General features: G+C 62.6%; 194 protein-coding genes, 3 tRNA genes and 2 pseudogenes (2 of these 199 running past the window's edge). 93 read left to right on the forward strand and 106 right to left on the reverse strand.

What is annotated here, in order from left to right; all coding sequences use genetic code 11:
• A protein-coding gene (locus tag ABIE52_RS21415; protein WP_037130941.1) for a saccharopine dehydrogenase family protein crosses the window boundary here: on the reverse strand, nt 1-585 show its 5' portion. 387 nt of this gene lie to the left of the window's left edge; 585 of the gene's 972 nt are visible here — the first part of the coding sequence; its start codon is at nt 583-585; its stop codon lies off the left edge, out of view.
• 51 nt (nt 586-636) lie between these two features.
• On the opposite strand from ABIE52_RS21415, the gene ABIE52_RS21420 reads away from it, so the two are divergent.
• Nucleotides 637-1,263: a TetR/AcrR family transcriptional regulator gene (locus ABIE52_RS21420; RefSeq protein WP_003943606.1), complete on the forward strand. Its 627-nt coding sequence runs from the start codon at nt 637-639 to the stop codon at nt 1,261-1,263.
• Nucleotides 1,264-1,269: 6 nt separating this feature from the next.
• On the opposite strand, the gene ABIE52_RS21425 is transcribed toward ABIE52_RS21420, so the two are convergent.
• The 3 genes from ABIE52_RS21425 to ABIE52_RS21435 form a co-directional block, all read right to left on the reverse strand.
• Entirely contained in the window at nt 1,270-1,710 is a 441-nt protein-coding gene (locus tag ABIE52_RS21425; RefSeq protein WP_003943598.1) for a PAS domain S-box protein, read from the reverse strand.
• A 111-nt stretch (nt 1,711-1,821) separates the two neighbouring features.
• Nucleotides 1,822-2,562 (reverse strand): ABC transporter ATP-binding protein, encoded by a 741-nt coding sequence (locus ABIE52_RS21430; RefSeq protein WP_007735886.1) that lies wholly within the window; start codon nt 2,560-2,562, stop codon nt 1,822-1,824.
• Nucleotides 2,559-3,605: an ABC transporter permease gene (locus ABIE52_RS21435; protein WP_192712828.1), complete on the reverse strand. Its 1,047-nt coding sequence runs from the start codon at nt 3,603-3,605 to the stop codon at nt 2,559-2,561. Before ABIE52_RS21435 ends, ABIE52_RS21430 begins: the two co-directional genes overlap by 4 nt.
• 114 nt (nt 3,606-3,719) lie before the next feature.
• On the opposite strand from ABIE52_RS21435, the gene ABIE52_RS21440 reads away from it, so the two are divergent.
• The 4 genes from ABIE52_RS21440 (at nt 3,720) to ABIE52_RS21455 (ending at nt 7,827) form a co-directional block, all read left to right on the forward strand.
• On the forward strand, nt 3,720-4,922 hold the full coding sequence (locus ABIE52_RS21440; protein WP_125050154.1) for a sensor histidine kinase: 1,203 nt from the start codon (nt 3,720-3,722) through the stop codon (nt 4,920-4,922).
• Nucleotides 4,919-5,536, forward strand: a complete 618-nt coding sequence (locus ABIE52_RS21445; protein ID WP_003943536.1) for a response regulator — start codon at nt 4,919-4,921, stop codon at nt 5,534-5,536. Before ABIE52_RS21440 ends, ABIE52_RS21445 begins: the two co-directional genes overlap by 4 nt.
• Nucleotides 5,537-5,628: 92 nt before the next feature.
• Nucleotides 5,629-6,867, forward strand: coding sequence for an HNH endonuclease signature motif containing protein (locus tag ABIE52_RS21450; RefSeq protein WP_192712827.1), 1,239 nt, complete (start codon nt 5,629-5,631; stop codon nt 6,865-6,867).
• Nucleotides 6,868-7,011: 144 nt separating this feature from the next.
• Nucleotides 7,012-7,827: a siderophore-interacting protein gene (locus ABIE52_RS21455; RefSeq protein WP_192712826.1), complete on the forward strand. Its 816-nt coding sequence runs from the start codon at nt 7,012-7,014 to the stop codon at nt 7,825-7,827.
• A 9-nt stretch (nt 7,828-7,836) separates the two neighbouring features.
• Here the strand turns inward: ABIE52_RS21455 and ABIE52_RS21460 are convergent, their stop codons facing one another.
• Nucleotides 7,837-8,241 carry a hypothetical protein gene (locus ABIE52_RS21460; protein ID WP_231782786.1) on the reverse strand — a complete coding sequence of 135 codons (405 nt, stop codon included), beginning with the start codon at nt 8,239-8,241 and terminating at the stop codon, nt 7,837-7,839.
• Between the two features lie 115 nt (nt 8,242-8,356).
• Here ABIE52_RS21460 and ABIE52_RS21465 point away from each other — a divergent pair, with 115 nt between their 5' ends.
• Entirely contained in the window at nt 8,357-9,313 is a 957-nt protein-coding gene (locus ABIE52_RS21465; RefSeq protein ID WP_192712825.1) for a proline dehydrogenase family protein, read from the forward strand.
• Nucleotides 9,314-9,374: 61 nt separating this feature from the next.
• Here the strand turns inward: ABIE52_RS21465 and ABIE52_RS21470 are convergent, their stop codons facing one another.
• The 3 genes from ABIE52_RS21470 to ABIE52_RS21480 all read right to left on the reverse strand — a co-directional run bounded on the left by ABIE52_RS21470 (nt 9,375) and on the right by ABIE52_RS21480 (nt 12,770).
• Nucleotides 9,375-9,818: an SRPBCC family protein gene (locus tag ABIE52_RS21470; RefSeq protein ID WP_003943564.1), complete on the reverse strand. Its 444-nt coding sequence runs from the start codon at nt 9,816-9,818 to the stop codon at nt 9,375-9,377.
• A 3-nt stretch (nt 9,819-9,821) separates the two neighbouring features.
• A complete protein-coding gene (locus ABIE52_RS21475; protein ID WP_003943578.1) occupies nt 9,822-11,375 on the reverse strand; it encodes a succinic semialdehyde dehydrogenase in 1,554 nt (517 codons plus the stop codon).
• A gap of 78 nt (nt 11,376-11,453) precedes the next feature.
• Nucleotides 11,454-12,770: an MFS transporter gene (locus tag ABIE52_RS21480; RefSeq protein ID WP_047272696.1), complete on the reverse strand. Its 1,317-nt coding sequence runs from the start codon at nt 12,768-12,770 to the stop codon at nt 11,454-11,456.
• A gap of 71 nt (nt 12,771-12,841) precedes the next feature.
• On the opposite strand from ABIE52_RS21480, the gene ABIE52_RS21485 reads away from it, so the two are divergent.
• Both ABIE52_RS21485 and ABIE52_RS21490 read left to right on the forward strand, forming a co-directional pair.
• Nucleotides 12,842-13,813 carry a GlxA family transcriptional regulator gene (locus tag ABIE52_RS21485; RefSeq protein WP_158170493.1) on the forward strand — a complete coding sequence of 324 codons (972 nt, stop codon included), beginning with the start codon at nt 12,842-12,844 and terminating at the stop codon, nt 13,811-13,813.
• Nucleotides 13,814-13,843: 30 nt separating this feature from the next.
• Nucleotides 13,844-14,221: a DUF5313 family protein gene (locus ABIE52_RS21490; protein ID WP_003943558.1), complete on the forward strand. Its 378-nt coding sequence runs from the start codon at nt 13,844-13,846 to the stop codon at nt 14,219-14,221.
• 7 nt (nt 14,222-14,228) lie between these two features.
• Here the strand turns inward: ABIE52_RS21490 and ABIE52_RS21495 are convergent, their stop codons facing one another.
• Nucleotides 14,229-15,980 (reverse strand): oleate hydratase, encoded by a 1,752-nt coding sequence (locus tag ABIE52_RS21495; protein ID WP_308112959.1) that lies wholly within the window; start codon nt 15,978-15,980, stop codon nt 14,229-14,231.
• A 22-nt stretch (nt 15,981-16,002) separates the two neighbouring features.
• A complete protein-coding gene (locus ABIE52_RS21500) occupies nt 16,003-16,881 on the reverse strand; it encodes a TetR-type transcription factor C-terminal domain-containing protein (protein ID WP_371735033.1) in 879 nt (292 codons plus the stop codon).
• Nucleotides 16,882-17,044: 163 nt separating this feature from the next.
• Here ABIE52_RS21500 and ABIE52_RS21505 point away from each other — a divergent pair, with 163 nt between their 5' ends.
• The 3 genes from ABIE52_RS21505 to ABIE52_RS21515 all read left to right on the forward strand — a co-directional run bounded on the left by ABIE52_RS21505 (nt 17,045) and on the right by ABIE52_RS21515 (nt 21,471).
• On the forward strand, nt 17,045-17,998 hold the full coding sequence (locus tag ABIE52_RS21505; protein ID WP_007735859.1) for a cyclase family protein: 954 nt from the start codon (nt 17,045-17,047) through the stop codon (nt 17,996-17,998).
• Nucleotides 17,995-19,644, forward strand: coding sequence for a class I adenylate-forming enzyme family protein (locus ABIE52_RS21510; protein WP_192712823.1), 1,650 nt, complete (start codon nt 17,995-17,997; stop codon nt 19,642-19,644). Before ABIE52_RS21505 ends, ABIE52_RS21510 begins: the two co-directional genes overlap by 4 nt.
• 378 nt (nt 19,645-20,022) lie before the next feature.
• Entirely contained in the window at nt 20,023-21,471 is a 1,449-nt protein-coding gene (locus ABIE52_RS21515; protein WP_192712822.1) for a histidine-type phosphatase, read from the forward strand.
• Here ABIE52_RS21515 and ABIE52_RS21520 read toward each other — a convergent pair.
• Both ABIE52_RS21520 and ABIE52_RS21525 read right to left on the reverse strand, forming a co-directional pair.
• Nucleotides 21,417-21,800 carry a helix-turn-helix domain-containing protein gene (locus tag ABIE52_RS21520; protein WP_192712821.1) on the reverse strand — a complete coding sequence of 128 codons (384 nt, stop codon included), beginning with the start codon at nt 21,798-21,800 and terminating at the stop codon, nt 21,417-21,419. The two genes, ABIE52_RS21515 and ABIE52_RS21520, sit on opposite strands and share 55 nt — an antisense overlap.
• Nucleotides 21,801-21,952: 152 nt before the next feature.
• Nucleotides 21,953-22,411 carry a hypothetical protein gene (locus ABIE52_RS21525; protein WP_003943607.1) on the reverse strand — a complete coding sequence of 153 codons (459 nt, stop codon included), beginning with the start codon at nt 22,409-22,411 and terminating at the stop codon, nt 21,953-21,955.
• Nucleotides 22,412-22,582: 171 nt separating this feature from the next.
• On the opposite strand from ABIE52_RS21525, the gene ABIE52_RS21530 reads away from it, so the two are divergent.
• Nucleotides 22,583-23,479: an oxygenase MpaB family protein gene (locus ABIE52_RS21530; RefSeq protein WP_054780980.1), complete on the forward strand. Its 897-nt coding sequence runs from the start codon at nt 22,583-22,585 to the stop codon at nt 23,477-23,479.
• A 62-nt stretch (nt 23,480-23,541) separates the two neighbouring features.
• Here the strand turns inward: ABIE52_RS21530 and ABIE52_RS21535 are convergent, their stop codons facing one another.
• A complete protein-coding gene (locus tag ABIE52_RS21535) occupies nt 23,542-24,000 on the reverse strand; it encodes a GNAT family N-acetyltransferase (RefSeq protein WP_042920782.1) in 459 nt (152 codons plus the stop codon).
• A 148-nt stretch (nt 24,001-24,148) separates the two neighbouring features.
• Here ABIE52_RS21535 and ABIE52_RS21540 point away from each other — a divergent pair, with 148 nt between their 5' ends.
• The gene (locus tag ABIE52_RS21540) at nt 24,149-24,724 is read left to right on the forward strand and encodes a hypothetical protein (protein ID WP_064113858.1); all 576 of its coding nucleotides are present in this window, start codon (nt 24,149-24,151) and stop codon (nt 24,722-24,724) included.
• Between the two features lie 10 nt (nt 24,725-24,734).
• Here ABIE52_RS21540 and ABIE52_RS21545 read toward each other — a convergent pair whose 3' ends face one another.
• From ABIE52_RS21545 to ABIE52_RS21555, 3 genes are read right to left on the reverse strand one after another with little or no spacing between them, the layout of a single operon-like run.
• Nucleotides 24,735-25,679: a tyrosine-protein phosphatase gene (locus ABIE52_RS21545; protein WP_192712820.1), complete on the reverse strand. Its 945-nt coding sequence runs from the start codon at nt 25,677-25,679 to the stop codon at nt 24,735-24,737.
• Nucleotides 25,680-25,730: 51 nt separating this feature from the next.
• On the reverse strand, nt 25,731-26,894 hold the full coding sequence (locus ABIE52_RS21550; protein WP_064688032.1) for an Rv3169 family protein: 1,164 nt from the start codon (nt 26,892-26,894) through the stop codon (nt 25,731-25,733).
• A complete protein-coding gene (locus ABIE52_RS21555; RefSeq protein WP_192712819.1) occupies nt 26,891-28,096 on the reverse strand; it encodes a phosphotransferase family protein in 1,206 nt (401 codons plus the stop codon). The genes ABIE52_RS21550 and ABIE52_RS21555 overlap by 4 nt, the downstream gene beginning before the upstream one ends.
• A 124-nt stretch (nt 28,097-28,220) precedes the next feature.
• On the opposite strand from ABIE52_RS21555, the gene ABIE52_RS21560 reads away from it, so the two are divergent.
• Complete coding sequence (locus ABIE52_RS21560) at nt 28,221-28,844, forward strand: TetR/AcrR family transcriptional regulator (protein ID WP_007735827.1); 624 nt, start codon at nt 28,221-28,223, stop codon at nt 28,842-28,844.
• A gap of 76 nt (nt 28,845-28,920) precedes the next feature.
• Here the strand turns inward: ABIE52_RS21560 and ABIE52_RS21565 are convergent, their stop codons facing one another.
• The 4 genes from ABIE52_RS21565 to ABIE52_RS21580 all read right to left on the reverse strand — a co-directional run bounded on the left by ABIE52_RS21565 (nt 28,921) and on the right by ABIE52_RS21580 (nt 32,817).
• Nucleotides 28,921-29,301, reverse strand: a complete 381-nt coding sequence (locus ABIE52_RS21565; RefSeq protein ID WP_007735825.1) for a MerR family transcriptional regulator — start codon at nt 29,299-29,301, stop codon at nt 28,921-28,923.
• Nucleotides 29,298-30,512: an LLM class flavin-dependent oxidoreductase gene (locus tag ABIE52_RS21570; protein ID WP_192712818.1), complete on the reverse strand. Its 1,215-nt coding sequence runs from the start codon at nt 30,510-30,512 to the stop codon at nt 29,298-29,300. Before ABIE52_RS21570 ends, ABIE52_RS21565 begins: the two co-directional genes overlap by 4 nt.
• On the reverse strand, nt 30,509-31,765 hold the full coding sequence (locus tag ABIE52_RS21575; protein ID WP_354541529.1) for an MFS transporter: 1,257 nt from the start codon (nt 31,763-31,765) through the stop codon (nt 30,509-30,511). Before ABIE52_RS21575 ends, ABIE52_RS21570 begins: the two co-directional genes overlap by 4 nt.
• Nucleotides 31,766-31,833: 68 nt before the next feature.
• Nucleotides 31,834-32,817, reverse strand: coding sequence for a DUF2332 domain-containing protein (locus ABIE52_RS21580; protein ID WP_007735820.1), 984 nt, complete (start codon nt 32,815-32,817; stop codon nt 31,834-31,836).
• A gap of 150 nt (nt 32,818-32,967) precedes the next feature.
• Between ABIE52_RS21580 and rraA the strand changes: the two genes are divergently transcribed.
• Entirely contained in the window at nt 32,968-33,444 is a 477-nt protein-coding gene (gene rraA, locus ABIE52_RS21585) for a ribonuclease E activity regulator RraA (protein ID WP_003943552.1), read from the forward strand.
• Nucleotides 33,445-33,459: 15 nt separating this feature from the next.
• Here rraA and ABIE52_RS21590 read toward each other — a convergent pair whose 3' ends face one another.
• Nucleotides 33,460-33,687, reverse strand: coding sequence for an RNA-binding S4 domain-containing protein (locus ABIE52_RS21590; RefSeq protein WP_003943569.1), 228 nt, complete (start codon nt 33,685-33,687; stop codon nt 33,460-33,462).
• Nucleotides 33,688-33,775: 88 nt separating this feature from the next.
• Between ABIE52_RS21590 and lysX the strand changes: the two are divergent.
• The 4 genes and pseudogenes from lysX (at nt 33,776) to ABIE52_RS21610 (ending at nt 40,130) form a co-directional block, all read left to right on the forward strand.
• Nucleotides 33,776-37,133: pseudogene (lysX, locus tag ABIE52_RS21595) on the forward strand (bifunctional lysylphosphatidylglycerol synthetase/lysine--tRNA ligase LysX).
• A gap of 13 nt (nt 37,134-37,146) precedes the next feature.
• Nucleotides 37,147-38,037 (forward strand): alpha/beta fold hydrolase, encoded by an 891-nt coding sequence (locus ABIE52_RS21600; RefSeq protein WP_082239123.1) that lies wholly within the window; start codon nt 37,147-37,149, stop codon nt 38,035-38,037.
• 78 nt (nt 38,038-38,115) lie between these two features.
• Entirely contained in the window at nt 38,116-39,525 is a 1,410-nt protein-coding gene (locus ABIE52_RS21605; RefSeq protein WP_003943555.1) for a GGDEF domain-containing protein, read from the forward strand.
• A 5-nt stretch (nt 39,526-39,530) separates the two neighbouring features.
• Nucleotides 39,531-40,130 carry a histidine phosphatase family protein gene (locus ABIE52_RS21610; RefSeq protein WP_003943544.1) on the forward strand — a complete coding sequence of 200 codons (600 nt, stop codon included), beginning with the start codon at nt 39,531-39,533 and terminating at the stop codon, nt 40,128-40,130.
• Here the strand turns inward: ABIE52_RS21610 and ABIE52_RS21615 are convergent, their stop codons facing one another.
• The 6 genes from ABIE52_RS21615 to ABIE52_RS21640 all read right to left on the reverse strand — a co-directional run bounded on the left by ABIE52_RS21615 (nt 40,131) and on the right by ABIE52_RS21640 (nt 47,782).
• Nucleotides 40,131-41,120: an ABC transporter ATP-binding protein gene (locus ABIE52_RS21615; RefSeq protein ID WP_007735815.1), complete on the reverse strand. Its 990-nt coding sequence runs from the start codon at nt 41,118-41,120 to the stop codon at nt 40,131-40,133. It abuts the gene before it with no gap.
• Nucleotides 41,120-42,217, reverse strand: coding sequence for an ABC transporter ATP-binding protein (locus ABIE52_RS21620; protein ID WP_021342346.1), 1,098 nt, complete (start codon nt 42,215-42,217; stop codon nt 41,120-41,122). Before ABIE52_RS21620 ends, ABIE52_RS21615 begins: the two co-directional genes overlap by 1 nt.
• Nucleotides 42,214-43,308 (reverse strand): ABC transporter permease, encoded by a 1,095-nt coding sequence (locus ABIE52_RS21625; RefSeq protein ID WP_007735813.1) that lies wholly within the window; start codon nt 43,306-43,308, stop codon nt 42,214-42,216. The genes ABIE52_RS21620 and ABIE52_RS21625 overlap by 4 nt, the downstream gene beginning before the upstream one ends.
• Complete coding sequence (locus ABIE52_RS21630) at nt 43,301-44,257, reverse strand: ABC transporter permease (RefSeq protein ID WP_003943571.1); 957 nt, start codon at nt 44,255-44,257, stop codon at nt 43,301-43,303. The genes ABIE52_RS21625 and ABIE52_RS21630 overlap by 8 nt, the downstream gene beginning before the upstream one ends.
• A gap of 127 nt (nt 44,258-44,384) precedes the next feature.
• Entirely contained in the window at nt 44,385-46,004 is a 1,620-nt protein-coding gene (locus tag ABIE52_RS21635) for an ABC transporter substrate-binding protein (RefSeq protein WP_003943605.1), read from the reverse strand.
• Nucleotides 46,005-46,186: 182 nt separating this feature from the next.
• The gene (locus ABIE52_RS21640; protein ID WP_030536674.1) at nt 46,187-47,782 is read right to left on the reverse strand and encodes a Na+/H+ antiporter; all 1,596 of its coding nucleotides are present in this window, start codon (nt 47,780-47,782) and stop codon (nt 46,187-46,189) included.
• A 26-nt stretch (nt 47,783-47,808) separates the two neighbouring features.
• On the opposite strand from ABIE52_RS21640, the gene ABIE52_RS21645 reads away from it, so the two are divergent.
• Together ABIE52_RS21645 and ABIE52_RS21650 are read left to right on the forward strand one after the other, a co-directional pair.
• Nucleotides 47,809-48,129 carry a UBP-type zinc finger domain-containing protein gene (locus ABIE52_RS21645; protein WP_003943615.1) on the forward strand — a complete coding sequence of 107 codons (321 nt, stop codon included), beginning with the start codon at nt 47,809-47,811 and terminating at the stop codon, nt 48,127-48,129.
• A 292-nt stretch (nt 48,130-48,421) separates the two neighbouring features.
• On the forward strand, nt 48,422-50,734 hold the full coding sequence (locus ABIE52_RS21650) for a thiamine pyrophosphate-binding protein (protein ID WP_192712816.1): 2,313 nt from the start codon (nt 48,422-48,424) through the stop codon (nt 50,732-50,734).
• Nucleotides 50,735-50,825: 91 nt separating this feature from the next.
• Here the strand turns inward: ABIE52_RS21650 and ABIE52_RS21655 are convergent, their stop codons facing one another.
• Together ABIE52_RS21655 and ABIE52_RS21660 are read right to left on the reverse strand one after the other, a co-directional pair.
• Nucleotides 50,826-52,445 carry an ABC transporter substrate-binding protein gene (locus tag ABIE52_RS21655; RefSeq protein WP_192712815.1) on the reverse strand — a complete coding sequence of 540 codons (1,620 nt, stop codon included), beginning with the start codon at nt 52,443-52,445 and terminating at the stop codon, nt 50,826-50,828.
• Nucleotides 52,446-52,619: 174 nt separating this feature from the next.
• Nucleotides 52,620-52,910, reverse strand: a complete 291-nt coding sequence (locus tag ABIE52_RS21660) for a putative quinol monooxygenase (protein ID WP_003943546.1) — start codon at nt 52,908-52,910, stop codon at nt 52,620-52,622.
• A 71-nt stretch (nt 52,911-52,981) separates the two neighbouring features.
• Here ABIE52_RS21660 and ABIE52_RS21665 point away from each other — a divergent pair, with 71 nt between their 5' ends.
• Complete coding sequence (locus tag ABIE52_RS21665; protein ID WP_003943614.1) at nt 52,982-53,884, forward strand: SDR family NAD(P)-dependent oxidoreductase; 903 nt, start codon at nt 52,982-52,984, stop codon at nt 53,882-53,884.
• A gap of 1 nt (nt 53,885) precedes the next feature.
• On the opposite strand, the gene ABIE52_RS21670 is transcribed toward ABIE52_RS21665, so the two are convergent.
• Nucleotides 53,886-54,611, reverse strand: a complete 726-nt coding sequence (locus ABIE52_RS21670) for a single stranded DNA-binding domain-containing protein (protein ID WP_042453658.1) — start codon at nt 54,609-54,611, stop codon at nt 53,886-53,888.
• 149 nt (nt 54,612-54,760) lie between these two features.
• Nucleotides 54,761-55,633, reverse strand: coding sequence for a hypothetical protein (locus tag ABIE52_RS21675; RefSeq protein WP_192712814.1), 873 nt, complete (start codon nt 55,631-55,633; stop codon nt 54,761-54,763).
• A 213-nt stretch (nt 55,634-55,846) separates the two neighbouring features.
• Between ABIE52_RS21675 and ABIE52_RS21680 the strand changes: the two genes are divergently transcribed.
• Nucleotides 55,847-56,395 carry a DUF732 domain-containing protein gene (locus ABIE52_RS21680; RefSeq protein WP_192712813.1) on the forward strand — a complete coding sequence of 183 codons (549 nt, stop codon included), beginning with the start codon at nt 55,847-55,849 and terminating at the stop codon, nt 56,393-56,395.
• Here ABIE52_RS21680 and ABIE52_RS21685 read toward each other — a convergent pair whose 3' ends face one another.
• The 3 genes from ABIE52_RS21685 to gltB all read right to left on the reverse strand — a co-directional run bounded on the left by ABIE52_RS21685 (nt 56,396) and on the right by gltB (nt 63,519).
• A complete protein-coding gene (locus ABIE52_RS21685) occupies nt 56,396-57,292 on the reverse strand; it encodes a cutinase family protein (protein WP_007735797.1) in 897 nt (298 codons plus the stop codon).
• Nucleotides 57,293-57,476: 184 nt separating this feature from the next.
• Entirely contained in the window at nt 57,477-58,928 is a 1,452-nt protein-coding gene (locus tag ABIE52_RS21690) for a glutamate synthase subunit beta (RefSeq protein ID WP_003943594.1), read from the reverse strand.
• A complete protein-coding gene (gltB, locus tag ABIE52_RS21695; protein WP_151097437.1) occupies nt 58,921-63,519 on the reverse strand; it encodes a glutamate synthase large subunit in 4,599 nt (1,532 codons plus the stop codon). The genes ABIE52_RS21690 and gltB overlap by 8 nt, the downstream gene beginning before the upstream one ends.
• A 556-nt stretch (nt 63,520-64,075) precedes the next feature.
• On the opposite strand from gltB, the gene ABIE52_RS21700 reads away from it, so the two are divergent.
• The 5 genes from ABIE52_RS21700 (at nt 64,076) to ABIE52_RS21720 (ending at nt 73,408) form a co-directional block, all read left to right on the forward strand.
• Complete coding sequence (locus tag ABIE52_RS21700) at nt 64,076-65,515, forward strand: phytoene desaturase family protein (protein ID WP_192712812.1); 1,440 nt, start codon at nt 64,076-64,078, stop codon at nt 65,513-65,515.
• A gap of 811 nt (nt 65,516-66,326) precedes the next feature.
• Nucleotides 66,327-68,072 (forward strand): type I restriction-modification system subunit M, encoded by a 1,746-nt coding sequence (locus ABIE52_RS21705; protein WP_192712811.1) that lies wholly within the window; start codon nt 66,327-66,329, stop codon nt 68,070-68,072.
• Between the two features lie 86 nt (nt 68,073-68,158).
• Nucleotides 68,159-69,289, forward strand: coding sequence for a restriction endonuclease subunit S (locus tag ABIE52_RS21710; protein WP_192712810.1), 1,131 nt, complete (start codon nt 68,159-68,161; stop codon nt 69,287-69,289).
• Nucleotides 69,289-72,423 (forward strand): type I restriction endonuclease subunit R, encoded by a 3,135-nt coding sequence (locus ABIE52_RS21715; RefSeq protein ID WP_192712809.1) that lies wholly within the window; start codon nt 69,289-69,291, stop codon nt 72,421-72,423. The genes ABIE52_RS21710 and ABIE52_RS21715 overlap by 1 nt, the downstream gene beginning before the upstream one ends.
• 643 nt (nt 72,424-73,066) lie before the next feature.
• Nucleotides 73,067-73,408, forward strand: a complete 342-nt coding sequence (locus ABIE52_RS21720; protein WP_064688157.1) for a hypothetical protein — start codon at nt 73,067-73,069, stop codon at nt 73,406-73,408.
• Nucleotides 73,409-73,460: 52 nt separating this feature from the next.
• On the opposite strand, the gene ABIE52_RS21725 is transcribed toward ABIE52_RS21720, so the two are convergent.
• Nucleotides 73,461-73,546 (reverse strand) — tRNA-Leu (locus ABIE52_RS21725).
• A 254-nt stretch (nt 73,547-73,800) separates the two neighbouring features.
• Between ABIE52_RS21725 and ABIE52_RS21730 the strand changes: the two genes are divergently transcribed.
• The 7 genes from ABIE52_RS21730 (at nt 73,801) to pknB (ending at nt 83,490) form a co-directional block, all read left to right on the forward strand.
• Complete coding sequence (locus ABIE52_RS21730) at nt 73,801-75,219, forward strand: FHA domain-containing protein (protein ID WP_042920727.1); 1,419 nt, start codon at nt 73,801-73,803, stop codon at nt 75,217-75,219.
• Between the two features lie 186 nt (nt 75,220-75,405).
• A complete protein-coding gene (locus tag ABIE52_RS21735; protein WP_003943418.1) occupies nt 75,406-75,870 on the forward strand; it encodes an FHA domain-containing protein FhaB/FipA in 465 nt (154 codons plus the stop codon).
• The gene (locus tag ABIE52_RS21740) at nt 75,867-77,291 is read left to right on the forward strand and encodes a PP2C family protein-serine/threonine phosphatase (RefSeq protein ID WP_162114235.1); all 1,425 of its coding nucleotides are present in this window, start codon (nt 75,867-75,869) and stop codon (nt 77,289-77,291) included. Before ABIE52_RS21735 ends, ABIE52_RS21740 begins: the two co-directional genes overlap by 4 nt.
• Nucleotides 77,291-78,742, forward strand: coding sequence for an FtsW/RodA/SpoVE family cell cycle protein (locus ABIE52_RS21745; RefSeq protein WP_007735775.1), 1,452 nt, complete (start codon nt 77,291-77,293; stop codon nt 78,740-78,742). The genes ABIE52_RS21740 and ABIE52_RS21745 overlap by 1 nt, the downstream gene beginning before the upstream one ends.
• Nucleotides 78,739-80,205: a peptidoglycan D,D-transpeptidase FtsI family protein gene (locus ABIE52_RS21750; protein ID WP_007735774.1), complete on the forward strand. Its 1,467-nt coding sequence runs from the start codon at nt 78,739-78,741 to the stop codon at nt 80,203-80,205. Before ABIE52_RS21745 ends, ABIE52_RS21750 begins: the two co-directional genes overlap by 4 nt.
• Nucleotides 80,206-80,208: 3 nt before the next feature.
• Nucleotides 80,209-81,543 (forward strand): protein kinase domain-containing protein, encoded by a 1,335-nt coding sequence (locus tag ABIE52_RS21755; RefSeq protein ID WP_354541530.1) that lies wholly within the window; start codon nt 80,209-80,211, stop codon nt 81,541-81,543.
• A gap of 21 nt (nt 81,544-81,564) precedes the next feature.
• A complete protein-coding gene (pknB, locus tag ABIE52_RS21760) occupies nt 81,565-83,490 on the forward strand; it encodes a Stk1 family PASTA domain-containing Ser/Thr kinase (RefSeq protein ID WP_007729221.1) in 1,926 nt (641 codons plus the stop codon).
• A 57-nt stretch (nt 83,491-83,547) separates the two neighbouring features.
• Here pknB and ABIE52_RS21765 read toward each other — a convergent pair whose 3' ends face one another.
• Nucleotides 83,548-84,213 (reverse strand): aminodeoxychorismate/anthranilate synthase component II, encoded by a 666-nt coding sequence (locus tag ABIE52_RS21765; RefSeq protein ID WP_003942537.1) that lies wholly within the window; start codon nt 84,211-84,213, stop codon nt 83,548-83,550.
• Between the two features lie 22 nt (nt 84,214-84,235).
• Nucleotides 84,236-84,949 (reverse strand): DUF881 domain-containing protein, encoded by a 714-nt coding sequence (locus ABIE52_RS21770; RefSeq protein ID WP_003942461.1) that lies wholly within the window; start codon nt 84,947-84,949, stop codon nt 84,236-84,238.
• 102 nt (nt 84,950-85,051) lie between these two features.
• Here ABIE52_RS21770 and crgA point away from each other — a divergent pair, with 102 nt between their 5' ends.
• Together crgA and ABIE52_RS21780 are read left to right on the forward strand one after the other, a co-directional pair.
• Nucleotides 85,052-85,315 carry a cell division protein CrgA gene (gene crgA, locus ABIE52_RS21775; protein WP_003942576.1) on the forward strand — a complete coding sequence of 88 codons (264 nt, stop codon included), beginning with the start codon at nt 85,052-85,054 and terminating at the stop codon, nt 85,313-85,315.
• 107 nt (nt 85,316-85,422) lie between these two features.
• A complete protein-coding gene (locus ABIE52_RS21780) occupies nt 85,423-85,914 on the forward strand; it encodes a PH domain-containing protein (RefSeq protein ID WP_064113880.1) in 492 nt (163 codons plus the stop codon).
• Nucleotides 85,915-85,921: 7 nt separating this feature from the next.
• Here the strand turns inward: ABIE52_RS21780 and ABIE52_RS21785 are convergent, their stop codons facing one another.
• Together ABIE52_RS21785 and ABIE52_RS21790 are read right to left on the reverse strand one after the other, a co-directional pair.
• Nucleotides 85,922-86,770 carry a TauD/TfdA family dioxygenase gene (locus tag ABIE52_RS21785; RefSeq protein WP_042453359.1) on the reverse strand — a complete coding sequence of 283 codons (849 nt, stop codon included), beginning with the start codon at nt 86,768-86,770 and terminating at the stop codon, nt 85,922-85,924.
• Between the two features lie 106 nt (nt 86,771-86,876).
• Nucleotides 86,877-88,244, reverse strand: coding sequence for an FAD-binding oxidoreductase (locus ABIE52_RS21790; protein ID WP_231915910.1), 1,368 nt, complete (start codon nt 88,242-88,244; stop codon nt 86,877-86,879).
• A gap of 113 nt (nt 88,245-88,357) precedes the next feature.
• Between ABIE52_RS21790 and ABIE52_RS21795 the strand changes: the two genes are divergently transcribed.
• Complete coding sequence (locus tag ABIE52_RS21795; RefSeq protein ID WP_064113883.1) at nt 88,358-90,223, forward strand: helix-turn-helix domain-containing protein; 1,866 nt, start codon at nt 88,358-88,360, stop codon at nt 90,221-90,223.
• On the opposite strand, the gene ABIE52_RS21800 is transcribed toward ABIE52_RS21795, so the two are convergent.
• Nucleotides 90,214-91,557, reverse strand: a complete 1,344-nt coding sequence (locus tag ABIE52_RS21800) for an MFS transporter (RefSeq protein WP_064113884.1) — start codon at nt 91,555-91,557, stop codon at nt 90,214-90,216. The genes ABIE52_RS21795 and ABIE52_RS21800 overlap by 10 nt on opposite strands.
• Nucleotides 91,558-91,861: 304 nt before the next feature.
• On the opposite strand from ABIE52_RS21800, the gene ABIE52_RS21805 reads away from it, so the two are divergent.
• A complete protein-coding gene (locus ABIE52_RS21805; RefSeq protein ID WP_064113885.1) occupies nt 91,862-92,389 on the forward strand; it encodes a lipoprotein LpqH in 528 nt (175 codons plus the stop codon).
• 31 nt (nt 92,390-92,420) lie between these two features.
• Here ABIE52_RS21805 and ABIE52_RS21810 read toward each other — a convergent pair whose 3' ends face one another.
• Both ABIE52_RS21810 and ABIE52_RS21815 read right to left on the reverse strand, forming a co-directional pair.
• Entirely contained in the window at nt 92,421-93,365 is a 945-nt protein-coding gene (locus tag ABIE52_RS21810; protein ID WP_030536709.1) for a rhomboid family intramembrane serine protease, read from the reverse strand.
• A gap of 17 nt (nt 93,366-93,382) precedes the next feature.
• Nucleotides 93,383-93,910: a peptidylprolyl isomerase gene (locus tag ABIE52_RS21815; protein ID WP_007729190.1), complete on the reverse strand. Its 528-nt coding sequence runs from the start codon at nt 93,908-93,910 to the stop codon at nt 93,383-93,385.
• Between the two features lie 90 nt (nt 93,911-94,000).
• Between ABIE52_RS21815 and ABIE52_RS21820 the strand changes: the two genes are divergently transcribed.
• Nucleotides 94,001-94,453, forward strand: coding sequence for a hypothetical protein (locus tag ABIE52_RS21820; protein WP_042453366.1), 453 nt, complete (start codon nt 94,001-94,003; stop codon nt 94,451-94,453).
• A gap of 57 nt (nt 94,454-94,510) precedes the next feature.
• Here ABIE52_RS21820 and ABIE52_RS21825 read toward each other — a convergent pair whose 3' ends face one another.
• The 16 genes from ABIE52_RS21825 to dnaA all read right to left on the reverse strand — a co-directional run bounded on the left by ABIE52_RS21825 (nt 94,511) and on the right by dnaA (nt 114,873).
• Entirely contained in the window at nt 94,511-95,788 is a 1,278-nt protein-coding gene (locus tag ABIE52_RS21825) for a lipase family protein (RefSeq protein ID WP_003942541.1), read from the reverse strand.
• 127 nt (nt 95,789-95,915) lie between these two features.
• Nucleotides 95,916-97,580 (reverse strand): alpha/beta hydrolase, encoded by a 1,665-nt coding sequence (locus ABIE52_RS21830; protein ID WP_007729186.1) that lies wholly within the window; start codon nt 97,578-97,580, stop codon nt 95,916-95,918.
• A 62-nt stretch (nt 97,581-97,642) separates the two neighbouring features.
• Nucleotides 97,643-98,752, reverse strand: a complete 1,110-nt coding sequence (locus tag ABIE52_RS21835; protein ID WP_030536714.1) for a baeRF11 domain-containing protein — start codon at nt 98,750-98,752, stop codon at nt 97,643-97,645.
• 285 nt (nt 98,753-99,037) lie between these two features.
• Nucleotides 99,038-99,110, reverse strand: a tRNA-Ala gene (locus ABIE52_RS21840).
• A 176-nt stretch (nt 99,111-99,286) separates the two neighbouring features.
• Nucleotides 99,287-99,360: transfer RNA gene (locus ABIE52_RS21845), tRNA-Ile, on the reverse strand.
• Between the two features lie 75 nt (nt 99,361-99,435).
• Complete coding sequence (locus ABIE52_RS21850; protein WP_192712808.1) at nt 99,436-100,860, reverse strand: DUF3566 domain-containing protein; 1,425 nt, start codon at nt 100,858-100,860, stop codon at nt 99,436-99,438.
• Nucleotides 100,860-103,391 carry a DNA gyrase subunit A gene (gyrA, locus tag ABIE52_RS21855; RefSeq protein ID WP_047272672.1) on the reverse strand — a complete coding sequence of 844 codons (2,532 nt, stop codon included), beginning with the start codon at nt 103,389-103,391 and terminating at the stop codon, nt 100,860-100,862. The genes ABIE52_RS21850 and gyrA overlap by 1 nt, the downstream gene beginning before the upstream one ends.
• Before the next feature lie 86 nt (nt 103,392-103,477).
• Nucleotides 103,478-105,514, reverse strand: coding sequence for a DNA topoisomerase (ATP-hydrolyzing) subunit B (gene gyrB, locus ABIE52_RS21860; RefSeq protein WP_003942515.1), 2,037 nt, complete (start codon nt 105,512-105,514; stop codon nt 103,478-103,480).
• A gap of 197 nt (nt 105,515-105,711) precedes the next feature.
• The gene (locus ABIE52_RS21865) at nt 105,712-106,635 is read right to left on the reverse strand and encodes an alpha/beta fold hydrolase (RefSeq protein WP_007729179.1); all 924 of its coding nucleotides are present in this window, start codon (nt 106,633-106,635) and stop codon (nt 105,712-105,714) included.
• Nucleotides 106,636-106,663: 28 nt separating this feature from the next.
• Complete coding sequence (locus tag ABIE52_RS21870) at nt 106,664-107,785, reverse strand: PDR/VanB family oxidoreductase (protein ID WP_039973074.1); 1,122 nt, start codon at nt 107,783-107,785, stop codon at nt 106,664-106,666.
• The gene (locus ABIE52_RS21875; RefSeq protein ID WP_007729174.1) at nt 107,785-108,696 is read right to left on the reverse strand and encodes a metal-dependent hydrolase; all 912 of its coding nucleotides are present in this window, start codon (nt 108,694-108,696) and stop codon (nt 107,785-107,787) included. Before ABIE52_RS21875 ends, ABIE52_RS21870 begins: the two co-directional genes overlap by 1 nt.
• Before the next feature lie 124 nt (nt 108,697-108,820).
• A complete protein-coding gene (locus ABIE52_RS21880; protein WP_003942471.1) occupies nt 108,821-109,366 on the reverse strand; it encodes a DUF721 family protein in 546 nt (181 codons plus the stop codon).
• A complete protein-coding gene (recF, locus tag ABIE52_RS21885) occupies nt 109,359-110,588 on the reverse strand; it encodes a DNA replication/repair protein RecF (protein WP_054828073.1) in 1,230 nt (409 codons plus the stop codon). Before recF ends, ABIE52_RS21880 begins: the two co-directional genes overlap by 8 nt.
• Nucleotides 110,589-111,497: a phosphogluconate dehydrogenase (NAD(+)-dependent, decarboxylating) gene (gnd, locus tag ABIE52_RS21890; protein WP_047272670.1), complete on the reverse strand. Its 909-nt coding sequence runs from the start codon at nt 111,495-111,497 to the stop codon at nt 110,589-110,591.
• A 44-nt stretch (nt 111,498-111,541) separates the two neighbouring features.
• Nucleotides 111,542-112,726 carry a DNA polymerase III subunit beta gene (dnaN, locus tag ABIE52_RS21895; protein ID WP_007729165.1) on the reverse strand — a complete coding sequence of 395 codons (1,185 nt, stop codon included), beginning with the start codon at nt 112,724-112,726 and terminating at the stop codon, nt 111,542-111,544.
• A 584-nt stretch (nt 112,727-113,310) separates the two neighbouring features.
• Entirely contained in the window at nt 113,311-114,873 is a 1,563-nt protein-coding gene (dnaA, locus tag ABIE52_RS21900; RefSeq protein WP_003942491.1) for a chromosomal replication initiator protein DnaA, read from the reverse strand.
• Between the two features lie 780 nt (nt 114,874-115,653).
• On the opposite strand from dnaA, the gene rpmH reads away from it, so the two are divergent.
• The 6 genes from rpmH to ABIE52_RS21930 all read left to right on the forward strand — a co-directional run bounded on the left by rpmH (nt 115,654) and on the right by ABIE52_RS21930 (nt 119,386).
• Nucleotides 115,654-115,797, forward strand: coding sequence for a 50S ribosomal protein L34 (gene rpmH, locus ABIE52_RS21905; protein WP_003942540.1), 144 nt, complete (start codon nt 115,654-115,656; stop codon nt 115,795-115,797).
• A gap of 26 nt (nt 115,798-115,823) precedes the next feature.
• The gene (gene rnpA / locus ABIE52_RS21910; RefSeq protein WP_003942450.1) at nt 115,824-116,204 is read left to right on the forward strand and encodes a ribonuclease P protein component; all 381 of its coding nucleotides are present in this window, start codon (nt 115,824-115,826) and stop codon (nt 116,202-116,204) included.
• Nucleotides 116,201-116,581, forward strand: a complete 381-nt coding sequence (yidD, locus tag ABIE52_RS21915; protein ID WP_007729147.1) for a membrane protein insertion efficiency factor YidD — start codon at nt 116,201-116,203, stop codon at nt 116,579-116,581. The genes rnpA and yidD overlap by 4 nt, the downstream gene beginning before the upstream one ends.
• A gap of 4 nt (nt 116,582-116,585) precedes the next feature.
• Nucleotides 116,586-117,692, forward strand: coding sequence for a membrane protein insertase YidC (gene yidC / locus ABIE52_RS21920; protein WP_003942570.1), 1,107 nt, complete (start codon nt 116,586-116,588; stop codon nt 117,690-117,692).
• A 20-nt stretch (nt 117,693-117,712) separates the two neighbouring features.
• Entirely contained in the window at nt 117,713-118,276 is a 564-nt protein-coding gene (locus tag ABIE52_RS21925) for a Jag family protein (RefSeq protein WP_003942504.1), read from the forward strand.
• Between the two features lie 234 nt (nt 118,277-118,510).
• Nucleotides 118,511-119,386, forward strand: a complete 876-nt coding sequence (locus ABIE52_RS21930) for a GNAT family N-acetyltransferase (protein ID WP_191908651.1) — start codon at nt 118,511-118,513, stop codon at nt 119,384-119,386.
• A 714-nt stretch (nt 119,387-120,100) separates the two neighbouring features.
• Here the strand turns inward: ABIE52_RS21930 and ABIE52_RS21935 are convergent.
• Nucleotides 120,101-120,238 (reverse strand): hypothetical protein, encoded by a 138-nt coding sequence (locus tag ABIE52_RS21935; protein WP_157838935.1) that lies wholly within the window; start codon nt 120,236-120,238, stop codon nt 120,101-120,103.
• A 715-nt stretch (nt 120,239-120,953) separates the two neighbouring features.
• Here ABIE52_RS21935 and rsmG point away from each other — a divergent pair.
• The 4 genes from rsmG (at nt 120,954) to ABIE52_RS21955 (ending at nt 124,698) form a co-directional block, all read left to right on the forward strand.
• Nucleotides 120,954-121,634 (forward strand): 16S rRNA (guanine(527)-N(7))-methyltransferase RsmG, encoded by a 681-nt coding sequence (gene rsmG / locus ABIE52_RS21940; RefSeq protein WP_019746204.1) that lies wholly within the window; start codon nt 120,954-120,956, stop codon nt 121,632-121,634.
• Nucleotides 121,635-121,715: 81 nt separating this feature from the next.
• Nucleotides 121,716-122,717 (forward strand): ParA family protein, encoded by a 1,002-nt coding sequence (locus tag ABIE52_RS21945; RefSeq protein ID WP_003942510.1) that lies wholly within the window; start codon nt 121,716-121,718, stop codon nt 122,715-122,717.
• Between the two features lies 1 nt (nt 122,718).
• Nucleotides 122,719-123,759: a ParB/RepB/Spo0J family partition protein gene (locus tag ABIE52_RS21950; protein WP_054188731.1), complete on the forward strand. Its 1,041-nt coding sequence runs from the start codon at nt 122,719-122,721 to the stop codon at nt 123,757-123,759.
• Nucleotides 123,760-124,014: 255 nt separating this feature from the next.
• Nucleotides 124,015-124,698: a hypothetical protein gene (locus ABIE52_RS21955; protein WP_007729135.1), complete on the forward strand. Its 684-nt coding sequence runs from the start codon at nt 124,015-124,017 to the stop codon at nt 124,696-124,698.
• A gap of 20 nt (nt 124,699-124,718) precedes the next feature.
• On the opposite strand, the gene ABIE52_RS21960 is transcribed toward ABIE52_RS21955, so the two are convergent.
• The 4 genes from ABIE52_RS21960 to nox all read right to left on the reverse strand — a co-directional run bounded on the left by ABIE52_RS21960 (nt 124,719) and on the right by nox (nt 128,751).
• Nucleotides 124,719-125,909: an N-acetylmuramoyl-L-alanine amidase gene (locus ABIE52_RS21960; RefSeq protein WP_003942558.1), complete on the reverse strand. Its 1,191-nt coding sequence runs from the start codon at nt 125,907-125,909 to the stop codon at nt 124,719-124,721.
• Nucleotides 125,910-126,037: 128 nt separating this feature from the next.
• Complete coding sequence (gene trxA / locus ABIE52_RS21965) at nt 126,038-126,361, reverse strand: thioredoxin (protein WP_003942530.1); 324 nt, start codon at nt 126,359-126,361, stop codon at nt 126,038-126,040.
• A gap of 38 nt (nt 126,362-126,399) precedes the next feature.
• Entirely contained in the window at nt 126,400-127,407 is a 1,008-nt protein-coding gene (gene trxB, locus ABIE52_RS21970; protein ID WP_162114244.1) for a thioredoxin-disulfide reductase, read from the reverse strand.
• Between the two features lie 132 nt (nt 127,408-127,539).
• Nucleotides 127,540-128,751: a 4,4'-dithiodibutanoate disulfide reductase gene (gene nox / locus ABIE52_RS21975; protein WP_007729131.1), complete on the reverse strand. Its 1,212-nt coding sequence runs from the start codon at nt 128,749-128,751 to the stop codon at nt 127,540-127,542.
• A 98-nt stretch (nt 128,752-128,849) separates the two neighbouring features.
• Between nox and ABIE52_RS21980 the strand changes: the two genes are divergently transcribed.
• Complete coding sequence (locus ABIE52_RS21980) at nt 128,850-129,416, forward strand: helix-turn-helix domain-containing protein (RefSeq protein WP_003942539.1); 567 nt, start codon at nt 128,850-128,852, stop codon at nt 129,414-129,416.
• A 9-nt stretch (nt 129,417-129,425) separates the two neighbouring features.
• Here the strand turns inward: ABIE52_RS21980 and ABIE52_RS21985 are convergent, their stop codons facing one another.
• Genes ABIE52_RS21985 through ABIE52_RS22005 form a run of 5 tightly spaced genes read right to left on the reverse strand, consistent with a single transcriptional unit; the run spans nt 129,426 to nt 137,812 of the window.
• On the reverse strand, nt 129,426-130,142 hold the full coding sequence (locus ABIE52_RS21985; protein WP_042451788.1) for an RsmA family anti-sigma factor: 717 nt from the start codon (nt 130,140-130,142) through the stop codon (nt 129,426-129,428).
• Nucleotides 130,143-130,195: 53 nt separating this feature from the next.
• The gene (gene sigM, locus ABIE52_RS21990; protein WP_007729129.1) at nt 130,196-130,822 is read right to left on the reverse strand and encodes an RNA polymerase sigma factor SigM; all 627 of its coding nucleotides are present in this window, start codon (nt 130,820-130,822) and stop codon (nt 130,196-130,198) included.
• 47 nt (nt 130,823-130,869) lie between these two features.
• Nucleotides 130,870-134,892, reverse strand: coding sequence for a lipid II flippase MurJ (locus ABIE52_RS21995; RefSeq protein ID WP_192712807.1), 4,023 nt, complete (start codon nt 134,890-134,892; stop codon nt 130,870-130,872).
• Nucleotides 134,889-137,243, reverse strand: a complete 2,355-nt coding sequence (locus ABIE52_RS22000) for a DUF6049 family protein (protein ID WP_058037556.1) — start codon at nt 137,241-137,243, stop codon at nt 134,889-134,891. The genes ABIE52_RS21995 and ABIE52_RS22000 overlap by 4 nt, the downstream gene beginning before the upstream one ends.
• A complete protein-coding gene (locus tag ABIE52_RS22005) occupies nt 137,240-137,812 on the reverse strand; it encodes an NUDIX hydrolase (protein WP_030537486.1) in 573 nt (190 codons plus the stop codon). The genes ABIE52_RS22000 and ABIE52_RS22005 overlap by 4 nt, the downstream gene beginning before the upstream one ends.
• A 111-nt stretch (nt 137,813-137,923) precedes the next feature.
• On the opposite strand from ABIE52_RS22005, the gene ABIE52_RS22010 reads away from it, so the two are divergent.
• The gene (locus ABIE52_RS22010; protein WP_003942535.1) at nt 137,924-139,375 is read left to right on the forward strand and encodes a CCA tRNA nucleotidyltransferase; all 1,452 of its coding nucleotides are present in this window, start codon (nt 137,924-137,926) and stop codon (nt 139,373-139,375) included.
• Here ABIE52_RS22010 and ABIE52_RS22015 read toward each other — a convergent pair.
• From ABIE52_RS22015 to ABIE52_RS22030, 4 genes are all read right to left on the reverse strand, one after another.
• Nucleotides 139,359-140,666, reverse strand: coding sequence for an MFS transporter (locus ABIE52_RS22015; protein WP_007729119.1), 1,308 nt, complete (start codon nt 140,664-140,666; stop codon nt 139,359-139,361). The two genes, ABIE52_RS22010 and ABIE52_RS22015, sit on opposite strands and share 17 nt — an antisense overlap.
• Before the next feature lie 23 nt (nt 140,667-140,689).
• Nucleotides 140,690-142,327: an acyl-CoA dehydrogenase family protein gene (locus ABIE52_RS22020; protein WP_192712806.1), complete on the reverse strand. Its 1,638-nt coding sequence runs from the start codon at nt 142,325-142,327 to the stop codon at nt 140,690-140,692.
• Entirely contained in the window at nt 142,311-142,934 is a 624-nt protein-coding gene (locus ABIE52_RS22025) for a TetR/AcrR family transcriptional regulator (protein ID WP_042924289.1), read from the reverse strand. Before ABIE52_RS22025 ends, ABIE52_RS22020 begins: the two co-directional genes overlap by 17 nt.
• Nucleotides 142,935-143,032: 98 nt before the next feature.
• Entirely contained in the window at nt 143,033-143,599 is a 567-nt protein-coding gene (locus ABIE52_RS22030) for a TetR/AcrR family transcriptional regulator (RefSeq protein WP_030537483.1), read from the reverse strand.
• 161 nt (nt 143,600-143,760) lie between these two features.
• On the opposite strand from ABIE52_RS22030, the gene ABIE52_RS22035 reads away from it, so the two are divergent.
• The gene (locus ABIE52_RS22035; RefSeq protein WP_354541531.1) at nt 143,761-145,107 is read left to right on the forward strand and encodes an MFS transporter; all 1,347 of its coding nucleotides are present in this window, start codon (nt 143,761-143,763) and stop codon (nt 145,105-145,107) included.
• A 24-nt stretch (nt 145,108-145,131) separates the two neighbouring features.
• On the opposite strand, the gene ABIE52_RS22040 is transcribed toward ABIE52_RS22035, so the two are convergent.
• A complete protein-coding gene (locus tag ABIE52_RS22040; protein WP_058227430.1) occupies nt 145,132-146,073 on the reverse strand; it encodes an NAD-dependent epimerase/dehydratase family protein in 942 nt (313 codons plus the stop codon).
• A 134-nt stretch (nt 146,074-146,207) separates the two neighbouring features.
• Here ABIE52_RS22040 and ABIE52_RS22045 point away from each other — a divergent pair, with 134 nt between their 5' ends.
• Genes ABIE52_RS22045 through ABIE52_RS22055 form a run of 3 tightly spaced genes read left to right on the forward strand, consistent with a single transcriptional unit; the run spans nt 146,208 to nt 147,836 of the window.
• A complete protein-coding gene (locus ABIE52_RS22045; RefSeq protein ID WP_020971476.1) occupies nt 146,208-146,903 on the forward strand; it encodes a TetR/AcrR family transcriptional regulator in 696 nt (231 codons plus the stop codon).
• A gap of 53 nt (nt 146,904-146,956) precedes the next feature.
• Nucleotides 146,957-147,562 (forward strand): YqgE/AlgH family protein, encoded by a 606-nt coding sequence (locus tag ABIE52_RS22050; RefSeq protein WP_003942572.1) that lies wholly within the window; start codon nt 146,957-146,959, stop codon nt 147,560-147,562.
• Nucleotides 147,563-147,617: 55 nt separating this feature from the next.
• Entirely contained in the window at nt 147,618-147,836 is a 219-nt protein-coding gene (locus tag ABIE52_RS22055) for a hypothetical protein (RefSeq protein ID WP_007729106.1), read from the forward strand.
• Here the strand turns inward: ABIE52_RS22055 and ABIE52_RS22060 are convergent.
• Together ABIE52_RS22060 and ABIE52_RS22065 are read right to left on the reverse strand one after the other, a co-directional pair.
• Nucleotides 147,829-148,809, reverse strand: coding sequence for a bile acid:sodium symporter family protein (locus ABIE52_RS22060; protein ID WP_003942582.1), 981 nt, complete (start codon nt 148,807-148,809; stop codon nt 147,829-147,831). The two genes, ABIE52_RS22055 and ABIE52_RS22060, sit on opposite strands and share 8 nt — an antisense overlap.
• Nucleotides 148,810-148,813: 4 nt before the next feature.
• Nucleotides 148,814-149,983, reverse strand: coding sequence for an MFS transporter (locus ABIE52_RS22065; RefSeq protein ID WP_192712804.1), 1,170 nt, complete (start codon nt 149,981-149,983; stop codon nt 148,814-148,816).
• A 162-nt stretch (nt 149,984-150,145) separates the two neighbouring features.
• Between ABIE52_RS22065 and ABIE52_RS22070 the strand changes: the two genes are divergently transcribed.
• On the forward strand, nt 150,146-150,841 hold the full coding sequence (locus ABIE52_RS22070; protein ID WP_030537479.1) for a FadR/GntR family transcriptional regulator: 696 nt from the start codon (nt 150,146-150,148) through the stop codon (nt 150,839-150,841).
• On the opposite strand, the gene ABIE52_RS22075 is transcribed toward ABIE52_RS22070, so the two are convergent.
• Together ABIE52_RS22075 and ABIE52_RS22080 are read right to left on the reverse strand one after the other, a co-directional pair.
• Nucleotides 150,810-151,769, reverse strand: a complete 960-nt coding sequence (locus ABIE52_RS22075) for a DUF1648 domain-containing protein (RefSeq protein WP_354541532.1) — start codon at nt 151,767-151,769, stop codon at nt 150,810-150,812. The genes ABIE52_RS22070 and ABIE52_RS22075 overlap by 32 nt on opposite strands.
• Nucleotides 151,770-151,774: 5 nt before the next feature.
• The gene (locus tag ABIE52_RS22080) at nt 151,775-152,269 is read right to left on the reverse strand and encodes an SdpI family protein (RefSeq protein WP_003942484.1); all 495 of its coding nucleotides are present in this window, start codon (nt 152,267-152,269) and stop codon (nt 151,775-151,777) included.
• Nucleotides 152,270-152,370: 101 nt separating this feature from the next.
• On the opposite strand from ABIE52_RS22080, the gene leuS reads away from it, so the two are divergent.
• On the forward strand, nt 152,371-155,217 hold the full coding sequence (gene leuS, locus ABIE52_RS22085; RefSeq protein WP_021332602.1) for a leucine--tRNA ligase: 2,847 nt from the start codon (nt 152,371-152,373) through the stop codon (nt 155,215-155,217).
• Between the two features lie 427 nt (nt 155,218-155,644).
• Nucleotides 155,645-157,150 carry an MFS transporter gene (locus ABIE52_RS22090; RefSeq protein WP_042451764.1) on the forward strand — a complete coding sequence of 502 codons (1,506 nt, stop codon included), beginning with the start codon at nt 155,645-155,647 and terminating at the stop codon, nt 157,148-157,150.
• Nucleotides 157,151-157,216: 66 nt separating this feature from the next.
• Here the strand turns inward: ABIE52_RS22090 and ABIE52_RS22095 are convergent, their stop codons facing one another.
• Genes ABIE52_RS22095 through ABIE52_RS22115 form a run of 5 tightly spaced genes read right to left on the reverse strand, consistent with a single transcriptional unit; the run spans nt 157,217 to nt 162,185 of the window.
• The gene (locus ABIE52_RS22095; RefSeq protein ID WP_007729094.1) at nt 157,217-157,735 is read right to left on the reverse strand and encodes a hypothetical protein; all 519 of its coding nucleotides are present in this window, start codon (nt 157,733-157,735) and stop codon (nt 157,217-157,219) included.
• An 18-nt stretch (nt 157,736-157,753) separates the two neighbouring features.
• Entirely contained in the window at nt 157,754-159,217 is a 1,464-nt protein-coding gene (locus ABIE52_RS22100) for an aldehyde dehydrogenase family protein (RefSeq protein ID WP_192712803.1), read from the reverse strand.
• A gap of 31 nt (nt 159,218-159,248) precedes the next feature.
• On the reverse strand, nt 159,249-160,625 hold the full coding sequence (locus ABIE52_RS22105) for a glutamine synthetase family protein (RefSeq protein ID WP_099696898.1): 1,377 nt from the start codon (nt 160,623-160,625) through the stop codon (nt 159,249-159,251).
• Entirely contained in the window at nt 160,622-161,395 is a 774-nt protein-coding gene (locus tag ABIE52_RS22110) for an SDR family NAD(P)-dependent oxidoreductase (protein ID WP_021332597.1), read from the reverse strand. Before ABIE52_RS22110 ends, ABIE52_RS22105 begins: the two co-directional genes overlap by 4 nt.
• Nucleotides 161,379-162,185, reverse strand: coding sequence for a gamma-glutamyl-gamma-aminobutyrate hydrolase family protein (locus ABIE52_RS22115; RefSeq protein WP_225320216.1), 807 nt, complete (start codon nt 162,183-162,185; stop codon nt 161,379-161,381). Before ABIE52_RS22115 ends, ABIE52_RS22110 begins: the two co-directional genes overlap by 17 nt.
• Nucleotides 162,186-162,386: 201 nt before the next feature.
• Between ABIE52_RS22115 and ABIE52_RS22120 the strand changes: the two genes are divergently transcribed.
• The 8 genes from ABIE52_RS22120 to ABIE52_RS22155 all read left to right on the forward strand — a co-directional run bounded on the left by ABIE52_RS22120 (nt 162,387) and on the right by ABIE52_RS22155 (nt 169,679).
• Nucleotides 162,387-163,109: a FadR/GntR family transcriptional regulator gene (locus ABIE52_RS22120; protein ID WP_021332595.1), complete on the forward strand. Its 723-nt coding sequence runs from the start codon at nt 162,387-162,389 to the stop codon at nt 163,107-163,109.
• 98 nt (nt 163,110-163,207) lie between these two features.
• Entirely contained in the window at nt 163,208-164,638 is a 1,431-nt protein-coding gene (locus ABIE52_RS22125; protein WP_050655905.1) for an APC family permease, read from the forward strand.
• A 54-nt stretch (nt 164,639-164,692) separates the two neighbouring features.
• Nucleotides 164,693-165,373, forward strand: coding sequence for a hypothetical protein (locus ABIE52_RS22130; protein WP_192712802.1), 681 nt, complete (start codon nt 164,693-164,695; stop codon nt 165,371-165,373).
• Between the two features lie 65 nt (nt 165,374-165,438).
• Nucleotides 165,439-165,813 (forward strand): nuclear transport factor 2 family protein, encoded by a 375-nt coding sequence (locus tag ABIE52_RS22135; RefSeq protein WP_003942502.1) that lies wholly within the window; start codon nt 165,439-165,441, stop codon nt 165,811-165,813.
• Between the two features lies 1 nt (nt 165,814).
• The gene (locus ABIE52_RS22140; RefSeq protein WP_058227436.1) at nt 165,815-166,771 is read left to right on the forward strand and encodes an alpha/beta fold hydrolase; all 957 of its coding nucleotides are present in this window, start codon (nt 165,815-165,817) and stop codon (nt 166,769-166,771) included.
• 33 nt (nt 166,772-166,804) lie between these two features.
• Complete coding sequence (locus tag ABIE52_RS22145) at nt 166,805-167,761, forward strand: SMP-30/gluconolactonase/LRE family protein (protein ID WP_054827735.1); 957 nt, start codon at nt 166,805-166,807, stop codon at nt 167,759-167,761.
• A gap of 68 nt (nt 167,762-167,829) precedes the next feature.
• Complete coding sequence (locus ABIE52_RS22150; protein ID WP_042447536.1) at nt 167,830-168,888, forward strand: Dyp-type peroxidase; 1,059 nt, start codon at nt 167,830-167,832, stop codon at nt 168,886-168,888.
• Entirely contained in the window at nt 168,885-169,679 is a 795-nt protein-coding gene (locus ABIE52_RS22155; protein WP_003942478.1) for a family 1 encapsulin nanocompartment shell protein, read from the forward strand. Before ABIE52_RS22150 ends, ABIE52_RS22155 begins: the two co-directional genes overlap by 4 nt.
• Here ABIE52_RS22155 and ABIE52_RS22160 read toward each other — a convergent pair.
• The 3 genes from ABIE52_RS22160 to ABIE52_RS22170 are packed head-to-tail and all read right to left on the reverse strand — an operon-like array spanning nt 169,668 to nt 171,332.
• A complete protein-coding gene (locus tag ABIE52_RS22160) occupies nt 169,668-169,994 on the reverse strand; it encodes an SCO6045 C-terminal-like domain-containing protein (RefSeq protein ID WP_007729071.1) in 327 nt (108 codons plus the stop codon). The two genes, ABIE52_RS22155 and ABIE52_RS22160, sit on opposite strands and share 12 nt — an antisense overlap.
• Nucleotides 169,991-170,815 carry an MbnB/TglH/ChrH family RiPP precursor modification enzyme gene (locus tag ABIE52_RS22165; RefSeq protein ID WP_007729070.1) on the reverse strand — a complete coding sequence of 275 codons (825 nt, stop codon included), beginning with the start codon at nt 170,813-170,815 and terminating at the stop codon, nt 169,991-169,993. Before ABIE52_RS22165 ends, ABIE52_RS22160 begins: the two co-directional genes overlap by 4 nt.
• 46 nt (nt 170,816-170,861) lie before the next feature.
• Nucleotides 170,862-171,332, reverse strand: coding sequence for an Lrp/AsnC family transcriptional regulator (locus tag ABIE52_RS22170; RefSeq protein WP_064113143.1), 471 nt, complete (start codon nt 171,330-171,332; stop codon nt 170,862-170,864).
• A gap of 154 nt (nt 171,333-171,486) precedes the next feature.
• Between ABIE52_RS22170 and pdhA the strand changes: the two genes are divergently transcribed.
• The 5 genes from pdhA to ABIE52_RS22195 are packed head-to-tail and all read left to right on the forward strand — an operon-like array spanning nt 171,487 to nt 177,348.
• The gene (gene pdhA / locus ABIE52_RS22175) at nt 171,487-172,614 is read left to right on the forward strand and encodes a pyruvate dehydrogenase (acetyl-transferring) E1 component subunit alpha (protein ID WP_192712801.1); all 1,128 of its coding nucleotides are present in this window, start codon (nt 171,487-171,489) and stop codon (nt 172,612-172,614) included.
• Between the two features lie 2 nt (nt 172,615-172,616).
• Complete coding sequence (locus ABIE52_RS22180) at nt 172,617-173,621, forward strand: alpha-ketoacid dehydrogenase subunit beta (RefSeq protein ID WP_151098518.1); 1,005 nt, start codon at nt 172,617-172,619, stop codon at nt 173,619-173,621.
• Complete coding sequence (locus ABIE52_RS22185; protein ID WP_151098517.1) at nt 173,618-174,841, forward strand: dihydrolipoamide acetyltransferase family protein; 1,224 nt, start codon at nt 173,618-173,620, stop codon at nt 174,839-174,841. The genes ABIE52_RS22180 and ABIE52_RS22185 overlap by 4 nt, the downstream gene beginning before the upstream one ends.
• The gene (lpdA, locus tag ABIE52_RS22190; protein WP_192712800.1) at nt 174,841-176,220 is read left to right on the forward strand and encodes a dihydrolipoyl dehydrogenase; all 1,380 of its coding nucleotides are present in this window, start codon (nt 174,841-174,843) and stop codon (nt 176,218-176,220) included. Before ABIE52_RS22185 ends, lpdA begins: the two co-directional genes overlap by 1 nt.
• 24 nt (nt 176,221-176,244) lie before the next feature.
• Nucleotides 176,245-177,348 (forward strand): Glu/Leu/Phe/Val dehydrogenase family protein, encoded by a 1,104-nt coding sequence (locus tag ABIE52_RS22195; RefSeq protein ID WP_192712799.1) that lies wholly within the window; start codon nt 176,245-176,247, stop codon nt 177,346-177,348.
• On the opposite strand, the gene ABIE52_RS22200 is transcribed toward ABIE52_RS22195, so the two are convergent.
• The 3 genes from ABIE52_RS22200 to ABIE52_RS22210 all read right to left on the reverse strand — a co-directional run bounded on the left by ABIE52_RS22200 (nt 177,280) and on the right by ABIE52_RS22210 (nt 179,906).
• Nucleotides 177,280-178,185, reverse strand: coding sequence for a TIGR04222 domain-containing membrane protein (locus tag ABIE52_RS22200; RefSeq protein WP_192712798.1), 906 nt, complete (start codon nt 178,183-178,185; stop codon nt 177,280-177,282). The two genes, ABIE52_RS22195 and ABIE52_RS22200, sit on opposite strands and share 69 nt — an antisense overlap.
• Complete coding sequence (locus ABIE52_RS22205) at nt 178,182-179,090, reverse strand: TIGR04222 domain-containing membrane protein (RefSeq protein ID WP_064113141.1); 909 nt, start codon at nt 179,088-179,090, stop codon at nt 178,182-178,184. The genes ABIE52_RS22200 and ABIE52_RS22205 overlap by 4 nt, the downstream gene beginning before the upstream one ends.
• Nucleotides 179,091-179,228: 138 nt before the next feature.
• The gene (locus ABIE52_RS22210; protein WP_007729052.1) at nt 179,229-179,906 is read right to left on the reverse strand and encodes an SDR family oxidoreductase; all 678 of its coding nucleotides are present in this window, start codon (nt 179,904-179,906) and stop codon (nt 179,229-179,231) included.
• A gap of 77 nt (nt 179,907-179,983) precedes the next feature.
• Between ABIE52_RS22210 and ABIE52_RS22215 the strand changes: the two genes are divergently transcribed.
• The 4 genes from ABIE52_RS22215 to ABIE52_RS22230 all read left to right on the forward strand — a co-directional run bounded on the left by ABIE52_RS22215 (nt 179,984) and on the right by ABIE52_RS22230 (nt 184,224).
• Nucleotides 179,984-180,910 (forward strand): metal ABC transporter substrate-binding protein, encoded by a 927-nt coding sequence (locus ABIE52_RS22215; protein ID WP_030537457.1) that lies wholly within the window; start codon nt 179,984-179,986, stop codon nt 180,908-180,910.
• Entirely contained in the window at nt 180,907-181,638 is a 732-nt protein-coding gene (locus ABIE52_RS22220; RefSeq protein ID WP_003942501.1) for a metal ABC transporter ATP-binding protein, read from the forward strand. The genes ABIE52_RS22215 and ABIE52_RS22220 overlap by 4 nt, the downstream gene beginning before the upstream one ends.
• Nucleotides 181,639-181,641: 3 nt before the next feature.
• On the forward strand, nt 181,642-182,532 hold the full coding sequence (locus tag ABIE52_RS22225) for a metal ABC transporter permease (protein ID WP_030537455.1): 891 nt from the start codon (nt 181,642-181,644) through the stop codon (nt 182,530-182,532).
• Nucleotides 182,533-182,667: 135 nt separating this feature from the next.
• On the forward strand, nt 182,668-184,224 hold the full coding sequence (locus ABIE52_RS22230) for a GGDEF domain-containing protein (protein WP_047272637.1): 1,557 nt from the start codon (nt 182,668-182,670) through the stop codon (nt 184,222-184,224).
• Here the strand turns inward: ABIE52_RS22230 and ABIE52_RS22235 are convergent.
• Both ABIE52_RS22235 and ABIE52_RS22240 read right to left on the reverse strand, forming a co-directional pair.
• On the reverse strand, nt 184,213-184,965 hold the full coding sequence (locus ABIE52_RS22235) for a cyclase family protein (RefSeq protein WP_007729041.1): 753 nt from the start codon (nt 184,963-184,965) through the stop codon (nt 184,213-184,215). The genes ABIE52_RS22230 and ABIE52_RS22235 overlap by 12 nt on opposite strands.
• A gap of 144 nt (nt 184,966-185,109) precedes the next feature.
• Nucleotides 185,110-185,520, reverse strand: a complete 411-nt coding sequence (locus ABIE52_RS22240; protein ID WP_030537452.1) for a TIGR03668 family PPOX class F420-dependent oxidoreductase — start codon at nt 185,518-185,520, stop codon at nt 185,110-185,112.
• A gap of 60 nt (nt 185,521-185,580) precedes the next feature.
• Between ABIE52_RS22240 and ABIE52_RS22245 the strand changes: the two genes are divergently transcribed.
• Nucleotides 185,581-186,582, forward strand: coding sequence for a PHP domain-containing protein (locus ABIE52_RS22245; RefSeq protein WP_003942580.1), 1,002 nt, complete (start codon nt 185,581-185,583; stop codon nt 186,580-186,582).
• A 49-nt stretch (nt 186,583-186,631) separates the two neighbouring features.
• Here ABIE52_RS22245 and ABIE52_RS22250 read toward each other — a convergent pair whose 3' ends face one another.
• The 3 genes from ABIE52_RS22250 to ABIE52_RS22260 all read right to left on the reverse strand — a co-directional run bounded on the left by ABIE52_RS22250 (nt 186,632) and on the right by ABIE52_RS22260 (nt 189,799).
• Nucleotides 186,632-187,996: an HNH endonuclease signature motif containing protein gene (locus ABIE52_RS22250; protein WP_354541533.1), complete on the reverse strand. Its 1,365-nt coding sequence runs from the start codon at nt 187,994-187,996 to the stop codon at nt 186,632-186,634.
• A 120-nt stretch (nt 187,997-188,116) separates the two neighbouring features.
• Nucleotides 188,117-189,028 (reverse strand): cation efflux transmembrane domain-containing protein, encoded by a 912-nt coding sequence (locus ABIE52_RS22255; protein ID WP_192712606.1) that lies wholly within the window; start codon nt 189,026-189,028, stop codon nt 188,117-188,119.
• A gap of 72 nt (nt 189,029-189,100) precedes the next feature.
• Nucleotides 189,101-189,799 (reverse strand): haloacid dehalogenase type II, encoded by a 699-nt coding sequence (locus ABIE52_RS22260; protein ID WP_058228553.1) that lies wholly within the window; start codon nt 189,797-189,799, stop codon nt 189,101-189,103.
• 110 nt (nt 189,800-189,909) lie between these two features.
• Between ABIE52_RS22260 and ggh the strand changes: the two genes are divergently transcribed.
• The 3 genes from ggh to ABIE52_RS22275 all read left to right on the forward strand — a co-directional run bounded on the left by ggh (nt 189,910) and on the right by ABIE52_RS22275 (nt 201,552).
• On the forward strand, nt 189,910-191,247 hold the full coding sequence (ggh, locus tag ABIE52_RS22265; RefSeq protein WP_042449890.1) for a glucosylglycerate hydrolase: 1,338 nt from the start codon (nt 189,910-189,912) through the stop codon (nt 191,245-191,247).
• A gap of 107 nt (nt 191,248-191,354) precedes the next feature.
• Nucleotides 191,355-192,050 (forward strand): glycoside hydrolase family 25 protein, encoded by a 696-nt coding sequence (locus ABIE52_RS22270; protein WP_370334015.1) that lies wholly within the window; start codon nt 191,355-191,357, stop codon nt 192,048-192,050.
• A 979-nt stretch (nt 192,051-193,029) separates the two neighbouring features.
• Nucleotides 193,030-201,552: a DUF7927 domain-containing protein gene (locus tag ABIE52_RS22275; RefSeq protein WP_192712607.1), complete on the forward strand. Its 8,523-nt coding sequence runs from the start codon at nt 193,030-193,032 to the stop codon at nt 201,550-201,552.
• A 79-nt stretch (nt 201,553-201,631) separates the two neighbouring features.
• Here the strand turns inward: ABIE52_RS22275 and ABIE52_RS22280 are convergent, their stop codons facing one another.
• On the reverse strand, nt 201,632-203,713 hold the full coding sequence (locus ABIE52_RS22280) for a PhoX family protein (protein ID WP_058039323.1): 2,082 nt from the start codon (nt 203,711-203,713) through the stop codon (nt 201,632-201,634).
• A 234-nt stretch (nt 203,714-203,947) separates the two neighbouring features.
• On the opposite strand from ABIE52_RS22280, the gene ABIE52_RS22285 reads away from it, so the two are divergent.
• The 7 genes from ABIE52_RS22285 (at nt 203,948) to ABIE52_RS22315 (ending at nt 209,435) form a co-directional block, all read left to right on the forward strand.
• Complete coding sequence (locus ABIE52_RS22285; protein ID WP_223304396.1) at nt 203,948-204,184, forward strand: hypothetical protein; 237 nt, start codon at nt 203,948-203,950, stop codon at nt 204,182-204,184.
• Nucleotides 204,181-205,119, forward strand: coding sequence for an ABC transporter ATP-binding protein (locus tag ABIE52_RS22290; RefSeq protein ID WP_003945975.1), 939 nt, complete (start codon nt 204,181-204,183; stop codon nt 205,117-205,119). Before ABIE52_RS22285 ends, ABIE52_RS22290 begins: the two co-directional genes overlap by 4 nt.
• A complete protein-coding gene (locus tag ABIE52_RS22295) occupies nt 205,116-205,907 on the forward strand; it encodes an ABC transporter permease (RefSeq protein WP_003946064.1) in 792 nt (263 codons plus the stop codon). The genes ABIE52_RS22290 and ABIE52_RS22295 overlap by 4 nt, the downstream gene beginning before the upstream one ends.
• 21 nt (nt 205,908-205,928) lie before the next feature.
• Nucleotides 205,929-207,071 (forward strand): sensor histidine kinase, encoded by a 1,143-nt coding sequence (locus ABIE52_RS22300; RefSeq protein ID WP_192712608.1) that lies wholly within the window; start codon nt 205,929-205,931, stop codon nt 207,069-207,071.
• A complete protein-coding gene (locus ABIE52_RS22305) occupies nt 207,068-207,682 on the forward strand; it encodes a response regulator transcription factor (RefSeq protein ID WP_003946002.1) in 615 nt (204 codons plus the stop codon). Before ABIE52_RS22300 ends, ABIE52_RS22305 begins: the two co-directional genes overlap by 4 nt.
• A gap of 152 nt (nt 207,683-207,834) precedes the next feature.
• Nucleotides 207,835-208,242, forward strand: coding sequence for a YciI family protein (locus ABIE52_RS22310; RefSeq protein WP_003945999.1), 408 nt, complete (start codon nt 207,835-207,837; stop codon nt 208,240-208,242).
• Between the two features lie 8 nt (nt 208,243-208,250).
• Nucleotides 208,251-209,435, forward strand: a complete 1,185-nt coding sequence (locus ABIE52_RS22315; RefSeq protein ID WP_192712609.1) for an RNA polymerase sigma factor — start codon at nt 208,251-208,253, stop codon at nt 209,433-209,435.
• Here ABIE52_RS22315 and ABIE52_RS22320 read toward each other — a convergent pair.
• The 11 genes from ABIE52_RS22320 to ABIE52_RS22370 form a co-directional block, all read right to left on the reverse strand.
• Complete coding sequence (locus ABIE52_RS22320) at nt 209,421-210,167, reverse strand: amino acid ABC transporter ATP-binding protein (RefSeq protein WP_003946070.1); 747 nt, start codon at nt 210,165-210,167, stop codon at nt 209,421-209,423. The two genes, ABIE52_RS22315 and ABIE52_RS22320, sit on opposite strands and share 15 nt — an antisense overlap.
• 4 nt (nt 210,168-210,171) lie before the next feature.
• Entirely contained in the window at nt 210,172-211,989 is a 1,818-nt protein-coding gene (locus ABIE52_RS22325; RefSeq protein WP_192712610.1) for an ABC transporter substrate-binding protein/permease, read from the reverse strand.
• A gap of 151 nt (nt 211,990-212,140) precedes the next feature.
• On the reverse strand, nt 212,141-213,055 hold the full coding sequence (locus ABIE52_RS22330; RefSeq protein WP_054828106.1) for an SMP-30/gluconolactonase/LRE family protein: 915 nt from the start codon (nt 213,053-213,055) through the stop codon (nt 212,141-212,143).
• A 31-nt stretch (nt 213,056-213,086) separates the two neighbouring features.
• Nucleotides 213,087-214,286 carry a zinc metallochaperone GTPase ZigA gene (gene zigA, locus ABIE52_RS22335; RefSeq protein WP_192712611.1) on the reverse strand — a complete coding sequence of 400 codons (1,200 nt, stop codon included), beginning with the start codon at nt 214,284-214,286 and terminating at the stop codon, nt 213,087-213,089.
• A gap of 98 nt (nt 214,287-214,384) precedes the next feature.
• Nucleotides 214,385-215,023 carry a nitrile hydratase subunit beta gene (gene nthB, locus ABIE52_RS22340; protein WP_192712612.1) on the reverse strand — a complete coding sequence of 213 codons (639 nt, stop codon included), beginning with the start codon at nt 215,021-215,023 and terminating at the stop codon, nt 214,385-214,387.
• A 26-nt stretch (nt 215,024-215,049) separates the two neighbouring features.
• On the reverse strand, nt 215,050-215,673 hold the full coding sequence (nthA, locus tag ABIE52_RS22345) for a nitrile hydratase subunit alpha (protein ID WP_003946052.1): 624 nt from the start codon (nt 215,671-215,673) through the stop codon (nt 215,050-215,052).
• A 73-nt stretch (nt 215,674-215,746) separates the two neighbouring features.
• On the reverse strand, nt 215,747-217,312 hold the full coding sequence (locus tag ABIE52_RS22350) for an amidase (protein WP_030537651.1): 1,566 nt from the start codon (nt 217,310-217,312) through the stop codon (nt 215,747-215,749).
• Nucleotides 217,313-217,426: 114 nt separating this feature from the next.
• Nucleotides 217,427-218,833, reverse strand: a complete 1,407-nt coding sequence (locus ABIE52_RS22355; RefSeq protein WP_192712613.1) for a substrate-binding protein — start codon at nt 218,831-218,833, stop codon at nt 217,427-217,429.
• 44 nt (nt 218,834-218,877) lie between these two features.
• Nucleotides 218,878-219,246, reverse strand: coding sequence for an ArsR/SmtB family transcription factor (locus tag ABIE52_RS22360; protein WP_007735244.1), 369 nt, complete (start codon nt 219,244-219,246; stop codon nt 218,878-218,880).
• Nucleotides 219,247-219,361: 115 nt separating this feature from the next.
• Nucleotides 219,362-220,423 carry an aliphatic aldoxime dehydratase gene (gene oxdA, locus ABIE52_RS22365; protein WP_007735242.1) on the reverse strand — a complete coding sequence of 354 codons (1,062 nt, stop codon included), beginning with the start codon at nt 220,421-220,423 and terminating at the stop codon, nt 219,362-219,364.
• Between the two features lie 204 nt (nt 220,424-220,627).
• On the reverse strand, nt 220,628-221,608 hold the full coding sequence (locus ABIE52_RS22370; RefSeq protein ID WP_047270147.1) for a helix-turn-helix domain-containing protein: 981 nt from the start codon (nt 221,606-221,608) through the stop codon (nt 220,628-220,630).
• Between the two features lie 176 nt (nt 221,609-221,784).
• Between ABIE52_RS22370 and ABIE52_RS22375 the strand changes: the two genes are divergently transcribed.
• The 3 genes from ABIE52_RS22375 to ABIE52_RS22385 are packed head-to-tail and all read left to right on the forward strand — an operon-like array spanning nt 221,785 to nt 225,664.
• A complete protein-coding gene (locus ABIE52_RS22375) occupies nt 221,785-222,420 on the forward strand; it encodes a TetR/AcrR family transcriptional regulator C-terminal domain-containing protein (protein ID WP_030537647.1) in 636 nt (211 codons plus the stop codon).
• A gap of 36 nt (nt 222,421-222,456) precedes the next feature.
• Nucleotides 222,457-223,962: a class I adenylate-forming enzyme family protein gene (locus ABIE52_RS22380; protein WP_064442862.1), complete on the forward strand. Its 1,506-nt coding sequence runs from the start codon at nt 222,457-222,459 to the stop codon at nt 223,960-223,962.
• A 10-nt stretch (nt 223,963-223,972) separates the two neighbouring features.
• Nucleotides 223,973-225,664, forward strand: a complete 1,692-nt coding sequence (locus ABIE52_RS22385) for an acyl-CoA dehydrogenase family protein (protein WP_192712614.1) — start codon at nt 223,973-223,975, stop codon at nt 225,662-225,664.
• On the opposite strand, the pseudogene ABIE52_RS22390 reads toward ABIE52_RS22385, so the two are convergent.
• Nucleotides 225,661-226,540, reverse strand: a pseudogene (locus ABIE52_RS22390) (LysR family transcriptional regulator). The gene ABIE52_RS22385 and the pseudogene ABIE52_RS22390 overlap by 4 nt on opposite strands.
• 146 nt (nt 226,541-226,686) lie before the next feature.
• Between ABIE52_RS22390 and ABIE52_RS22395 the strand changes: the two are divergent.
• The 3 genes in view from ABIE52_RS22395 to ABIE52_RS22405 are tightly spaced (each overlapping or abutting the next) and all read left to right on the forward strand, a layout consistent with a single transcriptional unit that may run on beyond the window.
• Nucleotides 226,687-228,057, forward strand: a complete 1,371-nt coding sequence (locus ABIE52_RS22395; protein WP_192712615.1) for an MFS transporter — start codon at nt 226,687-226,689, stop codon at nt 228,055-228,057.
• Complete coding sequence (locus tag ABIE52_RS22400; protein WP_192712616.1) at nt 228,057-229,772, forward strand: acyl-CoA dehydrogenase family protein; 1,716 nt, start codon at nt 228,057-228,059, stop codon at nt 229,770-229,772. Before ABIE52_RS22395 ends, ABIE52_RS22400 begins: the two co-directional genes overlap by 1 nt.
• Nucleotides 229,769-230,686: the 5' portion of a CaiB/BaiF CoA transferase family protein gene (locus ABIE52_RS22405; protein WP_058228170.1), read on the forward strand. Its footprint extends 312 nt past the window's final position; only the first 918 of its 1,230 coding nucleotides appear in the window; it begins with the start codon at nt 229,769-229,771; the stop codon falls past the right edge of the window. Before ABIE52_RS22400 ends, ABIE52_RS22405 begins: the two co-directional genes overlap by 4 nt.

The raw sequence follows: 230,686 nt of genomic DNA on the forward strand, positions 1-230,686 counted from the left end.
GTCCGAAAAGTCGGCCCGCACAGCAGGACCGGTGCGGTAGCCGGTCGCATCGGCCGGTATTCGAAACGTCTTCATCCCGGTGTAGTTGCGGACCGATCGTCCGTCGGGATCAGGAAACCTCGTGCCCAACATCCCGTACGTCCACGCCGTTGCGGCCGGCCCGTGTAGTTCTCCACCGCCGAGGCCGATCAGGATGTCCACGGGTCCGTCGCCGAGTCGATGCGCCTCGGTTGCAAGGACACTGGTCAATCCCGGCGCCAACCCGACGCCCATGAGAACGGGTCCGTCGACCGCTTCCAATTCTTCGCAGTAGCTCGAGGTCGCCGTGATGTCGACGAATGCCGCCCCACCGCGTACCGCTTCGTCGGCCAGGCGAACATCCTCGAAACCCGACGCATTCACCACGACATCGAAGTCTCGAACCACAGTCGAATACGCGCCTGGTTCTTTAAGATCAACGACGACGTCCGCGCGGGCAGGGTCACGGCCGGCGGAGTACGCGGAGATTTCGGGGACCTTCGCGAGTTGTTTCATCAGGGGAATCCCGACGGCACCGTAGCCACCGAGTACAAGAACCTTCGTCATTACTTCGCCTCCCGAGTCGCTAGAGTTCGACTCTAGAGTTAGACTCTAATCATGACTGAGGTTCTTCGGGAAGACACGTCGGCGCGGCGCAAGATCATCGAGGCAGCGCGTGAGGTTTTTGTCGATCCCGGCTACGCGGCCGCCACGATCAAGCAGCTTGCCGCGGCGGCGGGCGTGTCGGTGCAGAGTGTCTATTTCGTGTTCGGCAACAAGCCGAGCGTGCTGTCAGCACTGCTCGACGTGGCCGTTGCGGGCGACGAGGAAAAGACGGCAACTCTCGACCGTCCGTGGGTGGCGGCAGCACTCGGCGCCCCACATCCACTCGGACAACTCCGGATTCAGGTTCACCACGGACGGCTCATTCTGGAACGCACCGCAGACATCCTGCTGGCACTGCGGGCCGCCGCTTCCGCCGACGAGGACGCCGCCCGTCTGTGGCAAATCAACCGCACTCAGAGACGCACGGTGCAGGAACATCTGATGGTCGGCATCGTCGAAAAAGCGCCAACCGTCGACCTCGAAACAGCTGTGAACGTCGCACTCACGCTGCTCAGTCCCGAGACCTACACAGACCTCGTGGTCGGCGCGGGTTGGACCGGCCAACAGTACGAAGAATGGGTGGTCAACACCCTTGCCGCCACCCTCGGCCTGGACCGAACCGTCAAATCCCGGAAGTAGCTGGGATTACTTGGTGGGCTTGTCGTCGATGTGCCGTGGGTTGTTCCACAGGCGCTCCGTCAGATCGTGGAGGACGGCAAGGGTGATCGTGTCGTCGTCCCGTCGGAGCAGAGACTGGCTGACCGTCGCGCGCACCAACGTGGAGTCGGAGTGCACGAACTCCTTGACCGAGCCCGGCTCGGAACTCAGTTCACGATGGGCCTGCTCTGCACTGACGTCGTCGGCATCCTTGTCGTAGAGGATGTCCTGCAAACGCAACGCCGAGACGGCCTTCTTGGGATATCCCAGCATGTCAGCGAAGGACGGATTGGCAAAAACGATGCTGCCGTCGCGGTGAACGGCCATGACCGGCACCGGAAGCCTGTCGAGGAGAATCAGGGCAGGCATCTGCTCCAGATCCGCAATCGGCGATTGTGGCGGCTGCGCAACGTTGCGGCGGCGTTCCATAACACGTCCTCTCAAGTTGCCCGAGTCGACAACAGTCTAACTGCCCAGCAAATCGCGGGTTGACTTCCCGCCCGGATGCAGTGACGAATGCCCGAATCGTGCCCGCCTGAGTCACGCCGCGAGCGCCTCCTGATCCTCCGCCAAGGAACCGTCAACAACACGATAGACAGTATCCATCCGAGACAGGTGACTTCGGTCGTGTGTCACGAGAAGGGTTGCCGCCTCGCGTTCCCGCACCACCCCGATGATCAGATCCATGACAGCGGCACCGCGCTCCTGATCGAGCGCACTCGTGGGCTCGTCGACCACGAGAAGCTGCGGATCGTTCATCAATGCTCGCGCGAGATTGACGCGCTGTCGCTGCCCGCCCGACAGCTGGGACGGCCGTTTTCCGCTCTGATCCGCGAGCCCGACAGCGTCCAGCAAATCCATCGCTTTTGATTTCACGGCCTTGCGACGGGTCCGTGACGTGAACACGGACTGCCCCAGATGCGCCATCACCTCGAGCTGCTCCAGTGCAGTCAGCGAAGACACGAGGTTCGACTGTTGGAAGACGATGCCGATCGACGAGCGTCGCAGCTCCGACGCCGCCCGCCGACTCAGCGCAGCGATGTCGGTGCTGCCTTCCGGCGTCCGGAGATAGACGTGCCCGGAATCCGGACGGATCAGCGTCGACGCCACCGCCAACAGGCTGGACTTGCCCGAACCCGAGGGCCCGGTGATCGCGGCGATCTCGCCGCGGTGCAGTCGCAGAGACACGTCGTCCAGCGCCGTCACCCGCGATTGCCCATCGGGAAACGTCAGATCGACGTTCTGGATGTCGAGAACTGTGGTGCCGGTTGTCATGGTCATCGTGCGCTCCCCAATGCTGTGAGTGGATCGGTGGTCGAGAGGAATCGAAGTGCAAAGGCCGCGCCGAGCAGACCGAGCCCGATCAATGCCACGGCAGGTACGACGGTGGTGGATGCGTCCAGGACAAACGGCATGGCGTCACCGATCAGCGATCCGGCCACGGCCGTCAGCCCGATTCCGACGGTGACACCGGCAATCAGAACGATGAGCGCCTGACCCAGTGCGTCGCGCACCAGCGAACCGGTAGTCGCACCGAGCGCTTTCAGCGTCGCGATGTCCGGAGTTCGCTGGATCGTCCACACCGTGAAGAACGCACCGATCACCAGGGCTGAGATCGCGAACAACATGAGCGTCATCAACGTCAACGACCCGTTCTCCGACTTGTACGAACCGATCGCGTCGAGCGAACCGCTGACCGTCGTCGACGTCGTCGCAGCCGCCTTGTCCGTTGCGGAAGCGTCAGAGGCTCCGGTGACAGCCAGTACTGTCGCAACTCCGCCGCGTGGATTGGCCGCCTGCCAGTCGTCGAGCGTCATCCAGACGACGGGCGAATGGCTGTACCAGTCGTCACCGCGAACGGCGCTGACGGTGAACTGCTTCGTACCGACGCTCACCTGATCGCCGGCGCCCGCCCCCAGTTCGCGGGCGGCACCTTCGCTCAACACCACCGTGCCTGACGCCGACGGCGTCACGTCACCGAAACCGCCATCAGCGCCGAACAGGGCCACCGACTTCTGATTTCCGTCGGCCAATCCCGCTTTCCCGTGACCGATTCCGATGGGATCGACGTCCTTCGACGTGGAGGTCCAAGCGTTGACCTGGTCCTGCGTGAGCGCCGACTCGTCGAACGACGCCCCGGCTCCGGTGTCGGCGAACACCACCGTGTCGGCATTCATGGCCTCGATGGCCGACACGTTCTGATGGCGAAGTCCTGCAGTCAACCCGCTGAGAAAACTGACCAGAAGTGCAACCAACAGAACCACGACGGAGATCAGCGCGAAACGACCTCGCGCTGCCCGTAAGTCCCTCATTGCGACAAACACTGTGAATTCCTTTCCTGTGCTTGCCTCTACGCTCTCGCGGATGCAGACTCTTTCCATCGCACCTCGGATCGACATTCCAGCGCTCGAAAGAACCATCCCGGTTTACAACTTTTGATGGATGAACCAGGCCCGAACCTCGCTAAGCTGGGCGAGATGCACCGATCGCCGCTCACGCCTGTCTTCGCCGGCCTACAACTGGGCCTGCATGTCCTTGTCATGGCGCTGGCCGGTGTGGTGTTTCTTCGAGCGCTGATCGACGAATCCGACCTGACCGCAACAATCATCGCGTTGGCCGTGATCTTCGTTGCCGTCTATCTTTTCGGGGTCGCCAAAAGGCTGCGCGGCAACGCTGCCCGCTGGTGGCTGGCCGTGCTGACCCTCGTCTGGATCGCGACGATGGCGGTATCCGCCGACGCCGCCTACCTCGCGTTCGGACTCTTCTTCCTCTATCTCCATATTCTGCGACGCCCCTGGAGTCTTCTCGCCGTCACCGCGGCAACGGCTGTCGCCGTGATCGGCACCGGATTGCATCGCGGGTGGACGGTGGCCGGCGCCGTCGGCCCGATCATCGGCGCCGCCGTAGCCGTTGCTATCGGTCTCGGATATCAAGCTCTGTACCGCGAGGCAGCCGAGCGCGGTCGTCTCATCGACGAGTTGATGAATACTCGTGAAGAATTGGCGTCGACGTCTCGCGATGCCGGAAAATTCGCGGAACGTGAAAGACTCGCCGCCGAGATTCACGACACCGTGGCCCAGGGACTTTCGAGCATCCAGATGCTCCTTCACGCTGCCGAACGCGCCGATCCGGACAGCCCGGCCATCCGTCAGATCAGCCTCGCACGGGAAACTGCCGCGGACAGTCTTGCCGAAACCCGCCAACTCATAGCCGAATTGACGCCCGCGGCCTTGGACGGTCAGTCGCTCGCCGACGCGCTTCGTCGAATCTGCGAACGCGCGAGCAGTCCTGAACTGGAAGCGCGCTCCGTGGTCGAAGGCGAGGCAGTGCGGCTGCCGATGCCCCTCGAAGCAACATTGGTACGCATCGCTCAGGGCGCGGTGTCCAATGTTCTCCGCCATGCCGATGCAACCAGAATGGCTGTGACACTGACCTATTCCGATGACACCGTCAGCCTCGACGTGGTCGACAACGGTCGCGGTTTCGACGTGGCAGTTCTCGAACGTGGCCCGGCGGAATCTTTTGGCCTCAATGCAATTCGCCGACGCGTCGAACTGCAGGGCGGGACTTTCTCCATCGAGTCCGAGCCGGGACACACGGCCGTCGCAGTGACGTTTCCTCTCGAAGTCGGCGAACCGTGATCCGCCTGCTGCTCGCCGACGATCACGCGATCGTGCGCGCCGGGTTACGAGCGCTGCTCGAAAGCGAAGCCGACATCGAGGTAGTCGGCGAAGCGGGCACCGCCGAGGAAGCCATAGCCTTCTGCGCCACCACGCCGGTCGACCTCGTGCTCATGGACCTGCGATTCGGCCCCGGGAAGACGGGCGTCGACGCCACCCGCGCGGTGTGCGCGCTGCCGAATCCGCCGCACGTACTCGTCGTGACCAACTACGACACGGATGCAGACATCTTGAGCGCTGTCGAGGCCGGGGCCAGCGGGTACTTACTCAAGGACACACCACCGGTCGAGTTGCTGTCAGCCGTCCGTGCCGCTGCGAGCGGGGACAGCGTTCTCTCCCCCGCCATCGCGTCGAAGCTCATGACTCGGGTACGCAAACCCGAAACCAGCCTCAGCCCAAGGGAAATCGAAGTTCTGAAGTTGGTGGCGGCGGGTCGCTCCAACCGAGAGATCGGCAAAGAACTGTTCCTGAGTGAGACCACGGTCAAGTCGCACCTGGTTCACATCTTCGGGAAGTTGGGAGTGAAGTCGCGGACGTCGGCGGTAGCTCGTGCGCGGGAGCTGGGTTCGATCTGACATTTGCCCGAATTGTCGAAAGTAGCTGGACAGCAGCAATTTTCGCTCACAATTCTCTTGTGTTCGAAACTTTGTTCGATTAGACTTTGAGTATGGACAGTCGGGATGCGTGGCAGCTGGATGGTGAGGGCCTCAAGGGTGAGGTTCTCGATCTGGTGCGTGTCCGGCACGAGTTGCAGTCGCGGATGGTGTTGCTGATCGTGGAGATGTTTTCCCGTGAGGTTCTCGGTGGGAAGGGTTTTCGGGCGATCGCGCAGTGGTTGCATGGTTCGACGAATTTGGAGATCGGTGAGTGCAGTCTGCTGGTCGGGTTGGCGCGGTTGTTGATGCTCGAACCTGTTGTCGCGGATGCGTTTCATCGTGGTGACGTGGATGCGTTGAAAGCCCGTCAGGTGGCGTCGTTTTGTCAGCATCCGCCGAAGAACATGACCCTGGCGGATGTGGACAAGGCCCGCGGGATTCTGTTGGGTTTGGCGTCGAAGAACATCGCCGATTGTGATGCGGTGCGGGCAGCGATCCGCCGAATCGAGAAGCAGTACGGCAAGCGCGAGGACGGCGTTCCGGTCGGCGAGGATTCCGAACGTAACGAGTTCTATGCCTCCAAAGGCTTGTACGGGCGGGTGACCGTGAAGGGCGACCTGGATGCGGTGAACGGGGCCCGTCTGATCACGTTGCTGTCGAGCCTGTCTGCGCCGACGCCGGAGAAAGACGGCGTCAAAGACACCCGCACTCCGGCATTGCGGCGGGCGGACGGGTTCTGCGAACTACTGCGGCGGTACGAGCGGGCGGGGTTGGGTCCGATCGAAGGCGGGGTGAAACCGCACATCACGGTCACCGCCAGCGCAAAAGACATGACGGACCTGCAAGCGTTGAAGGACTTGCTGCCGTCGACCGAGGAGTTGGGGTTCGCGTGGGCGGATTGGGTGGGCCCGATCAGCATCGACACCGCCCGGATGCTCGCCTGCGACTGCACCGTGACGCGGATTTTGTTGGACGAGAATGGTGTTCCGCTCGACTGCGGCAAGGAAGCGAGAACGGCGACAGTTCCGCAGCGGCGGGCGTTGGCGGTTCGCGATGGTGGTTGCGCGTTTCCGGGGTGCGGAACACCATCCGGGTGGTGCGATGCCCACCATATTGTTCACTGGAACGATGGCGGCCCAACAGATCTCGACAATCTGATCTTGTTGTGCGGTCATCACCACCAGACGCTGCACCACACGGAGTGGCGGGTGGAGATCGGCCCCGACCGAAAAACAGTGTTCTACCCACCGATGTCGATCGATCCGTATCAACAGCCGATCGGCGGGAACAGCCCACCGACAGCGGCGTGAACCGACATAACTGAAAAGGCCAGCGTGTGCACCGGGGAAGAATCATGCCCCGGGGCATACGCTGGCCTTTTCGGCTGCGCTCGATGTCCGTCTTGCGACAGCATCTGTCTCCACTTCGACACGCCGGACCCATAGGGTCGAGGCATGTCTTTCTGCGAACCCGCCCGCGTTGTCACCGTCACGTCCCTGACCCCGCACATGCGGCGAATCAGCATCGAGGCAGAAGGCGACTGGCACTGGCCGACCGGCGGGCAGGGCGACGAGCGCATCGACCTCGCGTTCCCGAAACCCGGTGAAACAGAAGCAGAATACGACTACTTCAACAATCCCGACTACGGCAAGGCCGATCTCGGAACCGAGCCACCGTGGCGGCACTACACCGTGCGCAAGGTGCACGACGGCGGCCGACGTCTGGACATCGACTTCGTCGTGCACCCTGGCGGTATTGCAGCGGATTGGGCCCTGCGGGCCGAACCAGGTCACCTACTAGGCGTCTTCTGGTCGGACAGTTCGCGGTCCCACTACCAAGCACCGGCAGGTCCTCGCTGGCAGCTGCTGGTCGCAGACGCCACGGGTCTCCCCGGACTGGGCAGGATTGTCGAAGAACTTCGTGAAGGCGGTGTCGCACAGGCGATCATCGAGGTCGAAACCGAAGAGGATCGACAGGAATTTGTCACTCGCGGCGACGTCACGTACACGTGGCTCGTGGGGAGTGGCCTCGGAAAGGCGCCGAGCGCACTGTTCGAGGCTGTGGAGAAGGTCGAGTTTCCCGAATCCGAATCGGCCGACGTCTACGCGTGGGTGGCGTGCGAAAGCGCAACCAGCCGTCGTATTCGTAAGCATCTGAGGGAAGTTCGAGGAATAGCTCGCGACAAGCACAATGTTGTCGGGTACTGGCGAGAGGGCGCCGACGGCCACGTTTCCGGCATGAACAGCGAGGAAGTCACCGTCGGCGCCTGAGCGCCGTGATCACTCTGCCGGCAGCGTGTCGGTAGATTCTGTGTGAGCCTGCTGCGCGTCAGCCGACTTTTCCGCCAGCATCTCGAACAGTGCTCGGCGTGCCTCGGCGAGAATTGCCTCGGCCTTGGCTACCTGCTCAGCGGTCCCACCTGCGGCTACCGCGACAGCGGCACCTCGGAGTAGGCCCATCGCGGGACGGAGCGCTGCGCCGGCTTCACCGAAACCCGGCCGACCGTGTCCGCGCTGGTCAAGTCGACCGCGCCGGCCTTCGGGGCGTCCTTCTGCTCGGTCTTCGAAGCGACCCTCGGGTCGCTCGCCCTCGAATCCTCGACGGAAACCGTGTCCACGATGCGGGCCTCGGCGGCCATGCTCGCGACGTTCTTGCATTTCTGGGTTGTTGTGTGGGGCGTACATGTTGTCCTCCTGGACTGTCTGTGTTTGTTTGACGTATCGACGATATATCGACAATAGATCGAACGCAAGGGTTCGTAGAATAATTCCCGCACCCTCGTCCGGATACGCTGAAGCCGTGAACACGGATCTACAAGCCCAGGCCGCGGACGTCCTACGCCGCCTCGCACTCGACGAATACCTGAAAGAACGCACCATGGCGGACGCCGCGACGGCAGCACTCGCACGGAAAGTCGCCGCTCGCTACATCGGCGGCGAAACCATCGACGACGCTTTCGACCGACTCCCCCCGATCTTCGCGCGAGGACACAAGGCGAGCATCGAATACACCGGGGAAAGCGTCCGGGATCCCGAACTCGCGAACGCCGAAACCGATGTGTTCGTGGAATTGGCGGAACGGATCGGAACGTCGGGCGTCGACAGCACCGTGTCGTTCGACCTCTCGCACATCGGCTTGGTCATCGATCCGGAGCAGTGCTTTCGTAATGTCGTGCGCCTGGCCGAGACCACGGAACGCGCAGGTGCCGAGCTGATCATCTCTGCCGAAGCGTCCGACCGCACCGACCTGGTCCTCGACATGCACGCGCGACTGGCCGAGCGGTTCACTCACGTGGGGATCACCGTTCAGGCCCGACTGCACCGCACGGCAAAGGATCTCGCCGCTCTGCTGGACCGACCCGGCCGCATCCGTCTCGTGAAGGGCGCCTTCCTCGAAGCCGAGTCCGTCGCCTACCCACGCGGTAGTGCCGAACTGCGCAGCGCGTATCTCGACTACGCAGCCCGAATCGTCGAATCGGGTCACCAGGTCTCCATCGCGACGCATGACCGCGATATCCTCGAAGCACTACGCGCCGAGCATGATTCGAAGCTCAGAGCCGGGCACGTCGAGTTCGAGATGCTGCTCGGCCTCGGTACCGAGCAGCTGGACGCCCTCCGAGCAGAGGGCTTCACCACACGCGAATACGTCATCTTCGGAACACAGTGGTGGCTGTACGTACTCAATCGCATCGCCGAAGAACCAGAGCGTGTCTACACCGCGCTCATCGACGCTGCGCTCATCAGCACTGCAAACTAGATCTCCAACAACACAAGTGGGGCCGCACTCGATTCGAGTGCAGCCCCACTTGTGTAAGTTTCTAGCTCTCCAGAAACGCCTTGATGCGCGCCAGAGTGGTTTCCATTCCGGTCTGCATCAGCTGATCTCGACCCCGACCGAGTAGGCCGCTACCCGACATCATGCGCACGTAAAGCGCTGGCGTCGCATAGATCTCACGAGTCTCGGTAAGCACGGTGCCCGTTCCCGAAGGCTCGAGCACAAAGGTCCACCGCGCTTTCGGCTCGTCCGATTCGAAGGAGAACCTCCGGCAGTCGACCACGTCGACCACCGTGCAGTGCGTGCTCCACCGAATCAGACCATGCTTGTTGGTGCCCTTGAACTTTGCACCCACAGTGCCCGGAGTTCCGGAAGTCCATGTTCCACCGGTGTTTTCAGGGCTGAAGCGACCCATACCTTCGATGTCGCTGACAACCTTCCACACCGATACCGGCGTTGCCTCGATGTACGCGCTGGCGGTTTCCACCCGTTACCGGCCCGGAACCCAGGACATGATCTTGATGGCGTGAGGCATGAGCTTTGCCCACACCTTGGCCGGAAGTCCGCGCGGTCCACCGAGATTCATGACGCGAGTGGTGGCAACGGTCTGCGGTTCGGTGTACTTGATCAGCCCCTCGGCGCCGTGACGACGACCGACGCCCGAGACACCCATACCGCCCATCGGTGCTGCGGTGCTGCCCCAGGTGGGTGCGTAACCCTCGTCGACGTTGACAGTGCCGGCGTGGATGCGCGCTGCGATGGCTTCGCCGGCAGCCTTGCTTCCCGCCCACACACTGGCGTTGAGGCCGTACTCGGTGTCGTTGGCCGCAGCGATGGCCTCTTCGACGTCCTTGACGGGGTAGATCGAGACGAGCGGCCCGAAGGTCTCGTCGCGGTAGCACTCGGCGTCTTCGGGAACCCCGGTGAGCAGGGTGGGCTCGTAGAACAGCGGTCCGATGTCCGGCCGAGCCTTGCCACCGGCAATGACGGTGGCGCCCTTGACCACTGCGTCGTCGACATGAGCGGAGATTGCCTTGACCTGCGCCTCGGAGACGAGGCTGCCCATCTCGATTCCGAATTCGTATCCGGCGGCGAGGTTCATCTTCTTGACGCGGTCACCGAACATGCGGATGAACTCGGGTGCGATGGACTCTTCGACGTAGATGCGCTCGATGGAGATGCACAGCTGACCGGAGTTGGAGAAGCACGCACGCACAGCGGCGTCGGTGACCTCGCGCAGGTCTGCGCCGGCGGCAACGATCATCGGGTTCTTGCCACCGAGTTCGGCGGAGAAGCCGATCAGTCGACGGCCGGCCTGCTCGGCGAGGAGCTGACCGGTCGCGGTGGAACCGGTGAACATGAGGTAATCGGTGTTCTCGACCAGGGCGGTGCCGACGACGGAGCCCGGCCCGGGAACCACGGCGAAGAGGTCGCGAGGCAGACCCGCCTTGTAGAGCAGTTCGACGCAGGCGAGCGCGCAGTACGGTGTCTGGCTGTCCGGCTTGAGGACAACGGCGTTACCGGCGAGCAGCGCGGCGATGGCGTCGGACACGGCCAGCGTCATCGGGTAGTTCCACGGCGAGATGACGCCGACTACACCCTTGGGCTGGTAGCGGACGACGGTCTTCGTCAGACCCGGGAGCATGCCGGAGACGCGACGCGGGCGCAGCAGCTTCGGCGCCACACGTGCGTAGTGACGCGACGTCATCGAGATGTCGAGGACTTCTTCCTGAGCTGCGGTACGCGACTTTCCGGTCTCGGCCTGAGCCATGTCCATGAGGGCGTCGCGGTTCTCGAGGATGAGATCGCGGTAGCGGTGGAAGACGGCAGCGCGGTCGAGGACGGAGCGCTTGGCCCATTCCTTCTGGGCGACGCGGGCACGGGCGATGGCCGCAAGTGCGTCGTCGGCGGTGCCGACGGGGATGGTCGCCAGCTCCTTGCCGGTGAACACCTCGGTGATGGACTTCGTCGGGCGATCGGCAACATTGTCGATGGCGATCAGATCGGCGAGCCGCGAGAAGGTCGCAGCGGACGGAGCAGGCATTTCAGTACCCCTACTGGTGAGTAGTTCTTGGAGTTACACACAACTTACCCCGTCGGTGGTACCGATCACAGTGCCGAATCAGACAGAGTCAACCAATACTGCCTCTTTCGGACGTTTTGCGATCAACAACGACATGACTGCGGCGATCGCGCAGAGCGCGCCGGCCACCAAGAAGGCAGCGTCGTACGAGCCGATCTGATCACGAACGAGACCGGCCAAGAAGGCCACCAGACCCGCACCGATCTGGTGCGATGCCAGCACCCAACCGAACACGATGGGGGCGTCGGCGCCGAAGTGTTGACGGCACAGCGCGACGGTCGGCGGAACCGTCGCCACCCAGTCGAGCCCGTAGAAGATGACAAACGCGATCATCGGCGGATTCACGGTGTTGGCGAGCAGCAGCGGCAGGAAGAGCAGCGAGATTCCGCGGAACAGGTAATAGATGCCGAGAAGTTTTCGCGAGTCCATCCGGTCGGTGAACCAACCCGAAGCAATGGTGCCGACCATGTCGAGGATTCCGATCAACGCCAACAGGGACGCGGCAGTCGTGATCGGCATTCCGTGGTCGTGCGACGCCGGGACGAAGTGCGTGCCGATCAGGCCGTTGGTGCTCGCGCCGCAGATCGCGAAGGTACCGGCGAGAAGCCAGAACACCTTGGTCTTCGACGCCATCACCAGCACCGAGATCGCCCGGCCTCCGGCACCGCCGCGCTGGTAGACAGGCTTGGCTGCTGGGGCGTAATCGGCGGGCGCTCCGTAAGGCGTCGTACCCACGTCTGACGGATAGTTACGCAGGAACAGCAGAACGAACGGCACAACGGCCAGTGCAGCAAACGAAACTGTGAAGGCGACGCTCTTCCAGTCGTACGTTTCCGCGATCTTCGCCAGGACCGGAAGGAACACCAGCTGACCGGCAGCACCACCGGCCGTCAGGATGCCGGTCACGAGACCACGCTTCTCGACGAACCAGCGATCGACGACGGTGGCGACAAACGCCAGCGCCATCGAACCGGTACCGAGACCGACGAAGACACCCCACAGCAGAATGAGCTGCCAACTCGAGGTCATGAAGATGGTGAGACCACTGCCGAGCGAGATGAGCGCCAACGCCGAGGTGACGACCGCCCGGATACCGAACCTCTCCATCAAGGCAGCAGCGAACGGCGAGGTCAACCCGTACAGAATCAGGTTGACCGAGACGGCCGCCGAGATGCTGGCGCGCGACCACCCGAAATCCTCGTGCAGTGGATCGATCAGCACGGATGGGGCAGCGCGGAAGCTCGCCGCTCCGACCAACGCCAGAAATGCCACGATCGCGACGGACCACGCGCGGTGAAAGCGCGGCGGGCTCACCTGCTGTTGGCCTGATTCGGGGAGAGCGGTCTCAGAAGTCACAGAGAGAATTCTGCAGTTCGGATTCGATCGAGAACAGTGGCCAGATTGCCAATATATGAAAGGATCGAGCCATGTCTGGTCCGCATCGCGTCGTCGTACTGGCTCTTAACGGAGTCATACCCTTCGAACTCGGGATCCCCGCGCGCATCTTCGGGCGTGCCCTCGACGTCGAGGATCGGCCGCTGTACGAGATCCTGACGTGCACAATCGACGGCAATCCCGTGCGGACCGACGCTGACTTCAGCATTTCGGTCGACCATGGGAGCGAGTTGCTCGCCACCGCCGACACCGTCGTCATCCCCGCGTCGTACGAGTTGGGTCCGGCCTACGAAGACGGCTACCTCTCCCCCGAGTTGGCCGCAGCTTTCCAACACATCCGGCCGGGCACTCGGCTGGTCTCGATCTGCACCGGGTCGTACATCCTCGCCGCGGCGGGTTTGCTCGACGGACTCCGCGCCACGACGCACTGGCGCAACACCGACCATTTCCAGCGTGTCTATCCCAAGGTGAACGTGGATCCGGACGTGCTGTTCGTCGACGAAGGCCACATCCTGACCTCGGCCGGGGTGGCGTCGGGAGTTGACCTCTGCCTGCATATCGTCAGGCGTGACCACGGCATGGAAGTGGCGAACACCGTCGCGAGGCGTTGCGTCGTACCGCCGTGGCGCGACGGTGGCCAAGCTCAGTACATCCGACGCCCCCTGGCCGACAAGCCTTCGGAATCGACTGCCGACGCTCGGCACTGGGCCCTCGAACATCTCGACGACCCGATCACCCTGGCGGACCTGGCGACGCGCGCCAACATGAGCGTCCGCACGTTCAGCCGTCGATTCCGCGACGAAGTCGGAACCACACCGAACCGCTGGTTGACCAGCAGACGCGTCGATCGGGCGCGGGAACTACTGGAGGAATCCGATCTGTCGATCGATGCGATTGCTGCTCGAACCGGCTTCGGGACTGCGACATCCATGCGTCAACACATGAACGAGGCCCTCGGCGTTTCACCGAGCGCCTACCGACGCACGTTCAAGGCACCGGTGTAAGCGGCAGTACCAGGCACTATCCTGGATGCCATGGCCGAACAGACTCGCCCGAACTTTCCTCAGTACTGCGGATACCTCCTGGGGAAGACGCTCCCCGACCGGTATCAGGACTGGGTACGGAACGATCTCGTCGGCCCGGGCGCCCAGGCCCGCTACATCATCCGCTTCACCGTGCCGGCGACGCTGATCCTTCTGCTGTTCCTCTTGATCCCGGGACCGATCTGGATTCCCTTGGCCATGATGGCCTTGTTGCTCATCCCGCTCGCGTACTTCGTCGTGGCGCTCGGGACCATCTACCGCCGTCACCGCCTGCTGAGCCACGGACTCGATCCCGAACTGCTCGACGAGAAGGCCCAGCGCCGTGCCGATCGCACTCGCGAGGACTACGAGAAGCGGCACGGTCGCTGAGCACCCCTCAGCGGAACATCGTCACTGCGGCCTTGGCGAGGACCTTCGGATCCTTCTCATAGTGATGCATCTTGGTGAGCTTGTCTTCCGGAATCCCCAGGAACTTGTAGACGGCTACCTGAGCACAGCGCACCGAGTACTGCTCGGTGAACACCATGTCGAACGGCAGCTCCGCGAACTGACTGATGAACGCCAGGTTCTTGGAGTGCTTCGGCACCACCAGCGGCCGGTCGCCGACGGCGCGCCGATTGAACAGCGCACTGGCGTAAGGCATATGGCTGGGAATCGAATTCACGACGCTGTCCATAATCTCTTGTCGACGCGCGGCGAGCGCACCGCTCTCGTCGAGCGCCTCGAGGTGTCCGAGCGTCTCTTCCAGCATTTCCCGCCCGGTCATCTCGATGAACGGCTTCTTCACGTAGTCGCCGTCCTTGCGCGGGAACAGACAGTAACCCCAGAAGACTCCTTCGTTCTCCTTCTGCGCGTGGTAGTGCGGCTGATGGTGGACCACGATCGAGAGAAGCACGTTCGAGTCCACGAATGTGTTGAGCGCATTTCCGGGGAGCTGCTTGGTGATTCGGGAAATCTCGTTGATGAGCTCGTGTGACGAAGTGGTGACGGTGAAGCTGGTCCACTCACTCTGCGCCCGGTCCCCGAAGAACTTGTCGGGATTCCCGAGATCGTAGAAATGCTCGGTGGCCTGCTTCCACAGCAGCGCACTCGGTGCGTATCTCATGTCTTCGACGATCGGGGTATCCAGATCGCCGATCGAAGAACTGTCGGTGATGCTGCCGTTGGTGTCGAAGACGAAATCGCCCTCCGCCACGTCGATTCGGCCCTTCTCACCGGTGCGGACGTTTTCGTAATCGAGTCCCGTCACGATGATCTCGTCTCGTAGCGGGGTGTCCTTGAACACGAACTCCGTGATCTTCAGTTCGTTGACGAACTTCACGCCCTTGCCTTCGAGGAAGGCCCGCATCGGCAAGATGATGCTCTCGTACTGGTTGTACGGGGATCTGGTGACACCGGCAAGAGTTTGAATGCGACTGAACTCGAGAATCATTCGGTTCATGTACCGGCGCAGCTCCATCGCCGAACTCACCCGCTTGAAAGCAAATGTGGTCTCCCACATGTACCAGAAGTTGGTGGTGAAGAAGTGCGGAGTGTCCTCGAACCACTGCTCGATACTGATGTCGTCGAGTTTTGCCTCGTCCGACTCCGGCATCGTCATCAGCTTCGTCAACAAGTACCGATCCTTGTTGTCGAATTGCATGTGCTTGTAGTCGTTTTCACCCTTGTTGCGAATGCCGTCGCGATCGATCAATCGTGCGACGTCGTGCGTTGGATGCGCGTGGTCGAAATCGAGAATGTCATCCGTCACCGATTTTCCCGGGTTGTCCAGCGACGGAACCACACTCAGCACGTCCCAGAGGTTCTCATAGGTCTCCTCGTTGAGCATGCGACCGCCACGATTGATGAAGCCCGCGTCGTTGCCCAGCTCGCGATGACCGTACTGGTGCTGGAAGGTAGCGGCAGATTCGCCGTCGTTCGCTCCATGCATGTCCAGCCCCATGATGGTGATGTCCTCACCGCTCCACTCACCGTCTCGAATCAAATAGACGGCAGCCGAGAGGTTTCCGATGCCGGCACCGATCATGTAGGCCTTGTGAGACAGCTTGGAAGACATTGGGTTTCGTTCCTTACTCGAGTCGCGGTACGGATACCTTCCAAGCATGGACCCCTTTGCCCGCTGGCGCATCACCCGAACCGGATGACGTCCGTCACGGTCGCTGAAGGCGCACCAGATCCAGTGCAAAACGCGCGTAGTCGCGTGCAATTTCCTCGGGCGTTTGTGGTCCGCTCGGCCGATACCATTGCGCGACAGAGACACACATCACGACGATTGCACGCGCGGCCTGTCGCGGCCGATCCGTCCCGAACACACCGGCAGCGATTCCGTCGTCGACCTGCTTCGTCATCAACCATTGCTGGTAGTTGCGTGATTCCGTGATGCGCAACCTGTTCTCGGCTGTGAGACTGCGCATTTCGCTGGCGCCGAGGAATCCTTGATCACGCCGATAGATATGGAACAAGGTCACACATTCGACGAGGAAAGCCAGCCTTTCGGAGGGACTTTCGCCCTCGTCGATAGCCGCCAACGATCTCGTGTTCAGTTCAGCCATGGTGAGGTCGAGAATTTCGGCCAACATCTGTTGCTTGCTGGAATAGTGGTGATACAGACCCGGAACACTCATCTGCGCACGTTTGGCGATCTCACGCATCGCAGCGCCGTGATATCCGGTCTTCACCATCTCCGCGAGCGCGGCCGCCAACACCGGATCGAACGAACTCGGGCCGAACCTTCGCCACTCGTTCGGGCGAAAATGTGCGTTCGGGTCGGCGTCGTCGCCTCCCCATCGTGGCTGTTCTGGCGGACGCACTATCGCAGCCGGGAGCAGAGCGTCGAAACGCACTCCGAGAATCCCGCCGATTGCCGCCAACCTGTCGACGCTGACTCTGGTCTTTCCGGTCTCGACGGCGCTGAGGGTAGCTGCGCTGACGCCGAGACGCCTGGCCAATTCGCGCAGCGAGAGCCCACGGTGACGCCGGGCTTGCCGGATCGACGCTCCGATCAGGACGGCATTCTCGAATTCGGTCACAGTGTTCAGTATTCCCGAACATTGGATTTCCAACAATGCGATGACCACGGCAATCGGTGAACCTGTTGACTACTGATTATCGGCCTGAACATGATGTGGATCACAAAGACCCAGGTCCGCCCGAGCGATCGTTCGGTGTCGGTAGCGAGAGGATCGAATCACCATGACCGAGGCGCCATATCTTGGAGAACTCCTGCGCGACGCACCCAGCAACTGGGGCAAGTGGGGAGAGTCCGACGAGGTCGGTTCACTGAACTACCTCGACGCCGGACAGGTGCTTCGTGGCGTCGGAACCATCAAGCAGGGTTCCGTGTTCACACTCCAACGTCTTATCGGCGATCCCAAGGGTGATCCGGTGTGGCCGGGACGCAGCCCTGCCGAGCGCACACAGATCTTCGACGAGAGCAGCTGGGACGGCGACGACGCCCCCAACTTCCCCGGTGGCCTGCATTACGCGGACGACAAGATCGACGCGTTCCTGCAGGGTTCGACGCAGTACGACGCGCTCGGCCACGTCTGGTACGACGGCGCGCTGTGGAACGGATACTCCGCTGACACCACTGTCGGCGGCCTGGAGAAGGCCAGCGTCGAACCGATTGCCGACCGTGGCGTCGTCGGACGCGCAGTACTTCTCGACATGGCAAAGTTCCGCGGCAAGGAAAACCTCGACAAGGCCGAAACCTTCACGCACCATGATCTTTTGGCCTGTGCCGAAGCGCAGGGGGTCACCATCGAGAAGCGTGACATCCTCGTCATCCGCACCAACTTCCTCAAGCTGTTCTTCGACCAGGGCGAAGCCTTCTACGAGGGCTTCTGCGAGCCCGGCCTGATCTACAGCCCCGAACTCGTCCAGTGGTTCCAGGACATGGAGATCCCCAACCTTGTCACTGACACCATTGCCAACGAGGTCACCACCGACCCCGAAAACGGTGTGGCACTGGTTCTCCACAACGCATTGATGCGCAACCTCGGAGTGGTGTTCACCGAGATCTGCGATCTGGAGAAGTTGGCCGCGGACTGCGCGGCCGACGGCCAGTACACGTTCCTGTACGTCGCCGCGCCACTCAAGGTCGCAAAGGCCAGCGGCTCTCCCGTGAATCCGGTTGCCATCAAATGACATACGAAGATCGCCCTTGGTTGGCGTTGTACCGCAACGACGTTCCCCCCGACATCGACGTCGAACACCCCACGATGCTCGAAATGTTGGCAGCGGCGGTCCGCTCTGATCCGGACGCCACGGCTGTGAAGTACTTCGACGGTCAACTCAGTTACGCCGAACTGGATCAGCAGAGTGACGCGCTGGCCCGAGCACTCCGAGCCGGTGGACTGGTGAAGGGTGACCGCGTCGCTCTGTTCCTCCAGAACGTTCCGCAGTTCGTGCTTGCGCTCGCCGGAATCTGGAAAGCCGGCGGCGTCGCAGTCTCGATCAATCCCATGAGCCGTGAACGAGAACTGGGATACCAACTCGAAGATTCCGGAGCAGCGGTTCTGATCGCTCTCGAGGGGCTCTACGAGTCCGTCGGCCGCAATGTCGTCTCCGACTCGCCGGTCAGGCGAGTTATCACCACCTCGGAACTCGAGTATCAAAGTCGCAACGATCCGAGGATTTTCGACGGAATCGTCAAGAAGGATCTCGGTACCGACGATCTTGCGACGCTGATCGACGAACATCGTCTCGGCGATCCGATCACCACTGACGCTGCACCGGAAGACATTGCGGTACTGACGTATACGTCGGGAACCACGGGTCCGCCGAAGGGAGCGATGACCTCTCACGCGAATATGACCTTCAACGCCCAGGTCTACCGGGACTGGCTGGGGCTCACCCCGAAAGACACGGTTCTCGGAGTTGCACCGCTCTTCCACATCACGGGGTTGATCGGTCACATCGCGGTGTCCGTCCTGGCGAGAATGCCGCTGGTGCTGGCCTATCGCTTCCACCCCGAGGTGATGCTCGACGCGATTCGTGAGCACCAACCGACATTCACAGTCGGCGCCATCACTGCGTTCACCGCACTGCTCAACACTCCGGGATGCGCGCCCGAAGACTTCACCTCCATGCGGTTGCTCTACTCCGGCGGCGCACCCATCTCGCCGACTGCCGCCGAGGCCGTCCGCGCCATGACCGGTGCTGCGCTGCACAACATCTACGGGCTGACCGAGACCACGTCGCCGACCCATGCCGTTCCCGTTGGTGCGGATACGCCGGTCGACCCCACATCCGGAGCGCTGTCTGTCGGCGTTCCCGTACCCAACACCGTGGTCCGCATCGAAGACGAGGGCGGTGCGGTCCTGCCGATCGGAGAGATCGGCGAACTGGTCGTCCGAGGTCCACAGGTGGTGCGCGGTTACTGGAACAAGCCGGAGGAGAGTGCGTCGGCCATTCGCGACGGGTGGTTCCACACCGGCGACGTGGGGTTCATGGACGAAGCCGGCTGGTTCTACGTCGTCGACCGTAAGAAGGACATGATCATCGCGTCCGGCTACAAGGTGTGGCCACGCGAGGTCGAGGACGTTCTTGCCGAGCACCCCGCAGTCCGTGAGGCGGCAGTCGTCGGGATCGCCGACGAATACCGCGGTGAGACGGTGAAGGCGTTTGTCAGCCTCGTCGCGGGGGCGTCGGTCACCCCGGAAGATCTGATCGATCACTGCAAGCAGCGGATGGCGGCGTACAAGTACCCACGCTCCGTGGTGCTGGTGGAGGAACTGCCCAAGACCGTCACGGGCAAGATCTTGCGACGGGAGCTGCGCACGACCTCCTGATCACAGGGCAGCGGGCGGACTTCACGGTCCGCCTGCTGTCTGATCGCGCACAGTTTTAGGTCGACCACGCAATCGGGGTAATGGAACAGTAATATGTGCTGAGTACCCACGGACAAACGGGAGACTTCAGTGAGCAAGTTCGGACGTAAGAAGCAGCCCACGCCCAAGAGTTACCAGTGGCTGGCCATGACCCTCATCGCGTTGTCGCTCTCCGTGTCGATCGGGATTGCCGCCAAACCCTCCTGAGCTCCGCGAATCCGAAACTTGTAACCCCGCGTCCATCTGCACATGGGCAAATAGGAGCAATTCGGACGCTCAGCTGTTCTAACTTTCCTTCCGTCGTGTCACCTCGGCACCGACGGAGAGGATCAACTCACCATGCGAAGCTCACGCTTCGGCGTGCTGGCCGCTGCCGGCGCTGTCGGACTAGTGCTTGTCACCAGCAGCGTCCAGTCCATCGCCACGGCGTCACCGTTCGGTTCGCTCGACGCCGGTTCGAGTTCCGGTTCGACAGAGATACCGACCGTCAGCGACGGCGGTTTCACGTCCAAGACGCCCTACACTCCCGGCCAGCGCATCGCCGACTATCAGGCGCCGCCGACGGGATACTCCCCGGTGTACACGGAAAGTGTTGCGCGCCATGGTTCCAGAGCACTGTCGAGCCTGAAGTACGACGACCTGAGCCTGCAGCTGTGGGAAATCGCCGAAGCCGAGAACGCTTTGACTCCCGTCGGCAAGGAATTCGGCCCGGCCCTTCGTGATCTCATGGCCGCCAACAAGAAGCTGGGGTACGGCAACCTCAGCGGACTCGGGATCACCGAACACAGACAGCTCGGCGCGCGGGTCACTGAACGCCTCCCCCAACTGTTCGACGCCATCGCAGCGCAACAGGGCACCATCACCTTGACCTCGTCGGGTGTGGACCGTGCCGTGGACAGCGCCGAGAACTTCGCGCAAGGGCTGACCGGTGCGTTTCCAGCCGTCGCCGGCGATGTTGCGCCGGTGACCACGGATGCCGACCTTCTCTACTTCCACGACTCGGATGCAAACTCCGACTACAAGGACTACGAAGAGTCCGATCCTCGACTGAAAGCCGTCGACGACCAGATCGCCGATCTTCTCCGCACCCGCGAGGTCTCGCGGCACATAATGCTCAGGCTCTACTCGGAGGACTTCGTCAACCGCCTGAGCGCGGGCGAGTTCTCACTCGTCGACCGCGGCAAGGGTTCCAGCACGATCGACAACGAAGTCGACGCCGCGTACATGCTGTACAACACGTACATCATCACTCCGGGCATGGCCGAAGAAGGCAAGTGGAATTTCGAGCGCTTCATCGAACCTGCTGACGCGCAGTGGCTCGCATACACGAACGATGCCGAGGACTTCTACGCCAAGGGCCCGGGCTTCACCGGTGAGGACGTCACCTACCGGATGGCAACCGTCCTGAGCGACGAGTTCCTGCGCGGCCTGCAGAAACACACCGGCGACGACGCCGTCCCGGGAGCGGATTTCCGGTTTGCACACGCAGAAACGATCATCCCCTTCGCGGCACTCTTGAAACTGCCGGGAAGCACCGTCTCGCAGGCGGAGGGCGACCTCTACACCTATGCGAACAACCCCTGGCGCGGATCGCAGGTCAGCCCGATGGCTGCCAACGTGCAGTGGGACGTGTACGCCGGACCGGAGGGTAAGCGTCTGGTCCGAATGCTCTACAACGAGCGCGAGACAGCCTTTGCTGCCCCGTGCGCTCCGGTGAGCGCCGGAAGTTTCTTCTACACGCCGGACGAACTGGCCCGCTGCCTGCCGGAGATTTCACCGGCACCCTGAGATCCGGCAACTCGGGATCCAGCCAGCGGTCGACGAGGGCGCGCCCATACCTGGTGCAATGCCAGCATGCGCGCCTTCTCGTCGTCTTCCATCAACAAGGCGTCGCAGATCCTCACGATGACCGGAGCCGAAACACCAACGGACGTACCCTGTTCCAGCCGCTGATAGTGATTGAAACTGATGTCGGCAATCTGCGCGACATCGCGCCGACTGAGGCCGTGCATTCGGCGAGCACCCTCGCAGCGCATGCCGACCTTTTCGGGCGCAAGACTGTTTCGTTTTTCGACGAGCATCTGGCTCATCAACTGACGCGCGCTCGACCCGTTCACGTCGCCACCTTTTCCATCCCTGAAATATGCTTTCACCTAACATGTTTCAGAATATGGGATGGGACGGACCCGGCGGTATCTCCGAGATGACAGATAATCACGCGATACCGCCAACCCTGTGCCCGTCCAGGCCGCGACGATGAGGCTCAGGATCAGGCTATGAACCTGCCGATCGTCGGATTCGACTGGCAGATGGGACTACTGCCCCAGTTGATCGAACCGAACGCCGTCGCAACGACATTGCCGACGCCGGTGTTCACCGTCGCGGACAGGTACGGATAAGTACCGACCAGGTCGACGATTCCGGACTTGCCCGTGTCGGTGTTGACCCACGCAACAGTCACCTGACCCGCCGCCGGGATGGGTGCAGCGGCCGGGAACGAATCGAAGCGAATGTCACCCTTGGCGATGGGCGGATTGGATTCTGGCCCGGACTGGCCGGTGAGCCCGGTCAACGAGGCCAGCGACCCCTGATTCGGACACCCGATAGTGACGGCGGCGCCGCCGAAAGGGTGGGGCGGATCAGCCGAGGCGACTCCGGCGAACATGACGCTCGCGGCAATCGGTAGTCCGATGGCCGCAAAAACCCCGGCCGTGCGTGTGACGCTCATAGCTGCTCCTCGGGTCGACAACACTTTCCGGATACCCCTGGTACAACGCCCGAAACGAAGGAAAGACGACTATTCACACCCCCTAGACAACGCGTGTTGTCAGAACTACAGTCGGTGGTGCAGCTCACACCTACCTCTGCCGCGCGCAGACCAGTCCCAGGGAGTGTTCAGATGAAGCGCTACGACCTCCGCAGTCGCACGGATCAACTCGATCCCGAAACCGATTACGAAGAGATGTCGCGCATTCTCGCGGCGCAAGAGTTTCCCTGGGACATCAATCAGGCGCTCAGCTTCGCACTGTTTCGTACGTACGCTGTCCCCTCGATCGGCAAGCTCCTCTTCTCCACAGGCGAGTTCACCGACAAGGTTCAGAAGCGCTACGACGACACCAGCCTGATCCTCGACGCCATCCTCGAGCACGGCCTCAGCAGCACCGAAGGCCGCAAGAGCGTGCGTCGAATGAATCAGATGCACGGCTCGTACGACATCTCCAACGACGACATGCTCTATGTCCTGGCCACCTTCGTCGTCACGCCGGTCAGATGGCTCGACGAGTACGGCTGGCGGAAGATGACCGACAACGAGATCGTCGGGTCGACGAATTATTACCGCCACCTGGGTCGGTACATGAACATCAAAGACACTCCTGACACTTACGAGGGCTTCGTCAAACTTCTCGACGACTATGAGCGCGAACACTTTTCATTCGATCCCGGCGCCCGAGCCGTCGCTGATTCCACCCTCGACCTGATGTGCACCTTCCCGCCCAACAACCTGGCACCGAAGGCTCTGGTCAAGGGATTCGCCTTCGCTCTCATGGACGATCACCTACTCGACGCCTTCCACTACAGGCACCCGAGCACTGCGATGCGCGTCGTCTCACGCGGTGCGCTGAAGGTCCGCGCGCGCCTGCTGCGGTTCTTCCCCGTGCGTACGAAGCGGAAATTCGCCCGCGAACTGCCCAACATCCGCAGCTACCCGAGCGGTTACAAGGTCGAAGACCTCGGCACCTTCCCCACGGGATGCCCGGTCAAGCACCTGCAGGCAGACCAGCAGGCCCAAGCGTAAGCAGGTTCCCATCGTGGAGTGGTGGAACTCCTGGCACCCGGGCTGATTCGCGTTTCTCATGCCTAGATGAGGGAGGAGTCGCGACCAGTACGACGAAGGGTGATCAATTCATGGTTCGTCTCGGCGTCGTGTCGACGCCCCTCTTCTTCGAACTCCATCAGCGCATAGAACCTGCGGGCGCGATCGTTGAGGGTGTAGACCTCGAGTGTCACCTCGCCGTGCATGGTTGTGGCGTGTTCGACCAACGCCCGCCCGACGCCCAACCCTTGTGACGCCGGCGCGACGAACAGTCCCCCGATTTCGGAGCCGATCATTCCCAACAGTCCAACGACAGCGGAGTTGTGCTCAGCGACCCAATTGTCGGCCTGAATCAGATAGACCTCTCGCATCTTCTGCTCGCGTTCGCCCGTCCCCTCACCCGCAAGGAACGGGTGGGCTTCACGGGCAGCGCGCGACCACAAGTCGACGACCACATCCTCATCCGAGGATACGTAGCGGCGAATGATCAGATCCTGGTTCACAATCCGACCATACCCTCAGGCGTCAGCGCACTGACCGGGCCGAAAGTGTTCAATTTTCGGATCCACGCAGGACGACCCCGACGTAAATCAGTGGAACAATTCCATTCGTTGCCGCTCCGCAGTTACCGCGTTGTGCAAGGGTTGTCCGATGACTGACGGTGATCCGACAACTGAGCGTGGAGGTCCGGCATCCTGGTGGAAGGTGACAGCGATTGTCACCGCAGTGCTTGTCACTCTCACATGCGGCGTCATCGTGTGGTCCTTCATGCCGCCGGTTGTGTACTTTCCGTTCTTTGCGCTCGCAGCCTCAGTACTGCTCGGTTTGGGCGGAGTGTGGTTGATACTCAGCCTGATTGGCTGGATGAAGTACAAAACTCTGCGTTTGAGCACGATCGCGCCGGTGATCGTGCTCGTCACCGGTGCGCTCGTGACCTTGTCCGTCCCTTCGCATGTTGCGTTTGCATTGTCGAAAGATTCGCTCGAAGCAGTGGCCGCGGATTGCCAGAAGTCGTTGGAAAACCGAACAATTGGCGTCTACCGGGTCCTGCAGGTCTGGCCCGTCGGCAACGGGTGCCGCTTCCACATCGAGGGCGGTCTGATCGATTCGATCGGATTGGCGTACTTACCCGACGGCGCACCATATCTCGGCAAGCCCCGCCGCGACGGCGAGATCGGATACCAGGAGTTCGACGGCGACTGGTACTCGTTCGTTCAAGCGTTTTAGCGGCGCGCAACTAGTCGACGAGCTTGGCCTTCAGAAGCGCGATCGTGTCCGGAGTGAGTCCGAGACCTTCGGTGAGATAACCGTCGACGGTTCCGTAATCGCTGGCTATCTGCGCGAGTCCAGCTTCCAGGTACGAAGCGTCGACACCTAGGGCCGGTTCGAGATTGGTCGCTACCTGCGGGCTCAGGGCCTGAGAGATCTGCGCAAGGATCTTCTCGTTGGTCGCCTGAAGGTAGGTGTTGCTCAACAGATAGTCGTTCATGATCGTCTGGGCGGGGACACCGGCGATGGTCTGCAGCAACATCGCGGTCCAACCCGTGCGGTCCTTGCCTGAGGTGCAATGGAACAACTGCACCCCGTCACTCGCAGCGATGTCCGAGAGGACCTGCTTGAAGCCGGCACGGCGAACGGGATCGGTGACAAAACTGCGGTTGGTGTCGACCAAGAACTGCTTGGCCTCCTCCGGCGACTTGATCGTCGTCGCGAGCTGGGTGAGATCCTTGAACTCGATGGGGATGTTCGTGTACGTCACACCGTCCGGGAGTTTGTCCGCGCCACCGATGAACGGGTTGGAGATCTCGGTTGCGCCGCGCAGGTCATAGGCGTCGGCAAGTCCGAGGCCGGTGAGTGTCGTCTTGTCTGCGTCGGTGGTCGCGGTCAGCGCATTGGACCGGTAGATGACGCCGCGCTTGAGGTGTGAGCCGTCGACGGTGGCGTATCCCCTACCGTCGTTGCCGGCAACGTCGCGAAAGTTGGCCACGGAGGCCAAATTCGGTGTCGGCGCGAGGACAGGATCGAGCGAGCCGAGATCGACCGCTCCAAGCGAGCCTGTGTTGAGAGAGCCCAGGTCGAGCGGGATTGCCGTGGCGGGAGCAGCAAACATCAGACCACCTGTAACAACCAGTGCGGCGGCCTTCGCAGTGCGAGCGAACAACATTCGTGTGCGTGTGGACATGTGGCAGTGCCTTTCTCTGTAGTTTGGGATTTGTGGTGTGGTGATCTGGAGTTACGGAGCGACGTCACCGATGCCGGTAAATCCGTATCGCTGGTGAGGTCCGATGACTGCTACCTCGAACAGGCCTGTCCCGGTGCGGGTTACGCCGTCCTCGACGAGGGTGAACCGAGCCAAGTTGTCGACCGGGCACAGCATCTTCTTCCACGGTTCGATGTCCGAAACCTTCTCTCGCAGGCCCTGAACCACCAGTTCGCCCTGCCACATCCCGTGGCGCCAATCCTGCTCGAGTCCGTAGCCCGTGCCGACACCGATGTAGTTGGGCAGTATCGGTTCGCAGGTGATCTCCAGGATGTGGTCGGATTCGCCTGGTGCACCGGGGCGCCGGAAGTACAGAGTTCCGCTCTTCACCTCGCGAGTACCGGAAATGAACGTGAGCTGGTGGTCCGGTCGACCCAACCACTCCGGCTCGCGCGAGCGGTCCGCCCAGACGCGAGTCGCATCTTCGAGGATTCGGCGTCCCTGCTGATCTTCTTGAACGATCGTGACGATGGTGAAGTCGCCGAATTGCATGATCGAGTAAATCCAGAAGAAGTTCTGACTGCCGGCTATCGCCGGATCTGCCTTGCGTCCAGGCGGTTCCGCTTCGCCGACCGGTCGCACACCCCAGGACCGATCGCGATTACCCCGCCACGTCTCCGGGGTGACCGGGATGACGTCGCCGTCGACGGTCAGGGATCCGGACCATGTTCCGGTCTGCACGAATCGTTGCGTGTCGAAGGTGACTCGTTCGAGCTGGCGATGGAAATGTCTGGCCTCGAGATTGGCGGGGCCGTCGGACTCGAAGGTGAGGTCGAAGCTCAGGTCCGGCGCTTCGGGACTCGGGTCCAACACCACACGTAGGCGGTGCAGACCCTCGATGATTTCGATTCGCAGCGGGCCTACTGACAGGTCCATACGATCGTCACCCAAGGCTCGGGATGCCCGGAAGACAATATGGTCTTCGCCGCGCCGAAGAACCGCAAAGCCGTCGCATACACCAAGATTGGGGTACTGACCGAGACCGATGATGAGAAACAGCGGCTCGGTGTCGCCGTCGACGCCGGCATGGCAGTTGAAGTAGTAGCGGTCGTAGAAGTTTCGATCCGAGGTGCCCACGTGGCGGATGGTCTCGGCGATCTGATGTACCGGGTAGTCGTCGAGCGGGGACAGTGTCATCGTGCATCTCCTGTTGTGAGCGGGGATGTTGCGAGCGACTCCCAATAGGTGCCGTCGAGCATGGCTTCGAGTGTTTTGTGGTGCAGGATCATCTCGTCCGGGTTGTCGGGGAATTCGGCCTGACCGAAAGCCACTGCGCGGCTTTGGACTCGGAACATGATCACCGCGTGCCGCAGCGCGGCGTAAAGGATGTAGAAATCTAGATCCGCAACCTGGTGGCCGGAAAGCGAGCCGTAGGCATCTGCCACGTCCTCGCGACGAAGGAAGTCCGGCATTCCGGGGAGTCCGGCCATGGCAGCGAGATCCTCGAAGAACCTGTGCTGGAAGATCATCCAGCCGAGGTCCAGCTCACGCGGCCCCAGTGTGGCCATCTCCCAATCGAGGACCGCCGCCGGCTCGAAGTCGCGGTAGATGACATTTCCGATCCGCGAGTCACCCCAGCAGAGCACTGCGGAACCGGCATCGACGGGAAGGTTCGCTTCGATCCAGTCGAAACCGCGCTCGATCAACGGAGATCCTGGTCCGTCGGCTGTTGCCCACTCGTAATAGCGCCGCTGGTCCTCGAGGTGCGCGCGAAGTGCTTCTGCCCCAGTCGGTTCGGCACCATCGCGGCACAACTCGGGGAGTGCGAGGTGCGGATCGGCCATAGCGTGTAGCTCGGCGAGCACCCGGACCGATGACTGCTGGAGTCGAGAGCAGTCGTCGGCCGAAGCTTCCGAGAGCCACGAGCCGAACGTGTACGGCATGACGTCTGGCGGGATTTCGCCCTCGCGCCGTTCCATCACGAAGAACTCACCGCCGAGCGCGTCCGGGTTGCTCTCGGACCAGTACACCCGCGGGACCGGCACCGATGTGTGAGCGGCGACGGCGCTCATGACCCGAAACTGCTGGTCCAGGTTGTACGACGGAAAGATCGGTACCGCACTGTCCCGCGGGGCGATACGGGCGACCAGGCGATGCTCGGCTCGAATCCCGTCCTCGATCCACGTCGCGTCGAAAAGCACAGTTTCGTTGGACATGCCGTTCGCGGCCGGTACCTCGACCGAGGTCACGGAAGGTTTCGAGCCTCGCCACAGCACGGTCGCGAGCCAGCCTTCGAGGCTGCGCCGCATCTCTGCCGGGTCGTTGCGGGATTCGCCGGGCCTGGCAAATTCGGCGTAGTCGGGATCGCCGGAAGTTTCTGTTTCGGTTCGAAGGTTCATCACCACTCCTCGTGGTTCGGTGGCGCCGATGCGCACGTGCCGATTGTCGATACAATATGTATCGACTAAAGCCGTGACAGAATGTAACGGCCATCACAGCGATACCGCAAGGGATTTGCCCAAAATGTCCAAAGATTCCGAAACTCAGCACCGCCTGGGCCCGCAGCGAAACCCTGCAATCGACGACGCAGTACTGGACGCGACCAGGCAACTGTTGGAAGAAAAGGGGTACGCGGGCACGTCCATCGACGCCATAGCCACGCGTGCGGGAGTAGGACGTCCAGCCATCTACCGTCGGTGGCCGTCGAAGGCACACATCGTCAACGACGCGATCTATCCCGTACTCGACGTCGAACAGGGCGCGGACATCGACACCGAACTCGGCACCGAGGGCACGATCACGGATCAGATCCGCGCGCTGGTGCACGGCGCGGTTGCTCTGTTCGCAGCTCCCGCCACACGAGCCGCTGCTCCCGGATTGATGAGCGAAGTGCGAACAAACGCGGAATTACGCGACGTTCTCGTGGTGCGGCAACTGGCCGGAGTCCGCGTCGAGCTGAACCGTCGACTCGAGGCGGCGAGAGAGCGCGGCGACATCCGAAGCGGCGTCGACGCCGACGCTCTTCTCGACATCATGGCTGGCGCGGCCATCTTTGCGATGTCGGTTCGCGACGTCTCGGACCCGGGACCGTTTGCCGATTCTCTTGCCGACATAGTGCTGAACGGCATACTCCCCGAGGCTCACTGAACCGCTGGTTTGCGCTGCCATACGCGGCACGATGGGCATAGGCATGCTCTGAACCAACCGGCAGCTCGCTCAGTGTTCATCCATCGAGTGGGACAGTCTGTCGCTGCCTCACTTCTGCGATGTATTCACGGATGGCGTCGCGGTTTTTCACAAGAAAGCTGATCTTCTCGTCAAGTCCCGACGCCTCCGCCTCGAGCATCGACAGCATCTCCGGTGTCACATCGCTCATGTGAATGACGCGTTCTTGGTCCAGGCAAGGAAGGATCTGCCGGATCACCCGCGTCGGGAAACCCATGTCCAACAACCCACGTATCTGAAATACCCTGTCAACCATTCGTTCGTCGTAGTCGCGGTAACTGTTTTCGGATCGTCTCGGAGCAATCAAGCTCTGTTCCTCGTAGTACCGCAAGAGGCGGCGGGACACCCGTGTCGCTTCTGACAGCTCGCCGATCTTCATTTGGCCGCCGATGTTTCGAGCGACGCTGCCTGGAGTCGCTCTCTCAACGTGCTCACCCGGGTGCTCGCCCCGAAGACAGCGGCAAGCTGTTCGAGGACAAGTGGGATGTCCCGGCCGTTGACCGCCGGCCGCAGTCGCACACCGTGTGCGCCAGCGGATACGAGTTCGTCGATCCGGTGGATCAGCTCATCTACCGAACCGACAAAGATGTCGGTGTCAGACGAGTACGGTGCGCCTGACAGCTCGTCGAGGGCACGCTTCTGCTGTACAGCCTCGAAGTGGGTCTTGCCGAGGAAAACCACGAGATCCACCAGGATCGCGAGCGGCTCATCGATCAAATTTCTTCGCACTGCATCACATTCAGCGTTGACGGCGTCGAGTACATCGCCGATGGTGACGCCATTAGCACTCGGAGTGGGTGTCACCAGGATGGCATCAGCCGACGCAACCGCCAACCGATAAGGAACTTGGGCGTGATGTGCGAGCGCGAGAACGACAGGCTTCAAGCCTTCGACGACAGGGATGGCGAGTGGTCCGGCGACCTCGAAAGTCTTTGTCACAATCCACTTTTCAGAGATCTTGTCGATATCGACAAATCGGCCATCGGCGCCTTCTTGGAGTGCGCCTTCCGACCAGGTCGACCACAATCCTCGGAGTATTTCGATCGACTCGGTTGCGCTCGAGAAGACCGGTTCGAGTCTGGTTCCAATCCGTTCAGGGAAGTAGATGTCGGACTCTCTCAGCTCCGGCACCGGTTGCGGGCGAACGAAATGACGTCTGTCGATGCTTCGCGAAGTGACCTGGGCACGGAGGCCGACTCGGCCCCCGCTCAAGAGATTGAGCGATGCGATTTCGGTGGCGATACTGTATGGCTCACTGTGAGTCAGATTTCTCGTGGCAATCACGCCGAGTCTCTGCGTCTCGAAAACAGCCAGTGCCGTCAGCGCTACCGGAGACAACCGACCACGAACCTGGTCTTCCTTGTCATCGATTCTCCTGAAGTCCGACGACTGCAACCCAATCGATTCTTCGAAAGTGACAAAATCGACAACAGATGAGTCAATGTCGCGCAACAACTCCGACCAGTAACGAGCACTGAAGAGTTCGGCGGGGGCAATACCCTGCAATCGCCAGGCCGCTGGATGCCAGCCGGCTGGTTCCAGCGCGATACCGATGATCGGTGACCGATGGATCGACGGCGTTGTGTTCATGCGTGTGCCTGACCTTCCTGATGGATTTGGGCCGGAGATCGAAACCCGTCTCCGCGGGCGGTCCACATGATCACCACGGATAGCAGCGCGAGTGCTACCGTCCACCACGGGAGAGATCGAGCACCGTTGAGAGACAAGAGAACTCCACCCATCACTGCACCTGCTGCCATGGCAGCGTTCCACAGCGTCGTGAGAACCGCCTGAGCCTCGTCTGCGTGTGAGCCCGCAGCAACCGCTGCTGAGGTTTGCAACAGAGTCGGAATTCCGCCCCACCCCAATCCCCATACGGCAGCTGCTATGTAGACGAGCAGCGCATCCTCAGTGGTGACTGCCAGTGCGGTTGCGGCGACTGAAATCAGGACGGCGCCGACAAGAGCAAAAGTCCGTAGTCGCGCGTAGATTTGTTTGCCCACAACAACAATGCTGATTAGACATGCCACTCCGAAGGTCAACAGAACGAGGTCGTTGTCGTCTCCCATTCCTATCGATTCGAGAAACGGAGCGATGTACGCATACAGGATGGTGTGACCCAACACGACGATGAACGTCACGATCAGAACTGCGTCGACACCGGGAATGCGTGCCGCCTCGAGCATGCTTCGCCGTCTACGGCCGCGGGGCCGACCTGGACGATCGGGAACCGACACCGCGATTGCAACGAGAAGCGCAACAGCCAGTATCGACATGAGGTAGAACGGTGCCCGCCACCCGGTAGCGTTGCCCAAGTATGTCCCGAACGGAACGCCGAGCGCGAGAGCGAGCGGAATTCCGGCCATCGCGAACGCGATGGCGCGACCCTCGAGATGTTTCGGGGCAAGACTTCTGGCGTATCCGGCGAGCAATGCCCAGGCGATACCTGCAGCAACTCCCGCAATGAACCGGGCGGTCATCGTCAGAAGGTAGTCGGAAGAAAATGCAGTGACCGTGTTGGCGAATGCAAACCCGAGAATCGAGTTCAGCAGTAACACCTTTCGCGACCACGACGCTGTCACTGCGACGAGGGGAATTGTCGTCAGGGCCGTCCCCAGCGCGTAGATCATGATCGTCTGCCCGGCGGCTGATTCACTGACATCGAGGCCTTCACTCATTGCCGGCAACACTCCCACTGGGAGGGTCTCCGTCAGGCTGGTGATAAAGACGGACGCGAACAACGCCAGGAGGGGAACGAGTGGGAGTGCGTCCCCGCGATCCTGTTCCGCAAGAAACTGTTTCGCTCCTGATGTGTGGTGTTTTGAATCGATGTCGTCTGCCATGAAACGATTGTCAACCTTCACATCAATGTGAAGGTCAAGCCCTCTGCGAAGATCGGACCCCGAATCAATCAATCTGATGCCGTGCAGGTTTGGTCTATCCAGTCGAGGAACTGCCCATGTCCACCGGCCAGCCCGTGAGGTGTGCCGTCAAGAGAAACAACAAACTTCCCACGGCGCACCTCTGGTGATGCCGTCAACTTGGCATCGACTTCGGGCAAAACCCCGAGACCTTCGTTCGCTATCCAGCGACATGGCAAAGCGTGAACAGCTTCTGCGAATTCATCTCTGGCAGTCGGGATCAGATAGTTGAGTACCGCACTGTGAAAGACCACGATCGTTGTTTCCCGTGGCGCACGTTCGACGAGATCGGCAACAGCCGACGTGAGATCTCCGCGAACCAGATGAGGCGGATCCACACGAGCGAGTGCCGCTGCGTCGCGCAATCGCCGCCGGCGATGGTCCTGTTCCGGCCACACAAGACTCTCCAACCATCTCATGTCGTCGGTGTCGCCTACATCGAGTGGGTTCAGGTCGATGCCCGCCCGGTACACCACGTCTGGGACTCTCTCCGGAATCGGCGGACTGCCAGTCGTCGCACACTCCAGCAGAACGGTGGACGGACCATCGACTGGATGCAGATACTTTGTGCCGTCGTAGAGAAAGCTGTAGCGGTCAGGGTAAAGGCACAGGCCCGCCGAAGCACCGACTTCGATGAGGGAGAGCGGGCCCTTCAACAACCCGAGGACGGGAAGCAACACGGCAGAGCGGCCAGCTTCATTCGTCTGTGTAGTCCTGGTCTGCGCGAGTTGTTCCACCTCGGACCAGTTGTCGCTCAGCCACCGGCGAAACAACGCATACGGCGCGACCGGGGCACCGAGGTGACGGCACGCCCCGAATATCAGGTTGGGTTGCCTGCGGGGTTCTGGAAGCCGATCTATCAGAGCGAGGACTGCTGGATCCTCCGATACGCCGGTGCCCCATTCCTCGTAGATCGCGGAGTTCCCTCGAGCCTCCACTTCCGCGAATGATCGGTACCAACGCGAAGTGTCCACCGTCGATGTTTACCGGATGGCGCGTGGTGCTGAAAGGTTTTCGATCAGGCCGTCGCGTAACTCGCAGACGTCCCCCACGTCAGGCGTACTCGCCTGAGAACCCTCCCCGAGGCCCACTAGGCCCGAGCCCCGCCGACTATCCTGTGGGGCATGACCGAGCCTGTAGCGACCGCTGACCTTGCCGACGAGATCGGACCCGACATCCGTAGCTGCGACACGCAGTTCACCCAATTCGGTGGACGTGAAGTCTTTGCCGGCCCCATCACCACCATCAAGTGCTTCCAGGACAACCTGCTCGTGAAGCAGACCCTCAGTGAACCGGGCAACGGCGGAGTCCTCGTCGTCGACGGTGACGCGAGCATCCACACCGCCCTGGTCGGCGACATCATTGCCGGCCGCGGCGTCGACAACGGCTGGGCCGGCGTCATCGTCAACGGAGCCGTCCGCGACTCCGCGATCCTGCGCACCCTCGACATCGGCGTCAAGGCTTTGGGCACCAACCCGCGCAAGAGCACGCAAACCGGTTCGGGCGAGAAGAACGTGCCGATCGAAATCGGCGGAGTCACCTTCAACCCCGGCGAGATCGTTTACAGCGACCAGGACGGCGTCGTCGTTCGCGAAAGCTAGTCAGAAGTCGCGGGATCAGGCGGGGGCTTCCACTTTGGCGGCCATCCCGCCGATCTCGACGACATCGCCGTCACGAAGCTGACGGCCCCGACGATCTTCGACCTCACCGTTGACCGAAACCATGCCGTCGGCGATCACTTCCTTCGCCTCCGCGCCCGATTCGATGAGGTTCGCGAGCTTGAGAAACTGACCGAGCCGAATCATTTCGTCGCGGATGGGTACTGCTGGAATGTTGTCGGTCATGTCAATCATCTTCCTCCTCCCACAAAACTGGACACGACAGACCACACTTAGCGTGAGGATCTGATCGACCGGTAGGAGAGGAAGCTCGATGGCACCATTGACCGAGGTATCGGACACCACTGCAGAGTTGGTGGAATCGCCACCCGAAAATCCGCGCCAGGCGCGTCGATTCCGCAAAGGGCGGTTCAGCCAGGTTCCCCATATCTCGGGACTGATCCTCGGAGTCTTCTCCGTACTGGTGTTCCTGTGGAGCATCTCGCCGGTACTGCGGCACATCCTCCGCGTCCCACGCGAATACATCGACAGCTACTACTTCGACGCACCGGATACGAGCCTGTCGTGGCGCGCTCGTCGTCGCCCTGCTCGCCGCCGCCCTCGCGAGCCGCAAGCGCATCGCCTGGTGGCTGTTGACGATCTACCTGTCACTGATCACCCTCACCAACATCGCCTCCGCGATCGTCGACAAGAACCCGAACAACGCCGTGGCGGTTGTCGTTCTGCTTGTCGTGATCGGAATCCTCATCGCGGCGAGGCCCGAGTTCTACACACGCGTACGGCGCGGCGCCGGCTGGAAAGCACTCGGCGTGCTGATCGGCGGCATGGCTGTAGCGACCGTGATCGGTTGGGGCCTTGTCGAACTCTTCCCAGGTGACCTACCGCAGAACCAGCGATTCCTCTGGGCCCTGAACCGCGTCACCGCTGCAGCTTCGGTCGACAACGAGGTGTTCGACGGCCACCCGCGTGTCTTCGTCAACACGGTCCTCGGTCTCCTCGGTGCCATCGCGCTCCTCGCCGCCGTCATGACGCTCTTCCGCGCGCAACGCTCCAACAACGCGCTCACCGGAAACGACGAGTCCGCGATCCGCGGGTTGATCCAGAACTTCGGTGCCGACGACTCTCTCGCTTACTTCGCCACCCGCCGCGACAAGGCGGTCATCTTCGCGCCGAGCGGCAAGGCCGCGATCACGTACCGCGTCGAGATCGGCGTCTGCCTCGCCAGTGGTGATCCCATCGGTGATCCCGAAGCCTGGCCGCACGCCATCGAAGCGTGGCAGGGGCTCGCATCGCAGTACGGCTGGGCGACGGCCGTCATGGGCGCCAGCGAAACCGGGGCGACGGCATACAAGAAGGCGGGCCTGAGCGTCCTGCAGCTCGGCGACGAAGCGATCCTGCGCACCCGCGAGTTCAATCTCAACGGACGCGACATGCGCCCGGTGCGCCAGGCGGTCACCCGCGTCAGGCGTCACGGCGTCACCGTGCGGATGCGACGCCATCGCGACGTCCCGCCGGAGGACATGGCGGCCGTCATCATCCGCGCCGACGACTGGCGCGACACCGACACCGAGCGCGGCTTCTCCATGGCGCTCGGCCGACTGGGCGATCACCTCGACGGCGACTGCCTCCTCGTCGAAGCCGTCATGGGTGAAGGCACCGAGGACGAAAGCGTCGTCGGCATGCTCTCGCTCGTGCCGTGGGGACCGAACGGTGTTTCGCTCGACCTGATGCGCCGTAAGCCGACGGCGCCCAACGGTGTCGTCGAATTGATGGTCTCGGAGTTGGCCACACGTTCGGACGAGATCGGCGTCGTGCGAGTCTCGCTCAACTTCGCCGTGTTCCGCTCGGTGTTCGAGGAAGGTTCGCGCATCGGTGCGGGCCCGATCCTCCGCATCTGGCGCTCGGTGCTCGTCTTCTTCTCCCGCTGGTGGCAGCTCGAAGCGCTGTACCGCTCGAACGTGAAATACCAGCCGGATTGGGCGCCGCGCTTCCTCTGCTTCGAGGACAACCGCGAACTGCCGCGCGTCGGATTCGCGTCGGCCATCGCCGAAGGCTTTGTGGTGCTGCCCAGTTTCGGGCGCAAGTCCAGCCAGGTCGTCAAGCACACCGGTACGCATGCGGCGGTGCCGGCAGCTCTGGTGACTTCCGAAGGACTGCATGCCGACGGCAGCCCGCCGGACTCGGCGCCGACGTTCACGACCAACGGTCCGCGTCGACCCGAGCAGGTCCGCGTGCGCATGAACAAGCTCGCGCAACTGGCCGACGAAGGGATCGCCGCCTACCCCGTCGCCTATCCACCGACGCACACGATCGCGGCCGCAGCGAAGTCACCGGAGGGCACCCGCGTGCGAATCGCGGGACGCCTGCTGAGGGTCCGCGACTACGGCGGAGTGGTGTTCACGGACGTGCGCGACTGGTCCGGCGACATCCAGGTTCTGGTCGACCAGGACAACGTCGGCCGCGAGAAGTTGGCGGAGTTCGCTGCCGAGTTCGATCTCGGTGACCTGATCGAAGTCAGCGGAACCATCGGGCGCAGCCGCAAGGGCGAGCTGTCGCTCATCGCCGTCGAGTGGCGCATGAACGGCAAGTGCCTGCACCCGCTGCCGGACAAGTGGAAGGGCCTCTCGGATCCCGAGACCCGCGTCCGCCAGCGGTACCTCGACATCGCCCTCAACCCGAAGGCCCGCGAACTGCTCGAGGCCCGAAGCGCCGTCGTGAAGTCGCTGCGCGATTCACTCGGTGGTCGCGGATACCTCGAAGTCGAGACCCCGATTCTGCAGCAGGTGCATGGCGGCGCGAATGCCGCTCCGTTCCTGACACACATCAACGCGTACAACCTCGACCTCTATCTCCGCATCGCACCCGAGCTGTACCTGAAGCGGTTGTGCGTCGCCGGTATGGAGAAGGTGTTCGAGATCGGCCGCGTGTTCCGCAACGAGGGCGTCGACTTCAAACACAATCCCGAGTTCACGATCCTCGAGGCATACGAAGCCCACAGCGACTACGAGGGCATGATGCGGATGTGCCGCGAGCTGATCCAGGCGGCGGCCGTCGCAGCATTCGGTCGCGAGATCATCATGCGTCCCGGCCCGGACGGCGAACTGGTCGAGGTCGACATCTCCGGTGAGTGGCCGGTGAAGACGATGCACGGCGCCGTCGCCGAAAAACTTGGTGTCGACGTCTCCCCCGAGACAAGTCTCGAAGACCTGCAGAAGTTGTGCGACGCCAACGAGATCCCGTACCAGTCCAGCTGGGATACCGGCGCCATCGCGCAGGAAATGTACGAGCACCTGGTCGAGGACTACACGGAGTTCCCGACGTTCTACACCAACTTCCCCACCTCGATGTCGCCGCTCACCCGGCCGCACCGCAGCATCCCCGGCGTCGCCGAGAAGTGGGACCTGGTGGCGTGGGGCGTCGAACTCGGAACCGCATACAGCGAGCTGACCGACCCTGTGGATCAGCGCAACCGGCTCACCGAGCAGTCGATGCTCGCGGCCGGCGGCGACCCGGAAGCGATGGAATTGGACGAAGACTTCCTCCAAGCCCTCGAACACGCGATGCCGCCGACGGGTGGTCTCGGGATGGGCGTCGACCGAATCGTCATGCTGATCACGGGTGGCAGCATCCGCGAGACGCTGGCCTTCCCCCTCGCGAAACCGCGTCAGTAGTCCGGATTCTCGCGTGCCGGAATTGTTCCACGTGAAACCACCGGGCGAGATATTGCAGGTCGGCGAGAGCCGACTGCATGTTCTTGCCGAGGGCGACGGCCCCGTCGTCGTCCTGTGCGGTGGGCTGGCGGGCAATTGGTTCGACTGGGATGACTGCGCGCGTCATCTTCAGTCGGACCACACCGTCGTCCGCTTCGATCGCCCGGGCTTCGGGCTCAGCGAGCCGTCTTCCGAAGTTCCGACCGTCCGCGGCGAAGCTGAGCGGATCCGCGACGTGCTCGACACTCTGGGACTGAGTGGTCCGGCCGTGGTGGTCGGCCACTCCATCGCCGGCTTCTACGTCGAAGGCTTCGCGCGCCTGTTCCCCGACCGGGCGGCGGGGATGCTCCTCCTCGATTCCAGTGCCGAGAAGGAGCCGAAACGTCTGTTCCCCCGCGACCTGCTGCTGATCGCCTCCCGAGCCGCCGCGGCTTCGTTCAGCACCACCGGGCTCCAACGACTCCTCGGTACGACGACGCGCAAGATCCTCAACCAGTCCGTGCCGCCGAGCGGGTCGTCCGAAGCCACTCTCGAATGGGTCCGGAAGATCTACCGCGAGCCTCATTATCTGGAAGCGGCGATGATCGAATACGTCGCGTACACCGATATGGCGCTGGAGCTCACCGCTTTACGACGCTCGAGCAAGCATCCACTGCCCGACATCGACCTCAGCGTCGTCGCTGCACACACTGGCCACACCACTCCCTGGTCCATCGCCTGGATGGCAAAGCAGCAGAAACTCGCCACCTACCTCGGCGGGAGTTTTCACGTCCTGCGCCCGGCGCATCACCACGCGATGATCGATCAGCCCGAGGAGTTGGCGAACTTGATTCGGCGCCTCACGCAGCCGAACCGTCGGGGATGACACTTAAAGTTACAACTCGGACAGTAGCCGGATCATTGCTAGTCTCGGACAGCTTCTGCTTTCTACGACAGGCTGACCATGGACCGTTCGACACGTCGGGTGCGCTCGTGCCTGATTTTCGTGGCGATCCTCGTTGTCGCCCTGGCGGGCATCGCCGCCCGTCCGCCCGGTTTTCTGTCGACCTTCTGGCCCGCCAACGCGATCCTTCTGGGCATTCTCCTCCGTAACCCGCGCTCGTTTGCGCCGATCGGACTCGCTGTCGGCGGCGCCGCGCTGCTGACGGCGGATCTTGCGACCGGAAGCCCCGTGCAGAGGGCCTTCGAACTGAATGCGATCAATCTGGTCGGCGTCACGACAGGATTGATCGCCGCGAACTTGCTCGGCTGCTTTCCACGGCGAATCTCCGAGACGAAGTACACGGCCAGAATCTTCCTCATCTCGGTTCTGGCGTCGTTCACGGCCGGGTCCGCCAGCGCACTACGTACTCAACTCCACGAAGGAAGCGGTGCGGCAACGGAATTGGTGGGGTGGTTCTTCGCCGATCTGTGTACGTATCTGATCGTGCTGCCGATCGTTCTGTCGGCACCGACGCTCGAACACATTCGAAGAACCTGCGGGCCGTCCGTGCGGCAGAGTCTGCGCTTGAGGCGGCTCGCACAGATCCTGGCACCTCTGGCCGCTCTCCTGGCCTGTCTGCCACTCGCCCTGGAGGTCCAGGGAGCCCTTGCGCTGCTGCTGCCGATGCCGGCGCTCCTGTGGTGCGCAATGCGTGTCTCACTGTTCAGCACCTCGCTCCTGGCAGCCGGATGGAGCGCGTGGGCACTGGTCATGGCGGGTAAGGGACGTCTGGCACTGGCAGATCCGGTGCACCTACTCAGTGAGGGGGTGACCACCCGGATCTCCGTCATCTTGATGGCACTCTCCCCCATCGCCGTAGCCGTCGCCACTGGCGCACAGCGGCGCGCTGAGCGAGAACTCCAACGCATCGCCGAATGCGACGCCCTCACCGGAACGCTGAGTCGCCACGCGTTCTGGACCCAATCGCAGGAACTCCTCGACGCCCAGCACGCGGCGCAACGACCAATCGCCGTCATGATGCTCGATCTCGACCACTTCAAATCGATCAACGACAACCTCGGCCACCTCACCGGCGATTCGGTCCTCGAACAGTTCGGAAACACCCTCCTCGCCGCTACCGAAGGGCTGGGACTCTCCGGCCGACTGGGTGGTGAAGAATTTGCCGTCGCCGCCGCCGACTGCACCTTCGAGGAAGCCATCCAGCTCGCGGAGCGCATCAGAGAGGCGCAAGAGGCCCACGCGCGATCCATTCGCGGTTTCGCGGGAACGGTCAGTATCGGCGTCGCCTGGGCCGATCGCGCGATGCCGGGCATGGAGACTCTGCTCGATATCGCCGACAACGCGATGTACCAGGCAAAACGCGACGGCCGAAACCTCGTGGTGGCGTTCGATCTGTACATGGCAAGGTGACGTAGGTGCAACTACTCCTGATCCGACACGCTCTCCCCGAACTGGCCGAGGTCACCGAAGGCCGCGCAGATCCCTCGCTGACCGACGAGGGTCGTGCCCAGGCACTACGGCTGCCCGCAGCACTGGCGCCGTACCGGATCACCGGACTCTTCAGCAGCCCGCAAAAGCGCGCACTCGAGACCGCAGCCCCGGTAGCGCAGATATTGGGCCTTCCGGTCACCCAGCGCGAGGGTCTGGCGGAATACGACTACGAGCAGCCGCACTACATCCCGATGCACGAGGTCCTGGAGCGGGCGCCGGAAACCTATGCGCGAATCAAAGCCGGCTGGCTCCCCGAGTCGGTGGACGGCGACGCCTTTCGTGCGCGAGTCCTCGGTGCGATCGACGAGATAGTCGCGGCAACGGACAACGACGCCACCGTGGCGATCTTCTGCCACGGCGGCGTCGTCAACATCGTTCTGCAGGAACTGCTCGGACTGGAGCGCCCGTTGACCTTCCCGATCGAGTACGTGTCCGTCACGCGCATTCTCGTGTCGCGAAACGGAAGCCGCAGGGTCGGGTCGATCAACGAAACCGGTCACGTACGCAACATGCTTCGCGTGTAGTCACACGTGATGGCACGCCACCTGATGGCCGCCCTCGACGAGACGCAGCTCGGGAACTTCCTCGGCGCAGAGATCAGTAGCCAGCGGGCACCGCGTGCGGAAGCGGCAGCCACTGGGCGGATTGAGCGGCGAGGGCAGTTCGATGACCTTCTGCTCGACGTTCTGCGCCGCGGTGACGGTGGCGTCGGGATCGGGAATCGACGCCAGCAGTAGCTGCGTGTACGGGTGCAGCGCGCGGTTCTGCATGTCTTCTGCGGGAACGATTTCGCAGACGCGGCCCAAGTACATGATCATCACGCGGTCACTGATGTTCTTCACGACGGCCATGTTGTGCGCAATGAACAGCAGCGACAGCCCGTGACGCTTCTTCGCGTCCTCGAGCAGGTTCAGAATCTGCGCCTGCACGGACACGTCGAGGCTCGAGACCGGCTCGTCACAGATCAGGACCTTGGGGTCGAGCATCAATGCGCGGGCGATGCACACGCGCTGGCACTGACCACCCGAGAGTTCGCGTGGGGTTCGATCCCACACCATGTCCGGGTCCAGCCCGACCTCGGCAAGAACCTCGCGCGCCCGAGCTTCGATGGCGGCCTTGTCTTTTCCGCCCCAGATCGACGGACCCTCGGTGATGAGAGCTTTGACCTTGCGTCGGGGGTTCAGGGAGGAGATGGGATCCTGAAAGATCATCTGCAACTGAGTGCGGCTGCGACGCAATTCTTCCGCGCCCAGTGCCGTCATTTCCGTCTCTCCGAGGCGGATCGAGCCCGACGTCGGTGAGGGCAACTGCATGATCGCCCGGCCCGCCGTGGACTTGCCACAGCCGGATTCACCGACCACGCCCAAGGTTTCGCCCGGCGCGACGGTGAAGCTGATTCCGGACACGGCGTGAACCGTCTGCCCCTTGCCGACGTTGAATTCGACGACCAAGTCCTCGACCGTCAGGGCCGCGTCCACCGTCTCAGGCTTTCTGGTATCCACCGATGCAGTCATCAGACCATCTCCTTCACCGCGAGCGTCAGGCCCGCTGCGGTAGTGCCGGCCTTCTCGTTGGCGACCAATGCCGTTGTGCCTTCGGGGGTGTCGACCGGGTAGTGGCACGCGAACGTGTGGCTTTCGGTTGTGTTGTCCCCCGGTCCGCCGGGAGCCAGGGCCGGGTCGCCGGTCAGGCAGTCGTCCTGGGCGTAACGGCAGCGGGCGGCGAAGCGGCAGCCGGTGATCGGCTTCGTCATGTCCGGGAGACCGCCCGGAATTGTCTGCAGCACTGTGTGCGTCGGTGACTCGAGTCGCGGAATCGCGGCCATCAGCGCTTCGGTGTACGGGTGGCGAGGACGAGTGAACAACTCTTCGGTCGCCGACGTTTCCACGACGGAACCGGCGTACATGACCGCAACACGGTCCGATCGACCCGAGACCACACCGAGGTCGTGGCTGATCAGAATGACGGCCATGTTGAGCTTGTCGTTGAGTGAGGCGAGCAGATCGAGAATCTGCTTCTGCACCGTCACGTCGAGAGCGGTGGTCGGCTCGTCCGCGATCAGCAGTTTCGGCTCGCAGGCCAGGGCCATCGCGATGACCACGCGCTGTCGCATACCGCCCGAAAGTTCATGGGGATACTGGTCGAGCCGACGCTTGGGCTCGGGGATACCCACCATCGACAGGAGTTCCGCTGCGCGATCGCGGGCCGCGTCCTTCTTCAGACCCAGGTGGAACTTCAAGGATTCGGTGATGTGGGTACCGATGCGCTTGAACGGATTGAGCGAGGTCATCGGATCCTGGAAGACCATGGCGATCTCGGGTCCCCAGAAGTGCTTCATCTCCGACTTCTTCATCGTCGACATGTCGCGTCCGGCAAACGTCACCGTCCCGCTGATGTCGAGAGCCGGACCCTTCTGGAGCAGTCCCATGATGGTGCGCCCGAGAACCGACTTGCCGGAACCGGATTCACCCACGATGCCGAGAGTTTCGCCGGCGGAGACGTGGATCGAGACACCGTCGACTGCTCGCAACTGGCCACGGGGAGTGGCGAATACGGTTCTGATGTTGTCCGCCTGCAGCAGCGGAACGCCGTGCTGAGCTGAAGTGGTCACAGCTTACTCCGATACTTCTCGCCGATGAGGTTGAAGGAGAACACCGTCAGGAAGAGGAAGACGCCTGGTACCAGGACGATGAACGGATGCTTCTCCACGATCCCGCCCTGACCTTCCGCAATCATGTTGCCCCAGGTCGGATCAGGTTGTGCGATACCGAGTCCGAGGAAGCTCAGTGATGCTTCCGCGACGATCAGGCCGGAGACGGCCACCAGGCCGAGCGCGGCGACGGGAACGAGGACGTTGGGAACCAGCTCGCGCCAGATGACGCGCCATTTGGTGGCGCCCATGGCTCTCGCGGCAAGCACGAACTCCCGTTGGGCGACGACGATGGTGTTTGCCCTGGCGATTCGAACCATGCTGGGAATGCAGAGAATCGACAGTGCGAGGGTGATGTTGCGCAGGTTCGACGTGAGCACCGCGGCCAGTGCGATGAGCAGCACCAGAGAAGGAATGGCCAGCAGCGAGTTGGTCAGGATTCCGACCACGGCGTCGACCTTGCCACGGAAATAGCCGGCCATGACGCCGATGGTGCCACCGATGATCATGCCGATCAGCACGGCGCAGATGGCCACGGTCAATGAAGCGCGAGCACCGAACAGGGCGCGGGCAAGCAGGTCGAGACCGAAGTTGTTGGTACCCAACGGATGATCGGAGAGCAGGCTCGGCGATGCGAAGCCCGGCTCGGCCAAGGTCTTGACCGTGTCCTTGTACTCACCGAGTGGCAGCAGCGGCGCGAAGATCGCGGCCAGGATCAGCGCGACCAGCCAGATGCACGCCAACCAGTACGAGAGATCGAACTGACTGCCCCACTTGGACGTACCGAGTTTGCCGAGACCCTTGAAGAGGAAAACCAGGGCAACGAGCGCGAGCACGATGCGGACGGTCATCATGATCGCTGAACCGAAGAGTGCGGTGCCGAGCAGCGCAACGCCGACCACTGTGAGAATCGATCCGATCAGGACCAGATTCTTGGGCTGTTCCAGCGTCTCGACGGGACCGGGAGCCAGCAGGACTGTCTGCTGCCGGTATGTCATCACCTCGGACGGGGCCGGCGACGGGGCCGCTCCGTCTGGCGTCACTTCAGACATGGACACGACGACTCCTCGGGTCAAGATAGGTGTACAGAACATCGATCGCACTGTTGACGAGGACGTAGATGACCGCGATCACGACCACCGCGCCCAGCAGCATCGGCGAATCACCCTGCTGCGCTGCGCGGACGATGAGCGTGCCCATTCCGGGCAGTGAGAACAGCGTCTCGACGATCACGGTGCTGCCGATCATGCCGCCGAGAGCCAGACCCATCATCGTGATGAGCGAGAACGACGACGGGCGGAGCGCGTCGCTGAAAAGCACTCGCAGCGTGGGCATTCCCTTGGCCTTCGACGCGAGGATGTAATCCTCACGGAGCGTCGTCACCAGGTCGGATCGGAGAACGCGAGTGAACATCGCCATCTCGAGGAGGCTGATGGTGATCGCGGGAAGTATTGCGTGTGAGAGGTTTCCGGAGAGGCTGTCGCCGATGCGCACCCACTGTGATCGCGGGAACCAGCCGAGCCAGTTGACGGTGACCATGATCAGCAACAGACCGGCGAGGAAGCTCGGGACGGAAAGAACACCGAACGTCGCGGCGCTGATGACGCGGTCGATGACGCCGCCTTCGTGGTGCGCCGACCAGAGTGCGAGCGGAACTGCGACGACGAGTGCGATGACCAGACCCATCACTGCCAACTGAACGCTGACGGGGAGAGCGGAACTGATCGCGGTGAGGACGTCCTGCTGCGGGGGAACGAGCGAGTTGCCGAGGTCGCCCTGGAGAGCGCTGGTCAGCCAGTCCCAATAGCGAACCAGGAGTGGATCGTTGAGTCCGAGCTGCTGCCGAACTTCCTCGTACTCGGCAGGCGTTCGGCCTTCACCGAGAACGGAGACAGCGGGATCGCCGGGGATCAGTGATGCCAGCACGAAGGTTCCGAAGCTGACGATCAGGATCACAATGACGAGCTGGCCCAATTTCTTACCTATTGCGCCGATGTTCATCGATTTCGTCTCCTTCGGACAGCGAGCTCGCAATACACAGCAGTTCCTCTGATTTCATTTCTTCGTTCGCAGCCGGCCCCGATCCGCTGCAATACGGGCGCGGGGCCGGCTGTGAACTTCAGGCTCTCTAGGACTTCCAAGCTCCGTCGAAGAGCACGATTCCGTCGAGGCTCTGCTCGAGTCCGTGAACGTTCTGGTTCCACACGTCGAGTGCGGCGACGTTGCCCCACACCTGCCACGGGACGGTCTCGTTGGCGCGTTCCTGGATCTGGGCCAGGACTGCCTTCTTGTCCTCGTCGGTGGTTGCGACGCCCAACTTGTCCAGGAGAGCATCCATTTCGGCGTCGGAGTAGCCGGTCGCGTTGTTACGGCCACCGGACTTGATGCCCGTGTACAGACGCTCGTAGGGATCGGCCTCGGCGAGGCTCAGTGCTGCGGTGCTCATGTCGTAGTCGTGATCGGCGTACATCCGCTTGACCAGATCACCTGCACCGGTGACGTATTCGATCTGAGCGTCGAAGCCGACTGCGTTGAGCATCGCCTGGATGGCCAGAGCCGTCGCCTGTGCGGACGGTTCCTGGATGGAGAGGAAGGTGATCTTTCCGTCGTAGCCGTCGGCCTTGGCCTGATCGAGCAGTTCCTTCGCCTTGGCGGGATCGACGCCGATCGGTGCGACGTCGTTGTGCCAGCGCGAGGTGTCCTGGAAGATCTCCTGGCCGGGCAGTCCCTTGCCGTTGTTGACGCGGGTGTTGAGCGTCTCCGGATCGACGGCCAGCGCCATCGCCTGGCGGACACGGACATCCGAGCCCGGGCGGCCCGGGGCCATGTTCACGTTGGCGATGTAACCGAGCGACGGGATGTCGACGAAGCCGGGGTAACCCGACTCGATCAGATCCAGGATCGGGGTGAGCGTACGCATGTACGCGGCGTCGATGCCGCCCGTCTTGAGTGCTTCGGCGGTGGGCTGAGCGCCGACGATGCTGATCAGCTTGAGCTTGTCGATGTTCGGTGCGCCGTCGTAGTAGTCGGGGCGAGCAGCCAACAGCAGTTCCTCGTTGGGAGCGAACTTCTCGAGGGTGAAGGCGCCGGCGCCGATCGGGGTGAACTGGTCACCCTGCTGGGCGCTCGGGGCGACGATCATGCCGGGTCCGGTGGCGAGCATCGACTGGATGCCTGTCCACGGATCAACGAGGTTGAAGACTACGGTCGTCGCGTCGGGGGTGTCGATCGAGGCAACCTTGGAAGCCCACAGGCTCGACTGAGGTCCCTTGTTGGTGACGTAGCGGTTGATGCTGTCGGCGACGGCCTTCGAGTCGAGAGCTGTGCCATCGCTGAACTTCACACCGTCGCGGAGCTTCAGCGTCCAGGTCTTGCTGTCCGAACTCGCTTCGAGCGACTGAGCGAGCTTGGGCTCGAACTTCTGCCCGATCGGGTCGTAACGCATGAGCACGTCGTAGATGGCGCTGAGCTCGCTGCCACCGGTGGCGCCGGCAACCTGAGCCTTCGCGGGATCGAGAGTCGTGACCGCCGAGTAACCGCTGAACGTCAGCGTGCCGCCCTTGGTGGGAGTGCCGGGATCGGCCTGCTCGTTGACCATGCCGATCTTCAGCGAGGAACCGGAATCAGCGGATTCGCCGCCGCCATTGCTCGAGCCGTTGTCGGCGCACGACGCCAGGAACATACTTGCGGTGATCGCCAGCGCAGCCGCAGCCAATCTGCGACTTCCGCGGCGGGAACTACGACTCATTCGAATGCCTCCAAGGCGGGGTAAGACCGTGACGTGATGTTGAACACGAAACAGTCTGTGATGGGAGGCACAGAAAATTGGATCGAGTCTCGCTCAGTGGAATCGGTTAAGTTGCAGGCCTCAACAGTCAGGTAAACCGACCCTGGCCAGCGGTTACCTTCGTGGACAGCAGACCAGCCGGTCTAGTCCCGGTCGAGCGTCGCTTCCTCGAGATCGAGCTCGCGAAGTACCTTCCGGAGGACCTCGTCGTCGATCCGGCCGGCATCGCGTTCGGCGATGAAGACGCCTCGCTCGGCATCGATCATCTCGAGGCGCAGCGAGCGGAAGGCGTTCGACGGGCTCTCCCCCAGATCCTCGTCGCTGCGTCCCAGTCGCTCCCACGCCGAGTTCGCGCGGTGGGTGTTCCAGCTTCGCAAGATGTCCGCGGCACGATTGCGGACCTGAGGGACGTCGTCGGCGTCGGCTCCGACCAATTCGTCCAGCCGCGCCGCAGCGGCCCGTGCAGCCTTGTCCTGGGCTGCCGCCTCGGCGCGGGCGTCGGACTGCTCTTCGTCCCCCTGCACGCCGAGGACACGGATCACCCACGGCAACGTCAGGCCGTGCAGCAACAGCGTGCCGACCACGACGACAAACGTCAGGAAGAGGATCAGCGACCGCCCCGGGAAGTCCTCCCCACTGTTGACCGTCAGCGGAATGGCGAAGGCAGCTGCCAGCGACACGACCCCTCGCATACCGGCCCACGACACGACGAACACCGCCCGCGCCGAAATCTCCGGCTCCCTCGCTCGAATACGCGGCGACAGCCAGCGCGGTACGTACGTGAACGGGAACACCCAGGCGATCCGCACCACCACGACGGTCACGAGAACCGCAACCGACGCCCAGACGACGATCGAAGTGCTGTACCCCTGCAATCCGTTGACGACACTGGGCAATTGGAGACCGATCAACAGGAAGACGAACGACTCCAGGATCAGGTCGACGGCCCTCCACACTGCCGTGTCCTGCAAACGCGTCGCATAACTCGCGCGGGTGGAGCGCTGGCCGAGGAACAATCCGGCTACGACGACCGCGATGACGCCCGACGCGTGGACCTCTTCCGCAGCGAGGTAGGTGAAGAACGGCACCACCAATCCGATTCCGCTCTCCATCACCGGATCCTGGAGCTTGCCGCGAACCTTCGAGATGACGAACCCCACCGCGAGGCCGATCACCGTTCCACCGACCGCCGCGACGAGGAAAGTCTCGAAGCCGCCGATCAGCGTCGCACCCGTACCGACGGCAGCCGCGAGAGCGACCTTGTACGCCGTCAGAGCGGTGGCGTCGTTGAGCAGGCTCTCCCCGCCCAGCAGGGTCATGATTCGGCGCGGCAGGCCGAGCTTGCGTCCGATTGCGCTCGCGGACACCGCGTCCGGCGGCGCCACGATGGCGCCGAGAACCAGAGCAGCCGCTATCGAGAACTCCGGCACGATCAGGTAGGCGACAAAGCCCACCGCAGCCGTCGTCGCCAGGGGAAGCCCCACCGCGAGAAATCCGATCGGACGCAGATTCGAGCGCAAAGCCAGGTATGAACTGTCCAGTGCTGCCGAGTACAGAAGTGGAGGCAACACGACGAACAGGACGAGGTCTGGATCGAGTTCCAATTCCGGAACACCCGGTATCTGACAGGCGATCAAACCGACCAGGACGAGGATCAGCGGCGAAGACAGCCCGAACCTTCGCGCGACCGCCGCCACCAGCAACGCCGCTACTACAACCCCCAGTAATATGCCGTTCACCCTGGCAGCATGCAGTATGGAAGGCGATGAAGAAAATCCTGAAGCGAGCAGCAGCTCGCACACAGCAGCCCGCACCCGCTCCCACCGGTTGCGAGGAACTAACCAATGCGCCCGAAACAGACCCGGCGGCGCTGACGCCCGGCGTCTGCCAGGAGTGCGCCGAGTTGGGTGAGGATAACTGGTCTCACCTGCGCATGTGCCTGTCCTGCGGCCACGTCGGATGCTGCGATTCCAGCCCTCATCAGCACGCCACCAACCACTACCGCGAAACCGGGCACCCGGTCATGCGCTCACACGAGCCCGGCGAATCCTGGCGCTGGTGCTACGTCCACGACCTGATGGACTGACCGCGCGCGACTGGCGGTGCACTGCGCATAGTGCCCACCTGTCACGGCGCACAGCCCTCGGTGTTGCGCACATTGCTCAATCCACCGGGTAGCTATTGCCCAATCTGTATGCCGATGATGGACTTTGACGCAGAATCTGCACAACAGATCGACAGGTGCGGCTGGACTTTGCCGCACCGAACGGTTCGGCCTCAGGAAGTCCTGCCAAACATCACAACCACATCGTCGGCCCCACGATCTGGGGTACAGGCGGTGCGGTGATCGATGTCCACTACTGAAGGCAGGACCGGCCGTGAACAGCCCCAACATCGACCAGAACGCTCCCGAGTCACTGGCGGAGATCGAGAAGCGCGTTCTGTGGTTGTCGACCGCGATGATCCATCACGCCAACCGTGTCCGTCCGAATCCCAGCGGGCTCAAGGTCGGCGGCCATCAGGCCTCGTGCGCGTCGATGGTCTCGATCATGACGTCGCTGTGGTTCGGCCAACTTCGTTCCGGCGACCGGGTTTCCGTCAAGCCGCATGCGGCGCCGGTGCTCCACGGCATCAATTATCTGCTCGGTGAACTCGACGAGTCCTACCTGACGACTCTGCGCGAATTCGGGGGCCTGCAGAGCTACCCGAGTCGATCGAAAGATCCTGATCCGGTGGATTATTCGACCGGTTCGGTGGGCATCGGCGCGACGGCTCCCATCTGGGGCGCCATCGCTCGCCGATACGTCGACGCCTCCCTCGGCGGCGCCGGAACCGGGCGTCAGTACTCCCTGGTCGGTGACGCCGAACTCGACGAGGGCGCTGTGTGGGAAGCAGTTCTCGATCATTCGGTTGCCGAACTGGGTGAGATCGTGTGGATAGTCGACCTCAACCGCCAATCACTCGACCGGGTGGTGCCGAACATCGCGGCAACCCGCCTGGAGCGCATGTTCTCGGGTGCCGGTTGGCAGGTCATCACCGTGAAGTTCGGTGCGCTGCTGGAATCACTGTTCACCCGGCCGGGCGGCACCGCGTTGCGCGAACGAATCCTGGACATGCCGAATCCGGAGTATCAGCGTCTGCTGCGATGCACGGCCGACGAGGTACGTCTGAGACTGCCCGGCGACGCGGCGGACGCCGACGCGATCACGGCGCTGATCGACGACCTCGACGACGCCACGGTGCTCGAGGCCATCCGCAATCTCGGTGGCCACGACCTCGACGCTCTGCGAGAGGCGTACGCACAGATCGACGACACCCGTCCCACCGTGATCATCGCGTACACGATCAAGGGTCGGGGCCTGCCGACGCAGGGTCATCCGCAGAACCACTCGTCGCTGCTCACCACCGAGCAGTTCGAGCACCTGGCGTCGGAACTCGGCATGGATCCGTCGAAGCCCTGGGAACGGTTCGAGACCGACAGCCCGTCCGGCCGCATCTGCGCCGAAACCGCTGGGCGCCTGACTCGCCCGAAGGTGGAGCATCTGGTGCCCCCGGCAGTTCCGAAAGACATCGGCCGTACGCCCTCCGGCACGTCCACCACTCAGGCAGCTCTGGGCCGGGTACTACTCGACCTGAGCCGCGAAGCGCCGGACGCCGCGAAACGTGTTGTCACACTGAGCCCGGACGTCAGTTCCACCACCAACCTCGCAGGCTGGCTGAACAAGGTCGGCGTGTGGTCCCCCGACGAGCGGCACAACTGGTTTGCCGACGACGCCGAAACGATCATGCACTGGCGTGAGAAGCCCACCGGTCAGCACATGGAACTCGGCATCGCCGAGACCAACCTGGTCGGACTGATGGGCGAACTCGGTGCAACCTGGAGTCGTTGGGGCCAGCCACTCTTCCCCATCGGGGTGATGTACGACCCCTTCATCGAGCGGGCTCTCGAACCGTGGTCGTACGGCATCTACGCCGGAGGGCAGTCGATCATGGTCGGCACTCCGTCGGGCGTCACCATGGCCGCCGAAGGTGGTGCGCACCAGTCGATCAAGACCCCGTCCATCGGACTGGAACAGCCGGGTTGCACCAGTTTCGAACCGGCATTCGCCGTCGACGTGGAGTGGACGCTCCTCGACAGCATCGGACGCCTCGGTCGCCCGGACGGCAGCTCGTCGTATCTGCGCCTGTCGACCCGTCCGGTCGATCAGGCCCTGGCCGCGGTACCGACCGATCCGGCTGCGCGAGAACGCCGTCGACGTCAGGTGGTGGCCGGGGCATACACACTGCGGCACAACCCTGATCCGGCCGTCACCCTGGTCGGCATGGGTGCCACCGTCACCGAAACACTGGTCGCAGCCGAAAGACTGGGCGAGCAAGGTATTTCCGCCGACGTCGTGTGCGTGACCAGCCCCGGCTTGCTCTTCGAAGCGCTCCAATCGCGGCGCGGTCTCGCGGACGGTCCGTCGTGGATCCTGGATCAGGTCTTTCCGAGCAGCCGGTCCGCGCCGATGGTCACCGTTCTCGACGGGCACCCGCACACCCTCGCGTTCCTGACGGGAATCAACAACGTTCCGGGTGCTGCGCTCGGAGTGAGCCGGTTCGGTCAGGTCGGTTCGCTCGAGGACGTCTACCGGTACCACGGCCTCGACTCCGACAGCATCGTCCGCGCCGCCCTCGATCTCACTTCTTGATCGATCACACTCTCTGATGCCGAGAAGCGTCCCCGCAGGGACGCTTCTCGGGTCCAGTCAGTTCTTAAGTTCTTCAGTTCTTCAGAAGCCTTCAGTTCTTCCAGGCCTTGTCGAAGAACATGATTCCGTCCAGGCTCTGCTGAATGCCGTGGACGTTCTGTCCCCACACACCGAGCCACGGGGTGTTGCCGTAAACCTGCCACGGCACAACCTCGTTGGCGCGCTCCTGGATCTTGGCGAGCACCTCGATCTTCGAGTCGGTCGACGTCGCGACACCCAATTGATCGAGCAGCGTATCCATCTCGGGGTCGGAGAAGCTCGTGGCGTTGTTCCGTCCACCCGACTTGAGATTGGAGTACAGACGCTCGAAAGGATCGGCTTCCGCGAGGCTGGCGGAACCTGTTGCCATGTCGAAGTCGCGGTCGGCGTACAAACGCTTGACGACGTCGGCAACCGAGTTGACGTACTCGATCTGGAAATCGAATCCGACGGCGTTGGCCATCGACTGCAGTGCGAGAGCCATCGCCTGCGCCGAATTCTCCTGCAGCGTCAGGTATGTGATCTTGCCGTCGTAACCGTCAGCCTTGGCCTCGTCGAGAAGCTGCTTCGCCTTTGCGGTGTCGACGCCGATCGGAGCGACGTCGTTGTGCCAGCGAGAGGTGTCCTGGAAGATGACCTGCCCGGGCAGACCCTTGCCCTCGTTGAGTCGGTTGTCGAGTGCGACGGGATCGGTTGCGAGCGCCAATGCCTGACGGATGCGCACGTCGGCACCGGGACGACCGGGTGCCGTGTTCACCAGCGACAGGTACGACAGCGACGGAATGTCGACGAAGCCCGGGTAGCCGGAGTCGATCAGATCCAGCACGTTCGGTAGCGACCGCATGTACGCGACGTCCGTGCCGCCGCTCTTGAGCGATTCGGTGGTGGACTGCGAACCGACGATGCTGATCAACCGCAGCTTGTCCACGTTCGGGGCACCGTCGAAGTAGTCCTCCCGAGCGTCGAGGATCAATTCCTCGTTGGGAGCGAACTTCTCGAGGGTGAAGGCACCCGCGCCGATCGGGGTGAACTGATCACCTTGCTGGGCGCTCGGCGCGACGATCATGCCGGGGCCCGTCGAGAGCAGTGACTCGATACCGGTCCACGGGTCGACGAGATTGAAGACGACCGTCGACGGATCCGGAGTGTCTACCGACGCGACCTTCGACGCGTACAGACTCGACTGCGGTCCCTTGTTGGTGACGTAGCGATTGAGGCTCGCCGAGACGGCCGCCGAATCCACCGGCGTCCCGTCGCTGAACTTCACACCGTCACGCAGTTCGAGGGTCCACGTCTTGAAGTCGGAACTCGGCTCCATCAACTCTGCGAGCTTCGGAACGAATTCCTTGGACGCCGGGTCGTACCGCAGGAGCGTGTCGTAGATCGCGCCCAACTCCGAACCGGCGACCGAACCGGCGATCTGAGTCTTCGCCGGATCGAGATTGGTGACGGCGGAGTACCCGCTGAACGTGAGGGTGCCGCCCTTGACCGGATCGCCCTCGCCGGACTGCTCGTTGACCGGGCCGATGGACAATCCCGAACCGGAGTCCGGTGCGTCGCCGCTCCCACCCCCGTTCCCGCTGTCAGCGCACGACGAGACGAACAGGCCGGCGGAGACTGCCAGCGCGACGGCGGCAACCTTGCGGTGACCGCGCCGAGAACTGCGACTCATTCAAAACCTCCAGGTCAGAAACTGTGATGTGAAGCATTGTCGAGACAGTTTGTGACTTAAGGCACAGGTATTAGTCGCAGGTCCCGCTCAGTGGAATGGAGCGCGACGATTGGTCAGTTTTCGAGCGACATTCGCAGGTCAGACCCTTAGCGAAGGTCAGGAATTCATTCTGATTCAGGCGCCTTTCAACGGATGAATCGCCGGAGCGCCGTCGAGAAGTGGTCCGGCGGCGGCCAGCGCGGCCTGCAGATGCGGGGACTGCATGTGAGCGTCCAACTCCTCCTGCCCGCGCCAAGTTTCGATCGTGACGAACGTGCCGGGCGCAGCCGCTGACTCGAACAACTCGTACGACACACAGCCGTCCTCGGACCGACTCGCCTCCGCGAGAGTTGTCAGAGCCGATCGGACGTCGTCCTCGGAACCGGACTTGGCCGGGATGGTTGCAACTACACGAAGCTCGCTCATCGGATACCTTTCGCAGAGGGGAAGTCAGCTAGAGACACACGCCACAAACGTACACACGAAAAGGGCAACCAATGGGGCTACTCAAGGACGTCACCGGCTGGCGACGCGGAACGAAGTTGCAGCGTCGACTGCGCGATCTCACCGGCACGCTGGTGGTGATCACCGGTGCGGGCAGCGGCATCGGGCGTGAAACGGCCCTCGCCTTCGCCGCCCAGGGAGCTATCGTCGTGGTCTCCGACATCAATCTCGAAAGCGCGCAGGACACTGCGGCACTTGTAAACATCCCTTCGCAAGCGGGCGGCGCCGAAGCAGTGTTCGGTGGCGGTGCCCACGCCTATCAGGTGGACGTGTCCGACGAACAGGCCGTGATTCGGTTCGCGGAGACGGTCGCGGCACATCACGGCGTACCGGACATCGTCGTCAACAACGCCGGAATCGGGTTCTCGGGAACGTTCGCCGACACCGAGCAGCGCCAGTTCGAGCGCGTCATGGACATCAACTTCTGGGGAGTTGTCTACGGCTGCCGGGCCTTTACCCCGATGATGATCGACCGGGGAACAGGTGGGCACGTCGTCAACCTGTCCTCGGCCGCCGCGTACACGCCACAGAAGGCGCTCACCGCGTATTCGACAAGCAAAGCAGCGGTATTCATGCTCTCGGATTGCTTACGGGCAGAACTGCTTCCACACGGCATCGGCGTCAGCACCATCTGCCCTGGCCTCGTTCACACGAACATCCTCAAAACCACCGAATTTGCCGGGACCACCGCCGAGGAACAACTCGAAAATCAAACCAAGGTCGACAACTTCTACCGCAAGCGGAACTTCACTCCTGATCGAGTGGCCAGTGCCATCGTGAAAGCAGTTCGCACGAACAAGGCCGTCGTGCCCGTGACCGTCGAAGCCAAGCTCGGACGCACGATCAGCCGGTTGTCTCCCGGGTCGATGCGCGTCGGAGCTCGGTTCGAGATCTAGGTCAGCTTCCGAAACTCAGGCTGCCCGTGAAACCCTGCTGCACATCGGCTTCCGAGCGGGGAAGAACCTCGTAGGTGCTGGCGTACTGGCCACTGAAACCGGTGACGGTGATCGGGCGTCCGACGGCGACGGCATCGAGGTCGATTCCGGTCTGTGTGTTGACGAAGATGACGGTGTTTCCCTCGGCGCCCGAGACCAGGATCTTGTGACCGTACGGCAGATCGTCGACGACGGGTCCGCTCACGATTCCGGACACCGTCACGAGACGACCTTCGCTACCCTCACCGATTGCATTGAGGGGCAGTCGCGCCGGGCTGATCTGGGAGGTCGTGCCGATTACCTCGACGGCAGTCGGGCGGACGACGAGCAGGCCTTCCTGATCCGCGAGGACTCCGGTGACCTGAACCTGATCGCCGAGAGCAATCCCGGAGTTGTTCGGATCGCTGATGTAGATGCCCGAATTTCCGCTCTGGAGACCAAAGCCCTTGTCGTAGAAGCTGGATTCGAAGACTCCCGACGGCGTAGTCGCGGTTCCCACGACGGTGACCGTCGTTCCGATGGCCTGCGCACGGGCTGCCGCGATGGAGTCCGCGGACACCTCACCGACGACTGCCGCCGGCTCCGCCGTTGCCGCAGTACCGACAAACATCGTGGCCGCGGCCGCAACTGCCAGTGCTGTCACACCCCGGCGCAGGACCGGACTCGCAAGAACGCTGTCTCGAAACATGTTTGAGGACTCCCCTGTGATTTCGTGGCCGCGCAGGTCCTCCTGATGGAGTCCGCCTTCGCCCACCCTGAGGCACAGGTTATTACAGGTCGGACGCCGCAGCGGTGGTGACATTCCGTCACCACCGCTGCTTCAAGGCATCCGAGTTTTCAGGAACCGGAGCTTCCGGACGAACCGCTCGAGCCACTGGAACCGCTGGATCCTGTTCCGCCACCGAGATCGTCGAGAGGATCGCTACCGGTGAGGCCGCCCGGGTACAGGTAGGCGTCGGAGATCGTGCTGAGCGAGGTTCCCGACGTGGCCGGTACCTTTGCTCGCCAGTTGACGATCGGGTTCAGCACTCCGAACGGTCCGCAACCACTGGCGGCGGGCAGCGCGAAGCCGGTGGCCTGGTTCCCGACCGGGCTCACCTTCAGTGCATTGTCCGGGAGCACCGTGTAGGTCGGTACCACCGACGGGTCAGGCGCGAGACGAAGATTCACCGGCGCAGCCGCGGAGCCCAGGTAGCAGTTGTCACCGAGGAACGCGTTGTTGATCTTCATCCGCACCGGGATGCTCAGATCCATGTCGGTGATGATTCCGTTGAGGGTCGGCGCAGCCGTTGCCTCCACTTCGGCGGTGACTGCGGCCAGGCCGAAGAGATTGCCGAACGGAAGATCGATTCCCAGGACTCCACCCGGAACGGTCAACGGCTTGGAGTAGACACCGTTGTGTCCGTCGTCGCGCGGGAGAAGAACGGTGGACTCACCTTCACCGGAGCCGGCCTCGGCGGCGATGATCATGTCGCCTCTTCCGATCGGGAGGTTGAAGCCGTTGTTGTCGAAGGTTCCGCTCTGAACCACAACCGACACACAGGATTCTGCAGTAGCCGGACACACTGCGGCACCGGGTATCGAATTGTCGACCGGATCCTGAGCCGAGGCCATCGGCGCCGCGAACGCGAGGACCGCACCTGCGGTACCTGCAATGACGGCCACGCGCGTGCCGAGACGTCTGTTGCCGTTCTTGTGAGATTTCTGCACTGATTTCTCCCTGCCGTTTATGTGATGGGGGACGAAACTCGCAGTCATTGCTTGTGTTTCGACCGCCGCCGACAAGGTCTTTGCGGTGTGCTCCTACTCACAAGTAACAACTGAACAGATGTATATCACAGGACTTCGACTTAAAAACAGGGCAAAAGGGAGTTTCCTTAAAACGGACAAAATAAGCGGTACGGTGTGTAACACTCACGGGTGATGAACACGAACAGACTGGTCCTCTGCGTCGCGGCAGCGGGCCTACTCCTCAGCGGCTGCAGCAGCCAGTCCGACAGCGACGCATCGGAATCCACTTCTGCGGCCACCAGTACCACAGTGGCGGCAACGTCGAGTTCGACTGCCCCCAGTACGCTTTCCGAGCTGCCGACCAGCCCGCTCGCCGCACCTGCGGAAGCCGCGCCGAGCGTCGTCGAATCGACGCCCCCGCCGGTGTCGCTACCGGTAGCGCCAGCGGCCAATGCGCCGATCGACGCCCGGTCACCGGAAGAGATCGTCGCGAACGCCGGCGAGAAGGGGCAGCGGTACATCGCCGCTCTGCGTCTGGCCGGGATCCCGCCCGCCGGAATGGATTCCGCAGAGATCCTCTACGCCGACGGCACCTGCAAGGCTCTCGCTGACGGTATGCCTCGGTCCGAAGTGCTGGCAGAGTTCAACTCCGTCGGCGAGGTGTACTCACAGATCACGCCGATGTCCTCGCAGCGCGTTGCCGAGATCTACGTCGACACGGCGGAGCAGACGTACTGCTGATCAGGCCTTGCCGGCCAACCAGCCGTGCAGCCAGGATGTAGCCGAATTGCCTGCGCCGTCAACGACGTAACGCGTGTAGTCGGTGTGGACCTGCGAGCCGTAGAAGTCGACCAACTGATCGATGCGCCGCGAGTTCGCGCCCGGATCGAGCTGGGCCATCAAAGCGGGGAGACCGCCTGCGGTGATCAGATCATTGACGATCACGGCGGCCTCGTCGCGCAGCGCGAGCGCACTGGCCGGAGTGGGATCGGACGCCTGAGCCATGAATCCGGCCAGACGCATCACGAAATCGTCCTTCGGCGTCGAGCAGTACAGGTCACCGACTGCGCAGAGCGTCACCGTTTTGCCTGACAGCCAACCGAATCCACCGATGCGAGGGCCGCTGGCACCGTTACCGCCGACAGCGGGGCCGATCAGGACGTCGGACTCGGAACGACGGGGATCTGACAGCAAGCCGACGCCCTCGACGCGAGTCGGGGGGACCACGCCGATGCCGGTTCCGATCTCGGCTGCGAGATCGCCTGCCGCGTCGGCGCCCTGGCTGTACCCGACGATGGCGAAGCGAGTGTCACCGCACGAGGCGGCCATAGCGCCGATCATGCCGCGGGCATTGTCGACAGCCTGCTGCTTCGACTTGGCGTAGACGTTGGACTCCCACGGGAAGGCCGTCGCCGAGTAGGTGACGTAATCGGTGCGAACGGAGCCCGGAAGCCCGTTGGTCACCGGAGCGAGCATGCCGGCGCCGGGCCTGGTGCCCGAGGGCTCCCACGTTCCCGGGATGGCCACGACGTACAGGCTGGGGCAGGGATCAGCCGACGCCACGGGAGCACTGACAACCGGTACCACTACTGCCGCAGCAAGTGCCGACAACACCGCAACGAGACGCCTCGCACGCATGAAACTCCCCTGATTCAACTGATGCAACCCATACACCACTATCGATGCTCAGGAATCATACTGTCTGGGCGTTGTGTCTGTCCGATGCACGATCGATGAAGGTTTGTTACAGATCGCGCGAATTACTTGCAGAAACAAAGCCGCACCCCACCGAATGCGGTGGGGTGCGGCTTAGTAAGAGCCTCTAGCGCTGCGGAGCCGCTGTCGGGTGGATCGGTGACGGAAGGGCCGTGACACCCTCGAGGTAGGTGTCCACAGCGGCTGCTGCGGAACGTCCCTCGGCGATGGCCCAGACGATCAGGGACTGGCCGCGGCCCATGTCGCCGGCCACGAACACGCCGTCGACGTTGGTGTTCCACTTCGACGTGCGGGCGACGTTGCCACGCTCGTTCAAGTCGACACCGAGATCGGTGAGCAGACCCGGCTTCTCGGGACCGACGAAGCCCATTGCCAGGAGCACGAGATCGGCTTCGAGCTCGAAGTCCGAGCCCTCGACCTTCTCGAAGCGACCCGACTTCATCTCGACCTCGTGAGCCTTGAGTCCGGTGACCTTGCCGTTTTCACCGACGAAGTTCTCGGTGTTGACGGAGAACAGACGCTCGCCGCCCTCCTCGTGAGCCGAAGCCACGCGGAACATGAGCGGGTACGTCGGCCACGGAGTCTGCTCGGCGCGAGTCTCCGGCGGACGCGGCATGATCTCGAACTGGTGGACGCTGGCCGCACCCTGACGGTGCGAGGTGCCGAGGCAGTCCGCTCCGGTGTCGCCGCCGCCGATGATGACAACCTTCTTGCCCTCAGCGGTGATGGTGGGAGCGTCGAGGTCACCCAACTGCACGCGGTTGGCGATCGGCAGGAACTCCATCGCCTGGTGGATGCCGTCCAGTTCGCGGCCCGGGATCGGAAGATCGCGAGCTGCCGTGGCGCCGCCGGCCAGAACCACTGCGTCGAACTGCTCACGCAGCTCGTCCGCGGTGATGTCCACGCCGACATTGACGTTGGTCTTGAAGACGGTGCCTTCGGCTTCCATCTGCTCGAGACGGCGGTCGATGTGCCGCTTCTCCATCTTGAACTCGGGGATGCCGTAGCGCAGCAGGCCGCCGATGCGGTCTGCCCGCTCGAAGACCGTCACTGCGTGACCGGCGCGGGTCAGCTGCTGCGCTGCAGCCAGACCGGCCGGACCACTGCCGACAACCGCAACCTTCTTGTTGGTGGCGTGCGCGGCGCGAACCGGCTTGACCCACCCTTCGTCGAAGGCCTTGTCGATGATCTCGACCTCGACCTGCTTGATGGTGACCGGATCCTGGTTGATGCCCAGGACACAGGACGCCTCACAGGGTGCGGGGCACAGACGACCGGTGAACTCCGGGAAGTTGTTGGTCGCGTGCAGACGCTCGATGGCGTCGTGCCAGTGGTCCTTGTAGACCAGGTCGTTCCACTCGGGAATCAAGTTTCCGAGAGGGCAACCGTTGTGGCAGAAAGGAATTCCGCAGTCCATGCAACGGCTGGCCTGGGTCTTGAGGGTTTCCTTCGGGAACTCCTCGTAGACCTCTTTCCAGTCGAGCAGGCGCAACGGCACCGGCCGGCGAACCGGAAGTTCGCGCGACGTGTGCTTCAGGAAGCCGCTTGGATCACCCACGAGCTGCCTCCATAACTGCCTCGTCCACGTTCTTGCCATCCTTCTCTGCGGCCGCGATGGCCAAAAGAACCTTCTTGTAGTCGCGGGGCATCACCTTTGCGAAGTGACCCACCTGCTGCGACCAGTCAGCGAGGATGCGCGTTGCAACCTCGGAGCCGGTTTCGTCGCGATGACGTTCGATGGCGCCCTTCAACCAGGTGAAGTCGTCGCCCGAAAGATCCTCGAGGTCCACCAGTTCGGTGTTGAGGTTCTTCTCGAATGCCTTGTCGGGGTTGTAGATGTACGCGACGCCACCGGACATGCCGGCGCCGAAGTTACGTCCGGTGGCTCCGAGGATGACCACCTTTCCACCCGTCATGTACTCGCAACCATGATCGCCCACACCCTCGACGACGGCAGTGGCGCCGGAGTTACGGACTGCGAAGCGTTCGCCGACGACACCGCGAAGCAGAGCCTCGCCGCTGGTGGCGCCGAACAGGATGACGTTGCCACCGATGATGTTGTCCTCGGCGACAAAGCCTTCCGCTGCATCGAGCGGCGGGCGTACGACGATGCGTCCACCCGAAAGGCCCTTGCCGACGAAGTCGTTGGCGTCGCCGTGCAGGCGCAGGGTCATACCGCTGGGCACGAAAGCACCGAAGCTGTTACCGGCGGAACCGGTGAACGTGATGTCGATGGTGCCCTCGGGCAAGCCCTCTCCACCGAACGCCTTGGTGACCTCGTGGCCGAGCATGGTGCCGACCGTGCGGTTGACGTTGGTGATCGCGGACTCGAAGGAGACCGCCTCACCCTTGTCGAGTGCGTTGCGGGCCGAGACGATCAACTGCTGATCGAGTGCCTTGTCGAGACCGTGATCCTGCGTGCCGGTGCAGTGGACGTCCTGGTCCATGAACGCGGACTCGACCTGGGTGAGGATCGGCGACAGATCGAGATTGCCTGCCTTGCTTCCCTTCCAGTGATCGAGAGCGCGCGTGGTGTCCAGCATGTCGACCTGGCCGACGGCTTCGAGCAGCGTGCGGAAACCGAGTTCCGCGAGAAGCTCGCGAACCTCTTCGGCGATGAACATGAAGAAGTTCTCGACGAATTCCGGCTTGCCACTGAAACGCTGACGCAGCAACGGGTTCTGCGTCGCGACACCGACGGGGCAGGTGTCGAGGTGGCAGACGCGCATCATGATGCAGCCCGAGACAACCAGCGGTGCGGTGGCGAAACCGAACTCCTCGCCGCCGAGCAGGGCAGCGACGACGACGTCGCGACCCGTCTTGAGCTGGCCGTCGACCTGCACGACGATGCGGTCACGGAGACCGTTGAGCAGCAACGTCTGCTGGGTCTCGGCGAGGCCGAGTTCCCACGGTGCGCCCGCGTGCTTGACGGAGGTCAGCGGGGTGGCACCGGTGCCACCGTCGTGACCGGAGATCAGAACGACGTCGGCATGTGCCTTGGAGACACCGGCCGCGACCGTTCCGACGCCGACCTCGGAGACCAGCTTCACGTGGATGCGGGCCTGCGGGTTGGCGTTCTTCAGGTCGTGGATCAGCTGAGCGAGATCCTCGATCGAGTAGATGTCGTGGTGCGGCGGCGGCGAAATCAGGCCGACGCCAGGCGTGGAGTGCCGAACCTCGGCCACCCACGGGTACACCTTGTGAGCCGGAAGCTGGCCGCCCTCACCGGGCTTGGCTCCCTGCGCCATCTTGATCTGGATGTCGGTGCAGTTGCTCAGGTAGTGCGAGGTGACACCGAAGCGTCCCGACGCGACCTGCTTGATGGCACTGCGACGCAGATCGCCGTTCTCGTCCGGCGTGAAGCGCGACGGATGTTCGCCGCCCTCACCGGAATTGGAGCGGGCGCCCAGACGGTTCATCGCGATGGCGAGAGTCTCGTGAGCCTCGGCGGAGATGGAGCCGTAGCTCATCGCACCCGTCGAGAAACGCTTGACGATCTCGCTGGCCGGCTCGACCTCGTCGATCGAGATCGACGGCCGCTTGCCGATGTTGAAGTCGAACAGACCACGCAGAGCGGCAAGGCGCTCCGACTGGTCGTTGACCATGGTCGTGTACTCCTTGAACACCTCGTACTGACCTGTGCGAGTTGCGTGCTGGAGCTTGAAGACCGTGTCCGGGTTGAACAGGTGGTACTCGCCTTCACGACGCCACTGGTACTCGCCGCCGACCTCGAGCTCGCGGTGAGCGCGCTCTTCGGGGCGATCGAGGTATGCGACGGCGTGACGTGCCTGGACGTCGGCTGCGATCTGGTCGAGGCCGATGCCACCGAGCTGCGACTGCAGACCGGTGAAGTACTCGTCCGTCAGCTCCTGTGAGAGGCCGATGACCTGGAACAGCTGAGCACCGGTGTACGACGCGAGCGTCGAGATGCCCATCTTGGACATCACCTTCAGGACACCCTTGCCGGCTGCCTTGATGTAGTTCGCGATGCCTTTCTCGAGGGTCAGACCCTCGAGCTCGCCGTTCTGCAGGAACTCGTCGATGGTCTCGAAAGCCATGTACGGGTTGACCGCTGCGGCACCGAAGCCGATGAGGAGCGCCATGTGGTGCACCTCGCGGGCGTCGCCGGCCTCGACGATGAGGCCGACCTTGGTGCGCGACTTCTCACGAACCAGGTGGTGGTGCACAGCCGAGGTGAGGAGCAGCGACGGGATCGGTGCGTAGTCCTCGGTGGACTCACGGTCCGAGAGCACGACGATGCGCGCGCCACCCTCGATTGCCTGCGAGACCTGGTACTTGATGCCCTCGAGCGCACGACGGATACCGTCGCCGCCTTCCTTGACGGGGTACAGGCCACGGATCACGACGCTGCGGAAGCCCGGGAATTCGCCGTCGTCGTTGACGTGAACGAGCTTCGACAGGTCGTCGTTGTGCAGGATCGGCTGCGGGAGCGCAATCTGCTTGCAGGAGTCCGCATTCGGGTGCAGCAGGTCGCCCTCGGGGCCGATGGTCGCGCCGAGGCTGGTGACGACCTCTTCACGGATCGCGTCGAGAGGCGGGTTGGTGACCTGAGCGAAGAGCTGCGAGAAGTAGTCGAACAGCATCCGGGGACGTGACGAGAGCACGGCGATCGGAGTGTCGGTACCCATCGAGCCCAGTGCCTCGGCACCGGAGAGAGCCATCGGCTTGACCAGCAGGTTGACTTCTTCGTTGGTGAAACCGAAGAGCTGCTGACGCAGCACGACGCGCTCGTGCGACATGTACGTGTACGGACGGTCCGGCAGGTCGTCCATGTGGATCAGACCTTCGTCGATCCACTGCTGGTACGGGTGCTCGGCAGCGAGTTCGTTCTTCAGTTCCTCGTCGCTGATGACCCGGCCCTGCGCGGTGTCCACGAGGAACATGCGGCCGGGCTGGAGGCGGACCTTGCGGACCACGGTGGACGGATCGATCGGCAGAACGCCGACCTCCGACGCCATGACGACGAGGCCGTCTTCGGTGATCCACAGACGCGACGGACGCAGACCGTTGCGGTCCAGCACGGCGCCGATGACGGTGCCGTCGGTGAAGCACACCGACGCCGGTCCGTCCCAGGGCTCCATGAGTGCCGAGTGGTACTCGTAGAACGCCCGACGAGCGGGGTCCATGCTCTCGTGCTTCTCCCAGGCTTCCGGGATCATCATGAGAACTGCGTGCGGCAGGCTGCGGCCGGCGAGGTGCAGCATCTCGAGCACCTCGTCGAAACGAGCGGTGTCACTGGCGCCCTGGGTGCAGATCGGGAAGATCTTCTCCAGGTTCTCGCGGCCGCCGAAGACGTCACTGTCGATCAGGGACTCGCGAGCGCGCATCCAGTTCTCGTTGCCGGTGACGGTGTTGATTTCACCGTTGTGAGCGACCCGGCGGAACGGGTGCGCCAGCGGCCACGACGGGAACGTGTTGGTGGAGAAGCGCGAGTGGACCAGGCCCAGTGCGCTCTCGACACGATCGTCCTGCAGGTCGAGGTAGAAACCCTTGAGCTGCGGGGTGGTGAGCATGCCCTTGTAGACGAACGTCTGGCCGGACAGGCTGGGGAAGTACACGGTCTCGCTACCCGGGCCACCCTTGCCGGCGCCTTCGGAGCCGAGTTCGTGCTCGGTGCGCTTACGCACCACGTATGCACGACGCTCGAGATCCATGCCGGTGTACTTGTCACCCTCGGAGCCGATGAAGATCTGACGGAACGTCGGCATCGCGTCGCGCGCCAGTGCGCCCAGCGAGGAGTCGTCGGTTCCGACCTCGCGCCAGCCGAGAACCTTCAGGCCCTCTTCGACGACGATCTTCTCGACTGCAGCAGCAGCCTCGTGTGCATCGGCGTCGCCCTGCGGGAGGAATGCGATACCGGTTGCGTACGCGCCTTCGGCGGGCAGCGCGAAGTCCACGACAGCTCGGAAGAACTTGTCGGGAACCTGCAGCAGAATGCCCGCACCGTCACCCGTGTTGGGTTCTGATCCGGCAGCGCCGCGATGCTCGAGGTTGACCAGAGCGGTGATCGCCTTTTCGACGATGTCCCTGCTGCGGCGACCATGCATGTCGACAACAAATGCGACTCCACAGGAGTCGTGCTCATTGGACGGGTGATAGAGGCCCTGGGGGCCTGGAAGTTGCTTCATACCCAGCCTTCGTATGCCATAAAGATGCACCGACGACCAGCAGCGCTGATGGCCATCAACTTGCAATGCAAGTCCTTCAAAGCACCGACACGACGATGTGTTCGGTACCACCGAAGTAGCCGCCCTGCGCAGACGCGATGGTGTGCGTTCTGGCACCCGGCGACGTGAGTCTTCGGTCGGTTGAAACTTTTGTGAGTCAACCGTGTAACGAAAACGATAATTCAGAACCCCGGCACGGGCGCAACTAAGGTAGCCCTATAATTGCTCTGAACTGCGGCGATGCAGGGAGCCAGAAGGCCCCTCGACAGATTTCGGAGCTGCGTCTGTGCAGAGAAGTTCCGATTCACAGGATACCGAATCCGCAGGAAACAGGCGCGATGGGCGATGAATGCAACAACTGGCCGCAGCGATGAAAATCAGCTGCGGCCAGTGCGCCTCGAACTGTAACAAAAGTTGATCGATCAACCAAGGTCTAGGCCTGAATTGTTTGCTCGCAGAATGCCATCGCTGTAATTTCCGTAGGCTCACCCTTGAGAAGACGGGTGGCGAAGAGCAAATGACAACAGCAGTAGTGGTGGGCAGTGGCCCCAACGGTCTCGCGGCGGCGATCGAACTCGCCCGCGCCGGAATCGACGTTCATGTCATCGAGGGTGCGGACAAGATCGGCGGTGGCACCCGCAGCAGCGAATACATAGTCGACGGACTCGTCCACGACGATTGCTCCGCCTTCCATCCCACCGCTTTGGCTTCTCCCTACTTCAAGGAACTCGACCGCGAATTCGGGCTCGCCAAGCATGGCCTGACGTGGCTGTGGCCCGAGATCGATCTGGTCCATCCACTCGACGACGGCACCGCCGGGGTTCTGTGGCGCGACATCAACCGGACCGCTGAGGGACTGGGTGTCGACGGTAAGAGGTGGCTCGACGTCTTCGGATACCTATCCGAGAACTTCGACGAGTTGGTGCAGGACGTCTTCCAGCCCATCGTGCACGTTCCGAAGCACCCGCTGATGCTCGCCCGTTTCGGGACGGGCGCTCTGCTTCCCGCGACGGGTTTCGCACGGATGTTCAAGACCCCACAGGCGCGGGCACTGTTCGGCGGCGTCGCGGCGCACATGTTCGGGACGCTCACCCTTCCTCTCTCCAGTGCTGTCGGCTCGATGCTCACTGCGGCCGCTCATGCTCACGGTTGGCCTGTGGCGCAAGGGGGTTCAGGATCAATTGCGGAGGCGCTCGCCTCGATCCTGCGCAGCCTCGGTGGCACCATCGAAACCGGGAACTGGGTCACCAACTACTCCCAGATCGCCGGTTACGACATCGTCATGCTCGACATCGCCCCCGACGCGGCCGGTCGTCTGCTCGACGGCCGGCAGCCTGATCGCATTGCCCGGGCCTACCGCAAATTCCGCTACGGCACCGCCGCCTACAAGGTCGACTACGCCGTGCGTGGTGACTCCGACGGAAGCGTCGTGCCGTGGACGAATCCGCATGCCCGCAAGGCCGGCACCCTGCATCTGTCCGGGACGATTTCGGAGACTGCTGCTGTCGAACGCCAGACCGTGCGGGGTCAGATGCCGGACAAGCCCTTCATTCTGTTGGGCCAGCAGTTCTTGGCCGACCCCTCCCGATCTGTGGGAGACATCCACCCGGTGTGGGCGTATGCGCATGTGCCGCATGGCTATCCGGGTGACGCCACAGAAGCGATCACACGTCAGATCGAGCGCTTTGCGCCGGGGTTCCGGGACCGGATCGTGGGCGTCCACGTGCGCAATGTGCCGCAGATGCAGGCCTACAACCCCAACTACGTGGGTGGCGACATCTCCGCGGGGGCGAACACTGCGCGGCAGATCATCGCGCGCCCCCGGTTCGGGCTGGACCCCTATGCCACCGGGGCCCCGGGCGTGTACCTCTGCTCATCCGCGACTCCCCCGGGCGGCGGGGTCCACGGGATGGGTGGGTTCAATGCGGCGCGTGCGGCGCTGAAGGCGCGGGGTTGAGGCGTCCCCGATGGGGACGACATTTCGGACACACGTAGACGAAAAGCAGGGGGCGAATGCTTCGAACCATCGGCCTTCGCAGCAGGGGTCCAACTAGTAAGCGGGGTGACCGGAGGAGTCCTTGGAAATCAGGCGGGTTCAGCGAATCAAGCCGAGGTTTTCGCATCGGCAGGTAGCGCCGCGGTGTCGGGCCAGCCATGGGGAAGGTAGTTGTCTCGAGCCTCCAGGAAGTCTCACTACTTCGGCCACATACGGTCTTTTCTGAAATCAGCAATCTGCAGAAAGTCCGCAATATGGTCCACATCACATAGGCGGCCATGAACGAGAAGTCTTTGGCCATGGTGCCGAGCTCAGCCACTGGACTCGCCGTCCTGGAGCGCATCGCATGGTGACGATGGCGTGACCTACGAGGTGTCCGGTGTGGGTCGCTGTACTCATACTGGAACGGTCTCTTAAGTCGGCACATAGCACAATGCTGGGACGCTAGTTTTGGTACGTACTTCTGAGACACGACGAGCTGGGGCAAATCTCGATCTCACACCCGAACGGCCGGGTGTTCAATTCCAAGGAAATGAGACACACTCTCCGGGTATCCGGACCGGGGCGCCAGGGAACTTTCACTGCGAGGAAGGCAACCGCGACGGATTCGCTGACCCTGCTGACCTCGCGGCACACGTAAGCCTCGTGGTGCGCAATGATGTTCGTGCGACGCACCGACCACTGCAGCCTGTGCGCCGCCTGTTCGGACGGCATGCACGGCTCGCGCTGGGCGTCCAATATTCGTCGTTGAGTGAGCCTCGTAAGGAGCATTGTGAGCACCCTCGGTAGCTTCATCTGGTCGATCGCCGACCAACTTCGGGGCCCCTACCGCCCCAACCAGTACGGCAACGTGATCCTTCCACTCACAATCCTGCGCCGCCTCGACTGCATCATCGAGCCCGACCGGGACACGATGCGCGAGCTAGCGGCGAAGTACGACAACCCCAACCGGCTCAAGATCGAGGTCAAGAAGGCCATTGGGCGGCCGTTCTACAACACCTCGAACTACTCCTTCGCGAACCTCCTCAAAGACGCCGACGGGCTGGCGGACAACCTGGCCGACTACATCGACCGGTTCTCGCCTGATGTTGACGTGTTCGAGTACTTCGACTTCAAGAAGGAGATCCTCGCACTGGAGAAGGCGGAGCTGCTGCGCGAGGTCATCACGTCCTTCAAGGCCGTCGACCTGCATCCGGACGTCGTCTCCAACGCAGACATGGGCGATGCGTTCGAGTACATCATCCGCAAGTTCAACGAGGCCGCGAACGAGACCTCCGGAGACCACTACACCCCACGGGATGCGATCCGGCTGTTGGTCGACCTGCTCTTCGCCGAGAAGGACGCCGATCTGACCGAGGCCGGCATTATCCGCACGCTGTACGACCCCACCGCGGGCACCGGCGGCATGCTCGCCCTGGCCGAAGAGCACCTCCTCGAACAGAACCCCCATGCGAAGCTGAGCCTCTACGGCCAGGAGTACAACGGGCAGTCGTACGCGATCTGCAAGTCGGACCTACTCGCCAAGGGCCACGACGCGACCAACATCGCCTTCGGTAACACACTCACCGAGGACGCGTTCACGGGTCGTCACTTCGACTTCTGCATGTCCAACCCGCCGTACGGCGTCGACTGGAAACAGTATGCCAAGGCGGTCATGAAAGAGCGCGACGAAGCCGGCCCTTACGGCCGGTTCGCCCCCGGCCTCCCGTCGAGCTCGGACGGGCAGATGCTCTTCCTGCTCCACCTGGCCCACAAGATGCGCGCACCCGAGGACGGCGGCGGCCGCGTCGGCATCGTCATGAACGGCTCGCCACTCTTCAACGGCGCCGCCGAGTCTGGCCCCTCCAACATCCGCAAGTGGATACTGGAGAACGACCTGGTCGAGGCCATCGTCGCGATGCCGACCAACATGTTCTTCAACACCAGCATCGCCACATACATATGGATCCTCGACAACACCAAGCACCCCGACCGCAAGGGCGTGGTTCAGCTCATCGACGGCACCTCGTTCTGGACCAAGATGCGCAAGAACCTCGGCTCCAAGGGCCGCGAGATCAGCGACACCGACCGCGCCGAGGTGGTGAAGCTGTATGCCGACTTCACCGACGCAGACCCGGACTACTCCAAGGTGCTGCGCAACGACGAGTTCGGCTACTGGACCCTCACTGTCGAGCGCCCCCTCTTCGACGCGGACGGGAACCCGGTCGTGGACCGCAAGGGCAAGCCCAAGCCGGACTCGAAGAAGCGTGACACCGAGAAGGTCCCCTTCACCTTCGGCGGCTCGACCGCTGGCGCCGCTGGCAAGGCCGAGGTGATCCAGGCGTACTTCGACGCCGAAGTGAAACTCCACCTTCCCGATGCCTGGATCGATTGGGCCAAGGTCAAGACCGGTTACGAGATCCCCTTCACACGCCACTTCTACAAGTACGTCCCACCCCGCCCCCTCGCCGAAATCGACGCCGACCTGGAAAAGCAAGTCGCCAAGATACTCGGCCTGCTGCGGGAGGTCGAGCAGTGAGTACGACGGTCGTGTCCGAGTCGTGGACTACGACTCGACTCGGTTGGCTGTTCCAGCCGGTCTCCGATCGCGGACATGAGGACACGATGGTCCTCAGTGTCTACCGTGACTACGGCGTGATCCCGAAGGACAGCCGCAATGACAACTTCAACCGGACGCCCGAAAATCTGAGCAACTACCAGCTTGTGCAGCCCGGCGACCTCGTCGTGAACCGGATGAAGGCGTGGCAGGGCTCGCTAGGAATCTCCAAGCACCAGGGCATCGTCAGCCCGGACTACGAGGTCCTTCGGCCAACTATTCCCCAATACGACCGCCGCTTTCTCCATAGCCTGCTCCGCTCGCGCGCCCTGATTGACCAGTACGCTCTCCGTTCCACAGGCATCCGCCCGTCTCAGTGGCGCCTGTACTGGGACGAGATGAAGACGATCGAGATTTCGCTGCCCGGAGTCGAACAGCAGCGTGTCATCGCCGACTACCTCGATCTTCAGACGGTTCGCATCGACACGTTTATCGAAGAGCAGCAGCGCCTGATCGAGATGCTCCTCGAGCGCCGTCGCGCGCTGGTGGCCCGCGTCGTTTGCTTCGGAGTGGACGAGGACGTCGAACTCCGCGACAGTGGTGACCCTATGGTCGGCTTGGTCCCGCGCCATTGGACCGTCAAGGCCGTCCGACACTGGACGGAGAGTCTCGACGGTCAGCGCATCCCGCTAAGCGGAGAGGAGCGTGCCGACCGCCGCGGTGACTTCGACTACTACGGAGCATCCGGTGTGATCGACCAGGTCGACGGCTACCTGTTCGATGAACCGCTCGTGTTGGTCTCTGAAGATGGAGCCAATCTCCTGATGCGCTCGACTCCGATAGCCTTTGCTGCCAAAGGGCGCTACTGGGTGAACAACCACGCCCACGTCCTTCGCCCTCTGGGCGATGGCGACGTCGACTTCTGGGCCCAGAGACTAGAGGCGCTCGACGTCACCACCGTTGTTTCTGGATCGGCGCAGCCCAAGTTGACCGCTGGAGCCCTGATGGGACTCCGGGTTTCTGCACCCGACAACGGAGACGAGCAGCGACGGATCGCTACGTATCTGGCCGAGCAGACCTCAAAGATTGACGTGTTGATCGCTGAGGCCGAGCGGTTTATCGAGCTCTCGAAGGAGCGGCGGGGGGCGCTGATCACGGCGGCAGTCACGGGGCAAATCGACGTCCGGATGGTGGCGTGATGGCCGATCACAACGAGGTCGTCTTCGAGTCCGAGATCTGCGCGCACCTAGAGTCCCACGGGTGGCTGTCCTCGGCGAACGATGCCGACTACGACCGAGAGCGGGCGCTGGTTCCCGAGGACCTGTTCGCCTGGCTGCAAGAGACCCAGCAGGCGGCGTACGAGAAGGCGTTGAAGGCGGCGGGGTCCCAGGCGAAGTTCCTCGACGTACTTGTCGCGGCGCTCGACAAGCCCCTCGAACATGGTGGCGGGACGCTGAACATCCTGAGGAACGGAGTGCAGTACATCGGCGGTGGCCGTTTGAAGATGGCGCAGTTCCGCCCCGAGACCAGTCTGAACGCGACGACCAACGAGCAGTACGCGGCGATGCGGGTGCGGGTGATGCGGCAGGTGCATTTCTCCACCGCCGACCGGCGCAGCATCGACCTGGTCTTCTTCGTCAACGGAATCCCGGTCGCCACAGTCGAGTTGAAGACCGACTTCACCCAGTCTCTCGATGATGCGATCAACCAGTACCGCAAGGACCGGAATCCGCTGACCAACGGGCGCACGGAGCCGCTGCTGTCGTTCGGGCACCGGGCACTGGTCCACTTCGCGGTCTCCAACGACCTGGCCGCGATGACCACCCGGCTCGAGGGCCAGAAAACACACTTCCTGCCGTTCAACATGGGGTACAAGGGTGGCGCGGGGAACCCGCCGGCCGAGGGCGGGCAGTCGGCGTCGGCGTACCTGTGGGAGCGAGTCTGGGACAAGGACGCCTGGCTGAACATCATCGGCCGACTGATGATCGTCGAGACCAAGCAGGAATGGGACGTGGCGACCGGTACATCGGTGTCGCGAACGAGCATGCTGTTCCCTCGGTTCCACCAGTGGGAAGCCGTGACAAACATCGTGGCCGCCGTGCGCGAGGAGGGGGTGGGGCAGCGCTACCTGATCGAACACTCGGCAGGGTCGGGGAAGACGAACACCATCGCCTGGACCGCACACCGGCTCGCACGGCTGCACGTGGACGACAAGAAGGTCTTCGACTCGGTGATCGTGGTCGTGGACCGCACCGTCCTCGACGGGCAACTCCAGGACGCGATCCGGCAAATCGACGGGTCCGGAAAAATCGTGGCCACGATCAGTCCCGAAGACGTCCGCAAGGCTGGCGCGAAGTCGAAATCCGGGCTGCTGGCAACCGCGTTGAAGAACGGGGAGCTGATCATCGCGGTGACGGTGCAGACCTTCCCGTTCGCCCTCGACGAGATCCGGAAGAAGTCATCGCTGAAGGGGCGGCGGTTCGCGGTGATCGCAGATGAGGCGCATTCCTCGCAATCCGGCCAGATTTCCTCGAAGCTCAAGGCCGTGTTGACCGCGGAGGAGGTCAAGGAGATCGAGGATGGCGGTGAGGTCGACGTCGAGTCGCACTTTGCCGCGGAGATGACCGAACGGGCCGAGTCGGAGAACATCTCCTACCTCGCGTTCACCGCGACGCCGAAGAACAAGACCCTCGAGCTCTTCGGCCGTAAGGGGCCTGACGGGAAGCCGGTCGAATTCCACCTCTACTCGATGAGACAGGCGATCGAGGAGGGCTACATCCTCGACGTGCTCAAGGGCTACCAGACCTACGACACTGCGTTGAAGATTGCCGGCAAGGCCGAGAGCGGCGACGGCGGTGAGGTGGAGGAGTCCGCGGCGCGTAAGGGTTTGATGCGGTGGGTGAAGCTGCACCCGACCAATATCAGCCAGAAGGTGCAGATCATCGTCGAGCACTTCCACACCAATGTCGCCCACCTACTTGAGGGCAAGGCGAAGGCGATGGTTGTGACCGACGGGCGCAAGGCTGCGGTGAAGTACAAGAAGGCGATCGACGCCTACATCGCCAAGCGGGCCGCCGAGGACGCCTCGTACAGCTACCGCACCCTCGTCGCTTTCTCCGGCTCGGTGACGATGGACGAGGACGAGCAGTGGTCGTCGGACTGGGGGCCACAGCCGAGCAAGGACGACGAGTTCACCGAGGCCAACCTCAACCCCGGTGCCGGCTCGGACCTGGCCGCCGCGTTCAAAGGCGCGACGTACAAGATCATGCTGGTCGCCAACAAGTTCCAGACCGGGTTCGATCAGCCACTACTCTCTGCGATGTACGTCGACAAGAAGCTCTCCGGGGTCACCGCCGTGCAGACGCTGTCCCGGCTCAACCGCACCCATCGCACTGCGAGCGGGGAGCAGAAGCGCAAGACGTTCGTCATCGACTTCGTAAACAAACCCGAGGACATCCGGGCCGCGTTCGAGCCGTACTTCACCGGTGCCACCCTCGAGACCGAGACCGACCCGTACGTCGTCGTCCACCTCGCCACCAAGCTCGCCCAGGCCGGGATTTACACCCCGGAGCAGGTGCGTGACGTCGCTGAACTGTGGGTCACCCGCAAGGGTAACAACGCGCTCTCGGCCGCGATCAGCCCGGCCAAGCACGACTTCGCGCGTCGCTACGCGGCGGCGATCGAGGCTGACGACAAAGTCACGCTCAACACTCTCGACCTGTTCCGCAAGGACGTCTCCACCTACGTCCGGCTCTACGACTTCATGAGTCAGATCGTTGACTACGGCGACCCGTACATGGAGATGCTGTCGATCTTCCTGCGGCTGCTGGACAAGGTGATTGCAGACTCGTCCTGGGCTGCGGAGATCGATCTCTCCGACGTGGTCCTGGTCGGGGTCAAGCACAACAAGGCGGCTGCGGTCGACATCTCGCTGACCGGTGACGGTCAGCTCAAGGGCATCAGCGCCGCCGGCACCGGTGCTCGGAAGGAACCGAAATACGTTGCCTTGCAGGTCGTCATCGACAAGATGAACGACCTCTTCGGCGCCGATGCGTTCGCCGAGTCGCAGATCCGTGAGTTCGTACTGGGGCTGGTACAGCGACTCCTCGCCTATCCGGACCTTGTCAACCAGACCAAGGTGAACTCGAAGAAGCAGTTCATGGAGTCGCAGGACTTCCAAGCGGCGGTTACTGAGGCGGTCGTCGACAATCAGGAGGCCCACAACACTATGGCCGACTACTTCTTCACCGACGGGTCCGGCATCAACGGTGTCATCGTTGCGCTAGCGGATGCCTTCTACGAGTCAGCAATCGATCAGAAGGCGGTCGGTTGAGCGCTCCCGCTCCGAAGAGGATGTGCGGGTGCTCGACTGGCCTACTTCTGTCCGCGACCACGGCCAGGTTCGGACGGCGATTTGCTGCGCTACCCCGATGCTGTTTGAGTCACCTTGGCGGACAGTGATATTCCGGATACCGGACCTACTATGAACCGGTCCGCATCGCCATCCGAAGGCTGGATCTTCGACGTCCGATCTCGGTCAGCGGCTTAACGGACATAAGAGGCGGTTGTCTGACCCGAAAATTAGCGAGGCGGGCCCCCACCCTCGAAAACAGTTGTACGACAAGGGGAAATCAGGCGAACCACTTGGACCGATGGATGGGGCCGCAGATCCGGCAGTCGCCCGAGGCGATTTTCATTGACCTCGCCAATCGATTCTTCAATATGCCACTGGTGCCGCATCCTTCTTAGCCGCCGTACCGATCAAAGCGGTGACTACCGGACACGTCATTGCGAATTCCGACACTAGCAGTCCGCCGGCAACCTCCATTCCGGTAGATCCAGAAGGACGAAGCACTTCGTGCCGAACCACCCCGCCATGGGGTGAATGTCCGTTATCTTCCTCGATAGTGGTTGCAATCTCCTGGCTGCTCGGCGTCCCCTGCACGGATGCTGTCACCACGAAAGGGAGCACATCTGTGAATGGACTCGAAACACCTACTCGTTTGTCCCGGACCACCGCGGCCCTCGGTGTCGGCGCGCTCGCTGCCGCGATCACCTTCGGCAGTGCAGTGGGTACTGCATCAGCCGACACTCCGGTCGTCGACTTCGGCAGTATCTCTTTCGCGGTGACCAACGGTCCCGGCAACACCATCTACGACATCAACGCCATCATCAATCTCCCGCCCGGCACACTGCCGCCAGGGATGATGACCCCTCAGATCACTGCGCCCGCCGCGGCCCCTCAACCAGTCGGCGACCCGTTTGCGGGCACCGCATTGGACTTCGTTCTGAGCTTCATTCAGGCTGCGGCCAGTTAGCCGACAACAAAAAAACGAGGCCCCAACTCAAAGGAGTTAGGGCCTCGTCTTGTGGTGGGCGAAGGGGGACTTGAACCCCCACGTCCCGAAGGACACTGGCACCTGAAGCCAGCGCGTCTGCCATTCCGCCACTCGCCCGAGCAACGCCGAAACATTATCACGACAAACTTTGAAAGTTCTATTCGTGCAGATCAGGGCACGAATCGGTGAACACCGAGCACCCAAAAGCCCAGAACCGATACCATGCTGAAACAGCGGCCAGGTACTGCCGAAGCGACATTTGACAGTACCGTGGAACCTGTACAGCAGTTTGGACGACACGCGACAAGGCGGTGCCGGCGCTACTTGCCGAGCATTTTGCCGTCGTAGATGCGAGGCGAGAGGAGGGCCCGATGGGCATCGTGCAGCGTTTCGAACGAAAGCTCCAAGGAGCTGTCGGCGACGCATTCGCGCGGGTCTTCGGTGGTGGTGTTGTGCCGCAGGAAGTAGAGGCGGCGCTCCAGCAGGAGGCACGTGACCGCGTCGAGCACCTCGGCGGCGGAATCCTTCTCGCCCCCAACAACTACGTGATCACCATCAACAACTCCGATCACGAAGAGTTGGCAGCCGATCGCGAACTGACGACCAAAGCTTTCAGCCGACACCTGCAGGATTTCATCCGCGATCAGGGTTGGCAGACGTACGGCGACATCTCGGTCACTTTCGAGCCTTCGCCTACGCTCCACACCGGTCAGTTCCGCACCCGCGGAACCGTCGACCCGGATGGTGACGCCGAGCAGGCATCACCGCCGTCGCATGTTCCGCAGGTTTCGTCGCGGCCTCCACAACGGCCGCCTCAGCGACCCGCACCGATTGTTCCCCCTGTTTCCAATCCAGTCCCGTCACAACCAGGAGCCGGCCCCATGACGCAGAACTCAGGCTACGAACCAAGCCGCGAACCGGCGGGTCGCCAGCCCGAACCGCAGCAGCCGGCACGGAACGGGTACTCCCACGACGACGGCGGTTACGCCACTCCGCAGGGCCAGGAAGCGCCGTACCAGAACGGTTACGACCGCGGCGACGGTTACCGCACGGGCGACGACCAGCAGGGCTACAACCAGCAGCAGGGTGGCTACGACCAGCAGGCGTACCCGAACCAGCAGCAGCCGTACGAGCAGGCCGGCTACGACCAGCAGGGCTATGACCAGCAGGGCGGCGGCTACGACCAGCAGGGTTACCAGCAGCAGCCGTACGACCAGCAGGGCTACGGCCAGCAGGCGTACCAGGGTGGGTACGACCAGCAGGGCTACCAGCAGGGTGGCTACGACCAGCAGGGTTACCAGCAGCCGTACAACGGCCAGTCGTACGATCAGCCGGGCTACGACCAGCAGAGCTACCAGCAGGGCGGCTACGACCAGCAGGCGTACACACAGCAGCCGTACGAGCAGGCCGGCTACGAGCAGGGCGGCAACTTCGAGCAGACGCAGGCCTACCCGCAGCAGGGCTACGCCCAGCCGCAGGGCGGTTACGCACCGACGGCCCAGAGCCTGACGGCAACCCTGCAGCTCGAGGACGGCAGCGGACGCCACTTCCAGCTTCGCGACGGCAGTAATGTCATCGGCCGCGGCCAGGAAGCTCAGTTCCGCCTCCCGGACACGGGCGTCTCACGTCGCCACATCGACATCCGTTGGGACGGCCGCACCGCGATGCTGTCCGATTTGGGATCCACGAACGGCACCACCGTCAACGGCGCACCGGTCCAGGACTGGCAGCTGGCAGACGGCGACATCATTCGTGCAGGTCACTCGGAGATTCTGGTTCGCATTCTCTGAGCTGAGAAACGGACGCCAGGATTTTTCCGATAACAATCGAACATTCGGCGGTCCGTCGGCGCGCCGCCGTCACGCGGCTGTCAGTATCGTGATCTTCGGGGCCCAGAGCCCCCTATGATGCTGCCAGTCGACAATGCTCGAACCCCGCTGCGGCGGGGCTCGAGCCATAGAAGGAGGTGGACAGCCGTGCAGGGCCTGATTCTGCAACTCACACGGGCGGGCTTCCTGCTCCTACTGTGGCTGTTCGTCTGGGCAGTCCTCCGCACTCTCCGCTCCGACATCTATGCCGGCTCCGGGGTCAGGGTTCCGCCGCGGTACACCCGCGCCGGAAAGGTCCTGCCCTCGCTGGGCAAGGCGAAGGTGCCTCGGTACCTGGTGGTCACGCAGGGCGCCCTCGCCGGTACCCGCATCACCCTGGGCTCACAGCCGGTCATGATCGGCCGCGCCGACGATTCGACGCTCGTTCTCACCGACGATTACGCGTCGACGCGCCATGCGAGGCTCTCGCAGCGCGGAGCTGATTGGTACGTCGAGGATCTCGGTTCGACCAACGGCACCTATCTGGACCGCGCCAAGGTCACCACTGCGGTGCGCGTGCCGCTGGGCACTCCGGTTCGCGTCGGCAAGACGGTAATCGAGCTACGCCCGTGACCCTTGTTCTCCGCTACGCGGCGCGCAGCGACCGCGGTCTCGTGCGCTCCAACAACGAAGATTCCGTGTACGCCGGCGCCCGTCTGCTGGCTTTGGCCGACGGTATGGGCGGACACGCGGCCGGTGAGGTCGCGTCGCAGTTGATGATTGCCGCTCTGGCGCATCTCGACGACGACGAGCCCGGCGAGGATCTGCTCGGCAAGCTCGAGGCAGCCACCCGCGAGGGCAACGATTCCATCGCCGATCACGTCGAGGAAGAACCCGAACTCGACGGCATGGGCACCACGCTCACCGCGATCCTCTTCTCCGGCAGCAAGCTCGGCCTCGTGCACATCGGCGACTCGCGCGCCTACCTTCTGCGCGACGACCACCTGACGCAGATCACCCGCGACGACACTTTCGTGCAGTCGTTGGTCGACGAGGGCAGGATCACCGCCGAACAGGCACACACGCACCCGCAGCGATCCCTGATCATGCGGGCGCTGACCGGCAACGAGATCGAGCCGACGCTCACCGTGCGCGAAGCCCGCGCCGGCGATCGTTACCTGCTCTGCTCCGACGGCCTCTCCGACGTGGTCAGCGACGAGACCATCGAGAACACGATGCGCGAGGGCTCGCAGGAGCAGTGCGCCGACCGTCTCATCGAATTGGCGCTGCGCAGCGGCGGTCCCGACAACGTCACCGTCGTCGTCGCCGATGTCATCGACCTCGACTACGGCCAGTCGCATCCCATCGTCGCGGGCGCCGCGTCGACGGAAGAGGAAGAGGACGCCCCTCCCCCCAACACCGCTGCCGGCCGCGCCGCTGCCATGCGTCCGCCGCGCGCGACGCCCAAGCGAGTTGTCTCCCAACCCGAACCGGAACCGAAGAAGAAGCGGAACCGGTTGTGGTGGGTGGTCCTCGCCGTGGTGTTGATCGCGCTGGTCGGCGTCGGCGCCGTGATCGGCCGCGCCGTCATCCGCAACAACTACTACGTCGGCGAAGACAACGGCCGCGTGACGGTGCTGCGCGGAATTCCCGGTTCGGTGCTCGGCTACTCGCTGCAAGACGCGGATCTGGTGGGTTGCGTCGGCGACGACGACGTCCTGACCCTCGTCTCCCCCGACGCGATTCCCAGCAACTGCAACATCCTCGAAGTGACGGATCTGCAGCCGTCGGCGCAGGAGCAGGTGCGCGCCGGGCTGCCGTCCGGCAAGCGTGAGGATGCGCAGAGCCAGATGATCCGTCTCATCGGCGGCGATCTGCTGCCTCGTTGTGAGCCGGTTCCGACGACGACGGCCACGCCCACTCCCCCGCCGGCACCGGAGACCACGCCGCCCCCCGCACCGCCCGCGGAGCCGGCCACGCCTACGACGGCGGCACCCACGACTACGCCGACGCCGACCGAAGTTCCCGGTCAGACTTGCAGGACGGTCAACTGATGTCGTCCAACGCAGCTGCGGGGACGGCTTTTCCGAGTCCGCCCGGAGGTTTTGCCCCGGCGCCGGTCCAGTCGACCCGTCGAAACATGGAGCTGCTGCTCCTGGGCTTTGCCGTCATCATCACGACGGTCTCGCTTCTGCTCGTCGAGGCGAGCCAGGAACAGAAGATCACGCTGGACCTCGCCAAGTACGCGCTCGCGTACACGGGCCTGTTCCTGATCGCGCACTTGGCAATTCGGCGCTATGCGCCGTACGCCGATCCGCTGCTGCTGCCGATCGTCGCCCTGCTCAACGGCCTGGGATTGGTGCTCATCCACCGACTCGACCTCGCCGACGAACAAACAGCGCTCTACAACGGCGTCGAAGCACCGTCACCGGATGCGAACCAGCAGGTCATGTGGACTGCACTGGCGATCACCGGTTTCGTGCTGCTGCTCGTGTTCTTGAAGGACTACCGCCTGATGGCGCGGTTCAGCTACACACTCGGCCTCGCAGGCCTGGTGTTCCTGGCGATTCCCGCGATCCTGCCGGCGAAGTTCTCGAGCGTGAACGGCGCAAAAATCTGGATTCGCCTGCCTGGATTCAGCATTCAGCCAGGTGAGTTCGCGAAGATCCTGCTCATCATCTTCTTCGCGTCGGTGCTCGTCGCCAAGCGCGACCTGTTCACCTCGGCCGGTAAACACTTCCTGGGCATGGACTTTCCGCGTGCCCGCGACCTCGGCCCGATCCTGCTCGCCTGGATCGTCTCGGTGGGTGTGCTCGTCTTCGAAACCGACCTCGGTACGTCGTTGCTGCTCTTCAGCACCGTGCTGGTGATGCTCTACATCGCGACCGAACGTGTGGGCTGGCTGGTGATCGGCGGCGGACTGCTCGCCATCGGATTCTTCTTCGCCTACAAGATGTTCGGACACGTACGCGTCCGCGTCGACACCTGGCTGGACCCGCTCGGCGACTACGCCAATACCGGTTATCAGATCTCGCAATCGCTGTTCGGCCTGGCCACCGGTGGTATCGCCGGAACAGGTCTGGGCAGTGGCCGGCCCAACCAGGTGCCGTTCGCGAAGACGGACTTCATCATCGCGACCATCGGCGAAGAGCTCGGCCTGATCGGCCTGGCCGCTGTGCTGATGCTGTTCCTGCTTCTCATCGTGCGCGGCCTGCGTACTGCGTTGGCAGTGCGCGACAGCTTCGGCAAACTGCTCGCCGCCGGTCTGTCGTTCACGATCGCGATCCAGATTTTTGTCGTCGTCGGCGGCGTCACCAAGCTGATCCCGCTGACGGGTCTGACAACACCGTTCATGTCGTACGGCGGCTCGTCGCTGCTCGCGAACTACCTACTGCTGGCCATCCTCGTCCGGATCTCGGACGCGGCACGTGCGCCGGTAGTGACGAAGAAGAAAGGTCCGCCCCCAATCGCTGACGCCAATACCGAGATGATGCCGCGCGTATGAACACTCCACTGCGCCGCGTCGCGATGGCCGTCATGGTGATGGTCGTCGCGCTCCTCGCCAACGCCACGTACGTACAGGTCATCAAAGCTGACGACCTGCGAGCCGACCCGCGCAACTCGCGGGTGCTGCTCGACGAGTACTCACGCCAGCGAGGTCAGATCTCGGCTTCCGGTCAGGTGCTTGCCGCCTCCCGCGCCACCGACGACCGGTACAAGTACCTGCGCGAGTATCCGAATCCGTACCCGTACGCACCGGTCACGGGCTTCTACTCGATGCAGTACGGCAGCGCCGGCCTCGAGCGCACCGAGGATCCGATTCTCAACGGCTCGGACAACCGGTTGTTCAGTCAGCGCTTCTTCGACCTGGTGTCCGGACGCGATCCGCGCGGCGGCAACGTCGTCACGACGCTCAATCCGGCCATGCAGCAGGTGGCGTACGACCAGCTGACCAGCAAGGGTTACACCGGTTCCGTCGTCGCGATCGAGCCGAGCACCGGACGCATCCTGACGATGGTCAGCACTCCGAGCTACGACCCGAACCTGCTTGCCAGCCACGACGGCGCCGAAACCACCAAGGCGTGGGACGAGCTCAATGCCGATCCCAACGATCCGTTGGTCAACCGCGCTATCTCGCAGACCTACCCGCCCGGTTCGACGTTCAAGGTGCTCACCACGGCTGCAGCTCTTGGCAACGGTGCGACGCCGGACGACCAGCTGACCGCGGCGCCGCAGATCACGCTGCCCGGCACCAGCACGACCCTCGAGAACTACAACGGCAGCACGTGCGGCCCCAACCCGACGGCGTCGTTGCGCGACGCTTTCGCGCGCTCGTGCAACACCGCTTTCGTCGAACTGGGCATCAAGGACGGCGCCGACGCCATCAAGGACGAGGCCAGCGCTTTCGGCATCGGGCCCAACACTCCCGCGATCCCGCTGCCGGTCGCAGACAGCACCGTCGGCGACATCTCCGACGACGCGGCCCTCGGCCAGACCAGCATCGGCCAGCGCGACGTCGCGGTGACCCCGCTCGAGAACGCAGTGATCGCCGCTACCGTCGCCAACGGTGGTGTGCGGATGCAGCCCAACCTGATCTCCCAGTTGCAGGCACCCGATCTGACCGATCTCAGTACGCCGTCACCGGTGTCGATGGGTCAGGCGATCTCGCCGGCAGTTGCGGCCACGCTGACCGATCTGATGATCGGCTCGGAGAACTTCACCGGCGGCGACGGCAAGATCCCCGGCGTTCAGATCGCGTCCAAGACCGGTACCGCCGAGCACGGCGTGAATCCGCGGGAAACTCCGCCGCACGCGTGGTACATCGCTTTTGCACCGGCGCAGAATCCGACGGTCGCCGTGGCCGTCATCGTCGAGAACGGTGGTGACCGCGGACTTGCCGCTACCGGTGGCTCGGTTGCTGCGCCGATCGGTCGTGCAGTCATCGCAGCCGGAATCCAAGGGGGCTGAACCGTGGCGTTGAACAACGGCGCTTTGATCGCCGATCGTTACCGATTGATCCGTCTCATCGCCACCGGTGGGATGGGTCAGGTGTGGGAAGCCACCGACTCCCGGCTCAACCGTCGCGTCGCCGTCAAGGTACTCAAGTCCGAGTTCTCTTCCGATCCGGAGTTCTTGGAGCGCTTCCGCTTCGAGGCCCGCACCACCGCGCAGCTCAACCATCCCGGTATCGCCGGAATCTACGACTACGGCGAGACCCGTGACAGCTCGGGCGATTCCACGGCGTATCTGGTGATGGAACTCGTCAACGGTGAACCGCTCAACGCCGTCCTGGCACGCGTCGGCCGCCTGGCGGTTCCGCATGCCCTCGACATGCTCGAGCAGACCGGCCGCGCCCTGCAGGTCGCACATGACGCCGGTGTCGTGCACCGCGACGTGAAGCCGGGCAATATCCTCATCACGCCTACTGGCCAGGTGAAGATCACGGACTTCGGCATCGCCAAGGCCGTCGAGAACTCACCTGTCACGCGCACGGGAATGGTGATGGGCACCGCCCAGTACATCGCGCCCGAGCAGGCTCTCGGTCAGGACGCGACCGCGGCGAGTGACGTGTACTCGCTGGGAATCGTCGGATACGAAGCACTTTCGGGTCGACGCCCGTTCACCGGTGACGGCGCGCTGACCGTCGCGATGAAGCACGTGCAGGAAACCCCGGCGCCGATGCCGGCCGACCTGCCGCCGAACATCCGCGAGCTCATCGACATCACGTTGACCAAGGATCCGGCCGGCCGCTACGCCAGTGGCGGCGAGTTCGCCGACGCCGTTGCAGCCGTTCGGGCAGGAAGGCGTCCACCGCCGCCCGGTCTGCTCGCCACCGGTGCCGCGAGCGCGTTGCCGGCAACGGGTGCCACGCAGGTCATGCCGCCGACGTACGCGGGCCCGGTGACGGGCGCAGCTGCAACGGACGACGCGGCAGCCGGCGGAATGACCAGTGGGCAGAAGGCCGTGGCATGGGCCGGCGGCGGATTGATCTTGTTGGCGTTGATCATCGGCGGAGTCTGGATCGCAACCGACGGTCCGAGCGACCCGACGCCGCCCGCCGTCACGTCCACGACGTTGCCGACCACCACGACGACCAAGCCCACCACCACGACGACTCGGCCGACAACGACGACCACCGAGCCGACAACAACGACGACTCGGCCGACGACAACCACGACCGAGCCGACAACCACCACGACAACGCCGACCACGACAACAACAACTCCGACGACCACAACCACCACCACGACGACAACGACGACCACAACGACCACTGAGCCGTTGGCGGATCCCGGGAGACGCTGAAGAACCGCTAGGACAAGACCAATGACGACACCCCGCAATCTCTCCTCCCGCTACGAGCTGGGTGAGATTCTCGGCTTCGGCGGAATGTCCGAGGTTCACCTGGCGCGCGACCTCCGACTCAGCCGCGACGTCGCGATCAAGGTGCTGCGTGCAGACCTCGCGCGCGATCCCACGTTCTACTTGCGGTTCCGTCGTGAGGCGCAGAACGCTGCCGCGCTGAACCATCCGGCGATCGTGGCCGTCTACGACACCGGTGAAGCCGAGACCGACGCCGGGCCGCTGCCGTACATCGTCATGGAGTACGTCGACGGCGACACGTTGCGTGACATCGTGCGCAGCACCGGGCCGATGGCTCCGCGCAAGGCGATGGAAGTGATCGCGGACGTCTGTGCCGCTTTGGACTTCAGCCACCGCAACGGCATCGTGCACCGCGACGTCAAGCCCGCCAACATCATGATCAACCGTGCCGGCGCCGTGAAGGTGATGGACTTCGGTATCGCCCGTGCCATTTCCGACGCGTCGAGCCCGATGACGCAGACGGCCGCCGTGATCGGCACCGCTCAGTACCTCTCGCCGGAGCAGGCGCGAGGTGAGCAGGTGGACGCGCGTTCGGACGTGTACTCGCTCGGTTGTGTGCTGTTCGAGATTCTGACGGGCGAGCCGCCCTTCAAGGGTGATTCACCGGTCGCCGTGGCGTACCAGCATGTTCGTGAAGATCCGCAGACGCCGTCGGAGATCAATCCCGACATTCCACGCGAGCTGGATTCGATCATTCTCAAGGCAATGAGCAAGAACCCGGCCAACCGCTACCAGAGCGCCGGCGACATGCGCAGCGACTTGGTGCGTGTCCTGGGCGGTCAGCGTCCGAGTGCGCCGATGGTGATGAACGACGAGGACCGCACCACCATCCTCGGCGCCGTCGGCTCCGACACCGGGAACTACCGCACTGCTCCCGATCCGGTCGAGCCGGTTGCTGCGAGGACAACTCGCGCCGCCGAGCCGCCTGCCAAGAAGAAGGGCGGACGCTACGCCCTGATGGGCATCGCGGCGCTTCTGGTGATCGGTCTGGTGACGTTCTTTCTCATTCGGGTGAACTCGCCGAAGGTCGAGATGGTGACCGTTCCGGGTGACCTGACCAACCAGCCCGCCGACGTCGCCGAGGCGACGCTGACCAACGCCGGATTCCAGGTGGAGCGTCAGCAGAAGACGGACAAGGTGATCGCCGCCGGAAACGTCATCACGACGCGTCCGGTTGCCGGGGTGCGTATCGAGAAGGGCAGCACCGTCACCATCGACGTGTCCACCGGACCCGAGCAGGTCGCGATCCCACGCCTGACCGGGCTGAGCCAGGACGACGCGGAGAAGAAGCTCAACTCCGTCGGACTCCGACTTGATCCGACCATCGGCAAGGCGGCATCGACCGTCGCCGAGGTCGACAAGATCGTCAATCAGGACCCGGCCGTCGGAGTGTCGGTTGTTCTCGATTCCGCGGTCTCGATCACCGTCGGCACCGGACCGGAGCAGGTTCGTGTCCCGGACGTCACCGGTCAGCGTGAAGAGGTGGCGAGGCCCAACATCGAAGGTGCCGGGTTCGTCGTCCAGATCACGGAGATCGATTCGGGACTGCCGAAGGGACAGGTTGTTTCGACCGACCCGACCGGCGGTACGTCGGCCACCAAGGGTTCGACCGTGACGCTACGAGTGTCCAACGGCAACCAGGTCGCGATGCCTGATCTGACCAACAAGACGGTGTCCGAGGCGTTGAGCACGCTTCGCGCAGCCGGCTGGGCGGGAACTGCATCGCAGCTGGTGCAGAACCAGAGCACGACGCTCACCCCGGAAATGGTGGGCAAGATCGTCTCGCAGACGCAGCCTCCGGGCTCGGAGATCTCCAAGGACGCAGTCATCACCGTCAGCGTCGGAGCGCTCGGAATCCCCGGCCGCTAGCAAAGTGAAAAAGTGCCTCCCGGAGATTTCCGGGAGGCACTTTTTTGTGGACAGGTGTCAGAGAATTGCGGGCAATGCGCCGCCGAGCGCCGACGCGACCTCGGCCTCGAGGGCTGCGACGAGCCCTTCCGGCGGCGCCTCACCGCAGACTGCGAGCCAGTTCGCGAGCATCCGGTGTCCACCCTGGGTGAGTACGGACTCGGGGTGGAACTGGACGCCGTGAATCGGCAGTTCGCGGTGGCGCATCGCCATCACGACGCCGCTCTCGGTGTGGGCGGTCACCTCGAGTTCCTCGGGAATGGTGTCCTCGAGAACCGTCAGCGAGTGGTAGCGGGTAGCGGTGAACGGATCGGGCAGTCCGGCCAGGACGCCGACGTCCTTGTGGTGAACCAGACTCGTCTTGCCGTGAAGCAGTTCGGGCGCGCGGTCGACGGTTCCGCCGAAAGCCGCACCGATCGCCTGATGTCCGAGGCAGACGCCAAGCAGCGGGGTCTTGGTGTCGGCGCAGACCTTCACCAGATCCATCGTCGCTCCCGCGCGCTGCGGAGTTCCGGGGCCCGGGCTCAGGAGAATGCCGTCGAACTGCGCTACTGCACCCTCGAGGTCTGCCGTCAGTTGTGGATCGTCGTTGCGCCAGACCACGGCTTCGGTTCCGAGCTGGCCGAGGTACTGCACCAGGTTGAACACAAAGCTGTCGTAGTTGTCGACGACGAGAATCCTCATGAGAGCAGGGTAAACGCCCGTGCTATCCGCCGGTATAGGCGGGGACCGTGATCTGCGACGGCGTTGCCTGCGTGTACCCGAGGCCGAAGCGGGTCGCGTACTGCTTGTAGATCCGAATGCCCGGTTCGGCGGCGAGGGCCGCCTCGAGGCGCGCAACGTCACCGATGGCGCTCATCACGTAGGGCGGGCTGTAGGTACGTCCGTGAAGAAGAAGAGTGTTTCCGATGCACCGCGGCGCCGACGTACTGATGATCCGTTGGTCCTGCATGCCCACCGCTTCGGCCCCGCCGGCCCACAGTGCGTTCAGGACGCTCTGAACGTCCTGCTGATGCACGACGAGGTCGTCCGGGGTGGCGTCGACCGGATACTTGCCGTCGGCGTTGCGCGGAGCGTCCGTCATCGTGACGACAACACCCGGGCCGGTCATCTCCGTCAGTCCCGCGTCGGCGGAGATGTTCTTGATGTCACCGAGCGCGGCGGCCACTCCGGCGTCGGACCGAGCGGCGTCTTGCTGCAGCGAATCGAGCTGGGCGGCAAGTTCGTCCCGGTCGGCCGAGACTTTTTCGGCATTGGCCTGGGCGCTGCGAACCAGATCGGAGAGCCTGGTGCTTTCGGTGACCTGGAGCTGGTTCTCCTCGGCGGATCGTTGCGCCGTGGCGACCATCAGACCGGCTACCAGGCAGACGGCAAGTACACCGATGTGCCAGACGGTTCGTGAAGATTCACCCGAAGACACGTGGCTCCTCCCGGATTGTGCAGGTCGGCCGGTGACCAACTGGACACAGCTACGTTAGCGTGTAGGTAACACATGCAGGTCACACCGTAGAGCGAGGACGTCATGCCCAAGTCGAAGGTCCGTAAGAAGAACGACTACACAGTCAACCCGGCAAACCGCACTCCGGTGAAGGTGAAGATGGGTCCGTCGAGCACGTTGTACGTCTCGGTGATGCTCGGATTCATGCTTGTCGGCCTGGCGTGGCTGATTGTGTACTACTTGGCCGCGGATTCGATCACGTGGATGAACGACTTGGGAAACTATAACTTCCTCGTCGGCTTCGGTTTCATGGTTGTCGGCCTTGTCATGACCATGAGATGGCGCTGACCAGCGAGTATCTGATTCGACCCGGATCGTGACCGTCATTCAATTACATGGGTGTCATTCATCCCCATTGTGGATAACTCCTGTGGACAACCTAGGAAGTTATCCACATGCTCGAGGATGAATTTCATCCACAGCCTCGTGACAACGTCACGGAGGTGATCTCGTGGGCCACTCCGATGGGTGTTGTCTACGCGATGTTCGGCGGCGGAATTGCCCTCGCGATCGCCTCGATAATCGCGCCCACGGAGCCTGCCGGACGCTTCCTGCTCGCCCTCGCGGTGATCGGGCTGTTCGTGATGGGCGGACTCGCCCTGCGTCAGCGTCCCCGCCTGGCTGTGATCGAAGACGCGGGAACCAAGTCGATCGCGGTGCAGCGACTGCGCGCCCGCCACGAGTTCACCCGCGAACAGATCGACCGCGTGCGTCTCGTCCGCTACCCGCGTCTGGGTCGACGCGTCCCGATGCTCGAGATCGACATCGTCAACCGTCCCACCGACACGGAGAAGCTGTTGATCTTCGGACGCTGGGATCTCGGCACGTCGCCGGAGGACGTCCTCGACGTGCTCGCTGTCCACGGATTGGTACCGCCCGAGAAATAGGCGCGGGTTACATGGCCAGTGCCGCGAGGTCCGGCTGCACGATGTCGAGAGCCTGCTGCGGCACCGCGACTGCGTCGCTCGACCATCCCCAGATCGAGTACAGCTCACGGCCGGGGTCGGTGTATCCGTCGCGGCCGTGCAGTACCCGGTAGTTGTCGATGCAGATCATCTCGCCGGCTTCGGCGCGGAACATCGGACCGCTGTCGCGCACGTGAATCACAGCCTCACTCCACTGCTTCACCAGCGGCCACTGCGCTACTTCCGATTCACCGGCGATCGGCGCGAGGTACGGGTGATAGCGAACCTGGTTGCGTCCACTCGGCACCGTCCTGGCGATCGGCGCAAATGTGTTCTGCGGGAAGTTCGGTTCCGAATGGTCGATGTCTGTGCTCCAACAGAATTCGGCCAATTCAGCGGTTGCGGGATCGAAGGCGAGCAACCGCGTCAGTTTGAGCGCATCGATGAGAAACGAGTCGCCGCCACTCGGATACGCCGGACGCTTGCACCACAGAAACAGATAGTCGGGCGCGTAGTCACCGAACGCAAAACCGTCGTTGTGGGCGGTCATCCGCTCGCCGGAGATGCCGAACGAGCGCTTCCTGCCGCGTTCGTCCACCGGTTGGGTGTCGACGACAGCTGCTTCGGCATCCTGACTCTTGGCACTCGCCTCGAACTGACGGCCGACGCGAATGCACTTCTCACCGAGCAAATTCGACGCGAAGGCAATGGCATCTTCCTCGGTGTGCAGGCCACCGAAGACCGCGGCCCCGTCGAGAGCGATTGCCGCCCGGACGGCCTCGACCGTGTCCACGCGCCGCGGAACAACACTTGCCAGCGTCAAATCGGAAGAGAACATTCATGACTCCATACGTCGAGTTGGCCAAACGGTTCAACTCGAGCGTAGGAACTCGTCATTTCGACGGCGTAACTCCGGAAACCGATTCGGTTACGGAGCCAGCCTTTCAGATCACCTTGCCCGGGTTCATGATTCCGTGAGGGTCGAGTGCGCCCTTGATTGCATGATGCATCGCGACGACGGCCGGTGACAGTTCCTGTTCCAGGCCACCCATCTTCAGTAGGCCGACGCCGTGCTCACCGGTGACGGTTCCGCCCAACTCGAGGGCGTTGTCGATGATCTCGGCAAAAGCGGCCTGAGCGCGCTTCCGCGCCGCTTCGTCGTCGTGTGGCGTGATCAGCAGCGGGTGCAGGTTGCCGTCACCCGCGTGCGCGATGTTCGCGATGTGCGTGTCGTGCCGGGCCGAAATGGCCTCAATCCGTGCCAACATCTCCGGGACCGCTGCCTTGGGGACACAGATGTCCTCTGTGAGCACCGGGCCGAGCCGCTCGAGGGCGGGGTATGCCAGACGCCGGGCGGAGAACAGGGCGTCGGCTTCCTCCTGGTCGGTGGATCTGGCGCTCCAGGTAGCTCCAGAGCGGTTGAAGCAGGCCAACATTCGCTCGGCTTCGGCGTCGCCGATCTCGCCAGGTGTGTCGATGCGGCCGAGCAGGACCACCTCGGCGTCAGCCGAGAGGCCCATGTTCTTCCAGGCATCGACGGCAAGGAGACACTGCCGATCGATCAACTCGAGGGCCGACGGCGTGAGACCGTCTGCGGCGACGGCTTCGACGGCCTTGCCCGCAGCAACGATGGAGTCGAAGTATCCGACGATGGTGCGTTCGGGATCGCGCTGAGGACGAAGCTTGACGGTCACCTCGGTGATCACCCCGAGAGTGCCTTCGGAGCCGACCATGAGCGCCGAGAGATCAAACCCAGCCACTCCCTTGGCAGTTCGACGCCCGAGTCGAACCAGCTCACCGGTTCCGGTGACCACCTGCATGCCCAGTACGTAGTCCTTGGTGACGCCGTACTTGACGCAACACAGGCCGCCGGCATTGGTCGCGACGTTGCCGCCGATCGTCGACCAGGGTGCGCTCGCCGGATCGGGTGGATACCAGAGGCCGTGCTCAGCGCAGGCGTCGCGGAGGTGATCGTTGACCACTCCGGGTTCGACCACGGCCAAACGCTCGAGGGTGTTGATCTCCTTGATGGCGTTCATCGCGTCGAAGGCGATCACGACGCCGCCGGCGACTGCGTTGGCTCCGCCCGACAGACCGGTTCCGGCGCCGCGCGTGACGACGGGCGCACCGTGGGCGATGCACGCCTGCACAACTGTCTGTACCTGCTCGGCTGTGCGCGGGCGGACCACTGCGACAGGCATCTCGTAGGGAGCCCACTCGGCGTCGTCGTGGATGTAGCTCGCCATGATGTCGGGGTCGGTGATCAGTCGATCCGCATCGATCTGCGAGCCGAGCGCCTCGAGGAGTGTCATGCCTCCACGATAGTGACGGCCGCTACACCACCCCATGTAGATTTACTCCGAGAAACCGGAAACCGTATGGACATTCTCTCCATAGTCACCAGTGGTCTAACAAGGGAGCGCGGATGCACGAGAACTGGCTACAGCTTCTCCTGGCCGAGGCATCCACCGAGGAACTGATCGAACACCGCGATCAGTTGGCCGCTGGGTCAGGCCCCGAGGTCGCCGCCGAGATCGAGCGAGAAGCCCGATCGGCACTTCAACTACGAAGTCTCCTGGCTCAGCGCCGACAGCGCGCCACCGAACTCGGGGCACTCAACGACATCGCGTCGCTGCTGACCACGATGCACGATCACCACGCCCTCCTGCAGGAGATCGTGGATCAGGCCAAACGACTACTCGGCGTCGACCTTTCGTACCTTGCTCTCATTCATGACGACATCTTGATCATCGAAGTCACGAGCGGTGCGTACACCTCCCAATTGCTCGGCCTCACGGTTCCCTTCCGCGAAGGTCTGATCGGTCGCGTGGTCGAGAACTCTTCTCCTGCTTGGTCCCCCGACTACCGAAACGATCCCTCGTTTGCACACATCGGACCGGCCGACGACGCAGCGCGAGCCGAGAACATGCGCGGCCTGCTGGCTGTGCCGCTGACCTTGAACGGCAAGATCCTGGGTGCCCTGTGCGCGTGCAAACGTCAAGAGCGCCGATTCGGCAACGAGGAAGTTGCGTTGCTGTCCGCCCTCGCAGCCCATGCCTCGGTGGCCATCGAGAATGCCCGCTCTCTCGAACGCTATCGCGCGACGGTTGCGGAAGTGAACGCCGCGAACACCGAACTTGCCAAGCGCACAGCACTTCTCGAACAGACACTGACTTGGGATCGTTCGCTCACTCAGGTTGTCCTGCGCGGCGGCGGTGTTCGCGAACTCGTGGAGGAAACCTCGGCGTCGACGGGCTCGCCCGTGTTCTTCGTGACCGGAACATCCGAGATCCCACCGGGACTGCAACGGGTGAGCGAGAGCGCGCATCGGGTCTTCGACATCCTTGCCGCCGACCGACGCGAGCAGGAAGTGACGCTTATCGTCGGTGAGCAGTTCCTGTTCGCCACCGAAGTACGCAGTGCCGGTGACCAACTCGGAGTTCTGTTCCTACTCTCGCGCCAGGAACCCACCGCCGCCATGAGATTGGCACTCGAAAGGTCTGCTCCCGCCATTGCGCTGGCACTGGTCGGCGAACGGGCAGCCCGGGAAGCCACCCGCCGAGCACGCGATGCATTTCTGGTCGATCTGATCACCAGGCCTGCGCCGACGCCGGCCGAGGTCACCGGTCAGTTCCGCCTGGCCGGGCTCAATCCTGACCGCTCGTACACCGTCGTGGTGGCCCGCCCGGCCGACGCCGTCGACCGTGCGCGTCGCAGTATCGAGGAAATTGCATTCCCCTCGGGAACCGTTGTTGCCGAACATGGTTCACGAGTCATCGCACTGATTCCCGGAATGTCACCGGCAGCAGTTGCGGCGGCGTGGGTTCAGCCGGCGGAGAACCCGACCGTCGGAATCGCCGATCCCGCGGTGGGAGCGGAAGCTCTGGCGCGAGCCTATGTCGAGGCACAGCACACCGTCGACGTCCTCGAGACTCTCGGGCGGGCCTCCCACGTGGAGCCGGCAAGTTCACTCGGTATCTACCGAATTCTCCTCAGCCGCACCGGCCGCGAAGAACTCGAATCGCTGACGCAGCGGTCCCTCGGTCCTCTCCTCGAGGAGGAGCAACGTCGCGGCGTTCCGCTATTGGACACCCTCGCGTCGTACCTGTCACACAATTGCAAGCATTCTGCGACCGCCGCCGCGCTCGCGATTCACGCCAACACTCTGTACCAACGGCTCGAGTCGATCGACAGGTTGATCGGTACACAGTGGCGTCAGCCGGACCAGGCGCTCGATCTTGCGCTCCTGATCCGGCTGCGTGCCAGTGCCGGGAAACTCGGTCAGATCTGAACGGGCTTGCTCGATCGCTTTGCCAGCGCCACCACAAGGATTGCGGCACAGAGCATCACGGCGCCCACCACCCACAGTCCTGCCTTGGCATTTCCGGTCACATCGGTGAGCCAGCCGGTGATGTACGGAGCACCGAAGCCCGACGCATTGCCGATCGAGTTGATCATGGCGATGCCCGCGGCCGCGCTGGCACCCGTCAGGAACGTGGTGGGAAGGTACCAGAATACGGGGAGTGCACACAGCACGCCGACGGCGGTGAGCGAGACCGCGATCATGACGGTGAACGGTGAATCCAGGTACAGCGCAATCGGAATGGATACCGCGCCCAGGAGCGTCGGGGCTGCAACGTGCCACATTCGTTCACCGGTCTTGTCGGAATGGCGGCTCCACAGCACCATCGCGACAGCGCCGATCGCGTAGGGGACGGCCACGATCAGGCCTGTCTCGACGAGCGAGAAATCGGTGTCGAACGTCTGCTTGAATCCCGCGACGATGCTGGGCAGGAAGAAGCTCAAAGCGTATAGCCCGTACGTGATTCCGAAGTAGACCAGACCGAAACCGATGACGCGGGGATCACGCAGGGTCTTACCGGCCGACTGGTGACCAGCGTCGCCGAGTTCTTTTTCCTCGTCCGCCATGGACTTCATCAGCCAGGTGCGCTCCTCGAGGGTCAACCACTTTGCGTCGGCGGGACGATCGGTGAGGTAGAACCAGACGACAAACGCCAAGATCACGGCGGGCAGACCCTCGATCAGGTACATCACGCGCCATCCGGCGAGGCCGAACAGTCCGTCGCCGTACTGGATGATTGCGGCCGAAAGCGGGGCACCGAGCGCCGACGAGAGCGGAAGTGTCAGCAGGAACAAGCCCATCAGGCGTACGCGGTACTTCTTCGGGAACCAGAAGGTCAGGTAGAGAAGAACTCCGGGGAAGAAGCCGGCCTCGGCGATGCCCAGCAGAATGCGGAGGAAATATAGGCTGCCCACGTTAGGCACGAATGCCAGCGCAGCGGCAAGGATGCCCCAGGTGAGCATGATCCGCGCGATCCACAGCCGGGCGCCGAAGCGGTGCAGGGCCAGGTTGCTCGGCACCTCGAACAGCAGATAGCCGACGAAGAAGAGACCGGATGCGAGCCCGAACATCGTCTCGGTCATACCGAGGTCGGCGCTCATGGTGAGCTTGGCGAAAGCGATGTTCGTACGATCCAGATAGTTCACGAAATAGAGCAGGATCAGGAAGGGAATCAGCCGGCGCGCTACCTTCTTCACCACGCGAGTTTCGATCTCGCTCGGCGCAACCCCACCGTCAGTGGTGGTGCTATCGGTGGAGGTCATTGCAGGGGTACTCCTCGGAAAAGGTCAGCGTTGCTATCTACGAAGTGACTCAAGCCACAGTAGAAGCACGACCGAGCCCAACCTATGTGGACAATCTCTACAGAAGCCGTCTCTGCATGTGCGATTGCTCCCAAAGATCCGGCAGATGATCCCGGGCCGCCCGACGAACGTCCCTGAACAGTCGAAGGCGACAAACCCGTCTGAGCTGGGGTTTTAGAGCTACGAGCACCAAGTCACTGGCTAGTGTTGTCGGCGAAACAGCCAGAGCAAGTGCGGACGCACCGCATGACTTGAAGGACAGAACATGACGAAGTTGGTTCGGACCACGATGACCCGCCGGTCCTCCACCGCAGTCGCTGCCACCCTCGCGGCGGTCGCTCTATTCGCCTCCGCCTGCGGCAGCGACTCCGACAAGACCAACTCCGACAAGAGCGCTGCCGGCGCCTCGTCCGCTACATCCTCGGCCACCGTCGGCGGGAAGACGCTCGACGCCAAATTCGAGACGAAGTGCGCAAAGGACGGCGGCACGACAGTTATGACACTGCTCGACGCGGAAAATGCCACCTACGGCATGTTGACCGTCTCAGCCATCGTCGATGAATCGGGCACGGTTCAGACTGCTGGAATCGCCGGAAGCGAGGGTGGATCGAACGGTCTGCCGTACACCGCCGGATACGCACCGGGACTGCCCGGCGGATCTGCCAGTGCCAAGCAGAACGGCAATACCTTCGTGGTGACGGGCGAGGGAATCGGCGCCCGGGACAAGGGCAACCCGACGGAGACGTCGAGCTTCGAGATCACGTTCGCCTGCGAGTCCATCATCGGCGGCTGAGCCATAGAACGGCTGGGCCCTAGGATTCTTGCTAGCTGATTCCCAACTGTTCGCGCAGTTGGACGACGCGGAGCACGATGACTCCCAACGTCACCACAGTGACGGCACCAAAAGCGATCCAGCCGATCCGCACTGCTTTCACGCGGTTCTCACCGGCGCCCAACCACTGTGGGGCGTACAGGAATGCAGCGGCCGTTGCGGCACCTGCCACCAGACCTCCCGCGTGACCCCAGAACGAGATCCCGGGCAGCGAAATGCTGATGATCACATTGATCGCGATCACCGAGATGATCGGGACCGGGCTTCGACGCAAACGCAATAGAAGGACGGCCTGTGCGCCCATGATGCCGAAGATCGCACCCGACGCCCCAGCAGTCCAGGACAGGGCCGTGAGCGAAGAGAACACCGGCTGGAATGCCATCACCGAGGCGGAACCGCCGAGAAGCGAAACCAGGTAGATGCCGATGTACCTCGAGCGGCCCATCACGATTTCGGTGTCGCGGCCCAGGATGTAGAGGGCGTACATGTTGACCGCGAGGTGCAAGATGCCGAAGTGCAAGAACCCGGAGCCGATGAGCCGGAACCAGTCACCGCTGGCGACCAGACCCGGATTGAGTGCCCAGTTCGCGAAGATCGACGAGCCGACCTGATTGTTCATGATGCTTCGCGACTGCGCGAAGGTGGCGAGGAACGCCAGGACGTTGAGCCCCATCAAGGTGTACGTCACGATCGGGATCGCACGGGCGGGGCTCACGGTGTTTCCGGCGACGCCCCGAACGGGGCGGACATCGCGTTGGCCGGCAGCTACACAGTCAACACATTGGTATCCCACCGCCGCCTCGCGGAGACAGTCCGGGCACGCCGGTCGTCCACAACGATTGCAGGAAAGTGCGGTAGGTCGATCTGGATGGCGGACGCACCGCGGTTGGGGCGGGATGCCCTCACTCGCACCGCCGCCCCAACCGGGGTTCGTCATCTGCTTGTTTTACCTGTTCAGGAGATGGTGATGCTGTTGATCACGACGGGCTCGACCGGACGATCGCCACGATCGACGGCGGTGGAGGAGATAGCGTCGACAACCTTCTTGGAATCGTCGTCGAGAACCTCACCGAAGATGGTGTGGCGACGGTTCAGGTGCGGCGTCGGGCCGGTGGTGATGAAGAACTGCGAGCCGTTGGTTCCCGGGCCTGCGTTGGCCATGGCCAGCAGGTAGGAACGGTCGAACTGCAGTTCCGGGTGGAACTCGTCACCGAACTTGTAGCCCGGGCCGCCGGTGCCGGTTCCGGTGGGGTCGCCACCCTGGATCATGAAGCCGTCGATGACGCGGTGGAAGATGGCACCGTCGTAGAACGGGCCGGTCTTGGTGCCGGCGGCGTTTGCGGTGGTGTACTCCTTCGAGCCGTCGGCGAGGCCGACGAAGTTCTCGACGGTCTTCGGCGCATGGTTGCCGAACAGAGCGATCTTGATGTCGCCGCGGTTCGTGTGCAGCGTTGCGGTTGCGGTCTGATGAGTTGAAGTCACACCACCATCGTGCCATTGCCGGCGTTCTCGCGGATGTCGCCCCGCAAAAGTCTCCCTGTCCTCGCCCCACTGTTATGGCACAGTGAAGTCATGACACGAGTGACCGAGTCCCTCAGCACGCAGTTGCCCGACACCTTCGATCACGCGCGCGCCCGCGTCGAGGACACCTTCGACGAGACTGCCGCCTACCTCGAAGAGACAGCGGCTCGCATCAAGGAGTCCGAGGCAGCCGACAACGCTCGCCGCATCGCTGCGGTGGTCGCCACGTCGGTCGCTCGCGGCGCTGGGCAGGTCGGGTTGTTCCTGGGTCGTCAGGGCAAAGTCCTCGCCAAGAAGGGCGTCGAGCGCGCAAAGGCTATCCCCACGAAGTCCGCGGAACGCACCGAGAAGCCTCGCGGCCGCAAGCGCGTCACCGTGTTCGTCATCGCCGGTGTCGCGGTGATCGGTGGCGCGGTGTTCTTCAAGAGCCGCCGACGCGAGCATCCGCCGGTCGCTTCCGCACCCCCTCGCCTCGAGGAGAACTCGGCCGAGAAGACCGCTTAGTCGACATACGAAAAGCCCTGGAACAGATTGTGTTCCGGGGCTTTTCGATGTTCACGTTCAGCAGTTGGACGGTGCCGGGACGTTGTTGAAGCGATCGATCATGTATCCGACGGATTCGGGGGTACCCACCAGGTACGGCGTCGCGTGATTGATTGCCAGTCCCGGAATGATCGGGGGCAGTTCGTTGACGGAGAACTGCACCGTCGCGCCCTTGCCGCACCAGTCTCGCGCCAGTTGCTGTCCCTGGCCGAACGGAACGATGTCGTCGGAGCGGCCATGCTGAATGAGCACGGGCGACTCCGGCGTCAGCTTGCCGATCTTCTGCTCGTCGAGGATTGCCTGCGCCATGGGTAGACGCGCCAGAACTGCGGAGAGTGATTCACCGGAATTGGTGAAGCTCGACGACTGCTGGAAGCCGAACTGCAATCCACTTTCGGCGACGCACTGGTTCTTGGTGGCGGCCAACATCTGTCGGCCGCGATCGTTGATCTCGGCGTCGAGCAGCGGCTGAACCTCGGGGTACTGCGCAAGGATCCCGTTGAGCGCGTATCCGATCACTCCGGTGAGGAACGTGCCGTCGACCTGCTGCAGCGTCGCCGCCAGATCGGCGGGCGGTGCACCTGCGTAGGTGCCCTTGAGATCAAGCTCCGGAGCGTACGACGGCTTCAATTCCGTTGCGGCAGCGGCAGCTCCACCACCTTGCGAGTAACCCCACAGTCCGACGGGGCCGTCGGCGGGAATGCTCGTGTTCGGGAGTTGCTGAGCGGCTCGCACCGAGTCCAGAACCGCGTGTGCTTCGGCTTCACGGTTGACGTAGGTGTGATCGCCCGGAGTTCCGAGGCCCTCGTAATCGGTGACAACGACGGCAATGCCGTTGAGCAGCAACGTGTTCACCCAGATGGACTCGTAGCCGACCATGACGTCCGTCGGGAACTGGTACTCGATACCGGTGTTGAACAGCTTGGACGGAGCGCATTGATCGCCCTGCCCGTGCGTTCCCACCGCTGCGGCAACCAGTGGACGCGCCCCCTGCCCGGTCCACGGGTTCGACGGTTCGAGATAGGTGCCCGTCACGGCAACGGGGGCGCCCTTGGCGTCCTCGCTTCGGTACATGATCTTGGTGGCGGTTGCCGGCCACGCACCGTTCGATCCGGGCACGCTCAGCAGCAGTGGTGACGGCTCACTCTTGATGAGATCTCCGTTGGCACCTGCCGGAAGCTCCGACGGCGGCGTGTAGAAATCCGCCGGCTCCGCCGTTGCGGCAGGGGCCGTCACAGCACCCATGACCAGTGCCGCGACGGAGACCCCGGCCGCCCACCATGCTCTGCTCTTCACGTCTCGATCTCCCCACGTTCGCTTGCGCTGTGGCTTGGCACACAGCGAACGCAGAGTAACACATACCTCACGTAACACTTTTTCGTGAGGTTTTCGCCTTAACAGGCTGAAATACAACCGTTTACGACTACTTCGTGGGCTCCAGATTGGTGGTCAGCAGCGCACGAAGCTTGTCGGTATCAGCAGAGGTCCAGGCCTCGGGGTGCAGGATCTTGGCCCACATGTCCGCTGCATCCTCGCCGTAATTGTGACCGTGCCCGGACGGGACGTCAGCCGAGAAGACCATGTCGAGGGTTACCTGCCAGAAGGTCACGAGAGGAACCCATGTCATTCCCGGATCCACGTCGCGACCCAGCGGTTCTTTGAGCCAATCCGGCTTGTTGAGCAGCAGGTCGAAGGACCACCACGTGATCGGGTCGCTGGCGTGCTGCCAGTACACGATGCGATCGTCGTCCCAGTCCGACTTCAGCTCCAGATCTTCCGGATCACCGGCAAACCGAATTGCCTGGCCACCGTCGATCACCGGCAGAATCTCCGGTGAGCCCGAGTCACGACTGTCCGTGATTTCCTGCCACTGAGCAGTGAAGTTGGGGGTTCCGACCCACAGTGCGCCGTCGACGCGCGTCATCATGTCTTGGGCGCCGGCAAATGCTGCCTGACCACCGTAGGAGCCGAGGCTCTCACCGAAGACAACCAGTTCGGGACGCGTCTCCACGGGCAGGTCGATCCACTTGGCGTAGACCGCGTTGAAGAGTGCCCGCCCGGCGATCATCGGCGTCTCGCGGTCTGCGATGAAGGCCAACGGACTCGGAAGGAACGAGTACTGCATCGACGCGATCGCCGTGTCCCCGCCCTCGACGTACTCGAACGCCGACGCGACGTCCTCGTTCACCCAACCGCGACCGGTGGTCGTGACAACTGCGAGAGTTCCGCGGTCGAATCCGCCGGTGCGCTCCAACTCGTCTACGACCCGCTGTGCGACACCGTTGATCGAGTCCGAGGATTCACGTCCGGCATACACCCGGATCGGTTGCTTCGCTTCACGTCCGGTCAATGCAGAGATCTCGGCTGCAGTGGGACCGCTACCCATGAAGGTGCGCCCCTCCTGGCCGAGAGAATCCCAAGCCTCAGCGGACATCGGCGAACCGCTGCGCTCTGCAATCATGGGCTGTTCGATGCCGTCCGGTGTTTCGTGATCCGCACCGGAGAAACTCCAGTTCGCGAAGGCGATCAGCCCGTTGTACAGCGCACCGTTCACGATGAAGATGCCGAGGGCGAAGATGACGATCAAGCTGCCGACCTTCGCCGCCTCGAGGGGAACGAACCGTAGTGCGACGGCGGTGAGCTTGTTGGTGGTGAACCGAAGACCACGGCCTGCCTCGAGCAGGATGAACCAGATTCCGAGCGAAATCATCAGCACCAGAAGATAATTCGCTTGATTGGTGCGTGGAGCTTCCACGAGATCGCGAACGATCTGCTGCCACCACGAACCGAGGACCAAGAACGTCGGCACCAGAATGACGGCCGCGACCAACAGGATTCGCCAGCCGATCTTCTTGGTGCGATCCGACCACTGCGGTTCGACGCCGCACTTGCGGATCATCCAGGCAACCGTCACGCCGACGCCGTATCCCATGGCGAGCGAGATGCCCGTCGCAACGCCCTGCAGGTACCACGCGCGCGGCAACAGGGACGGACTCATCGACCAGGTGAAGAAGACCAGAGCAAAGGCAAGCCCGACCGGGTGCAGCGTCTTGCAATAGAGGCGCAGCCGTTCCCACACACGTTTCATGCCGGAATCGTATGCGCCCCGTGCCCGAATCAGGTCACGAGGCGCACACGCGTCCAGTCTGTTTACGGGGCGAAGCGCAAAATCGCGGCAACTGCGCCGCCGCCCGGAATGTCCTCCGCGCGAACAGCGAGCACCCGCGCACCCGTCAGGAGCGCACGACGAGCGATCTCGTCGACGACCCCGTAGGTGCTTCCGTTAGTCGACTCACCGGTCGTGAGAGCGCCCGTCTGGGGATCGAGACTTCCGGGTACGACGGAATCTATGTCGATGAAAACGGTGTCGACCTGTCCGTACGTCGCGGCTGTTGCCACGTCGGCGACGTCCGTCTGAGTGCGTCCCTGTTCCGTGCGCACATTGAAGGTGTCCCGCACCGCCGCCAGCTGCTCGGCATGGAAGTCGTCGAGCGCCGGACGCGAACCGTCCGCCACTTCCTGCGTCGACAAGGCTTCCGGGTTTCCCTCGACGGTTTTGTCGACCAGGTGGCGGTACGAATTCACGGAGCGATACACCGACGCGATGGGTTCCGCAGCGGCCAGAATCAAGGGGACGTCACGGCCGGCGAGCACACCGCGGACCTCGTGATCGACTGCGCGGGCGTACTGATTGACGCGCAACTTTCGGCTGTCCGACCCCGACAACCGACCCGCTTCGGTTCGGCTGTTGATCGACGACTTGCCCGCGTGATCCGCAGCATTCTTCGGCATTCCCTGAACACGGACCTCGTCGGCCGGCTGATCGGCAGCGATCTCGATCAGTCGCACCGAACCCTCTGCCAGAGCGAGAACAAACGCCGTCTGGGGGAACGTCACCGAACGGAGCAGTGGCTTGAGATGAAACCGATCGCTGACCGTTTCGAGCGCCTGCAGACGGTTGGGGAGGCGGAAGGTCACCAGACGCTCCGGCGTCGCGTACGTGACCAATGAGCGCGACTGGAAGCGCCAGAAATCGTCGTCGTCGTCGAGCTCTGCGTATTCGGCCTCGAACTGCTTGCGCTCGGCCGGATCCTCCACCGATGCGAGTGCCGAGCGGACCTGGTCCTTGAAGGCTATGCGCGCTTTGTCGTAATCCTGCGGCGCATCTTCAGTCGGAGTAACGATGGTGATGCAGGTGGGCCCCTCCACCTCCGCGAGTGCGGCAATTTCACCGTGGCTGGGAATGTCGTTGTGAAGCACTACGAACCTCCTGAAATTGGGTTCTCCTCACGCTACGCCCGGCTGGTTATGACCACTAGACTTTCCGGAGAATTCGGGACGAACGGTCCATAGTGGGCGCGGTTCCGGCCACCCCACTCCGAGCGAACGGCATGTTCATCGCCTCCAGTGCGCCGAAAGTGCCGTTCGCTCAAAAACGGGTGGGGTGGAACCACACAAGCCGGGCACCGGCCGGGGCGAGCAGAGATCGGGTACATCGGCATACAAAAACACCCTCCCGGATCCCGGGAGGGTGTTTTCTTACTGTGGAGCCTAGGAGATTCGAACTCCTGACATCTGCCTTGCAAAGGCAGCGCTCTACCAACTGAGCTAAGGCCCCGTTCGGTTTTCTGACCGGAGTCAGAGTACCTAGGTTCTATCCTGTTTCCAAATCGTGCCAAACCTTGTCTCCGCGCTGACTTTTGATCAGCTTGGTGACCCCGAGAGCTACCAGAATTCCGGCCCCGACAAGCAGGAAAACCTTCATTCCAGCAACCCTTCTTCGGCACATGGGAGTGGGCCTAGGAGGACTTGAACCTCCGACCTCTTCATTATCAGTAAAGCGCTCTAACCACCTGAGCTATAGGCCCCTGAACCGATTCCAAAGATTACCCCACCGGGCCGCTGACACCAAAACGGGCCCGGCGGAGCAATGTTTTCGCAGGTCAGTCGCGGTCGGCGAGAGTTACCTCTACGCCGCCAACCAGGTCGCTGCAGAGGTTGTAGATGAACGATCCGATCGTGACGAGTGCCGTGAAAAGCACCATGTTCGCGATGCCGATCAGCGCGGCGTAGCCGAACACCTGGCCTGCCGTCACCAGACCGTCGGAGCCGCCATCGGCAACGATGTCGGTGAACGCGTTATTCAGGCGATCCCAGACGCCCATGCCGTCGAGAACGACGTAGAGCAGTCCGACGGCCACCATCCACACGAAGAACAGCGACACCGAGATCACGGATGTGATCTTGAGCGTGGACCACGGGTCGATACGACGGATCTGGACCGTTGCGCGCAGTGGCGCACCGTCCACGACCGAAGCCGATACGGCGTGAGTTTTCTCACCCTTCACCGCAGCAGGCAACGGATGCTTGGCCTCGGAGAGGTCAGGCATGTCCTTCGGTAGATCCTTGCGATCGATGTGCCGAGTCGGCCCGTCGATCGCGGCGGCTTTTGCTTTCGGATTAGCGACCGTGGGATTGGCGACTGTGGCGTTTGCAGCCTTGGGATTTGCGCCCGAGGGTGCAACAGCCTTGGCTGCTGCCGCGCCGGCGACGCCACCGGTAGCTGCGGCAGCCGCCGTTCCTGTCACGACGGGACGTGCCGACGGGTTGCCGGCAGGACGACCCGTCTGTGCACCGGCAGCGGGACGACCCGATTGCGGCTGTCCCTTCGGCGCACCACCCTGCGCGGGGTTTTTGGCCGGACCACCCTGCACCGGACCACCCTGCGCCGGGCCGGCCGCTGCAGGACGCTGCGGACCCGCAGGCGGCTTACCCCCGGCAGGAGCTGCCGGACGACCCGCAGGAGCACCAGCGCCGGCTGGACGCGTGATGTTGGTCTGCGGCTGACTTTGCGGCGCCTGACTTTGCGGTGGCTGAGTCTTCGACGCCGGGGCTTTGGACGCCGGGTTCTGAGCAGCCGGGTTCTGAGCAGCCGGGTTCTGAGCAGCGGGGTTCTGAGCTGGCTGCCCCTGCGGCTGACCCGACGGCTGGGGTCCGCGTTGCCACGGCGGCGCCTGGCTGCCACGAGCCTGATTGGCAACCGGTTGCGGCGGAGCCTGACCGTCACCCTTTGCCGGAGTTACCGGCGCAGCCGGAGCCACAGAAGGAGCGGAAGGAGCTTGACCCTTGGCCGCACCCGCGGCGTCGGAAGCCCCACCCGCCGGCTTCTGAGCCGACGGGCCGCGAGGCGGCTCCGGTGCCTTGGGCGCCGGAGCTGCCTCGGAAGCTTTGGGTCCGCCGTCCGCTGGAGCTGCAGGTTTCGAGGTCTGCGGCCCCGCCGGAGCAGTTGCCTGCTCCGGCTTCGGTGGCGTCGAACCTGAAGTGCTTTCGCTCTTCTGGTCACTGCCCGGCTGGTTGGGAGTGCTCACTAGGACTCCTTAGCTCCATCGGCATTGTCTGCGTTGTCGGTGGTCTCTGCAGCGAGCTCTTCGGGCTCGTCGGCGTTGCGCGCAATCGCGAGCAGTGTGTCGCCTTCGCCGAGGTTCATCAGACGCACGCCCTTGGTCTGGCGTCCCGCCTTACGAACCTGCTTGGCAGCCGTCCTGATGACGCCGCCGCCCGAGGTGATCGCGTACAGCTCGTCGTCGTCGTCGACGATGAGCGCACCGACCAGAGTGCCACGTTTCTTGTCGTACTGAATCGTGAGCACGCCCTTGCCGCCGCGACCCTGCACCGGGTAGTCCTCCATGCCGGTTCGCTTGGAGTAACCGCCCGACGTGGCGACCAGGAGGAACGTTCCTTCACGAACGACGTTGAGCGAGAGCAGCTCGTCGTCACCGTTGAAACGCATGCCCTGGACACCGGAAGTGGCGCGGCCCATCGGACGCAGTGCCTCGTCGGTGGCCGAGAAGCGGATCGACTGGCCCTGTGCCGAGACGAGAAGGAGGTCGTCTTCGGCGGAGCAGAGGACAGCGCCGACCAGTTCGTCTTCACCGCGCAGGTTGATGGCGACGATGCCACCGCTGCGGTTGGAATCGAAGTCGGTGAGCTTGGACTTCTTGACCAGACCGTTGCGAGTGGCGAGCACCAGGTAGGGCGCGTCTTCGTAGGTCTTGATCTGGATGACGGACTGGATGCGCTCGTCCGGCTGGAAGGCCAGGAGGTTGGCAACGTGCTGACCGCGAGCTGTACGGCTCGCCTCGGGCAGTTCGTAAGCCTTGGCGCGGTAGACGCGGCCCTTCGTGGTGAAGAACAGCAGCCAGTCGTGCGTCGACGTGACGAAGAAGTGCGAGACGATGTCGTCCTGCTTGAGGCCGGCACCCTGAACACCCTTGCCGCCGCGCTTCTGCGAGCGGTACAGGTCGGTCTTGGTGCGCTTGGCGTAACCGGTCTCGGTGATCGTGACGACGACGTCTTCGCGGGCGATCAGATCCTCGTCGTTGACGTCTCCGTCGGCGGCGATGATGCGGGTACGACGGTCGTCGCCGTACTTGTCGACGATTTCCTTGAGCTCGTCACGAACGATCGCGCGCTGACGCTCCGGGCGAGCCAGAATGTCTTCGAGGTCCGCGATTTCGAGTTCGATCTCGGCCAACTCGTCGACGATCTTCTGACGCTCGAGGGCGGCCAGACGACGCAGCTGCATGCCGAGGATGGCGTCGGCCTGGATCTCGTCGACGTCGAGGAGTTCCATCAATCCGGCGCGAGCGATGTCGACGGTCTGCGACGCACGGATCAAGGCGATGACCTCGTCCAGAGCGTCGAGGGCCTTGACCAGACCGCGCAGGATGTGGGCGCGCTCCTGTGCCTTGCGAAGCAGGTACCTGGTACGACGAACGATGACCTCGAGCTGATGCGCCGTGTACAGACGGATCATCTGGTCGAGGCGCAGCGTGCGCGGCACTCCGTCGACGATGGAGAGCATGTTGCAGCCGAAGCTGGTCTGCAGCTGGGTGTGCTTGTAAAGGTTGTTCAGCACGACCTTGGCAACGGCGTCACGCTTGACGGTGACGACGATGCGCATGCCGACGCGGTCCGAGGACTCGTCGTGGATGTCGGAGATGCCACCGATCTTGGCGTCACGAACCTGCTCCGCGATGGAAGTGATCAGGTTGTCCGGGTTGACCTGGTAGGGCAGCTCGGTGATGACGATCGTGGTGCGGCCCTTGGCATCTTCTTCGATCTCGACGACGCCGCGCATACGAACGGAGCCACGGCCGGTGGTGTAGGCGTCCTGGATGCCCTGTCCACCGACGATGAGCCCGTGCGTGGGGAAGTCGGGTCCCTTGATGCGCTCCATGACGGCCGCGAGGGTGGCTTCCTCGTCCGCTTCGAAGTTGTCGAGCGCCCAGTAGATGGCCTCGGCAACTTCACGCAGGTTGTGCGGCGGAATGTTGGTGGCCATACCGACGGCGATGCCGTTGGAACCGTTGATCAGCAGGTTCGGGATACGGCTGGGCAGAACCGTCGGTTCCTGCGTCTTGCCGTCGTAGTTCGGGGTGAAATCGACTGTCTCGTGGTCGATTTCGCGCAGCATTTCCATCGCGAGCGGCGTGAGCCTGCACTCGGTGTAACGCATGGCGGCTGCGCCGTCGTTGCCGCGGGAGCCGAAGTTTCCCTGACCGTCGACTAGCGGGTAACGCAGCGACCACGGCTGGGCCATACGAACCAACGTGTCGTAGATCGAGGAGTCGCCGTGGGGGTGGTAGTTACCCATGGTCTCGGCGACCGGTCGGGCAGACTTCACGTATCCGCGGTCGGGGCGATATCCGTTGTCGTACATCGCGTAGAGCACGCGGCGGTGCACCGGCTTGAGTCCGTCGCGGACATCCGGCAGAGCGCGACCGACGATGACGCTCATGGCGTAGTCGATGTAGCTGTTCTGCATTTCCTGCTGGATGTCGACCGGTTCGATCCGGTCGTGTTGCGGACCGTCCGGTGGCAACGTGGTGTCGGTCATGAGCTCACTTTCTTAAAAGAGGGGGCAAGCCCCTGTGCGCGGAAAAGGAGCCCGGGGACTCCTCAACCACGCACAGGGCCGCAGGCCTACACGTCGAGGAAACGAACGTCCCGGGCATTGCGGGTGATGAAGCTGCGTCGTGCTTCGACGTCTTCGCCCATCAGCACGCTGAACAGCTCGTCGGCAGCAGCCGCGTCGTCGAGCGTGACGAGACGCAGAACGCGCACCGTCGGGTCCATCGTGGTTTCCCACAGCTCCTTGGCGTTCATCTCGCCGAGGCCTTTGTAGCGCTGGATGCCGTCGTCCTTGTTGATCTTCTTGCCGGACTCGAGGCCGGCCTTGACCATCGCGTCGCGCTCGCGGTCGGAGTACGCGAATTCCGGCTGCGCACCCTTCTGCCACTTGAGCTTGTACAGCGGCGGCTGCGCGAGGTAGACCTTGCCGTGCTCGACGAGCGGCCGCATGAAGCGGAACAGCAGCGTGAGCAGCAGCGTTGCGATGTGCTGACCGTCGACGTCGGCGTCGGCCATGAGCACGATCTTGTGATAGCGCAGCTTGGCGATGTCGAACTCGTCGTGGATGCCCGTGCCGAACGCGGTGATGATCGACTGGACTTCGGTGTTCTTGAGGACGCGATCGATACGCGCCTTCTCGACGTTGATGATCTTTCCGCGGAGCGGGAGGATCGCCTGGTACATCGAGTCTCGGCCGGACTTGGCCGAGCCGCCTGCGGAGTCGCCCTCCACGATGTAGATCTCGGACTTCTCTGGATCGTTGGAGCGGCAATCGGCGAGCTTGCCTGGCAGGCCACCGAGGTCGGTCGCACTCTTACGACGGACCAGCTCACGCGCCTTACGTGCGGCGACGCGGGCCTGCGCCGACGAAACAGCCTTGTTCACAATGGTTTTCGCGTCGGCGGGGTTCGCCTCGAACCAGTGCGCGAGGTGCTCGTTGCACGCCTTCTGCACGAAGGACTTGACCTCGGTATTGCCGAGCTTGGTCTTGGTCTGACCCTCGAACTGGGGTTCACCGACCTTCACCGAGATGATGGCCGCGAGTCCTTCACGGATGTCGTCACCGGTGAGCTTGGGATCTTTGTCCTTGAGCAGCTTCTTTTCGAGCGCGTACTTGTTGACCGTTGCGGTCAGTGCGGCGCGGAAGCCCTCTTCGTGGGTACCACCCTCGTGGGTGTTGATCGTGTTGGCGAAGGTGTGCACGGACTCCGAGTAGCCGGAGTTCCACTGCATTGCGACCTCGAGCTCGTGGCCGGTGCCCTTGGCGGTGAATCCGACGACCGAGTTGTGGATCGGGGTCTTGCTCTTGTTGATGTGCCGGACGTAGTCCTCGAGTCCACCGGGGTAGTGGTAGATACGGGTCTTGGACTTACGCGGCGCTGCCTGAGCAGCTTCTTCGGCTTCTTCGGCAGCAGACTTGGGAGCCTCGGCCACCTCGGCAGCTTCGTCGTCGATGACCTCGGCGCGCTCGTCGGTCAGCGTGATGGTCAGGCCCTTGTTGAGGAAGGCCATTTCCTGCAGACGACGCGCAACGGTCTCGAAGTTGTAGCGGGTGGTCTCGAAGATCTCGGGATCGGCCCAGAAACTGACGGTGGTGCCGGTTTCCTTCGTCGGGTCGCCCTGTACGAGCTCTCCCGGCTTGGAATCGGTGTACGTCTGCTGCCACCGGTAGCCGTCGACCTTGATGTCGACGTCGAGCCGGGTGGAGAGCGCGTTGACCACCGAGATACCGACGCCGTGCAGACCACCGGAGACGGCGTAGGAGTCGGAGTCGAACTTGCCGCCGGCGTGCAGCTGGGTCAGCACGACCTCGACGGTGGGAACTCCGGAGGCGTGCATGCCGACCGGGATGCCACGGCCGTCGTCGATGACGCGGATTCCGCCGTCTTCGAGGAGGGTGACCTCGACCTTGGTGGCGTGTCCGGCCATCGCCTCGTCGACCGAGTTGTCGACGACCTCCCAAATGAGGTGGTGCAGGCCGCGTTCACCGGTGGAACCGATGTACATGCCTGGACGCTTACGTACCGCCTCGAGTCCTTCGAGGACGGTGATGGACGACGCGTTGTAGTCCTTGCTGGAAGTGCTTGTATCTGACTTCTGGGCAGCCACGGGTGGGTAGCTCTCCTTCTCCGTCAATACTCGAGCGCAGCCGTCAGCAAGCCCTTGCGGGTGTCGTCGGAGCGGGTTCGAGAATGTTGCCGCTAGTTACCGTTGACCATCTTACTGGTAAGCACCGACTAGAAGCGGCCAATGACACCCCTGGCTGCGCCGCAGACGAATTTTTACGATCCCCGGAAGGTGAAACGCTAGGAACTTTGCTTCTCCGAGCGACGCTCTCTCAGGCTCGCGATAAATGCCCGCGCATGTTCGGCAACCTCACCCGGATGTGAAAACGGCGACCAGTGTCCCGCGGCAATTTCACGTCGCTGCAGGTCGGAGACCCATTTTTCGGTGTCTTCGTATCCCACCGGACGAACGGCTTTGTCGTACTTGTTCAGAATGAGCTGAACAGGCACGTCCGTGTACCGATCCCGCGGCTTGCCGAGCGACGGCCGGATGTTCGCGCGATAAAGCTTGAGTCCGTTCACCATGTCGTCGGCGATGGTGGGCGCGGTGTTGACCACACGGGGGTCCAGACCGTCGAAGAAGCCCAGAAATGCCGGCCAGTGCTTGGAGAACCACAGACGCAACGGAAGGGTGCACAGCCCGGGAATCTGGAACAGAACGGTGTAGGCCGACGCAATTCCCTGCGCCGCCGGGCCGAGGAAACGACGCTTGGACGCGCTCGCCCGGATCCACTTGCCGAGATGATCGAGATTGGGGCCCGAGATGGACGAGAACGACGCGATCTTCTCTTCGGCACCCGGCTCGCAGACCGCTTCCCACGTTTCGACGGATCCCCAGTCGTGCGCGAGGACGTGCACCGGCTTGCCCGGGCTGACCGCGTCGATGACGGCAAAAAGATCGCCGGCCAGTGCGCTCAGTTGGTAGTCCTGCACCCTCGAGGGGATTGTGCTCTCACCGGCCCCGCGGCTGTCGTAGCTGACGACGCGGAAGTCGTCTGCCAGCAAAGGCACGATGCGGTTCCACAGTTCATGGGTGTCGGGCCAACCATGCACCAGGACGATGGTCTCGCCGTCTGCCTTGCCCTGCTCGAACACGGCCAGGCTGACGGAACCGTTGGTCACGCGACGCGCGGTCACGGCATGGACAGGAGAGTGCTTCGACATTGTCGAACCCTTCGGAGTCGGGAAATATCTAGAGATCGAGAACGAGACGTCCACCGTCGGAACGGGATACGCAGATGAGCATCTCCGTTTCCTGTTCGGTGTCGGTCAGACGCCTTTCGCGGTGATCGGGTTTACCCGCGAGTACCTTCACACGACAGGTTCCGCAGAAACCCTGCTGACACGAGTACCCGACACCGGGCAATGTCTTCTTGATGACGTCGAGCGCGGACTCGTCGGCGGGCACGGTGAGCACCTGTCCCGAATTGACAAGCTGCACTTCGAATTCCTTGCCGTCGATCACCGGCGGAGCCCCGAACCGCTCGAAATGCAAAGCGGTGGAGGGTGTATCGCGGAAACCGCGGCGGACGGCATCGAGCATCGGCGTCGGGCCACAGCAGTACACGGCGCCGCCGACCGGCGCTCGTCCGAGAAGGTCTGTGGTGGTGGGCAATCCGAACTCGTCGTCCGGGCGCACGAAGACACGCTCGGGATCCCAGGTTGCGATCTCGTCGAGGAACGGCATGGATTCACGGGAGCGGCCCGAGTACACGAAGTACCAGTCCATCCCCAATTCTCTTGCCGCACGGACCATTGCGATGATCGGCGTGATACCGATGCCGCCGGCGACGAACAACGCGCTGCCTTCTCCGACAAACGGGAAGCCGTTGCGTGGTCCGCGTACCGTGACGTGCTCACCGGGCTGGAGAGCGTGCATCTCGATGGAACCGCCACCGCCGTCGGGGATCCGGCGCACCGCGACGCTGTATCCCGTGCGATCGGCCGGGTCGCCGCACAGCGAATACTGACGCCGCAGACCCGAAGGTAGATGGAAGTCCAGGTGCGAACCCGGATGCCACGGCGGAATCGGTGAGCCGTCGGCGGATTCGAAGCGCAGGCGAACGACGTTCTCGTCAGTCGCCACCACCTCACGTGTGCTGACCACCATGTTCATGGCCGTGTCGGGGTTGTGGCCCGCGATCTCGGGGTTGTAGTCGTAGGCCGTCAACACCCGAAGGTACTTGTCCGCCAACAACTCCGTGATGCGCATGGCGCGGTCGGGACGGTTCTTGCCGGACAGATCGGGTGGCGCCGGAAACCGCGGCAACCCGTCGTGCCCGGAGATGACGTCCTTGACCCTCGAGAGTGAAATCACCGTGCGGCCGCCTGGGCTGCGGGTGACGACGCGAGGTATTGCACCGCCTGGGCGGTCGAGCCCTCGTTACTGGGGTGATAGGACTTGCTGAAGTAGGTCGACATCCGCTTGACCAGCTCGAACGACGTGGGAACTGTGCCGCGCTTACCGGCCGCGATGAAATCGGACAGGTGGGGTCGTCGACGGCTGGGGGCCTGAGCGGCAAGTTCGGGATCGTTGCGCATCAGGAACCGGGTTCCACGAATCCACAGCCACACGATTGCGGGCGTGACGAGGATCTGGGTACGGATCCGGCGGGTCTCACGCTTGTCGAAGTAGCGCATCACGTCGTACGCGACGGCGCGGTGTTCGACTTCTTCGGCGCCATGCCAGCGAAGGAGATCAAGCATGGTCGGGTGCATGCCGGCTTTGTCCAGTCCCTTGGCGTTGAGCACCCAGTCGCCGAGGAAAGCAGTGATGTGTTCGATGGCCGCGATGATCGCCAAGCGCTCCACCAGGTGATTCTCGGCACGCAGACCCGTCATCGGACGCGGTCCGAGCAGCTTCGAGAATGCCCACTCCATCTGCTGGGTGTACGGCGTCGGATCGAGGCCGTTTTCCTTGAGATGGACCAGGACACCCGAGTGCGCGTTGGAGTGCATCGCCTCTTGGCCGATGAATCCGACGACGTCTTCACGGAGTTTCTCGTCCTCGATCAGAGGAAGAGCTTCCTTGAAGGTCTCGACAAACCATTCCTCACCGGCGGGGAGGAGAAGGTGAAGCACGTTGAGAACGTGTGTGCTGAACGGATCGCCCGGAATCCAGTGCATGGGCAGATCGGACCAGTCGAACTCGACATTGCGAGCCTGCAACAGGATGTGATCCGGCTCGGCGAACGACGAAGCGGGTGTCGATATCTTCTGCGACATCTAGCTACTCCTTCATGCCTGCCGATCGGTGGGGAACGACAGCCTTGTGACACAGTTCACTCACTAGCGAGTTTTAACTGTAACACGAAGTAATAGGTAGAACCAGGGCCTGGTTGAGTTTTCCTCAGCCGTACGTATCGCGAGGTCCGCGGCCTTTCACATGCCTTTCTCCCTTGCGCCAGCTAGGCGCACTCGGACCGGTGATCCGCAGTGTCTTCACGACGCCGTCACCGACGGCAGCAGCGATCTTGGCCAGAATCTGGGACTGCATCATGCGCAACTGGGTAGCCCACGCCGTCGACTCGGCGGAGATGCTGAGAACACCTTCTTTCAGAGAGATCGGCTCGGCGTGCGCGGAGATGTCTTCTCCGACGACCTGCGGCCACCGACCGAGGACCGTGCCCTCGGACACCTTGGGGGACCACCCACGCGATTTAGAGATAGCGCTGGTGAGAGCGCCGAACGGCTGAGGGTCCCGCGCATCCGGGCCGGGGCCGGACCAACCGCTGCGTCGACGCGGTCGGCCACTTCCGTATTTGGGCGACGATCGCCCCTGCCCGACGGCCTTGCCGTTGGCCTTTGCCGTCGCGCGTGCCTCCTCGAGGGCACGGCGCGCCAGATCGATCCCTTTGAGCTCGGGCTCCGGAGCCGCGCTGCTGTCTTCAGTCATCGAACTCGACCTCCTGATCTGTCGAGCCTACGGGCACTATCCGGGATATCCGACCGTCTCCGGTATCGGAGGCTTCGACGCCGAACTTGGCCGCCTCGAGTTCGTCCGGTACGTCCTCGGGAACAGCAGCTGTGATCAGTACCTGTTCTGCGGTGGCGGCAACGGTGGCGAGCGCACGACGGCGACGACGGTCCAATTCCGCGAAGACATCGTCGAGCATCAGGACCGGGTCGCTGCCGTCCGCGCGCAACAGAGCAAAACCTGCCAGTCTCAGCGAAAGCGCAAAAGACCACGATTCACCATGGCTGGCAAAACCTTTCGCCGGACTGTCGCCGAGAATCAGCTCCAGGTCGTCCCGATGCGGACCGACCAGACACACTCCGCGATCGATTTCCTTCGACCTCATCTGCGCCAACTCGAGATGGAATCTCTCCTCGAGGTATGCAACGTCGTCGATACCGGAAATCCTTGCAGGATCGGTGAATTCGGGATCCAACGAGGACCCCAGACTGCTCTTGTATCGAATCGACGCCGGCCGGGATTCGGGTGCGATGGAACGATACGACTCCGCCAGATGCGGCGCCAGATCATGGACCAACTCGAGGCGCCCGGCCAACAATTGTGCGCCGTGAGCGGCCAGATGCCCGTCCCACACCTCAAGGGTGGAGAGGACGTTGTCGGACTCGCCACCACGAGAACCGCGACGCAAAGCCGCACCGGCAGTTTTGAGTAGGGCTGAGCGCTGACGCAGAACTTTGTCGTAATCCGCACGGACAGCAGCCATTCGGGGTATCCGGGACGTCAACAACTCGTCGAGATAGCGTCGACGATCACCAGGATCTCCGCGAACCAACGACAGATCTTCCGGCGCGAACATCACCGACTGCAGAATCCCCAGCACTTCCCGCGGACGACGCGTCGGAGACTGATTTATCCTGGCGCGGTTGGACTTTCCCTCGATCAGTTCGACGTCGATGGTCAGTTCGCGTCCGTTGTTGACCACCGTTGCACCGGCAAAAGCACTGGCGGAACCGCTGCGGATCATCGGTGCATCCGTGGACACTCGATGAGACGACAGCGTCGACAGATACCCGAGTGACTCGAGGACGTTGGTTTTACCGTGCCCGTTCGAACCGAGGAAAACGGTTGTTCCCGGTGTGAGGTCAAGCGTCAGCGAATCCCAGGATCGGAAGTCCCGCAGCGAAAATCTACGAACGAACACTTAGCTTCCAGAAGCCGAATTCTTGGGCGAAGCGCTCTTGACCGCGTGACCGCCGAACTGATTGCGCAAGGCGGACACAGCCTTCATGGCCGGTGAATCATCCTGTCGTGAAGCAAATCTCGCGAACAGAGCAGCGGAGATGACGGGAGCGGGCACAGCGTGCTTGATAGCTTCCTCGACCGTCCAGCGGCCCTCGCCGGAATCCTCGGTATAGCCCGTGATCTGCGCAAGCTCCGGATCTTCCTCGAGGGCGTCGACAAGCAGATCGAGCAACCACGAACGTACGACGGTCCCCTTCGACCAAGCTCGGAGCACGCCGGGAACGTCCGCGATCAGGCTTTCCGCCTCGAGGAGCTCGTACCCCTCGGCATACGCCTGCATCAGGCCGTATTCGATGCCGTTGTGCACCATCTTCGCGTAATGACCAGCACCGACGGGACCGGCGTGGACAAAGCCGTCTGCAGCCTCACCGTCGGGGCGAAGGGCGTCGAAGATCGGCATTGCCTTCTCGACGTCAGGCTCGGATCCGCCCACCATCAGGCCGTAGCCGTTCTCACGGCCCCAGATGCCACCGGAGACACCGCAGTCGAGGAAACCGATCCCACGGGCGCCCAGAAGCTCGGCATGGACAGCGTCGTCGGTGTAACGCGAGTTCCCACCGTCGATGACCAGATCACCGCCCTCGAGGGCATCCGCCAGTTCGGCAATGGTGCTCTGGGTGATTTCACCGGCCGGAACCATCACCCAGACGACTCGAGGTCCCTCGAGGGAAGCAGCGAGTTCGGCAAGTGACCCGACATCGGTGACTTCCGGTCGAGGGTCGTATCCGATCACCTCGAGGCCATGCGCGCGCAAGCGCTCACGCATGTTGAAGCCCATCTTGCCGAGACCTACGAGTCCGATCTTCATACTGTTCTCCCTGGTCAGGCGCGAACTGAAGTGCGGGGTTCCACTCAGCCCGGAAGGCGAACCGGCATCAGCAGGTACGTGTACTCGCTCGAGGGCGCAGCGAAGTTACCGGACTCGTCTGCCGTGGGCTCTTCCTCGGCCGCGGGGCGAAGAACAGCCGGACGGCTGGGAGTGGTGAAGCCGAACAGAACGTTTTCGCTGTGAAGCGAATTCAACCCGTCGATCAGGTAACCGGGGTTGAACGCAATGGTGAGTGCTTCGCCCTGGAACGACGCGTTGAGCGTCTCTTCCGCGCGGCCGGCGTCGTCGCCACCCGCAGAGAGGAGCAGGCCGTCAGCGGAGAACTGCATGCGAACCTGTGCGCCACGCTCGGCGACGAGTGCTACACGCTTGATGGCCTCGATGAGAGGCGTGACCTCGACCGTTGCCATCGCGGTGTGCTGAGCAGGCAGCAACTGACGGAACTTCGGGAACTCGGCGTCGAGGAGGCGCGTCGTGGTGCGGCGTCCGTCGTTGACGATGCCGAGGAGTCCGTCGTTTCCGATGGTCGTACCGGAGCCGAGAGCCAACTCGACCGGCGAATTTGCATTGCCGGCAAGCGTTTTCGCGGACTCGGACAAAGTCTTGGCCGGGATGAGAACAGCAGCCTGGACGTCGGGATTGGCCGGAGTCCACTCGAGTTCACGTACGGCGAGACGGAAGCGGTCGGTAGCGGCGAGGACGATCGAATTCTGTTCGATCTCGACACGGATACCCGTGAGCATCGGAAGGGTGTCGTCCTTGCCGGCTGCAACAGCTACCTGGCTGATGGCTTCGGAGAACAGGTCGACGGGAATGGACCCGGACTGCTGCGGAAGCGTCGGAAGCTGGGGGTAGTCCTCGACCGGCATCGTGGGCAGGGAGAACTTGGCGCTTCCGCACGAGATGAGCACGCGAGTGCCCTCGAGGGTCACATCGACCGGCTTGTTGGGAAGCGACTTGGTGATATCTGCGAGGAGGCGACCGGAGACGAGTGCCTGACCTGCAGTTGTGACATCTGCCGAGACGCGGACCTGCGCGGATACCTCGTAGTCGAACCCGGAAACGGTGAGGCCGGCTTCGGTTGCGTCGAGAAGAACTCCGCCGAGAACCGGCACGGGCGGCCTCGAGGGCAGGCTACGAGCAACCCACGCTACTGAATCAGCGAACTCTTCCCGGGAAACGCGAAACTTCAGGCTTCCAAGCTCCATCGCCGGGTTATTCCTCTCGGTAGGCATGTTCGTCTGCTGCGGATCTGCATCAGCTCACTTGAAGTCTGACACAGACCAAGCGATGCCCACCGTATGCCCTCGAGGGCGCAAGTGGAAAGCCGAAGCCGCGGCGAGCGCAGCCTGAGGCGAGGTTCTCAACAGGAGTTGTCCCCAGAACTATTTTCAAAGAGCTTTTCCTAGGAAATTCTCAGTAGTAGTAATAAGTCCTGTGCAATCTGTGGAGCAACGGTTGTCGACGCTGGTAGGTCCCCTCGAGGGCCTGTGCACTTCTCGAGGACAGACTCGAGGACCAATCGACCCCCTCTGTGCACTCTCTGAAAGTTTTCGGATTCCTCCTCGAGAACTCCACAGACTTTCGGAGTTATCAACACACTTATCCACAGATGTGAATACTTTTCACAAGAAACGAAGAGTTTGTTCTCATCGGCGTGTCTGACTCCGGCGTGTCGTCCCTCGAGGTGGACAACCGCCCTCGAGGGGACCGCACGTGGAACCCTTCGAATACACCGATGCCGCTCGAGGGAACCTCTGCCTCGAGCGGCATCGATCGAAATAAGTGCAGGTCAACGCTTGGAGCGCTGCTTGATCCTTGCGGTCAACTCCTGAACCTGGTCGTACACCTTGCGGCGTTCCGTCATTTCCTTACGGATCTTCTTGTCGGCGTACATGACCGTCGTGTGGTCACGGCCGAACGTCTGACCGATCTTCGGCAAGGACAAATCAGTGAGCTCACGGCACAAATACATCGAGATCTGGCGGGCCTGAGCGAGTGGCCGGGCCTTACCCGGCCCACACAGGTCGTCGATCGACATGTTGAAGTATTCGGCCGTCACCGCCATGATCGTCGCCGCGTTGATCTCGAGGCTCGACGAATCGGGCATCAGATCGCGCAGGACCACCTCGGCCAACGTCAGATCCAACGGCTGGCGGTTGAGCGAGGCAAAAGCGGTGACGCGGATCAACGCGCCCTCGAGTTCACGAATGTTGCGCTCGATACGGCTGGCGATCAACTCGAGGACGTCGTGCGGGACCTCGAGGCGATCCATCCTCGCCTTCTTGCTCAGAATCGCGATACGCGTCTCGAGCTCAGGCGGCTGAACGTCGGTGATCAGGCCCCATTCGAAGCGCGTCCGCAGACGCTCCTCGAGGGTTGCCAACTGTTTGGGCGGACGGTCCGAGGAAACGACGATCTGCTTGTTCGCGTTGTGCAAGGTGTTGAAGGTATGGAAGAACTCCTCCTGAATACCTTCCTTGCCTTCGATGAACTGGATGTCGTCGACCAGCAGGACATCCGTTTCCCGGTAGCGACGCTTGAACGCGACCTTGCGGTCGTCACGAAGACTGTTGATGAAGTCGTTGGTGAATTCTTCGGTCGAGACGTACTTGACCCGCATGCCGGGGAACAGTCGCTGTGCGTAGTGGCCGGCGGCGTGAAGAAGGTGCGTCTTGCCCAGGCCCGAAGCTCCCCAGATGAACAAGGGGTTGTAGGCACGCGCCGGCGCCTCCGCGATCGCGACGGCAGCGGCATGAGCGAATCGGTTGGACGATCCGATCACAAAAGTGTCGAAGGTGTACTTCGCATTGAGGCTGTTGGCGCCGGACCCCGAAGCAGAAGGAGTAGCGGGCGGCTTCGTGAAGTACGACGGCCACGATTCGTGAACGCTCGCGAGTGCTTCGCGGTCGTCGTCGACTTCTTCGGTCTCGGCAGTCTCGGAGTCCGAAGGTTCGCCGTCGCCTTCGGTGAATCTGCGCCGACGGTATGCGCCCGATGAGTTGACCGACTCGAACTGACGGCTGCCCGTGCGCTCCTCGACCGGTTCGGCGGGTGCGTCGGCATCGTCTTCGAGTGCAATGCGGACACCGAGTCCCTCGACCTGGCCACCGAGATGGCGTCCGAGTGCCTGCAGGATCGGCTCGCGCAGATCGCGCTCGATCGTCTCTTGAGCAAATGGCGATGGAACCGAGAGGAGTGCAAAACCCTGAGCAAGTGTGAGAGGCCTCACCAGACGGACAAATGCCTTCTGCTTGCTGCTCAAAGCCGGAAGATTACTTCCGGGGTCATCACTCGTGAGTTCTGCAACCACGTCGACCCAGACCCGTGCGAGCGCGTTGGGATCGTCGTTCACGTGGTTCCTTCCCGTGTTTCGCCGACAGTGGGTGTGCTGCAGCTGCCGAGCGTATGGCTGCGGCGTCGAATGATTCGGTGGATTACCACCCGGGGTGAGAACCCCGTAACAGGCTACGAATATGCCACCTGGGCTGTGTTTCCACACAATTATCCACAGATGTGGACAAACCTGCACCGAGTCGGTTTTTTCGTCAACCAAATTCGTCAAAGTGACCGAGAAATTGATCTACCTGCAACTTTGTCGGAACTCGAGGCGTTCGCCACTTGGTGTCGGGGATGCGTCAACACTCACAGCCCTGTGGATGAATGTGGAAACTCGGGATTCGGGGTCGCGTCCGGTGCTCGTGCCCGTATGTGCTGATGAGGCCTTGTCGAGAGCGTGCGCGGTTGGAACTGTCCGGGTTGCCTTCGGGCCACCTGCGTTCCGTAGCGGAACTGTTGCCAAGGTCACACTTGCCGCCTCGCTCGAGGTCACGGCCGTATGCACACCGCGAACGGAATCTTCGGAACAATGGAAGTGTCGGCGTGTCGCCGCAGTCTCCGCGGGAGGGCCCTGAATCGGGCTGGTTTGACCTTGGCAACGGTGGTAAGTAACCTCGAACGGTCACCCGCTGGTGGTGATCGCTTCGTGCTGGCTACATATGTCAGGTCGGAACGGTCTTCCAAGCCACAACGAGTGAAGCTGATTGTTCTGTACCTGTTGTATCCAAAGGCGCCGTAAGGCGTCGATCACTGAATGACGCCGGGAGGCGTCAATGAACTTCGAGGAGTGTTGACCGTGGCCAAGGGCAAGCGGACGTTCCAGCCGAATAATCGCCGCCGCGCGCGTGTTCACGGCTTCCGTCTTCGTATGCGTACCCGTGCGGGTCGTGCAATCGTTTCGGCGCGTCGCCGTAAGGGCCGCGATTCCCTCACCGCCTGATCTGATTTCGAGTTCAGGAGCTCGGGGTGTTGCCTGAGCCGTTCCGGTTGCGTCGCCACGCGGATTTCTCCGTGGCGGTGCGACGTGGACGTCGTATGGGAAGACGCGATCTTGTCGTGCACGCGTTCGATCGCGAGCAAGTAGAGGCGCTGGTAGTAACAAATCACGGTCCCCGGTTCGGGCTGATCGTGAGCAAGGCTGTCGGGCCGGCGGTGATTCGACATCGAGTCGCACGCCGGCTTCGTCATATCTGTGCAGATTTCGTCGGACAGGTTTCACCGGAGACAGACGTGGTTATCCGCGCACTTCCGGGTGCAGCTACCGCCAGTTCAGCCGAACTGGCCAAGCAGTTGCGTGGGGGCCTGACCAAAATGAACCTATTGGTGTCGGTAAGTGAAGAGCCATGAGTACTCCGCTCTCTGAGCAGATCGAGACTCCCAGAGCCTCCCGTGTCATCACGGTGTTGAAGGCTGTGCGTCGCGCTCCCGCCACTGTTCTCATCTTCTGTATCGAGTTGTACCGGACGTATGTGTCGCCCTTGAGGATGCCGACCTGCCGGTTCACCCCCACCTGCAGTGAATACGCAGTCGAAGCGCTGCGCACTCACGGGGCGATCAAAGGCCTTTTCTTGACTGTGGTGCGGTTGGCGAAGTGTGCCCCCTGGCATTCTGGAGGGTGGGACCCTGTCCCTGCCCGTCGTGACCGTGATGCGGGTAGCCGCCATAGCTGTCCGGAAGCACGCGCAGCGTGTCACAGTCCGACGGACGAACAGAGGAGTACTTAGAGCCGTGCTCAATTTCATCTACTATCCGGTATCCGCGATTCTGTGGGTCTGGCACAAGGTCTTCGGGTTCATTCTCGGCCCGGACAACGGAATAGCCTGGGCGCTTTCCGTGGTGTTCCTGGTGTTCACCTTGCGTGCGGTTCTGTACAAGCCGTTCGTGAAGCAGGTCCGCACGACGCGTCAGATGCAGGAACTGCAGCCACAGATCAAGGCATTGCAGAAGAAGTATTCGGGCGACCGTCAGCGCCAGGCCGTCGAGATGCAGAAGCTCCAGAAGGAGCACGGATTCAACCCGATCATGGGCTGTCTCCCGGTCTTGGCTCAGGCTCCGGTGTTCATCGGTCTGTTCCACGTCCTGCGCTCGTTCAACCGCACCGGCACCGGCATGGGCCAGCTGGGCATGAGCGCCGAGGACAACCTCAACACCCCGAACTACGTCTTCTCGGCCACTGACGTCCAGTCGTTCCTGGATGCTCGTCTGTTCGGCGCGCCCATCTCGGCCGCGATCACGACGCCGGTTGCGCAGCTTCAGGCCTACGTCACCGAGAACGTTCCCGAGCTTCCGTCACGGCTGAACATCATTCTCGTGGCCGCTCCGCTGATGATCATCGCCAGCATCGCGACGCACTTCAACTCACGCGCTTCTGTTGCCCGTCAGAGCGAAGCAGCTGCCGCGAACCCGCAGTCCGCGATCATGAACAAGCTCGCCCTGTACGTCTTCCCGCTCGGTGTTCTGGTCGGTGGACCGTTCCTTCCGATCGCGATCCTCCTGTACTGGGTGTCGAACAACATCTGGACCTACGGTCAGCAGCACCTCGTCTTCCGCAAGATCGATGCCGAAGAAGAAGCGAAGAAGCAGGAAGCGATCACTCGCCGCAACGACAATGCGCCCAAGCCCGGTGCCCGTCCTGATCCCAGCAAGAAGAAGGGATCTCCGGCTGCGCTGAAGACCGCGGATTCAGCCGACGACGACGGTGACGCCCCGGAAGTTTCGCTCAAGAAGCCACAGCCGAAGCCCTCGGGTTCCAGTGGTGGTTCCACGTCGAAACCCAAACAGAACCGGCCACAGAGCAACCGCGGCAACTCCCCCAAGCGCAATAAACGGCGCTGATCCAGGAAAGAGAACGACCAATGTCCAGTGAAGCTGACATCGTTGTGGATGGAGAGAACGCAGACGTGAGCACCGAGACCACTGCGCCGGTTACCGATGTGGATGTAGACATCGACGATTCCGATGACGATTTGATCGAAGAGGGCGAGATCGCCGGCGACTACCTCGAGCAGTTGCTCGACGTTCTCGATTTCGACGGAGACATCGACCTTGACGTCGAGGGCGATCGGGCGATCGTCAGCATCGACGGCGGCGACGACCTGACCAAGCTCGTGGGACGCAAGGGTGAGGTTCTGGATGCTCTCCAGGAGCTGACTCGTCTGGCAGTTCAGCAGTCGACCGGAGAGCGCAGCCGCTTGATGCTCGACATCGCCGGGTGGCGTGCGGGCCGGCGCGAGGCACTCAGTGCTCTCGGTGCGGAAGCTGCACAGCGTGTTCTCGAGACCGGCGAACGCGAAGAGCTTGCTCCGATGACGCCGTTCGAACGCAAGATCGTGCACGACGCCGTCGCCAAGGTCGCCGGTGTTTCCAGCGAGAGCGAAGGCGCTGAGCCGTCTCGTCGAGTGGTTGTCCTCAAGGACTGACACTCCCCCCTGATCGAATGCGGGCCCCGGATTTTCCGGGGCCCGCTTTTGTGTCCGAGAGGTGTTTCACGTGAAACCGAATCCGGCGGCACGGTGAAGGTCCGGTGCCTATCGTTGTCGACACGGCCGATCTCTATTTCGGAACCTGTCGTCAATGAAGCGTCGTGAAGGGAAGCAATCTTGCTGATACGACCCGCGACACGGGCCGAGCTGGAAGAGCCCGTGGGGTTCGCGATGAACGATCCGGTCGAGTTCATCGACGCTGACTCGCTCCGGGAAGAGGTGGCGGCCGGACGGCTTCGTCCGGAATGGAGTTGGTTCGCCGTTGACGGTTCCAGGATCGTCGCGCGTGCCCTGTGGTGGGGGCGTGAGGACAGTGAGCGTCCGCTCGCCCTTGATTTCCTGCACGTGCTGGCTGACGTGCCGGATCGTGCTGCGCTTGCCGCCGAACTCATGTCGCGGGCGCACACCGAGTTCCATGCGAAACCTGAGTATGTGCTGGTCGTGCCGACCGCCGGGCAGGACGCGAATTCCGCCGTCGCAGACGCCGTGTCCTGGCGTCGCGAGGCGGCCCAGGCGGCCGGACTGACCGAGATCATCGAGCGGCTGCGTTTCGAGTGGACGCCTGCGGCCGGTGTGCCCGCCCCCACCGAGCGTCTGATTTTCCGTCCCGCCTCCGATGAGGAGTTCCTTGCGGTGTTCCAGCGGGTCGTTGTCGGCAGCTTGGACGTCGCCACGCAACGAGGCATCGCGGCTACGGACATCGTCAGCCAGGCCCGGGACGATCTCGAGTTCTACCGGTCGTGCCCCGGCGAACGATCGTGGTGGCGGCTGGCGGAGACCATGGACGGGACGCTGGTCGGCTTCGCGATCCCGTCCGCGACGCCCTACCACCGCAACGTCGGATACCTCGGAGTAGTGCCCGAGCTACGCGGGTGCCGCTACGTGGACGACATCCTCTGCGAGATCACCCGCTTTCACGCAGCCGATGGCGCCAATCGCATCACCGCGACCACGGACGTACCCAACACACCCATGGCCGCGGCGTTCAAGCGGGCGAACTACCAAGTGACCGAGGTCAGGATGGTGTTCGAGGCCCCGGCGGGCTGATCCGGGCCTCAACCGGAGGTTCGCTGCCGTCGTGCCGGCGCGGGCCTTTCTGTCCAGCTTGTCCGACGGTGTACGGGGTGACGCGGAGACCGCCGTGTACCAGGGGGTAAAGGTGGCCAGGTTCCAACTCGGCCCACATATCCTGCTGCAACGGTGTCGTACGAAAATAGAGGTCTCCAGATCCGGTCACCCGGTCGAGGAAGTGCCACCATCGGTTGCGCGCGCACGGCCGACTTGGCGCATTCGGCGGTACGCTCGGTCACTTGCATCGTCACCGCAGCCACGGGGAAGTCGGAACAGAGGAGGTCGGCAGCGACCGAAACTTCGATCCCGAACGTCTCTCACAGGCGGGCGGCGATTCTTGAGAGCCGTCATGCTCAGCTTCATGATTGCCTTCTTGGCTGTCGGCGGCACACTGTGCACGTTCGGATAATCGATCGACAACACGGCGTACTACATGTGAGCCCCTCCCCTCCCCCAGCGGAAATAGTCGGCCCTTCGTTTCACGTGAAACCGGATCGATGGTTGTTGCCCCGAGCCCTCGATCTCCATCCCAGATTGGTATTGGATGTCTACTGGATGGCGATCACGACCCAATGGCTTCTGGTGTGCCATCGTCAGCGCGAACCCCAACCTGACGGATGCGGCCGTGAACCAACTTCAGCCCGTCACCGTTTGCTTGCTCGATCATCGCGATCTGTGGGGCTTCGGCGCCTAGATCGCCGAGATCGGATCGTCTTCGGATATTTCGAATGTCGCGAATGGTTCGTCGTGCGCCGGAGTCGACGATCGTTCCGGAGATGCCAAGTGGCGGATCTCGTGTTCGAGTCCCACCCAGTGTCGAGCCGGCATGGAACGACGGTGCAGTTCGATGAAGAAATTTATGTGGTGCGGATTGCTCAATGCATCTGCGAACGGAGTCGAGGGCGAGCCCAATGCTGCGGAGTGCGTTCACCATCAGTCCAGCGGAGAGGGTGAACTCTCGGATGCGCATCGGTATGTGCGAAGCTCCTTGGATTGATTCTCGTTTTGTGATGACAAGTCTCCGGTGTTCCGCAACAGGAGTGTCAAGCCGACGGATGTATGGCTCGCAACAACCGGCGATGAGATAACGATGCTGTCCGGGACTTGGACTCGAAGCTCATCCGCGTCGCACAACAGATTGCGTCAGACCGACCGAGTCCGTTCGGCTGTCCGACGGCGGCAATTTTCTACAACCACATTTTCGTTGAAAATTGCCCATTTTGGGTCAGAATTCCATCCATGTAACTACCCATGGCAGTTTCGTCACTGTGATGATACTAAGAATTGCGCTCCTATCTGCATTCGATCGCCCGGCCATGTTTCACGTGAAACGCGTCAGAATTGGAAGAATTTTCAGCGCAATGTTTCACGTGGAACGTGAACCCCTCCCCTCCCCCGCTTGAATTTTGGGCCGAATACTTCCCAAAGAATGAACGAGTCGGCAGACTCACAGCGAGTCGGTGTGCAGAAGCGAACACATGTCGGCTCCAGAGCGGATAATGATTTCGGTCTTGATTGTTGATTTCGCGGTTTACGCGGGAGGATGTTTCACGTGGAACAGAATGGTGCGGCGTCGGTTGACTGGGACGAACAAGAGACTGCGCGCGCAGTGTTCGGTGACAGATATGAGATCGCGGAACGGTACTACCAATCCCTGGCGACGGATGGTGTCGAGCGCGGGCTCATTGGTCCCCGTGAGGTTCCCCGACTGTGGGAGCGTCACCTTCTCAATTGCGCCGTCATCGGTGAGTTGATTGCCGAAGGCGAGTCGGTTGTGGACGTTGGAAGCGGCGCCGGCCTACCCGGTATCCCTCTCGCAATCGCCCGCCCGGACTTGAAGGTGACTCTCGTCGAACCGTTGCTTCGACGCTCGGTGTACCTCGCGGAGTTCATCGAGTCCAACGGATTGGACGTATTGGTTGTCCGAGGGCGAGCCGAGGAATCGGGTGTTGTGAAGGAAGCGGGCGGCGCGGATGTAGTCACCTCGCGAGCTGTGGCGCCTCTCGAGAAGCTCGCACGTTGGTCCCTCCCACTCATTCACGAGCACGGCCGGATGTTGGCACTCAAGGGTTCGAGCGCCGCCGAGGAGATCGAGCGAGACCGTACGGCGCTCACCAAGTTGGGCGCAGGTAAGTTGGAAATACTCGAATGTGGAGCCAAGATTCTCCGCACCCCCACTGTTGTGGTGAAGGCCGAACGTCTCCCGAAGCGCCGCCAGCGTTGATGATTTACACGCATGCAATCGAGAGCAATGTACAGATGATGAGAGCACCTAGTGATCGATTCCCAATCGAAGGAGCAGTCAATGTCGGGTCGATCTGAATCCGCCGTTTCACGTGAAACACCGAAGCAGCACACGAGTGCGGGTGCGGATCAGATCGTCAACGACGACGACAATTTCACCGCCCCCTACGCGGCGATCTCCTCGGAGGAGACCCCCATCGGGGCGGCAGCGCATCGAGCGAGCCAAGTGCTTCATCCCCATTCGGTGACGCTGCCGAAGCCGGCGTTCCGCCGCGTGATCACCATCGCGAACCAGAAGGGTGGCGTCGGCAAGACGACGACCACGGTGAACCTTGCGTCGGCGCTCGCTCTTCAAGGGCTCACTGTCCTTGTGGTCGATTTGGACCCTCAGGGCAACGCCAGCACCGCTCTGGGCGTCGTCCATACCTCGGGCACCCCGTCGAGCTACGAGCTGCTCATAGGCGAAGTGAAGGCCCCGGAGGCGATCCAGACCAGCCCGCACAGTGAGCGCCTTCTCTGCATCCCGGCAACGATCGATCTGGCGGGCGCCGAGATCGAATTGGTCTCCATGGTTGCCCGCGAGAATCGACTCAAAGGCGCGCTCAACGACAAGGTGCTCGCAGAGCTTGACGTCGACTTCGTCCTCATCGACTGCCCGCCCTCGCTGGGACTGCTGACCGTCAACGCGATGGTCGCTGCCAAGGAAGTTCTGATCCCGATCCAGTGCGAGTACTACGCCCTCGAGGGGGTCGGTCAGTTGCTCCGCAACATCGAACTCGTCCAGGCTCATCTCAACCCGGATCTGCATGTCTCCACCGTCCTTCTGACGATGTACGACGGGCGCACCAAGCTGGCCGACCAGGTCGCCGAAGAAGTACGCAAGCACTTCGGTGAGGCCGTTCTGCGAGCTGTGATTCCGCGCAGCGTGAAGGTGTCCGAGGCTCCCGGATACGGGATGACAGTTCTCGACTACGACCCGGGTTCGCGTGGCGCCATGAGTTACCTCGACGCCGGCCGTGAACTTGCCGCCCGCTCTGCCACCACGACGACCCAGGAGCAGTGAGATGAGTCAAGCACGCAAAGGTGGATTGGGCCGCGGCTTGGCTGCTCTCATCCCCACTGGGCCGGCCACGGCGCCGGGTCTGGGATCGGCTGCAGCGGACGTCGTAATCGGCGTCGACAAGCGCAACCCCTCCCCTCCCCCACCGACCAAGGCGGCCCCGAAAACGCCGAAAGCCACCAAGGCGTCGGCTGCGAAGGCTCCGGTGGAAGCTGAGCCGGAGACCGAACTCGAGCCGACCGGCGCGGTCTATCTTGAGATCGAACCGAGCCTGATCGAGACGAACCCGAAGCAGCCTCGCAGCGTTTTCGACGAGGAAGCACTCGCGGAGTTGGTTCACTCGATCCGCGAGTTCGGCTTGATGCAGCCGATCGTGGTCCGTCGTCACGGTGACAAGTACCAACTTGTCATGGGTGAGCGTCGCTGGCGCGCGAGCCAGGAAGCCGGGCTGGAGAAGATTCCGGCGATCATTCGTGAAACAGATGACGACTCGATGCTGCGCGACGCGCTCCTCGAGAACATCCATCGAGTGCAACTGAACCCCCTCGAGGAGGCAGCGGCGTATCAGCAGCTGCTCGAGGAGTTCGAAGTCACCCACGAAGAATTGGCCAATCGGATCGGACGTTCGCGTCCCGTCGTGACCAACATGATTCGTCTGCTGAAGCTGCCGGTGGCGGTTCAGCGTCGCGTTGCGGCCGGTGTACTTTCGGCCGGCCATGCTCGTGCACTGCTGTCCCTCGAGGCGGGTGCCGACGCTCAGGAGGTCATGGCGGCGCGCATCGTCGCGGAAGGAATGTCTGTTCGCGCGACGGAGGAAGCAGTCACTCTCGCCAACCGGGCGGATAATGAGATCGCTCCCCCACAGAAGCGCAAGCCCATCGTGATGCCGGGTCTGCAGGATGTGGCCGAGCGATTGTCGGACTCGTTCGACACTCGGGTGACTGTCAGTCTGGGCAAGCGGAAGGGAAAGATTGTGGTCGAATTCGGCTCGGTCGACGACTTACAACGCATCGTCGGAATGATGGAAGCACAGAAATCCAAGTAGAGAACTCGGATGCCCGTTTGGTGACGTAATCATGATGACCGGGCACACCACCTATTTTCGTCACTGTGACAAATCTAGGTGGTCCGAGCTTCTCGAAATCTTGAACCGGGACGAAAGATGTTGAACAGCAATATATTAGGGCGATCAACTCTCGTGCCACTGCCGACTTGTCGTAGCTGGCCTATCCTGGAGAAGAGAAAAGCAGCGGGCGAGCATCAAAACCGCTTCGGGGACCTACGGAGAGTGAGTTAGTCAGTGTCGACTCACGTCATCACCTCTCTCACACTCGACAGCCTCGATCAGCTTTCCGCCCATGCGCGCCGATGCGTGTTCTGGGAGATGGACCCGGGCGCGCTTCACGACGCCCGAGGATTCTGTGATCAGGAATTCGAGAAGGAAGCCTGGCTGTCGATGGTCATGCTCGAGTGGGGTTCGTGCGGACAGGTCGCCGTCCGCGACGGAAAGCCGCTCGGCAGTGCGTTGTACGCCCCTCCCCGCATGATCCCGCGCGCGCAACTGTTTCCCACCAGCCCGGTCAGCTCGGACGCAGTGCTTCTGACAAGCCTTCGCCTCGAGCCCTCGGGCATAGAGGAAGAACTAGGGCCGAGCCTGCTGGCCGCTGTCGTGACAGATCTGGTCCGACGAGGAGTTCGTGCGCTCGAGGCATTCGGTATCCGTAGCGACGACTTGGGACCTGCTTCCGACGTGGCCAGTGCAACTGCCGCTCTGGAATGTTCACCCGCGGAATGCATGATCAGTGCCGAGTTCCTCGAGGACTACGGTTTCGAGGTCGTGGCACCGCACCATCGCTATCCGCGGCTTCGTCTCGAACTCAATCGAGATCACGAATGGAAAGTCGACGTCGAAGAAGCCCTCGACCGTCTACTGAAGGCCGCAGCTCTCGAAATGGTGGAGATCAGCGAACTCGCCAGAGTGTGAGCAGGTGCCGACCGCAGGATCTACGAAATGCGGTCGGCTACCGAAAGTTCTTCTGCGAGAAGCTCGGCGAAGGTGAAGGTGCCGGTCGGCTGATCGTCTTGACCCAGCAGGTACAGCCGCTTGACCGAGATCAGGATGGCTTCGGCGATGGTGTCACGCATCCGCGGATTCGTCAGTACCGCAACGTCGGACGCGTTGGACAGGTAGCCGAGGTCGATCTGTACCGTCGGCATGTTGGTCAGGCGCAACAACTCCCACGTTCGACCGTGAGTTCTGCAGTCCCGCAACGGAGTTCGCGCAACGATCTCGCGCTGAACAAAACCGGTCAACACCTGACCGATCATCGAGACCGAACCGTGCGAATTTCCGAAGTGGAAGCTCGCGACGCCGTTCGCAGACGGGCTCGAGTTGCTGTCGCAGCGCAGGGAGATCATCAGATCGGCGTCGAATGCGTTGGACGTCAGCGCGCGCTCGGCCTCGCTCGGATCGGCGTTGTGCGGGCGGGAGAGGAAGGTTTCCATCCCGGTTGCTGCCATCCGCCCCTCGAGGCGCATAGCCAGATCCCACAGGATGTCGGCTTCGGAGATGCCGTTGACGATGGTGCCGGTGGACGGACCACCGAGGCCTGGATCGATGACGATGCGCTTGCCGCCCAGCTGTGGGCCCTTGCGCCGCACCAGTTCCTCTTCGCTGATCGCATGTGGGGAACCACCGGTGACGCGGGTTCCCAGAAGTTCCAGCGAACGGAGTGTCTGCGGTCCGCAGATACCGTCGGCGGCGATCCCGATTTCACGCTGGAAAGACGAGAGAGATTCGTGGGTCTGCGGGCCGAAGAAACCGTCGACCCGACCTGCGTAGAAGCCGAGGTCCTGCAATTTGGCCTGCAGAGCTGCGACGTCGTCGCCGTACAGCGGCGCAGAAAGCTGGTAAATCAACGTACGGGCGCCCAGGCGGTACGAGGCCTCGCGAAGTGACCGATAGGTGGCCGGGCCCACGATGCCGTCGACAAGGAGCCCACGCTGCTGCTGGAAGGCGCGAACGGCGCTGTCGAGTTGATGATCGAAGATGGCGTCGGGTGCAACCCAGTGGGCACCGTCGGCGCTTTCACGTCGAATACCGGAAGTTCCGTGATGGAGGTATCCCAGCTTCGTCAATGTGCCCCGAATCTCGGCGACGGCCGGGCCGTGATCGCCGTGTCGGAGTCTGTGCATGCGTGAAAGCCTCTCGGATCGGTTAACGAATTCGATCGATGTGCCTGGTCGTAGACCCGATCAGGCACATCGATCGATTATCTCAGAAATTCTGTGGATTGCGAGAATCCACGATGCTCATCCAGCCGTCAGAGAACGTCTGCGAGGTCCTTGAGCAGTGCGGCCTTGCCCTTGGCGCCGACGATCGTCTTGATCGGCTTGCCGTCCTTGAACAGGATCATCGTCGGGATCGACATGACCTGGAAATCGCGGGCGGCCGCCGGGTTGGCGTCGATGTCGAGCTTTGCGACGGTCAGCTTCTCGCTGTTCTCGCCGGCGATCTCCTCGAGTACCGGGGCGACCATCTTGCACGGGCCGCACCAGGTTGCCCAGAAATCGACCAGAACGGGCTTGTCGCTGCCCAGGACGTCCTGCTTGAAGGAATCGTCGGTGATGGTGACGGTATTCGACACTGTTACTCCTCGAGGGTTGGGTTCGACAGCTTGGTGAATCAGGGAGCGCCGACGACGTCGACCGTGTGGCCGGCTGCGTCGAGCGTGTTGGCGGTGATGTCGCCGCGGTCGGCCAGCCAGCGTTCGGCGTCGATTGCTGCGGAGCATCCGGTGCCGGCAGCGGTGATCGCCTGACGGTACGTGTGATCGACCAGGTCACCGGCAGCGAAGACGCCGTCGACGGAGGTCGCGGTGGAACCGGGAGCGACGCGCACGTATCCGGCGTCGTCGAGATCGACCTGGCCCTTGACGAGCTCACTGCGCGGGTCGTGGCCGATGGCGACGAACATGCCGGTGATCTCGAGTGTGGAGGTCTCACCCGTGACGGTGTCACGAACGACGAGCCCGGTGACGCTGTTCTCGCCGAGGACCTCGACGGGCTCCGCGTTGGTCAGGAAGCGGATCTTCTCGTTGGCCTTGGCGCGCTCGAGCATGATCCGTGAGGCGCGGAATTCCTCGCGGCGGTGCACCAGGGTGACCGAGCGAGCGAAGCGGGTCAGGAAGGTTGCCTCTTCCATCGCGGAGTCGCCGCCGCCGACCACGACGATGTCCTGGTCACGGAAGAAGAAGCCGTCGCAGGTGGCGCAGGCGCTGACACCGCGGCCGAGGAGGCGTTCTTCACCGGGAATGCCGAGGTAACGGGCTGCCGCGCCCATGGCGAGGATGATCGCGTGCGCGGCGTACGTTTCGCCGTTCGCGACGACCGTCTTGATCGGGCCGCTGAGATCGATCGCTTCGACGTCCTCGGTGCGGATGTCGGTATCGAAGCGAAGTGCCTGCTCACGCATCTGTTCCATCAGGTCGGGGCCCATGATTCCTTCGCGGAATCCGGGGAAGTTCTCGACCTCGGTGGTGGTCATGAGGGCGCCACCGAACTGGGTTCCCTCGAACAGCAGGGGCTGGAGCTCAGCGCGCGCGGTGTAGACACCAGCGGTGTATCCGGCCGGTCCGGAACCGACAATGATGACGTCATGGACCGCGGGCGTGTTTTCCAGCTGGGTGGTCATGCGAGCCTTCCAATAGTGAGTGCAGACCCTCCGCTTCTTGGAGAGCCGTACCGATCAACACCAGGATAAGGGGTGTTGTTCCCGCACTCCGCTGGAAAGTGGCTCACAGCCGGCAGCTCACAGCGGCGGGACTCACGGGGCGGGGCGCGGTGCCTCCCGAACCACAAGCGCGTCCCGAACCACACAGCGCGTGCCGGTGTAGATGGTGGGCATGCACTTGTTGCAGTGGATACACAACCCCTCGTCGACGCTCTCGGCTTGGAATTTGTTGACCAGTTGTGGGTCCCTGAGGAGCGCACGCGCCATGGCGACGAATTCGAATCCTTCATCCAGTGCGTGCTCGATGGTGTCGACGCGGTTGATGCCGCCGAGCAGGATCAGTGGCATCCTCAGCGCCTGTCGGAACTGACGGGCGAAGGGCAGGAAGAAGCCCTCCTCGAACGGGTACGTCGGAAAGAGTTTGGGACCGTAGAACTTCAGCCCGTACCCGACGAGTTTGGGTTGGGAGGCGACAAACTCAGCCAGTGGGACCTCGCCGCGGAAGAAGTACATTCCGTTGAGAAGTGAACTGCCACCGGTCAATTGCATCGCGTCCAGATGGCCGTCGGCTTCGAGGATCTGGGCGATCGGCAGGCTCTGGTCGAGCCACAGACCTTTCGGCACCCCATCGGACATGTTGAATTTCGCGGTGACCGCCACGCTGGATCCAGCGGCCCGTCGCACCGCTTCGACGACTCGACGCGGATACTCGGCGCGCTTGGCGACGCTGCCACCGTATCGATCGTGGCGCTTGTTCAGATTGGGGCTCATGAACGAACTGAGGAGGTAGTTGTGGCCGAGATGGACCTCGATGGCGTCGAATCCTGCGTCCACGGCGACGCGAGCGGTCCGTTCGAAGTCGGAGACGACACCGTCGAGTTCGGCGAGTGTCGCGCCCTTGACGAGGCCCATCGCGGGCGGACTCAGCCGGGTCGACGGCGCCAGAGTCTTCGTCTTGTTGGAGAGCGTGTTGGCGACCAGTCCCGCGTGGCCGATCTGCGCCGCAGCAAGTGCGCCTTCGGCGTGGACGGCGTCGGTCAGTCTGCGTAGTCCCGGCAGCGCGCGCTCGTCCATGACAAGGGTGTCGCGGTGGACTCGTCCACCTGGTGAGACGGCGCAGTAGGCGACAGTGGTCATCGCGGCCCCGCCGCGGGCCACCTCGGCGTGGAAGTTGATCAGATCGTCCGAGACCGCTCCCCGGGGCATGACGCCCTCGAACGTTGCAGCTTTGACGATGCGGTTGCGCAAGGTCAGAGGGCCGAGACGTGCGGGTTCGAATATCGACGGTGTGGGCGCTGTGGTCATTTTCAACTTCCTGCGGCGGCCTGATCTTTACGATGCCAGTGGACTCGTAACTACGACGATATAGCGCCTACTCCCAATCTGTCCGACAATTCGACACGATGAATGCCACAGGATCAGGTCGCCCACGAGACCCACGCATCGACGACACAGTCCTCGAGGTCACCCGAGCGATGCTCCTCGAGGTCGGTTGGGATCAACTCAGTCTCCGGGCGATCGCGGCACGGGCAGGAGTCAGCCGAGCCTCGATGTCGCGGCGATGGCCGTCGAAGGCACATCTTGTTCTCGGGTCGATCCTGGGGGCGACACCGGACCTGACACCGTTCGAGGGCACCGATCGCGACGGCTGGATCCGTTGGGTGGTGGAGGGAAGTGCTCAGCTCTTCTCCCGTCCCGAGGTTCGCGCCGCGTCGCCAGGATTGCTGGCGGCCCTGCGCGACCACGACGACCTGCGCAACGAATTGTGGCGCGGGTTCAGTGGACCGAGTACGCAACTGTTCCTTCAGAACGCCGAAGATCCTGAATCGGCACTGCTCGATGCCAAGGCCGTGCTGGTTCTGGCGGCCGGGGCAGCGATGTTTTCGAGTCTGATAGCGGTCGAGGACGATACAGATGCGCTACGCGAAAGAATCCTCGAGCTCTTACTCCCGGCGGCATCGCCGCGCTGACCGTCGACGTCAGCCGATGTTCTTGACCGACAACGTATTCGGATTCCCGTCGCTGCAGTTGATGCCGACAGTCAGTGCAGTGATCTGACGCGGCTGCGATCCCGTGAAGAGTAGGACTATCGCCGGCGCCCCGTCGATGCGAATCTCGCCGGAACCGAGCAAAGGCCGGCCCTCGTCGATGCCGTTGGCGCGTAGGCATCCGGCAAGTTTGGATGGATCATCCAGTGGTCCAAGGTTTTTGGATCCGACGAGTGAGAGCAGAGACGCCGAATCCGGATCGTCGACAGCAGACGTCGCCGGTGTGCTCGGTTGAGCGACAACACTTTCGGCGGGTTCGGAATCTCGGGTTCCGATAACAACGATCACGAAGGCCGCCAACACGGCTGCTGCGGCACCGAGAACCCACGCTTGTGGGCGCCGCCGGAACGGCACGACAGCTGCCTCAGCTGGCGGCTCCAGCTGTTCTGACTGTCGATCCAGTGCCGAATTGATTCGCTCGGCAAGCGAATTCGGAATCCGTTCGTGAGTGGCCTTGCTCGAGTTCAGTGTCGCGAGTGATGCCGTGACGCCGTCAAGGGCGGTGACAAATGCATGGGCGTCAGGATCTGCGCGTACCACCGGCCACAGAGCCGCACTGGTTTCGGAATCGAGAACCCCGGCGTGAAGATCTGCGAGTAGGTCTTCTGAAAACGGAGGCGACGGAACGCGAACAGACGGATCTGTCATGAACCCTCCCTCGGCAGTCGATGCGGACCCTTACAAGATAGGACGCGGCCGGTTCACGAATGGTTCCCGCCTTCGCGAAAGTCCTCCAACTGGGCGGCAAGACGCTTGCGCGCGCGGGCGCAGCGACTCTTCACGGTCCCTACGGGCACTCCCAACCTCTCGGCGGCCTCGGCTACCGGATACCCCTCGACATCGACGGCGACGACGGCAGCACGCTGCTCAGGCGGCAGCGATGCCAGTGCCTGTTCGACGGTCAGGCTCATGTCCACTGTCGCCGCATAGTCGCGGTGATCGCGGGGTTCCTCCGCGTTCTCCGAAGACAGAGAGAACGCCGCACGTGATTTGTTGCGTCGGATCCGGTCGAGGCAGGCATTGACCACGATGGTGTGGAGCCAACTACGCACCGCCGCGTCGCCGCGGAACTTCGCCGCCTTGCGATGCGCGGACAGCAGACCCTCCTGGAGAGCGTCTGCCGCATCCTCGTCCGAGTAGCTCGTACGCCGGGCAACGTGCCATAGATGATCCTGATGCCTGGTCAGTAGTTCACGGAACGCATGCCGATCGCCCTCGACATGAGCAGTCAACAATTCGAAATCCGTCGCCTCGAGATTCTTGTTCTCGAAACTTCTGGATTCGAATTTTCCGGCTCCGCCCCCGGTGCCCCCCCGATAACTGTGCACGGGCGGATATTAGCCCAGTCGGTAGGTTTCAGAAGGGCCAAGGGCGATCACTTTGCAGCAGTGAATGCAATCTCCGAGATGGATGTCTGGTTTTGTCCGGATTCGGTGCTGAGCTGCGTAATCCAAACCAGGACATACTGACCCGAGCCGTCCGACGTGACTGGAATGTCGGTCACGCCGTTCTTCAGGACACCCGATCCGATTTCCTTGGTCTGATCCAGCGAAGTATTCGCAGAAGGGGCAGAACGGATTTCAACGACGGTTCCCGGCGAATCAGACGTGATCGCAACGTTCTTCAGGTTGGCGGCATCGGCAAGCGTCACCATCAGGCCGACGCCGTTCTTCAGGGACGGGAAGGGCTGGAAGTACGAATCCGACGACCATGCGGTGGCCGGATTGCCGTCGATGGCGTTCTTCGCTGTTGCCGGCTGATCCGGCGTTCCCTGGGGTGAGAACACCGTTACGGCCGAGGAAGCTACCGGAACGGTTGCTGCCGCCGGTGCGGGCGCCGGTGAATTGTTCTCGGGCGCAGTGGCTTCGGTGGTCAGTCCGAAACTCTGCTCGCTGAGCGGGGTGTCGTTACTGCCACCCGAGAGGAAGCTCGCTACCCACACCACAAGGAGAATCAGGACGATCACGGTGAAGACACCGAGCGCCGTCAGTGCCGCGAGCATCCGCGTCGACTTCTTCTTCTCGGCCTCGATGGCTTCGGGGTCGTTCAGTGCATGACCCGACGCACCCTGTTCGCGGTGGCCGAGACGAAGTGCCGGAATCATTTCCGTCTTGTCGTTGACGACGGACGCCTGATCGAGGATGTGCTGCACGGTGGCAGCAGTGCGGATTCCACTCTCCGACTGCAACGCTCGAACTGCAACGGCCGAGATGTCGAACGGAACCTCCGGACGGACGACGCGAGGCTCGACGATGTTCCCGTCGGCGCCGCGGCCGGCGGGAAGCAAACCACCGACGGGACCGGCGGACGGATCGGCGAGCGGCCAGCGCGCCGTGATGAGCGAGTACAGCATGGCGCCGAGACCGCGGACGTCGCTGGTGGAATCGGCGTCGGCAAGCGTCGCCGGGAACGCCAGTACGGCGTCACCGTTGATGCTGATGCGAACGCGGTCCGGGTGATCGATGGACAGCGCACCGCCGGTGCGGTGAGCAGCTTCGGCAGCCGCCGCGAGGGCGCGGATGGCGCGGGCTGCACCGATCGGCGACGGCGTCGTCTCGGCCATCTCACGCAGCGAACGGCCGGGAGTCCATTCGGCGACGACGATGCCGCCCGAGCTTCCGCGGACGACGTCGAGGACGCGAGCCAGACCGGGCGAGTTGATTCGTCCCAGGCGCAGAGTGCGTGAGAGAACTGCCTGCGGTCCGGACTGGCTGTCGTCGTCACCGCGCTGATCGGCGTCGACGAACGTCAGGGCTACTTCACGGTCGAGCTTGACGTCGAGAGCTTCCCAGAACTGCAGTCCGCGGGTTCCGCCGTGCGGCGCGAGCAGACGGTAGCGTCCGCCGGCGACAGATGCGCCCGGGATGAGCTTCGGTCCACGTGGCATCGGTCGCTGGGCCGGTCGTGATGCGGATCCGGCGGAAGGTGTGCGAGGTGCAGCGGGCGGTGGTGTCTGAGCGGCAGCCGTCTTCTGAGATTCGGGTGCCTTCTTGTCCGGAGCAGGCGTCTTCGGCGCGGGTGTCTTCGAGACAGGTACTGAAGGTGTCTTCGACACGGGCGCCGAAGGTGTCTTGGACACACTGACCGGAGGTACCGGCGGAGCGGCCTTCTGCACCGGCGGCTGCGGCTTCTGACCCTGCGGGCTTTGGCCCTGCTGCGGTCGCTGTGCGGGCTGCTGTGGCTTCTGACCCTGCTGTGGCTTCTGGCCGGCAGATGCGGAGGAACTCGTGGATGCAGGTGTGCCCGACGATGCCGTTGACTTCTGTTCGGACGCTTTCACGGCAGAAGTCCCGGCACTCTTGTTGCCGGAAACGTTGTCGTCGCTCACCCTCGCTCCTTCTCCATCGATAGCCCGTCCCCGAATACGCGCGGGTTGCGATCCTGTACGCCCACGACCAGGGTACGGGAGCGCACCCGGTCGTTCTTGCTCGTTTGATTCCGTTCTGATTGCAGGAATCAGCTCGGTGACGTCGTCGTCGGTGTTGTTACGTGTGTCCGGTTCGGCGCGACCTGTCAGTGAACGAATCTTGCGGGAGACCGCAACCGTTACCGACAGGACTTCCGGAACCTTCTTGAAGTAGAGAATCGTGAAGGTGATCGCGAGCATCAGGATGCCGCCGACGGCGACGCGAACCATCGAGCCAGGTCCGCCGAAACGCTCGGTGAGTTGATCGAATCCGAGGACCCGGTCGACCGCGAGCATGGTCAACGACCCGGCCAGCGAGGCGAGTACGACGGACCAGACTGTCTTGCCCACGTTGGCCATCTGCAGGTTTCCGAGGCTGCGGTGCAGGAGGTACCCGCCGATGACGGCGCCGGTGATGTATCCGAGACCGTTGGCCGCACCGAGCAGGATCACGACCTGATCGCTGTTGGATGCGAAGACCGGAGCGAGCGCCGAGAAAGCGATTTTCACTGCAGTGATGCCGAGAACGATCCACGTCGGCGTCCAGGCTTGTTCGCGGGCGTAGAACACACGAAGTTGGATCAGGACCAGCGCGTACGGAATCAACGTGAATGCCGACCAGCTGACGGCGGTGCCGAGTCGTTCGGCCTGTTCGGGTCCGAAGCGGCCGTAACCGTAGAGCGCTTCACCGACCTGCGGACCCATGAAGGTCAGGAACATGATGATCGGAACCAGCGTGATCATGGTCAGACGCGTTGCGACCGACAGATCGTCCACGACTGCCGGGGTGTCGTCGGCCGCAGCGTTGCGGCTCAGGCGCGGCATGATCGCGGTCAGAACCGTCACTCCGAGCACGCCGTACGGGAGTTGCAGGAGCAACCAGGCCTGGCTGTAGATGGCAGGGCCGGCTTCGTCGGCATGTGAGGAAATCTTGGTCGCGAAGATCATGCCCATCTGGCTGATCAGGACGTACAAGACGATGGCGACGGCCATGCCGCCGAACTGGCGCAGGCGGTCGTCGAGACCCCACAGCGGCTTGAGCGAGATCTTCTCGCGGCGAAGCGCGGGGATCAGGCTGGCTGCCTGCACGATGACGCCGATGGTGATGCCGATGCCGAGGGTGAGCAGCTTTGCATCGCCCATCGAGACCGGATCAAGCGAGATCTCACCCGGAGTCAGGCGATAGACCACGAGCACCACGAGGACGACGACATTGTTGAGTACGGGAGCCCAGGCTCCGGGCTTGAAGATCTGTCTGGTGTTCAGAAACGCTGTGAACAGCGCCGACAGCCCGTAGAACAGGATCGCCGGCAGAAGCAGATAAGACAGCGCCGTGGTCAGGTCGGTGCTGACCTTGCCGTCTTCGGACAGGAAGACGTATTTGGTGAGTACGGGTGCTGCGAGGGTCGCGAGCAGCGCGGCCATGCCGAGTAGAACGAGCGACGCCGTGAAGAGGCGTCGGACAAACGCTTCGCCGTGATCGGCGTCCTCTCGCTCGGCGCGAACCAGCACGGGGACGACGATGGCGGTCAGCACGGCGCCGAGAACCAGTTCCGCGATCATGTTCGGAATCTGGCTGGCGACGGTGAACGAGCTGGCGATGGCCGGACCGAGGACCATCAGGATCATCAACTGCTTGGCGAATCCCGTGATGCGGCTCGTCAGCGTCGCGATCGCGATGGAACCCGTTGCCGCGAGGAGTCGAGAGTTCGTCTCCTTGCGTTCCCCGACCTGGACATGGGCGTCGGTGTCGAACTCGTCCGACGTGGTCGTCTGCCGGTCGGCGAATTCCATCTCGGCTTCGCGGTACCGGGGGTAGTCGCGGATCACCGGGATGGTCATGGTGGGTGCGTCGTCGAAACGTGCGTCCGGGTTGACCGGCTGAATCGGGTAACCGCGCTCCCACGGTGGCATCCGAGGATGCGAGCGGGTCGTGGCACTCTTGCGGGTGATCGCCGAGCGGCGACCCTCCTCGGGTGGATTCCCGGTCATGAGCGTTCGTACCCTTCATCTGCTGGGTCCGGCTGACCCTTGAATCGATGCCACAGCCGTCGCCCTGCCAGGAACAGCAGCAACCCTCCCGCTGTCGCCGTCACGGCGGCCAGGGGACGACCGTACGCATTCGACCGTACGGTCACGCTGGTCGGCGTACCCAATTGGCGGCCATCTGTCGTGGTCAGCGAGAAGTTGACTTCCAGCTTGCGAGAATCGTTCATTTCCGCGGGCACAGTCAACTGTCGGCTACCTCGCGGTGGAAGCTGTTTGGGACCGATGTCACTGATCTGCATCTCGGGTGGGGCTTCCACACGCAGGTCGACGTTGATGGCGATGGGCAGCTCGTTGCGCGCCACCAGCAGGAGCGGACTCTGCCCCGACGCGAGGGTGTAGACGCCGCCCGGAGACACCACACTGACGGCCCGGTACATCCCGTCGACGGCTTCGGTGACGTTGTCGGCGCGGATGGTCGCGGCCCGCTCCGCCCGATTGACCGACGCGGAGTCGACGTTGCGGCGATCGGCCAAGGTCATCGAACGGAGTAGATCTTCGCGGAGCGGCGCCGTGAATCCCCGGGGGGTGAGCGAAGCCGCCGGATCGTCCACGAGCGAAGCTTCGAGCCCGTCGATACGCGGAAGTTGGGTGGTTGCGGTCTCGACGACGGACGTTTGCGGACCGTCCTGGGTAGCCCGGTCCGGGTAGTCGAGAGTGGCGGCGTCCGTCGCGCCCGGTTGCCTGCCGAGCAGTGCCGGCAGGGCCTGAGGTGAGGCGAGCCCGGACCGGATGAGGGTCGCGAGCATCGAGAGCACCGCCGTGGCGTCGTTGCTGTCGGCGGTCCACAGTTGCGGCGGCGCGAAGATCTGATTGCGCGGCAGCGACGTCGGCGTCAGCGCGGCCCAGGCCATCGCCCCCAGCGCGTCCTGACGCCGGGCGCTGCGCGATTCGATGTCGATGGTCGGCGCGGTGTCGTCGGGGATGTACGACGGGACCTGCGGCTCCGAGCCGGTGGCGGCCAACGCTGCTGCCGCCGAGGTGTCGAAGGCAAGCGCGTCGAGTGAGCCGGTTATCCGCGACGACAGCTGCGGAGCTGCCGAGTCGACGGAAGTGTCAGCCACCATCGCTGTGGTGGGATTCACGCTCAGCACCTCTGCGGTGGCCGAGTCGAGGACACCCGAATCCGGCCAGACGAAATCTCGCAGTGAGGTCACGCCGAGGATGTTGTCGACGATGTCCGCCGGCCGTGTGAGCGCGGTAGCCGTCAACTCCGGATTGGCCACCGAGGTGACCGCGGCGAGATCGGACTGCGCGAACGGAACCGCCGTCGTGCACATCGAGGACGCGAGGGTCTTCACCCGGCCGAGCCACTGGTTGGCGGCGTCGCTGCCGCGGCCTTCGTGCGACGGCCCGGTGGGGTCGGACGAGTTGTCGGCCACGAGGTATCCGCGAGTCATGTTCTCGACGGTGATCAGAAGGTCGGGGTCGATTGCCAGGCAGAGCGCATCCGTGACGCGTCGATCGGTATCGCTCTCGGGCTTGGTGGCGTTCTCCACCGCATCGACCAACGCGTCCAGACGGCCGCCGTCGGAAAGTTCGGTGGCAAGTTCGTCGTCGATCAGGCGTACGGGCTCGTTGACCGCGCCGGGGATTCCGCCGACGAGTCGTGGCGCGTCGGCCAGCGGCCACATGAGCGTGACGCCGATCGGGGCGGACGTGTCGGGGGGAACGACCGCCGTGGCGGACGAACTGGGGGTTCCGGCTGTGGCGTTCGATTCGGCTGCGGCCGGCACACCGAGGACGGGGAGCAGGAAGCGTGCGTCGTCGAGTCGGGCGGCACCGCCGTACTCCGGGGTGCCGTTCACGTTGACGAGCATCGGGTAGACGCCCGGTTCGGTGATGTCGAGAGACAACCCGGTAGTGCTCCGCAACGGCAAGGTGAGCGTGAACTGCTTGGACTGGCCGGTGTCGAGGGTGGTGGCAACGGTGTCGAATTCGCCGACCGTGTCGAAAACGGCCTGGTCGAAGTCGAGTGCTGCGCGCACGTCCGAACTGGAGTCGATCGCGGGAGCGCGTTGCAGCCTCACTCCGACGTCCTCGACGGGACGGTCACCGACGTTCTTCACCGTCCCCTTGACCACGACGTTGCGGTCGCTGGTGGTCGTCACCGTGGTCGGTGCGGTGGAGTCGATGGTCAGCTGCAGAAATTTGGCATCGTTGGTGTTTCGCGCCGGGGCGCGCTCACTGGGCTGGCTGGACGGCGCTGCCCATGCGACGGCCGTCGTTGCAGGCCCGAAACCGACAGCGGCCATCACCAGAGCGGCCACACCGGCCCGCCGCAGTGCCATTCTCATCCGGCGTCCGGTTCCTTCGGGCGCTGTTCTTGCCGTATTTCCGTTCGCGGCATCTCGGCGATCATCTGGGACGCGAGTTCTGCGAGTTTGCGCTCGTCGGCGTATGCGAGGCGCGAGTGCAATTCCGTCAGCGGCACCCAAGCGACTTCGGTGACCTCGATGTCCTCGTCGGAGAGTTCACCGCCGAGAAAGCGGAGGAGGTAGTGGTGCACGGTCTTGTGGACGCGTCGACCTTCGGTCACGAACCAGTAGTCGATGCTGCCCAGCGGTGCCAGGACGGTTCCCTGGATACCGGTTTCTTCTTCGACCTCACGCATCGCGGTCTGCTCAGCGGTCTCACCTTGTTCGATATGGCCCTTCGGTAGCGACCAGAGCAGGCGTCCGCGGCGGTCGGTTCGGCCGATCAGTGCAGCGCAGAGGCGTTCCGGGGGTCCTCCCCAGCCGTCGACGACCAAGCCGCCCGCAGAAGTTTCACGGACGGTTCGCATCAAAGGTTTATCGGGGTTGCCGACGGCAGGTCGACGCCGCGGGTTACGGCGACTCCTGTTTGTTCGTTCGGCACCAGACACCTCATCGATACTAGTTGGCGTTGCAGCGTTGCCCGGTAACCCGCGCAAAGCGGTCTATCGCGTTCGTATGCGCGTTCTGCTATTTGCGCACCTTAAGTAAGCTCCTTTCACGTGACTGTCCCTACCTCCGACGCTGATCGCCGCCTACGACTGCTTGCCGACGCCACTGCAACGCTCGGCACGTTGTCCGACGTGTTGAACCCGCTCGGTGAGCGTTTTGCTGCGGCCGGTCACGAGCTGTTCCTGGTGGGTGGCAGTGTTCGCGACGCGATCCTCGGCCGCTTCAGTGGCGATCTGGACTTCACGACGGACGCCAGGCCGGAGAAGGTTCAGGCTCTGCTCAAGGGCTGGGTGGACAAGCAGTGGGACACGGGCATCGAGTTCGGGACCATCAGCGCCATCAAGCACGGCCAGGAGATCGAGATCACGACCTTCCGGGCCGACGCTTACGATCGCGTCTCTCGTAATCCGATAGTCGAGTACGGCACGACGTTGGCCGACGATCTGGTGCGCCGCGATTTCACCGTCAACGCGATGGCGATGAAGATCGGCGCGGACGGTTCCTACACGTTTGTCGATCCGCTGAACGGCATGGACGCGCTGTTGGCCGGAGAGCTCGATACGCCGTCGGCGCCGGAAAACTCGTTCAACGACGATCCGCTGCGGATGCTGCGTGCTGCCCGGTTCGTCTCGCAGCTTGGTTTCACGTTGAACAATCGTGTTTTCGAGGCCATCAAGGAGATGGCGTCGCAGATCGAGCGAATCACCGCCGAGCGTGTGCAGGTGGAGCTGAACAAACTGATGCTGGGCATGTACCCGGTGGACGGCATCAACATGATGGTCGACTCCGGACTGGCTGCATACGTGCTGCCCGAGGTTCCGCAGATGAAGCTCGAGATCGACGAGCATCACCAGCACAAGGACGTCTACCAGCACTCCCTCACGGTGCTCCAGCAGGCGATCGATCTCGAAGAAGGCGATCCGGACCTTGTATTGCGTTGGGCAGCACTGCTTCACGACATCGGAAAGCCGGATACCAAGCGTAACGAGCCTGGCGGTGGGGTCAGCTTCCACCACCACGAGGTGGTCGGCGCCAAGCTGGTGCGCAAGCGCATGCGGGCACTGAAGTTCTCGAAGCAGATGGTCGACGACGTCTCACAGCTCGTGTTCCTGCACTTGCGTTTTCACGGCTACGGCAAGGGACAGTGGACCGACTCGGCGGTGCGGCGGTACGTCACCGACGCGGGCGAGCTGCTCCCCCGCTTGCACAAGCTCGTGCGGGCCGACTGCACCACACGCAACAAGCGTCGCGCCGCGCAGCTGCAGGCCACGTACGACGACATCGAAGAGCGGATCGCGCGCATCGCGGAGCAGGAAGACCTCGCTCGGGTGCGTCCGGACCTCGACGGCAACGCCATCATGGAGCTGCTGAACATCCCGGCCGGCCCGCAGGTGGGCAAGGCATGGACGTTCCTCAAGGAATTACGTCTGGATCGCGGCCCGCTCGAGCGTGACGAGGCCGAGGCCGAACTGCTGAAGTGGTGGGCTACCCAGCAGGGCTAGTTTCTCGTTTCTTGCGGTTGATCAGCACCGCTGACAATCCGGCGGCATAGACACCCGCACCCGCAACGGCCAGGCCGACGCTCTTGCCGTCGGGTGCGATCACCGTCGACGCTGCCGCGATCGCACCGATGAACGCGACGTTGAACACGGTGTCCTGCAGGGCGAATACCTGACCACGACGGTCGTCGTCGATGTCGATCTGCATGGCCGCGTCGCCGCTGAGTTTCACGGACTGGCCGGCGATGCCGAGCAGGAAAGCGGCAATCAGCAGCGACCCCTGAGTCAGCGTGGTCACGAAGACGAGCTGGACGAGAACCGCGCACACCAGGGCGTAGGTGATCGTCCGTGAGCGACCGATCCGCGGGATGAGGAACGGTGTGATCAATGCCGCGATCAGCATTCCGATTGCCGTGGCGCCGACGGCGACACCGAATCCGGCCATCCCTCCGGGTAATTGGGAGCCGTTCGAGGTGTCGCGTAGGACCAGCACCATGATGAGGGTGTTGATGCCGAAGCAGATGCGGTGCGCTCCGATTCCGATCATCGCCGTGGTGACGCCGGGCGCCTCCCAGACAGCGGTTGCCCCGGTGCGCAGTCCGGCCGTCACCGAACGGACGGCACTGGCGCGGACCACTTCGTCGGCGACCGGACCAAGTGAGCGGGCCGTGAACCTGGCCGCGGCGAGGGCCGCGATCACCGATCCCAGTGCTGCGATGGCCACGGCGGCGCCTGACGCTCGATCCCCCGCGCCGATCATGCCGATGATCGCCACCGCTGCCGAAGCACCAAGAGCGGCTACCACCGAACCAGCCGTTGTGAGAACGGAATTGGTTGCCACCAGCCACGATTGTCGGACGACCTTCGGCAGGGCTGCGGATACGCCTGCCCCGACGAAGCGACTGACTCCGATTGCAGCAAGCGCACAGGTCAACAACAGAGTGTCACCGCCGCCGGCGACCAGCAGCACCGCAGTGGTCAGGATGAAGAGCCCGCGGAGCACGCTCGCCCACAGGAGCACCAGGCGGCGGTCCCAACGATCCAGCAGAGCGCCGGCAAAGGGGCCGATCACCGAATAAGGAAGGAGCAGTACGGCAAAGCCGGCCGCTATCGCCACCGGATCGGTTTCGCGTTCCGGGTTGAAGAGGATTGCGCCGCCGAGCGCGGCCTGGAACATTCCGTCGCCGAACTGGCTGGAAAAGCGGACGAGCGCCAGCCTTCCGAGGCCGGGTGATTCACGCAGGGTGTGCAGTACGCGCTGCCAGGCCTCGCGGCGGTTCGAGGCTCGGTTCATAAGCGGAAACTGTAGTGGGTGGGTCAGGCGCCGATCTTGACGGTGGCCCGCTCGAGGATCGGCGCGACGTCGACGCCCCTCGGCAGCGTTCCGAACACACTCCCCCAGCTGTTTCCGAGCCGACTCGCGCAGAACGCGTCGGCCACCGCGGGGTGCCCGTAGCGGAGCAACAGCGAGGCCTGCAGAGCGAGCGCCATGTCGCCGACGATCTTTCGTGCCCGGTATTCGATGTCGTCGAAATCGCCGAATGCCACCTGGAGATCCCGCACGGCCTGATCGAAGTGGCCGTCCACTCCACTGGCTCGTTTCAGCTCGTCGAAGAACACCTGCAGTGTTTCGGGTTGCTTGGCCATCGCCCGCAGTGTGTCGAGCGCCGCGACGTTGCCGGAACCCTCCCACACCGAAAGCAGCGGAGCCTCGCGATAGAGGCGCGGCATCCGGGATTCCTCCACGTATCCGTTTCCGCCCAGACACTCGAGTGCCTCGGCAGCGTGGATCGGTCCGCGCTTGCAGACGAAGTACTTACTCACGGCCAACGAAATGCGTCGTAGTGCGCTGGCGTGGGCATCGCCTGCGGTTGCGTGGTCGGTCAGAGCGGCCAGCCACATCGCGACGGTGGTCGACGCTTCCGATTCCACCGCCAGATCTGCCAGAACGTTTCGCATCAAGGGTTGGTCGATCAGGTTGGCGCCGAACGCACTTCGATGATTCGCATGGTGAACTGCCTGCAGCGTGCCGACGCGCATGCCGGTGGCCGTGCCGATCGTGCAGTCCAACCGGGTCATGTTGACCATCTCGATGATGGTGCGCACGCCCCGGCCTTCCTCGCCCACCATCCACGCGAGAGCGTCGCGGTACTCGACCTCGCTGCTCGCGTTGGAATGATTTCCCAACTTGTCCTTCAGACGCTGCAGGTACATGTTGTTGAGCGAGCCGTCCGGCAGGACCCGAGGAAGGAAGAAGCACGACAGACCGCCCGGCGCCTGGGCGAGGACGAGGAACACGTCCGACATCGGCGCGGAGGTGAACCACTTGTGGCCCGTCAGTAGGTAGCTGCCGTCGGATTGTGGCACTGCCCTTGTGGTTCCGGCACGAACATCCGAACCGCCCTGTTTTTCCGTCATCGACATACCGGCGATCAATCCGGGTTTGGTGAGGGGAGCTTTCAGCGCCGAATCGTAGTGCCGCGTGGTCAGGAGGGGTTCGTACTGCGCGGCCAGATCCGCGTTGTGCCGCAGCGCGGGGATCACGGCGTACGTCATGGAGATGGGACAGCCGTGGCCGGCATCGGTTTGACCCCACACGGCCATCTTCGCGGCGCGGACGAGGTGTGCGTGTGGATTCGGGTCAACCCACGGAGCGCCGTGCAGTCCCAATTCCACTGCGGTGCTCATGAGTTGGTGATAGGCGGGGTCGTAGCGGACCTCGTCGATACGGTTGCCGTAGCGGTCGTGGGTTCTCAGGACAGGTGGGTGCTCCTCGGCCAGATCGCCCCACTCCTGGGCCTGCGCGCTTCCGGCGCGGATTCCAACCTGATGAACCTCCTCGAGTGCGTCCGAAGCTCCTTCACGTTGCAGTGCCTCGAGAAGCGGCGCGTATTCGGCTGCGTCGTAATCGATCAGGGGCGGAACCTGATTGGTGACTTCATGCGTGGGTGTCATCGAAGCTCCCTAACGATCGAAGGGTGAAGGCGAGAATGGCGTCGATCGCAGCGGGATCGGTGGTGCCGCCGCGCAGTGGAAGGATCAGGGCCTCGCCGATTGCCCCGACGATGCACGCTGCCGTCAGAGTGGCGTCCTGTGGCGGTATCTCACCGGATTCGACTGCCGAGCGAATTGCGGTGGCCAGGCAATCGCGGAACGATTCGCGAAACATCAACCGCTGTTCGTCGACGAGAGGATCTACCGGTTCCACCAGCAGTGCATAGGCGAGAACCGGTGCGCGCATGGCACGTTCGGCGAAGGTCCGAACCGACGCTGATACAGCGGAGCGGTGGTTGCCTTCCAGATGTCGGGCGCTGTCTCCGGCGTCCCGAGCTGCGGATACCTCACGGCTGCAGACTGATTGGAACACTTCGGCGAACAATTCGCCCTTGCCGTCGAAATGTCGATACAGCGTCCCGGTGCCGACGCCGGCGTTCTTGGCCACCGCGGCGATGGAACATCCCGCATAGCCGTGAGTTGCCACTGCCGTCGTGGCGGCCTCGAGCAGTCGGGCGCGTTGGGCGTCCAATCTTTCCTGTACTGCCGGAGTGCGGCGATAGGCCATGTGAAGAAGTGAACACCCGTTCCGTTCTTGCGTCAAGAGTTGACTGGAGCAGAACGGCGACATGGCCTACTGGAGCATCCTGGAGCATCGTTGAACTTTTACACGCAAACCCCGTGGGTGAGCATTTCGATCAGCCCGTCGGCCGCCTTTCGAAACGGTTCTTCGGATTGGGCAGCACGAGCGAGGACGTAAGCACCTTGCCGCACTGCGAGAATGGTGGTGGCGAGAGCTTCGATGTTCGCATCGGGACGGATTTCACCGTTGCTGCGCCCGTCTTCGAGTGTGGATGCGATGTTCTGTTGAATCCACACGAACATGGTCTGGATCGGTGCTCGCAACTCGTCGTTGGATGCGACCTCGGAGTCTTGGACCAATCTCCCGAGCCGACACCCGCGGAGGACGTGTTCGTCGATCGTGAGGAAGGCAGCGATCTTGTCGACGGTCGTCTCGCCGGAGCTGAGTCGTTCGGTGATTTGCGCTTGTAGTTCGCGCCCCATGAGATGCTCTGCGGCCACCGCCAGGTCCGCTTTCCCCTGGAAGTGGTGGTACATGCTGCCTTGCCCGACGTCAGCCATTTTCTGCACGGCACGTGGGCTCGTTCCGGAGTAGCCACGCTCCCACAACAGTTCTTGCATGCTTGCGATCAGCCGTTCCGCGCTACCCATACAAACACTGTACCTATGGGTATGTACAGTCTCTGTGAAAGCTGTTGTACTTGCAGGTACAGAAATTCCGGAGACGGGGGCCTCCTATGGGCACGAGCAACATCTCTGCTGACAGCTCGGTCGGTGACGCAGTCTCCGGCGGCACGAAACATACTGCACCAGTGAGTGCTTCAAGGGTTCAGGCACTGGCGCTGACTGCGGTTTGTCTTGGATTCTTCATGATCCTGTTGGACGGGAGCGCTCTCAACATCGCGTTACCGGCAATCGAACGCGACATCGGTGGCTCCATTGCCGCTTTGCAATGGTTGGTGAACATCTACACGGTTCCTCTGGCCAGCCTGTTGCTCACAGCGGGAGTTCTGGCGGACCGAGTCGGTTCCCGCAGTGTCTTCCTGTGGTCGTTGGGCGGCTTCACGGCGGCTTCTCTATTGTGCGCAATAGGCCCGAACCTGGGGTTGCTGATGGCATTTCGTTGCCTGCAAGGTATTGCTGCTGCCGGGCTTCTTCCAACGACACTGGCGATCATTGCACGCACCTATCCGGATCCGATCGCGCGTGCCAAGGCAATCACGATGTGGGGTGCAACGGGCGGAATCGCATTGGTAGCAGGGCCGATCGGAGGAGGCCTGCTCACCGAGTTCATCGGTTGGCGCTCGATCTTCTTCGTCAATGTCCCCATCGGCGTTCTAGCCCTCTGGCTGTGCTGGCGGCATGTCCGTGAAACCGCGACGCGCGATGCGGAATCCTATGACGTTCCCGGGCAGGTCCTCGGCATCGCCGGACTTGCCCTTCTGGTAGCCGGTTTGATCGAAGGCGGCTCCCGCGGGTGGGGTGATCCGTTGGCGCTGGCGTTGCTACTCGGATGTGTGCCAACGCTCGTCGGGTTCTTCGTCGTCGAGGGCCGGACCCGGCATCCGGTTCTGCCGCTGTCGATCTTCCGTAAGCCGGCGTTCTCTGCATCCATAGCGAACGGATTCGCCTTCCAATTCGGGTCCTACGGCATGCAATTCATGCTCGCGATATTCATCCAGTCCTACTGGGGCTCTTCAGCGCTGCGGACAGGACTGTTCTTTCTGCCGTTTGCAGTGTTGTGGACGTTCGGAACGCTGGTCCTCAATCGCGTGTGGGCAGGTCGCGGTATGTGCTGGCTCCTGACTGTCGGTGCTTCCACTGCTGCGATCGGCGCGCTCCTGTGCACCGCGATCGGGGACAGCGATACCTGGCCTGTGGTGATGGCGGGGACCGCCCTCGTCGGTCTCGGGTGTGGTGTGTTCGGCCCCAGCTGCAATGGAGCGGCCATGGCAGTGATCGACAAATCGTTCGCCGGACTTGCCTCGGGGGTACTGAATACCTCCCGTCAAACGGGCATGGCGATCGGCGTCGCGGCCCTGGGCATCGCTCTGAGTGCGTCGAACTCCGTTGGTGGGGTACGCATCGGGATGATCTTCGTTGCAGCGTGTTTCGTGGCCATCGCCGCTCTCAGTCGACGCTATCTCACGCAGATCTGAGTGATGCCCGGCCCACCTGCAGGTTCAGGCAGCAGCGGCGCGAGCCTGTTCCGCGCGCCACCACGCGACGGTCTCTTCGGCGGCCTGATCGAGCGGCGTCGGCGAGAGTCCGAGCAGCACTTCGCTGGCACTCGAGTCCATGACGAACGGCTTGGTGAACTGGTAGTTCATCTCAGCGAGTTCGCGGCTGTCGGTGTTGATCTTGCCGACGGCGTCGAGCACCCATGCGGGCAGTACACCCACCTTGGCGGGGGATGCCCCGGCGGCTCGGGCGAAGGCCTCGGCGATCTTGCGCTGAGTGAGCGCGGGGCCGGTGGGTGCGTGGAGGACGGAGTTCCAAAGTTCGGGGTTGTGTGCCGCCGCGATCATCGCTGCTGCGAGATCGGGGATGTAGGTGAAGGAGTGCGGCTGATCTGCGGAACCGATGACACGAATCTTCTTACCTGCCATGACTTTCGGAACCATGCGCTCGCCCGCGTGGGCGGTGCGGACGCGGGGACCGAAGAAGTCCGAGGCCACGACGCTGACGGTGGGTGTTGCAGAGGCCTCGCGAGCGCGCAGCAGCGCGGTGCGCACGCCGCGCTTGCCACCGGTGGCGTTGCGTGGATCGGATTCGGTCATCAGGGTGTCGGAGTTGTAGGCGTAGAGGCTTTCGGGGAAGACCACGACGGCACCGATGGATGCGGCCGCGTCGAGCACAACCTTCTCGGCCGCCGGGAGTTCCCGCTCCCAATCGGCTGCGTTGTAAGCAGCGTGGATGCAGTGGTAGATGGCCGTGGCGCCCTCGCTGACCGAGCGCAGGGCCTCGGCGTCCGAGACGTCGACGCGTCGGCGGTCGATCAGCGGGTGCTCGGGCCCGCTGCCGGACCTGGTCAGGAGCCGGACGTTGATTCCCTGCTCGGCGAGCTGTAATGCGACGGCGGATCCGACGGGTCCTGCTCCGGTGACGATTTCGAGGTTCGACATGGTGTGCTCCTTCTTGTTTCGAGTGAACTGAGAGCACTGCTCTCGTTTTCAAGAATGCACCCGCGCCTCGGTGCTGTCAAGAGCAGTGCTCTCTTTTGTTGATAGTGCTCTCGGTCATGGGGCAAGATGGACTCATGGTTGGGACTCCCCGAGAGCGGGCGCGCGAACAGACGCTGCAGGACATCACCCGGATCGGGCGCGAGCATCTTGCTGCCGTCGGCGCCGCCGCGTTGTCCTTGAGGGCCGTCGCGCGTGATCTGGGAGTCGTGTCCTCAGCGGTGTACCGCTACGTCGCCAGTCGCGACGAACTGCTGACCTTGCTGGTGGTGGACGGGTACACGGAACTGGGCGCGGAAGTGGACTCCGCCGTGAATGCCGTTGCAGCAGAAGATTTTCGCGGACAGTTCATTGCTCTCGGACGTGCCGTCCGGAGTTGGGCGATCCGGGAGCCGGCTCGATACGGATTACTGTTCGGCAGCCCCGTCCCCGGTTACGACGCTCCGGGCGAGCAGACCACCGGCCCCGGCACCCTCGTCGTGACCCGGCTGATCGGGATCATCGACGCCGCCCATCGCGCGGGTGCACTCACGGTGCGAGAGGGCCCGGACCTGAGTGACACGTTGGCAACGGACCTCGAGGGAGTGCGGAAAGAACTGGGCACCGACCTGCCGCCGGATGCCGCGGTGCGCGCAACTCTCGTCTGGGTATCGCTGTTCGGTTCGGTGAACTTCGAGGTGTTCGGGCAGTACGGAAGCGATACGTTCACCGACGCGAGCGAGATTTTCGAGCGGCATTTGGCACTACTTGCCGATGTGGCGGGTCTGACCTGAACACGCTTGTGTCTCGTTCCTCCGCGCGCAGTTGTCGGTGAGATGATGTCCTTGTGGCGCACGCAGAAGAACCCGAGGATCGAATGGCCTGGATAGAACCGGAGGTTCGTCCGGGCAGTTTGTTGGTGTCGTCGACCGATCTCACGGAACCCGCATTTCGCCGCACCGTCATCTACATGATCGAGCACAACGACGCCGGGAGCCTGGGCGTCGTCGTCAATCGGCCGAGTGAGACGGCCGTGCAGAACGTGTTGCCGCAGTGGTCACCGCTGACCGCGCATCCTTCGGCCCTGTACATCGGTGGACCAGTCAAGCGTGACTCGGCGCTTTGCCTGGGCATCGCTCGCAACGGTGCGCGGATCGACGGCGTCGCCGGCCTGCGGCGGGTGGACGGCAAGGTAGTCATGGTGGATCTGGACTCGGACCCGGAGGTCATTGCTCCTCTGGTCGAAGGGATCCGCATTTTTGCCGGGTACTCGGGTTGGACTCTGGGCCAGCTGGATTCGGAGCTCGAGCGTGAAGACTGGATGGTGATCAGCTCGCTGCCGTCGGATGTGCTGACGCCGCCCCGAGTCGATGTCTGGGCACGGGTGCTACGACGCCAGCCGCTACCCGTGGCGATGCTGGCCAGCCACCCCATCGAGGTGGAACGAAACTGACTTGTCGGAGGTCGATGATATTCCTGTGTCATCGTTTTCGAGAGAGGTGGCAGTAATGCTCGCTGAGCGTCAGATCCAGTGCGCGGATTGTGTTTCGGATGTCGATCACTGCCACGATTCTTTGCTACGGCATGCCGACGGATCACTCGAATGCACCGGCGCGAACTGCCTCGACCTGGCATCGGTCCGCCATGCGCTGTCCATCGATTGTGCTGAACTGCAGGGCGGTTGCGGCTGCGTCGACGCGACCCGAGGCGAGTTGCTCGCTAGCTGACGCTGACCGGATCCCGATTCGCGAAGCGTTGCGCCATCGCAGCACAGACGATCAGTTGGATCTGATGGAAGATCATCAGCGGCAACACGATCAGGCCGACGGGCTGGCCCGCGAACAGTACAGCCGCCATCGGTAGGCCCGTTGCCAAGGACTTCTTCGACCCGCAGAAGATGATGACGATCTGATCGGGAAGATCGAACCCGAGCTTGCGCCCCGCGAGAGTGGTCACGCCGAGAACCAGCGCGAGAATCAGGCAGCACACGATTGTGAGGATCACGATCTGCCAGATCGTGATGGTGCTCCAGATCCCCTCTTTCATGCTTTCGCTGAAGGCGGCGAAGACAACGAGGAGGATCGATCCGCGATCGACGTACTTGGTGGGTTCGGCGTACTTCTGCAGCCATCCGATCACCAGCGGGCGGATCAGCTGACCGACGATGAACGGGATCAGCAACTGCACGACGATGTCGAGGATCGACGAGAAGTCGACCGTCGCCTGGCCGGTGGTGTTCATCAGCAGAACCACCAGCAGCGGTGTGACGAAGACGCCGATCAGGTTGGAGAACGACGCACTGACGATCGCGCCCGCGACGTTCCCCTTGGCGATCGAGGTGAACGCGATCGAAGACTGAACCGTCGACGGAACCAGGCACATGTAGAGGATGCCGGTGTAGAGCTCGTCGCTGATCAGCGTCGGTGACAGGAATCGCAGTGCTAGGCCGATCAGTGGGAACAGCACGAACGTCGCGGCGAGGACGACGGTGTGCAGTCGCCAGTGCTTGACGCCCTTCCAGGCTTCCTGCGGCGAGAGCCGTGCGCCGTAGAGCAGGAACAAGAAGCCGATGGCGATCTTGGTGGCCCAGTTCAGAATGCTCTCCGCGGTACCCGATACCGGGAACACACTTCCGAGCACGCCGGCGATGATGATGCCGAGGATGAACCCGTCGATGTAGAACCTACTGAGAAACTTCACCTGGCTAAGGATAACGGCGTGCGTCGACGGGCTCTCGAGCCCCACGAAGGTTGAAGCCCATCACGGCCAGGCACAGCAGCGTCCCGACGATCGACAGCTCGATGATGGCCGTCTGCATTCCCTGGAGGGTGATGGCGATACCCGCGATGATCGACGGGATCGCCAGTCCCGCGTAGCTGACGGTGAAGAACGCGGCCAGAACTCCGCCGTGGCTCTCGCGGGCGTGGGTCCGGGCGGCGGCGTTGACGCGCTTCATGCCGCCGGCAAACGCCAGACCGTGCCCGGCGCCGACCACGACGGTGATGGCGCCCAGCAGTGCCAGGCTCGGGACGAGGTCGACCACGAGGAGGCCGATCATTCCCAGAGCGAGGATTCCCAGACCGACGGTGACGGACGTGCGCGGGTCCATGCGGCTTCCGCCGAGTTGCGCGACCACCGAGCAGATCATCACCAGTGCAGCTGCCCCGCCGCCGAGCAGAAGGTTGTCGATGTTCAGCAGGCTGGTCATCCACGACGGGACCACCGACTGGAAGAGCCCGACCGCGCCCCACGACAGCGCGACGGCGAGCGAGCTGAGCCAGAAAGTCTCGCGAATAGTGGCGGGAACATGTGGCATTTGGAAGAACCGCTTCGGGCGTGTGACGTCCCCGATCCGCGGAAGTAGCAGCAACACGATCAGTGCCGGGATGAACGCGACGAGGAAGATCAGATACGGCAACCGCAGCGGTTGTGGAAGGTACTGGGCGATTGCACCGGACACGAGTGGTCCGAGCGCACCGCCCAACGCGCCCGTCACCGTCGATACGAGCGCTGCTCGTCGGTGATCGAACTTCGGTTCCTGCTCCACCAATGCGGCGCTGCCCGCCGCACTGGCCGCGCCCACCGCGATTCCCTGGGCAATCCGGCCGACGAACAACCACACCGTCGCGTCGGCAAATGCCAGAACGAGCGTGCCGACGACGCTCAGAGCGAGTGCAGTAAGGAGCACGGTGCGTCGGCCGAGGGCGTCGGACAGCGGTCCGAAGAACAGCAATGCCGGAACGAGGCCGGCGACGTAGACGCCGTAGATCAGCGTCTGGATGGTGGGCGTGAATCCGAACTCGGTCCGGTACAGCCCGTAGACGGAGGTGGGCATGTTCGCGCCCAAGAGGATCACGGTGAGGACGTAGCCCACGCCGTAGAAGTGTCGATTGGTGCGGCGTGTGCGTTCTTCGGTGGCGACAGCTGTGGCGGACGTGGGAAGCCCCTCCTGAAGACAGAGTGCGAAAATACATGGGTCGTCCTACGTATCGTAGGTGAGTGGAATGATCGCCGCTAATGCTGTGAGGATGAGCTGATGACCGTTGTTCGCAAAGAGTCCGCGTACGAGCAATCCCTCGACTGGATGCGCACGCAGATCTCCGACGGCGTCTGGACAGTGGGCAATCGTGTTCCGACCGAGCCGGAGCTGATGAGTGTTCTCGGCGTCGGCCGGAACACCGTGCGCGAAGCGATCAAGACATTGACCTCGACGGGAGTTCTCGAGATCCGTCGCGGATCAGGGACCTTCGTGCGCGCTCGGACCGACATCGGCGGACTGCTCGGCAAACACGCGTCCGTCGACGAGATGAAATACGTCTTCGAAGTGCGTCGTGCGCTCGAGATGGAAGCGGTCCGGTTGGCGTGTGAGCGTCGCAGCGACGACGACGTTCGGATACTTCGTGAACTGGCCGCCAAGCGTGATGTCCCAGCGGAGAACTTCGTCGACGTCGATCTCGCGTTTCACATTGCCGTTGTCGATGCCGCCCACAATCCCGTGCTGAAAGATCTGTTTGCCGGAATCCTCGAAACAGTTCGAGCCACCTACGAGGTGACCGAAGGGGTGCATCCGCCGTCTCTGACGTCTTCGCATCATCAGGGAGTTGCCGAAGCCATCGCCGAACGCGATGTCACCAAAGCCAGGGCTGCGGCGTGTGGGTATCTCGAGAAGACTCAGGAAGCGATCGGTTCAGGCTCGGCGGTTACCGAGTCCGGGCGTCGGCCAATCGATTGAGTGACCCCGCGATGTCTTTGGCTTCGGGTGTCGTGATCGTGAGTCGGTCGCCACAAGCGAACGTGATGACCACCGCTGGTCCGGTGCGGGTGACGACGCCGTAGTTACGACGACCCTTGGTCTTGAGTCCCCAGCCGCCGAAGTCCGCGAACGGTTTGATCTCCGCGACGTCGGCTCCGACAACTTCCTCGATGCCGTAGGTCATCGCAGCCATCCCCATGTTGATCACCCGGATTTCCCGTTCGTCGACGATCACCCGGAAGCGAACCAGGCTGACGACGAGCAGTCCGAGTGCCCCGAAGATGAACAACGGCCAGAGTGACCGCATCGCCAACGCCATGATGACTCCGGGCGCCAGAGTGATCGCAGTGAGGATCACCGACCCCTTGGTGCTGAATCCGACGTCGTCGGAGATGGGGAGAGCGCAGCGGCTTCGCGGCAACCCGGCCGAGGGTTCGATCGTGGCAAGAGTGCGGACGCGGTAGTCACGCAGGAACGAGGCGCCGATCCACCCCACCACCCCGCCGATGACAAAGCCGACACCGAGAGACCACAGCGGGAGTGACGTCGTGGATGGATCGGTGACATCGAGTTGGGTGTAGAGCAAAGCGAAGTTCGCTGTCGTGATGAGCCCGACCACGCTCAGCCCGACAACTAACATGAATCGGCGCATCATCAGCATCGCGGGAGCAAGAGCAGCAATCGCACTCAGGCCGCCACCGAAGAGCAGCGTCAGAAGTGTAATGGTCCAGGCGTTGGCCGACGGGGTGGAGAATCCGTCCGGCGAGGTGGTGGTCCAGTGAGTCGCGATCTGTTCCGGGAGGCGGGGCTCCCAAATTTTTGTCAGGACGAAGCCGAAGACCGCACACAACAGCGGAACGACTAGCCCGAATACGACCCCGGCCGGGTCGACCACGCGATGTTTCACGTGAATCAATGAGCCGGCTGGCAAGCATCCTTGAGCGCGCAGGCACCGCAGGAAGCGGTGCCGCAAGCGGCAGCGTTCGCCTTGGCCTCGGGGGTCTCCGCCACCGGCTCGTCGGCGGCAGGCTCGGAGTGTCCGCCGCAGTTGCAGTCGTTACCGCATCCGCTCTGCTGCGGGAGCGCGGCGGCTGCGCGGGTGCCGATGCCTCCACCGAAACCGGCAGTGAGGACGGCGACGACGACGGCGATGATCGCGACGGCAATGCCGAAGACTCCGCCGATGGTCAGTGCTGCGACTCCGCCGATGACCAACATTCCAGCGGCCGCGAGCATGGTCGGACCGGCCACCTTGTTGGCGAGGGCGAACGACTCCTCGCTCCGCAGGGAATCCTCGGTGCGGACACCGGCCCAGCGGTTGCGCGGGAGTTTGCCGATCAGTCCGGCGACAGCAACTCCACCGACGGCGACAGCGAGCACGAATAGCACCACAGCGACAACGATCACCCATACAGGATAGGCGCGAGTGGAGTTGATGGTATGCCCGGGTCGTGCAGGCTCTACCCTGGTTATCGGTATTTCCGTCAGCCAAGTAGATAGCGACCACAGTGACCGAGTCTCCGCAGTCCCCCGATTCACCAGCCGACGCAACTCCGCAGCACCGCTACACCGCGGAGCTCGCCGGCCAGATCGAGCAGCACTGGCAGGACCGCTGGAGTGAGGAAGGCACGTTCAACGCGCCCAATCCGGTCGGTCCGCTCTCCTCGCCCGACGGTGTTCCCGCCGACAAGCTCTTCGTGCAGGACATGTTCCCGTACCCCTCGGGTTCGGGCCTGCATGTCGGTCACCCGCTCGGATACATCGCTACGGACGTCTTCGCGCGCTTCCATCGCATGCAGGGCCGCAATGTCCTGCACACCCTCGGCTACGACGCCTTCGGTCTCCCGGCCGAGCAGTACGCCGTGCAGACGGGTACCCACCCACGGACCACCACCGAGTCCAACATCGCGAACATGAAGCGCCAGCTGCGACGCCTGGGTCTGGGCCACGACGAGCGTCGTAGTCTCGCGACGACGGATGTCGACTTCTACCACTGGACGCAGTGGATCTTCCTGCAGATCCATGGCGCCTGGTACGACAAGGAAGCCGGCAAGGCGCGTCGTATCTCCGAGTTGGAAGCCGAGTTCGATTCCGGTGAGCGCGCTCTGGAAGACGGACGCGAGTGGGCTTCGTTGGACGTGGCCGCGAAGGCCAAGGTTCTGGACTCGTACCGCCTTGTCTACCAGTCGGATTCGATGGTCAACTGGTGCCCCGGTTTGGGTACCGTCCTGGCCAACGAGGAAGTCACCGCCGACGGTCGTAGTGACCGCGGAAACTTCCCAGTCTTCCGTAAGCATCTCCAGCAGTGGATGATGCGCATCACCGCGTACTCCGATCGCCTGGTCGACGACCTCGAGTACTTGGATTGGCCGGACAAGGTCAAGGCCATGCAGCGCAACTGGATCGGACGCTCGTACGGTGCCGAAGTTACCTTTGCCGCAGGCGAGTACGGCGTCGATGTGTTCACTACCCGTCCGGACACGCTGTTCGGCGCCACCTACGTGACGCTGGCTCCTGAGCACGACTTGGTGGACAAGCTCGTCGCGGACGAGTGGCCCGAAGGTGTCGACGCGCGCTGGACTGGCGGTGCCACGACTCCGGCGGAAGCTGTTGCTGCATACCGTAAGTCGATTGCCGCCAAGACCGACCTGGAGCGCCAGGAAAACAAGGAGAAGACGGGCGTCTTCCTCGGTTCCTACGCCGTCAATCCGGTCAACGGACACAAGGTTCCGATCTTCATCGCCGACTACGTTCTGACGGGTTACGGCACCGGTGCGATCATGGCAGTTCCGGGACACGATCACCGTGACTGGGAGTTCGCGAACGCGTTCGGCCTGGATATTCTCGAAGTTATTGCCGGTGGCAATGTTTCGGAGGCTGCGTACTCCGGTGACGGCCCGCTGGTGAACTCCGACTACCTCGACGGGCTGGACGTTGCCGAGGCCAAGGCGACCGTCATCAGTCGCCTCGAGGAGAGCGGCCAGGGCAAGGGCACCATCCAGTACAAGCTGCGCGACTGGCTTTTCGCGCGTCAGCGTTACTGGGGCGAGCCTTTCCCGATCGTCTACGACGCGGACGGCAACGCACACGCTCTGCCGGATTCGGCTCTGCCCGTGGTGCTTCCGGAGGTCGAGGACTACGCACCCGTGTCCTTCGATCCGGACGACGCCAACTCCGAGCCCTCTCCCCCGCTGAACAAGGCGACCGACTGGGTCAACGTCGAGCTCGATCTCGGTGACGGTCTGCAGACCTACCACCGCGACACCAACGTCATGCCGCAGTGGGCAGGTAGCTCGTGGTACCAGCTGCGCTACATCGACCCCACCAACCAGGACGCCTTCTGCGACCCGCAGAACGAGGCGTACTGGACGGGCCCGCGTCCGGAACTGCACGGCCCCAACGATCCCGGTGGAGTCGACCTGTACGTCGGCGGCGTCGAGCACGCAGTGCTGCACCTGCTGTACTCGCGCTTCTGGCACAAGGTTCTGTTCGACCTGGGCTACGTGTCCTCGAGCGAGCCGTACCGCCGCCTGTACAACCAGGGCTACATCCAGGCATTCGCGTACACCGACGCCCGCGGCGTCTACGTGCCGGCAGAGGAGGTCGTCGAGCGTGACGGCAAGTTCTTCTACGAAGGCGCCGAGGTCAACCGCGAGTACGGCAAGATGGGCAAGAGCCTGAAGAATGCCGTTGCGCCGGACGAGATCTGCGCCGAGTTCGGTGCAGACACTCTGCGTGTGTACGAGATGTCGATGGGTCCGCTGGACACCTCGCGTCCGTGGGCAACCAAGGACGTCGTCGGTGCTGCGCGATTCCTGCAGCGAGTGTGGCGCGTCGTCATCGACGAGGAGACCGGCAAGCCCCGTGTCACCGACGAAGCTCCTGGTGAAGAGACGCTGCGTGCGCTCAACAAGGCGATTTCCGGTGTCATCGAGGATTACACGGCGCTGCGCGACAACACGGCCGCCGCGAAGCTGATCGAGTACAACAACCACCTCACCAAGGCGTTCCCGGGCGGTGCGCCGCGTGCTGCTGTCGAGCCGCTGGTGCTGATGCTCGCTCCCCTGGCGCCGCACCTCGCGGAAGAGCTGTGGTCGCGTCTGGGTCACACGGAATCCCTTGCGCACGGACCCTTCCCGGCAGTCGAGGAGAAGTGGCTCGTCGAGGATACCGTCGAGTACCCGATCCAGGTCAACGGCAAGGTTCGTAGCCGCATCAGCGTCCCGGCGGATGCCGATCGCAAGGCTGTCGAAGAGATTGCGCTGGCCGACGAGAAGATCGTCGCTCTGCTCGAGGGCAACGCACCCCGCAAGGTGATCGTTGTGCCGGGCAAGATGGTCAACATAGTTCTGTAGGGCCTTCGGCCCCTGTGCGCCGTTTTGGTAGTTACCGCTACCGAAACGGCGCACAGTCGTTTCTGGGGGATGATTCCCGAAGTTGACACCGAGGGGGGAACCTCAAAGGCGGGATCGTCAAGTACGGGGTGGTCGGTATTTCGAAGATGGGAATGGCTCCACGTTCAAGTTCGAACCGAAAATCGTTGCCGTTGCTCATAATCCAAGGCCAGGTTCGAGTTTGTGATGCCAATCAGTCGTTGTCCTGAATGTCCCGCTCCACGGAACATTTGGTAGCGCGTGTTCGATGTGAGGGCTGTGATGCACGTAACACGTTGCCGAGAGCGGTAGCTGTCGTTCCACTGCACTTCCCCGCAAGGCCCCCGTCGGCGGTATTCGACAGGGGGTCAATCGAATTTTGTAGGTGTCCCGAAAGGATCTTCCAGCCATGGCGTCTCACGTCCACAGCTCCGGTTCGTCTCCTAGTGCGCCCGAACCGACATCGATACCGGAGCGTTGGACTCCGCGACTGGTGTTCTCTCTGGCGTCGATCGTTCTACTTCTCGAGATGCTCGCGGTGAGCTACATGATGATTTCCACTGCGCTGCCGGCCATCTCGACGCATTATCAGACGACGCAGGGAGCATGGCTGCTCACGTCGTTCTTGCTGCTGGGGGCGGTCGCGTCTCCTCTGCTCGGAAAGCTCGCCGACATGTACGGCAAGCGAAAAGTCCTGCTCTTGGCGGTCGCCGGCGCAGCGGTCGGATCCTTCATTTCGGCGGTTGCGCCGAGCTATGCCGTCCTGATTCTGGGCCGGTCATTGACGGGTCTGCTCGTTCCCTGCCTCTTCCTGAGCTACTCCCTCATTCGAGATGTCTTCCCGCCGAAAACTGTTGCGCTGGCGGTCAGTATCGCGACTTCCGGTATGGGTCTGATCGCGATTCCGGCGCCGTTCGTCTCCGGTTGGTTGATCGACAACCACGGGTTCCGGAGCATCTTCTGGTTCTTTGTCGTCGGGCTGGTTCTCCTCGGCGGCATGATCTTCGCTTCGACGGCGGAATCGACTGTCCGACTTCGCTCTTCGCTGGACCTGATCGGTGCGGTACTGCTCGGATCGGGCATCGCCGGAATTCTGATCGGCGTCAGCTTCGGACCGACCTGGGGCTGGAAGAACGGTTCGACACTGGCCTACCTGATCGGCGGCGTCGCACTGTTGGTGGCTTGGGTTGCCTCTGCCCGAGCCATCCGCGAGCCCTTGATCGACCTGCGCTACTTCGGCAAGCGTTCGGTGATGCTCACTGCCGTCGGTGCCGGGTTCTGCTACGGCGCGTCGGGAGTCTTCACGATTCTGCTGCCGATGATGGTGATGACCCCAGCAGTTCTCGGCCTGGGATACGGATTCGGCGTCACGGCAGAGGGATTCGCGATCTTCCAGGCGCCGCTTGGCGGCATGGTGGTGGTCGGTGGTTTGATCGTGGGCTTCCTCGTGGGGCGCAACATCCGGCCCCGTCTGCTGATGATCATCGGAATGATCCTCATGGCAGTCGGATTCACGTTGACGGCAACCATTCACGACAACAAGCCTCTGCTCATCATCTTTGCCGGAATCTTCGGTGTCGGTATGGGTATGGGCTACGCCTCCATCCCGAACCTGCTCATCGAGGCAGTGCCGCCGCAGTTGCAGGCAACCACGGCGAGCATGGTTGCGGTCTTCCAGAGCATCTTCCCCGCAGTGCTTCCCGTCATCGCCTTCACGGTCTTGAACTCGCACATCGCGATGGCGATGGAGGGCGCTGTCTTCTACACCGACGAGGGCATGCGTATCGCGTTCCTGATCGGTGCTGCTGCAGCAGTTCTCGGCGCGATCGCAGCCGTGTTCCTGCCGCGAAACATCGTCCAGATCGGCGCAGAAGACGGTGTGCAGCAGGAGACGTCCCTCCTCCCGGCTCACTGATCACACGATGATGTGCGGCTACTGGCCAACTTCCGTAGCCGCACATCGCCGTGGTGCACTTCGACGTCATGCAAGATGAATCTCCTGCAGCGAGATCTCACCCCGCAGCGGACGCTCTGCGACCTGTGCCAGATCAGATACGAATGTGTCCGCGATCGATCGGGTGGTGGTGAGTTGTACCGACAGTACATTGTTCGCTTGACTGCACACAGTTGCGCCGTGCCGGTACGCCACCAGCGCCACGGGATCGACGCGTTGGAAAGTCGCGGTGACGTGTAGGCCGACCTGTGGTGTCACCGGAACGAACGGGCCGTGGTCCGTCTTGATGCGAACTATCCCGATGATCTTGTTGAGACGCTTGATCAACATGGCGTCGGAGATCGTTGCCGGGCAACGGTACGCGATCGACATTCCGGTGACTCCCGGCGATGTCACGGATACCCATGTAGACAGGCTGACGACCTCGACGCCGAGCTTCCACCCCAGCGACGAAATACGTGCGAGAACCGCCGCGGTATCGTGGCATTCGACCACCATGGTGCCCACCCGACTCGTATCGGTGCCCACCCGAGCCGCTTCACCCATTTCCTCGACCTCCTCCGCCTAGAGAGGAAGTCCGGGCGCATCGACCCCGATGATTCTCGATCCCCGGAAGAAGTCGAGAAGCTCTGCGTCGCCGTGTGCGCCGATACCGCTTCCGCCCCAGAAACTCTGGGTCGAGTGGTCGTCTAGGTCCAGGAGGCTGGTGCTGTTGATCTTGTTCTCACCGCAATCGATTCGGGTCGCAAGTTCACGAGCGGCGTCGACGTCGGCGCCGAACACGTATCCGGCCAGGCCGGTATCGAGAGCGTTGGCCTCGAGCAGAGCTTCCTCGTCGGATGATGCTCGGTGCACCGTCAGGATCGGCCCGAAGGTCTCCGATTTGGTCTGCTCCGACGAGATTCCGCGCACCACTGTCGGTGGGAAGAACCATCCGGAATCGTCAGGCACGGGGGTGCTCGAGACGGCCGTGCCGCCCACGCCACGGAGGAACTCGACGGTATCCCGCATCCGTTGGAGTTGAGGCTCGTTCGCCTGCGGACCCATCGTGGTGTTGGCGTCATCGGTTCGGCCGAGTGCGATTTCGGCCGTGCGGTCGAGTATTGCGTCGACAAGCCGGTCGTGAAGGTGCGGCGGCACGAAGACGCTTCCCGGACTCTCACACCATTGCCCGTTGAGTTTGGTGAACCCGTCGACGAGTGCGGTGGCAGTCAGATCGATGTCGGCGTCGGCGCGGATGATCACGGGGTTGTTGCTGCCGAGCTCGAGTTGAAGAGCCTTGAAATCGGTAGAAGCTGCAGCGGCGATGGAACTACCGGCCGCTCGGCCGCCGGTGAACGCCAGTGCTCGGATTCGTCGATCGGAGGCCAGTAGATGCCCGACGTCCCCGCCTCCGTGAACGAGTTGAAACAGAGCTTTCGGCGCGTCGACTTCGGCGATGGCACGTGAGATCGCCTCGGCAAGCACGTTGGGTCCTGACGGAGCCCAGTTGGAGGGCTTGGCGATGACCGGAGCACCTGCGGCCAAAGCGAATGCGGTCTTCTTGGCGGTGATGAAGCTCGGTGCGTTCCACGGTGCGATCACAGCGGTCGGGCCCCACGCCAGCCGACGTAATTGTGCACCTGACGCCAGCTGCTCGAACCCGGAGGAGTTCTTCAGATGCGTTGCAGCACTGCGGAACAGATCGGGAAGTCCGCCGGCGAAAAGTGTGCTGATCGAAAGCGGAAGGCCGTTGTTCTTGGAGTCCTCACGAGCGATCGCCGCAGTCCGTTCTTCGACAAGTTCAGCCGTTCTCTCGAGTAGGCGCACCCGGTCGGCGACCGATCGACGGGTCCAGACACCCGATCGGTGAAGTTCTGTCGCGGCGGTGATCGCCCTCTCCGCCTGTTCGGTGGAGGACGAGAGTTGGGCTTGCAGTTTCTCTCCGGTGTCGGGATCGGTGAGAAATTCGCCGAGGTCGATAGCCGGTGTTTCGACGTTTCCGTCGATCGTGTTGTTCTGGGGCACGAGTGAGCATGAAGTGGTCATGACTGTCCTTCGTGGCGAAATCGTTTGTAGGTCAGATGTTGTCGAGGTAGCGTTCGCGTTCCCAGTCGGTGACCGCGGACATGAAGGAATCCCATTCGTCCTTGGCGACCGCCGCATAGTGCGATACGACGTCGGCGCCGAACGCCGCGAGTGCGAACTCACTGGCCTCGAGCGCACGCGCCGCTTCGTCCAGTGTGCCGGGCAGCGGTTGTTGCTTCACCTTCTCGAGTGTGTCTGTGTCGCTGTACCCGTCGCGTCGTACCGGTGCGCCGGGATCGAGCTTTCGTGTCAGACCGTCGTTCATCGACGCCAGAACGGCGGCGAGTGCGAGATACGGATTTGCGTCCGCCCCTGGCAGTCTCATTTCGAGACGGTTGGCGGACGGTGCACCGGTGATGAGTCGGCAGGTGGTAGTCCTGTTGTCGAAACCCCAGGTCAAGCCGTTCCCCGAGAAATCGTGGCTGGCTCTGGTGCGGCGCATCGAGTTGATGGTCGGCGTGTAGAACAGCATGAGTTCCGGGCAGTGCTCGAGAACTCCGCCGACGGCGTGCAGCAGTTCGGCGCTCGCGGTGTTTTCTGCGCTTTCGTCGTGGAATGGGAAGGTGTCGTCGCTCCGCATGGACGCGTGAATATGACACGACGAGCCCATGCCGTCGGTGCTCGGACGTGCCATGAAGGTAGCAGTGAGCCCTTCTGCCGCAGCGACGTCGTGGACGACCTGCTTGAATAGCACATGGCGGTCGGCCATCTCGAGGGCGGTTCCGTATTCGAGGTTGATCTCCCACTGGCCCAGGCCGTATTCGACCTGAGAGACCTCCACGGGAATCGCGCTCTCCTCCAACGCGGTTCGTACCTTGCGGAAGAAAGGTTCCATCGCGTTGCCGGCGGTGATGGTGTAATCCGAGGGCACCAGGGTGGTGGGTTCGAGATCCCGATAGCCGCTGCGCCGCAATGCGTCGGGGGTACCTCGGTAGAGGTGGAACTCGAGTTCCGTTGCCGCGTAGACGGTGTGGCCGTCAGCTTCGAGCTTGTCGATCTGTTTGCGCAGGATCGTGCGCGGTGCGATCGGGACCATCTCGCCGGTATGTTCGTCGACCGAGTCAGCGATGACGATGGCAGTGGACTCGAGCCACGACGCGCGTCGCAGTGTTCCCAGGTCAGGTTGCAGGCGGAAGTCATGCCAGCCGGTGTGTCCGCCGGCGTAGTCGACAACGAGTTTGTCCATGCGTTGGCTGGCATCCCAGGCATACACACAGGTGCACACATGCAGACCCTCGTCGATGTTCGCGAGGAAAATTCGCGTCGGGACTCGTTTGCCGATCAACCGTCCGTAGAGGTCGATACCGGCGATGAGGACGGTGTCGATGTCGGACTCGGCGAGCTCGGCCGTGGTGAGCCGGCCTTTCATCGGGCAAGCCATCCGCCGTCGACGGGCAGCTGGACTCCACTGATGTAGGAGGCGTCGTCGGAGAGCAGGAAGGAGACTGCAGCACCCATGTCCTCGGGGCGGCCGACGCGCGGCACCAGGAGCCTGGACTTCATGAAGTCGAGAACTTCGCCGGAGGAGACGTCGATGCCAGGCAGGAAGGCGGTGGGGACCGGCCCGGGGGCGATCGCGTTGACTCGTACGTTGTACCGCGAGAGTTCGACGGCCAGAGCCTTCGTCAGCATCTTCACTCCACCCTTCGACGCGTTGTAGTGGACCTGTGCGAAGCCCTGGGAGGACACGACCACGTCCGCTTCCACCGTCGACAAGTTCACCACAGCGCCGCTGTTGCCGTCGCGGAAGTACGGGGTGGCGATCTGCGTGACGATGAACATGCCCTTGAGATTGACGTCGAGGACGAGGTCCCACTCTTCGTCGGTGAGGTTCTCGAGAGAACTCATCGTGATCAGGCCGGCGTTGTTGACGAGGTAGTCGAAGCGTCCCCATTCGGCGACGGTGGCTTCGAAAGCGGCGCTCACGGCGGCGCGGTCGCGCACATCGGCCTCAAGGGCGAGCGCGGGTGTGCCGTACTGCGATTCGATAAGTGCGACGGTCTCCTTTGCACTTTCGATGTGAAGGTCCACGACCGCGACGCGGGCACCGTCGGAGGCGAGGCGCAGCGCGATGCCGCGGCCGATTCCGGAGCCTGCACCGGTGATCAGGGCAACCTTGTTCTCATGCGTACGTGACATTGTTGTCTTCCATTCTGTGATGATCGATCTGGTGAGAAGAATTGGTCCGACGGGAGGTTGCAGCGTCGACGAGCCACGAGAAGAGCGGGTCGATTTCGACGAAGAATTCGGGGTGCCACTGCACGCCCACCACGGGGCGATCGGCGGCCTGGATGGCTTCGGCGACGCCGTCGAGCGCGCGTCCGACGATCCGAAGCCCGCTCCCCGGGGTGTCCACGGCTTGGTGGTGAAGGCTGTTCACGTGAATGCTGTTGCCGTACAGACTGTATGGGATGGAGCCGGATTCAAGGGCGACCTGTTGTGGTCGGTAGGAACGCGGATAGCCGAAGAAGCTGTGCGCCTCACCGGCGTCGGTCGGAAGGTCGGCAACCAGTGTGCCGCCGCGGGCGACGTTGACGACTTGGTGTCCTCGGCACACTCCCAGGATTGGCAGTCCGATTTCCCAGGCTGCATCGACCAGGGCGAACTCGAATTCGTCCCGAGCGGGGTCGATGGGTGACGAGTTGGGGCCGGGGGTGCGGCCGTATCGTCGGGGGTCCACGTCGGAACCACCGCTGAGGACGAGGGCGTCGAGATGCTCGACGATTCGGCGCGGATCACTGTGGATGCTCAGCAGGATCGGTTGACCACCGGCGGCGCGGATCTTCGACGGAAAATCGGTGAAGAACATTTCCATCAACGCGTCGCCGACGACGTTGGGTAGTGACGGCCCGCCGCGGTCGACGCGGCCGGTGACTCCGATCAGGGGCATGGCGGGGAGTGCCTCCGCCGTCATCGTGAATTGGGTCATAGGAGCGAGCATAGAACCATTGAATGGCTTTTCGCTAGAGTTTGGCTTGTAAAGTTGGGGTAACGGGTTCGAAGTGCCGCGCGCTGCTGTATCTATTCAAGGACAGTTGCGAATGGGAGCGTTCGATTTCGTAGGTCAAGACGAAGCGTACGAGGACGAAGCTGAAGAGTCGGTCCAGGCACCGAGTAGGGGGTACGAGACGTGCAGATCGACAAGCTGCCGGCCATCGAATTCATGGTCAGTGCACCGACGTTGGGGGAGGATATCGCTCGACGCTTGCGACTGCTCATTCACAGCGGCGCGCTCAGCCCCGGTGATCGCCTGCCATCCGAGCGTGAACTGTCTCAGCAACTCGAAGTCGGTCGAGTCAGTGTGCGAGAAGCGGTCCGAATCCTTCAGGCGATGGGATACATCGAGGTGCGGCGAGGAGCCACGGGCGGATCGTTCGTTTCGGAGTTGACCAGGCCTTATGAAGACTGGGTTGGCCAGTTGAAAGCGCGAGAAGCAGACATCGACGAGATCGTCGACCTCCGTATCGGGTTGGAAATGCGCACGGCAAGCCTCGCGGCGGTCCGGCGAACCGATCGTCATCTTCTCGAGTTGCTCGAATCCATTGAGCAATTGGGGGTTTCCGGAAGTCGGGGATCGTTCCGGGCTTGTGACGCCAGGTTCCACGGCGGTATCGCCAGAGCGGCGGGAAACAGCAGGTTGGAGGCCGCTGTGGTCGAGGCTCGCGGCGAAATGTTCGTCCCCGTCGATCATCTCGTGTTCGAAGACCAGGTCGAGGCTTCGAGGGTGGAGCACAAGGAAATCTTCGAGGCGATCAAGCGGGGCGACAGCGCTCGCGCGGCGGAGGCAATGGAACGTCACATTCTGCACGCAAAAGACGAGCTCAAACGCTTGGCGCTGCAGGAAGAAGGCTGACGGGAGCGCGACGAACGGACGGTTCGTCCCGTTTTTCGCAAGTAAAAGTTTTGTGAATTGGGTCCCGAATCGACTTCAATGGTTCTAATATCGCCCGTATGACCCATACTTCCGTCAATGCTTCACGTGATGCATCCGGCGATGACCGAACTCTTCGAGGCTCGCTGGGTACCGGCTCGATAGTCCTCATGGTCGTTGCCGCAGCTGCTCCCCTGACTGTGATCAGTGGTCTTGTGCCGCTGGGTATTTCCGGTGGCAACGGTGCGGGCTTCCCCATGACCTTCGCCGTGACAACCGGTGTACTTCTGCTCTTCGCCGTCGGGTTCACCGCGATGTCGCGTTACATCCCGGGAACCGGAGCGTTCTATCTCTACATCGGACATGGTCTCGGCCGTGGTGCCGGCGTCGGCAGTGCGATGTTGGCCCTCGTCAGTTACAGCACAGTGCAATTGGCCGTATACGGCTACCTCGGCCCGGCAATGAGTTCGTTGATCACCTCCTACGGTGGTCCGGAGGTGCCGTGGTGGATCTTCTCGCTCGCCTCGTTGGCTCTGGTAGCCGTCCTCGGATTTCGTCATATCGAATTGTCGGGCAAGGTGCTCGGCATCCTGTTGATCGCAGAGGTCGGGATCGTAGTCGTACTCGACGCTTTCATCATCGCCGACGGTGGTCCGGAAGGCCCGTCGACAGCAATGTTCTCTCCGTCGGAAATATTCTCCGGATCCCCCGGCGTCGCATTGGTATTCGCGCTTGCCGGTTACATCGGGTTCGAGTCGACGGCGATCTTCCGTGACGAAGCGAAGGATCCCGCGCGGACTATCCCGCGAGCGACATACGCCGCCTTGATCCTCATCGGCGGCTTCTACGCTCTCTCCAGTTGGGCGGTTGTGACAGCCTGGGGCGACAAGGGTGCAGTGGACATTGCGGGTACTGACCCCGACGGCATGCTGATCACCACTGCCACCGACTTTGCCGGAACGGTGACAGCCCACCTGATTCAAATTCTGTTGGTGTCCAGTCTCTTTGCCGCAGTTCTGTCTCTCCACAATGTCTTGGCCAGATACATCTTCGTTCTGTCGAACACCGGCGTTCTGCCGGGCGCAGGTGGGCGGACGCACCGCGTGCATGGTTCGCCGCACATCGCGTCAGTGGTGCAATCCTGCTGTGCTCTGGTACTTCTCGGAGCTTGCATCGTCATCGGTCTGGATCCGGTGACACAGATCTTCGCGTGGTTCGCCGGCGTTGCAACGGTGGGGATCGTGGCTCTCATGTTGCTCACGTGCCTTGCGGTGCTCGTCTTCTTTCATCGTACGAAGGTCGATCAGCGATTCTGGCACACCAAACTTGCCCCGAGCTTGGGCCTTGTCGGGCTGATCGGATTCGCGATCGCCATTGCCGGAAACCTTCCGCTCCTACTGGGCGGCAACATTCTGGCCGTGGTGATGACCGGGGTGCTGGTGCTCGCGTTTGTCGGTGGATTCCTCTATGCGCGACGACGGAAGCAAGTGAGCTTCGAACTCCCGTCGTGAGAGGGCTTTCGGTGAAATGATGGGTGCACCCGCACTCGAGAAAGCAGGACTCCCATGACGTTCGCGGATCTGGACGGTGACGAACTGTGGAGTTACCTGACGGAGCGTTCAGGATTGCCCGGCCCGCGCGCGAACCTTGGGCTCATGCTCGAGTTCGCGCGCGGCGCCGATGACGACGACATCCTGCTGGCGGCGGAGTCCGAGGACGAATACATCCGCTGCTGTGGGATCGTCGGGCTCGGATTCATCCTTGTTCGTTCACGCGACAAGGCTGTTCTGAACAGTCTCACGGAGGCGACCACCAGTGCGTCGTGGCGTGCACGTGAAGCTGCCGCGATGGCCGTTCAAGCGATAGGCGACACGGATCCGGAATTGTTCCGGGCGATCATCGAGCAGTGGGCGCGCTCCACCCATCCATTGACGCTGCGCGCAGCGCCTGCCGGTATCTGCGAGCCACGGTTGCTGAAGGACAAGACCAACGCTGCGCTGGCCGTTCAGGTGTGCCGAGACGCTACCGAGTGGATCGTCTCGCAACCGGATGACGCCCGTCGTGACGCCGATACACGGACTCTCCGGCAGGCGCTCGGATACTGCTGGAGTGTCGCGGTTGCGGCGGATCCGGAGAATGCACTGCCGGCATTCCTCTCCCTGGAGGCGTCGGACGACGCCGATGTCGTCTGGATCGTGCGGGAGAACCGGAAGAAGGCTCGCCTGCGCAAGGTGCTCGAAAGCTGACCCGTGGAACAGAGTCGTAGGTTATCCTCAGAATTAGAACCTGTTCTAACTACGAGGGGTAGACCATGGCACCGTCCGCAGAGGTAATCCGCAAGACCGTCGACGCCTACATCGAGACCGTTGCGACGGGCACTGCTGCCCAGGTTGTGGCCCTGTACGCAGAGGGTGCAACGGTTGAAGACCCGGTTGGTACCGACGTGCGCACCACCCGCGAGTCCATTCTCGAGTTCTACTCCGTGATCGAGAATTTCGACCAGGAAGCTCACCTTCAGACCCTCCGCATCGCCGGAAACGAAGCGGCATTCCACTTCTCGCTGATCACCAAGCTCGGCGAGCAGACCCTGACCATCGCACCCATCGACGTCATGACCTTCGACGACGACGGAAAGATCCTGTCGATGCGCGCATTCTGGAACCAGGAAGACATGATCACCGCCTGACATGACGGTCAAGACGATCGACGTCGACGGATTCTGTTGGCAGATCGACGATTCCGGTTCCGGGACAGCTGTGGTCATGTGCCACGGCTTTCCCGGCCTCGGATACAGCTTTCGCCATCAGTCGGCAGCGTTGGCGGAAGCGGGTTTTCGGTCGATTGCACTCGACATGCCCGGTTACGGCGGCACTACCCGCCCCGACGCGATCGAGGATTACACCAACGACGCCGTCGCGAACCGGCTGATCGACCTACTCGACGCTCTCGGAATCGACAAAGCGGTGTTCGTCGGACACGATTTCGGCGCTCCGGTCGCGTGGACGACAGCGCTTCGTCACCCCGATCGCGTTGCGGGACTGGTCTCCTTGGCGGTTCCCTATGCGCCGGACAGATTCCCGGCCAAGCCCTCGACGATCTACGCCGCCTTGGCGCGAAAGCACTTTCTGCACATTCACTATTTTCAGGAACCGGGTGTCGCGGAGCGCGAACTCGACGCCCGTCCACGTGAATTCCTTCAGCGGCTCTTCCACGCCTTGTCCGGGGCTTACCGGTACCTCGATGTGTGGAAGAACCCGTCCGAAGGAAACGGCTATCTCGACGTACTTCCCGAGGCGCCGGCGTTGCCGTGGTCGTGGCTCACCGAGGATGATTTGGATGTCTATGTAAAGGCCTTTACTGCAACAGGTTTCACCGGTGGCTTGAACTGGTACCGAGCGTATGACGCCAATTGGGAGCGCAGCGCGGATCTGGACGGCGCGCACATCGAGGTCCCGACGCTCTTCGTTGCGGGCGCGGAAGACCCGGTCATCGCGATGAGCGGTCCCAAGGCACTGGACCGAATGAAGGACACTGTCCCCGACCTGCGGGGTGTACATCTCCTCGGCGGTGCGGGGCACTTCGTACAACAAGAACGCGCTGTCGAGGTCAATGAACTTTTGATCTCTTTCCTTCGGAGTCTCTAGGCGAAATCGGACAGAGGGTCTAGCGTTGCGCAGATGCGCACCAGGATCTTCGATCGCGGTATTCGTGTTGGTATCACCGGTGCTCTTGTTGCCGGTTCGCTTCTGGCTCTGGGCGTGTCCGGTGCCGCCGCCGCGCCGCCTTGCCCTGGATCGTCACCCGCCATACTCAGCGCCCAGATTCCGGGTGCGGCCCTCGAGGGTGTCACGGTGGACGGGCAAGGGCGCCTGTATACGACCGACCTGGTGAGTGGGCGGATCTTCCGCGTCGACGGGCCTGGTCAGGCCGCAGTTCCGATCGCGACGGTTCCCGGCGGTGCGGGCGCACTCGCGTGGAGCCCGGACGGTTCACTGCTGGTGGGTACCGGAGCAAACGCCGGCGTGCTGATCGGCGATCTGACGCGTGCTGCGTCGGTCGCGCGGGTGGACGTGAACTCGGGCGCCGTGACGCCGATAGCCGGTGGTCTGAGCGCTGCAAACGGCCTTGCTGTCGCGCACGACGGGACGATCTACGCCACCAACGATTTCGGTTCGCTGATCGGAAAGGTCAGCCCGAATGGTTCCGTCGACCCGGCGTGGGCAACCTTCCCGAGTGCAAACGGCGCTGCCCTGAGCGCCGATAATCGCTGGCTCTACGTTTCGCGCACGTTCGCAAACCCGGGTGTCAGCCGCATCTCCGTGGACAATCCGGGATATTCGGAGTCGTTGGTCGATCTCGGTGGTTTTGAAACCTTTTCTGCCCCAGATGGTTTGACCTTGGACTCGCGAGATCGCGCAATTATTCCCACGGACATCAGTGGTGAGGTGTGGCGGATCGACGGACCCGGCCAGTACTGCTCGCTCACCAGCGGACTGCAAGCGTCGAGTGTGTTGACCTACGGGCGTGGCAATTCCGGTTTCGCGGCCGGGCATCTCTACCGCGCCGGGTTCGACGGAAAGATCTTCGAGATTCCGGCCGGCTTCGACGCGGGCGCCCAGGCCGCAACCCCCTGACGCGACACCCTGACGCGACTTACCCACTACTGATGCCGGGACTGCCGGAATCGTCCATACTGGTCTGCATGGCGGAAACGAGTGAGATCGACGAGGCCGAAGTGGCCCTTCCCGCGATACCGCAGCCGTTGCTGACCCCGCTCACGGAAGCTGCGATCTTCCTGGTTTTCACCATCGACGAGGGTGGTGAGCAGGCAGTTCACGACGTTCTGGCGGATATTTCCGGGCTGCAGCGCTCGATCGGATTCCGGGTTCCCGCCGGTGGCTTGGCTGCCGTCGTCGGCATCGGTTCGGATGCGTGGGATCGACTTTTCGACGGTCCACGGCCGGCGGAATTGCATCCGTTCGTCGAGTTGACCGGTGACAAACACCACGCCCCGCGCACGCCGGGCGATCTGTTGTTTCACATCCGTGCCCGTCAGATGGACCTGTGCTTCGAGTTCGCCACGGTCGTGACCAACAGGTTGGCCGGGGCCGCGTCGGTGATCGACGAGGTCCACGGGTTCAAGTATTTCGAGCAACGCGACCTCATGGGTTTTGTCGACGGTACCGAGAACCCGTCCGGGCAGGCCGCTTACGTCGCGGTCACCGTCGGTGACGAGGATCCGGATTTCGCAGGCAGCAGTTACGTCATCGTCCAGAAGTACCTCCACGACATGTCGGAGTGGAACTCCCTGCCCGTCGAGGAGCAGGAGAACGTCATCGGACGCTCCAAGCTCGAAGATCTCGAGATGGACGACGACACCAAGCCGGCCAACTCCCACACCGCACTCACCGTCATCGAGGACGAATCCGGTGAGCAGATCCAGATTCTGCGCGACAACATGCCGTTCGGCCACGTCGGCTCCGCTGAGATGGGTACCTATTTCATCGGTTACTCGGCGTCGCCGACGGTCACCGAGCAGATGCTCACCAACATGTTCATCGGGAATCCCGTCGGCAATTACGATCGCATTCTCGATTTCTCCACCGCCGTCACCGGAATCAATTTCTTCGTTCCGACGGCGGACTTTCTCGACGATCCCCCGGACTTGCCGACCAGGCTCGTTCCCGAAGCGACGTTCACAGCGCCCATCTCTGACGGTTCTCTCGGAATCGGCAGCCTCAAAAGGAGTGCCCAGCAATGACAAACCTGCACCGCGACCTAGCACCCATTTCGGCAGCAGCCTGGGCCGAGATCGAAGAAGAGGCGAGCCGTACCTTCAAGCGTCACGTCGCCGGTCGTCGTGTCGTGGATGTGGAGGGACCGTCGGGTGACGATCTCGCGGCCATCCCACTCGGGCATCAGGTGCCGATCAATCCCTTGGCCGACGGCGTCATCGCACATGCTCGTCAGTCCCAGCCGATCATCGAACTGCGGGTCCCTTTCACCGTCAGCCGTCAGGCCATCGACGACGTCGAACGCGGCGCCAAGGACTCCGACTGGCAGCCCGTCAAGGACGCGGCCAAGCAGATCGCGTTCGCCGAGGACCGCGCCATCTTCGAGGGATACCCCGCAGCCAGCATCACCGGCGTGCGGGCCAGCGGTTCCAACCCGGAACTGAAGCTACCCATCGACGCCAAGGACTACCCGGAAGCCATCAGCCAGGCGATCACGTCGCTGCGCTTGGCCGGTGTCAACGGACCGTACTCACTGCTCTTGAATGCAGATGCGTTCACCGCGATCAACGAGACCTCCGATCACGGCTACCCCATCCGCGAGCACCTGCGACGCGTCCTCGACGGCGAGATCATCTGGGCCCCGGCCATCGACGGCGCTTTCCTGCTGTCGACGCGTGGCGGTGACTACGAATTGCACCTCGGCCAGGACCTGTCCATCGGCTATCTCTCGCACGATGCGAACTCCGTCGAGCTGTACTTCCAGGAATCGATGACGTTCCTCATGTACACCAGCGAAGCTGTTGTCTCACTTGCGTGAGACCTTTCGAAACCTCTGATACCAGGGTGGGCGAGGCAGTTCGCCGATGTCCTGGAGATGGGCGACAAAGGCCTGGGCATCCGCATGCGAAGACGACTTCGGCCGTCCGTCCGCCCACGCTGTGAACAACTGAAGATAACGATCGCCGAGAGTGTGGCGCACGACCGGAAGGTGGTGCGCCACTTCTCCTGCGCGCTTTCGGAGCAGCGCCGCCGAGACAACGGCGGCTTCGTCTTTGTCGAAGCCTTCGGGCAGTTCGCCACCCGCCACCAGTGCGCGAATCAGCGCCTCTTGACGCTCACCGAGCGTGCTCATGTGCGTGACCAATCGGTGCCCGCGGTGATGCGATCCAGACCAGCTGCGTCGGCGATGGCATCGAGCTCGTCGAGCAATTCCAGTGCCGGCGGATAGTTTCCGTCGCGCTCGAGCATGATGGCGGGATGGTGACCGGCGGCGGTGAACTGCGCAAGGAGTTCCAGCACGGCTTCGGGTACCGGATCGGTGTGCGTGTCGTGGTATTTGCCGTCGCTGATGCTGCCACCGGCGATGTGGCAGTAGGCGATTCGTTCGAGTGGTAGCCGGCTCAGCTCGGCCCAGGGATCACGCCCTCGGTTGAGGGCATTGGCATAGACGTTGGCGATGTCGAGAACCAGCAGGGCTCCGGTGCGCTCGACGATTTCCGCGAGAAACTCCCCTTCGGTCAACTCGTCGTCCGGCCAGTCGAACAGGGCGGCAACGTTTTCGACGGCGAACGGCACCGGTAGACCGTCCTGAGTCCGGGTGATGTTGCGTACCAGGGCGTCGACGGCTTCGTAGGTGCGCGGAAGTGGGAGCAGGTGGCCGGCCTCGATGCCGCCTGCACGCACGAATGCGATGTGCTCGCTCGCCAAGGGAGCGCCCAGTAGCTGGGATGCACGCGCAAGGTGATCGATCCGTGCCTGATCTACCGCCTCGGCCCCGCCAAGTGAGAGCGAGATTCCGTGCGGGATCACCGGAACTCCGAGCGAGCCGAGGTGCGGCGGTATCTCGTTTCCGACGGATTCGGCAATGACTTCGCAGAATGCCAGGCCGTCGAGTTGCGCGATGATTCCGGAGACCTCGGGGCGCCAACCGATTCCCAGGCCGTGCAGGGTCATTCGAGTCACCTCCCGTGTGCAACTGCTAACGGCGACTATAGACGGATCAGCCGGGCAACCAGTTGGGTCCCGGACCGTTGCCTTCTTCGAAGATCAGCCACGTTTTGGTCGAGAGAACCCCGTCGAGTCCCTGGAGTTCTTCGAGAACGGTGTGGCGTAGTTCCTGGTTGTCCGGGGCTCGAACCAGCACCAGAACGTCGAAGTCGCCGCCGAGGAGGGAGAAGTGCTCGACAAACGGCAGGGCCTTCAAGGACGCCGCCAGACCTCGCCACGAGTGCTGCCGGATCGAGAGTGCCACGTACGCCGAGGAGCCGAGTCCGGCCTTCTCATGGGCGATCCGCGTCGTGAATCCGGTGATGATTCCGGCGTCCTCGAGCCTTTCGATGCGGACGTAGGCGTGAGCGCGGGATATGTGCGCCTTTTCAGCCAGTGCACGCATGGAGATGCGACTGTCTGCGGTCAGTTCGGCGATGATGCGGCGGTCGATCGCATCGAGAGCGTGCGGTTCGGTGGCCATCTGTCCATTCCTGGTTCGGTAGTCGAGTCGGTTGATGGACATATTGCTGCCCGAATCCTCATGATAGGCCGTTTGTCTTGAATACTCGACGCTTGCTGCCATTACGTCGCCGAAGTGCGAATACTGATGGACACAACGTCTTCTGGAGGTAGAAGTGACACTTGTCGAGCCCTTGGGGGAACTGCGGTATCAGAAGTTCCTGCCGGCCGATTCTGCGGTGCAGTACCTCGACCCTGCCGGAGAACTGACGCGCAGCGAGGCCCGCTACGCAAAACCGAGCGACGATCGCCTGATCGCGATGTATCGAAAGATGTTCCTGGGCAGGCGTTTCGACCAGCAGGCTACGGCACTGACCAAACAGGGGCGCCTGGCCGTGTATCCGTCCTCGCGAGGGCAGGAGGCATGTCAGATCGCGGCAGCGATGAGTCTGGAGCCGAGTGACTGGCTCTTCCCCACCTACCGGGATTCGATGGCGTTGGCCGCCAGGGGTGTCGATCCGGTGCAGATTCTGAGCATGCTCGCCGGCGACTGGCACTGCGGATACGACCCGGTCGCACTGCGCAGTGCGCCGCAGTGCACCCCGCTGGCAACGCAATTGCTGCATGCAGCGGGGGTGGCCTACGGGGAGTCTCGACGGGGCTTGAACACCGTCGCCTTGGCGCTCTGTGGTGACGGGGCCACCAGTGAGGGTGATTTCCACGAAGCGCTGAACTTCGCCGCCGTCTTCAAAGCGCCGGTGATCTTTCTGGTGCAGAACAACGGATTTGCGATCAGCGTGCCGTTGTCACGTCAAAGTGCAGCACCGACGTTGGCGCATAAGGGCGTCGGCTACGGGATCGGCAGCGAGCAGGTCGACGGCAACGATCCCGTTGCGATGCTGGCCGTCATGGACGAGGCGGCACGCTTCGTCCGCAGCGGAAACGGACCGGTGATCGTCGAGGCACACACTTATCGCATCGACGCACATACCAATGCCGACGACGCCACCCGCTACCGCGACAGCGCCGAGGTGGAAGCCTGGCTCGGGCGAGATCCGTTGCCGCGTCTCGAAAAGTATCTGCGCGCAAACGATCTGATCGACGACGTGTTCGTGGAATCACTGACCGCAGAGGCAGAAGCAGAGGCCGCCACACTACGCGCCGGCATGAACGTCGACCGCCCGCACGATCCGCTCGATCTGTTCCGGTACGTCTTCGCCGAGCAGACACCGCAATTGCGTGAGCAACAAGCCCAACTCGAAACCGAACTTGCCGCCGAAGCCGCTGACACAGGGGGACACTGACCATGCCCATGCTCACGATGGCTCAGGCCCTCAACACCGCGCTACGCGACTCTCTGGCTGCGGACGACAACGTTGTCGTCTTCGGTGAGGACGTCGGCACCCTGGGCGGCGTTTTCCGCGTCACCGACGGCCTCACCCGCGACTTCGGCGACGACCGATGCTTCGACACTCCCCTCGCCGAGTCCGGCATCATCGGATTCGCAATCGGCATGGCCATGGCCGGTTTTCGTCCGGTCGTGGAAATGCAGTTCGACGCGTTTGCCTATCCGGCGTTCGAGCAGATCGCCTCCCATGTGGCGAAGATCCGCAACCGCACCAAGGGTGCGCTGTCGATTCCGATAGTCATTCGTGTTCCTTTTGCCGGCGGTATCGGCGGGGTGGAGCATCATTGTGATTCCAGTGAGGGCTACTACGCGCACACACCCGGACTGAAGGTTGTGGCGCCGTCCACGGTGGAAGATGCGTACTCGCTGCTACGTTCGGCAATCGAGGACCCCGACCCCGTGATCTTCCTCGAGCCCAAGAAGCTGTACTTCGCGCGAGCAGATGTCGAACTGACCGCACGTGAGCCGATCGGTCGCGCCGTCGTCCGTCGCCCCGGTCGTGACGCGACGCTCATCGCCTACGGTCCGTCCGTGGATGTTGCACTGAGGTCCGCCGAGGCCGCTGCAGCCGAGGGCCGGGACATCGAGGTGATCGACATCCGCTCGATAGTGCCGTTCGACGACGAGACGGTCACCGCATCGGTGCGAAAGACCGGACGCTGCATCGTTATCCAGGAAGCGCAGGGTTTTGCCGGTGTGGGTGCAGAAATTGCTGCCCGCGTGCAGGAACGGTGTTTCCACCATCTCCATGCCCCGGTGCTCCGGGTCAACGGCTTCGACATCCCCTACCCCGCTCCCAAGCTCGAGCGTCACCACCTGCCCAGCATCGACCGGGTCCTGGACGCCGTCGACCGTCTGCAGTGGAACGACGCCCCGGACACCCGTTGGGCGGTGACGGCATGAGCAATCAGGTTTTCATGCTCCCCGACCTCGGCGAAGGACTGGCGGAGGCCGACATCGCGGAGTGGCACGTCAAGGTAGGCGACGTGGTCACCATCGATCAGATCGTCGTCGAGGTGGAAACTGCGAAAGCTGCTGTGGATGTGCCCATCCCGTTCGCCGGGACCGTGATCGAACTACACGGCAAAGACGGAGACACCCTGAAGGTGGGCACACCGCTGATCACTGTGAGTGGTGGCGAGAGTGTCGACGCGGTCGTTTCGGCCAACCACGAGCGCTACCGCGAAGAGGAACGCGCCGGTTCGGGCAACGTCCTGATCGGCTACGGCACCAGCGAGGATGCACCGAGACGCCGTCGCAGAGCGGCTCCGTCGGTACGCGTGATCTCACCAATCGTTCGTAAACTGGCCTTTGACAACGATATCGACCTGTCCTTGCTCTCCGGGTCGGGTGCCGGCGGGGTGATAACGCGTGCTGACGTCGAGGCCGGGTCGAACACCGGCCCGGAGACGGAAACGTCGCACGTGAGCGACCAACGCATCCCGATCAAGGGACTACGCAAGGTGGTGGCCGACAAGCTGTCCACCAGCCGCCGTGAGATCCCGGACGCAACAACCTGGGTTGACGTCGACGCCACGGAACTGTTGGCGGCGCGAGCCGAGATCAACAAGTCACTGCCCGATTCCGACAAGATCAGCCTGATGGCGCTCCTGGCTCGGCTGACCATCGCGGCGTTGGCGCAGTACCCCGAACTGAACTCGTCGGTCGATACTGCTCGAGGCGAGATCGTCCGACACGCCCGCACCCACCTGGGCATCGCCGCGCAGACACCGAAAGGTTTGATGGTACCGGTCATTCGTAATGCCGATTCGCTGAGCACTGCCGAACTCGCACAGGCACTTCGGGTGACCACCGACCTTGCGCGCGACGGCAAACTCGAACCCGCCCGCCTGACCGGCGGCACGTTCACGCTCAACAACTACGGGGTATTCGGGGTCGACGGATCGACTCCGATCATCAATCACCCCGAGGCGGCAATTCTGGGGATCGGACGCATCATCGACAAGCCGTGGGTCGTGAACGGCGAGTTGACCGTTCGTAAGGTCACTCAGATCTCGTTGAGCTTCGACCACCGCGTCTGTGACGGAGGCGAAGCCGGCGGATTCCTCAGGCTGTTCGGTGACTACATCGAGAACCCGATCCGCGTCCTGGGAAGGCTCTGATGACAACTGCAGAACCCCACAGCGACGTCGTGATCCTCGGTGGAGGATCGGGCGGCTATGCCTGCGCCATCCGCGCCGCTCAACTCGGATTGTCGGTCACGCTGATCGAAGCGGACAAGGTCGGCGGAACGTGCCTGCACCGCGGATGCATCCCGACCAAGGCACTGCTGCATTCCGCCGAGGTGGCCGACTCGGCACGCACCAGTGAGCAATTCGGAGTCCGGGCATCTTTTGACGGCATCGACATCGCGCAGGTGCACGACTACAAGAACGGGACAGTCGAGCGGCTGTACAGCGGTCTGCAAGGTTTGTTGGCGCAACACAAGATCACTATCGTCAACGGATACGGAACGTACGTCGGTGGGCGAAGCATCGACGTCGACGGAACCCGCTACACCGGAACATCACTCGTTCTGGCCACCGGCTCGTATCCGCGGGAACTCCCCGGCATCGAACTCGGCCGACGGATCGTCACCAGCGACCAGGCACTCGAACTCGACCGGGTGCCCACCAGCGCAACGGTACTCGGTGGCGGTGTCATCGGCGTCGAGTTCGCAAGCCTCTGGCGCTCGTTCGGCGCCCAAGTAACGATCGTCGAGGCACTCCCCCGACTGATCGCCGCCGAGGATCCGTGGTCGTCGAAGCAGCTGGAGCGGGCATACCGGAAACGTGGAATCGTCTGTAAGACAGACACAAAGGTCGATTCCGCGAAAGAAGCAGCCGATTCCGTCCGCATCGAACTTAGCGACGGAACGAAACTCGACACCGACCTACTGTTGGTCGCCGTCGGCCGCGGACCTCGCACGGACGGTAACGGTTTCGAAGAAAACGGAATCAGCCTCGACAAGGGATTTGTCGTCACCGACGAACGCCTCCGTACGTCCGTGGACGGTGTGTACGCGGTCGGCGACATCGTGCCCGGTCTTGCGTTGGCGCACCGAGGTTTCCAACAAGGAATCTTTGTGGCCGAACAGATTGCCGGCAAGGATCCGATACCGGTCGCCGAACACCTGATTCCTCGCGTGACGTACTCACATCCCGAAGTTGCATCGGTCGGGCTCGGCGAAGAGGTGGCGCGCACGCAGTACGCCGACGTCTCCACCGTCATCTACGACCTGGCAGGTAACGGCAAGAGTCAGATCCTGCGAACTACCGGCGGAATCAAAGTGATTCGAAGCGGAACGAAAGGCCCTGTTGTCGGAGTTCACCTGGTGGGAGACCGCGTCGGCGAACTGATCGGTGAGGCGCAGTTGGCCGTTGCCTGGGAAGCACTTCCCGATGAAGTGGGGCGTTTCATCCACGCGCACCCCAGTCAGAACGAAGCGTTGGGCGAGGCCATGCTCGCACTCGCGGGAACACCACTGCACGCCCACAACTGACCCGGAGACAGAAAAGGAGATTCAATGAGTATCGACGACGAACTGCGCTGGGACGGTGAACTGACCGTCACTCGCCATGATCGGGAGACCGGCACGACTTTCGTGATTCGAATCGACTCCACCCGTCTGGGACCGGCGTCGGGTGGCACGCGGGCCGCTCACTATCCCTCCATCGGTCACGCATTGGCGGACGCCGGGAAGCTGGCCGGCGCAATGACTTTGAAGATGGCGGTCTCCGATCTGCCGATGGGTGGCGGGAAGTCGGTAATAGCGCTACCTGCACCGCGCAATCAGATCGACGCCGCAACCTGGACCCGTATCCTCGACATCCACGCCGAGAACATCGACAAGCTCGAAGGAAACTACTGGACCGGTCCCGACGTCAACACCAACTCTTCCGACATGGATCAGCTCAGCCGCACCACCAAATACGTCTTCGGGCGTTCGGTCGGCAACGGTGGCGCCGGTTCCAGCGCGCACGCCACCGCTCTGGGTGTGTTCGAAGCGATGAAGGCCACGGCGCGTCGCCGAGGACTCGGAACACTCGACGGCCGAACGGTACTGGTACAGGGGCTCGGCGCCGTCGGCGGCGACGTCGTCCGTCTCGCAGCGCAGGCTGGCGCACGTCTGCTGGTTGCCGATACGGACCCGCAGCGCCTCGAGGCGGCTTCTCTCGCGGGGCACACGGTCGTTCCTGCCGGCGAGGTCCTCCGAACACCGTGTGACCTCTTTGCCCCCTGCGCGATGGGAGGCATCATCGATTTCGCTGCGGCTGCGTCGATTCCGACTCTGGCCGTGGCGGGCGCAGCAAACAACATCTTGACCGATGCCGCTGCCGGTGAGGTTCTGCGAGACCGCGGGGTTCTCTGTGCCCCTGATTTCGTCGCGAACGCAGGCGGAGCCTTTCACCTCGTGGGGCGAGAAGTCCTGGGGTGGAACGAAGACGACGTCGTCGAACGAACCCGCGGGATCGGTCGAACCTTGGACGAGGTGTACTCGTTGAGCGAGGAACGTGGCATCACTACCGAGGCCGCAGCGCTTATGCTCGCCCGGGCGCGGCTATCCCCCGCATCCGCCGCCGCCGCCACATCCGCCGCCCCCGCTGCAGCTGCTGCCTCCCCCGCCTGAACCGCCACCGTCCGAACCCCCGCTACTTCCGCTGCCGTCGGCACCGATTCCGGCGGCGGAGGCCAAGGCGGGATTGATCATCAGCATCGCCGAACCGGCGAAGAGAGCAGCGGACATTCCGGCCAAACGCGGTCCGTAGGCGGAGAAGGCAGGCTTGTTGCGCGGGGACAGGTAGGCGTGTGCCGTGGTCAGTTCCGAACGTGCCGCCTTGCCAGAGGTGGTTCGATCGAAGTTGAGCCCGAGCAGCGGGATGCTGAACCCGGTGACGAGTACGGCGAGAATCAGAAACTCGACGGGCTTGTCGTTGTGCAGTCCGAAAGCAATGCGGACGATACCCACGGCCACCAGGATCTTCAGCGGAACTGTGGAGAGAAAGATTGAACGCCTGGTGCTGTCGGAGGTCAGGTATCCCCGGTCCGCCAAAGAGTTTCGTAGGCGAGCTGTTTCCACCGTCATACGCTCGGCGAGTTGGCGCCGACGATGGGGTAGAGCCTGCTGGGCCAGGCGCTGGTACACGGTGAGGGTGAACCAGTCCAGGGTCTCGTCGCCAGGGCCCAACGGGCGCAGGACAGCGCCGTCGGTGGTGATCAGGTCAGCGCTACGCAGGATTGCCAATGATGCTGCGATGGCGCGTGACTCGCCGGTGAGCATTCCGACTTCCGGAGGCGTCAGTTGCTCGGCGGAATACCCGTGCTCGGTTGAGTACCCGTGCCGGCGTGCCCGGATCATCAGACGCCACCCCAGAGTGAGAACCATGAGCGTGGCCGAAACGGCTATGTAGCCGTAGAGGAAATCCTCGCTGGGGATCCCCCAGGTGTCGGCTGCATGCGTGCTCATCCCCCACACCCCCCGCCGCCGCAACTGCTCCCACTGCCGCCACCGCCGTCCGAGCCGGATGATCCGGATGAGGAGCCACAACTGTAGTAGCTCGAACTTCCGCCACCCGGGCTGTACGCGGCGCCCGCAGCTACCGCTCCCGCCAGCGCCGGATCGATCAGAACCAGAGCGCCCGCACCGAAGAGCGCCGCCGACAGCCCGGCGAGCGAGGGACCGTAGCTCGTGTACGCGGGCCGCAGTTTCGGTGAGAGGTACGAGTTTTCGTGCTTGAGGCGTCGAAGCTCGCTGTCTCCCAAAGCTGTCCGACGACGCTTGATGCGAAGAAGTGGAATCATCAGAGCGAGAACGATGATGGTGAGGAGAAGGAACCCGACCGGCTTACCGCCGGCGATTCCGGCGACGAGACGGACTACGCCGAGAGCAATGACCGCCACGATCGGAACGGTCCGAAGGGCAGCGGTCAGACCGTCCTGCTGGCGTTGCAAATATCCCTCGTCGATCAACGTCGTACGTAGTTGTGCGAGTGCGACGTTCAGCCGTCCCATCAGACGCACCTGCCGCAGCGGGACCTTTCCGTTGCCGAGCCGCTTGTGCACCGTACGGGTGAACCAGTCGAGACGATTCTTGTCCTCCGCAGTGAGTGCCAGCTTGGTCTTGCCTTCGGTGCTGATCAGCTCGGCGCTGCGCAGAATAGCCATCGACGCCAGCACCGCTTGGTAGTCACTGGTCAAGGCACCGATCTCGGGAGGAGTGAGCGGCCGACGGACAGCGTCGACGACCACCGGTGACCGGCGCGCAGTCATTCGGCTGTACAGCGAGAGTCCGATCGCGACGGCAGCCGCCACCAGGTACCACTGAAGGAAAGTCTGGCTGGGGATCCCCCATGTATCCGTATGATCATGCATCGCACACCACCTCTCGATGAACTCCTGAGACAAGTCCAGTCTCTTTGTCCGACAACTGATGTCAGTATCGGGCCAGTGCCCGGAAAAGCGATATCCGGATGGCCATCGTCACCATTCCGTTACCGCCGAACTGGGGATTTACCGGCCGGTAGGTCGAAGCACGATCTCCGTGGGGTGTGCGTCGGACGGTGTTTCGACGGCAGTGAGTACGGCACGCGCCACAGTGGAGGCTTTCAGGAAGCGCTCAGGGTCGTACTCGTCGCCCTCACCCGCGACGATGTCGCGCTGCATGTCGGTGTCGATCCGTCCGGGGTGAATGGAGGTGACCCGAAGTGCCGGCTCTTCCAGGCGCAACGCATCTCCGAAAGCGCGCAGGGCGAACTTGCTGGCCGCATACGAGCCCCAACCGGCGTTGGCGCGCAGTCCGGCACCCGAATTGATCAGCACGACGTGACCTCCAGCCGCACGAAGCGCGGGCAGGAGAACCCGCGTGAGTTCGGCGACGGCGATGACGTTTGCCTCTAGGGTGCGTCGCCACTGATCGACCGAGGATTCCTCGATGGTTCCGATGTCGGCCACGCCGGCGTTGTGTACCAGCACGTCGAGCGTCGTGATGGACGAGGCGGCGGCGGCGACGGCGTCGTAGTCCGTGAGGTCGAGGGGTAGGGGCGTCGATCCGGGCAGTTCGGCGCAGATCGGCTCGAGGGCCTGCGCGGATCGTGCACCGAGCAGCAGGTCGTGTGTCGGCGCCAGTTCGCGTGCGATGGCAGCTCCGAGGCCGCGACTGGAACCGGTGATCAAGGCAGTAGGACGCATGGCCCGAGCCTATCGAGTGAGGATTGTTCGGCGAGACGAACTTGTGTATTTGTTTACCCACATATTAGAGTTCGACCATGACGACACGCGACGCGAAGAACTTCCGCCGCCTGGGAATTGCCGCCCTCGCCGCCCTGCTTCTGTCCAGCTGTTCTGCGGTGAGTTCTGGCTCCGACGACGACCGCCCGGTGGTGCTCACCACGTTCACCGTGCTGTCGGACATCGCCCAGAACGTTGCCGGCGATCATCTTCGCGTCGAGTCGATCACCAAGGCGGGGGCCGAAATTCACGGCTACGAGCCGACGCCCGGAGACATTCGGCGGGCGAGCGAAGCCGATCTGATCCTCGACAACGGCATGAACCTCGAGGCGTGGTTCGCGAAATTCGTCAACGGACTGGACGTGCCACACGTCGTGGTCAGCGACGGCGTCGAAGGCATTCCGATCGCCGGCGACGCGTATGCGGGCAAGCCCAATCCGCATGCATGGATGTCTCCGTTGAATACGCAGATCTACGTCGACAACATGGTGACTGCTTTCAGCGACCTCGACCCGGACAACGCCTCGGCATTTGCGGAGAACGGCGCGAAGTACAAGACGGAACTGCAAGCAGTGCAGGACGGCCTGGTCAGTGGCCTGGCGGCATTGCCCGCAGGTCAGCGCGCACTTGTCAGTTGCGAGGGTGCGTTCTCCTATCTGGCCAGGGACGCGGGACTCAGCGAGGCGTACATCTGGCCGGTCAATGCCGAGCAGCAGGCGACGCCGCAGCAGATTATCGCCGCGATCGACTTCGTCCGAGCCAATTCCGTTCCCGCCGTCTTCTGCGAGTCGACGGTCTCGGATGCCCCCATGCAGCAGGTTGTCGGGGCGACCGGCGCGAAGTTCGGCGGAACGCTGTACGTCGATTCGCTGTCCGAAGCCGACGGTCCCGTGCCCACCTATCTGGACATGATTCGCCACGACACCGACGTCATCCTCGGCGGTCTGACCGGCGGTAAATCATGAACGAAGCCATTCGCGTCGAAAACGTCAGCGTTCACTACGGCGAGGTCCACGCACTGGACCACGTCGATCTGACGTTGAACTCGGGTAGCGTCTGCGGACTGATCGGCATGAACGGTTCAGGAAAGTCGACTCTGTTCAAAGTGATCATGGGGATGATCAAGCCGGACAACGGTTCTGTCAGAATCGCCGGTCTCGACGCAGCCACTGCGCGCAAGAGCGGCCGCGTCGGATACGTGCCGCAGAGTGAAGACGTCGACTGGACCTTCCCGATCAGCGTCCGTGACGTCGTGATGATGGGCAGGTACGGTCACCTCGGATTCTTGCGACGTCCGCGGCGTGCAGATCGCGAGGCGGTGGCAGAGGCCCTCGAGCGGGTGGAACTCACCGAATTTGCGGATCGTCAGATCGGTCAGCTCTCGGGTGGTCAGAAGAAGCGCGCGTTCGTCGCACGCGGCATCGCGCAGGACGCGTCGATACTGTTGCTGGACGAGCCGTTTGCGGGCGTCGACAAGCGTTCCGAGGCAACGATTTCTACGCTGCTACGAGAGTTGGCTTCCGACGGCCGGTCGATCTTGGTCTCGACCCACGATCTCCACGCTGTGCCGAAACTCTGCGACGAGGCGGTACTGCTCATGCGCAAGGTCCTGGTGCATTCCGACCCGGACACCGTGCTGCAACCGGAAAACCTCGCCCTGGCTTTCGGTCTCGACGTGATGGACAGGACCTGATCGATGAACCTCGTAGAACTGCTACTTGATCCTCTCCAGTACGGATTCATGGTGCGAGCGTTGGCCGTTGCGGTTGTGGCAGCGGTTGTCTGCGCGGTGCTCAGTTGTTGGTTGGTGCTCATCGGGTGGTCGTTGATGGGCGACGCCGTCTCGCACGCCGTGCTGCCGGGTGTTGTCCTCGCTTACGTCGTCGGCGCACCATTTGCCATCGGGGCCTTGATCTTCGGGTTGATCGCCGTAGCGCTGATCGGACTGATCCGTAACACCAGTCGCGTCAAGGAAGACGCCGCGATCGGTATCGTCTTCACGACTCTCTTTGCGTTCGGTTTGGTTCTCATCTCGGTGACCCCCAGCCAGACCGATCTCAACCACATCATTTTCGGCAACCTGCTGGGGGTGAGCTCGTCCGATCTTCTGCAGGTCGCGATACTCGGCGCGTTGGCGTTGAGCATTCTGTTGATCAAGCGTCGTGATCTGACGTTGTTCGCCTTCGACCCGATCCATGCGAACGCGATAGGTCTTTCGCCCAAGCGCCTGGGTGCGCTGCTACTCGGCGTCCTCGCACTCACGTCCGTTGTGGCGTTGCAAGCCGTCGGCGTCGTGCTGGTGGTGGCGATGCTGATCATCCCCGGCGCGACGGCCTACCTCCTCACCGACAAGTTTTCGCGGATGCTGGTGATAGCTCCCGTCGTTTCCGCAGTCTGCGCGATTACCGGTATCTACGTCAGCTACTACCTCGACACGGCTTCCGGTGGCATGGTCGTCATGACGCAGGGCATCGTGTTCGCTCTGGTGTACCTGTTCAGCCCCTCGCAAGGGGTGATCGCGAAATGGACTTCGCAGCAGCGTAGGACCCGAGCGGAATACAGCGCCGCGGCGTACGAGCCTTCCTGATCGTTCGTCCAGTTAACAATCCGCTACCAAATCGGGTAGGTTCGTACGGGCATTCGTCACCACAACATTCCGGCCGCAACGATGCCGGCTGCAAGACGATCGGTGGTGACGCCTTGAACACCGATGGGTTCTTCGATGACGCAGTTCCGAGCGCGACGCACGTGGCTGGTTCTCGGCGTCGTTGTCGCGGTCATCGCTCTCGCCGGATCCGGGCTGCTCAGCCCACGAACTTCGGTTCTGGTGGACGATATCGCCCAGCTCGTCGGCGGAGCCACCGCAACTGCGGTCTGTTGGTGGACATCGCGGCGCTATCACGGCGTCGAGCGTCGTTGGCGAACTCTGATGGCTCTGGGTATGGCCGGCTGGACTCTCGGGATGTTCTTCTGGGCGTTCTACCGCTCGGTTCTCCACGTTCCACTTCCGTCGCCGTCGATCGCGGACATCGGTTTCTTCATGTTCCCGGTGTTCGCCGTGCCGGCGCTTCTGTCGTTGGTGCGTCAGTCGCCCCGGCGTGAGGCGATCGGTCCGATCCATCTCTGGCTCGTGCTGACGCTCGACGGTCTTGTCGTTGTCGGTGGATTGTTCATCCTCACGTGGACGACCGCCTTGGGCGCCGTCGTTCATACCGGTCCGACGGGATCTCTCGGGTTTCTTGTCGCGGTGATGTATCCGATCACCGACTTCGTTCTGATCGCCATGGTCTTGCTGATGGTCATCGGACCGAAGGCCGTTGCCGAGATCCGCGAACCGCTGACGTTCCTCGGGTGCGGGTTGGTGATGCTCTCCCTATCGGACAGCCTGTACGCGTACTTGGTGGCGATCGGCGCCGAGAGTATGCCGACCATCGCCGATGCCGGGTTCATCGCGGGGCCGCCGTTGATCGCCTTGGCGGCGCTGACGAAGCGAACCGAGCCTCGGAACCGCAACGCGCCGCAGCAGTGGCGAAGCGATCGGACTCAGTTGCTGCTGCCGTATCTGTTGATCGCGGTGATCGCGACGATCGTGACTGTTCAGGCGCTGATCGTCGGCAACCTCGATGCCGTGGTCGTGATACTCGGCGTCGGCGTGTTGGTTCTCGCGCTGGTGCGCCAAATACTCACGCTCCTCGAGAACGACGCGCTCCTTCAACAGATCTCCGCTGCCCAGGACGAGCTGAGGTACCGAGCACATCACGACCCACTCACCGAGCTTGCAAACCGGGCCGCGTTCGACGAACACTTTGCGAGCGCCATCGACGACTATCGCCAGACGAACTCCGATTGGGTGCTGATGCTTGTCGATCTGGACGACTTCAAACAGATCAACGATCGATACGGGCACCCGGCCGGCGACCGGTTACTGGTTGCTCTCACAGCACGTCTGCGCGAAGCGGTTCCCGAGGGTGCGTTTGTCGCCCGATTCGGTGGCGACGAGTTCACAGTGCTCCTGCAGGGCACGATCGACGACGCCGTCGTCGTGGCTCGCCGGATCGTCGACGCGCTCAGGTCCGATCAGACTGCAGACACATCGGTGTCGGTGGGTGCGAGCGTTGGTGTCGCGCATTTCGAGTCCGCGCAGTTCGAGTTCGGGGACGAACCGCTCAGCGCGCACACTCTTCTTCGCCAGGCCGATGCGGCGATGTACGAGGCGAAGAGAAGTGGGAAGGGCGCGGTCGTTGTCTACGGCGACCGTCGCAAATGGTTATCGTCGTAGTAGTGCGAAAATCGTTGCCGGTGAACCCGATCCGGCCTTGTTGATCGCACCACCGACAAGGATGCTGGCCCCGGTGGTTGGCAGGGCGGCAAGATTGTTCAAGTTCTCCAGGCTGATTCGATGCTTGTCGTACAGGATTGTCGAGACGGGGTAGGTTTCGTCGTTTCCGAGGTCGGGACCGAACGTGTCGGTTCCCAATGCTCCGCGGGTGCCCAAACGGCCGGTGTCTATCAGCCACCGCGCCGCGTCCACCGAGAAGCCGGGCTGGTGGGTGACGCCCTCGGCATCGGAGTTGGCATATTCTTCGCTACCCCAGCGCGATTCCCATCCGGTCCAGAGAACTACGGCCGCTCCATCGGGGATCTTGCCGTTGCGCGTTTCCCATTCCTGCAGGTCCGCGACCGTGAGCGCATAGTCCGAATCGGCGGCAGCCTTGTCCCGGATGTCGATCTTCACTGCGGGGAGGAAGAGGTCCGCCGGATCGAGTTGGTCGGCTGTGAGGCCGCCTTCCTGGAAGTGTGCGGGTGCGCCCCAATGCGTGCCCGTGTGCTCACCTTCCTTGACGTACTGGAGGTAGTAGCCGTCGTCTGCGATGGTGGCCGCTGTGTCGAGAGTGAACTCGGGGTCGCCTGGAAAAACCGGCGTCGTCGCCGGGTCGTTCACGTGTGAGAGCGAAACAACCGACAACTGTTCGTTCAACGGACTTGTTGCGTCTTGACTGCTTCCGGAACTGCTACCCATGTCGATCACCTGAGGTCCCGCTACCAGCGCCAGACCTGTGGCTGCGCGCTGAAGTAACTGCCGTCGTTTCATCGATCCCCCGCCAATTTGTCCGAATTGAGAGTGTTGCAATCACTTTCGCTCCTTGAACACTAGGACAGAACCTTAGGCTGCTGCGGACCACGACGACCACTCCACATCGCGGACAGCTATGACCTGTCCGTGCGGTCGGTGATCTACGTACTGCGGATACTTTGCGGCCAAAGCATCGATCGCGCTCTCGGACTCCTTGGTGCCGGGGTCGAGAACCTCCGCATGTCCGTCGACGCGGACCCACCAGAGCGCGGACCAGTCGTCGTCGTAATGATCGACCAGCAGGCTTGCGCGCCCCGTCTCGGTGATGTTCCGGAGCCTGCGAAGAGCGGTCGTGGTTTTCGGTTTGTGGTCGACACAGGAATAGACGGTGCCGCCGACCAAGACGAATACCAGCGGCACGATGTGCGGAACGCCGGCCGCATCTGCCGTTGCCAGGTGAGCCACCCGCGCGGCTTCAAATCGTGCTCTCGGGTCGTCCATATTCACAGCGTAAGGGGATCAAGGGTTGCCGCGAGCCGCTGCTGACGGAACAGTGGTCTCATGGAACCGGATGAAGCGCTTCGGGAGATCGCCTACTGGCTCGAACGATCACGCGCTGAAACGCACCGCGTCAAGGCCTATCGCCGAGCTGCGGAGGTCTTTTCAGGATTGTCCGACGAGCAGAAGGAGTCTCGCCGGAAAGCCGACAGTTGGAAGGCCCTCACCGGCATCGGGCCGAAGACTGCCACGATTATCGCTCAGTCGTACGACGGCATCCCCGAGTATCTCGAGGAACTGCGGGGGCAGGCTGAGCCCATCGGCGACAGCCCATTGCGACAAGCCCTCCGCGGCGACCTCCACACCCACTCCGACTGGTCCGATGGTGGAAGCCCCATCGAAGAGATGATGCGACGCGCAGCAGCACTCGGCCATGACTACTGCGCCCTCACCGACCATTCGCCTCGCCTCACAGTTGCCAACGGGCTGTCCGCGGAGCGCCTACGGTCTCAACTCGACGTGATAGCCGGGTTGAATGCCGAACTGGCTCCCTTCCGCATCCTCACGGGAATCGAGGTGGACATCCTCGAGGACGGTTCACTCGACCAGGATCCCGATCTGCTCGACGAACTCGACATCGTGGTGGCGAGCGTCCACTCCAAGCTGCGGTCCGAACGCGAGGCGATGACCCGCAGAATGCTTGCTGCAGTGCGAAATCCGCGTGTCGATATTCTCGGGCACTGCACCGGGCGTCTTGTCGAGGGTGCTCGCGGAACCCGGCCCGAGTCGCAGTTCGACGCAGAGAAAGTGTTCGAGGCCTGCCGAGAATCAGGGACCGCCGTCGAGATCAACTCCCGACCGGAGCGTCGTGACCCGCCTTCGCGTTTGATCGAGTTGGCCCGCGATCTCGATTGTCTTTTCTCCATCGACACTGACGCCCATGCCCCCGGTCAGCTGGCTTGGCAGGGCTACGGCTGTGACCGGGCCGAAAAGTGCGGTGTCGAAGCCGATCGGGTGATCAATACCTGGACCGCCGAAGATCTTTTGGAGTGGGCGGGCAATTGAGAGCACGCCGGAATGGGTCACCGAGGCGTTTGCTCGGTGACCTCCGGGTTCAGAGTCGTGTGGTGGAGCGGCGGGGTTTCCGGTCGGGGTCGATGCCCGGTGGTGGGATGAACCAGGGCAGGTGATCGGTGCCCATTCGGATTTCCCATTGTCCGGTGAATTCGGGTTTTCGGTGCATCAGGGTGTGGTGGGTTCGGCAGAGTAGGACCAGGTTGTCCATGACGGTTGGTCCTCCTTTGGCCCAGTGTTTGATGTGGTGGGCGTCGGTCCAGGCGGGGACGCAGTCGCAGCCGGGGAAGGCGCATCCTTTGTCTCGGGCGATCAGTGCGGTGCGTTGTGCTGCGGTGACAAGCCTTTTGAGTGGGGTGACGTCGAGTGGGGCACCGTTTTCGTCGAGGAGGACGGCGCCGAGCATGCAGTCGCAGGCGATCATGCGGGTGCGGCCGATGCTCAGTGGTCCCATCCAGGGCATGTGGCCGACATCGAGATCTTGTTTGTCGAGATCGTGAAAGTCGAGATCGAGCATGCCGGGATCGTCGTCCTCGGACGGGACAGGTGTTGAGCCATCACTCGTTGTGGCGCATTCATGGTGGTAGGCCAGGTCTTTGGCGTTGATGTGCACGTTCAGGTGGGGGCGTTGGCCGCCGTCGATGCCGGTGGCAGCGTTGTCGAGGTAGCGCCGGATGAGTTCTGCCATGGCGTCTGCGTTGCGTGTGGCGGCGGGTCGTTTGTCGGGTGTGCCGTCCTCGGCGGGGGTGGGCATGGAGAGGTTGGAGAGGGCGGAGAGAAGCATTTCGCCGGTCACTCCGTCGAAATCGCCTCGGACGGCGATTCTTCCGTTGAGGGTGGGGGAGATGCGCAGTTCGTTGCGGTCGGTGTCTTCGCTTGGTGGTGGGTCGTCGGATTCGAACATGTGCTCGAGGACGCTGATGGCGTAGCGCAGTTTGACGGTGGTTGCTTCGGTTCCGGATGCTGCGGCGAGGAGTGTGTCGCGGCAGTACGGTAGTGCGGCGTCGGGCATTGCCTTGGGTGGGGATTCGCAGAACGCCACGATCAGTGCTGCGTGCTCGAAAGTGAGGTCACCGGCATCGAATTGGTCTTCGATCTCGGGAAATGAGCGTAGCGCTTTGCCCAGGGCTGCGATTCTTCTGCCGGTGGAGATCTGCAGCATGGTGTGGTTCGCGAGCCATTGTCCGGTGCCGCGGTAGCAGAGTACTTGTTCGTCCGGGTTCAACGTCAGGGTGTCGACAGCGGCCACTCGAATGGCTTCCAGGCGAAGGATTTCCGCTGACGCGGTGATGGCGATCTCGCGGACGTCGCTGGGGTGAAGCCGCCACAATCGTCCGCGCACACCCACGGCGGAGTTGTTGACCACGTCGGTGACAGTATCTTCGTCGGTGATGTTGATCGTCATGAGAACCCCCCCGTTCCATCTCCCATCATACTCGAACATACTTTCGAGTCAAGGGCTTTTTTGGGAAGGTGAGGTGGGCCCGGCCGTCGTGATTCTGTTGTTCGAGAGCAGATTCCGTCGCTAGAGCATCAGCGCCGGATCTGTAGTCAGTTCGATGTTCAGCCACGGTTCGTAGGGGAGATCGGCGAGGCTGGTGGCGAACGAGCGTCGTACTGCGTCTTCACCGTCGATGTCCCAGCTGTGTGGCGCGACCATGAACGTCGCTTCGACATACAGCTTGCGACCCACCTTGCTCATGGTGAGAGTCGGTTCGTCCAAGCCGAATTCGTCGCGGACGACGGCGATGGCATCGTGCACGCGGGCCTGAACGTTTTCGCCGGGAGCACCTTCGAGGAGTTCGATCAGTGCGGTTCGCAGAAGTGCGTACGGTTGCGGGACCAGCATCGCGCAGCCGAGGAGGACCAAGACGGAGTCGACATATCGGTCGGCGTCGGAGAAATCGGTGCGGCCCAGGATCATTGCGACGACAGCACCGACTGCGACCAGCGCGCTGAAGGCAGCCGACGCTCCCCATTGCCTGGCTTCGGCGACGAGCAGATCAGATGTGCGGTCGACTTGTCGGACGTAGCGCCAGATGATGATCGACACCACCGCGCTGACAGCGCCGTATGCCACCAGAGACCCCGCGGTGACGTCGGCTCCGCCCGCGAGGATGACACGAACTGCCTCGACTGCGGCGTAGGCGAGCGTCGCCAGTAGTGCCATGCCCTGGACAGCGATGACGACCGGGATCAATGCCTCCTTACCGAACGGGAAGCGTGCGGTGGGGCCCGAGTCGGCTATCCGCGAGACCCGCAGTGAGATCGCCGTCAACACCATTCCGATGAGGGCGTACACACCGTCGAGCAGGATCACCTGGGACTGCGAGATCCAGCCCCAGAATGCGGCGAGCACAGCCAACGCCGTTGCGACCACGAGCGAGTACCGCAGGGCCTTGCGTTCGCGGGTAGCGCTGTCTTCCTTGGTGCCCATGAATTCCAAACCGCCTGTCCGTTTCGATATTCCTTCACGTAGGAATACCAGCAACGACGCGCAGGCACGGGATCAGTGGACCAATTGCGCTGCCAGATCGAGAAAGTCCTCGGCGTTGATGTCGAACTCGTCGGAGAAGGACACATCGGGATTGCCCCTGGCTCCGAATTCGAGTGGTCGAGCTATGAAGGCTGTGCGGAATCCGAGAGCTTTGGCCGCCCGGATGTCATATTTGTGACTGGCAACCATCATGATCTCGGCCGGGTCGTACCCGAGATATCGAGCAGCCAGGTGGTAGATCTTCGGATCTGGTTTGAAGACGCCGGCCATTTCGGCAGTGAAGACGGCATGCCATGGCAGATTTCCGTGCCGGGAGATGCTGACTCCGGCATTCACGTCGGCGTTGGACAAGGCAGCGATTGTGTACTGCTGGCGCAGGGTTGTCAGGCCGGCGACAGTGTCGGGCCACGGGTCCAGGAATTTCCAGGCGGTGGTGAGTTCTTCCTGTTCGGCATCGGAAAGTTCGATGCTCTCGCGGGCCAACAGCTTGCGCAGAGCCTCGCGGTACACCGAATGTACTGTCACCCATTCGCCTGTGGAATCGTCGGCCTCGGAGGTGTTCGCGAAGTACTCAGCGCGCCAGAGATTGACGAATCTTGGCCAGTCCACGTCGGCGTCGGTGATTCGACGGGCCTCTCGGCACAGTGTGCTGTGAAAATCGGTCGCTGTGCCCTGGACGTCGAACAGCAGTGCTTTGATCTTCTCGCGCACTAGGCCTCCACTCCGAGATCACCCGACGGACTTCCTTCATTATTGCGGCTGCAGCGCCGGATTCGTGCTCGGTGAGCGCAAAGGCTCGACGCGTCGCAAAATAGACATCTATGGCCGACCGCGGATTTACCCCGACTCAGCTCGCCGCCCGAGCTGCCTACTTGCTGCGCGGAAACGACCTGGGCACGATGACCAGCGCTGCCCCGAAGCTGTATCCCCACATGTGGAGCTGGGACGCCGCGTTCGTGGCGGTAGGTCTGGCGCCGCTCAGCGTCGAACGGGCGGTAGTAGAGCTCGATACCTTGCTCTCGGCTCAGTGGAAGAACGGAATGATTCCGCACATCGTGTTCGCGAACGGTGTCGACGGCTACTTCCCCGGACCGACGCGGTGGGATGTCAATGCGTTGGCAGCGCATGCTCCTTTGGGTACCGCTACATCGGGAATCACCCAACCCCCCGTTCACGCGATCGCGGTGCAGCGGATTCTCGATCATTCGCGTCGGCACGGACGTACGACGCGTGCGGTCGCGGAAGAGTTCCTCGACCGGCGCTGGAGCGATCTGGTTCGGTGGCACCGGTGGTTGGCGGAGGCCCGCGATCTCGACGGCAACGGCCGTATCGCGCTCTATCACGGGTGGGAATCTGGGATGGACAACTCTCCGCGTTGGGATCTGGCGTACGCGAATGTTGTTGCGGGACAAGTGCCTGCGTATCAGCGTGCTGATCTCGCTGTGGTGACGGACCTGTCTCAGCGGCCCACGGATAACGAATACGACCGCTACCTTTGGCTTCTCGAAGAGATGAAGGCCGTGCGGTACGAGGATTCTCAACTCGCCACTGCCATGAGTTTTGCCGTCGAGGACGTGTTTGTCAGTGCGGTTTTCTCGATGGCATGCGACGTCTTGGCAACTATCGGTGAGGAGCATTCGCGGCCGAACTCCGACGTCCGTGATCTGCGCGGTTGGGCAGATCGATTCCGGCAGGGCGTGATTGCCACCACCGATGAACGATCAGGTGCAGCAAAGGATTTCGACCTTCGCACCGGGCGATGGGTTCATACCGAAACCATCGCGATGTTTGCGCCGTTGCTGTGCGGCGGCCTGAGCCGCGATGCCGAGCGCGCTCTGTTGCGCACTTTCGAGGGGCCCAAATTCTGTGGTCACCCGGACATGCGGTTTGCTGTCCCACCGTCGACGTCTCCGGTTTCCGGCGATTTCCGTCCTCGGGAGTATTGGCGTGGCCCGGTGTGGCCGGTGATCACGTGGTTGTTCTCGTGGGCGTTCGCGCGTCGGGGGTGGGCCGAGAGATCGCACGTCTTGCGTTCGGAGGGGTTGCGGCAGGCCAGCGATGGCAGTTTTGCCGAATACTACGAGCCTTTCACCGGTGAGCCGCTGGGCAGTATGCAACAGTCGTGGACCGCTGCGGCTGTTCTCGATTGGCTCGGTTGAGTGAACATTCCCTGAATTAGGGGACAAAACGGACTAGTCGACCTTAGTCTCGGGAAATGGTCGAGCGACGGATCGTCAGGACACTGGGCAAGCTCACCCCGATCGCGATGGCAGCTGCCATCGCGATCACGGCACCTGGCCTCGCCGCTGCCGACGCTCCCCGCGGCCCGGACGTCTCTTCGTGGCAGCACGTGGACGGAACCGGAATCGACTGGTTCCAGGTCAAGGCGTCAGGGCACGAGTTCGCGATGGTCAAGGCCACCGAGTCGCTTAACTACGTCAATCCGTACTTCATCCAGGATTGCCTGGTCATGCGTGCTGCCGGCGTCTCGCGCGGGGCCTACCACTACGCAGACGTTCGCCAGTCCCCCGAAGCCCAGGCCGCCTTCTATTCGGCGATCGTCCTGGGTATCAACGGACCTGGTGACCTCCCGCCCGTTCTGGATCTCGAGGACGCGAAGGGACTGCCCGCCGGGCAGGTCATCGACTGGACTCATCGCTACTTGAATACAGTCCAGGCACTTACCGGGCGGCAGCCCATCATTTACACGTATCCCAACTTCTGGCGTACTCAGATGGCCAACACCACCGAGTTCAACCACTACCCGCTGTGGATCGCCGATTACAACGGGCAGAACGCACCGGGGCCGCTACCCGGCGGTTGGTCCAACTGGACTTTCTGGCAGTACACCAGCACCGGACGCATCCCCGGAATCACCGGAAACACTGATATCAACGTCTACAGCGGAGCCCAGGGCGATTTCGATCGCTACGCCAACAGTGTGGGGTTCGGCAGCAGCTAGTTTGCGGCGGGGCCCTTGGCTCCGTGGTGCCCGGTTCGGGCCCTTTCGCCCTCGATGCATTTGCCTCGAGGCACGCGGAAGGGCCCTTTTTGGCACTCTTGTGACGCTTGGCTGGTTAGTCCGGTTGTTGCTCGTCAGTTACGAGAATTATGCCGGGCGGTAGCCACGGTCGCTGAACTTTCGACTAGCTGAGCAGGATCAGAAAATAGCTATGGCAGAAAATGAGCAGAACTGCTCTGCCTGAAAAGCTACAAAACGGACTTGAAGTTGGGTTTGAATCGAAGGCGGCCGCCCGGTTTCGGGCGAAGTTGGTGCCTCGCAATCCAATTATCGGAGCCTCGGGATGCTTCGTTACCGGCAGCCGTCGCTGAGTGTGGTCTGGATCAATTCGATCAATTTCGACGTGCTCGCACGGGTGATCGGACTCCATTCAGGACGGGGTTTCCGACCGTCGTTCGAGGGTCTGTGGCGCATCCAACAGGCCTTATCCATATTGGGCATTTGTCCAGATTCCGTACCTTCCTTGAGGTTGGTCGTCACCCGATCTGGTCAGCGGAAACATTGAATGTCATCGCGTTCGCCGCGGTGCCGCACTCCGAGGGCTGAATTGTCCGCTCGGACAACACTGCTCCTCGAAGCTTGTCCGATCTACGAACAAAAACGTCGATCGGTCTGCTTTGTCCGACTTTCGATGGGCAAGCTCCCGGTTATCTGTTATCTTGTTCCTGATAACTGGAAGGTTGCTCTCGATTTGCGCGGATTTCGAGGGCCAAGGTCCTGTTCAGGGCGGCTCTTCCAACACGCAGGTGTTTCCGAAGAGGAGCTCGAATGACAGGACCGGCAACAGCGTCCGGTGTGAGGTCGATCAGCCGAAAACAGGCGCATCGACCCGAACCAACCGATCAACCGGGAGTTCGCGCCAGCGCTCTCGCATCTCCGTCCATCGAACATCGATCAGGCACATCCTGGGGAGTAAGAAATGCCTAACGACATACCGCCGACAAGGTCGGCCATATTCACCGCAGGGCTCCCGCCCTGGGTGCGAGCGTGGACGGTGGTATGGACCGCCATCGCGATGATTCTCGGTATCTCCGGCGCGACGGCAGTGGTTGCGTCAGCGCAGCCGGCCGCGACGCTCGGCGGCCCCGTTCAGGCTCAGGCGCCGGCTCGCGCCGCTGTTCTTCCGGATGAACAGCCTGCAAAAGGCTGCGCATTCAGCGCCCCCGGCACCGGTCCGTTCTCGCAGAACATCTGCTGGATCGATATGTCGACGCTCGATGCGGCAACGGCTGCTTCTGCGGCAGGGCAGTCGATGGAAATCCAGCTCACCGACGGTTACAAGATCAACTTCAAGGCTTTCCTCACCGACTCGGTAGCGGGAAAGACACACCAGGGGATCGAAACCAGGGAACTTCCCACCCTGCACTACGCAGCTCTTGGCTCGTCTGCGTACACGGGTGTGCCGTCGACGATCAAGCCTGCGATCTATCAGAAGTCCGCTGACAATGGTCAATCCGGCGGAACGGTGTCGCTGAAGAACATCGTGATGACCGGGCCGAACGGCCCGATTTACAACTACGGCCTCGTCGCTGCTGACGCCGAGTCGACTGACGCCAACACGTCGACCGACAAAGAGTTCCTGACCTTCAATTCTGACAAGCCTCTCCGCCAGATCGCACGCACGGTTGGTGCGGATGCGCCCGGCTACCCCGGAATTCGGGCTTGTGACGGTGGGCTGACGGCTATGCCCGCCACCACCGTCCGATGCGATTCGTGGAACCTGGTCAACAACAAGGAGTATTCGCCAGGCACTTTGGTTTTGGCATCGACCGCTCCGACCAACTTCGCGGCGACGTTCGGAAATACTGTTCTGGACACCTCTCGTCAGGGTCTGGCGTTCGGTGTTTTGCTGTCGAAGGTCAAGATCGACAAGGACCTCACGCGCGTCACCCCCGGTGACGATTTCACTATCGGCATGAGCACCGGACACCACGCTGATGCAGGCGCCGCTGCAGCAACCGAGATCAAGAGCACCACGACCGGTGCGACTGATACGACGGCATCGACTGGCTGGCGGACGCTCCTCGCAGATACCACGCCCACCCCTGTCACATTCTGGGAGAAGCCAACTACCTCGGCGACCAAGACCGCGAACTATGCGACATCGTGGGATTGCCAGGTAAACGGCGTGACCCAGGCCCTCAGGGTCGGTGACGTTGCGCAGGCAGCACTTACACCGGGTGACAACGTGTATTGCAAGGTCAAGAACACCCCGGTTCTCGTGAAGAAGTCGTCGTCACCACCTACCGGTGAGACGGTCAATATCGGCCAATCAATCACCTACACTCTGAATTTCGAGAATCCGGGCACTGCGCCGGCAACGATCGACTACACGGACTACCTCGCCGACGTCATTGATGACGGAACAGTTGCGGTCGGTGCTGCAACCGGCGGACTCACCGCCGCATTGAACGGCGCCGACAAGATCAAGGTCGGCGGCACCTTGCCGGCCGGCGGCAAGGGGACAGTCACATACACCGTCACTGTCAAAGACGGCGGCAACAAAGTTCTGAACAACTATCTGGTTCCGGGGACTACAACTCCCCCCACAACATGTGATCCTGCAACCAATCTCTGCACGACGCATCCCATGCCTGGTTTCACGCTGACCAAGACGGCTGATCCGGTTTCCGGTTCGACGGTTCAGGCCGGCGACACCATTACGTACACCGTCACCGGTGCCAACACCGGCAGGACGGCCCTGACTCCCGCGACGATCACCGATGATCTGAGTGCGGTTCTCAACAATGCTGCTGTCGTTCCGGGCTCGCTGAAGGCGACCATCGACGGTGCTCCCGTTGCTGCTCCGACTCTGTCGGGCAGCACTTTGTCGTGGTCCGCGAATCTCCCGGCCGGTAAGTCTGTTGTTCTGACATACCAGGTGAAGGTCAATGCCGGGGTTGTCGCGGGAACGGTTCTGAACAACAAAGTCACCGGTACAGCGAAGCCGCCGACCGGTCCGGACATCACTCCTCCTCCGGTGGAAACGAATCACTCGGTTCCAGGTTTTACGCTGGCGAAGACTGCCGATCCGATCTCCGGTTCGACGGTTCAGGCTGGCGAGTCGATCAAGTACACCGTCACCGGCACCAACACCGGCAAGACGAAGCTTGATCCGGTACAGATCAATGACGATCTGGGTGCGGTCCTCAATAATGCTGCTGTCGTTCCTGGTTCGCTGAAGGCGACCATTGACGGAGCTTCCGTGGCTGTTCCGACTTTGTCGGGTACGACGCTGTCGTGGACTGGCGTTCTCGAAGCCGGCAAGTCGGTTGTCCTGACCTACGAGGTGAAGGTCAACGACGGTGTCGCTGCGGGTACGGTCTTGAACAACAAGGTCACGGGTACTGCGAAGCCGCCGACCGGTCCGGATATCACTCCGCCGCCGGTTGAGACGAATCACTCGGTTCCCGGTTTCACTGTCGCGAAGACTGCGGATCCTGCGTCGGGTACCGGCGTCAATGCTGGTCAGACGATCACGTATACGGTGACCGGTACGAACACCGGTAAGACGACGCTCAATCCTGTTGTGTTGACTGATGATTTATCGAAGGTTCTCGACAACGCGACGTTGGTGGACGGTTCGCTGAAGGCGACTGTTGACGGTGTCGACGGTGCTGCTCCGACCCTGTCGGGTACGACGCTCACCTGGACCGGTGGATTGGAAGCCGGTAAGTCGGTTGTCCTGACCTACCAGGTGAAGATCAATGCCGGTGTTGCCGGTGGCACGTTGATCAACAACAAGGTCACCGGTACTGCGAAGCCGCCGACGGGTCCGGAGATCACTCCTCCGCCGGTGACGACGGAGCATCCGGTGGTCTCTCCGAAGATTGCTGTGGTGAAGTCTTCTGATCCGGTGTCGGGTTCGAATGTTGTTGCCGGTCAGGACATCAAGTACACGCTTTCGTTCTCGAACACCGGTAACGGTGCGGGTGAGGTCGCGTACTTCGATGATTTGCGTCAGGTTGTGGACAAGGGTGCATTGAGTGGTTTGGCTGCTGATGCTCCGTTGGTTGCGACGATGGTCGGCAGTGATGGTTTCTCGGTGACGGGGACCTTGGCGGCCGGCGAGACGAAGACGGTGACGTATTCGGTGAAGGTCAATGCCGATGTGGTCGGTGGGGTGTTCGTGAACAACTTCGTTGTTCCGGGGACGACTCCGCCGGTTGATCCTCCGGAGGTGTGTGATCCGGCGACGCAGCTGTGCACGACGCATCCGGTTCAGGTTCCGGGGTTCACGGTCGCGAAGGCTGCCGATCCTGCGTCGGGTACCAATGTCGCTGCGGGTCAGACGATCACGTACACCGTGACCGGTTCCAATACGGGTAACACGACTCTTGATCCGGTGGTGTTGACCGATGATCTGTCGAAGGTTCTCGACAACGCGACGTTGGTGGACGGTTCGCTCAAGGCGACTGTCGACGGTGTCGACGGTGCTGCTCCGACCCTGTCGGGCACCACGCTCTCGTGGACTGGTGCATTGGAAGCCGGTAAGTCGGTTGTTCTGACCTATCAGGTCAAGGTCAATGCCGGTGTTGCCGGTGGCACGTTGATCAACAACAAGGTCACCGGTACTGCGAAGCCGCCGACGGGTCCGGAGATCACTCCTCCGCCCGTGACGACCGAACACCCGGTGAAGGTTCCGGGGTTCACGGTCGCGAAGGCTGCGGATCCAGTGTCGGGTACCAATGTTGCTGCGGGTCAGACGATCACGTACACCGTGACCGGTTCCAACACGGGTAACACGACCCTTGATCCGGTGGTGTTGACCGATGATCTGTCGAAGGTTCTCGACAACGCGACGTTGGTGGACGGTTCGCTCAAGGCGACTGTCGACGGTGTCGACGCGACTGCTCCGACCCTCTCGGGTACGACGCTCTCGTGGACTGGAGTTCTCGAGGCCGGTAAGTCGGTTGTTCTGACCTACCAGGTCAAGGTCAATGCCGGTGTTGCCGGTGGCACGTTGATCAACAACAAGGTCACCGGTACTGCGAAGCCGCCGACGGGTCCGGAGATCACTCCTCCGCCCGTGACGACGGAGCATCCGGTTCTGTCTCCGAAGATTGCTGTGGTGAAGTCTTCTGATCCGGTGTCGGGTTCGAATGTTGTTGCCGGTCAGGACATCAAGTACACGCTTACGTTCTCGAACACCGGTAACGGTGCGGGTGAGGTGGCGTACTTCGATGATTTGCGTCAGGTTGTGGACAAGGGTGCATTGAGTGGTTTGGCTGCTGATGCTCCGTTGGTTGCGACGATGGTCGGCACGGATGGTTTCTCGGTGACGGGGACCTTGGCGGCCGGCGAAACGAAGACGGTGACGTATTCGGTGAAGGTCAATGCCGATGTGGTCGGTGGGGTGTTCGTGAACAACTTCGTTGTTCCGGGGACGACTCCGCCGGTTGATCCTCCGGAGGTGTGTGATCCGGCGACGCAGCTGTGCACGACGCATCCGGTTCAGGTTCCGGGGTTCACGGTCGCGAAGGCTGCCGATCCTGCGTCGGGTACCAATGTCGCTGCGGGTCAGACGATCACATACACCGTGACCGGTTCCAACACGGGTAACACGACCCTTGATCCGGTGGTGTTGACCGATGATCTGTCGAAGGTTCTCGACAACGCGACGTTGGTGGACGGTTCGCTCAAGGCGACTGTCGACGGTGTCGACGCGACTGCTCCGACCCTCTCGGGTACGACGCTCTCGTGGACTGGTGTGCTCGAGGCCGGTAAGTCGGTTGTTCTGACCTATCAGGTCAAGGTCAACGACGGTGTTGCCGGCGGGGTTCTGATCAACAACAAGGTCACCGGTACTGCGAAGCCGCCGACGGGTCCGGAGATCACTCCTCCGCCCGTGACGACCGAGCATCCGGTTCTGTCTCCGAAGATTGCTGTGGTGAAGTCTTCTGATCCGGTGTCGGGTTCGAATGTTGTTGCCGGTCAGGACATCAAGTACACGCTTACGTTCTCGAACACCGGTAACGGTGCGGGTGAGGTCGCGCACTTCGATGATCTGCGTGGTCTGCTCGATGATGCTGATCTGGTTGCGGGCAGCTTGAGTGCTGATGCTCCGTTGACTGCTGCGATGGTCGGCACGGATGGTTTCTCGGTGACGGGAACCCTTGCGGCCGGTGAGAGCAAGACGGTGACGTACACCGTCACGGTCAAGGCTGATGCCGATCGCGTTGCGGCGAATGCCGACAACACGGTGCTCAACTTCGTTGTTCCGGGGACGACTCCGCCGGTTGATCCTCCGGAGGTGTGTGATCCGGCGACGCAGCTGTGCACGACGCATCCGGTTCAGGTTCCGGGGTTCACGGTCGCGAAGGCTGCCGATCCTGCGTCGGGTACCAATGTCGCTGCGGGTCAGACGATCACATACACCGTGACCGGTTCCAACACGGGTAACACGACTCTTGATCCGGTGGTGTTGACCGATGATCTGTCGAAGGTTCTCGACAACGCGACGTTGGTGGACGGTTCGCTCAAGGCGACTGTCGACGGTGCTGCTGCCGCTGCCCCGACGCTGTCGGGCACCACGCTCTCGTGGACTGGTGTGCTCGAGGCCGGTAAGTCGGTTGTTCTGACCTATCAGGTCAAGGTCAACGACGGTGTTGCCGGCGGGGTTCTGATCAACAACAAGGTCACCGGTACTGCGAAGCCGCCGACGGGTCCGGAGATCACTCCTCCGCCCGTGACGACCGAACACCCGGTGGTGTCTCCGAAGATCGCTGTGGTGAAGTCTTCTGATCCGGTGTCGGGTTCGAATGTTGTTGCCGGTCAGGACATCAAGTACACGCTTACGTTCTCGAACACCGGTAACGGTGCGGGTGAGGTCGCGCACTTCGATGATCTGCGTGGTCTGCTCGATGATGCTGATCTGGTTGCGGGCAGCTTGAGTGCTGATGCTCCGTTGACTGCTGCGATGGTCGGCACGGATGGTTTCTCGGTGACGGGAACCCTTGCGGCCGGTGAGAGCAAGACGGTGACGTACACCGTCACGGTCAAGGCTGATGCGGATCGCGTTGCGGCGAATGCCGACAACACGGTGCTCAACTTCGTTGTTCCGGGTACGACTCCGCCGGTTGATCCTCCGGAGGTGTGTGATCCGGCGACGCAACTGTGCACGACGCATCCGGTGGTCTCTCCGAAGATTGCTGTGGTGAAGTCTTCTGATCCGGTGTCGGGTTCGAATGTTGTTGCCGGTCAGGACATCAAGTACACGCTTTCGTTCTCGAACACCGGTAACGGTGCGGGTGAGGTGGCGTACTTCGATGATTTGCGTCAGGTTGTGGACAAGGGTGCATTGAGTGGTTTGACTGCTGATGCTCCGTTGGTTGCGACGATGGTCGGCACGGATGGTTTCTCGGTGACGGGAACCTTGGCGGCCGGCGAAACGAAGTCGGTGACGTATTCGGTGAAGGTCAATGCCGATGTGGTCGGTGGGGTGTTCGTGAACAACTTCGTTGTTCCGGGTACGACTCCGCCGGTTGATCCTCCGGAGGTGTGTGATCCGGCGACGCAACTGTGCACGACGCATCCGGTGAAGGTTCCGGGGTTCACGGTCGCGAAGGCTGCGGATCCGGTGTCGGGTACCAATGTTGCTGCGGGTCAGACGATCACGTATACGGTGACCGGTTCCAACACGGGTAACACGACTCTTGATCCGGTGGTGTTGACCGATGATCTGTCGAAGGTTCTCGACAACGCGACGTTGGTGGACGGTTCGCTCAAGGCAACTGTCGACAGTGTCGACGGTGCTGCTCCGACCCTGTCGGGGACGACGCTCTCGTGGACTGGTGTGCTCGAGGCCGGTAAGTCGGTTGTTCTGACCTATCAGGTGAAGATCAACGACGGTGTTGCCGGCGGGGTTCTGATCAACAACAAGGTCACTGGTACTGCGAAGCCGCCGACGGGTCCGGAGATCACTCCTCCGCCGGTGACGACCGAGCATCCGGTGAAGGTTCCGGGGTTCACGGTCGCGAAGGCTGCGGATCCGGTGTCGGGTACCAATGTTGCTGCGGGTCAGACGATCACGTATACGGTGACGGGTGCGAATACGGGTAACACGACTCTTGATCCGGTGGTGTTGACCGATGATCTGTCGAAGGTTCTCGACAACGCGACGTTGGTGGACGGTTCGCTCAAGGCGACTGTCGACGGTGTCGACGGGACTGCTCCGACCCTGTCGGGCACCACGCTCACCTGGACCGGCGTGCTCGAGGCCGGTAAGTCGGTTGTCCTGACCTACCAGGTGAAGATCAACGACGGTGTCGCCGGTGGCACGTTGATCAACAACAAGGTCACCGGTACTGCGAAGCCGCCGACGGGTCCGGAGATCACTCCTCCGCCCGTGACTACCGAACACCCGGTGGATGGCACACCCGCGATCGAGGTACTGAAGTCCTCTGTTCCGTCCACCACGAACCGTGTGGTTGGCGGCCAGGAGATCACGTACACGCTCACGTTCAAGAATGTGGGCACCGCGGATGGTGAGATCAGTTTCTACGACGATCTGACCGATGTTCTCGACGATGCAGTAATGACGAAGGATCCGGCTACCACTTCCACGCTGGTTGTTTCGGGTGTCGTCGACAACGTCTTCACGGTCACCGGCAAGCTGGCCAAGGGTGAGAGCGCGACCGTGACGTACACCGTCAAGGTCAATCCTGAGATCGGAACGTTGTCAGGTCCCGGATTCACTCCGGGTGTCCTGAACAACTACCTGGTGGTTGGTGGCGAGAACCCGCCAGTGGACTGTGTCCCGGGCGACGCTCTCTGCACCGAACACCCGATAGACCCGCCGGAGACCACCACTACGGTGCCGCCGACGACCACCACGACGCCGCCGGTCACGACGGAGCCCTGTGTTCCTCCAACGACGACCACGCGGATGGTTCCGACGACAACGGTTGCGACGACGACGGCTAGCGCGACCACTGCCGGTGACGCTGATGTGACCGGTACGGAGGAATCCACCACCACGGAGGAGACCACCACAGAGGAGACCACGACAGAAGAAGTTGTCGCGGAAGAGATTGTGGATCCGTGTGGCGTGACGACAACGACGCCGCCGACGACAACGCCGCCGGTCACAACAGTTCCGCCGACCACGACGGTTCCGAACACGACGGTGCCGGTTACACCGACGATCATCATTCCCCCGATCGTCGTTGTGCCTCCGATCGTCGTACCGCCGACGGTTCCGGGTCAGCCGGTTCCGAGCACGGTTCCGGGACAGCCGAAGCCGCCGACAGCAAACCCGGGTCAGCCGGGTCAGCCGAAGCCGTCTGCTCCTCAGGGCGGGACGATCAACTCGGGTGGTGGCGCTGGTGAGAGTGGCGTGAACACCGGGTTGCTCGCAGCAGGTGGATTGGTTCTGCTGCTGGCGCTGGGAACGGGTGTTGTTCTCCTGACGCGTAAGCGTCGCGAGGACGGTGACAACTGATTCTCTTGAGAATCTGAGGTAAACGACGTGGGGCAGATCGCAGAGTATGCGATCTGCCCCACAGTCGTTTTCGTGTGTGTTACGAGCCGAGCCGAGATCCGTCCTTCTTCCAGGCTGCAACTACCGACGGGCGAGGCTGGGCGGAACCACCGTCGGGCCAATGGGATGCGGGGCTTTCGATGCTGGCGTCGTCGGTCTCGCCGGGGTGCTGGACGCAGACGATGACGCGCTTCTCGTCCACGATGGGGCCGCAGGTTTCGGCGCCGACGGGAACGGTGAGGAACTGCTTTGTCTCACCGCGGTTTTCGCCTTCGAGGACAACGCTGAACAGCCCGTCGTTGGACTTGAGTGCGTTGCCGTCGGTGGAGATCCACAGATTGCCGTGCGGGTCGAAGGCAAGGTTGTCCGGGCATGAGATGGGGCTGACCTTGCTCTTGTCGAACCCGCCGAAGTAAGTATCGGCTGTGGCCGGATCTCCGCAGACGAGAAGAAGATTCCAGCCGAAGGTGGTGCCGGCGTGGTCGTCGGTGATTTCGAGGACCTGGCCGTTCTTGTTGTTGTTCCTCGGGTTCGCCTCGTCGGCCGCGGCGCCACCGTCGACTCCGCGCTTGGTGTTGTTGGTCAGTGCGACGTAAACCTTGCCGCTCTTCGGGTTTGCCTCGAAGTCCTCGGGGCGATCCATCTTCGTTGCCCCGACCTTGTCACCGGCCTGGCGGGTGAAGACGGCGACCTCTTCGGCGCTCATACCGTCTACCAGCGATTCGCCCTTGCCGTCTTCGCCGGTGCGCAGGATGGCTACCCACTCGCCGGTTCCGTCGAACTTGCCGTCCGACGGAAGTTTGCCGCTGCCGTCGATCTCGCCGGCGGAGTTTCCGCTGAGCTTTGCGACGTACAGTGTTCCGGCGTCGAGCAGAGTCATGTTGTGGCGCATGGCTGCTTGACTCTTGCCGTCCTGCATCTTTCGGCTGGAGACGAACTTGTACATGTAGTCGAAGCGCTCGTCGTCGCCGCTGTAGGCGACGACGGTGCCGTCCGCCGTGATGTAAATGGTGGCGGCTTCGTGCTTGAAACGTCCGAGCGCTGTGTGCTTGATCGGAGTCGACGACGGATCCCAGGGATCGATCTCGACGACGTATCCGAATCGGTTGACCTCGTTGGGTTCTGCGACCAGATCGAACCGCTTGTCGAAGCGTTCCCACTTGCGCTCGGAAGCGGCGCCGGCAAGACCGTAGCGCTTCAGTCGCGCTGCGACCGTGGGATCGGTGACACCCTCGGCGTTCGCGAAGTACTGGTTGAAGTTCTCTTCGCCGGAAAGCACTGTGCCCCAGGGGGTGACGCCGCCGGCGCAATTGTTGAGGGTGCCGAGCACTTTGGTTCCCGTGGGATCGGCACTCGTCTTGAGGAAGTCGCTACCTGCAGCGGGGCCGGTCACGACAAATTCCGTGGTTCCGGTGATGCGGCGGTTGTTCGATCCGATCTCCGGTACGAGCTTGCCGTTGTCGGATTCGCCCTTGACCTGGACGACCGACAGTCCGTGGCTGGCGAGGCCGATCTTGAACTGCTCCTCGGTCGGGTTCTCCGCATCGTAGCCGCGGAACATCGCCGGCTCGGTGGAGTATTCGTGATTGACCACGAGTAGGTAGGTGTTGGGCTGCCCGTCGACCGGGAGCAATCCGGCGAAGTCGTTGTTGAATCCGAACTGCAGTTCCTGCGCTGCCGCAGTCTGCTTGTCGAAGTCGAAAGCCGGGGCGCCGGCGAGAACGGCGTCACCCCAGCGAATCACGACGGCTTGATCGTATCCGTCAGGGACGGTGACCTTGTCTTCCTTGTTGGGCGCGACGGCGCCGAAGTTCGTCCCCGCTGGTGTTGATCCGCTGCTGCTGCCGCTCGTCGATCCGGTTCCCGGTTCGGCACTTGCGGATTCGTCCGAACAGGCAACGAGGGCGCTGCCCGCTCCCACCGCGAGCACTGCCATGCCGCTGCCCCGGAGCAAGCCGCGACGACTCAGCGCTGTGCGTGCGATGTCGCGGAAGTACTCGCCGCCCGAGGTGTTGGGGACCTCGTGAGAGCACGCGTTTCCGCACTTGTACTGGCAGGTGATCGACGCGCGTGCAGACACGCCGTCGTGTTTGACGAACAAGGCCAAAGGCTTGATAGCCACCGTGAACTCCCGAGATTCGATGTACGGACTTCGGGAACCGTAGAAGCTCGAAGCAAGGGTAAAGGAACGTAAAAATGAACGGCAAAACAACGAGGTGACCCTTACCCGCGGTTTACGACGCGTCCCCGCGGGGACGTCGCATGACATTTGTCATCGCTGATCCGTGACGGTGTCACCGCAGGTGATGACGCTGTGCACTGTTTTCGGCTCTGACTTCCCGCGAAGCTTGGATGCATGAGAGAACCACATGAGGGAAGCCTCCTGACGGACCTGATGGACATCGGACCCGCACCCACGATGGGCCGCGAACTTGTAGTGATCGTGGTGAACATCGCGATCGTCGGAGTGGTGTTCGCGATCATCGGCTCCAATCCGGTGTTCTGGATCCTTGTTGCCGCTCTCGCTGTCTATGCGGGTATTCGATTCGCGATCGGACTGCGCGGCTGGAACCGAGCGGAGGCGCAGCGATGAAGGGCGATCCCGTGATCGACGTAGTCGGAATGTCGCGGCGTTACGGCTCCGGTAAGGAGGCGTTCGATGCTGTTCGCAATCTGGATCTGAGTGTTCAGGAAGGCGAGCTGTTCGGCCTCCTCGGAACCAATGGTGCCGGCAAGACATCCACCCTCGAAGTGATTCAGGGTCTTTCACGAGCCAGTGCCGGAACGGTGCGCGTTCTGGGCATGGATCCGGTGCGCAACCGCAAGCAGATTCGCCCGTCGCTTGGCATCATGCTCCAGAAGGGTGGCTTGCCCCAAGACCTGACTGCTCGTGAGAGTTTGGCGATGTGGGCCGGAACCTGCTCGAATCCGCTGCCCGTGGACGAGGTGCTCGAGCGCGTGGACATGCGTGATCGTGGTGATACCCGCGTGAAGTTCCTCTCGGGAGGTGAGGCCCGGCGACTGGATCTGGCGTGCGCGATCATCGGCCGGCCACTCGTACTGTTCCTCGACGAACCGACTACTGGATTGGACCCCGAAAGTCGGCGTAACACTTGGCAATTGATTGCTGACTTGAAAGCGTCGGGCGTCACCATCATGTTGACGACGCACTACCTCGACGAAGCCGAGTCCTTGTGTGACCAATTGGCGATCATGCACCGTGGATCGGTGGTGCGCAGCGGAACCGTGGCGGACGTCGTTGCGGATCATCCCGCTCAGATCAAACTGCACCGTCCCGGTCTTCCGCTCCCGGCCCTGGCCGGCGCCGAGGTACGCGTCGAAAACGATCTGGTGGTGATCACCACTCGCACAGTGCAGGAGACGCTGACGGAACTGCTGCTGTGGGCACAGCACAACAACATCCTGCTGACCGGCCTGGATGCCCGCGCGGCATCCCTGGAGACCGTATTCCTCTCCATTGCAGACCAATTCGATCATCACGCAACTCTCGAAGGAGCGTCGGCATGAACCGCATAGCAACCCTGTCTCGTTCGGAGTTCACGCTCCTGGGACGAAATCGACTGTTGCTCTTCAACGCAATCGTCCTCCCGTTGATCTTTCCCGTGGGGATGCTGTACCTGTCGCGCGATGGCGGGTTGTCCGACAAGTCGGTGTCGGCAGGCCTCGAGGTGTTTGCACTCTTCCTGCTCGTGTTCGTGGTCTTCTACAACCTCCTGTCGGTGTACGCGACGCGTCGTGACGAGTTGGTTCTCAAGCGACTACGGACAGGGGAATGCAGCGACGCCGAGATCCTCGCGGGCCCGGCAGTGCCGTCGTGGGTTCTCACCGGCCTGTTGACGGTGGTGATCGGAATCGCCGTGATGGTTCTGGGCGGTAGTGCTCCGGTCAATCCGGTGCTGGTGCTGGTCGCGGTGATCGGCGGCGCCGCGCTCTTCACGGCGCTGGCGTTGATCACTTCGGCTGTCACGCGAAATGCAGAGGCGGCGCAGATCACCTGCATGCCGATTCTGATTCTGGCGACGGCAGGTATGTCCTCGATCAGGAATGTCGTGCCGGACAACGTTGCTCGCATTCTCGATTTCACTCCGCTGGCCGCAGTAGTGGACCTTCTCAATCTCGGATGGCTGGGGCGGACCACTGGCGAACTGGCTGATCTGGGCGATGCGCCCGGTGCGGCAGCCGGATTTGTCGACACCTTCGGTTCGGCTGCGCAACCGCTGTTGGTCATGCTGGCGTGGATCGTCGGTTCGGTTCTGATCGCGAACGTCCACTTCCGCTGGGAACCGCGTTCGTAGAACTCTGAGAAGGTAGTGGGCATGATCGCGCAGAACTTCGGACGCTGGAATCCGAGACGGACGTGGCGAACCGCGTCGAACGTCGACAAGGTTCGCCTCTACACGCGGCAATCGTTCATCATGGTCGCAGTGGTTTTCGGTGGCTTCGGTGCGGTCACCGAGGTCGTTGCGGATCGGTACCTGTCGGGTGTCTTCCTCGGAATCAGTGCCGTTGCGTGCGTCATCGCCGTGTCTCGGATGCCTGATCTGGGCGGAGTCGTGGCCAAGCCCGTCCAGATTCCTCTTGCCGTGATGACATTGTCGGCGTTCTGCTCGGCGGGAATTGCCTTGGGAAGCAATGGCGAGAACGGCCCGTACTTCTGGCTGGCTGCAATCCTTGTCGTGCCCCTTGCGGGGTTGACGTCGTTGCGCTGGCTGATCGTGGGCTCGGTGGCCGCCGGGGTTGTACTGGGACTGCTTGCGGGTCCGGAAAGCGGCGTGTCCGTCGGAATCGTCGCCGCCTTCATGGGGCTGACCGTCTACATGTCGGTGTGGCTGCTGCGGATGGTCACCGAATTGGACGAGGCACGCGGAGCCGCTGCCGCTCTGTCCGTCGCCGAGGAACGGTTGCGATTTTCACGCGATCTCCATGACGTCGTCGGGCGGGCACTGTCTGCAATTGCGGTGAAAAGTGAACTTGCAGCTACTCTTTCACGACGCGGCGACGATCGTGCCGCCGCGCAGATGGACGAAGTACGCGAACTTGCGCAAGATTCACTCGACGAAGCGCGCGAGTTGGTTCGGGGATACCGGTCCATCGCCTTGGCGTCCGAGCTGGCCGGTGCGCAGTCTCTGCTCGAGGCCGCCGGAATCTCCACTGCGATACGTGGATCGGCAGATCAGCTGCCGGTGGAACTGGCCGAAGCTGCCGCCTGGGTCGTCCGTGAAGGCGTCACCAACATTCTCCGGCACTCCAGTGCCGAGAATTGCAGCATCGAAGTGTTCGCGGACGGCGTCGTGATCGCCAACGACGGCGCACGGATCGCAGAGCCGAACAACGGAACCGGCCTGAACGGATTGCGCGAGCGCGTCGGCGCCGTCGGAGGAACTGTCGAAACCGTGCAGGACGAAGATCGCTTCACCCTCACCGCCCACTTTCCGTCCCGAACGAAGGAGTCTCGGTGACCGAGCCGATCAAGGTACTGCTGGCCGACGACGAGAACCTGATCCGCTCGGCTCTGGCCATGATGTTGTCGCTCGAGGACGACATCGTTGTCGTCGCGGAAGCCGAATCCGGCGAGGATGCCGTGGTCGCTGCTGCAAAACATCAACCTGACGTAGCCGTGCTCGACCTTCAAATGGCAGGTATCGACGGCATCGAGACGGCGCAACAGATTGCGCAGACGGTCTCGGGGTGCGTCTCGATCATCGTGACGAGCCACGGGCGTCCCGGGTATCTGAAGAAGGCACTGTCAGCAGGCGTCCGAGGATTTCTGCCGAAGACGACGCCTGCGGCGACGCTCGCCGAGGTGGTCCGCAGCGTCCACGCGGGCGGGCGGTACGTCGATCCGTCGTTGGCTGCCGAGGCAATCGGCGCCGGCGACTCACCGCTTACTCCGCGCGAAGCGGACGTACTCGAGTACGCGGCCGACGGAGCATCCATCGAGCAGATCGCTTCCCGGGCACACCTCTCGGCAGGAACCACCCGGAACTATTTGTCGTCAGCTGTCACCAAACTCGGTGCTGCCAACCGGCACGAAGCAGCGGTGATCGCCCGCCGGCAGGGGTGGATTTAGGGCCTCCGGCCCCGTGCGCCTTTCTGGTTGCGGGCACTACCAAAAAGGCGCACAGGGCCGAAGGCCCCGCAATGTCGAGAATCCCCGACTTGCTTCGTCCCTGTAGTGAAGTGCGACCAGAATGGGTGGCACCGACACAGAGGAGATTCACGATGGCCAAGTACTTGCTGCTCAAGCACTACCGCGGCGCTCCGGCTGCAGTCAACGACGTGCCGATGGACCAGTGGACGCCGGACGAGATCACTGCCCACGTGAAGTACATGCAGGACTTCGCGGATCGGCTCGAGAAGGCGGGCGAGTTCGTCGACGGTCAGGCTCTCGCTCCTGAGGGCACCTTTGTCCGGTACGACGGTGAGGGTCGCCCGCCGGTCACCGACGGTCCGTTCGCGGAAACCAAGGACCTCATTGCCGGCTGGATGGTGATCGACGTCGACAACTACGACCGTGCCGTCCAATTGGCCGGCGAGCTCTCGGCCGCGCCCGGCGCAGGCGGGAAGCCGATTCACGAATGGCTCGAACTGCGCCCGTTCCTGACCGAGCCGCCGACCATCACGGACTGAAACCTGTCATGGACGACGCCCTGCTTCGGAGTCTGACTCCGAGCGTGCTCGGCATCCTCGTCCGCCGCGGAGCAGATTTCGCGTCGGCCGAGGACGCCGTGCAGGACGCTCTGCTCGAGGCGGTCAGGGTCTGGCCGGACAACCCGCCGCGGGACCCGAAGGGCTGGCTGGTCACGGTGGCCTGGCGGCGGTTCCTCGACGGGATCCGGTCGGATGCGGCTCGCCGTAAGCGGGAGTTTCTGGCTGACGAGCAGCCAGGCGAGCGGCCGGTCAGCGGGTCGGTGCCGGGCGTGGACGACACACTCCAGCTCTACTTTCTGTGCGCGCACCCGTCGTTGACGCCGTCGTCCGCCGTCGCACTCACGCTGCGCGCTGTCGGCGGGCTGACCACCCGCCAGATTGCGCGGGCCTACCTGGTGCCCGAGGCGACTATGGCTCAGCGCATCAGCCGAGCCAAGCGCACGGTCTCCGGCGTCCGGTTCGAGCAACCCGGCGATGTCGCCACCGTCCTGCGTGTCCTCTATCTGGTCTTCAACGAGGGGTACTCCGGCGACGTCGACCTGGCTGCCGAGGCCATCCGGCTCACCCGGCAGTTGGCGGCCGCGATCGATCACCCCGAAGTCGCAGGGTTGCTCGCACTGATGCTGCTCCATCACGCTCGTCGAGCCGCGCGAACTGCCGCGGACGGCAGTCTGGTTCCGCTAGCCGAGCAGGATCGCAGCCGGTGGGACACCGATTCGATTGCCGAAGGAGTCGCAATCCTCCAGTCAGCTCTCGCCCGCGACCGGCTCGGTGAGTTCCAGGCCCAGGCCGCCATTGCTGCACTCCATGCCGACGCTCTCACAGCAGACGAGACCGACTGGGTGCAGATCGTGGAGTGGTACGACGAACTCGCAGCCTTGACCGACAGCCCGATTGTCCGGCTCAACCGAGCGGTGGCCGTCGGCGAGGCAGACGGACCACGCGCCGGATTGGCAGCTCTTGCAGCGCTGGACGATTCACTTCCACGCCATGCCGCAGTCGAGGCCTATCTGCGTGAACGCGACGGAGACCTCGAGTCGGCGGCGAGGTTGTATGCCGATGCAGCGCACAAGGCATCCAACCTCGCCGAACGCGACCATCTGATGCTTCAGGCGTCCAGGATCAACGCCCGTCGATCTCCTGCAAGCGCCCCTGAGTCAGAGAACCTGTGAGAGGAACGCTTGCAGTCGATCTGTTTCGGGATCGTCGAAAAGCTGTTCCGGAGTACCGGTTTCGACAACGGCACCGCGATCCATGAACAGCACCTTGTCGGAAACGGAACGCGCGAAACCCATTTCGTGCGTCACGACGACCATAGTCATGCCGGACTTCGCGAGATCGGCCATCAATGCCAGAACACCCTTGACCAGTTCGGGGTCGAGAGCTGACGTCGCCTCGTCGAAGAACATGACCTCGGGCTTCATCGCCAGGGCGCGGGCAATGGCGACGCGCTGCTGCTGACCACCCGAAAGGTTGCCGGGCCGCGAGTCGGCCTTCTCCCTGAGCCCCACCAGATCCAGCTGCTCGAGCGCGAGCGCCCGAGCTTGCTCCTTCGACAAACCCTTGAGCTTGTTCGGCCCGAGTGCGATGTTCTCGGCGACGGTCTTGTGTGGGAACAGGTTGAAGTGCTGGAACACCATGCCGATCCGCTGGCGTAGCTCGTCGGGGTTGTCCTTCAGGACGGACTTCCCGTCGAGCAGCACGTCACCCTGCTCGGGCTCGTGCAGACGGTTCAGCACGCGCAGGAGCGTCGACTTGCCCGAACCGGAGGGCCCGATGACGGTGACGGTGTTTCCGGCGTCGACGTGCAGGTTGACGCCGCGAAGCACCTTGTTGGTGCCGAAGGACAGATGCAGGTCCTTGCCGGTGAGCGATACGGACTTCAGTTCAGAGCTGGTGGTCATGTCCTCAGCCCCTTTCCACGACGATGGCCTGCTCGAGCGGATCCAACGTGCCTGAAGTGTCGGCGCGTCCGGTCCGGAGTCGGTTGTCGATGTAGTTGACGAGGTGCGTCAGCGGGATGGTCAGAGCAAGGTAGAACAAGCCTGCCGCAACGAGCGGGGACAGGCTGCCGGTCTGGGCGTTGAGATCACGTCCGACGGCAAAGAGTTCCCGCTGGGTGACGAGGAGACCGAGGAAGTAGATCAGCGACGAGTCCTTGATCAGCGAGATGAACTGGTTCATCAACGCCGGCAGAACGCGTCGTACACCCTGCGGGATGACGACCAGCGACATGGACTTTCGGTAGCTGAAACCGAGGGCACGTGAAGCCTCGAGCTGCCCGGACTCGACGCTCTGGATTCCGGATCTGAAGATCTCACCGATGTATGCCGACGCGAGCAGTGACAGCGCCGCGACACCGAGCCAGTACGGATTGCTACCGGTGATTCCCTTGACGATCGGTCCGACGCCGAGCCCGATGATCAAGATGATGACGACTGCGGGCAGGCCACGGAAGATGTCGGTGTAGACGCGGGCCGGCCAGCGCAGCCAACGGGTGCGCGAGATACCGGCGACAGCGAGCAGCATGCCGAGGATCGTGCCGATGATGCCGGACGCGAGCGCAAGGATCAGGGTGTTGGGAAGACCGGTCTTGAGGAGATCGGGGAATGCCTTCTTGTACAGATCCCAGTCGAAGAACGTGTCCTTGAGCTGTTCGAGCGTCGACTTCGGTTGGTACGACGCGGTATCGCCACCGTCGCCGTTTGCTGCGTTTTCTGCGGCAATGGCTGCGAAGTCGGGCAGTTCCGGAGTGGTCGCGGCCTTGGATCCGGGCTTCCAGCCTTCAGGGAGTTGGCGCGGTACCCAGTCGGCGTACAGCTGAGACCAGGTTCCGTCGTCGATGACTGCGTCGAGGCCGGAGTTGAGGGCGTCGATCAGGGGCTGGTTTTCCTTGTTCACCGCCCAGCCGACGAAGTTGTTGACCGAGAAGGTGTTCTGGATGATCGAGGTCGGATCACCGGGAGCGATTGCACCTTCGGCCTGCTGAGACGGAGCTACCCAGGCGTCGATCTGTCCGGACTTGAGGTTCGCGTACGCCGTGGCGTAGTCGGGAAACTTCACGGGATCGAGCTTGAGCGTGTTCACGACGTAGTCGTCCTGCACGGTTCCCTGTACGACGCCGATGCGCTTTGATGCGTCCAGGTCTCCGAAGCCGGTGATCGGGCTGCCGTTAGGCACGACGAGGGAGAAGTATCCGAAGTCGTAACCGTTGGTGAAGCCGACGGTGTTGCGACGGTCGTCCGTGGTGGTGATGGACGACGAGCCGACGTCGAAGCGTCGACCGGCAACCTGGGCGAGAAGCCCGGCGAACTCGGTGCCGACGAACTCGACCTTCAGGCCCAGCTTGTCCGCGACGGCCTTCAGCAGCTCGTTGTCGTATCCGGTGTACTGATTCTCGGAGTTGACGCAGATGCTCGGGGGCGCGTCACCGAGCGTGCCGACCGTGATGACCCCGGGTTTGATCAAGTTCAGCTTCGAGGTGTCGATCTGATCGACCGGGGTGACGGTGGCCGTGGTGTAGCGGTCTTCGGCGCCCGCACCCGCTGCCGCGTCCAGATTGGTGGGCGCCGCGGTTGCGGCTCCCACTCCTGGAGGTGCACACAGGTCTGTGGGGGCTGCCGACGAATCCGAGCCACTCGAGCACGATGACAGAGTCAGCGCCAGGAGGGCAGTGAGGAGCAGTGCCACCACCAGGCGGATCTTCGCTGCGACGGAAGAAAACATGCGTGCAGCGTAAACCTAAGGGTAGCCATTTCTCCGTGTAGAACTGTTGACAGTTTTCGGACAAGGGGCCGCTGCGCTGCGGGCATGCCTTCAAATCAGCGTGATTTTAAGTATCGCCAGGTCGGGGAATCTCGTGCCGAAGAGATCAGCGTCAGCGGACGGGTGCGAGTTCGACGCCCGACGGAGGTACCAAGCGACGCAGCGTTCCGTCGAAGCCGGTGACGTAGAGCGCCCAGCCGTCGCCGTCCTGTCCTATACGCACTGAACTCGGCCCGTTCCACCCATTCGACAGACCCGAAGCGACGACGCAGGAAGTGCCGGTTTCAGGGTGTACGCGATAGATCGAGCCTTCGACGTGAGCAGCGGCGTAGAGCATTCCATCCTGCGACATGGTCAGATCGTCGAGGCCGGGTATCAGGCTCGGGACCGTCGCTACAACTGTCCACGCGTCAGGGGTATCCAAGGGCACTCGAATGATCTGACCGGTGAACAGGTCATCGGTGTACACGGCTCGATGATCCGGACTGAGCGCGAGTCCCTCCGAACGCGGCACTGTCGACCAATTGGGCACGACGGCTCCGGAGTCGTGCAGATAGCGCGAGACGCCCTTTGGCGGACCTCCTTCTGTTCCGACCCACGTGGTCAGCAGATCGCCGTCGGGAAGCCGGAGCAGGCCGTTGCCCGCGAAGTCGACGGGTGCGGACAGCTGATCCGTCGAGGTGTCCAGGTGCCACAGCTTGCCGTCCTGTCTGGTGAGGAAGGACAGCCTCGAACCGTCGAGTTGCAAACCGCCAGGGGCAGCCATGTCGTCGAGGACAGTTCGTACCTGTCCTGCGGCGTCGACGTGATAGATCTTCGACTCGCCGGAGAGGTAGAACCCGCCGTTGTCATCGGGCTCGAGGTTTTCGAGCTGTTCCAACCCTTGCGCTACGGTTTCGACCCGCCACTCGCCGCACATCGGCGCGACTGTCCAGGTGGCCCCCGCCGGCGTAGCTGCGGCCACGGTCCCGGCTGCGATCGCCGCGACGATCAACAACGCCCGAGTTCGGTTGCGTGATACCCCCATTGCGCACAACTTACGGCAAACCGGACCAATATCAAACGGTCTGGTCGGTATAGCCGACGCCCAGAGGGTCGCTCCAGGTGGTCCACACGTCTGGCCCGAGTTCGATCTCGGCTGTGGTGAGTAGACACGCGTCGAGTTCTCGGTGCAGTCGAGACGGGTCGATGGCTTGGCCGATGAAGACGAGTTCTTGTCGGCAGTCTCCGACGGGTTCTTCCCACTTGTCGAGGATTCCGTCACGACGGTAATCGTCGGCCGGCCACTCGTCACGGGGTAGAAACTTCCACCAACGGCCGACGTATCCGTGGCGAATGAGATGACCGGCCTGAGAAATACTCCCGATCTCGGTGAACCGGCCGGCATTCCAGTAGTAGCCCTTGGCCCGAAGTAACTTTCCGTTGGTCCACTCGTTGCTGAGGAAATCATGCAGCCGTTGGGGGTGGAAGGGTGCGCGCTCGCGGTACACCACCGAACTGATTCCGTACTCTTCGGTTTCGGGGATGTGTTCACCTTGGAGTTCTTGTAACCATCCGGGGGCCTGTGCAGCCTTTTCGAGCGAGAACAAACCGGTGTCGAGAATCGTGTCGAGTGGGATGCGACCGAGCGTCATCGGAACTATCGCAGCGGATGCGTTCAAAGAGCGCAGGACTGCGGTCAATTCGACCAGGTGCTGGTGCGAGACGAGATCGGCCTTGCTCACCAGGATGACGTCGGCAAATTCGATCTGATCGACAAGCAGATCCGCGATGTCTCGTTCGTCTTCCGGGGCATCGGCTTCGACGCGGCCACCAGCCGTGTAGTCGCGCAGAAAACTGTGGCCGTCGACGACGGTGACCATGGTGTCGAGTCGGGCGACGTCGGCGAGGGCGTGGCCGTCGGTATCGATGAATGTGAACGTCTCTGCGACAGGCAGCGGTTCGGAGATGCCCGAAGATTCGATGAGTAGGTAGTCGAATCGGCCATCGGCGGCCAAGGCACTGATCTCGGAAAGAAGATCCTCTCGCAGAGTGCAGCAGATGCAGCCGTTGGTCATCTCGACCAGTTTCTCCTCGGAGCGACTGAGCGAGATCTCACGCTCGACTTCTGCACTGTCGATGTTGATTTCGCTCATGTCGTTGACGATCACCGCGACCCGCCGACCCTCTCGATTTCGCAGGATCTCGTTGAGTAGTGTCGTCTTCCCGGCGCCCAGGAAACCTGACAGCACCGTGACCGGAAGTCGTGTGTCGACCATGATTTCCAGTGTCCTTCCGAATGAGAGAATTGCTGTGATCAGGCGGCGGTCACGCGAAACGCTGTGATCGCGTGACCGCCGCCCGGAATGTTGGACGATCAGGCCGCAGGCTCGAGGTAACCCTCGAAAAGGTCGACTACGACGCTGCCGCCGTCGGTGTCGCTACCGAACAATTCCTCGGCGGCGAACTTCACGTGGTACGTCGGTTCTTCGCCGGCGTCGTTGCGCCCGTGGCCGATTGCGTCGGGAAACGGCCACTTCTCGGTAGTCCGATGAGAGATGGTTCCCACTCGTCCGCGGCAGTACGCAGGCATTCGAATATGCCCCGGAACGTACTCGTCGCGCACGCGTACTCGCTGACCGACCTCGAAGGTGGTCGTCTCGACGGGTGCCGGCCGCCCTTCGGATTCGCTGGGCCGCGACAGTGGGAACGGTCCCCCTGCAAGGCTTTCGAGTTCTTCCTGCGTCAGGATTCCCTTTTCGACCATCAGTGTCGCGACGCCGATGACGTACCTCTCGTAGTACGGGGTCATCATGTAGTGGCGTGGTTCCATCCGCTCGACGACGTATCGAACTTCGTCGACGCTGAATGCCCCGAGTTCGGCGACACCGGCGAACATCAGGCTGTACGGCAGGTGTTCCCACTCGGCGTGGAAGGTGGGGCCGATGTCGGCGTTGACGGTATGCGGGACTTTGCCGAAGCCTTGAACTCCGGCAAGATCGTGTACTCCATCCATGGTGTGCTTCTTTCTTGTCGGGGTGATCAGACGGTGGGGACCTGCGGGACTGCGACGCCGATCAGGCAGTCCTTGGTGACGATCTCTTGAAGCTGTTCCTGGCTCCAGCCTTCGGTGCCTGCGGGACGTTGCGGGAGAACCATGTAGCGAGTTTCGGCGGTGGTGTCGTAGACGCGGATCTCGACGTCCGACGCGATCTCGGTTCCCATCTCGGAGAGAACCTTCCGTGGCTCACGCACCACTCGCGCACGGTATTCGAAACTCTTGTACCAGGTAGGGGGCAGGCCGAGAATGGGCCACGCGGTGCATGAACACAACGAGCACACGATCACGTTCTTGAGGGTCGGGGTGTCTTCGACTGCCACGATGTACTCGCCCTGGGGGCCCAGATATCCGTACTGGGCAACCGCGGCGGTACCGTCGGTGAGAAGCAGTTGCCGGAAATCGGGGTCGGTCCAAGCCCGCGCGACCAATTCCGCTCCGCGCCTTGGACTGAAGTCCTCCTCGAAGGTCTTCTTCCATCCCTCGACGTAACCGTCGGGTACCAATCCCTTACCGTCGAGTGCGCGGAACAGGGCCCACGCGCGATCGGAGACCGGCGCCTGGGCCGGTGCGGCGTTCTCCGTTGTGTGGTCGATCGTTACTGACATCTGGTTCACCTTTTCTATGCGGGCTGATCATGTGTGAATCGGTGGAATTTGTTGTGCAAGTGCGGATACAGAACTAGGTGAGGCTGAGTTGTGGTGCAGAGTCGGAGATGTGGTCGGCAGGCGTCGGAAACGCGCCGCGAAGCTTTTCGAATGCGCGCCCGACCCGGAGGACCGTCGCATCGTCGAAGGTCTTGCCGGTGATCATCATTCCGACCGGAAGCCCGTTCACCAGGCCGGCGGGAACGGACAGGGACGGGTGTCCGGTCACGTCGAATGGTGCTGTGTTGGCGATCATCCCGAGAGCCTTCGTGATGAAGGTTGCACGATCCACGTCGTTCGCCGGCAATTCGGATGCGACGTAGGGCAGTGTGGGCATCACCAGGACGTCGAATTGTCTCAAGGCAGTGTCGTAGGCGGCGCGGGCGAGCGGTACGAGGTTCCGGGCTTTGCCGTAGCTCGCGCCGCCGAGGGTGGTGATGCCGTGGTGGCCGGTCAGAGCCACCAGTTTGACGGTTTCGGACAGAGCGTCGGCGTGCTGAAGGCGTCGAGAAGCAAAGTGTGCCATCAGTTCCGGATCGTACAAACCTTCGGCGTTCATGCCGTACCCGTTGCCGTCCAACATCTGGTAGGCACCACCGTCCGTGGCGATCACGTTCCAGATGTGGAAAGCATGTAGGTGCCACGGGATGTTTACTTCCTCTACCGTGCAACCGATTTCGGCCAGACTGTGTGCCGCTGCGCGGACTGCGTCGTCGACCTCGGGCTGTGAGACCGCGTGCCCGAAACCTTCTCGAACGATCCCGATTCGCAGACCATCCACATCGGAGTCGAGGGTGGACAGATAGTCACCTGCTTCGACGCTGTCGGCTTGGCGTGGGTCGTTACCGTCGCGACCGGCGATGACCGAGAGCATCAGTGCGGCATCGTGGACCGTGCGTGTGATCGGGCCGAGATGGTCGATTGTTCGCTCGATGGGAAATGCCCCGGTATACGGGACGAGCCCGAACGTCGGCTTGTGTCCGACGACGCCGCAGAATGCCGCCGGGATCCGGATCGATCCGCCCTGATCCCCGCCGATGGCAAAATCGACGTCACCGTTTGCGACGAGAGCCGCACTGCCACCGGATGATCCACCTGCTTCACGCTGTGGGTCCCATGGATTGCGGACCGGTCCGCTTGCCGGTGTGAAGCTCGAACCGGAGAAACACAGGTCCTCACACACAGCTTTGCCCGCGACGGTTGCACCGGCCGCCAGTAGTCGAGTGACCACAGTCGCGTCGCGAGACGGAGTGAACCCCTCTACTGTCCGAGACCCGTTCATCATCGGAACTCCGGCCACGGTCACGTTGTCCTTGATCGCCACGCGTCGGCCGGTCAGGACGCCGTCCGACGTCGGCGGGATGCTTGTGGTCACATACCAAGCGCTCAAAGGATTTTCGCTCGCTGTTGGCACCGTGTGCTCACGTGACGTGGTCGGCGGGGTTGCCTCGTCGGCGTACAACTGGTCGACGACGTCGTAGGAGCCCAGTGCTCCGTCGATCAGTGCCGGCCACTCGAGCCGGGCTGATTGGTCGAGAGTGATGCCGTAATGCCTTGCGGCGGTGTCTATTGCATTGTCGTCAGGTCGGATTGTCGCCATGAGAAGTGTGCTCCTGATGTGATCGGCTTCACTTGTCTTTCAGACTAGGGCCGGATCCATAATTGCGTCAATAGGTATCGACATATTGACTCGTTAAGTTCGGGTTACGCGCGCTCAGAGAGAGCGGGGGTACAGGCGCCCACGGCGTGATTCAGCGAGCAGAATCGGTCGATGCAGTGGAACACCGTTGTTCGTAGAGCTTTTCGATGTCGTGACAAGCTGCCGAAGTACTGTTTCCGGATCGCCTGCCGACGTTCGTTCGACGGCGCGTGCGTAAGCGACGATCGCTTCGTACGTTGTCTCCGACAGGGAACTGAGCGGAGGCAGGAGTTCGTTCGAGCTCGCGCTGTATCGCTTTTCGAGGTCGTGATCGCCGGCTGCGGATTGAAAGTAGCCGAATGCCGCCCAGACTCCGTCGGCATCGGAATTGCCGATGAGCTGCTGAGTGGCCTCGTCGAGGACCAATGCAAACGTCCGCGTGGTGGCCCGCAGTCCGTGCTGGGCGCATTGTCGTTCGAAGAAGACCTCGTCATGGCCCACCAGGGTGGAAAGAATCAGTTCGGCCCCGGAGTCGGCTATCGACTCGATGATGCGTGAGAAGTCGGTTGTCCCCAACGGTACGTAGACTTCGCCGGCCACCGAACCTGTGGATTCGGCGATCACACGCCGGGCCGCCCAATGCGCTCCGAACGACCACGAATACTGCTGGCCGACCAGGAACCAAGTGCGAGAACCGGTCTCGGACATCATTGCGGGTATACCCGCTCGCGTCTGGTCGAGTGGGCGCTCACCCAATCGAAGGACTCCCGGACGCGATCGACCTCCCTCGTTGAGAACTGTGTGCACCAACAGCACACCGTTGTTCTGCAATGCAGATGCAGCGGCATTGAAGGTCGACGATGTCACGCACGCGAAAACGGCGCGACATCCGCTTTTCACCAATCGCAGTGCGGTCGCCGCTCCGGCCGCCGGGTCGGAAGCGTCATCGCCTGTCACCAAGTCGACGAGAACGCCGCCGATGCCGCCGTCGGCATTGATTTCTTCCACGGCCAGGGATGCGAGTGTTTCTGTCGCCTGGGCGAATACAGCTGCCGGGCCGGATTTGCTGACCAGCAGCCCGATCCGATGTCGGTCGGAACGCGGAGGTTCGGGTGGAGCGAATCCGCGCTTGTTGGCAAGCCAGGAAATGCCGTCCTGATCGAGGCTGGACTCGAGAACGATCCGGGTCCCGGCGCCGTCGGGAAAGAACCGGATCGTCAGGCGGCCGCGCCACGGTTGGTGGTGCACGATCACGACCGATCGGCCCCGCTTCACGCCGGCGACGTATCCCAACAGCGTGATCGGCATTCCGGCTGGCTCTGCGCGTGCGCCGTCGCCGACGGGAAGGGAGATGGCGGCAGCGGCCCCGACCGTCAGTTGCTCACATTCGAGTTCGAGCAGTTGCCCCGTTTCGAGGCGCTCGAAGGCTGACCCTGGTGGGTCGGTCGTCACGATCTGTGCCGTTACAGAGAGACCTGGCACGTTCTACTTCCTGCCTGAAATAGGTGCTGGGGCTCAACAAGGCCTCACGCTCGGCGACGCACCGATGCGACGTCTGAATCCTCAGTCGCAGTGGCCGGCAACTCGGAGGCGTTCGAACCTGCTTCCAGCGCTCGCCCGAGGACGTCGCGCAGGAACTGGAGTGCATCGTTGGCGGGCCCCGATGGATCTATCGAGAACAGGCGATGACGTCCTTGACGCCGTTCGACGATCACGCCGGACAACCGCAGCGCCTTGAGATGTGTGGATACCGTGGTGCGACCGACCGTCGAAATTTGATCGCTGATGAAGCCCGCGTTGCACTCGCCGTGTGTAGCCAGCGTGTCGAGAATCTGTCGACGCACTTGGTCGGCCAGCACAGCAAACGCCAACTCTTCGTTTCGTTGAGTAGTCACTGTCTGCTGTCCGCGCTTCCTCGATGGTCTCTACTGAGATATGTCGACACCCGTCAACATATCTCGAGTTGCCTCCGAGGGAAAGAATGTGGCCGAAGATTGCCGGCGACTTCGGTCAGTGCTCGGCGGTGATCACCGCGTCGCGCAGCATTCCGGTCCCGGGATGGCAATTGATGTACTCGTAGAGCTGATCGGCGGCATCGAATACCGAGACCTCATGGTAGAGACGCAATTTCGACAGGCCCTCGGCCACCCGGAAGAACGTCGTGAAGATCCGTAGATGGGTCGGGTGGGATTCCGACCACCGTTCGAGTTGGTCGAGGGAGGCCCAGTGGCCGATGTTGTAGCTCAAGTCGAGGAAGTTTCCGTCGATGTCGATATTGCGTACGAATCGGTTGCTGTAGCACCCGACGGCCGGGCCGTTGTCGCGGAGGAAGTCCATGCCCGATTGAAGAGTGGGCAGGATTTCGTCCAGGTAGAGGCTGCGCTCGTCTGCTTCCGCGTCGGCCCAGTCCTGCCCGGACCTGATCAGTGCGATGTTGTCGTGTCCCCGCACTACTACGCGTCCACCTACGGCGGGGTCACCGGCGACGACCCGCAGTTCGCCCGAGGCCTGCATCCAGTCGGTTTGGGAGATCGGAAACCGCTCGCGCATCGAACCCCAGTAGCCGTGCTCGTTGATTTCGCCGCTGACACCGTCCATGACAGCTCCCACCCCGGGGAGGTCGTCTTGGAACGCGTAGAGCGTTTCGAATTGTTCGGCTCTCGGTGCCACGATCTCGCGGAAGAACCCCAATCCGTCCGACAGGCGGTCTTCGGACTCCCACCAGGAGGACACTGGAGGTGATGTGCTCCAACGATGTTGGGAAGAAACATCTTTCCAGTAACCGACCACGATCAGGTTCTCGTAGCCCTGGTTGTCGATGTGATGGGTGAGATCGTGGTGTGCCGGTCCGTCCGGCAAGTCGAAGCCGGCGACGATATCCCGCATCGCCCGCAGTGCTGCCGGGCGCTGATCCTCGCCGCGGAACTGCACGCCGAGATAGCCCATCACGACCTGGTGCAATGTGTCGTCTGCGCGCCCGACCCACATGGGAAACGGTGGCGTATAGGTATCCGGGACCCGCCTGGTCAGAGTGCGCGGGCATTGAAGGTGTTCGCCGATTGCAGATTCCATGAGTGCTCCCTGTGATGTAGGTGGTCGAATCGGGTGCCTGGCACTTGGCAACGCCGTGCCGAAAATCTACGCCCGCTCAGCCGAGCAAACTTGGCCGTCAGCGCCCGATGCTTGGCCTACCGTGCCAAGAATTGTGGATACGCTTCGGCGACAGAAAATTTTGAACACCATGTTCAATGGGTAAGTGTCCGAAGATGTTACAGATCAGCGGGTAGTACTTGTGGGGGCCGCTGCTTGCGACCGGTACCGCCGCGGGCTGATCCCGAATTCCGCCTTGAAGGCTCGACTGAAGGCGGCCAGGTCGGTGAATCCCCAGCGGTGAGAAATCTGGGTCAGCGACCGCTCTACTCCGTGTCGTTGCACGATCTCACGACGGCAACCGTCGAGTCGACGGCTGCGAATCGACCGTGACACCGTCGTGCCGTGTTCGGCGAAGGCTCGGTGCAACTGCCGAATGGAGACTTTGACCGATCCCGCGATGTCCACCGGAGACAGGGCCGGGTCTGCGATGCGGGCGTCTATGACCGACAGGGCGGATTCGTAGAGGCTGGTTCGCCGCGAGGTGATCGGTCGCGCAGTTGTGTGAAGAACGGACTTGACCAGGTTGCCGATCTCGTTGACGACTTCCTCTTCGTCTCCGCTTGCGTCGGACGTCATGCGGACGGAGGCAAGATCGTGAAGAAAGCGACCAAGCAGGCCACTCAGGCCCGCGTGTCCGTCGAAGGCGATGGCGGTCAGGCTCGTGACCTCCGCGTCGCTGAGCGACAGGTACGACCGTGGCCAGGTGAACACCTCGAGTCCCCAGATGCCGTCGTGTGCGTGTCCCTCGATCTGCCAATCGAAGGGGCGCGTGGTGTCGTACAGGACGTAGTCGCCACGTCGCAGGACGCATTCGCGGTCGTCTTGGCGCACTACCGCGCTACCGCGGCGGATCATCCCGATCTGCAGATAGTCCGCGCCGTCGCTTTTGATGAGGCTGTTGCTACGGACTATTCGTTGTTCCATCGATTGAACTGCGGATACCCGAACGTGTGCGAGTTGGGCCGAGTGGACGGCCCCGCTGAATCGATCGCCGTCTCCGATATCGGATACGTCGAGCGCGACAAAATGCTCGCGCAACAAATCTGCCCAGTCGCCCGTGAGAGTCGTGCGTGTGGGCAGGGAGAAGCCGGATCGCGCGAGCATTGCAGGGCGCCTCCTCGCAGAAAAGCCGAAGTTCTCGGGTGCTCGATGTTCAGAGAGTAATCCCGCACATCAGACATGTCGATAGAAGTCGACATGTCATCGCGTCGGGAAGAAATTGTTTGCCATACAAACAACGCCGAGTTATTGTTTGTCGTACAAACAAGTAGGAGTTCGTGATGGCCACCGAGGCAGTTCCCGCAGCGCGCGCGACGCGTGAGTCGGGCAAGCAGACGCGCATGGCGCTGTTCAACGCCGCAACCGAGCTGTTCCTCGAGCACGGCGACAGCGTCTCCATCGCGCAGATCTGCACGGCCGCCGGCGCCCATCCCAACCAGGTGACCTACTACTACGGCTCCAAAGAAAAGCTCTTCGTCGAGGTGGCGTGCGCGGCCGTTCTGCGCGCAGGCAAGCGTGCCGAGGTCGATGCCGCCGACGCCGACACGGTCGGCGATTACACCGAGAAGCTGGTCGGATCCCTCCTGGGCTCGGGCGCTCCCAGCGTCGAACTCTTCGTGGAAGCGATGATGATGACGGGTCGTCGTGGTGAACTCCGCGACCTGATCTCCGAAACGCTTCGCACTCTGCACTCCTCGGGCGAAACCGCCCTCCTCCGTACCTTGATCCGCACCGGCTGGCAGCTGCGCGCGGGCATCGACGTCGAGTCCAAGGCCTTCTGGTCTGCGATCTTCGGCCTCGTCATCCAGAAGACTGCCACCGGCGAGAGCTTCGGCTACTCCCTCGAGGAGGCGGTTGCCGTCATCTTCGCCACCCTCCAGATACCCGACGCCGTACTCAACAGCTCGATGGAATGAACTCTCTTCGAGCGTGATTCTCCGACAAGGACTTCGATGAATATCGTTCGCGTATTCGACAGCAACGTCACCAAGACCCCGGACAAACCCTTCCTGATATTCGACGGTCACGATCACACGTACTCCCAGGTTCAGGACGGAAGTCGACGCGCCGCAGGCTATTTGCAGTCGCTGGGCGTGCAGCCGGGCGACCGCGTCGCGCTGATGTGTTACAACACTCCGGGATTCGTGTACGCGATGCTCGGTGCCTGGCGCTTGGGCGCCGTCGTGGTCCCCATCAACCACAAGATGCAGACTCCGGAAGTTGCCTACGTGCTGGGACACGCGAAGGTGTCGGTGTGCGTCTTCGACGGTGAGTTGGCGCCGGTTGTCGGTCGACTGGAGACAACGGCCAAGCTGATCAGCACGGACTCTGTCGCAGACGGTTTCGACTTCTTCGACGACGCCATCACCCGCCAGGACGGCGTTGACGGTATCGACATCGACGAGAACGATCCGGCCGAAATCCTCTACACCTCGGGGACTACCGGCTCGCCCAAGGGCTGCGTCCACAGCCACCGCAACGTCGTCGGTGTTGCCGTCACCGCGGCCCTCGCCGTGTCGACGACTCGGGACGAGCGACTGCTCATGGCCGTCCCGATCTGGCACGCTTCCCCGCTCAACAACTGGTTCATGTCCACGCTCTACATGGGCGGAACCGTCGTGCTGCTGCGCGAGTACCATCCCGTCAAATTCCTGGAAACAGTTCAGGAACAACGCATTACCCTCTGCTTCGGCCCGCCGGTCATCTACACCACTGCACTCAACCTCGTGCCGAACTTTGCCGACTACAACCTCGGAAGCGTTCGTGCGTGGTTGTACGGCGGGGGACCGATCGGCGCGGATGTCGCTCGGCGACTGGTGGAGTCGTACGGCACCACCGAATTCCGACAGGTCTACGGCATGACCGAGACCGGGCCAGTGGGCACCGTGCTGTACCCCGAAGAGCAGTTGAGCAAGGCGGGCTCGATCGGCCGCGTCGCGCTGGCCGGCGTCGACCTGCGCCTGGTTGCCGATGACGGCACCGACGCGGAGCCCGATCAGATCGGTGAGATCTGGCTGCGCGCCGACACCGTCATGCAGGGGTACCTCGACGACCCCGCTGCCACGAAGGCTGCATTTGCCGACGGCGGTTGGTATCGCACCGGCGATCTGGCGCGCAAGGATGCGGACAGTTACCTCTTCATCGTCGACCGCGCGAAGGACATGATCATCACGGGCGGTGAGAACGTCTACTCCAAGGAGGTCGAGGACGTGATCTCCGGCCACCCGGACGTCGTCGACGTCGCCGTTGTCGGAAAACCCAACGAAGAATGGGGCGAGACCGTCGTCGCGCACGTCGTCTGGCGTGAACCGGATGTCATCAGCGCCGACGACATCAAGGACTACCTCTCGGACAAGTTGGCGCGCTACAAGATTCCGCGTGAAGTGGTGTTCGCGACGATTCTTCCGCGTACACCGACCGGCAAGATCCAGAAGCACCTCATCCGCGCAGCGAGCTGAAAGGCCTGTCATGACTGATATTTCCGAGAAGACCGTCACCCACCCGGCTCCGCATCGCACCCATGCAGTGCTCAACCAGTCGGTACCGCGCACGGACGTCAACGAGTTCCTGCTCGATACGGTCCTGGCCGAAGGCGTCGCGCGTCACGACGCCGATTGGGCCACCAGTGAACTCACCGATATCGGTGAACTGGTCGGCAGTGCCGGGTTCCAGCACGACGCCGAGCTGGCCAACACGGTGATCCCCGAATTGAAGACCTTCGATCGCTGGGGAAACCGCATCGACGAGGTCGAATACCATCCGTCGTATCACCGGATCATCTCTGCCGCCGTTGCGCACGGTGCTCACACCTCTGCCTGGGCTGACCCGAAGCCGGGTGCCAACGTGGCTCGGGCCGCGGCATTCATGCTCTTCTCCCAGGTCGAACCGGGCCACGCGTGCCCGATCTCCATGACGCACGCTGTGATCCCCTCGCTCGAGCTGCAACCCGATGTAGCCGCCATCTGGACCCCGCGTGCCCTTTCTCGGAGTTACACCCCCGAGTTGGATGCTCCCGGAAAGGCATCCGCGATCTTCGGAATGTCGATGACGGAAAAGCAGGGTGGCTCCGACGTGCGAGCCAACACGACCATCGCCAAGCCGGCCGGACGTGGCGGCCCGGGTGCAGACTACCTCCTCACCGGACACAAGTGGTTCTGCTCCGCGCCGATGTCCGACGCCTTCCTGGTTCTCGCTCAGGCCGAAGGTGCTGCCGGCGAGGGACTTTCCTGCTTCCTTCTCCCCCGCATCCTGCCCGACGGCACACGCAACGTCTTCCGCATCCAGCGTCTGAAGAACAAGCTGGGCAACAAGTCCAACGCGTCGTCCGAGATCGAGCTCGACGGCACCGTCGGCACCATGATCGGCGAACCGGGACGTGGCGTGCGGACCATCATCGAAATGGTGTCCCAGACGCGACTCGACTGCATCCTCGGCAGCACGGCAGGTATGCGTCAGTCGGTCGCCGAAGCGGTGTGGCACGCACGGCACCGCAGCGCTTTCGGTGCCGTCCTGGCAGATCAGCCGGCAATGACCTCGGTGCTTGCCGATCTGGCTCTCGAATCCGAAGCCGCGACCATCACCGCACTGCGATTGGCTCGCGCGCAGGACGAGGACGCGGACGAGCAGGACAAGGCGTTCCGCCGACTCGCGACGGCTGTTGCGAAGTACTGGATCTGCAAGCGCGGCCCGCACCACTCCTACGAGGCACTCGAGTGCCTGGGCGGCAACGGTTACACCGAGGACTTCCCGCTTGCCCGTCGCTACCGTGAGCAGCCCGTCATGGCCGTGTGGGAGGGGTCGGGCAACGTCATCGCACTCGATGTCTTGCGCGCCATGACCCGTGAACCCGATTCCGTTGCCGCCTTCGACCACGAGGTCAACCTCGCCCGCGGCAACAACCCGGTCCTCGATCAGCACCTCGATCGGGTACGACGCCAACTCGGTGAGCTCGCCACGATGGCACCCGCCGACGCCCAGCTCCGCGCTCGGACCGTCGTCGAGGCTATGGCGTTGGCGCTGCAGGCTTCGCTCATGGTGCGCCACTCCCCGGCCGCCTCGTCCGATGCGTTCATTGCCGCTCGCCTCGGCGCCGACCGTGGTCACGAGTACGGAACTCTGCCTGTGGGAACAGATTTCGCGGGAATTCTCGCGAGAGCCTAAGGCTGCTCCCTCAGTACCCTGGTGACGGTGTGTACTGCCGGCGTCGGATTGTTGGGTCGCCATGCCATCGCGATTTTCAGCGTGGGCGTGGCCCCGGCGATCGGCAGGTACACGACCCCGTCCATGGACAGATGCGCCGTCGACTCCACGACGACGGCGATCCCGACCCCCGCTCCGACCATGGCCAACAGGCTGTACGGATCGGGGGCTTCGTGTGCGATGGTGGGCGTGAAACCTGCTGTGGCGCAAACGGACAACGTTGCATCGCGCACCACCGAGCCGTGCTCGGCGGGATACATCACGAATCGTTCGGTTGCCAGGTCTTCCGGTGACACCGAGTCATGCGTACCGAGGTGATGCCTGGCCGGAAACCGCGACCATCAAGGTTTCCTCCCGCACAGTGTGAGTCTCGAATCCGCGCGGAATGGGCAGGCCGACTATGCCCATGTCCAGTGCTCCGCGTCGGAGAGCGTCGAGCACCTCACCCGAGTACATCTGCGGCCGTAGTTCCAGTTCGATTCCCGGATGGGAGTCGGCCAAGGACCGTGTGAGGGCCGACAGGACGGTGTAGCCGCCTGTTCCGCCGAAACCCACTGTGACACGGCCCGTCTCGCCAGTCGACGCGGCCGATGCGATTTCTCGTACCACGGCGATCTGCGCTTCGATGATCCGTGCGGGCGTGACCAAGGCTTCGCCGGCGGCGGTCAGTTGCACTGATCTGGTGGTCCGGACGAACAGGTCGGTGCCCAGTTCACGCTCGAGCGCCCGAATGGTCTGGCTGAGCGGGGACTGCCCGATGTGGAGTCGCTCGGCGGCCCGGCCGAAATGAAGTTCGTCGGCGACTGCGAGAAACGCGCGCAGTTGACGCAGTTCCACGTCGCTCCTCCCGGGTTTCATTATGTGGTTCTCCCACATAAATAAGTCGAACTAAGTCTTGGACTCTACATGGATTTCGGACGATAGTGATTCACGCCTCACATTGCATCCCTTGGTGATGCCCGACGCGAGAATCAGGGAGAACCGTGGATCAACACCCAGGTCAAGACACCAATCCGCCTGAATACAACACCAAACAGGCACGCAAGGCCGGAATCACGGCGTTTGTCGGAACGACTATCGAGTGGTTCGACTTCTACATCTACGGAACCGCATCCGCCTTGGTGCTCGGCCCGCTGTTCTTCCCTGATGCGTCGCCGGCGGTGGGAACACTCGCAGCCTTCGCGACTTTTGCCGTGGGATTCGTGGCGCGTCCGGTCGGCGGAGTGGTGTTCGGTCATTTCGGAGACAAGTTCGGTCGCAAGAACGCCGTGATCATCACCCTCGCGCTCATGGGGTTGGGAACCGTCGGTGTCGGCCTCCTCCCTACGTACTCCCAGATCGGGATCTGGGCACCGATACTGCTTGTGGCACTGCGTGTTCTCCAGGGCATTGCCATGGGCGGCGAATGGGGTGGCGCCGTATTGATCGCCACCGAGTTCGCTCCCCCGAAGAAAAAGGTGCTCTACGGCGCGTTTGCGCAGCAGGGTTCACCGGTCGGCAACCTGCTCGCGACGCTGGCCTTCCTCGGCCTGACGTTGATGTCGGATTCCGTGTTCGAGTCGTGGGGTTGGCGTCTGCCGTTCCTCGGATCCGCAGCTTTGGTGATCGTCGCTCTCTACATCCGGTTGCACATCTCCGAGACACCCGAGATGAAGAAGGCTGTTGCGGCACAGGAGCGTACACGGATGCCGCTGGTCGAAGTGTTGCGGTCGCATCCCGTCGAACTTGCTCTCGGCGTCGGCGCTGTGGTTGCCGGTGTTGCCATCACGTACGTCAAGACAACCTTTGCGCTCTCTTGGGCGACAACGGATCTCGGCTTCGAGCGTAGTGACTTCCTCCTCGTGATCACCGTGGCACTGGTAGCCCAGGCGCTCGTACAGCCTTTCGGTGCTGTGCTGGCCACGCGGATCGATCCGTCGAAAGCGGTCCGTTGGATGCTGCTTCCGGAGATCGTGCTCCTACCAATGATGTTCGTGCTGGTTCAGACGGGCTCCGTGCCCTTGGCGATTCTGGGGATGGTCCTCGCGACGGCGCCTCACGCAATGTATTACGCCGCGTTGGCCGGCATCCTGGCGCAGGTTTTCCCCACCAATGTTCGGTATACCGGCATCTCTCTGTCGTACCAATTGTCGACCGCCGTATTTGCCGGAACGGCCCCGATGGTCAGCCAGTATCTGCTGACGCGAACCAACTCGATCTGGCCGGTCGTAGCTCTAGGACTCGTGTATGTCGTTCTCTCCCTTGTCTGTATGACTGCTTTGTTGCGCAGGAGTGCGCTGCACGGGCAAGGGCTGGAGTCGACGAGCTCCTCGAACATGACTGATGCTTCCACCCTGAAAGGCGTTGACCACTGATGAACTTTGCACACACCGACCCCGCTCTGACAGCGGTAGTGGACAGATGGACCGCCGGGGCGGACCGAGAGACGTTGAACGGATTGCTCGACCGACTGGGCCGAGATGCCGCCGGCCGTTTGTCCGAGCTTGCCGACATCGCAGACAAGAACCCGCCGGTGCTGCAGCAATTCGACAAGGCCGGTGACCGCGTCGACCGGATTTCCTATCACCCGGCCTACCTGGAACTGTGCCGGGCGGCGTACAACGAGTACGGCCTGTCCGCCATGTCGCACCGAAAAGGGTTGCACGGATGGGACTCCGTGCATCCGCCACTCGCGAAGTACCTCGCGTCGTACATCTTCGTGCAGGCAGAGTTCGGGCTGGCCTGCCCGGTGTCGATGACAGATGCTGCTGCGCGGACCCTGCGTATGTTCGGTGATCCGGCCGTGTTCTCGCCCTGGATCGACGCGTTGACGTCGACGGACCCCGAGCAGGCGAAGACGGGTGCGATGTTCATGACCGAGATTCAGGCAGGCACCGACATCGCCTGCACCGAAACACGCGCCGAGCGCGACGGTGACGGATGGGTTCTGACGGGCAAGAAGTGGTTCGCCTCCAACCCGGATGCCGATGTGATCATCACCCTCGCAAGATTCCCGGGCGGACAGGATGGTTCGACGCGTGGAGTCGGAATGTTCATGGTGCCCAAGACCGTGGGATCCGGCGAGCGCAACAACCTGACGATCGATCGTCTCAAGGACAAGCTGGGTACGCGTTCCATGCCGAGCGGCGAGGTGACGCTGAACCGCGCGCACGCACTCCAGGTCGGTGAACTCAGTCGAGGGTTCCGCCAGATGGCTGAGATGGTCAACACGTCTCGCCTGTCCAATGCGATGCGTTCGAGCGCTCTCATGCGCCGAGCAGTCCGCGAAGCCGTCGAACATTCGAAGAGCCGAGTCGTGTTCGGTAAGAAGCTCTTCGACCAGCCGCTGATGCGTGCGACACTTCTCCCCCTTGCGCTCGATGCCGAGGCTTCGCTGGCTCTCGTCGCCTACAGCGCACAGTGTCTTCAGGCTGCAGACGGCGGCGACGAACAGGCGCGCGCACTGATCAGAGTACTGACACCGATCGCCAAACACTTTGTCTGCAAACGCGCGCGGGTGGTCACCGGCGAGGCCATGGAGGTGCGCGGAGGAAACGGCTACATCGAGGAATGGGCCAACGCGCGAATCGTCCGGGACGCTCACCTCGGATCGATCTGGGAAGGGTCGAGTAATGTCATTGCGCTGGACGTACTTCGGTGCCTACGTAAGTTCAACTCGCACCGCACCGTCGCGGGAGCGATGACGGACATCCTGTCCACCGTCGGACCGGATTGCGAAGCCGGGTCCGGAGTTCTGTTGCGGCGCTGGGAGGAACTGGTCGATGAAGGAGATCGTCTGATCTCCGGATCTGACGATGCCGCGCAGGCTGCGAGTGCAAGGTACTCCGACGAGTTGGCTCGTACCGTCATGGCGACCCTGCTCTTCGACCTTGCGGACCACGGCATCCGACACGGTAATGGGTACCGGTCACTGCTGGTGGCGAATTCCTACCTGGCCGGTCTTGTGGGGAAGGTGCCGTCGGCTGCACTCGGCAATCTCGACGTGATCACCGACGGCGGTGACGTCGAGCTGGATGATGCACGTGACGTCGTAGCCGAGTTCCTCTCCGTAGCAGGGGTTCACCAGTGAATTCTCCAACAGGCCCCACACCCTTGGCTGGTGTCCGCGTGCTCGATCTGTCGAAGATCCTTGCCGGGCCGTACGCAACCATGTCGCTTGCCGATCTCGGAGCCGACGTCACCAAGATCGAACACCCTGAAGGCGGCGACCCCACGCGTTCGTGGGGGCCTCCCTTCGTCGGCGTAGATGCCGCCTACTACCTCGCGATCAACCGCGGCAAGAAGTCGGTCACGATCGACCTCAAGTCCACCGAAGGACAGGAGATCATCCACCGCATGCTCGAAGAGACCGATGTAGTCGTGGAGAACTTCAAGCCGGGCAGCGGATTACAGAAGATCTTCGACTACCAGGCGCTGTCCGAGCGATACCCGCATCTGATCACCCTGCACATCTCTGCCTTCGGTGAAGAAGGACCGCTGCGCGACGAACCGGGGTACGACATGATCGCGCAGGCCGCGGGCGGGCTCATGTCGCTCACCGGTGAACCCGGCGGCGCTCCGATGAAATCCGGATTTGCGTTGGGAGACTTGGGCGCAGCACTTTTCGGACTGGTCGGTGTCCTGGCCGCATTGGTCGAGCGAGGCCGGACCGGACGCGGACAGTACGTGACCACGTCGCTGTACGAGTGCCAACTCGCGATGCACGTCAACTGGGCGACCAGTTACTTCGCCACCGGTGAGCGCCCAACTGCGTTGGGCTCCGGTCATCCGAATCTTGCTCCGTATCAAGCATTTCCTGCCAGCGACGGGTACTTCGTCATCGCTGTCGGCAACGACGCGATGTGGGCGTCGCTGTGCGAGGCCATCGGAAGGAGTGAACTGGTCACCGATCCGCGTTTTGCCCACAACCGCGACAGGGTGGAGAACCGCGAGAGTCTGGAACGAGAACTCACCAGCGCCTTCGCATCGGAGACGGTCGAACAC

Origin of the sequence: Rhodococcus sp. OAS809 (assembly GCF_040546695.1) — a bacterium.
GTDB classification, from domain to species: domain Bacteria; phylum Actinomycetota; class Actinomycetes; order Mycobacteriales; family Mycobacteriaceae; genus Rhodococcus_F; species Rhodococcus_F qingshengii.

Excerpts from the sequence above, each read along its gene's own strand:
- ABIE52_RS21485 (WP_158170493.1), top strand. The coding sequence starts at position 12,842 with ATGTCTGGTCCGCATCGCGTCGTCGTACTGGCTCTTAACGGAGTCATA.
- ABIE52_RS21700 (WP_192712812.1), top strand. The coding sequence starts at position 64,076 with ATGACAACAGCAGTAGTGGTGGGCAGTGGCCCCAACGGTCTCGCGGCG.
- ABIE52_RS21810 (WP_030536709.1), bottom strand. The coding sequence starts at position 93,365 with ATGACGAACCCCGGTTGGGGCGGCGGTGCGAGTGAGGGCATCCCGCCC.
- ABIE52_RS21865 (WP_007729179.1), bottom strand. The coding sequence starts at position 106,635 with ATGTCGAAGCACTCTCCTGTCCATGCCGTGACCGCGCGTCGCGTGACC.
- ABIE52_RS21455 (WP_192712826.1), top strand. The coding sequence starts at position 7,012 with ATGTCTTTCTGCGAACCCGCCCGCGTTGTCACCGTCACGTCCCTGACC.
- ABIE52_RS21430 (WP_007735886.1), bottom strand. The coding sequence starts at position 2,562 with ATGACCATGACAACCGGCACCACAGTTCTCGACATCCAGAACGTCGAT.
- ABIE52_RS21515 (WP_192712822.1), top strand. The coding sequence starts at position 20,023 with ATGCGAAGCTCACGCTTCGGCGTGCTGGCCGCTGCCGGCGCTGTCGGA.
- trxB (WP_162114244.1), bottom strand. The coding sequence starts at position 127,407 with ATGACCACCCAGCTGGAAAACACGCCCGCGGTCCATGACGTCATCATT.
- ABIE52_RS22205 (WP_064113141.1), bottom strand. The coding sequence starts at position 179,090 with ATGCATGATCATACGGATACATGGGGGATCCCCAGCCAGACTTTCCTT.
- ABIE52_RS21765 (WP_003942537.1), bottom strand. The coding sequence starts at position 84,213 with ATGAGGATTCTCGTCGTCGACAACTACGACAGCTTTGTGTTCAACCTG.
- nthB (WP_192712612.1), bottom strand. The coding sequence starts at position 215,023 with ATGGATGGAGTACACGATCTTGCCGGAGTTCAAGGCTTCGGCAAAGTC.
- ABIE52_RS21555 (WP_192712819.1), bottom strand. The coding sequence starts at position 28,096 with ATGAACCTTCGAACCGAAACAGAAACTTCCGGCGATCCCGACTACGCC.
- ABIE52_RS22290 (WP_003945975.1), top strand. The coding sequence starts at position 204,181 with ATGAAGGGCGATCCCGTGATCGACGTAGTCGGAATGTCGCGGCGTTAC.
- ABIE52_RS21420 (WP_003943606.1), top strand. The coding sequence starts at position 637 with ATGACTGAGGTTCTTCGGGAAGACACGTCGGCGCGGCGCAAGATCATC.
- ABIE52_RS21750 (WP_007735774.1), top strand. The coding sequence starts at position 78,739 with ATGAACACTCCACTGCGCCGCGTCGCGATGGCCGTCATGGTGATGGTC.
- ABIE52_RS22030 (WP_030537483.1), bottom strand. The coding sequence starts at position 143,599 with ATGGGTAGCGCGGAACGGCTGATCGCAAGCATGCAAGAACTGTTGTGG.
- ABIE52_RS21980 (WP_003942539.1), top strand. The coding sequence starts at position 128,850 with ATGAATGCCACAGGATCAGGTCGCCCACGAGACCCACGCATCGACGAC.
- yidD (WP_007729147.1), top strand. The coding sequence starts at position 116,201 with ATGAGTACTCCGCTCTCTGAGCAGATCGAGACTCCCAGAGCCTCCCGT.
- crgA (WP_003942576.1), top strand. The coding sequence starts at position 85,052 with ATGCCCAAGTCGAAGGTCCGTAAGAAGAACGACTACACAGTCAACCCG.
- ABIE52_RS21805 (WP_064113885.1), top strand. The coding sequence starts at position 91,862 with ATGACGAAGTTGGTTCGGACCACGATGACCCGCCGGTCCTCCACCGCA.
- ABIE52_RS22160 (WP_007729071.1), bottom strand. The coding sequence starts at position 169,994 with ATGAGCACGCTCGGTGAGCGTCAAGAGGCGCTGATTCGCGCACTGGTG.
- ABIE52_RS22315 (WP_192712609.1), top strand. The coding sequence starts at position 208,251 with ATGGACGACGCCCTGCTTCGGAGTCTGACTCCGAGCGTGCTCGGCATC.
- ABIE52_RS21800 (WP_064113884.1), bottom strand. The coding sequence starts at position 91,557 with ATGACCTCCACCGATAGCACCACCACTGACGGTGGGGTTGCGCCGAGC.
- ABIE52_RS22200 (WP_192712798.1), bottom strand. The coding sequence starts at position 178,185 with ATGAGCACGCATGCAGCCGACACCTGGGGGATCCCCAGCGAGGATTTC.
- nox (WP_007729131.1), bottom strand. The coding sequence starts at position 128,751 with ATGACCACAGCGCCCACACCGTCGATATTCGAACCCGCACGTCTCGGC.
- ABIE52_RS21790 (WP_231915910.1), bottom strand. The coding sequence starts at position 88,244 with ATGACACTCCTCGAGGCGCTCGGCTCGCAGATCGATGCGGATCGACTG.
- ABIE52_RS21785 (WP_042453359.1), bottom strand. The coding sequence starts at position 86,770 with ATGTTCTCTTCCGATTTGACGCTGGCAAGTGTTGTTCCGCGGCGCGTG.
- ABIE52_RS21530 (WP_054780980.1), top strand. The coding sequence starts at position 22,583 with ATGAAGCGCTACGACCTCCGCAGTCGCACGGATCAACTCGATCCCGAA.
- ABIE52_RS22000 (WP_058037556.1), bottom strand. The coding sequence starts at position 137,243 with ATGAGAATGGCACTGCGGCGGGCCGGTGTGGCCGCTCTGGTGATGGCC.
- ABIE52_RS22090 (WP_042451764.1), top strand. The coding sequence starts at position 155,645 with ATGGCGTCTCACGTCCACAGCTCCGGTTCGTCTCCTAGTGCGCCCGAA.
- ABIE52_RS22250 (WP_354541533.1), bottom strand. The coding sequence starts at position 187,996 with ATGACGATCAACATCACCGACGAAGATACTGTCACCGACGTGGTCAAC.
- ABIE52_RS21475 (WP_003943578.1), bottom strand. The coding sequence starts at position 11,375 with ATGCCTGCTCCGTCCGCTGCGACCTTCTCGCGGCTCGCCGATCTGATC.
- ABIE52_RS21575 (WP_354541529.1), bottom strand. The coding sequence starts at position 31,765 with ATGGCAGACGACATCGATTCAAAACACCACACATCAGGAGCGAAACAG.
- ABIE52_RS22330 (WP_054828106.1), bottom strand. The coding sequence starts at position 213,055 with ATGGGGGTATCACGCAACCGAACTCGGGCGTTGTTGATCGTCGCGGCG.
- ABIE52_RS21945 (WP_003942510.1), top strand. The coding sequence starts at position 121,716 with ATGTCGGGTCGATCTGAATCCGCCGTTTCACGTGAAACACCGAAGCAG.
- ABIE52_RS21590 (WP_003943569.1), bottom strand. The coding sequence starts at position 33,687 with ATGACCGACAACATTCCAGCAGTACCCATCCGCGACGAAATGATTCGG.
- dnaN (WP_007729165.1), bottom strand. The coding sequence starts at position 112,726 with ATGGAGCTTGGAAGCCTGAAGTTTCGCGTTTCCCGGGAAGAGTTCGCT.
- ABIE52_RS22170 (WP_064113143.1), bottom strand. The coding sequence starts at position 171,332 with ATGGCCACCGAACCGCACGCTCTCGATGCGATCGACCGCCGCATCATC.
- gyrA (WP_047272672.1), bottom strand. The coding sequence starts at position 103,391 with ATGACCGACACCACGTTGCCACCGGACGGTCCGCAACACGACCGGATC.
- pknB (WP_007729221.1), top strand. The coding sequence starts at position 81,565 with ATGACGACACCCCGCAATCTCTCCTCCCGCTACGAGCTGGGTGAGATT.
- ABIE52_RS21550 (WP_064688032.1), bottom strand. The coding sequence starts at position 26,894 with ATGACACTGTCCCCGCTCGACGACTACCCGGTACATCAGATCGCCGAG.
- ABIE52_RS22095 (WP_007729094.1), bottom strand. The coding sequence starts at position 157,735 with ATGGGTGAAGCGGCTCGGGTGGGCACCGATACGAGTCGGGTGGGCACC.
- ABIE52_RS22115 (WP_225320216.1), bottom strand. The coding sequence starts at position 162,185 with ATGACCCAATTCACGATGACGGCGGAGGCACTCCCCGCCATGCCCCTG.
- oxdA (WP_007735242.1), bottom strand. The coding sequence starts at position 220,423 with ATGGAATCTGCAATCGGCGAACACCTTCAATGCCCGCGCACTCTGACC.
- ABIE52_RS21655 (WP_192712815.1), bottom strand. The coding sequence starts at position 52,445 with ATGAGTCGCAGTTCTCGGCGCGGTCACCGCAAGGTTGCCGCCGTCGCG.
- ABIE52_RS22150 (WP_042447536.1), top strand. The coding sequence starts at position 167,830 with ATGGCGGAAACGAGTGAGATCGACGAGGCCGAAGTGGCCCTTCCCGCG.
- ABIE52_RS21830 (WP_007729186.1), bottom strand. The coding sequence starts at position 97,580 with ATGAAACGTGTGTGGGAACGGCTGCGCCTCTATTGCAAGACGCTGCAC.
- ABIE52_RS22110 (WP_021332597.1), bottom strand. The coding sequence starts at position 161,395 with ATGTCACGTACGCATGAGAACAAGGTTGCCCTGATCACCGGTGCAGGC.
- ABIE52_RS21440 (WP_125050154.1), top strand. The coding sequence starts at position 3,720 with ATGGATGAACCAGGCCCGAACCTCGCTAAGCTGGGCGAGATGCACCGA.
- ABIE52_RS22385 (WP_192712614.1), top strand. The coding sequence starts at position 223,973 with ATGACTGATATTTCCGAGAAGACCGTCACCCACCCGGCTCCGCATCGC.
- ABIE52_RS21635 (WP_003943605.1), bottom strand. The coding sequence starts at position 46,004 with ATGAGTCGTAGTTCCCGCCGCGGAAGTCGCAGATTGGCTGCGGCTGCG.
- ABIE52_RS21880 (WP_003942471.1), bottom strand. The coding sequence starts at position 109,366 with ATGACTGAAGACAGCAGCGCGGCTCCGGAGCCCGAGCTCAAAGGGATC.
- ABIE52_RS21935 (WP_157838935.1), bottom strand. The coding sequence starts at position 120,238 with ATGCCGGCTCGACACTGGGTGGGACTCGAACACGAGATCCGCCACTTG.
- ABIE52_RS22070 (WP_030537479.1), top strand. The coding sequence starts at position 150,146 with ATGACCGTTGTTCGCAAAGAGTCCGCGTACGAGCAATCCCTCGACTGG.
- ABIE52_RS21795 (WP_064113883.1), top strand. The coding sequence starts at position 88,358 with ATGCACGAGAACTGGCTACAGCTTCTCCTGGCCGAGGCATCCACCGAG.
- zigA (WP_192712611.1), bottom strand. The coding sequence starts at position 214,286 with ATGGTCGACACACGACTTCCGGTCACGGTGCTGTCAGGTTTCCTGGGC.
- ABIE52_RS22140 (WP_058227436.1), top strand. The coding sequence starts at position 165,815 with ATGACGGTCAAGACGATCGACGTCGACGGATTCTGTTGGCAGATCGAC.
- ABIE52_RS22025 (WP_042924289.1), bottom strand. The coding sequence starts at position 142,934 with ATGGCCTATCGCCGCACTCCGGCAGTACAGGAAAGATTGGACGCCCAA.
- ABIE52_RS21710 (WP_192712810.1), top strand. The coding sequence starts at position 68,159 with ATGGTCCTCAGTGTCTACCGTGACTACGGCGTGATCCCGAAGGACAGC.
- ABIE52_RS21745 (WP_007735775.1), top strand. The coding sequence starts at position 77,291 with ATGTCGTCCAACGCAGCTGCGGGGACGGCTTTTCCGAGTCCGCCCGGA.
- lpdA (WP_192712800.1), top strand. The coding sequence starts at position 174,841 with ATGACAACTGCAGAACCCCACAGCGACGTCGTGATCCTCGGTGGAGGA.
- ABIE52_RS21510 (WP_192712823.1), top strand. The coding sequence starts at position 17,995 with ATGACATACGAAGATCGCCCTTGGTTGGCGTTGTACCGCAACGACGTT.
- ABIE52_RS21505 (WP_007735859.1), top strand. The coding sequence starts at position 17,045 with ATGACCGAGGCGCCATATCTTGGAGAACTCCTGCGCGACGCACCCAGC.
- ABIE52_RS22220 (WP_003942501.1), top strand. The coding sequence starts at position 180,907 with ATGAACGAAGCCATTCGCGTCGAAAACGTCAGCGTTCACTACGGCGAG.
- ABIE52_RS21670 (WP_042453658.1), bottom strand. The coding sequence starts at position 54,611 with ATGTTTCGAGACAGCGTTCTTGCGAGTCCGGTCCTGCGCCGGGGTGTG.
- ABIE52_RS22255 (WP_192712606.1), bottom strand. The coding sequence starts at position 189,028 with ATGGGCACCAAGGAAGACAGCGCTACCCGCGAACGCAAGGCCCTGCGG.
- ABIE52_RS22045 (WP_020971476.1), top strand. The coding sequence starts at position 146,208 with ATGGTTGGGACTCCCCGAGAGCGGGCGCGCGAACAGACGCTGCAGGAC.
- ABIE52_RS21495 (WP_308112959.1), bottom strand. The coding sequence starts at position 15,980 with ATGCGCCAGCGGGCAAAGGGGTCCATGCTTGGAAGGTATCCGTACCGC.
- ABIE52_RS22185 (WP_151098517.1), top strand. The coding sequence starts at position 173,618 with ATGAGCAATCAGGTTTTCATGCTCCCCGACCTCGGCGAAGGACTGGCG.
- rraA (WP_003943552.1), top strand. The coding sequence starts at position 32,968 with ATGACCGAGCCTGTAGCGACCGCTGACCTTGCCGACGAGATCGGACCC.
- ABIE52_RS22055 (WP_007729106.1), top strand. The coding sequence starts at position 147,618 with ATGCTCGCTGAGCGTCAGATCCAGTGCGCGGATTGTGTTTCGGATGTC.
- ABIE52_RS22320 (WP_003946070.1), bottom strand. The coding sequence starts at position 210,167 with ATGACCACCAGCTCTGAACTGAAGTCCGTATCGCTCACCGGCAAGGAC.
- ABIE52_RS22400 (WP_192712616.1), top strand. The coding sequence starts at position 228,057 with ATGAACTTTGCACACACCGACCCCGCTCTGACAGCGGTAGTGGACAGA.
- ABIE52_RS22300 (WP_192712608.1), top strand. The coding sequence starts at position 205,929 with ATGATCGCGCAGAACTTCGGACGCTGGAATCCGAGACGGACGTGGCGA.
- gnd (WP_047272670.1), bottom strand. The coding sequence starts at position 111,497 with ATGAAGATCGGACTCGTAGGTCTCGGCAAGATGGGCTTCAACATGCGT.
- ABIE52_RS22105 (WP_099696898.1), bottom strand. The coding sequence starts at position 160,625 with ATGAAAGGCCGGCTCACCACGGCCGAGCTCGCCGAGTCCGACATCGAC.
- ABIE52_RS21985 (WP_042451788.1), bottom strand. The coding sequence starts at position 130,142 with ATGACAGATCCGTCTGTTCGCGTTCCGTCGCCTCCGTTTTCAGAAGAC.
- ABIE52_RS21540 (WP_064113858.1), top strand. The coding sequence starts at position 24,149 with ATGACTGACGGTGATCCGACAACTGAGCGTGGAGGTCCGGCATCCTGG.
- ABIE52_RS22225 (WP_030537455.1), top strand. The coding sequence starts at position 181,642 with ATGAACCTCGTAGAACTGCTACTTGATCCTCTCCAGTACGGATTCATG.
- ABIE52_RS22370 (WP_047270147.1), bottom strand. The coding sequence starts at position 221,608 with ATGCTCGCGCGATCCGGCTTCTCCCTGCCCACACGCACGACTCTCACG.
- ABIE52_RS21660 (WP_003943546.1), bottom strand. The coding sequence starts at position 52,910 with ATGAGCGAGCTTCGTGTAGTTGCAACCATCCCGGCCAAGTCCGGTTCC.
- ABIE52_RS22375 (WP_030537647.1), top strand. The coding sequence starts at position 221,785 with ATGGCCACCGAGGCAGTTCCCGCAGCGCGCGCGACGCGTGAGTCGGGC.
- ABIE52_RS21615 (WP_007735815.1), bottom strand. The coding sequence starts at position 41,120 with ATGACTGCATCGGTGGATACCAGAAAGCCTGAGACGGTGGACGCGGCC.
- ABIE52_RS21605 (WP_003943555.1), top strand. The coding sequence starts at position 38,116 with ATGGACCGTTCGACACGTCGGGTGCGCTCGTGCCTGATTTTCGTGGCG.
- gltB (WP_151097437.1), bottom strand. The coding sequence starts at position 63,519 with ATGAAGCAACTTCCAGGCCCCCAGGGCCTCTATCACCCGTCCAATGAG.
- ABIE52_RS22165 (WP_007729070.1), bottom strand. The coding sequence starts at position 170,815 with ATGACCCTGCACGGCCTGGGAATCGGTTGGCGCCCCGAGGTCTCCGGA.
- ABIE52_RS22230 (WP_047272637.1), top strand. The coding sequence starts at position 182,668 with ATGACGCAGTTCCGAGCGCGACGCACGTGGCTGGTTCTCGGCGTCGTT.
- ABIE52_RS21490 (WP_003943558.1), top strand. The coding sequence starts at position 13,844 with ATGGCCGAACAGACTCGCCCGAACTTTCCTCAGTACTGCGGATACCTC.
- ABIE52_RS22295 (WP_003946064.1), top strand. The coding sequence starts at position 205,116 with ATGAACCGCATAGCAACCCTGTCTCGTTCGGAGTTCACGCTCCTGGGA.
- ABIE52_RS22310 (WP_003945999.1), top strand. The coding sequence starts at position 207,835 with ATGGCCAAGTACTTGCTGCTCAAGCACTACCGCGGCGCTCCGGCTGCA.
- ABIE52_RS22275 (WP_192712607.1), top strand. The coding sequence starts at position 193,030 with ATGCCTAACGACATACCGCCGACAAGGTCGGCCATATTCACCGCAGGG.
- ABIE52_RS22135 (WP_003942502.1), top strand. The coding sequence starts at position 165,439 with ATGGCACCGTCCGCAGAGGTAATCCGCAAGACCGTCGACGCCTACATC.
- ABIE52_RS22215 (WP_030537457.1), top strand. The coding sequence starts at position 179,984 with ATGACGACACGCGACGCGAAGAACTTCCGCCGCCTGGGAATTGCCGCC.
- ABIE52_RS22195 (WP_192712799.1), top strand. The coding sequence starts at position 176,245 with ATGAGTATCGACGACGAACTGCGCTGGGACGGTGAACTGACCGTCACT.
- ABIE52_RS21450 (WP_192712827.1), top strand. The coding sequence starts at position 5,629 with ATGGACAGTCGGGATGCGTGGCAGCTGGATGGTGAGGGCCTCAAGGGT.
- ABIE52_RS21525 (WP_003943607.1), bottom strand. The coding sequence starts at position 22,411 with ATGAGCGTCACACGCACGGCCGGGGTTTTTGCGGCCATCGGACTACCG.
- ABIE52_RS22325 (WP_192712610.1), bottom strand. The coding sequence starts at position 211,989 with ATGTTTTCTTCCGTCGCAGCGAAGATCCGCCTGGTGGTGGCACTGCTC.
- ABIE52_RS21560 (WP_007735827.1), top strand. The coding sequence starts at position 28,221 with ATGTCCAAAGATTCCGAAACTCAGCACCGCCTGGGCCCGCAGCGAAAC.
- ABIE52_RS21645 (WP_003943615.1), top strand. The coding sequence starts at position 47,809 with ATGAAGAAAATCCTGAAGCGAGCAGCAGCTCGCACACAGCAGCCCGCA.
- ABIE52_RS22130 (WP_192712802.1), top strand. The coding sequence starts at position 164,693 with ATGACGTTCGCGGATCTGGACGGTGACGAACTGTGGAGTTACCTGACG.
- ABIE52_RS21930 (WP_191908651.1), top strand. The coding sequence starts at position 118,511 with ATGAACGATCCGGTCGAGTTCATCGACGCTGACTCGCTCCGGGAAGAG.
- ABIE52_RS22350 (WP_030537651.1), bottom strand. The coding sequence starts at position 217,312 with ATGGCGACAATCCGACCTGACGACAATGCAATAGACACCGCCGCAAGG.
- ABIE52_RS21545 (WP_192712820.1), bottom strand. The coding sequence starts at position 25,679 with ATGTCCACACGCACACGAATGTTGTTCGCTCGCACTGCGAAGGCCGCC.
- ABIE52_RS22245 (WP_003942580.1), top strand. The coding sequence starts at position 185,581 with ATGGAACCGGATGAAGCGCTTCGGGAGATCGCCTACTGGCTCGAACGA.
- ABIE52_RS21680 (WP_192712813.1), top strand. The coding sequence starts at position 55,847 with ATGAACACGAACAGACTGGTCCTCTGCGTCGCGGCAGCGGGCCTACTC.
- ABIE52_RS22145 (WP_054827735.1), top strand. The coding sequence starts at position 166,805 with ATGCGCACCAGGATCTTCGATCGCGGTATTCGTGTTGGTATCACCGGT.
- ABIE52_RS21730 (WP_042920727.1), top strand. The coding sequence starts at position 73,801 with ATGGGCATCGTGCAGCGTTTCGAACGAAAGCTCCAAGGAGCTGTCGGC.
- ABIE52_RS21565 (WP_007735825.1), bottom strand. The coding sequence starts at position 29,301 with ATGAAGATCGGCGAGCTGTCAGAAGCGACACGGGTGTCCCGCCGCCTC.
- ABIE52_RS21625 (WP_007735813.1), bottom strand. The coding sequence starts at position 43,308 with ATGTCTGAAGTGACGCCAGACGGAGCGGCCCCGTCGCCGGCCCCGTCC.
- ABIE52_RS22015 (WP_007729119.1), bottom strand. The coding sequence starts at position 140,666 with ATGAACCGAGCCTCGAACCGCCGCGAGGCCTGGCAGCGCGTACTGCAC.
- ABIE52_RS22155 (WP_003942478.1), top strand. The coding sequence starts at position 168,885 with ATGACAAACCTGCACCGCGACCTAGCACCCATTTCGGCAGCAGCCTGG.
- ABIE52_RS22040 (WP_058227430.1), bottom strand. The coding sequence starts at position 146,073 with ATGTCGAACCTCGAAATCGTCACCGGAGCAGGACCCGTCGGATCCGCC.
- ABIE52_RS22270 (WP_370334015.1), top strand. The coding sequence starts at position 191,355 with ATGGCAGCTGCCATCGCGATCACGGCACCTGGCCTCGCCGCTGCCGAC.
- ABIE52_RS21630 (WP_003943571.1), bottom strand. The coding sequence starts at position 44,257 with ATGAACATCGGCGCAATAGGTAAGAAATTGGGCCAGCTCGTCATTGTG.
- rsmG (WP_019746204.1), top strand. The coding sequence starts at position 120,954 with ATGTTTCACGTGGAACAGAATGGTGCGGCGTCGGTTGACTGGGACGAA.
- ABIE52_RS21715 (WP_192712809.1), top strand. The coding sequence starts at position 69,289 with ATGGCCGATCACAACGAGGTCGTCTTCGAGTCCGAGATCTGCGCGCAC.
- ABIE52_RS22380 (WP_064442862.1), top strand. The coding sequence starts at position 222,457 with ATGAATATCGTTCGCGTATTCGACAGCAACGTCACCAAGACCCCGGAC.
- ABIE52_RS22235 (WP_007729041.1), bottom strand. The coding sequence starts at position 184,965 with ATGGGTAGCAGTTCCGGAAGCAGTCAAGACGCAACAAGTCCGTTGAAC.
- ABIE52_RS22180 (WP_151098518.1), top strand. The coding sequence starts at position 172,617 with ATGCCCATGCTCACGATGGCTCAGGCCCTCAACACCGCGCTACGCGAC.
- ABIE52_RS22285 (WP_223304396.1), top strand. The coding sequence starts at position 203,948 with ATGAGAGAACCACATGAGGGAAGCCTCCTGACGGACCTGATGGACATC.
- ABIE52_RS21875 (WP_007729174.1), bottom strand. The coding sequence starts at position 108,696 with ATGTCGCAGAAGATATCGACACCCGCTTCGTCGTTCGCCGAGCCGGAT.
- ABIE52_RS22210 (WP_007729052.1), bottom strand. The coding sequence starts at position 179,906 with ATGCGTCCTACTGCCTTGATCACCGGTTCCAGTCGCGGCCTCGGAGCT.
- ABIE52_RS21665 (WP_003943614.1), top strand. The coding sequence starts at position 52,982 with ATGGGGCTACTCAAGGACGTCACCGGCTGGCGACGCGGAACGAAGTTG.
- ggh (WP_042449890.1), top strand. The coding sequence starts at position 189,910 with ATGGCCGACCGCGGATTTACCCCGACTCAGCTCGCCGCCCGAGCTGCC.
- ABIE52_RS21780 (WP_064113880.1), top strand. The coding sequence starts at position 85,423 with ATGCTCGAGGATGAATTTCATCCACAGCCTCGTGACAACGTCACGGAG.
- ABIE52_RS22125 (WP_050655905.1), top strand. The coding sequence starts at position 163,208 with ATGACCCATACTTCCGTCAATGCTTCACGTGATGCATCCGGCGATGAC.
- ABIE52_RS21820 (WP_042453366.1), top strand. The coding sequence starts at position 94,001 with ATGACACGAGTGACCGAGTCCCTCAGCACGCAGTTGCCCGACACCTTC.
- ABIE52_RS21460 (WP_231782786.1), bottom strand. The coding sequence starts at position 8,241 with ATGTACGCCCCACACAACAACCCAGAAATGCAAGAACGTCGCGAGCAT.
- ABIE52_RS22020 (WP_192712806.1), bottom strand. The coding sequence starts at position 142,327 with ATGACACCCACGCATGAAGTCACCAATCAGGTTCCGCCCCTGATCGAT.
- ABIE52_RS21960 (WP_003942558.1), bottom strand. The coding sequence starts at position 125,909 with ATGCACAGACTCCGACACGGCGATCACGGCCCGGCCGTCGCCGAGATT.
- nthA (WP_003946052.1), bottom strand. The coding sequence starts at position 215,673 with ATGTCAGTAACGATCGACCACACAACGGAGAACGCCGCACCGGCCCAG.
- ABIE52_RS21570 (WP_192712818.1), bottom strand. The coding sequence starts at position 30,512 with ATGAACACAACGCCGTCGATCCATCGGTCACCGATCATCGGTATCGCG.
- ABIE52_RS21425 (WP_003943598.1), bottom strand. The coding sequence starts at position 1,710 with ATGGAACGCCGCCGCAACGTTGCGCAGCCGCCACAATCGCCGATTGCG.
- ABIE52_RS22240 (WP_030537452.1), bottom strand. The coding sequence starts at position 185,520 with ATGGACGACCCGAGAGCACGATTTGAAGCCGCGCGGGTGGCTCACCTG.
- ABIE52_RS21925 (WP_003942504.1), top strand. The coding sequence starts at position 117,713 with ATGTCCAGTGAAGCTGACATCGTTGTGGATGGAGAGAACGCAGACGTG.
- ABIE52_RS21995 (WP_192712807.1), bottom strand. The coding sequence starts at position 134,892 with ATGACCGGGAATCCACCCGAGGAGGGTCGCCGCTCGGCGATCACCCGC.
- ABIE52_RS21950 (WP_054188731.1), top strand. The coding sequence starts at position 122,719 with ATGAGTCAAGCACGCAAAGGTGGATTGGGCCGCGGCTTGGCTGCTCTC.
- ABIE52_RS21685 (WP_007735797.1), bottom strand. The coding sequence starts at position 57,292 with ATGCGTGCGAGGCGTCTCGTTGCGGTGTTGTCGGCACTTGCTGCGGCA.
- ABIE52_RS22100 (WP_192712803.1), bottom strand. The coding sequence starts at position 159,217 with ATGACCACTTCATGCTCACTCGTGCCCCAGAACAACACGATCGACGGA.